The sequence below is a fragment of the Paenibacillus sp. SAF-068 genome (assembly GCF_051967555.1).
In the GTDB taxonomy this organism is placed as follows: Bacteria; Bacillota; Bacilli; order Paenibacillales; family Paenibacillaceae; genus Paenibacillus.
Genome location: NZ_JBQCJX010000005.1, coordinates 57,672 through 280,675 on the forward strand (window position 1 = coordinate 57,672; position 223,004 = coordinate 280,675).

A 223,004-nucleotide genomic window follows, 5' to 3' on the forward strand; every position below is an offset into this window, starting at 1 on the left:
TGGGTCCCTTTTCCTTCTTCCAAAATCGTTAGCGCTTTCTCGTGACTCATCCCATTCCGATATGGTCGATCCGACGTCATGGCATCAAAGGCATCCGCTACCGCAATGATGCGGCCAAATAGGGGGATTTCCTCACCAACCATCCCATCCGGATATCCTTTGCCATCGTATCTTTCATGATGGGATCGTACACCAGGCAGAAAGTCAGCCATGGCATCAATGGGTTCTATTTGAAGCAGAATGCTCTCTCCCTGTACGGGATGTGTGCGAATAATTGCGAATTCTTCATCGCTTAGTTTCCCATCCTTTAGCAACACCTCATCAGGTATGCCGATCTTCCCGATATCATGGAGCAGGGCTGATTTGTACAGCAAATCCGCCTGTTCCTCGTTCATACCGCTCAGTTTGCCGATCATCAGCGAATACTCTGCCACACGCATGGAATGCCCTGCCGTATATTTATCCCGGGCGTCCAATGCAGCTGCCAACGTAGAAAAATAACTTTGCAACAGCTGTCGATTGCGTTCCTGCCTCATCTCCAGCCGATTGATCATCATGTTGAACCCCGAGATCAATGCCGAGAATTCATCCGCATACAGATCCGGAGCTCTTCTGCCAAGATCTCCACCCTGAATCCGGTTCATCTCATGTGTCAGCTCAGCAACCGGATCACGAACATCACGAATCAACAGCCAGCTCCCCACCAGCGCAAAACCCGCGCCCAGAACTACGATAAGAATTCCCCACAGGATATACTCTTTTGCAAACTCTTTGTCCATATATTGAAGCCGGATATAGGTAGCCAAGAAAAATAAAAACAGAGGAAACAGACCAATCAGTGCCGTACTCAGCTGAAATTTTCGCTGAATCGATACCAGGATGCGTCCGCCCAGTGAAGGTTCCATCCCGTATTGAACTTTACCTCGATGACGAATCTCAAGTAACAGGGGTCTAATCGCCCGAACTGTTAGGTAATACTCAATCAGCGCATGCATAACGGCAATCAAAAAGGCGCACGCGGCGGCCACCACAATATACCCGTAAGGGAACTCAAGCCACCCCGTGGATATCATCCACATTGTTAATCCGGCTGCCGGAAGTGAAAAACCAAGCATGTGCGGACCCATAATCCGATATATCGTCTGTCCGGGGAAACGATGAATATTCTCATACATGCGATTCAAGTCATCTTTTTCATGATGCTCCGATGCAAAAAATTGTCTTATGGGACCTAGTTGTACCCAGAGCGTGATTAATTCTGCGACCAGCATGAACAGGAGCGATATCAATACAATAAAGATTAGTCGGACAAACTGAATATTGGGTATTTGCAAGGTAGATACCATAGCCACTGTACCGACAACAAAAACAGCCGCCATTGAACCGATCAGATAATTGCGTATCAGGCGAAAGATAAATGAACGGTATACTTCCAACTGAACCCCTCACTCTCTATGTGCAACCACTTCTCCCATGAGATACGGGGAGATTAGGGGTATTGCCTTCTATTTGTTTATCGGTTGCTCCAACTAAAAAAATTAATAAAATCCCATGAGTAGACACCGGAACTCCATCTATCGAATCGTTTCAAAAAATCCGCCCCCTTTCTGATCCCCCGTGATGGTCTGGAAACCCCGAAAAGGCCACTCCATGAAGGAGCAGCCTTTTGTGATACATCCTATTTTTATATTTATCCTTTGATCTTGGCAGCCAGAATCATCGTACCGCGCGGTTCGTCCCCCATGGCATCCGGTTCAAGCGTAATTGCAACGGTATCATAGTCGTTGGCCGAATCCAAAGTGTAGTATACCGCTCCCGTGCCGTCACGGCTAAGGAACGTCCCGGCATTCTGAGGCGTATCTCCCTTGATTAACCAAACCTGAAATGCTTCGTTGCCTTCCAGGTTCGGCAGGTTCTCCGCCTGCACAACCAGGTGAGTGCCCTTGCTGTCAATAACGATGGTTGCGAGTCCCTGAGCTACGATATCCTGCGTTGCAGGATTCAGCTTCACCGCCTCGCCAGTCTGCATGCCCTGTGCAGGTTCCAGCGCTGATGCCAGCTGCTCTTGCAGCTGCGCATTCTGCGCCTGTGCCTGCACCAATTGCTCTTGCGTAGCCGACGAACTCGCCGCTTGCTGCGTCAGCGAGTCGATCTGGCTCTGCAGCTGCGCCGCGTACACGCCAAACACCAGCGCTGCTGCCGCAAGGCCAGCACTGGCTATGCGCCAGGCGCGGCTGCTGCGCGCACGCGCGCGCCCTTGTGGCTGCCATGGCTGTGCCTGGGCAGCCTCTTCCACCCGGGCCGCAGGCACCGCCGTAACCGGCGGCAAGCCTGGCCCGGGCTGCGCCGCACGTGCGTGCTGCGGCGCAAGATCCTCCTGAAGCACCGCGGGTGCTTCAGGCTGTGCAGGAGCAGCCGCTGGCTTCGCCTCGGCGCTCTCCTGCATATGTCCGAGCACGTTGCCCAGCACACGTGCTCGCATGCCTGATGGCGGTGCTACAGGTTCCGCCGCAAGTGGCAGGAAGCCAGTCACTTCCTGCAATTCCCTCACTTCCTGGCGACATGCTTCGCAATTCGCCATATGCGCTTCAAACGTTGCCACTTCCTCTGCTTCCAGTCCGCCCAGCACATACATCGGTGCCAGATCAGACCACTCCTCATGTCGTTCTATCATGGATGTATGCCCTCCCTTCCCGCGTCCGGATGCAATTCAGCATCGGCCAGCAACTTCTGAAGCTGTCGCATGGCAAGCCTGACACGGCTCTTTACTGTACCCAACGGAATCCCGAATCGGCTGGATACTTCCTGCTGGGTTAATCCCGCATAATATATCGATTCTATAACTTGTTGCTGATCACCATTCAGTTGGGACAACGCCTCTTTAATTCGGCTACCTTCCCATTTACGCTGCACTTCTTCTTCCGTATTCGTATGCTCATCGGCATAGGCCGCCAGTGTCTCGTGTTCAACTGAAGTAGACGCTGCCCCTTTCGATTTCCGCCTCAGCATGTCCACTGCAATGTTACGCGTAATCGCAAACATCCATGTGGTCAGCTTCCCCTGTGAGGCATCGTAACGTTCAGCATTATTCCAGACCCGCATAAAAAGCTCTTGAACGGTCTCTTCTGCCGTCATGGGATCGCCAACGATCCGATAGGCAAAAGAATACACCGCCCGTTCATAACGATCATATAAAAGCTCCAGTGCGGAGGCATCACGTTCCGCAATCTGCCGCATTAACCTGCTGTCCTCCATCGATTCAGTCATGCGAGGGCCCCTTTCTGTTTCTTCCCTCTTATTATAACCTACGCAGAATCTTTTGAAGAGGATTACCTCCGTGAAGAAATAGTTTGAAAATTTTCTTTATCTTTTCAAATTAAAATTTTCACCCTCTAACTTAAAAATCGTCCGAAAAACATGTTGCTCTGCTTACGCTTTCCTTTTTATTGCAAAATATTACAACCTGTGGTATACTATAAAAGTTGTATCAAACAACCTCATATGATTTCTGTCTTCTTTAAACCCCGGAATATTTTCTTCATGCTGCGACCGCAGCGAATTATGCACAATCAACCTATGAAGATTGAAGAACCTGAATCACAATAACCCGGTAGTACAGAGTTTCACAAGATGTTCCCATTCACACTGGCGCGGTCATCGGAGCCGCAAGGACAAAAGAGAGGTAGGGCTTTTGTTGTTTTGGATATCACTTATTCTTGAGAAGATTGAAAACATACACAAAGCACCCGGAATTGGGTTCCGGGTGTTTATCTATGTCTACATACACATTTCAGCACCTTCTACAGACTGTCAGACACCTTACATTTAGGGATAAACTCTCTCTCCTTCCGCTTATCGGACACACCAAACGCTAAAGAATCCTGTACACCTTATATTGAAGATTTCAGTGTTATGTAAAATCTAACGAATCTCAACCACGTTAATCCATGTCACTTCAAGAGTATAGGCTCCAAACATGCCCCGATTCAGATCATAAGATGTCTACGATTCGTTAAACTTTGGAAATGGGGGAATTCATGGAATAGAGCTTATGGAGTTCGTTAAAAACGATTCACGAAGTAACAAAAGGACAACGGGACACGCAGGATCGTTTCCTACGCTGTCCCGTTCTGAATCATGCTACGTTTATGCCCCATCACTCAGCTCGGTTTTTTTTATTTAGAGCTACTTGAGTCAGCCCCTATCGTAACGCGTCACGATCAGCAAAGCCTCCTTGCATTCACAAAACACTTAGATAAACATTGTTTTGGAGATAATAACCAACAAGATGAACAGTACAAGGATCGTACCCATGGAGCCCCAGCTTCCGCCACCATGACCATAGGATACTCCACAACCCTGCTGATAACCGTAACCGTGCATCATTGGAGCCTGATTAGGCTGGTGTCCGTAACCGTAGCCCATTGGCATTGTGCCGCAGTTATATCCGTGCATATCGTAACCTGTGTATTGATATCCATACATGTGTTCATTTCCTCCCATATGTCCGTATACATGCCCCTGTCCGTTCGGTGAGTTTGGTTTTACTTCGCTCATTGTTCATTCCTCCTTAACATTTGCCTACACCCCTAAGCTATGTATTCTGCCTACCTCTGGACCGGGCTCTTGCCCTCATTTTGACAAAATGGGCGTTTAGCCATGCAGTTTCCTTCTTCCCTTTTCACCTTAGCTATCTTATCCATGTCTATCGAACGTGCTTGTCCTCAACTAAAAAAACCCCACCGGTTGCCCGGCAGAGCTCGCCATATTATACCCAGAATGATTTAGTGATGATTACGAGAAGGATGAACAGAACCAGGATTGCTCCAGTCGATGTCCAGCCGCCGTATCCTGCGCCTTCAACTACGTTGCCCATGTAGAACCCTCCTTTACGAATATATTAGGGTCCAAGCGGTTTATTAGATCAAGAATGCTTTAGAGATGATGACCAACAAGATAAAGAGAACCAAGATCGCGCCAGTCGATGTCCATGCGCCGCCGTATCCACCTACTACTCCACTCATGTAAACCCCTCCTTTGATTTGAGGTACAGTTCACTATATGCACCAATCACACATGGGACCGGGCTCAGGTCAAAAATGGGCAGGTGTCAAACTTAACAACGGTAATCTTACGAACCAAAGTAGACATCCAGCTTGCCTGTAGGTTGGGTTGTGGCCATCCACACCGCAGCCAGATTGTCGGGTGCCTGGGTATAAGCCGTGATATAGTCACCGATGAGGACTGTCGGGGTTGGCGAGTTTCCGTTTGGATTAAATGAGGTCGTGGTGAGTCTTCGGTTGGCAAAGGTCGCTCCCCCGTCAAATGACTCCGCTGCATAGACATCCAGTAAAAAACCATTGATCTGATTGGAATAATAAATGACCCGTATTGTGCCCGTAAATGGAGATACGGTAATGGAAGGAAAGAAATTCTGTGTTCCTGCTGGTGCTGCTGTAATACTGACTGGCTCACTCCAGAGTAACCCGTCTGGTGAACTGCACATGAATACATCCGTATAGCCATTCCGAGCATCGTTCCAAACGGCGTAGACCCTACCACTATAGACACTGTTCGATATATCTGCAGTAAGATTCAAGTTGGTTTGAACACGAAATGCATAATTGGGCACAGGCAGAACCTGCGGTGAAGGCACAACAGAGGCTATGAGCGTGGACTGATTACCTATAGGCGGCTGGAATGTAACGCCTCCGTCGTAAGATGTCCGAAGTAACGCATACGCGCTGCCCGGACCCGTGAGGATGTAGCCGGCATAGACTTCCCCTGTGAACCCAATCCCGATGGTCGCCCGATCATGAAAGCCTCTGGGGTTGGAGATCCTGCTGGGAATCTGCCAGGTTGATGCCACATCGACAGATCGTTGTAAAAAGATTGAAGATGCCGCTGTTGCCAGCGGAGTATAACCTACATAAACATTCCCTCGGTACGGGCTGCCTGGTGTACGATCACAGGCAACAAGCGGTTCGTCATTGTGAACGATAAGTCCGTAACCTCTGTTAACAAATACAGGCGGAGTCCAGGTCACTCCGTCATCCAGAGACGTATAGCTGATAATGGTTCCGTCGTTATCCCCATTGAATACATGCACCGTCACAATGAATGTGCTTGGAAAGGTATAATCTATCGTTGGCGCTTCCGCGCCCTCGTATCCGGGCGGCTGCTGCAGGGTCGTGGTCGACCAGGTCTGCCCTCCGTCAATCGAACGGTAGAATCCCGTTCTGGTTGGTCCGGTACTTGTATCGACGGCAACAACACACATGATATTGGGCAGTAATTCGTTCACCGCAATGGACGGTTCAAACTGGCTGCCTCCCAATGCCCCAGTAATATTTACAACTGGCATCTGCATTCACCTCCGTCTGTTGAAATTATGGAATATTGGTAAATCGGTCGATCCATACCATCTCCGATTGCAGCACACGCTGTGTAACATTGCCCACGGAGTCCAAGCTATACGCCTGAATAAGCGTGCTGGTTGCGCTAAAAAAATCACTCTGTACCTCAAAATAATCCGCTGTGTTCAGCGTATACAACAAGGTTCTGGACACTTGGGGACCCAACTGGAACAGATCATGACCGATTGGAATACGGGCCGTCTGGGAGGTATCCCAACGAAAGACCTGAAGCTCAATATTGGATGAGATATTGAGAGAATCGTTCAAACAGGTCACAATTAATTGCGTGGCACGGTCTCCTCCCGTTGGAGAGTTATAGAGAAGACCTGTACTATAAGGCATCATAATTCCTCCCTTCCTCTATACCGCCGCCGACACAGCCTGACAGTATACTGTAAAATATGTAATTGCCTCATAAAAGACACGGCAGAATATACCATGTTTTGAGAGAATCCTTTAAAGAATCGACTACGTTTGAAAAGTAGCTTACAAAGAAAAAATGCAAGCCCCTTGAGGGACTTGCATCTGTGATATCAGACTATTTCCTTTATAGACGTCATGCTCTGTTAACCTGGTTTTAATTTGGTTTTACATGAAGCGATGTCAGTTTATCCTGAACCGATTGTAACTTCTGTATACTTGAGGCATCCGGTTTATCACGACGGTCGTCGATCTTGACAGATGTGGACACACGCTGAGCACCCGACAGAAACGGTGCCTCATGCAGAGCAGCAATTGCTGTAAAGATATCGTTAAGCGGTCCCTCAATAATGGTGCTCATGGAAGTTAACTGATATGTAATGCCCCGTTGATGTTCCAATACTTTTTGCATGTCCGCCACATAACTGCTTAGACTCGTTGTACCCGTTCCGATTGGAATGACCGTCACTTCTGCTATTGCCATTTTGCTCCGCCTCCTCTGGGCCCCGTGAACAACCGCTGCCGCTAATTTTAGTCGATTTTTGACTGTTTTTATTCTACCAGTTGAATGCGTTACAATTCAAACTGACGTGAACACGTCATTCAAATTCCTCAAAAAAAATTTTTGATAAATCTTCAAATCTTCCAGTCCTTTTCCTTTGCGGATTCCTGGCTTAAATGGTATACTCGGAATTACGTTTTACTGGTTCTGCCCACTTTACAAACACAATATGTTGGGTTACAGTATGTTGACAGCTACAAAATGTAGTAACGCTAGATTTCTCCGCTTCTAATAGTCACCTTCTGCTTTCGCATGAAAAACAGGATGAAATCACCTCCAAAGGCACGTCCCTGTAGGTGTAAATCGCTTTCTCGAAACAGAGTTGACATGGAGGTTAACGGGGCTGTTTGGACTGCATCCGGTATCCTCAAACTACAGGCACATCTGCATATAGACAAAAGCTTACATAAGCACCCTTGTCTGTCGATATTTCGAACCTCGAAGACAGCAAGGAAGCCAGAGCATCCATGGGCATTTTCAGCCGAGAGGCGGGAGAATGCTTTTTATATGAGCATGTTCTGCATTTGTGCTGCTTTGTGCTCCTCAAGTTGAGCGATTATAGACACGAACTTGTCACCGCAGTTTCAGTCCGCAAAACGTAACCTATTTCTTTTTCTCACCGCAAGAAAGACACTCAATTCTTTATATAAAGAATTTCTCCAATTTATCTCTTAAACATGCGAAAGCGAGGAATATTCATGCCACAAGTTGTGACCAAGCCGAACAACCGCCAGCTTGCCTTTGATGATATGCGTATCTCGGTGTATGCCGACCGTATCCTGGAAGGACTGGACATGCTCGACAAGGAACGTCTGGTACGCGGGGTAAACAGCAAGCTCCGCCGTGATGAAGTTACCGGGGACGAAATCAGCAACGCTTTTATGATGAGCGCACTGGAACTGGTAACCAAAGAGGAGCCTAACTGGAAATTTGCAGCTGCACGTTCCCTGCTCACTTCCCTGTACAAAAAAGCGGCTACCAACCGCAGATACAAGTCTTACCCGGACGAGCCTTATGGCGCATTCCATCCTCTTCTTGTAGACCTCGTGAAAAAAGGCATCTACCGCGAAGAATTGCTGGAATGTTACACTAAAGAACAGATCGACGAACTTGCGGAGTGCATTGACTACCGCAACGATCTGCTCTTCGATTACATCGGCTTGCTTACCTTGGCTGAACGTTACCTCGCTCACGATTTTGACGGAAAAGTTATGGAATTGCCGCAAGAGCGTTACATGGTTATTGCCATGTACCTGATGCATCAGGAGCCTGCCGAGAAACGTATGGAACTCGTCAAGGAAGCTTACTGGGCGATGAGCAACATGTATATGACAGCAGCTACACCTACGATGTCCAATGCGGGCAAAAAGGTGGCTGGACAACTCTCCAGTTGTTTCATTGATACTGTCGACGACTCCCTCGAAGGCATTTTCGATTCCAATACGGATGTAGCGCGTCTGAGCAAAATGGGCGGCGGCATTGGCGTGTACCTCGGCAAAGTCAGAGCACGTGGATCGGACATCCGTGGACACAAAAATACAAGTTCCGGTGTAATCCCTTGGATTCGCCAACTCAACAATACAGCGGTCAGCGTAGACCAACTCGGTACACGTAAAGGTGCCATTGCCGTATACCTGGATGTTTTCCATAAAGACATTCTCGCCTTCCTCGATCTGAAGCTAAACAACGGTGACGAGCGGATGCGTGCACATGACGTATTCCACGGGATCTGTCTGCCAGACTTGTTCATGGAACGGGTATCCAGCCGCGGCGAATGGAGCTTGTTCTGTCCGCATGAAACGAAGAAAGTGATGGGCTGGAAAGACGAAAACGGTCGTCCGCTCGGACTGGAGGATTTCTACGATGAGTCCTTTGGCCAAGGTACGTTCCGTGAGAAATACGAAGAAGCGGTTAACCACCCGCTATTGTCCCGTATTACCGTTCAGGCGATTGATATCATGAAACGTGTGATGAAATCCCAACTCGAAACGGGTACACCGTACATGTTCTACCGGGATACCGTTAACCGCGCGAACCCGAACAGTGCACACGGTATGGTTTACTCTTCCAACCTTTGTACCGAGATCATGCAGAACCAATCTGCCACTGTGGTAGAAAAGGAAGAACTCGTAACCAAAGATGGACAGACTCGCATCGTGATTTCCAAAGTACCTGGGGACTTCGTTGTCTGCAACCTGAACTCCATTCACTTGGCACGCGCCGTGCCTCACAATGTACTGGAGCGTCTGGTACCGATCCAGGTGCGCATGCTGGACAACGTTATCGACATTAACAACATCGAAGTGCTGCAAGCCCAATACACCAACAGCCAATATCGTGCAGTCGGTCTGGGAACATTCGGACTTCACCATTTGCTTGCTCTCGAAGGCATTCGCTGGGAGTCGGATGAAGCGGTAACGTATAATGATAATCTGTACGAGAAAATTAACTACCTGCTTGTGAAAGCCAGCATGGAGCTGTCCAAGGAAAAAGGTCATTATCCGAAATTCAAAGGTTCCGATTGGGAGAGTGGTCACTACTTCGACCAACGCGATTACACGTCAGGTGAGCGCGTAGGCGAGTTCGTGACAACAGAACAGTGGAAAGAACTGCAAACCCAAGTACAGCAAAACGGTGTCCGTAATGCTTGGATGTTCGCCATTGCACCAAACGGTTCTACGTCCATCATTGCCGGCTCTACGGCCAGCATTGACCCGCTCTATGAACTGTTGTCTTATGAAGAGAAAACAACATACAAGATTGCCAACCCGGCACCGGACCTGTCCGAAAAAACAATCTGGTATTACAAAACAGCATTCATGGTCGATCAACATGCTTCCATCAATATGGCTGCTGCACGTCAGCGCCACGTCGATCAGGGACAGAGTTTCAACCTGTATGTTCGTCCGGATATCAAAGCAACGGAATTCCTGGAACTGCACTTGCACGCCTGGAGAGCCGGCATGAAATCGACGTATTACGTACGTAGCCGGGCATTAACCATTGAAGAATGCGATTCTTGCGCAAGCTAAGTTTAATCCGTGATAGAGAACGTTGATTAGATTCACGATGACCACCAGGGCATCCTGTTTTGATTGCAAAATGGCGTTGCCCTGGTTCTTTTTTGCCTAAAACACGATCACAGCATCGCAAGATGTTGATATAGATGATGTCCCTAGGTTCTGTCGGCAGAACATTATGAAATTTCAAGGAGTGAACGGACGATGCAAGTACAGAAAATTTTCAACACCGAAGCCCCTAACCAATCCACCCGTATTATTGAAGGTGAATGCTCCGGTATCCTGAACTGGAATGACATTCGCATGCCTCATATGTACAAATTGTACAAAGTACTGCTGCTCAACCACTGGATCGCAGACGAGATTCCCATGTCCAAAGATGCTTCCCAGTTTGCTCAACTGGACGAGGAAGAGCAACGTACATTCAAAATAAACATCTCCCTGCTCGCGGTACTTGATTCCATGCAGACGATGTTTGTGGGTGACGTAAAACGTTACTTTACCGATTCTTCACTCGAGGCGATCTCGGCCATTATCGGACAACAGGAAGTTGTTCATAACCAATCGTACTCTTACGTCCTGTCTTCCATCGTATCGGATCGGGAGCAAAAGGAAATTTTCGAATACTGGAAACATGATCCAGTCCTGCTTGACCGCAACCGTTTCATCGCTGATATCTATCAGAACTTCCGGGACGAGCCGTCTCCACAGACGTTCTTCCAGGCTATGGTAGCCGATCTGGTGCTCGAAGGTATCTTCTTCTATAGTACATTTGCCTTCTTCTATAATCTGGCCCGTGACCAGAAAATGATGGCAACCAGCCAGATGATCTCGTATATCCAGCGCGATGAAAACCAACACTGTTATTTCTTCGCTGAAGTATACAAACAGTTGCTGGTAGACTTCCCTGAACTGAACACACCTGAGAACATGGAGTATGTATACACAACAATTAATCGTGCGGTTGAGCTCGAAACCAACTGGGCACATTACACGCTCAGCAACGTACGCGGCATTGACCTGAACGAGTTGGAAGACTACATCAAGTACATCGCCAACAAACGTCTGCGTCTGATGGGTATGGAAAAAGCATATGAAGGTGTGGATGTAAACTGCATGCCTTGGATCAAACCATTCTCCGATGAAGCACTGAATGCAACCAAAACCGACTTCTTCGAAGCCAAATCCCGTAACTACGGTAAAGTTGGCGACGATAACGGATTTGACGATTTGTAAATTCTTCTGATCAAGCATTTCCGATATAAATAAGCACACATTACAGCACTCCCTTTGATAGAAATGCCTTCATGGCTATCTGCATGCGGGAGTGTTTTTTTGTCTCTTAACCCTGTAAGATAGTTTGTAAGAGATTCACATTCCTCCTAACGAAATGAGGTCTATTCATGGAAAGAGAACTGCTGGACCAAATTAACTTGTGGCATGAGCAGGACCAATTCAGTCTCATTATTGAACGTATTGATCGTATCCCTGTCTCAGAACGGGATTATGATCTGATTGGTCAACTCGCCAGAGCCTATAACAATGATTCACGTTACCGCGAAGCCATTCACCAACTGATGTCTGTCGAGGAGCAAGGGGTAAACGACCCGCTTTGGCAATATCGCTTAGGGTACGCGTACTGTTATATCGCCGACTATGAACAAGCACTATTGGCGTTTGAGAGAGCTGATGAACTTCAGCCACATGATGAATCCACCCTTGAATTTCTTAGTCAGATCCGACCTTTAGCCGAGAAGATGCGCCGGGATCGACAACGCCATGAAGAACAAGTAACAGCATGGGAGCAGCGCGGCACGTTGAACCATCTTCGTGCTGCTTCAGGAACGTACAACCCAGCGACATTCTGGAAGCAGAGTGATTATGCACGGGATAACCATGTGTCGGCCCCCTTTGACGAAGCCATGATTGTATCGCTTGAACACGAATTGGGTTACAAGTTCCCTGCCTCCTATATTCAGCTTATGCATACCCAAAACGGCGGAATACCTACACGAACGGTGTTCCCAACCGAAGAAGCAACCTCCTGGGCTGTGGACCATATTGCGATTTCAAGTATTTTGGGGATCGGCCGGGACAAGATGTATTCCCTTGGAGGAGAGTTTGGGAGTCGGTTCATGATCGAAGATTGGGGATACCCTGACCTGGGGATTGTGATCTGCGATTGTCCATCCGCTGGCCATGATGTCGTTATGTTGGATTATCGCTTCTGTGGTCCTGAAGGCGAACCCTGTGTCGTTCATGTGGATCAGGAAAATGATTATGAGATTACATATCTTGCACCGAATTTTGAAGCTTTCATCCGTGGATTGGTCGATGAGGATTGGTATGAACTGTCTGACGAAGAAAATGAGGACTAAACTTCAGGAGGGTCCGGCCATATGACAACCCGTATCTATTTTGGTTCCAATCAACTTGGCGAAGTGGCCGCAGTTTCATTACAGGATGCGCTGAACGAGCTTGACCTGGGAACCCTTGAAGACTATCGACGAACGGATAAAGGGGTCATGGGTCAGACGCTGCTCATTCGCTCTTCCCATGGAGAGTATATTCTGAAAGGAAATCCTTTATATGCAGGACAGTTACAGGAAGAAAAGTTCTTTGTAGAACAACTGGCGAAACATACGTCCATTCCTGTCCCTGACCCCTATTTATTACAGGAAGATACCGAACTTTTGGGCTGGAGTTATGCCATCATGCCGCGCCTGCCCGGAAATCACCTGTATGATCCAGCATTCCAGGCTTCACTGTCACAGCAAGATCAGGAAGAGATCGCCTGCATGTTAGCCCATACTCTGGCTGAACTGCACCGCTGGAAGGTCCCTGATGCCGGGGAATATGATCCTGTAGCACAGCAGATTGTTTCCTTTGCAGGCGACTATCTGGACTGGTTGTACGGAACCATTCGCCATTGGTTACATGATGCTGAGCAGTACTCGGTGATTACGGACGAAGATGTCCAGTGGGTGGACGAGCAATTTAAGAATGCTGAACCAGCATTTCGTTCCAGAGCTGTTCCAAGTTTTGTCATGGGGGACTTCAAGGTCGAGAATATTCTGATTCAACATGTGGGCGACCGTTCTTCAGGGTGGCAGATTAGTGGACTGTTCGATTTTACAACCGCCTATTTCGGAGACGGTACAGCCGACCTAACCAAAATATCCACCAGGTATGTTCGTGAGGGTCAACCGGAGCTCGCTGCACAGTTCCTTCGCTGCTACCGGGATCTGATCTGTGCAGCAGATGAGGAGAAATGCCAGCACTTCCGCACACGTCTCAGCATGCACCTGCTCTATCAGCGTATCTTGTGGTGGGGCGAAGCCAAAGCGACAGGACAAGTGACGTGGGCGGCCGACCTGCCTTTTGCACAGTGGGCTCAGCAGTCCATTGATTCAATTCTCGCATTGCTGGATGAGTAGATTTGGACAGGTTGCTCAAGGATAGCAACCTCCAAACTAACGTATGTATCGTTCCATATATGTCGCCCAACATCTTGACGCACAGATATAACCGCCAAAGATCCACATGATCTCTGGCGGTTTTTGTCATCTCACTATACCTCAGTCAATGATGGAATTCTCAACTCAAGCTTGTGAGACGGGTGACTCCTGATGTTTCTGCAAAAACTCCAGCATCCTGCGGTATACGAGAATCTCGTTAGATTTTCTGGAGAAGCCATGTCCCTCATCATCCAGAACGATGTATTCCACATCAAGCCCTTTCGACTGGAGCGCAGCCACGATCTGATCGGATTCAGCCTTCACGACCCTTGGGTCATTGGCGCCCTGAATGACCAGCATCGGGTTAACCATCTGATCGAGATACGTAATCGGTGAATCCTTCGTTAAGCGTTCACGGTCACGGATCGGATCCCCCAACCAGTTATCCATCATTGGCTTCCAGTCTTCCGGTACGGATTCCAGGAATGTGAACAGATTGCTCGGTCCAAAAATATCGACCGCAGCCCGGAACAGCTCTGGATGGCGACCTGCCAATAACAGGGTCATATATCCCCCATAACTTCCACCTACCACAAACAGCCGCTCTGGCGAGGTAATTCCCTGCTCAAACAGCCAGTTAATCCCGGAAACACAGTCCAGCCTTGGACCTTCGCCCCAATCTCGCTCTACCAATTTGACGAATTCCGCACCATATCCGGTACTGCCACGGAAATTCGGTGCAAAGATATGATAGCCCTGAGCGAGCATCATCTGAAACATCGGCCGGAAGAACTTCGCTTCCGAGGCTTGCGGCCCGCCATGTGGCCAAAAAACCGTGTAACCATTGGCCTGCTCCGGTTTTGCTTTGAACAAGAGCGCTTCGATCTCCAATCCATCGTAGGAGTTATACCGAATCACATCAGGGTACACGAGATCACTTGGGTCAAGTCCCGTTACCCGATTGGCAGTCAGCGGCTCCCAGGACTCAGCGCCCGCCATTTGGCGATAAATGTTATGCGGTTGGATCGCTCCACGTCCGAGGATATACACATTACCAGCCTTCGTAACGTTGACTTGCTCTATCGTGTCCAGCGGCATCTCTACGCGCCGAGGTTCATCGGCATTTTTACCCAATACGTACATACGATTCTCTGGCCCTGTAAGGGTCCAAAAATATAAAGTCTCGGAGGCCTTATGCCAGCGGATAAATTCCACATCTTCCCCTTTGATTTGGCACAATATACTGAATTCACGGTTATCGATGCGATACTCAGCCACATAGGAATATGCTGAGTCATCATTGGTAATGAACAGAAGGCGATGATCATCTGCAAAAATCAGATCGGAAACCTGACTATGGCGTTCGGAGGCTGGCAAGATCACCTGTTCCTTACCATCACGATACAGATGCGCCGTCTGATACGTATTTGAGTACATTTTGAGAATGACAAAACTCTTCTCGTCAGGACTTACAGCAAACAGGCTGCTCGTAACCTCTTCTCCACTGTATAACAGTTCATCCTCCCCTGTCTCCAGATCAATGCGGCGTGAATTCAGATAGTTCGGATTACCCGCACTGGTGACATAATAGAGGCGCTGTCCATCTTCGGACAACTCTGAGAAATAACAACGATCATTCGGCTCGGCCGATACAATAGGCAGTGGAACGCCGCCTTCCGGTTTGAGGGCATATAAATGGTAGTTCTCATCCCCATCCCGATCAAACGCGGTAAGAAGATGACGTCCTTGCGGGTCTGCTTTGATAAATTGACTGCTCTGATTCAAGTACGTTAAAGGATACGGGTATCCTCCAGGCAAATCCATCGCCCAAATATTCGGCTGGCCGTTCAGGTTGCTGTCCATGAACAAACGTTTCTCATCTGCCGATACGGCAAAATGCGAAATGCGGTACGTCTGAAAATATTGCTCGACATCCGGTTTAGGGAACTGAATCATGACAAACCTCCTTGGAATTGAACCAACGAATTTAACATTGGTAAATTAAGGTACCATTTGTCCATATTATAGGTAATGCCAATGTTTAGACAATAGATATGTGAGTTATAATTTTTTATTTAACCTTGGCTCCGTTTATCACCAGCGACATTCATCCACCGTATTCGTGGTTTGGTCTTTCCTGGAGTGCATAAGGCGGCGGAATAATTCGGACCCACGTTCAAAGACTGCAAACTATAATGTTGCCCTTCCCGTTCCACAACGTAATGCCCGTCTCCCCCTTTTCCCATCGTATTCAGATTTCGCCATTGTCCGCACAGAGATAGACCACATGCCTTAATCCAGGCCTCTTTTTGTGTGAGAACTTGCCAAACACGCCTGATCGTTACCTGTTCTTCCTCCTTGTGGTCCAGTACATAACACTGCTCCTCTTCTGTCATAAATCGCCTGATCACAGCACTCATCCGCAACAACGGACGTACATGCTCAAGATCAATTCCCAGCGCTGTATGAGCCGCTAAAGCCAGTACACAACATCCTTCCGTATGAGAAAGGTTAAATTGTGGTCCGCTCTGAACATGGGGTTTGCCTGAAGCCCCATATTCAATATGAAGATCTGACGCTGATTGACCCGTGTACATGGACAGTACTTCTCTCAGAAATGTGCGCGACATAACCAGCTTCTGTGCATCATGCATGCATTGTTTCTGTTTTCTCTGTACACGATCACGTTCATCCTGGCTCAGTATGCAGGTATCTGTATCCAACCCTGACAAAAAATCCTCTCCCTTGTTCGGAAGAGGCAACGTCCAGATATGTACTTCATGTCCTACAAAATAAAATGCAGTGGATTCCTTCCATCCTGTAATTGCAGGTTTCACCAGGTTACCCCTCTCCCTACTCTGCTTGCTCAACGAACAACGGACATTCTTAGATGATCCGGTTTCGCTATACGTTTAAGGTTCATTTCGATCTCCTCAACTGTCAGTTTCATAGCACATTCACTTATTTGCATATAATTCAGCCCGATAACGCCATATTCAGAGATATGCATGCAACGTTTTTTCAATGAATCCATATCTGCATAATGATTGCCGATCCACTTCATCCGAGCATAGTGTATATCTTCGGAAGAGAGCATACGATCCTGAATGCGACTACATTCTTCCTTAACTCGTTGATGTAATTGAATGGGATCAACGGAATATCCACAGACATTGGAGAAAGCAAATTCCTGTCTGTAATAGTGATCCCAATGACTCCCCTTCCCGAGCAAACCTGACTTCACACTCTCTGTGTAGAATGTTGAAGTCTCTCCCAGAAGAGCCTCGATACCAATCATGGTTGCAACCTGAGTCTCCAATTGCATAACCGGCCTTTCTTCCTTAAAGCCAAAACGGACAAGAGGCATTGACGATCCACCACTCATTTCCTTATACGTCTCGTCCTGTTCCTGCAACGGCTGAAGGAATGGAGCAGGGGACATGATCTTGGATTGAGCCATTGGATAATTTTCCAACCATTCGAATATTTCTGTTGGTACAACAGGACCCACTACAGCCACAGACATCCGAGAAGCCGCATAATGACTAGTATAGGCATCATTCAGCCATTCTACGGTAATGTCAGCAATACTCTCTGATGTGCCTGCCACATCCAGAATGATTGGATGGTCGTTACCATACATCATCTGTAACAATTGCTGAAGAGCCAGCCAGGAGGGTTGATCCTTGTACATCTCCAGTTCCTGATGAATCGCCGCCCGCTCATGCTCAATGTGTTTATTCGTGAAGTACGGCGTTGCAATCATATTCATAAAAAGTTGAAGGCTGCTCCTTAGATTGCCTGTACAAGCAAGTTGGTACGTCGTTACATCATAACGCGTCAGCGCCGACGTTGAAGCCCCTTCGGCATGAAGAAGTGATTTGACTGACTGACCATCGGGATTGTAAAACATCATGTGTTCGAGAAAATGTGCCGTACCCGCAAGCGTAATATCGTGAATGGACCCATAAGGCACAGAACAGGATACAAACGTATGATTGTACTTGGGTTGTGGCAGTACACTCACGTTCAGTCCGTTGGATAAACGCTTGCAGACATATGAATTGAATGTGGTACTATTCATGATTCCCCTCCTGTACTATGCGGAATATTCACTCTCAGGGTACAGAATCCACGTGACTTCTTTTCTCAACTTGGTAGCAACAGAAGCCACCCTTTCCGGAGTCACTTCTGCTATTTCCTTAAGGAACTGTGCAGTAGACATCTGACTATCGCTCAACATCTGATCCATATGATTTGTAATGACCTGATGTGGCAGATCGAATCCGACCTGAACATAATGCATCACATTCTGCACAGCGATATATAACTCCATCTCGGATACATCTCCGTCACAGATTCTCTTCCACTCCGTATCAATGCCTTCGAGAACATCCGTCACGTTAGCACTGCTGGTGCCCGTTGTGATGTGGAGTGTTTCCCTAAAATCATCCAGTGTGCTGATAACCTGATATACTAACGGGGAACGTTCACGTAATCCAACCTGCAACCGGGACGCGGGTGTCGCTCCAAATAAGGTATGGAATACAAACAAAGCCGGATATAGAGCAGAACCATATCGAATACCTGTACGATAAGTAACATTGATTTTGCACTGGTGAATGTCCAACAATTCCATCATCATTGCTTCAGCCTCACGCGGCTCGCCAGGATTACCTTGTCGTTCCTCCACTTCTTCCTCTCTCGAATCCGGTGTGAACCCACATCCAAATTGTTCCCAGATCAGATCCATAATCCGTCCGGGATGAATATCGCCAAGAACATGAATATGGATCGGATTACGGAGTAATGTCTGATAGTACTGATGTAACTTATGAGATACGACAGAATGCCGGAGTTCGTCCAGAGCCGATTGGCGGTTCTGCCCTTCATATCCCATCCATTCCAGACAACGACTTTGCACTACCTTGTCCCAATCCGTTCCATCATGCGCGATATGATGTTCGGTCCAAGCCATTTCCTCCTGTACTTGCATCTCTTCGAACATGCCTTGATCATCAATCGCTGGGTCATACAACATGTCTGCGAGTAACTGCACAGCGCTATGTATGGTTTCAATCTGTGTTCCGGTTATTAACTTATCATCTGTTACACGAGGTATGCGCATCGTGATCGCTGCAATCTGAGTATCGCCTTTGTAATCAAAATGACAGGTCAGTTCTGCACCATACAGGGACCATACATGTTGTTGGAGCAACCTGTTCGATGGAAAGCGACGACAGCTGTTCATTAACAAACGGACTATCATGACAAATATTGCTGAGGGTATGATTTTCCGTGTATTGATCAGATTGATCTGCACGTAATGATTGGCATATTGTTGTGTTGGCAGCACATGTACCGACAGATTGTTCCGCCGCTCGGTTGTAAAAGACTGCATCCCCACTCCTCCTCTCACCTCCATCTACGAACCGATATTATAGATTGCTCCGCTGTCCGTGTTCAGACCGAGCTGTCCAAATCCATCGAGCGGCTTGGATATCCAGTCCACCCGACTGTCCACTTCAGCACCCACAGTTACTTCATCATCTCGCCAATGGATGACCTGCTGGTGATGCCTGTCCCAGAAACGCCACAAGGCTGGCTGGCTTAACAGTTGCTCGCGAAATGGCTCGTATATCCTGTTAGCAGAAGCCTGAATGTCCTGATCCAATACAACCGGTGGCAGGAAAACGATCTTGGAACGGAAATCCTCCGTAAGGGTCATAAAGTACACACATACCGGCTTCTGCGTCTTGGCTAAAATACGAAAAATACCACTTCGCGTGCGAATTTTCGAACTTAGAAAAGACAGTTCAACAGCATGGTTATCTGTATTGAATCCGGTCTGTCCATCTACAAAAAGACTGAATGATCCACCTTTTCGCAAATGGGAATACAACCTGATGCCAATCATCTCATCCTCTGCATTGAGCAGTTCCGCACCTGCATACTTGCGAATGGCCTCCCAACCGGACAGCTTCTTCTCTTGTTCCACTGTTTCCTGCTCGGCAATCAAATAGAATGGAAGCTTGGCAGACATATGACCTGCACGTATTTCCTGTCCAATCGTAATCATATTGTGCCTCACGAAACCATAATGCCAAGTTAATAATGCACCACCTTCACGTAACGTTGCCTGTAGGTGTTCCCGCCCTTCTACCTCATCCCACTCCATAAACGAATAGGGACTTTTCTTGTGCTCATTAATGGTACGAAGAAATGCGAGATAGTCCATCCAGATGGACTCAGCAGACTGCTTCGGCTTAAGTGGAGCCATCTCCTTGATAATGTTCATCAGTGCATAAAAGGACCCCAAATGAATGCCGTCCTTCCGCTCCTTATGAAGCTCATCTCTGACCTGTTCACGGTACATATCATATAAAGATCTAAAGTTCATCATCTACGTGTCCCCTCCAAGGCTTGAGATACTCTAAGAGCACCCTTTCCGTGTCGCAGGTAATTTCGGTGCATGCCATCCATCATATAGGTAAGCATTCGGAGGGGCATCTCATATTGCCCCGGAATGGGTTCTTCCAATTCTGCTTCCTGTCCTTCAACCATATCAAAGCCCACGTAGGGCAAGGGGGATTCCAGCGCTGCAATCACACAGTTTCGAGTGTTAAACCATGAAGGGCCTCCACTGATAGGAAAATCAACATAAGGAAAGCTTCCAGGATCAAGGCAGTCCAGGTCAAACGATAAATAGGCCGCTTCCGCCTGAAACATGTGCTGTAATTCAAGCAGGGTTGTCTTCACCCGTTCCGGGGTCATCTGTTCCGCAGGAATCTGAACCAATTTGGGATGTTTGTACATCTGATCTACAGAACGCAGGCCGCGCAGACCAATCTGCACAACTGCGGCGATACCGTCCTCTGCCAGTAGATGCCTCACAAAATTGGCATGATGCATCTCATCCTGATGAATGGCATCCACCCCGCAATCATGATGGGCATCGAACTGGACGAGCATGATTCTTGTGCTGGATCGACGCAATATGGATTTCAGGATGGAATACGTAATGGAATGATCGCCACCAATACAGCACAGTAGTGCTTCTTCCCTCTCGGTATAACTCAGAGCTGAGTCAAGACCCACGGAATAGGAAGAATCCGTATCGTCTATTTGGCAAGTACCCAAATCCTGCATTATTACCGATTCAAGTAATCTCTGGCCACTGCCAATGTCATATAGTCCTGATATACGGGATTGCGTCAGAACAGGATACATTACCTTTTTCCATGATTCGGCCCGAAGCGATTGCTCAAATCCAGCGACTTTGGATCCCTCCATACCTGAACCGCCCGAATAGGGAATGCCCAGCATATAGAGTTGCGGTGAATCTTGACCTACAAGAGGTTCAAGTGAAAAATAAGGCACATCTGGTGGTTTAACGCCATCTAGCTGGGGGATCGGACGTGTCTCCAATTCTGGAGCGGGTTCAATCTGATAGAACTGGCTGAACGTCTCATCGGCTGCAATCAACGTATCACCGATGCGGCGTACCAGGTATGCAGGTTCCGGAGCTTGCATATAGAGACCTCCTCTATTTGATATGGGTTGTACTAGGTCGAATAACTCTGAGCAGCCAGACCCTCCTGATCCTCCACGTCAGTTGGTTTGTGCCCGGATGAATCTGTATAGTCCTTTTTGAACATCCTGATCACGGGTAAAATGCATAATAAACTCGCTGCATTAACAAAAGCAATGACACCGTAGAAGTATCCCACATGATCAAAGATTCGTGTCAGCCCCCAGCCTGCAACAATAATAAGCAGGAAATACGCAGCATTCATAAGCAGGGCCTGATAGCCGCGTCCGCTCTGTTCCATGGTAAGCAGCGTCGTCATCATCGGACCCATGGTCAGATAGGAAAGAGCAACCACTGCCAGATATCGGGCCGCTTCTGCACGGGATACAGGGTCCGCAATCAGGAAAGCTGTCAGCGGTTCCCGCCATACCCAGATGGAAACGGCAATTAAAACATAAAGCAGGAATGACTGTACGAGACCTCTGCGATAGCTTTCGTATGCGCGTGGTCGATGAGCCTCTTTGAGATTATGATTAATCATGATCCCGATAGCCGATCCAATAACAATTCCGGGCAGTATAGCCATCGTCTGAATTCGGTATCCAACACCGAATCCAGCAACAACCCCCTCCCCAAAACGACTGACGATTTTGTTGAAAAAGAAGGTACTCAAAAAGATAAGACAATACGAAATAAATACGGGAATACCTACCTGCCGAAGTGCGATGAGATGTTTCCACACCAATGTTATCCGTTCATACACGAATTCCTTCCGCAATATCAGAATCAGGAGGCTTATAAGCAAAGAGAGTGTAGAAGAAATGAGATTGGCGTACACAATCCCCTTCAATTCCATTCCAGCCACCGAAACGAACCAGTACACCAGCATAATGTTAAACAATGCCGTACCTACGGAATTCCACGCTGCCGCTTGAGCCCGGCCCAACCCACGTAATGCAGCACCACCCACCGCTGCGAGCACAGCGGGTACACCTGCTGCCATCATGCCCGCAACATAAATGGTAAACAAGGGCCTTACATCAATAGGGACGGCATAAAACCAGGAGAGTAGTGGTGACACGAGCATAACCACACCGCCAGCAACAATCGAAAAAACTGCTGCGCTGCCAAGCATATGTCCAAGTAGCGATGTAAAAGCCCGCGAGCCATCCGCTCTGCTTCGGGAGACAGCGACCTGGACCGACAATTGCATGGCTTCCACAAGTGCAATCATGATAAAGGAAATGGGGATATACAGTGATAACACATATAACACGGTCTGACTGGTATGACCCATAAAAAAAACATTGACCAGCTGCGTCGTTACGTTAACCAAAGAAGCAAGCAGCATCGGAATTGCAGTGCGGATTAACAACCGGTTAACCGATCCCGAAGTGTAATCCAGACCTTTCAAATTCAATCCCCTCCTCCATTCATGATGTCTTCACTTCCTGATGCAGTGTGAGACGACTCAGGACAGGCATATGCACTACGTGTACACAGCATGCTGATAACAGCCGTTCGCCATCCCAGGATATCAATAGAACACGATCATCTACCTTGATGTTTCCGTTCTGTAATTGTTCAGCGAGCTGTATCCACACATCGCCACTCTGGTAATCGATGGTTTCAGGTATGTGGTAGACTGGCTTATTGAAGGACATGCCTGGCTCCAAATATGAGATTATATGTCTACGTAGTCGGGATTGGAGAAGAATATTCTCCGTCCGACCCGCACCCATGAACTCATCAATAATGGATATCATCTCTGAAGCCACAGTTCTCCCTTCGATATCGTCAACCGTTCTCTTTCCTATATAATTCACGGCAAGAGCACCAGACTGACTATTTAACTCCAAGGCAACAGCCATATCGGACAGATCGTTGGAAGATTCGTGCTCTTCAATCACACGTTGTTCCGCCAGAACAAACATCCCGCGTTCCTCCCTCCCTAGTGTCCATGCGGCAACCTGCATGCCTTCCGTAGCAGCGAGTGGTCCCATATGGGAAAGTGCCAGTGGATATTCCACCTTCCAGGAAGGAGACTCCAGAATTCGGGCCAAAGGCGGATTCATGGCGTAACGTTCTGGATAGGTCTGTGCCAGAATCAGCAGATCCCAGTGCTCATTTGTAATCGAAACCACAGGTTCCATGACAATCATGGCAAGATCACCGGCAGTCACCTGTTGATCACCGGATCGCAAAGAGCGGGTTCGCACAGCGGATCTGTCATAATAGTTTTCTTCCATATATATGTGTGGAGATAAGTAATAGTAATCTTCCACATCGATCATGTCCGTAGTGTACAAGTGATCTTCAGCCGTAACCCAACAGATATGATTAACATAGACGGACATCGCGCGAGGGTTATTCAGCGTATCAGGCATGCTTCATTTTTCCATTGGCATAGGCTTGAAAAACGTTGATCTTCTGAATGGAGGTCGTTCCCTCCATGAATTCGAAGGCACGCGCATCCCGATACCATTTATTCAACAAGGGATGGTCAATCATGGAACCAGGTCCCATCAGGTCAAGCGCCAGTTCCGTAGCCTCCTCGGCCAATGCTCCGGCGCGAATTTTGCTCAAGGAAGCGAGATAGCCTTTCTGCACATCCGCATCAATCTCCGCCGCTGCGCTGCGAATCATGCTACGGAGTGAATGCAGGCGCATCTCCAGTAGCTCCAGCTCCACCTTCTCCCTCTCCGAGAAAACAGACCTCTGCTCCTTCACATAATCATATGCTGCCCGTGCAACTCCCAGCGCAAGTGCAGCGACACCAGGCCGCATGCGATGAAAGGTCTGAAGCGCGCCCCATAATCCACGCTTGGTTGGACTGAGATGACGCCCGATGATATCTTCCTCAGCCAGCGGATAACCATCCAATGTGAGGTGGCTCAATTGCACACCTCTAACTCCCATCGTATCCAGAGGTGTGGCGCTGAATCCCTCGACAGACGTGTCTACCAGCGCGATCTGGATGCCGAGAGGTGTACGATTGGTCTGAGCAAATACCAGCCCGATGCTGGCACGACTGCCATTACCGATATAGAACTTCTGTCCGTCAAGGATCAGTCGGCCTTCCCCGTTCCGTGCTATTCGTGTACCAATTCCGGTAGCATCCGAGCCTTTTTCAGGTTCAGTAAGAGCGAAGAATGACCACGCAGGTCCCTTGAGAAAATGGGAGTAATATCGCTCCTTCTGCTTTGAATCAGCCAGGGCTGATATGATTACACTGGACATCGATGGACCCGGGCTCCCGAGAAATACACCGGCATCTCCTGCCGACAGCTCTTCAATTGCGATAACTCTTTCCAAACAGGAAAGACCATAATATCGTTCCTGACCTACCGTAACGATCGGTTCACCGCCATATTCCGGCGGGATCATCATGCGATTGATGATTTGCAGAGATGCCAGATGTGCAAACTCAGCTATACGCTCAGGTTCACGGTCAATGACCAGACCAATATCACGTAATTCCGTGGCATATTGTTTCATTTCCTGCTCAAAAACAGCAATGGTAGATCGTGTAATCATCAGAAGGCCTCCTTCGGAATGAGCAGCATATTTTTGACCATTTGACCTACATACACGTAGGCCGAGATCGCATGGCGCAAATACCCATAGCCTCCTCCAAGACGCTGCAATTGACGGAAGGCCTCATCCAGTTCTTGATGAACCCAGGTACTTGTACGAGCCTCCGAAATTCCTGATTGCTCTATTACGAATTCATCTGACTGTATGGTCTCAGCCATATAGAGTACAGTCAAAACATCAGCAATCATACCCTTGACCAGTTGATGCTGAAGTGTGGATTGCCCGCCTGAGTTACGGCTGGATAGATGATGACGTACTTGCTCCAACCCCGCGCTGCACAGTTCAGTACGGAAATAAAGCATACGGTTTCGGAGATCAGCTATATCAGCGCTTACCTCATCTTGTCTTCCGAAACATGCCACATCTTCATTCCGAAGTTCCGATATTCGGTAGAGTAACAGACCTGAAGGCTCCAACATCCGATCTTCCACCCGATTCGCATGAACCTGTTTCCATTCGTAGATACGGCCTGTCTCTGCATGACATATCCATGGTCCGCTTTTCACGAGTTCAGGTGTCGCCAGTATTATCCCCCCTTGGCAAAGCAATACGGGACGTGTATTCAAACGCAACACTGCAGCTTCCAGCAGATCTGTTACAGCTGGAACCGGACGACCTGCGGTCTCTGCACCAACCGGCACAGTGCCTGCCGCATCAGAATTCAAGACTGACATATACACTCCTCCTATTGATTCAAGATCAACAATCTCCATGCTCAATCAACGCAAAACCAAAAAAACTGCCCAGCCCAATGCTGACCAGTACGGACCTCTCGCCCTTATGCACCCATTCATTCTCTAGCCCGGAGCTTAGATTGATGAACGCATCCGTGGAGAAGGTATGTCCAATCCGCGGGATATTATCCAGGTAAATCTGTTTTTGATCCATGCCTGTCCGCTTTGAAAATTCCTTCCATGTCGTCCAATTTACGTTGTGGGGAAAGATATGATCTACATCATGAAGTGTCAGGCCCTCTGCTGACAGCAGCTCTTCCATGCCTCGAATGATATGATCCACATACAGCTTGTTAAATGCCGTCATCTCTTCCGCTTCCGCATAGTATCCGGTATGGAACCTCGTATCCCGAAGAACATGAGCTGCCTGTAAGACGTGCTGACCATGGTTTCTGGATAGAAGCATGGCAACAGCCGAGTCACCCAGAATCGTAGACTTTCGGATATATCTCCAGTCAGGTGGCATGAAGTTAAACTGATCGGCACATACCAATAAAACATTACGAATATCAGGCTGTGTACGGGAGATTCGTTCAAGCCATTGAAGAGCGGCTATCGAGGACGCACAATTCATCTGTGAAATACTATAAAAGGGGATATGCTCAAGCCCATATTCACTCAGAGCCCGCTGCAAGGGCCTATAATCCCCTGGTGCTTGTACATGTGCAGAATGGGCATAGAGCACAAGGTCAATGGCGGGCAAGGGTTGTCTGTCAACAAGCTGTCCGATCGCTCGAACGATAGAATGATCCAGGTGCTGACCCGGAGAGGTAACGGGAACACCGTTCAGACGATGATATTTGCGCAGCAATTGAAGCTCCCCTTTACCCAGTCCCAAGGATTCGAGGATAACCTCAGGCTCTTCGATCTGATCAGGTAAATACACTCCAATCTCCACTATACCCAGACCCATCACGTTTCCCTCCTCTCGATTAAAGCTCTTCGTATCCACCTGTATGAATGAGAAGTGCATAAATAAACTTGTCATCTGGCTCCAGGTGCATCAGACATATGTATTCATCTGTGCACCGTTCTTCAAGAAGTTGCTTCAGACCAAAGAATGGTGCAGCGCTCCAGTGGGCTGGATCGTAACTCCCTTGCCAGCCTGTAGCATGAAACCACTCCGTACCGGATACTTCCTGCTCCAATAACGGATGGACTAGAAGCCTGATCTGAGCCGGATTAACGGATACCTGCGCGCAAAACCTGTCCAGCAGCAATTCTGCTGTCTCGGCAATCGAACTCTCGGCATATTGTATTTCCACACCGACAAGGGATGACCCGCATTCTGCCGATCGATCCAGAACCAGTACAGCTCCCGTGTCGGGTTCTACAGTCTCGCCCACACCTTCTGTCTCGTAGGGAAGAGACGTCTGATCAAGCACAAGCAGCATACCGCGATCGTAGTTACCACTGTTCAGATAATGCTGGAGCATATGGAGTGCCGCAAACGGTGCCCCGAACCCCATATCATTCACAGCGAAGCTCAGAAAACGTGCCTGATAACGGTCCATCAGATAGTTAACGATGGATATATCCGGACGAATATTTGGAAAATGATAGGCCAGCAGGAGAACGTCCACGTCGCCCATGATCTGATCCAGCCCCGACTCTTCGAGCAGCAGTACACTCATATCATGATAGGCATTGTTATAACCACCCTCCAGCAGGTGAAACTGGGGTACCACGCGGGAGCCGGCCAACAAATCATTGTGAAACCTTAACAACTCCGGATGTTCGAATGGAGGCTGCTTGTCCGTAAACAGCCTGACCCTCATGTCCCGGATGGTAACAGGCGCCGCCATCAGGCAGCAACGAGTTGCTTTTCGATATATACAGCTAATGAACCCACGGTATTAAATACATCCGGCTCCAGTTCATCTGGGTCGATCTCCAGGCCATCAATACGATCTTCCAACGTCATCAATAGTTCTAGAACAGACGTTGAATCCAGATGAAGTTCATCAAATAAGGAGGTGTCCCATGTAACAGCTTGGTTCTCTTCCATATTCAGCACTTCGGCAAGGGCCCCCTTGATTTCTTCAAGCAACACTGCATCTGTCATGATTATCATCTCTCCTTATCTGTTGGTTACTGCGGAATGTGAAACAGGGATCAAACGCTGTTTGCCCAGTAGATCTTCAGGAGTATCCCTTTCCCGAATCAGATGGGCTTCTCCACCACTAATCATCACTTCAGCAGGACTTCCATGACTGAGGAAATGGGTTGGTGAAGCAGTAGGACCGTAGGCACCGGAATGAAATACACCAATTAAATCCCCTTGCTCAACGGGAGGCAGGTTTACTCTTTTGCCAATAACATCATTGGGGGTACATAAGGGGCCCGTAATGTTAAACTCTGCAACCGGGGATTCTCCGTAACGTGACAACGATGCGATTGGGAAATTGCGCTTCACATACGATCCGATTCCGACCGCAGCCATATGACAATTGGTACCCCCATCGGTTACGACGAACGTCTCTCCATACGACTCCTTGACATATAAGGCTCGGCTGACCAGCATCCCACTGGTTCCCACCAGATACCTTCCCAGTTCCATAAACAGTCTGATGTCAGGGTGCTTCTTCTTGAATTGTTCGAACAACGGATTCAATTGTGCAGTCAGGGCAGTCACAGACAATGGCTGCTCCCCCTCGTAATAAGGAACACCGAGACCACCGCCCACATCGACCATCTGCAGCTGAATGCCCAGCTGCTCCTCCAGCCGTTCGGCGAGCTCCAGAATGTGACGTGTGTTCTCCACAATAGGTTCCACGTCAAGCATACGGGTTCCCATGTATACATGCAGACCGATAATATTCACATGTGAGCATCGTTCCAATTGCTGGCGACCCTGCATCACTGTATCCTCATCCATGCCAAACTGGCGTGGTTTCCCTCCCATCGTAAGCCTTGATCCCTTCACGGCAAAAGAAGGATTGATTCTCAGTGCCACGGGGACAATCCGTCCCTCTTCCGCTGCAATGGCTTCAATACGGTCAAGCTCCTGAAACGATTCACAGACGATCGCGTGGATGCCATGACGAATGCATGCGGTTATCTCCGCGTCGGTCTTGCCTGGTCCGAGAAAGATTATACGCTCCGGCTTCGTGCCCGCCTGTAGTGCGGTATGTAATTCGGCCATTGAACAGACCTCTGCCTGTGCGCCAAGTCCCTGAAGCAGGTGAACAATTGAAATATTGGGATTGGCCTTTAATGAGTAGAACAGCTCCACCTTTGGAGTCAGCAGGCTACGAAGTTCTTCATATACTCGCTCTAATACCTCAGCGTCATAGACGTATAACGGTGTACCGAATCGTGCAGCGATGGCCGAAATTGCAAGCCCTTGAATGTGATAATCTCCAGACATCTACTTCACCTCGTTTATGAATGATAGCTTCGCTTCGACCGCAGCATCCGTCGACTGCAGCTGCTCAGCCGAATGAGCAATAATGACACCATAGAGACGGCCGGAGAACACAAGACCATCACCTTTGAAAGCCGCATTGACCGTTGCAAAATTGTTGATAAGTATTCCCTCGCCCTTCAGCGGATCAAATAACAGAGGACCAAGTGTTGACCTTAGCTTTCCATAATCCAGGCGTCGATTCAAACGAAGTGTATATTTTTTGGCCAGAGCTAACATCCCCTCAGGAATCCACTGGTTCTGGATCTCGGTCTGATACGTCGACATGTTAAACCTCGCATTAATCTCCAGATTAGGCCACACACTTCCGTCCTCATCCAGAATGGCATCGATCCCGGCTACCCCGTAGTATCCGTCCCGATGGAGCGCAGCGCCTATTTGTAACGCAGCATCCCGGATTACAGCGATCTGTGAGTCACCAAGCCGTGGCGGCATGAGATGCCCCTGATGAACGCCCTGTTCGACCAATGATTCCTTCACACCAAGAAATTCAACTTCGCCGCTTCGATGAATCAGAATCTGATAATTCAGGTCACAAGTCTTGTTCATCCACTGCTCCAACACATAATTCACGGCTCTTGTCCCATTCTTGTTTGCCTGTTTCTCCAGTAATTTCAGGCATTTGTGGAAACGGGCTTCATCTGCAATAACAGTGATGCCCTTGCCTGAGACACCCATTGAATCCTTCATGACAATACGCCCGCCCTGTTCCAACACGGATTTCATATGTTCAAATCCGGACGAAAGCTCCTCCAGAGAGTAACACTCGCAGCCAGGAATCTGACGGATACCTAGTTCGGCATTAAGCCTTCGGGAGTAACCCTTATCATTGACTTTGCGGAAAATGTCAGCCGATGGTACAGCAAGGGGGATACCTGTGCGTTGGGATAGTTCTTCTTCCTGATCGGAGGCTCCGAAGGGAACCAGATAAGCCTGTATATCCTGTCTATCTGCCAATTCGCGCAGCCTGTCCAGCGTAAGCTGACAATGCAGGATGTTAGCTGTAACGTTCATTCCCGGTTCATTATACTCAGTAGCAATTAAACGTGATCGACCAAAACCAATGGCCTGTGCATCTGCTATAAACTCGGAATCCGGCAGTTCCTTGAGCAATACGACATCCTGTTCACCTGCCAGGAAAATCCCCAGCTCTTCCATCCGGTTTACAACGTCAGCAGCGGAACCAACACTCAGGGAAGGCAATTTCAGTACCCCATGCTCATTCCAGTATTCTTCGACTTCAAAATTGTTTATATAGATAAAAACAGCTTCATCATGACCTGTAAGCGCCCGCTTCAACTTTCTCGAAAATCCGGTCAACAGTGTTGTCAATCTCATCACCTCGTTCTTCTGCGAACTGCATCACTGCCACGCTGAATGTTGCTCCCAGCCCAACCGTGACAAGCAAATAGTAGTCGTTCTTCTGCAAAAGCCCCCGATCTGAAATCTCTTTCAGATTAATGTAGGGATCGGAACAGAAGCAGTGCCCAATCTCCCCCACATTGGATGTATACACCCGATCCAACGGGTAGGACAATCGTGCAGCAACCTTTTTCCATGAAGACAGATTCACATTGTGCGGGACAATATAACGGATATCCTCCAACGTCAGGCCTGCGGCATCAACGGCCTCCTGAATGACATCACAGAGCTGGGGGGTATAGATCTCCTGAAATTCCCGGAGCGTCTCGGGGTCCCCTGTCAGCACGTTGCAGAATTGTCCAAGGGTTACATTCGTAAGCCCAATCATCCTGCTTCCCGGGCCGGATTTACCAACCAGTATGGCGGCCGCGGCTTCGCCCATAACGGTTGTATTGGGGATGAGCTGTACAATGGGACTGAATGTTTTTTCACCTGTTACGATTAAAATATGATCATCCTCTTCCAAAGAGGGCAGCAATGTTGCAGCAACATCCAGCGCAATCAGACCTGAAGCACAGTTCTGCTGTGTCAGTGAAAACGCAATGGCATGTGGCATGTCGTAAGCTTGCTTCAGCCCTTGCAATACCTTCATTGGAAAGGGGAAATTTTCCTGAATTGTGTGGCAATAAATGATATACTTGATAGAAGTTGGAACAACTGTTGGACTGTTTACCACCTGGGCAAGCACACGTCCTAACAGCGTCGTCAGATCACCATCTTTGTCTTGCGGAACCTGTTTCAGACCATGAATTTTCTCCAACACTTTGGTCTGGGCTTGTTTGAGTCCCAGATGTTCGTTTAACTCCCGGACAGGAACGACGAACTTGGGAATGTATGACCATATTTGCTTGATATGCATCGGTTTAGGACACCTCGTTATACCCATCATACGGAGCACTCTCAATATAGGGAGAGAGCTTCATCCGAAGCTCTCATCTATTGGACTAACCATAATGCCATAGTAGATACAAGGGATTATGCACGAGCCGCTGCTGCACGGGCAGATACCGCACGAGCTGCTGCTGCGCGAGCTGATACAGCGCGAGCTGCCGCCGAACGGGCTGCTACTGCACGAGCCGCTACTGCACGAGCACTAACTTCACGTGTTTCGCCCAGTACGTTCACTTCGGATTGTACTGCTTCCAACTCTTTGTTCTTCAATTGTTCCAATGTAATGGGAGTCGCTTTAATGACCATTGATTTATTCCTCCTTTCGTCTTGGATACTATCATTCTATAATCTCCCAATTTGGAATGAAACTGTAAAAGGAGGTAAATGGATTTCTCGCACACCTTACCCCTTGCTAATGTCAACTCCAAGCACTCAATATACAACTCACATTTCAATACGCAATCACAAACTAAATCAAGGGACGGTGAATGATCATGATCGGACCCAAAATTCGGGAAATCCGGGAGCAACTTGGACTGTCTCAGAAACAACTGGCAGGTGAGGATATGACACGCTCTTACATCAGCCTCATCGAAAAAGGCAGAGCCGTTCCCTCTCAGCGTATGTTGAAAATCATCGCTCGAAGACTCAATACACCAATGGAATACTTCTTGGGAGGAAGTGCGACAACGGACACTGATATCGGTGAAGCTGTCCTGGACAAAGCCAAAGCTCACTATGCCGAGCAGAATGATTCTGCCTGTATCCGTATGGCTCACAAAGTGCTGACTCTGACGGAAGATGCACTGGATCAAACGGAAGCCTATCTGCTCATCATGCGAAGCCACAATAGGCTTGGCGATTACCGCCAAGCTCTGGATGATGGGGAAACTGCTGCTTTTACAGTCACCCGAACAGGGGACCGGGAGCACATTGTTGACTATTACCTCGAAATGGGAAGAGCTGCATTTCATGCAGAACTGTTTCACGCTGCCCGAAAATACTACGAACAGTCCTACACGTACAGTAGCAAGCTCAAACATCTGCAAGATAAACATATCCGCTCGTTAACCTTTCTCGGAACAACCCATTTACGGCTCGGTAACGTGGATCAGGGACTGGAGTATTATCTCAAAGCCGAAAAAGAAGCCCAAATGACCGGGCAACCGGAGTTATATGGCGAAATTACACTGGGTTTGGGCAAGGCCTATTATATGTCCGAACAGGATGGACACATGCTCTTAAGTTACGACTGGACCAAGAAATCGGTAGATTCATATAAACAGGCAAATAGTAAATCCTATGTACTTGCTCTTCACAATCTGGCTGTCATTCAACTTCATATGGGACAAAAAAAAGAAGCCCTTCCCTTGCTGTCAGAATGCGCCGATATCTACGACAAACGCAATCTGCCTCACAAGAAGGCTTCTATATTAGAGGAAATCAGCAAAATATATCTTGAAGAACAGCAACCTTTACTGGCTGAAACAGCCATTAAGGAAGCTCTTCAACTACTCGATCAACGAGATGAAGGCATGCTCCGTGCCAAACTATATCGTCTTCTCGGCATTGTATTTCATGAGAAAGACAACACCAATGAAGGCTATTATTTCCTTCGAATGAGTTACGACTTGCTTAAACGCATCCATGCAGATCGCGAGGCTGATATTAGTCACAGACTTCTAGTGCTTAGCGGTCAAGAACAGAAGATGAATTATGACGAATATAAATCCTATATCAAATAAACCGGCCCCCATCTTCTCCTAACAACTATTCAGGAATAGGATCATTCAGATCAAGCGGGTGCACCGTTAATTGCTTAGATGATGAGTGGTCCAGGGATGCATGGGACTGAAGAGCTCCCCCTGAATTTTGAAGATGTCCATTATACAATGAAAATAACATGACAATGGCCACAGACAACCCGCTCGCAACAAACCGAAGCTTGAATCTTTTATTATCCACGTCCATCTCTCCTTGTGCATATGGTTTGGCAGCCGAACATACCGAGTACATTTCAGCGAACCTAAGATGTATTGTACGGATAATTGCAATGACTTTAAATACGTTAATTACCATTTACCTCCATTTGCGTATGGAACTCACGGATAGAAGGTCATATGCGTTTTGTCTTCGCGATAATAATCCAGTCGTTGTTTCATCGTACCTGTATGCAGTTCAAAGAGATGACCATCCGGATCGGTAAAATATACAGACAATGCATCTCGCGGATCTCTTGGTCTTCCGGGAAGTATGTCTGCTCCAGCTGCTCGCAGCTGCTGCACAGACGCGTCAAACTCCTCTTCTGTAACGGTAAATGCAATATGGGTATAGGTTTGTTCCGTATAGTTGCGAATAACATCCTCCTGATTCAGAGCGATCCACAGACCGGCAAGTTCAAAATAAGCCAGTTTGCGTCCTTTCACCTGAATCCGGGCACCGAGAGCCTGCTCATAAAAGGTAATGGCACGCTCCAGATTGGATACGGAAAAGCACAAATGATTAATTCCTTGAATATTCATGTGGCTCCTGACACCTCCATCGATTTAAGGACCTATCCTTATTATGGTATATTCTGTGCAAAAAACAACAGCCTGACTAGCTCCTCTCGAACCTTTTTCTGGGCGAATGCATAGGTTATCCGTATCAATGAACGTTCGAGGAGGATGTAAAGCGAATGAATCCTGTCTACCCTTTTTATGGTGAGAAAACGGTGTGCAAGGAGCAAAAGTTGGCCTTTCCACCACAGCATCAGGACCAGCAACCCGGTCTGGAAACCCTGATGGTGCCCGAACCGATTAGTGAAGATCCTGCTTATATCGGCAGCTGCAAACTCGAAGGCAAAGTAGCCATTATTACGGGTGGTGATAGCGGAATCGGCCGGGCAGCAGCCATCGCTTTTGCCAAGGAAGGTGCGGATATCGTCATCGCTTATCTATATGAACGGACAGATGCGGAAAGGACTCGTGAACGGATCGAAGAACTGGGACAACGCTGTCTCTTAATCGAGATTGACCTGCGCTTAAAGAAAAACTGTGAAGCCGTCATCCGCTCGACGATGGAAACCTATGGGAAGATTGACATTCTGGTCAACAACCATGGCGTACAGTATGTGCAACCAAGCATTGTTGATATTACGGAAGAACAGCTATACCATACCTTTCAGACGAACGTGTTCGCTTATTTCTTTCTGATCCAGGCCGCTCTCCCGCACCTGTGCAAAGGTGCTTCCATCATCAATACGGCTTCCATTACGGCATACAAAGGTAACATCCAGTTAATCGATTATTCCTCCACCAAAGGAGCTGTCGTGTCGCTTACTAGGGTACTCTCCCAATCGCTCGCCGCACAGGGGATTCGCGTGAATTCTGTTGCCCCTGGCCCCATCTGGACACCTCTCATCCCGGCCAGTTTTTCCGCTGAGGATGTACAGGTATTTGGAACGGATACGCCTATGGGTCGGGCTGGTCAGCCTTACGAACTGGCGGCAGCTTACGTCTATCTCGCCTCCCGCGATTCATCCTACGTCACAGGTGAATGCATCCATGTCAATGGCGGCGATATGGTAACGACTTAGCGTAATGTGAATGATATCGTTGCTGATGTCACTCCACTTGGTAGAAACATATTAGATGATGATGGCTATTCCGGTGGGGTGGAACGTATTTCCGACGATGTACTGCTCATGTCAGGTTGGATTTGACAGGTGTGGCAGGATATCGGTTGTCCGGTTGCGAAGAGGGTTAAGAGTAACTGATCCGGTCAAGCCGGAGCCTGACATCTTGCGACAAGGAGCTGAACAACCTGATGAACTTCGATCCACTCTACCAACCGTACCCCTCTTACCGCGTGCCTGTGTATGCGAAACAAGGCATGGTCGCCACGTCACAGCCACTGGCTGCACAAGCTGGTCTGGATGTCTTGAAAAAAGGCGGCAACGCCATTGATGCCGCCATTGCAACTGCGGCAGCACTCACCGTGCTGGAGCCTACGTCCAATGGCATTGGCGGCGATGCTTTTGCCCTCGTCTGGACCGAGGGCAAACTGCATGGCCTGAATGCCAGCGGCCCTGCGCCTCAGGGCATATCCATTGAGGCGCTTCAAGCGGCAGGCTATACGGAGATGCCGAAGCTTGGGGTTGTGCCGGTGACGGTGCCTGGCGCACCGGCGGGTTGGGCTGAGCTGAGTCGCCGGTTCGGACGACTCACGCTGGCGGAAGCGCTGGAACCGGCCATCCGCTATGCGGAGGACGGTTATCCGCTTGCGCCTGGGCTGGCCCGCCACTGGGCAAGGGCAGCCGAGATCTATGCACGCCAGGGCGATGCGGAAGCAGGGCGTGCGTGGTTTGAGACATTTGCTCCAGGCGGACGTGTTCCCGCCGCAGGAGAGATGTGGCGCTCGCCGGATCATGCGGCGACTCTGCGCCAGATTGGCGAGAGCGAAGCGCGAGACTTTTACGAAGGAGAACTGGCGGAACGCATTCATTCCTTTATGGCAGAGCACGGCGGTTATCTGACTCGCGAAGATCTGGCGGCATTCCAGCCCGAGTGGGTTGATCCCATCTCCGTCTCCTACCGTGGATACGATGTATGGGAGATTCCGCCGAATGGACAAGGTCTGATTGCTCTGGCGGCACTTAATCTGCTGAAAGGTTACGAATTCAACGAGAAAGAATCCGTTCTGGCGTATCACCAACAACTCGAAGCCATGAAGCTGGCATTTGCCGATGGGGAGAAATATATTACGGAAGAACGCAAAATGGGCGTATCGGTAGAGGAACTGCTGTCTGAAACCTATGCAGAAGAACGACGCAAACTCATGGGTGATACCGCACGTGCACCCGAGGCAGGTGATCCAAGAGCAAGTGGAACGGTCTATCTGGCTGCCGCGGATGACGAAGGCAACATGGTTTCTTTTATCCAGAGTAACTACATGGGCTTCGGATCTGGACTCGTCGTTCCAGGGACAGGCATTGCGTTACAGAATCGCGGACATAATTTCTCACTGGACCCGAGTCATGCAAACGCTCTGGAGCCAGGTAAACGAACCTATCACACGATCATTCCAGGGTTCCTGACCCGTGGCAGTGAAGCAGTCGGGCCATTCGGTGTCATGGGTGGTTTCATGCAGCCGCAGGGTCATGTACAGGTGGTCATGAATACGATTGATTATCACCTGAACCCGCAGGCTGCACTGGATTCTCCGCGCTGGCAGTGGACGAAGGGCAAAACGATTCTCGTGGAACCAGGTTTCCCGCAGCACATTGCACAGGCACTCGCCCGCAAGGGACATGATATTCAAGTGGCGCTTGATCCATCCCAGTTTGGACGCGGTCAGATCATCTGGCGCAATCCGGACAATGGCGTATTATGCGGGGGTACAGAAACGCGGACCGATGGCTCAATTGCAGCTTGGTAAATTCATGAGATTTCAATGATATGGACTAGCACGGAAATCACGATCCGCTTCACATATTCGCTAGTTCATTTCGAAGACACAATAGAGATGATTCATTTGATCTCTGTTGTGTCTTTTTGTCTTTTTGTTTTTTTTGTTTTTAGACTTTTAACATCAGCAAACAACATATTTTAGTTATCCAAGCACCCTTTTAACCAGAGAAATGTAAAACTAATGTATAATTCATGAAATATTTTTAGATTTACGTAAATTTTCACTTCATACCATAAATCACAATGCCGCTCTGTCCGATATAGATAAAGGGAAATGAGCAAAAAGCGACTATAGAAATGAGGGTACCACACATGAAAACAAACAAGAGCAGACGCGCAGGTCTAGGTCTCACCATAATGATAATCCTGGCGGTACTGATTCTGGGGGCATGTTCTGCCAATAATACAACAACGTCAACAGACACAAGAACGAAGGTCGGGATCGTGCTTACGGAAGTAGGTCTGGGTGACCGTTCTTTCAATGATGCTGCTTTTGATGGGCTGGTTCAGGCCAGAGACGAGAAAAGCATTATCTTTGACTATCGTGAACCGGGCGAGAATGGATCCTTTGAAGCTGCATTTGAGGAATTGGCGGTTGCCAAATTCGACCTGATTATTGGTCTGAGTGATACGGTACAGCCCGACATGGAGAAAATCGCTGCCAAGTATCCGGATCAGCAATTCCTGTTGATTGACAGTCAGTCCGACCTGCCTAACATTGCCTCCATCTCGTTCCGGGCAGAAGAAGGAAGTTATCTGGCAGGTGTGATTGCCGCTATGGCCACAACCGAAAATCATGTTGGCTTCCTTGGTGGAATGGAGATACCGGTCCTACGCAATTTCGAGCAGGGGTTTAAGCAAGGTGTTCTGGCTGTCAAGCCGGATGCAACCGTTGATGCTGTCTACGCTGGGGATTTCGGTAATGCCGATCTGGGCGAACAATTGGCTGCAGAGATGATTCAGGACAAGGGCGCTGACGTGATCTACGTAGCCGCAGGTCTCACAGGCGTGGGCGCACTGACGGAGATTCAAACATTAGGGAAATACGCCATTGGCGTAGATACCGATCAGTTCTTTTTGGCCGAAAAAGCCATTCTGACGTCCATGCTGAAAAATGTGGATGTCTCCATCTATAATGCCGTGAACTCGTTTATTCAAAACAATCATACCTTCCCTCAAAAAGAAATCGTGGAAGGGCTGGCGGAGAACGCGGTGGGTCTGACTGCTCTACATAATATCACGCTCAGTGATGAACAACAGAAAACCTTCGATGAACTGAAAACACAGATCTCTTCCGGTCAAATCAAAATTAAGCTTGATCAATAACCAAACCTATCGGATTCGAGGAGGTACGCATATGAAACTACAAGGAAAACTGATACTGAATGCTCTGATCTCGCTACTTCTATGCCTAGCGCTGGTAGCCTTTATCATCATGGAATTGCTCGGGATGAATGCCAAAAATCAGAATCTGGTCCCGGCCATGCTCAAGGTTAGTGAACTGAATGCCAATCAGATTCAGACCCAGCAGGCGCTGGATGTCTACTCATTCTCCATGACAGCAGGTAACCAAGACGCCGTGCTCCGCTTGCTGGATGAAGGTCAAACGATGATTCAGGAGCTTACAGACGGATTACTGGAAACGGATCAGCAATTGCAACTTATTCAGTCCATCCAGACCAAATTAGAAGCTCTGAATCAGGGAGCTACCGAAGCAATGACCGAGATGAATAGTGCAGAAGCCAAGCGTTACAGCACCCGGGTTCGGGGCATACAGAACGATATTTATTCGTTGGATGAAATAACGCGAGATCGTTATGATCAATATACCGTCGATTTGGAGCGTGACATTCAGCAAACGTGGCAAATCGCTCTCGGTGGAGCCATCGTATTGCTCGTCGCCATCATGTTGTTCAATATGTATACTTCACGTCAGATCGCCCGGCGTATTCGTACGCTCAAAGACGCCGCTGGACAGATTGCGGACGGTGATCTTACCCTGCAATTACCGGAAGCTCGGGGCAAAGACGAACTTGATGACCTGAGTCGCTCTTTCCGCATTATGACCCTTAATATTCGCGGCATTGTTCAATCCATTGGTGCAGCTGGTCATCGTGTTGATCTGATGGCGCAGGACATCGACCGCGGGAATGATACGTCTCAAGCGATTGTACAGCAAGTATCCCGTACAACCGAGGAACTGGCGGTTGGCAGTCAGAAGATTGCCGAGGACTTGAGTGAAACGGTCATCGTTGTGGATAAGATGCAGTCTACCTTCAATAGTAATCTGAAGGCTACATCCCAATCCGTGATCGATGGTCGAGAAGTATTAACTACGGTTGAAGAAGGTAATAAAGCTGTCGCGGAACAACTCCGTCTGGCTGAAGTAAATCGTCTGGCGATGTCCGAGGTAGAGCAGACGGTCCGGGAACTGGAAGACAGCGCGGTTCGAATCACCACGATGACGGCATATGTATCGGAGATTGCGAAACAGACGACCATGCTCTCGTTAAATGCATCCATTGAAGCTGCTCGTGCCGGAGAAGCCGGGCGTGGCTTCGCTGTGGTAGCGGGCGAGGTGAATAAACTCGCCGAACAATCCGCACAATCAGTCAAGCATATCTATGCGGCCGTGGGTGAGATCACGACCTCCATGGACAAGGTGAAGAACTCGGTAGCGCAGAGCATGCAGCTATTCGGCGAACAGGAACAAGCTACGGACCAGACCCGGGAATCCTTCTCCGCCATTCGTGAAAGTGTGGAGCGCATCAGTACGGGTATTCAGCAGCTTGCGGAGGACATGCAGCATTCCAATGAACTCAGTACACAGGTGCAACAGGCCATCGAAAATATCAGTGCCATCACTGAGCAATCGGCTGCCAGCAGTGAAGAGATTACAGCCTCCACGTCGGAACAACAACGTTCCTTCGCAGATGCAAGTATCAAGGTGAAGTCATTGCGTGATATCAGCGCGGAGATGCATCAGGAACTGCTGCGATTCCGGCTGTAAGCAGGATGTCGGGATAACTTGGGCCAGGCTTAGGTCGGATGTAGTTTAGATGCAGGTTAATGCATGCTAGATGAGATTATAGACAGGTTATAGCTAGGTTAGATGCGAACCAGAATCACGCAGTGTGAACACACAAACAAATAAAGGGGAGCCTCCGTCATGACTATGACAGGGCTCCCCTTTTCATTGGCTAATCGTTGTTTCATCTATGAATTTATTTCGTATCAGCGATATGATTGTATATAAATTGAACTAAACATGTACACGAAACCGAGAGGACAGAAAGAATCCAAAGAAGCGGAGTTACAAGTTTCTGTAAGAAAACTAGATCGGAAACTCCACTCACAGTGCGTCGATGATGTCTCCGGCCAGCAGGGACGACGGGTCACCGCGGAGCAGTGCTGCTCGTTCGGCGGCCTGTCCGTGGAGATATACGCCGAACGCGGCGGCCTGCTCCGCGCTGAGCCCTTGGGCAAGCAGACCGGCGATGATGCCGGTCAATACGTCTCCGGCACCGCCAGTCGCCATGCCGGCGTGCCCGGTGGTGTTGATGTACGCCTCGCCGGAAGGCGTTGCGATGACCGTTCGTGCTCCCTTGAGCACAAGGGTCACGCCCTGCTCGCGGGCGTATTGTGCAGCGTGTCCAATGCGGTCACGCTGCACTTCCTGGGTCGACATGCCCAGCAGTCGACCCATCTCGCCAGGGTGCGGCGTCAGGATTGTCGCCGCACTTCGCTGGCCCCAGTCGCGAGGCCCATGTGGGCCAGCGTCTGCCAGCATGTTGAGGGCGTCCGCGTCGATGACGAGCGGACGATCCGTATGTTGCCACAGACGGCGCAGCCAGTCTGTGTCGCCCTTGAAGCGGCCGAGGCCCGGGCCGGTCGCGAGCACGTCGCGGCTCTCCGCGAGACGCAGCAAGGCGTCGGCGGAAGCCGCGTTCCATTCGCCGCTGTCGCCATCGGCGGCGGCAGCGAGCATGAGCTCGGGCACGTTGCCGATGACATGCGGCAGCAGTGCCGCGGGCAGCGCCCATGTGGCGAGCCCACAGCCAGCGCGCAGCGCGGCCTTGGCCGAGAGCAGGCCGGCGCCGCTCATCGGCAGACTTCCCGCGGCCAGCAACACGTGGCCGTAGGTGCCCTTGTGGCCGTCCGGTGCCCGGAGGCGGCCTGTGTCCACGCGCAGCGCACCGCGCAGCACCTTGTCCGTCAGCAGACGGACCGAGGGGCCATGCTCCGGCGCAAGCTTCGCGGGAATGCCGATGGCGCGCACCACGATGCGCCCCGCAGCAGAAGCGCCCGGATACTGCACCAGCCCGCGCTTGAGCAGCGCGAGGCATACGGTCACCCGGGCCTGAATGCAGGACTCGTACACCTCTCCGGTGTCGGCGTCCAGCCCGCTTGGCACATCGGCGGACACGACTGGCTTGCCGCTGTCGTTCGCCGCCTTAATCAGCGCCGCGTAAGCTCCTCGCGGCGCTCCCCGCGAGCCGGTGCCCAGCAGCGTATCCACGATGCCTGTGCACCGGCTGAAGTCCACGGCTTCGCGCCCGTGGACAAGGGCAGGGATGCCGAGCTGCGCGGCGGCATCCCGTTGCACTGCGGCTTCGCCCCGCAGCGCATCAGGGGCATCGGCGTAGACCAATGTCACGCCAAGCCCTGCTTCAACCAAATGCCGCGCGGCCACCAGGCCATCGCCGCCATTGTTGCCCTTGCCGATCAGCATGTACCACTGCTGATCTCCCGGGCGCTCCATCACCAGCGCCGGATCGGCGATGATGTCGCCACCATAACCTTGCCGATCGCCGGGCCCGGTGTGTGCCCGCCGCGCATCGCCTTTGCTGCTATAGCCAGGCTGTCCCGAATCTGCAAGCCACCCTTCTGCCTGTTCTTCCCGACACAGCTTGATGACTTCCTCGGCTATGGCCCGACCTGCATTCTCCATCAGACTGGCAGCGGGAATACCCAACTTATGAATGGTGTACTCGTCCACAGCTCTCATCTGTTCAGCGGTTACGATAAACAACGTTCATCCCTCCCCGTGACAAGCTCATTTTATACCTAAAAGCAACAACTCCGCACCTGAACGGCAATCCTATATCGTTATGGCTGCTTTGCCCTTACTTCTTCCAGTTACCACGTCCAAAGCAATGCATTATTGAAAATTCTATCGATCCCGAATCCCGTGTACAGGAACTACAGATACAAAACCTTCAGATTCATCCATCCCAAACCTGTCTACGCTTAATAACCTACCGTAAACCGTGATTGAATAAACTGCGGATCGTCCAGTTCGTCCACCAAAGCCGCTGCAAAATCGCCAACCGAAATCGTGCTTTCGCCAATATCATCCGTAATCACACGATTCATGCCAACCCGGAACTGGCCTGTACGCCGTCCTGTTGTGATCGTTGCTGCAGGACTCATATACGTCCAGTGAATACCTGATGCCTCAATCAGATCATATGCATCTGCATGGGCTTTAGCCAGCGGCTTAACTTCCTCCGGGAATCCCGGCGTATCCATCAGCATATCACCGGAATCCGTCAGCAGGCTTCCCGCTCCACCAACCACTACCAGGCGCCCTGCTTTTGCACGGCGAACACCCTCGATCAATGAACGGGTGACTTCCAGCATTTCTTCTTCTTCACCGAACTTCGGACCATACGCACTCACAACCACTTCTTGACCTGCTGCAAAATCAGCCACCTGATCCGGGTTAAGCAGATCCCCTTGTTCTACACGCAAACGCTCATGCACCATCTCAACCTTCGACGGGTCACGCACCACCGCAGTCACTTCATGTCCACGATCCATCAGCTCCCACAGTATCGTTTTGCCAATCGCTCCGGTTGCTCCAAAAATGGCTACTTTCATATGAATTCCCTCTTTTCTGTTAGATATCGCTTCATTACCTTACCGTTATTTTAATACTTAATCCTATTGTTATATACCTTAAACGGCTCACGCCATCTTAAACCGGATGTGAACACTTGTAAACCTATCTCTTACAGCTTATATGTAGAAAAACAATCTTCACCGCATGATCGAAGGAAACGCCGCCACTCAGAAGTATCCCCTCTCCTCCCCATCAAGCAATACGGTTCATGAAAAAAAGCCGCTAATGCGGCTATACGGAGAAGATTTCATCATCATATGAAATTCAGTCTCACATCAAAATTCAGTTTTTTCCTAAGTAGCCGGCCCTTCCTCTCCCTGCCTCCACCACATGCCCTCCGATTTTGGACTGGTGTACTCAAATCCAAATTGAGCATACAGACGATCAGCCGGAACATCCGCCAGCAGACTGACCAAACCGCGAGCAGGCACAACGTCACGCAAATAATTCATAATCTCGCTCATAATCAGTTTGCCATAACCCATTCCCTGAACATCCGGGTGTACAGCGATGTCGACGACCTGAAAGAAGCAACCTCCATCTCCAATCACTCGTCCCATGCCTACCAGCATATCCTCTTCACGCAGACATACGGCAAACAGACTATTCGGTAGTCCAATCTCCGCCCCTTCCCTGCTCATTGGACTAAGGCCCGCGATCTGCCGCAGGGCAAGATACTCCACTGCTGCGGGTGGTGTGTGTTCAATATTCACTTGATCCATGAATTGTGCCCCTTTCTGCTTGAATTCATCTACTTCCTGTGTAATAGTGAGAGAAAGCTTACGTGAAGCGTGTTTCATGATACGTGAAGTTAGAGCAAAGGAGGAACAAGTGTGTTTCAACGTTGGATTGAAGATCTAACATCGCGCCCAGGTGCTATGGCTGTGGTGCTTGGCATCATGGCTCTGCTTTTGGGGATATACATATGGTCTGCCACTGAAGTTCGCCGGAGCCACGAAAGGCGAATGCGAAGGATACGAGATACATTATACATAAGTACAGCCCTCTTGGGACAACTTACCATCCAGGAAAAACGGAATGATGAACGGTCGGAACATGAACATAACGATCTAATCACGGCAATGTTAGCCTGTAAAGCCGCATCTTACCTCTCCCCTCAGCTACAGGACCAGATCCGTGACTGTATTAAGGAACATGATCCCGCCAGAATCGGTCTGATGCATAGAGCACTGGAACGGGAATGCACCGCATTATCAGATGAACTCAACCGGGATACACAGGCAGATCATTGGGGCACAGCGGTCTGGACCATCTTCCGACCCTTAGCCGAACCAGCTGCATTGACAGCTACAGGATTTCTGATTACAGATCTGGTATTTCGTCAGCGGATGCTGGACGTGCCTGTAGACACATGGGGCAATATCCTGCCTTGGATTCGTGCGGTTTCCCTTATGATCACCATTATGTACGGATATCTGCTCTGGGCCAGCCCGCGCCGGGATAGGCCGCGTACAGTAACCAAACTGCTCTCCTTACTGATCGCGGTATGCTCCTTGCTCCACCTGATTGGACTTGTTGCCGCCCCCTATGCCCTGGGATTACAGTTGATTATATTCGTATCGGGTTTCGCGTTGAATGGGACACGCTCTCGCAGTGAACGCCCCTACGCAGGACAGACGGAGTTGGAACCAACGAAGCAGGTTTCTACGGAGCTAGAAGGGAATACACGTCGTACATCTGGCACCCATACCGACGAATAATTAACGCATCCAGCCGATTTCCTAAGGAACTCAGGACGGCTTATCTGGCTTCTACGTCCTCTTTCAACATTGTAAAGAACATCAGACACGTTATTTCCCAAAATTGCTCAACAAAAACGCTGTAAAACGCCGTACACGCCAATATAACGTGTCTCAGATTCCTTAGGTTTCTACGGACCATTTAAATCCTTGATTAAGATGCCTCGGATCCGTTAGCACGCACTCCATTGCTCATGCTCTGTTCCAAGCGCATGTGAGCAAACAACATCGGGTCCCTCCCGTACGAAGCGAGAATTTTTATTAGTAGAAGAGGAAAAAAGGCTGAAACTATATTGTAGTTTCAGCCCTTTTCTATATTACTAATCTTGTCCTTGCTAAAAATTAAACGATAGCATAATTACTTCACTTATTTGGCTACAACATGTGCAATGATACGACCCTTTTCGTACGTGACCGTAACGTCATAACCATCTGCGGTTACACTGTCGAATTCACCTGTAATTCCATTAGCGGTGATTAACGTAATATCTTTGGAACCTTCAATCTTATGGTTGGACAAGTCTAGTTTGAGACTTCCTCCATCAATGTAGAGCTTTCTGCCGACATTCAGTTGACTGTTGTCACCATCTACAACCAATTCCAGCGTACCGTTATCCATGGTGAAGTTTCTATTCAAGGTTAATGCACCGTCGACATTCACAACAACGGTTCCATTTTCCACATACAGATCACCTGTACCCAAAGCCGTTGCGGATTCGGCTACCAACGTTCCTGCTTGCAGCAAGGTTCCGCCTGTGTAGCTGTTGTTGCCTGTCAGGGTAAGTGATCCTGTTCCCTTTTTCGTGAGCATTCCACTACCGGTGATATCATTTCTCCACCAGTCTTCAGCATTGAACCGTCCTTTGGAAGCATCCATATCCACAGTTACATTGTTCAAGAATGCACCGTATCCATCCGCAGCCGTGACCAGATCAATTCTACCCCAGCCCTTGGATTCATCCAGTACAGGATATCCAGAGTCAATGGATGTTGTATACAATACTTGTCTGCGTTGCTCATCTGTTAGATACGGTTGACGCGTTTCCAACAGAGCTTCTGCTCCTTGCGGTACAACGGGAGCCAAACCTTTGGTTCCTGTTTGTGGCAGACCGTAAGTCATCTTCTCTCTATAGAAGGCTTTATTGGCATCATGATCTTCCCATTTGTGTTCATCATAAGCACTCTTGAACGTGTAATCTTCGGTTACGGTGTGTGCATACTCATACAGACTCATATTTTTTTCCTTGGCTGCGGCTCCAAATACTTCTCCTGCATTCTCATAGCCTTTCTCTAACACATCTTTGTTCTCAGCCTGATTAAGTGCATATGCAGCCATGGCTGTGGACTGTATTCTTCCTCCTATAACATCAAGCGGCGAGTGCATCCCCGTTACGACTCGATTCTCGCCCAGCTGAGCTGCTCTCGTTAACAATTCAGAGAATCGTTCTGGTGTAGCGTATGCCAAAGGAAATACGGATAAGTAAGCTGCACTGGTATGTCCGCTCGGAAATCCGCCATCTTTTCCTCTTCCATCCTCAGCGATTCGTTTGACATAAGTTAACGCAGGAATAAGCTTAACGTTGGTTTCGTATTGCTGGTAATGTTTTTCTCCTGTTGATTTGGTGCCGCCTGAAGCCAGAGGTACTTCTTTTTTCTCACCTTCGCCCAAGGTTTCCCATACAGGCAGTCCTTTGCTGTCAACAACTTCTTTCACTTCTCCATTGGAATTCATTCTCCACGGTCTAGGGGAAGAGTAGAAATATTTAGAGGGATTAGATGAAGCAGGAATTTTGAATCGAACCAGATCAACTAAATGGACCAAGTCTGATAGTTCTGTTTTTTCCTCCCAATCTCCAATACCTTGGCTTTCATCTTCCACGGTTTCTTCGGTCAATACCACATTCATCTCGTCCACCGTTCGTTCAACGTTTGTCTTTGGCTTGATGATATCTACATACGTGTTAGCCAAGGGGCCAAAGCCCTCCATCACGCTATAGATCTTATCCCTTTGGTCATCGTAATAGGCTGCCAATGCCTCTTCAGCCGTGCGATTCTGTGTAACCTTTTCTACATACCTGATATTGGCTTCCCAAGTCGCTTTGTTTCGGATCTCTTCATTAGCATATGTTTTCTGATCAGCGACAGCTACGGTCGGATCATTCTTAAAGCCATCATAATATGGGGAAGGTCCATCTCCATACTTTGCATTCTTTCCGTCAGCTCCGATTTTGGTTGCCGCTGTGCCATCTCTCCAATCCGTTTGGTTCATGGACCATACTTGATCAAAACCGTCCAGGATATCAATAAATGGATTAGTTTCCGCAATATTTTTCAAAGTGTCGTCTCCAGCATTGGCTCCGTCCTTCACGGCGGACAACCGAGCTTCATCTGCTGGAGGATTCACATTCAGTACAGCTGCCGTTCCTTTTGGCTTAGCTGGTTTGGCAGCTGTAGTAGCATCTGTTTCTACAGCCTTAACGAGTGCAGACACGGCTTCGGCACGCGTAATGGAACGAAGCGGTTTGAAGCTTCCATCCGCATATCCGGAGATAATTTTTGCCGCTGCCGCTCCACCTACCGCTCCTTTGCTCCACGCCGCAATTGATGATGAATCGCTAAATACATTCGCAGCTGTTTCGCTTGACTCCAAATTCAAAATGCCAGCGATCACTTTGGCTGCTTCCTGACGGGTGATCGGATCTTGCGGCTTCATGGTGCCATCGGTGTACCCATCTATATATCCATTCGCATTTGCAATAGAAATGGCTTCGTAATACCATGCACTCTCAGACACATCGCTGAAGGTAATCTGAGCTTGTCCGGAATATCCAAAAGCACCGTTTACCAAATTCATAAATTCTGCTCTGGTAATATACGTGTTCGGTTTAAATGAATGATCCAGATAGCCTCGAATTAATCCTTCATCACCCCATGCTTGAATATTTGCTTCCGCCCAGTGTCCCTTAATATCAGAGAACTGAATCTTCTGATCGGCTGCAAAACTCTTCTCTGCAAATGTCGGACCTACCATAGACAACATTAGAAGTAATGCCAGTGACTTTTTAAGTGGTTTTCTCATGGCTTGCAAATACACGCTCCCATTATGGTAAATTATTTTTTTGCTCCTGCATCTGCAAATGAGTAAGAAAGTCTCTATACAGATGTCTGATCTGCCGTTACTGTAGCATTAGAGAGCGTTTCGCATCTATAGAACATATTCCGTTTTATATCAAAATCGTACGTTCCGATGATTTCTGCCCTAAAAAAATAGAGGAGATACTACTTTCGTTAATTATGATATCCTTTTATGTAAACGCTTTATTAAATGAATGTAAAATGTGACGGGGGAGTTTGTTAAATTTCGGTCAACATGATTTCTCGTCCTTGGCCTGCTATATAATGATGAAGTTGTTTAGAAATAAGGAATGAAGGGAGATAAAGAATGCGTAAGCCATTTCAGTCTGTGAGATCCAAAATGGTTCTTTCCTACCTCGCTGTTGTTCTTGTCATTGCGCTTCTTTTCGGCTCCATTTTCTATCTCTTCTTCTCCCATCAATACAGCAAAGAGATCCGAATCAATAATCAATTGTCGCTGAAAAGCACGGTCAATACTATTGAGAGCTCCGTTATCCAGAAGGTGAATCAGGTCTACCTGTCCCTGGCACTCGGTAACGCTGCAAATATCAATTTAGATAGCTTACAAGGAAACCATAGCAAAATTCTGGACATCGAACAGTCCCTCAAAAATATGGTGCAGAATTATTCCGATCTCATTGAAGCGATTCATGTGTACGATACGAAGAATAACTTCATCGTCTCATCTGTATATGGACTATTGCTCTATGAGGACACGCCTTCGAGTGTGGATCACACGACGGATTGGATTGCTGCGATGAAAGAGACTCCAGAAAGTTCCTTATGGATGAAAACTCGCATGGTGCCTCAGGATGCGTATATCGAATCACGGGAACAGAGCAACAGGAGTCCTCTAATTTCCTATGTCCACAGTTATCCTTTTCAATCGTCTGGACAAGACAGTAAAGCCCTGATTGCGATTGATATCAAAGAGTCAGCGATTAGTCAGATTATTAAAAACATGCTCCCTGCCGACTATGCGAATACATTAATTATCGATCAGGATGGAACCGTCATCTCTGCCGCGGACAAAACGTTGATAGGCACTTTCACGGAGGAAAATCTGACGCAGTCACTCCTCTCCTATCCTTCTTCAGAGGAGGGCTTCACGCCTGTATTTAACTATGACTCTCATGTCGTAACCCAAGATCAATTTAAAGGAAATGCATGGAGAATCTACACAACCACGCCCAATGAAAGCTTCTATTATAAGTTGGATAGCTTGAAGGAGATTTCGGTTCTTCTCGGCTTATTGGCTGTTGCGGTTGGTATAGCGATGTCGTCCCTCTTCACCAGGGCCAATTATAGTCCTCTCAAACGAATCCTGAATAACATCAAGAGCCGGATGGATAGCCCTACCAGCTTAAAACAGGACGAATATCGGTTTATCGATACAACCATTAACAGTCTGTCCAATAAAGTCGATAGCCTTGAAGAGACACTCCAGGCCAATCATAAGATGATTAAGCATAGTATCATGCTGAACATGTTAAATAACCGGTTTACCCCAGAGGAGCTTACCGAACAACTGCAATCTGTTCATATTTCAATAGCGTATACTCGCTTCCGCTGCATCGTCATTGACCCAGTCAATGAGAAGTGGAAGGATCTGCAGCCAAGACAGTTGCAGCATACGTTGTACACGATGATCCAACAACTGGAGATGGCAGAGATGGAAGGAACTCAGCTGCTGGCAGAGGAATTGCAGGATCACAAAATAGCAGTAATCATCTGTACCAATCAATCCGAAGAACCTCTCTCTGATCTCATTGTAGATTTCATTCATACGGAAGCAAAAACCAGATTCGATCTGGATTTCGTGCTATCACTGGGCGGATGGGTAGAGCACTTCACGGAGGTATACACAAGCTATCATCAGGCGAATACCTTGATTCGATACAGCTATTTCTTTCCCGATCAGTCTGCCATTCAGGATCTGGATCTGCTGAACAGGGAAACCAGCAGCTTGGAAATTCCGGACTCATACCTCGTAAATTTTGAGAAGAAACTGCAGACTCGGGATGTGCACGGCACAGTCCAGGCTATTCAAGAGCTGGTCTCTCAGATTAAAGAAGGCATGTATTCATCCGAATACAGTCGGATCATATTACTTAAAACGGTCTCCATATACTCTGAATGTATTCATCAGGTACGTTGGCAGCCCACCGAGGCCCACACATTGAGTCTGTACAAGCAATTCTCATTGTTCTACAATATCAACCGCTATTCGGAATGGATGATTCACCTCGTGACCGAATTTGTGATGCATATGGAAAAGCGAAGCGAGGTACGGAGCGTGGATACCATCTCGGCTGTCAAAATCTATATTCAAGAGAACTTATCGGGCGATCTCACGCTGGATCACGTCTCAGAGCAAGTGTTCATCAGCCCTAAATATCTCAGTAAACTCTTCAAGGAAGAAACCGGGATTGTCTATTCGGAGTATGTTACGAACCAGAGGATGGAACGCGCAAGGGAACTGATGACGCAACGCGAAATTACGGTTGAGCAGGTCGCAAATACAGTCGGTTACCGTACCCCTGCCTATTTCATCAAGAAGTTCAAGGAAATTCACGGCTGTACACCAAAAAACTTCATGCGCAGTCTAATGGAACAGGGATCTATATAGAATTCAAAATTAAAAAAGGAGCTGCTATGAAATTTAACCTTTCAAGAAAGCTAAGCCTATACTCCGCAATGCTTCTCCTTCTCGTGTGTACAAGTGGGTGTGCTGTTCTAAACGGGGACAGGGCAAAAGGGCAGCAGAAGGACCATCTGGCAAACCCTGAGAAGGATACGGCTCCAGCGTATACGATATCCTGGACCATGCATCAAAATATCCCTGTTCCTGAGGACGCAGAGATGATTGCCTATATTGAGGATCGGTTTGATGTTGATCTGGAGGTATGGAACCTTGAGAACAAGCGGTACGAGGAACTGCTGGATCTGGAGCTTGCCCAAGGGAAAATACCCGATCTTTTCCGAATCAGACAACCGCATGATCTGCTTAAGTACCAGATGCAAGGAGTCTTGGCGGAGATCTCTCCTGAAATACTTGAACAATATGCGCCAAATATCGTACAGCGAATTCGCGATTATGATTCACGTTACTTAGCGTATGGAAAAATAAACGGTTCCTTATATGGAATACCGGCCATCAATCAGACCAACATCTATCGAACTCCTGTCGTATACCGAGAGGACTGGCTTAAGAAGCTTGGTCTGGACGTTCCGAAGACATTGGATGAATTAGAAACGGTCATGTATGCTTTTGCCCAAGATGACCCGGACGGAAATGGTAAATCGGATACGTATGGCCTATCCAGAGAGGGTTTAAATGTGGTTTTTGGCGCTTTTGGACAGACCGTTTTCACCGAGCAGCTGTATTTTAATGAAAAAAACAACCAACTCGTGATCGGCGCTTTGGAGCCTGAGATGAAAAAAGCCCTGACTTATATGCAAAAATGGTATAGGGACGGGATTATCGACCCTGAGTTTATAACCGGTGAGAACAAAGGCGGGTATAAACATCTATCCCATGCTTTTATTAATGGAAAAATTGGGATGACCTCGATGGGCAACTATTATCATTGGAATCAAGCGGGAGATTACAGCGTCCTCAATGAAAATGGACAAGAATCTCCGGTGGAACCCTCGTTCAATGTCAATGAGCTACTACATAAGAATGCAACCGCAGCGGTTGTATTTGGTTCTCCTGTTATTGGTCCTGATGGACGTAGCGGTTCAAAAGGGAACAATCTGCTGATGAATTTTATTGCTATAGGTGCTGAAGCTGCGAAGGAGCCGGGAAAACTGGAGAAAATTTTGCAGATACTCGATTATGTAAGTGCCAACCCCGATCCTGCTGAGCAGATCAAAATGGAGTATGGCTTCCCAGGAAAGCACTGGGATTGGAACACCGATGCTTCAGAGTCATTTCACTTGCTTCCTCCATATAACCGAATGGAGAATTATACGAATATGATCGGCTCAAGTATTGGCATGACGGTTCCAGGTGCACCGTCGGACAAACGTGAACAGTGGGCTGCATCTTCTGGGTTGACAGAGAATGGCATCTATAATCGCCTGGAGGTTGCAACCCCTGCCCTGATTCAATATTCATCTGAATTGATTCGCATGAGAGACAGAGCGTACATCTCCATCATCACCGGGGATCAACCTGTGGGATATTTCGATACTTTTGTGGAAGAATTTAAGGATGCAGGTGGGCAACAGGTGTTGCTTGAAGCAAATCATTGGTATAAGGAGTATAAGGAAACAAGTCGCGCGCACTAGGTAGGACCGTTAGAAACATACATTTGCTATCCGTTTCCGGATTATACATGTCTATTCCTCTGGTTCCTTCCTTACTTCCCTGAAGTCACGTCACTCTCTATCCCTTTGCACTCGCATTCGATCCGCGCAGTGAACGGGCTGAACTGCTTCGTGCCGTGCTTCCGGATTTGGAGGCGCTGCCTGAGGGTGTGTTCTCAAAACGCTTTCGTTCGGTCCGCTCCATCTGCACAATCTGGCCTTCATGCACCACGATGTGCAAAGAACCAAACTCCATGTCATTCAGCTGTCCGGCAATTCGGTCCAACCATACCTCATCCACTTTTAACGGCTTAGCCATAGAGCCGCCTCCTCTTCCCGGGCTACTGCCCGCCATATTCCTGAGCTGTCATCCAACGGATTTATAAATCATTCTTATCCAACCTATATACTTGGTTTATACATTAGCAGGGCTTCCAGTAGCTGTCAATCTGTATTTTCTACTTCTCATATTATGATATTAATCCGCTTGTATCACTTTTCCGAAATGGCTTTGTGTCCAAGCCAGCTCTTGAGCAACAACGTGGCGAGAGCCAGAATCAGGAGCAGGGAAGCTACGGCAAATGAAGCCGAGAATTGATATTCGTTGTACAAAATCTCCACATGCAGCGGTAGCGTATTCGTCTCCCCGCGGATATGTCCGGACACCACAGAGACCGCTCCGAATTCACCCATGGCACGGGCATTACACAGAATGATACCGTACAGCAGCCCCCATTTGATGTTGGGCAAGGTTACACTCCAGAAGATTCGCCACCCCGAAGCACCCAGCGTAACCGCCGCTTCCTCTTCCCGGGTTCCCTGGTCCTCCATGAGTGGAATCAACTCCCTGGCTACAAAGGGGAACGTAATAAACAGCGTCGCAATGACGATGCCTGGCAGCGCAAAGATGATTTTGATATCATGCTCGGACAGCCACGGACCAAACCACCCATTCGAACCAAAGACCAATACAAAGATCAACCCGCCCACTACAGGCGAGATCGAAAAGGGAAGGTCAATCAGGGTGATCATGAGTCCCTTGCCCTTGAACTGGAATTTGGTAATAACCCAGGCAGCGGCCACACCAAATATCGTATTCAGCGGCACGGTAATCGCTGCAACCAATAATGTGAGCTTCAGTGCAGACATGGCATCCGGTTCGGTAAGAGCCGCGATGTATACACCCCAACCCTGCTTCAACGCCTCCATGAGCACAATGGCCAATGGCAATATAAGCAGCCATAGAAGTACCAGGCTTGCCAGTCCAATCAACAACCATTTGACCCATGGAGCTTCCGTTGTGGCACGGTTTGTTCCGCGGCCAGCTCGTACGGGTGGAACAGGGCTCAGTGGGACAGAACCCGCCATATGCTGCACCTCCTTTGGTTTGGGTGAGTGACGTTTTTTAATATCCTTATTCCACCATGCTTCATCGTCATGCCCTGCCCGCCTTCCGACTCCAACGTTGCAAGGAATTGATAATCAGCAGCAGGATGAAAGAAACCAGCAGCAGCAGCAACGCTACAGCTGTAGCGCCTGCATAATCGAACTGCTCCAGCTTGGCCATGATCAGTAAGGGGGCAATCTCTGTTTTCATCGGCATATTTCCTGAGATAAATACAACGGAGCCATATTCACCGATGCCCCGGGCAAAAGCCAGGGCGAATCCGGTCAGCAGTGGCGGAATCAGATCCGGCAGCAGAATCGTACGGAATATCCGCCATCTTCCTGCTCCCAGGGTGGCAGCCGCTTCTTCCACCTCAGCCTCCAGCTCTTCCAACACTGGTTGCACCGTACGAACCACGAACGGAATGCCGATAAACATCAGCGCCAGCGTAATCCCGGCCTGTGAATAGGCGAGCTTAATGCCCAAAGGCTCTACAAACTGCCCGATCCAGCCATTGCCGGCATAGATCGCCGTGAGGGCAACCCCCGCTACCGCTGTCGGCAAGGCAAAAGGCAAATCAATGACCGCATCAAACAGCCTTTTGCCAGGAAACTCATACCGAACAAGCACCCATGCCAGGAGTAACCCCAGCACGAGATCAATCAGGGCCGCTGCACCTGCGGTCAGAAAGCTGACCTGGAAGGAAGCCAGCACCCTGGGATTGGTCGCAACCTCAATCATGGTTGCCCACGTCAGCCCTGTTGAGTTAAACAACAGCGCAGCCAGTGGAATAAGTACAACCAGGCTCAGGTAGAGCACACTGTAACCCATCGTTAATCCGAATCCCGGCAATGTGCGTCTTTGCGTCACCATCACCTTGCTCATGCACGTTCATCCTCTCTGCCTTCAGCCGGTGAGGCTGGTTGGCCGCTCACAGCGCAATTGATCGGGTATTCATTGAATAGAGCAACCTTAGCTGCCCGGAACATAGATCTGGTCGAAGATACCACCGTCATTGAAATGTTTGGCCTGAGTATCCCGCCATGTACCGAATATATCTTTTAACGTGAACAGTTCAAGCGCAGGGAACTGATCTTTGAATTTTTCCTCCACGCTGTCCAGCGTTGGGCGGTAATAATTTTCAGCGGCAATCGTCTGCCCCTCTTCACTGTACAGGTATTTCAGGTAGGCATCCGCCACGTCGCGGCTTCCTTTTTTGTCTGCATTTTTGTCCACAATCGCAACAGGTGGTTCAGCCAAGATACTAACCGAAGGCACCACTATATCGAATTTGTCCGGACCCAGCTCTTTGACTGATAGGAAAGCTTCATTCTCCCAGGCAAGCAGCACATCACCAATGCCACGTTCAACAAATGTCGTCGTGGACCCGCGGGCACCCGAATCCAGCACAGGCGCATGTTTGAACAATTCGCCAACGAATTCCTTCGCCTTTTCTTCGTCATTGTTATTGTGCTTGAGAGCATATCCCCATGCTGCCAAGTAGTTCCAACGTGCTCCGCCGGACGTTTTGGGATTCGGGGTGATGACTTGGATATCCCCTTTAATCAGATCATCCCAGTCTTTGATGCCTTTGGGATTGCCTTTACGTACAAGGAATACAATCGTAGAGGTATACGGAGAGCTGTTATGCTCGTATTTATCCTGCCAGCCTTCGTTAATCAGACCTTTATCTTCAATCGCATCAATATCGTATCCCAATGCCAGTGTCACCACGTCCGCATCCAGTCCGTCAATAACAGAACGGCTCTGTTTGCCCGAGCCCCCATGGGATTGCTTGATCGTCACTTCCTGACCCTTCTCTTTCAACCAATGCGCCGCAAACGCTTTGTTATATTGCTCGTAGAGTTCCCGCGTTGGATCGTAGGAAACATTCAGCAGTTCAATGGCCTTAGCCCCTTCTTTGCCGCCTTCCGTTCCCCCTGATGTTGCTGCTGCATTGGAGCCGCCGCTATCCGATCCGCATGCTGCCAGTACCCCTGTTAACACCAGTGCCAGACCAACCAGAATCCCCTTGTGAATTCTCTTTTTCATTAAATAACACTCCCCCGATATCAATCTGCATGACTACCTCAGGCCGGCTGAACAGGATTGAACGTCCCGTAAAAAAACAAGAAGACGGAGGAACACCCGCACTTCTCCCCATAAAGTCATGCCGGCCCTAAGCCGTGTATGCTTCATCCGGAAAGGATGTGCTGCGGTGTTCCTCCGTCTATACGGTGAGAACGTTATTCTGTTCAGATTGCATGTTTTATTATTCCTACCTGTTTAGTAAGTTATATACGTATAATAAAGGCAGTCTATATACCTGTCAAACGTTTTTTCCGATTTTTACCGGATTTCTGCACCATTGGCAAAAAAAGAGGAACAACGAACCACCGTCCGTTGTTCCCTTCAGCGAATCCCATGCTTCGCTGTCTATTGTAAACAGGAATGGAATTGCATTGCTATGCCTGTTCCATTCCTCATCTGCCCGCATACCGGATATTCGGTACCGGTGGTGTGTTCATGCCTTCACCCAGATAAAATCCGGTGTGCGGCGGTTGATTGTAGGCTACATTTTGCCAAGCGACGCCAAGACGATATACCGGATCATGCATCAGCGTGTAGATTCGTTTGTCGGTAACTGCTGTTGTAGTATAGATCCGCAGTGCTGAACTGTCATTGGTCCGCCACACGACTTCCTCTCTCCAGTCTCCGAACAGATCGGCCTGCAGATTCGGCGTAGACTTGGTTCCGTTATTGGAAGAGACGCCGGACGCGGTGAGTAGATTCACCGTTGTGCTGTTGGCATAATTCCACTTGTCGATTCGGTTGCTGTCCAGCAGTTCACGGAGCAGATCACCATCCCACCAGATTCCAAAATTCGTGGAGGAAGGCAGGGTTGTCCCGAGTTTTTGCCCTTTGGCTGTATACAGGCTGCCATCTGCCCATACTTCGGCGCCTTTATATCTAGGATCGATATCTGCCGCCATGCCACGTCCAATATCCTTCGTTGTTTTGACTCCCCAGATTAATTGGCCTGTACCTGCATCCCGGAATTCCACTCCGGCATTGGACGGTGTCTCATGGACCTGAAACACCTCAAGTCCAGGGCGGTCCGGGTCGAGGTCACTCAGATGCATGGCATCGCCATGATGAAGCCCTGTTGTATATAAGCCTTTGCCGTTATCATCCACCGCCATGGCACCATAGATGATCTCATCCTTCCCATCCCCATCCACATCCGCCACGCTCAGATTGTGATTGCCCTGCCCGGCATAACCTGAGTTACCCGATGTGTTGGAATCAAATGTCCACTGTTTGGTCAGCTGTCCATTCCGCCAGTTATACGCCACGAGCACACTGCGCGTATAATACCCGCGGGCCATAACCAGACTTGGCCGCTCCCCATCCAGGTAAGCAATGGCAGCAAGGAATCGATCTACTCGATTGCCGTAGTTATCCCCCCAACTCGATACATTGCCACGCGCCGGTTCGTAGTTCACCGTGGAGAGTGCTTTGCCAGTCTGCCCGTTGAATATCGTCAGGAATTCAGGGCCAGATAATACATAACCGCTGGAATTCCGGTAATCCTTGCTCGCATCCCCGATGACCACGCCAGTGCCATCCTTGGAGCCATCGGCTGTTTTCATCGCGACCTCGGCTTTTCCGTCACCGTCAAGATCATAGACCATGAACTGGGTGTAGTGAGCGCCGGCACGAATATTTTTGCCCAGACCAATTCGCCACAGGCGTGTTCCGTTTAATTTGTAGGCGTCGATGAACACTTCCCCGGTATAGCCACTCTGGGAGTTATCCTTGGAGTTGGAGGGGTCCCACTTCACGATCAATTCATACTCCCCGTCACCATCCAGGTCACCTGCACTGGCATCGTTGGCACTGTAAGTGTAGGCTACTCCATCGGGCGTTGTCCCACCAGCGGGTACACTGAGCGGTACAGATAGATAGTTGTTGCCCCATACGTTCGCTGCTGTTGAAGCAGCCTGCTCCGTTCCACTGACTACAGCGCGAACCGTATATTTGGAACTGCTTGTCCCGCTTGCATCCTGAAGGTTCGTGCTGTTTGTTATGGGTGTAGCGTTCACCTTGGTTCCATCCCGATAGACGTTAAACGATACATTCGATCCTTCTGTTCCCAGAAGCCGCCAACTGACAAACACTCCTGTCCCGGTCTTCACAGCCACCACACCGCGATCCAGATATTCCATCTGCCTTGCTCCCGCTGCATGTGTTACTTGTGTGTTGCTCAAGCCAAGCGAAGTGACCAATAATGCGGAACTCAGTAGTGATACTCCCGCTGTACGTAATATGCGCTTCCACAATGATGATCGATTCCCCATAAACAATTGCCTCCCCAATTGTAGTGGTAAGCCCGCTGCCCTTGTAGCGCCATCTTTTGTGTAAGCGCTTTAATATATTTATTTTAAATTAAACATATACTTCCATCTATAGGTCTAATTTAGTAATTAAATGATATGTACATAAAAAAGCCGAAGGATTTCTCCTTCGACTTTGTGAAATATATTACAGTGTACTTATATCCCTGCAATCAGATAATATATATATTGTATCTTTTCTATCTATAAGCAAGGAACATATCTTAATTCAGTAGCACCTCTTTTAGTTGAACACTTCTGCCACTCTCGTTTAATTTTTCAAGTAACTCTCTTGCGTCCCAAGAAAAAATTGGATTTTCTTTTAATTGATAATCACTTATAAATTGTTCGAAGCAAAGGAAATTCATTTCGATCTCTTTGATATCGAATAAAGTCATTACGTTATGTTTAACTTTCTGAACATCAGGATGCTCTTGGTCCGGGTGAAGTTGGATACTGAATAGGAGACACAGATTGGTTATAAAATGTTGATCTTCTCTACTTAATTCTTTTTCGATGCACCATTTCTCATATGGCGAAAGAGAATCTCCTACCAATTCTGTTAATCGGTCTTTCCAGTCTAACAATATTTCAATTCTCTTCTCAAGTTGTTCAACTTTTTGTTTAGTCATCCTGATACCTCACATCCATAGAATCAACTTAAATGAAACTATAATAATAACTGACTACCATAGTATATTAACCACTCAACAACTTGTCCAACGATTTGACCGGGAGCACCCTTAATTTGTTGTTGTATTGCACTTCTCGCACCTGCTGCAATCTCCCGAGTAGTCAAGTCTACTGCATATAAATATTCATCAAGTACTGAGAAAATTTTGTTTTTATTTTTTATTACAGTTTTTACAGTATCCTCATCAAAAATAGCTTCTAAAGCCCATCTTGTTACTGGATTATCAATTACACTCTCAAGTGCCTTTATCGCTAACTGAACCGCTTTAACTTTTACCCCTTGGATTTCAGTCACCGGTTCTACAACTGTTATTACGTTTGAATTAGGGGCAGTGGCCTGCGCTTTTTTCTCTATAATTTCTGATGATGATGCGTAAGCTGCAAATGGTGCGCTAATTGAGAAAAGAGTTGATACGGTTAGTAGACTTACAATCACTTTTTTTGTTTTTTTCCACATCAGGGTTCTATACCTCCATTTATGATTTTTCTGAGTTACTAAAAATGAATTCAAGTGGAGCGATATCTTCCTAGCCAAACTGATAAGTAAAATTAACATATTACATCTTTAGACTTATGGGTATGAACCCATGCATTTCCAAACCGTCTGAATTCATTGTACAACCACCTCCTTTAATACTATTTTAGTATCCTATGACAAATTTTTCATTTTGTTTAATGAGGCACAAAATGAAAATTTAATACGAGGTAACAATAAAAAAACCTCCTAGTTATTTAACTAGAAGGCTTCTTCACGATATAAGAGAATCGATATTAGATAAATTCAGAACTAGAATATTGATATCAAGTATTAATTCGCTGTAGCTCATTAATTAGCAATTGAAGCTTTTCTTTGTCTACAGATTTTTCACTACTAAAGCATTTTTCAAGAAAAACTATGACATATTTAATGAAATTGAGATCATTATTCTTTTGGATAGAGAAGTTTAATCCTTCTAAAATTCGATTTATTGCAATATCGCGATTGTGATTTAAATAGTATAGCGCCAATTCCCCTAAAAGTTTTGCATAATTTTGATCCATCATTGAAGAGTTGTATTGTCCAAATTCTGTCATGTATGTACGTAAGACAATGTAATCCGAGAAACGCTCTATAATATCATCAATATTCCAGTTAAACTTATTCGCTGCCTGAATGATGTAACGCAATGCCATAAATATCTCATCCGGGTATTGTGTGATGTAATTTGCATATTCTTTAACAACATTTATATCTCCAGATAACATCTGATAGAGATACTTATTAGCCGTTGCCCATTCTTCGAATTGCTTCAGCACACGTCTAGACTCATCATCGTCCTCCCGTACCCAAATATTTCCACTAGCATAAAGCCCCACAAGTTCTAATGCTCTGGTATAATCTCCATACTCCTCATACACGGTGGATCGAATCAACCAAGCATATAAAATATAAGTGTAGAGTGGACGTTCGGTGTGATCTTCATGGTGCTCCCTTCGTTTAGAAAGGTGTTTGGACTCATAAATAATCTTCGCCAATTTGTACATCTCTTGTGCTAAACCGTCCACTTTATCCCATTTATGAACAGCCATAAACACATGAATCAAATGTTTCAGCGCATCCAGTTGATATCCCTCATCCAACCGGTCAACATAGGGCTCGAACAAGATAGCCGCCTTTAGATTTTCTTCCAGGTTCTCTCCTTGTCCAATTAAAAACAACCGATATTGACACATCGCGAGCCGTTCGGAATGCTGATATTTCTCAACTTCACTCACACTCTTATATAACAATGCCGCCGCAGACCGTTGTTCTCGTTCAAACAATTGTTCCGCCATCTCATATAATTCTGTCACATAATCCAGGTCGTCCAGTAGCCGATAAAGAATCTGTTCAATGCAGTCCAGCCGATTCAGCTCCGCACTTCGGAGAATAAACGGTCTGATCCGCCGCATCGAGACGGAATAAGCGAAACATTCTTCCACATAGTCGGCAAAAAAATGATCCGCTGCCACGCCCATTCCTGATGAGATCGCAATCAACTGACTCACCGATATGGGACGATTCCCATGTAAGATACGACTGATTGTGCCTGTATTGATGCCAGATACTTCCGAGAATCGGGAGAGCGTCATGCTGTTCTTTTCGATAAATTGGGTTAATTGCTCCCGAATTGAATTTGCAGGTTCCAAGGAAAGCACCACCCTTCGTGCAACATCCAGATTTTAGGTTTATTCACTATATATTCTGATCATAATGAACGTTCGAACAATGGTCAATAAAAAAATGTGATAATTGCCACTATTTTCAAGTTAATTGCATAAAGAAATTAAAATAAGCTGTAAAACCATGTGTTTCCCCATGATTTCACAGCTTGTAGACCAATTATTAAGATGTACTATTGCATCTGCACTTCTCACTTCACCGGATTACAACTTATACTACAGGCGCAATACATACCGGACGAGGCAGTTCCAGCTTGAACCCGTTATGCGTCAGACGTCCGTCTTCTTCGCTGATCTGGAAACCTACGAGATTATTGCTGTCCTGATTCGCCACGACTAGAATTCCACCTGGCAAAATATTAAAGTTACGTGGTGTCTGCCCAATCGTGGACGTCCACTCTACGGCTTCCAACTCACCACTCTCCTGATCAATATGGTAGAGTACGATGCTGTCATCTCCCCGATTGGATGCATACAGGAAACGTCCACATGGTGATACACGAATGTCCGCAGCAGTACCCTCGCCTTTATGTCCTTCTGGCAGAGTGGAGATGTGCTGCACCGTAGTGAACTCCCCTCTACGCTCATCGTATAGGAATGCCGTAACCGTGTTGTCCAATTCGTTAATTACATATGCCCACTTCGAGTTGGGATGGAACACAAGATGCCTTGGCCCTGCACCTGGTGGCTGATCCATCTCACGATGGGTAACCAGACGTCCCTCTTCCAACCGGTACACGATGATCTGATCCAGACCGAGGTCACACACGACAGCATATTGTCCAGACGGATCTGGCTGAATGGAATGAGCATGCGGCCCTTCTTGGCGTTCTTCGTTGATTCCACTGCCCGTGTGCTCTACCCACGCACTCATCTCACCAAGCGTCCCCTGATCACCTACCGGAAATACATTGACACTGCCACTGCTATAGTTGGATGAGAACACCCACTGACCATCCTTGGAGACAGACACATAACATGGAGAAGCACCTCTGGTCTGCTTTCGATCCATCAGATGCAGTTCACTCGTTGCCGCATCTCTCCGATACACTAACACCTCTCCCTCATCCGTCTCACTCGCCACATATAGACAGTTGCCATCCGGGCATAACGCCAGATAAGACGGATTATTCACGCCCTCCATGTGATTCACGATCCGCATCTCTCCTGTATCCGCATTCAACGCACACAAGAATATTCCTGGTTCCTCCGCTGACGCATACGTACCTGTATAGAAAAGCGTTTCCTGCGTTGTGACTGTTTCCATAACTAAATCTCTCCCTTATCCGATATATTCACTATTCTGATTCTACCCACTGATATGTACTTACCCAATTCACGGGCAACTGCTTCACTTCCTGTAACTTGGCTCTCTAAATCGATTACATCCCTGGTGAGCGCTCTCATATCCGTTATTGACTCCCTTAACCCCTCTCACCATAATACAAAGTATGAGACCTAACAACAGACCACCCCTACAGCGTAAATCTGACGGATTTCGTATGCAAAAACTCATAGTGCTTCCGGACCCGCTGCTGCAAGAAGCTGCAGCTTATCCAGTCACGTCCGGGTTATATGTTACCGATATTGGTTACTTTCACGAAGCAGAGCATCATTACCGTGACCGTCCCGAGGGTTGTGAATCACACATTCTGATGTACTGTGCCCAGGGCACAGGCTGGTATACGATGGATAGCGGCAAGACATATGAAGTCCGACCGGGGAACCTCATCATATTGCCTGCACATGTTCCTCATGTATATGGTGCTAACGCAGCCGAACCATGGAGTATTTTTTGGATTCATCTACGGGGGGAACACACTTTATCCTACATAGAACCATTGTTAACCCATCATATTACGACCATGCCACCGGCCAAGGCTCAAAAATGGCTTGAACTGTTCCATGAATGTTACGGCGCGCTAGAGACGGGTTACTCCATGCAGACGATGACATATGCCTCCCAAATCATCGGTTATATGCTTGGTATGCTCGCTTATGGACCGGAGACAACAGGAACGGATGGTGGGATTGTGAGCAGCAAACGTGCGGCTGAACTATCTGTTCAGTATATGTTAAAGCATCTGGAGAGCGGAATTACCCTCAAGGAACTGGCGGCGGACGCGCGGCTGTCTGTCCCTCATTACTCACAGTTGTTCAAGCAAGCTACCGGGCATTCACCCATCGATTATTTCCTGCGACTCAAGATCCAGCATTCCTGCCGCTATCTGGATTTTACCGATTGGACCGTGAAGCAGATCAGTTCTGAGCTTGGATTCAAGGACCCATACTACTTTTCACGTCTGTTCAGCAAAATGATGGGACGTTCACCCACGGATTATCGAAATCAATCCAAAGGTTAGAAGCCGTGCACTCACAGTGCCTCACTGATATGTTTTAGAATTATTGTCTTCAATCAATTTAATTGGAAAATTGCAGCAACCTTTTGATCAGAAGGGTCGTCTATAGGGGCAAATAACTTTTATATAAAGGGATCATCCCTGGAAAAGTGAGGCGAACCATCATGAAAAAAAATATACTTGCGACATTAACTGCGGGAGCCCTGCTCACGCTGTCTCTAAGTGCAGGCCCGATCAACGCAGCGCAGGCCCAATTCACAGATATTCAAGGTATTGCAGGAGCAGACAAAATTGAATCTCTCCATCAGGATGGATTCATCAAAGGTGTGAGCGACAGCTTGTTCAAACCTGAACTGGAGTTAAATACCGCTCAGGGTATTCAACTGATTGCGGACGGACTGAATCTGAATCTGGACACCATTCGTTTTATCAAAATGCCAGTGCCAAGTGACCACTTTGCTAATGTAAAAGATGGCGTATGGTACAGTGATGCATTTATCCGCGCTCAATATAATGGCATTCAGATGTCACAAGATATCGATCCGTCCAAACCGCTCACTCGTGAACAATTCACACTGTTCCTGATGCAAGGCATTGAAGCCAAAGGCGGTCTGCCGATGATTAATATCAAACCCGTCGACATTACCGACGAACAGGAACTTACGCCAGAGTATCAAGGTGCCATCCAACGTTCACTCGTTCTCAAGATCAATGAACTGGATGCTGAAGGAAACTTCAATCCCAAACAAACGATTACCCGTGCTGAAGCAGCAGTGATGATGTATAACGCAATCGAGTACATGGAATCGTTCCATGCACCACAAATCCCGGAAACCCCTGAGAAGTAATCATCTCATGTTGGAAGCTGCGTACTCACTTGAGTGGTAAATCCGCTCGATTGGAGCGCGTGAGTGGACTTTGCAACACAACCTCAGTATGCCAAACAGCCGCACCTTCCCTCAGCAGGAAAGTACGGCTGTTTGTAGTATACCTATATCACTGATGCAATCATCAGATGTAGCTCTTAACTTAGAAAGAACCTTTAACAACAACCTCTGACAACGGTAAACGTCCTGACGGGCGAGCTGGCTGAGCCGCTTTACCTACAGTGATCAACAACGTTGGCACAAATCGTGCAGGAATGTTGAAGGTCTCGATCAGTTTTTGTGGATTATATCCACCGATTGGACAGGTATCATAACCCAGGGAGCGTGCAGCAAGCATAATATTTTGGGAAGCAAAGGATGCATTGCGGATCGCTTCATCGCGAGCGATTTGCGGGCTTTGGTAAGCACCGTTGATCTGTCCAACCAATGCGTCACGAACCTCAGCAGTCAGTGCGCCTGCTTCAACAGCTTGATCGTAGATTACGGTGTTACGGTTCGCTTCCAAATCTCCGAGAACAGCAATCGTAACTGAACTTTCCACGATCTGACTTTGACCGTAAGCAACTGGCAGCAATTTCGCTTTGTCTGCTTCGGATTCAATCACGAGGAATCTCCAGTGTTGCAGGTTCCATGAAGATGGTGCTTCCGCAGCTGCTGTCAAAATTGCATTGAGATCAGCTTCAGGCAATTCAAACCCTTTTTCGTACTTTTTGACAGCATGGCGTTCGCTAATGACGCGAAGTGTTTCATTTTTTTCAATGCCTGACATGTGTTCCACTCCCCAAAATCTATTTTTGTTTGTGTTCTTCTTCTACTTTCGCAAAGGATCTTGAAGTCTACTCTACCGAGTATTTGCCTTCCGAAAATAACATCAGCGCAGACGATCTCTCCTCATCTGTGTTCACGTTATGCCCGGAATCGCTTTACAACCATCGATGGATCTTTCACCGGAGCATAAGCCCACACCATAACCAGTCGACCACATGAAGCTTACCACCCTGCCTGACTAAACCAAGGCCATATCTCGAAAGACCTTTGATTTAATGAATCTGTCAGGACTTCTCTCTTGCAGACAATCCATCTAGCGATAACTCACATGTATCTCCACGACCTATACGCTCTTTCACATCCTGGATGGAAATACGGTCAAAATAAGCGCTGAGCGCTTCTTCGCCTCCGTTATAAATGTTCCCCATGACATCCTGCATATTGGAAGATACTACGCACGATGAACCGGACTCTCCTGAACACCAGCTTGGACCGAGTGAACCGCCAGCTACCAGTCTGTACAATTCGCCAAGCTTAATCTCTTCACTTGGACGGCTAAGCAAGTATCCACCGTGAGCACCTTCCTTAGTCGTCAGGTAACCATGCTTGCGCAGAACACTAAGTACCTTACGGACTCTGGCCGGGTGTGTACCCACACTTTGGGACAAATCTTCACTATTGGCCATACACTCATCTCTCATCGACAGAAAAACAAGACAATGTACCGCTATGGTAAATTCGCTGTTCATTACTTACTCCCTTCCCGGTTTACAACACCGATGAACTTCACCCAAGGTAAGTATAACTGTCATTATATGAATAACAGTTATGTTTGTCAACTTTCACCCAGGATGGGGATCATATGTGATTTTTCCTGTTATACCAATACTTACAGCTCATCAACAAGATCAAGTTAAGATTAACATCCAGTGTGCATTTTAATCCAAAAAGAACAAAAAAGTGAGCCTTTCGCTACGCGAAGGGCTCCAAAAAGATAGACATATGAAAGGGCTTACGTGATTATTATAATCGGTAATCTTCAATTTGAAAACGCTTTTTTTGTAAAGTGCATCATTATTTAAATTTTTTTTATTGAAACGAATTGAAAACCGGCTATTGCCAAAACTAATACTATTAGTTATTATACTAATATCATTAGTTTTAAGGAGGGTTTATCGATGCGCATTACCCGAGAATTTGATGTCGTTCAAATTACATTTTTTCCAAGACTCTTCCCTGTGAACGTTTACCTGGTTGAAGAGGAAGATGGATTAACCCTGATTGATGCCGGAATACCCTTCAGTCTTAAAGGGATTTTGGCAACTGCCCAGTCCCTTGGGAAGCCGATTACCAAGATCATTCTGACTCACGCGCATAGCGATCATATTGGTGCATTGGATCATCTTACAGAAGCACTGCCCCAAGCTGAGGTCTTCATCTCCAGACGAGATGCTCGGCTATTGGCGGGAGATACCTCACTGCTCCCAGGTGAGCCACAGACCCCGGTACGCGGCGGCGTACCCAAACCCAAAGCGGTGCACAGCCAGCCAGACCACTTGCTGGATGACGGTGACCCGATTGGTTCGCTCGTAGCCATTGCCACACCGGGCCATACGCCGGGGCATATGTCCTTCATGGATACACGCAGCCGCGTGCTCATCGCTGGCGATGCGTACCAGCTGCAAGGCGGCCTTGCCGTATCGGGCCGCATTCGCCCGCTCTTCCCGTTCCCCGCGCTGGCGACGTGGAACCGCGAAGCGGCTCTGGCCAGCGCGAAGCGCCTGGCGGAGCTGGAACCGTCCGTGCTGGCTGTAGGCCACGGACGGATGCTGCGCCAGCCCGCGGCCGCCATGCGCGCGGCAACCGCTGATGCACAGCAGCGGTTCGGTCTTGCCGGGGGGCAACGATGAGCCCCCGGCAAGGGCTGGATCGCGGCGCTCTGCTCAGCGCCGCCGCCCAGCTTGCTGACAGCGACGGCTTTCAGGCGCTGACACTGGCCGCACTCGCCCAGCGGCTGGATGTGCGCTCGCCGTCGCTCTACAACCACATCAGCGGACTTCCCGGGCTTCGCCAGGAAATGGCGCTGATGTCCGTACAACAGCTCAGCCGCGCATTAACCGCGGCCATCGCTGACCGCACTGGCGATGATGCCATTCAGGCCATCGCCGCGGCATACATTGGCTTCGTCCGCGAGCACCCCGGGCTCTACGAAGCCTCATTTCATGCGCCGGACCGCGAGGAGCCACAGCTCGCGGCGGCCAACACAGCCACGCTGGAGTTGCTGCTGCACAGCTTGCAGCCCTATCCGCTAACCGAAGCGGAAGCATTGCACGCCGTTCGTGGTTTGCGCAGCCTCTGCCATGGATTTGCCTCCATTGAGGCACAAGGCGGCTTCGGCATGAACTTCGACCCGGACGAAAGTCTGCGTCTGACCGTGTCCGCCTTCCTCCACGGACTCCGGCATCTTCACGAAGACTAGTAAAGACCATATGGCATGACGAAAAAGGACTGCAGAGAATCTGCAGTCCTTTTTACATTGCCATGTACGGGTACATTCCATAGATTTGACAGAAATAATGGTATAGTTCTCCAATTACTGGTAACACATGAACTCCCACTTTGAATTCATCTTTATAACGGCGATTAGAGCGAATAACAAAATCTAACGAACTCCACACGTCCTATTGCGCAGGAAACTGGCAGTTGAACGGGTAAAATGAGCATACTCAGTCATTTAACATGTCTGTGATTCGTTACATATACCAACGTACCAAATTGCGCCGATTAAGATGTGCTGGGTTTTTTAGGAAAGTGCTACGTACGGTACTTCTGATCATGATGCAACATCGGTACACGTCCAGACACACATCATGTTATGGACTCCAAATACGCGGCGAGCGTGATGTGATGCAATGCAAATTACATTGATTATACTGGTACAAATCCAGATACGGAGCTTACTCTGCCCTGTCTCTCAGCCACACTTTGCCCCTTACATTTACGCACTTCTCCAATATGTACATCTCCCGTTCCTCAGTAGAGTAGAACGGCATTCACTGTCTGTTCCTCATCCGAACGTTTTTCTTTACAACCACCCTACGGCCATTGCTGCCGACTATCCTGCACTTCTTCCAAAATATGCTTCATCACTGGCACGTACACCTTCCAGTAGAACATGTCAGGAATGTCTTTCTGATCTGGCGTAAGCTTGGACCGGACGACATCCCATCCACGGATTCGGCGCCAGAAGGAGTAATGCTTCATCTCTCCGAATGACCCTGCCATGTAATAGGATCGATTATAATCGTCGTAGCGGACAAGCGCAGCAAATTCAGCTGGTATTCCAGCATTCTCCAGCTTCTGCTCACCTGTCTTCGTCATATCCGTCCTATACCAAGCCAAGATGGAATCCCGCTGTTCCGGCAGAATGATATCGAACCAGCCACTGTAATGAATATCCGTGGTTATGCCGCTCCAATCCCGGCCTTCCTGTGTGAACGCAACCTGCACATTCCCTGTCTTCACATCCGGGCCTTTTTCCAGCACGATGACCTGCCCATCTTCATGAACTAGCAGGACACCAGCTCCGGCATAAGGCCATTTCTTCTTCTCCCGCTGTTCATAATTTGCCCGAACCCACCGGGGGACTTCTTCCATGCTTTGCAAGTTAGATACCGATTTCCCCTGCCATCCACTGCTGTTCACTCCCAAGATGGGATACAGCTGCTCCCTGGTCATCTTTGAAGCCGTATTGGCCAATGCACTGTACTCAGCGACAATCGTTACCCCTTTATATGCAGCCTCGCGAATCTTCTGCACATCATATATCGTGAGTCCTTCATAGATTCCGTCTTGTTTCCGTTCATTCTTCTGTACAGACAGACCACTCCGCTTCGCCGTCAGATAGATCAGATCCGTGTCTGTCACCTCACCCGGCAGCAGTTGCTTCAACCGTGGAAGCCCATCCTGAATATCATAACCGTAATAATCCTCTTCATATGAGTAATACTCCCCTGTGTGCTTTACAATCTTCTGCTGATTCAGAAGCCAGACCAGTCCCTTGTGCCCCTGATAGGACGTGTCCGGTCTGCTCTTGTCTATAATCATGATGTTCAGTGGAACAGGGGCCTGGGATTGCCACATAATCCACGGGACAACCAACACCACCGATACCACTGTAAAACAAGCCAGCGTCCACATCGTTACTGGCCTGTAACTTTTTCTCATGAAGCGTCTTCCTCCTTGCTCTGTTCCAAGGTATAAGCAGGCTTGCCAGTAGATTACCCCAAACCATTCCTCATGTTCTTCTCTTCTTCCTTCTTCAATCCCATAGCCTGCAAAAGGCCAAACATACGGGATATATGATTCAGTGGTCTGAACCAGAACGTCTCTGTACATGCATACAATAGCAGATGCGTCACCTCTCTGGAAGTGTATGCTTTGCGTGAACACCATATTTCGAACATCACCGCACCCGCGGACATCAGGGAACCATAGAGCGTCAGCAGCAACGCGAGAATGATGCATAGATTCATATCCACCAGCTGGAGCCCTATACCTGCAATGAACAGCACGATCGCTCCCAATTCCAACACAGGCCCTATCAATTCGATCAAAATAAAATACGGGATGGATACCAACCCCATCCAGCCATAGGATGGATTGAATATCATGCTCCGCTGGGCCCATAGACTGCTCGCAAGCTGCCTGTGCCAACCGGTACGCTGTCTAAACAACTCATGCCATGTACCGGGTACTTCCACCCTGCAGATCGAATCGGGAATATATATAATACGACCACGTTCCCCGATCAGCTTCATACGTTTCTGTAATCTCATCACCAGTTCCATGTGAGCCACCTGGTTATCGCGCTTGTAACCACCAATTTCCATCACTCGGTTCTTTTTGAATACACCAAATACTTCAGCCGTAAATAAAAGCACGTTAATATTGTAACGGACGAGTCCCACGCCGCTAATCAGAAAAGCGCGCACGTATTCAATGGTCTGCATTCCATACAAAGCACTGCCCGTGCGTCCTGTGCCATTATCCATAAATTCCGTATGAGCTTTATTTCCGGGGAACATAAGATCTACTCGTCCACTACAGGCAATGACCTCTTCTCCTGGGAGAGCATCCATAACGGGTTTCATAATCTTCAGCAATGCATCCCGTTCCAGAAGTGTCCGGGGTCCAATAGAAGCAATATAAGGATATTGAGAGATTTTCAGACCTGCATTCAGTGAGTCCATTCGTCCCCCATACGCCTTGTCGATCACAATCAGACGATGATGCAGTCTGGATTGGTAGATACCATTAATCTGAGCCGTCTCTTGACCGATTCCCGAATAATGAATTTTACTCCGGATGGGCATCAAATCATAGGTGTCCATTAGACGCGGCATGGTTCCATCCTCTGATCCATCATTAATGATAATGACTTCATATCGTGCATACTGAATATCCAGCAGACAGCTAATTCGCTGTACGATGGTATGCTCGTCATTCCGTACCGGAACAAGCAAGGATACCGCCGGAGCCAATTCTTCATCCAACATCTCATGATATTGCAGCGGGTCCAGACCCCTCCGGCGGATCAATATTCTAGCGGCAGCAACGAACAGAACACTGCACATTACAATCGCTAACACCAGATAGATAAATATCCCCTCGTAACATGCCCAAACAAAACTCCGCAGCATCTCAATCCATCTTTCGTCCATACTGCATCCTTTCCAGCGTTTCGTCCGCTATCTGCCTTGCATATTTATCCGGATGGTTTATAGCCGTATCCCGGAGTTCTTCCAGCCCCCGCTCGTACCGGGCAAGGGAGCTCGCCGCTTCCTGCCTGATCTGAAATGAAGGATCACCCATCATTGCTTTCAGGCGAGGAATAAATGCATCCGCATGAACGTTACCCATGAGCTGGGCCACTGTCAATCGTTCGTAGCGCTGCCTTTCTTCACCGTGTTCATTCCACACCAGCAATAGTTCTCTCAGCAGATCTTCATTCCCTGTACCCACATGTGCCATTGCCTGATAAGCCTGGGTTCGCAACAGCGCATCCTCTCCCAGGATGAGCTTCTTCAGCAGAACAATAGCGCTATCCGTCTGGTCATCCCGAATACGAATGGCATGGACAACATTAGACTGGACCTGATAAGGTACATCCTTGAAATGATCCTTCAGACGAGTCCAGGATGAATCGGTAAGCAACAGCAGAATCTGCAGATACTGCGAATCGGACCATACATAATGCTTACGCCTTAATTCCTTCACGATTCTGAAATAACCGGTTCTGGCATATATGCGCAAAATAATGAAGCGTTCAAGCGCGGTACAGGTGGTAACCCGCAGCATATCCTCTAACTTGGGCAACAGCTCCACCATATGAAACTGTTCAATATATAACAATGTGTTGACTCGTTCACTCCACTTTCCTGTCTTCAGAACCGACCGGTATGAGCCTCCAAAGACTTGCCAGGATAACAGACGAATTCGCAGAATCTCCTGCTCTGACGGAACTTGAGCGAGCCGCTGCAATAACAATTCCTGCAAAACGATCTGTTGTTCTCCACTCATACTTAATAAGTCTACGCCAATGTCCCCATGGTTCAGATAACGTTGTAGAAATGAACCTTCTGCATGTAATTCCTGCATCCGTATTGTTTTCACTTTTTCCCTGCGTCTGCTGTCATATTTCAACCATAAGATATAACCGTAGATCATTAGCAAAAGAATCAGTACACTTGCACATATGAGACTAACCACATATACAAGCCAATCTGTATTACCTGCAAGCCATCCTGTATGATTTGCACCGATGAGCTCGGTGTACATCCATTGTTGTCCAATCATTGATGATTTCCCCTTAATCGAATAAACAGCCTTACAGCGGGCACAATAATACAAAATTTTCAATTACACCCTGTGAATACATATTGGGTATATGATACACTAAGCTTTCTATCGGCTTTCTGCGTTTGTGATATAATAGGAACTGAAAATTCCGGCAATTCGTACTGATTTCCGGATCTCCGGATAACATATTATTCCAGAAAGAGGGAGTTTTACGTGGCTCAGATCAGTCCGTACTACCTGCAAATCGGAGCAACCGTGGGCATGCTCATCATGGCACTGCTTGCCATCTTCATCCGCATGAAAGCCAGTCACAGACCGGTGACCATTTCCAAAATCCTTATTCCTCCGCTCGGCATGAGCACAGGATTTCTCATGTTTGTTGTACCGGAGACACATATTCCTTTACTCTGGGCATTCATTGCGTTTCTGGTGGGCTGGTTCCTTTTCTCCTATCCCCTCATTCGCAGTACACGGTTCGAACGAGTAGGTGAAGAGATTTTCGCCACGCGCTCCCGCAGCTTTGCTTTTATTCTGCTTGGATTGCTGGCCGTACGCCTAATTCTGCATGAAGTCATTCAGCGATATGTAAGCATTCCGCAAACGGGCGGACTATTCTTCCTATTGGCCTTCGGCATGATTGTACGCTGGCGTGTATATATGTACAAACACTACAAAGAGGTGCTGGTTGCCGAACACTAGTCACCATAACCAGACCACGGACAGATCTACAGAAAAAAGACACGTTCTGATACACCATCGGTGTGCAGAACGTGTCTTTTCGTTTTGATCTATTTATAGTTGTAAAACCAGTCGATATCTATTCAGGATCTGCAACCTTAACCAGCTGCTTGCCCAGATTATCTCCCGAGAAAAGACCCATGAAAGCTTCCGGTGTCTGTTCGAACCCGTCCACAATGTTCTCTTCGTACTGGATGTGACCTTCCTTGATCCATTTCGCCAATTTGGCGCGGCCTTCCTTGAAGGATTTGGTGTAGTCACCCAACAGGAAACCTTTCATTAATGCTGTATTCGTTAACAGCAACGTCTGTGGACGCATTCCGATATCCGGTTTCTCCAGATTGTAAGACGAGATCTGACCACATAACGGAATACGAGCATTCCGATTGATGTGGCGCAAAACTGCATCGGAGATGTCGCCGCCCACGTTGTCAAAATAGACGTCCACGCCATCCGGGCAAGCCCGTTCAATGGCCGCTGACATATCCTGCTCTTTCTTGTAGTTCAACACCACGTCAAAGCCCAGCTTTTCTTTCAGATAAGCGCATTTCTCATCAGAGCCTGCAATACCAACCACGCGCGCTCCCACAATTTTGCCAATCTGACCTGCAATCATGCCTACCGCTCCGGCGGCTCCCGATACAACGACTGTCTCACCGTCCTTCGGTTTGCCGATGTCCTCCATACCAAAATAAGCCGTCAAACCCGTCAGGCCCAGCGCACCCAGGTATGCCGTGATTGGTGCCTCTTCGGTATCAATCAGGGAAAGATCCGCTGTATTCACTGCAGCATATTGCTGCCAGCCCCACATGCCGGATACGAGATCCCCTTTGCGCAGATTGGGTTCCGAAGATTCCACAACCTGCCCAATGGTTCCACCCTTAATTACTTCATTCAACGCGTACGGTGCAGCATAGGATTTTGTATCTTTCATGCGGCCGCGCATGTACGGATCGACCGACAAATATAATGTACGTACCAGGACTTGCCCAGCTTCCGGTTCAGGAAGAGGTGCATCAATGAAGTTAAAATTCTCTCTGGATGGGGCACCTTCGGGACGAGACGCAAGTACGATCTGTTTATTTACAGACACCAAAATTACCTCCTTGTTGCCAAGTGGACGCAAGGTTAACCCTTGTCAGCTGAGATCACTTACCACCGGCTCTGTGTTTATCACTTCTTATTAGTTTAAACCGAAACAGGCGGATCACAAACGTGGGCCGCCTTGAAATATGCAAATATCGTCACATTGTAGCTGCCTTTAGCTATTATTGTGCTGTCAAAATCACAGGGCCGTCCGCTGTAATCGCAATCGTATGTTCATACTGGGCAGACAGACTTCCATCCATGGTACGTGCAGTCCATCCATCCGAATCCAGCTTGCTGCGGTACGTACCGATGTTCAGCATCGGTTCAATCGTAATAACCATGCCTTCCTTCAGACGTGGACCCCGATGTGGCGGACCATAGTGAGGGACTTGTGGTTCCTCATGCATCTTCTCACCAATGCCGTGTCCAATAAACTCACGTACAACGGACAGACCTTCACCCTCTGCATAGACTTGAATGGCATGGGAGATATCTCCGATTCGGTTGCCCACTACGGCAAGTTCAATGCCTTTGTACAGAGATTCTTTGGTTACATCCAGCAGATGTTGTGCTTCTGGAGTCACTTCACCTACGGCATAAGACCAGGCCGAATCGGCCAACCAGCCATTCAGATTAACCACCATGTCGATGGTTACGATATCGCCGTCTTTCAGTGCATATTTTCCCGGAAAACCGTGACAAATCACATCATTAACCGACGCACATGTCGCATATTGGTATCCGTTGTACCCCTTTTGTTCCGGCGTAGCGCCATTTTTCTTCATAAAAGCCTCTGCAAACTGATCAATCTCCTGTGTCGTAATCCCTGGACGAATCATCTTTGCAATCTCTCTATGGCATGCGGCGAGAATTTCTCCGGCTTTTTTCATATATTCAATCTGTTCTTTGGTCTTCAATGTAATCATAATAACTACTCCTGTCCGTTAAAATCTTATCCTGTCCTCTATTGTAACGCTAAACGTTCAAAATAAAAAATTCCGCACAATCGGCAACACCCTATTATACGCCAAGCTCTTGTCCAATGAATACAATTATCCATGAAAAACTCGAAACCCCTTCTGATCTGGCCACGTATATTGGTTAAAACAGTTGAAGTCGAAAGGGTGAAAGCTCATGTTCAAAAAAATTATCGGCAAACTACTCGATTCCAAATCTTCGTCTCACCGCAAACGTTACAGCTCCTCGGACAGGCGCTCGTATAAACGTCACAGCAGTTCCTCCGGCAAGCGTTCCTACAAGCGCTATTCTTCTTCGGATGTGAAATACCGGGATAGCCGCAGTGGTTCCGGGTATTACAAAAGCAGAAAATACAGCTCCAGCTAAGCGGCTTTCACTCCTGATACTAAAGAGTAATCATCGGTCAACTCAGTGTACGCGACCATATATCAATGATGTAAAAAAAATAAAGGGGTGTTCGCCAGCCGTACTTACGGCCAGCAGAACACCCCTTTATTTTTTCTTTATATGTATGTATCAATTTTGCTGATTTTGATGTCTTAATGCCTCAATGAAGCAAATTCGATTATCCACCGAGAACGAGTAATACACTTTAAATTTATCAACTAATATCCGGTACGTCCCTTGCCAGGATGGTTCCTGAGCTGGCATGGATTCCGCCATGACAGCCACCTTCATCTCAATTCTCCGAACCAGTTCCATCTTATAGAGCTTTGTTTCTTCCTGTGTGAAACGAACACTCCGATTTGAGCGAGAGCCTGTCTTGCTGAAGGTGTCCACTGGATCAACATCTATAAATTCCCTTTTTCAATTGCATCAATTATATCATCTGTAGAGTAGACCCTACCCGAAGAAATATCCTTTTTGGCTTGCATAATTAAAGTTTTGAGTTCCAGATCACTTTCTATTTCTTCCTGAACGACGTTTTCCAGCGGCTTGATTAAATAATGCTTTCCTTCGATATCCACTATGGTATCTTTTTTGCTATGAAACCACGTTTTGAATAACTCGGCATGATCGCCTTCCAGTTTTTTTAGCATATGATGAATCGCCTCCTTCAACGTATAATTGTTATTCATTATATCATTCAACCCACTGTTTTGATACGTTATGCATGTTTCAGTAAAAAGGAAAAAGACCCCTATATCATACGAAGAGGTCACGAATAACAAATATAGGTCCGTCTATAAAGCTTATTTCATCTTACCTTCAACAACACACGCTCCATCTCTGCCAGTAACTCCATCGCTCCACCTTCATAACCCGGACGAAGTCCAAGGAGTCGCTCCAGCATCTGGTGCAATTCCGGCGTAAGCTTCAGTTCCTCCTGCCAGCTGGCGGGTTCCCGGCCCTTCTCTGGCTCATAGGCGGAATACAGCATAAATAGAAGAAAGTGACCGATATCCTGCAGATCATGATCCGGTGTAGCCGGTTCATCTTCAGGCTCAGGTACTTCACGCATACGTCGCTTCAGCTCCGGCAACAACGGCTCCCCCAAGCGTCTCGCCAGGCCAAAGTCAATCAGATGCACCGCCCCTTCACGTAAAATAACATTGGGAATCCGTACATCTCCATGAATATATCCCTGCTCATGCACATAAGCCACCGGAGCCAGCAGTTGACCTGCCAATTCCAGACATTCCCGCTCCGTATATCGAAGACCTTGCTCAAATATGCAATCTTCCAGGGTCTGTCCACGAACATACTCGGTAACGATATAACTTCTTCTCCCGGATGTGAACATATCCAAAAGATCAGGGATCGCTGGATGATGCAGACGTCTCATCACGTCCGCCTCCCGTTCCAACAGGTTCACCGCCAGTCTTCCCTTGCTGGGCTTGGACTCCTTTAAAGCCACTTCCCTTCCAGTCTGCTCATCTGTACACAGGTATGTCAGCCCATAGCTCCCCATGCCCAGCAATTCCTGTATTGTATAACGCTCAGCAATGGTCGTCCCCTCACGCCGAGAACGGTCCGTCCACAGTCCGAGCAATCTTTGCCAACTTCGTCGCAGCTCCACAGATCCTCCCACGCCAGCTTTCCGATCTCATCCCGGTCTGGTTCTATACCGAGTGATTCATTGCCAGTCTTCATGTTGTATGGAGCTTATTATATCAGGCCGATAATGCAAAATCACGATGGGCACTGGTCGGTCGCTCAAGCTTCCTTATGCTTCTTGGGCAACAGGCCAAACAACATGCGCAGCGATACTCCTTTGGGTTTGCGTTTTCTCCCCTGAAAGCTTCGCAGATTGGTCACAAGTTCGCGATCTCGCTCTTCCTCCAGCTTCTCATTCATCCACTGGCGTTGTTTCTCCATCTGTTCCTGGAGAGCCATATGTGTCTCTGCCAGGTGCTGAAGTGTTAACTCCAGTTCATCAACCCGCTGTTGCAGCAACTGTACCCGATCATCCTGTTGTTGTTCTACAGCACCGTATGTTACCTCACTCACCAGTTGGCCCAGTCCCTCATAGGATCTCAGGTTACCGATTGATTCCGCGCCCTCAGGATATGTGGATGGCATGACTGCCGCTGCACATTCCGTCTCTGACAGACCATCCATTCCCAGCACTGATACATTCACTTCGGTTACAGCTACAGGTACTTCTGGAGCCAATACAGTCACCACAGCATCAGCCAGGGGCAGATTATGCTCTCTGAGTTCGGTCATCAGGCGTTCAATGCACTCGATGTCATCTGACTTGAATAGTCTGGATTTGTTGGCGGAACGTTCGAACCTGTATCCCTGTTCTTCCAGTGCTGCCGCATATTTACGAAGAGTACTGGCACCTATGCCCAGGCTCTTGGCCGTTTCCGTCGTTGCTCCTGCTTCTTCAATCATCATTAATTCCCTCCCGGAATGAAGTCTTTTGGGAATCCATTTCATACTCCCTTTAGTCAGGTATGAAATGGATTCTTGCATAAAAACATTATGGCTTCAGCGTTCCTTTTTGGAACCGTCATCGGATCGGGGCAACCTGTCTCATGGATCAAGTATGCTTTTTCTTTTGCTTGTCCGTATGTATTCGTCGGCTTCTCGGCAGATCCCTTTGACGGTTTTGTTCTGTTTCTGCGGATTCCTAAGAAGTTTTGTCAGGTATATGATCCGCACAAATAACCCCCAATCCGACAACGGGCATGAATGCTGTCATGTCGAATGACACAGGTGCAAACGCCGTCAAAATAGTTGATCACGAATTATTCATGTCAATTTTGTTAACTCCTTTACTCCAATACGCTCCCGCGATAGCGGATATCATTGCTGTACAGCTTTTTCATGTGTTATCTTATGTAACGTAGAAGTACAATCCAGCATAAAATAAAGGACTATACTTAACATAGAACACGTTAGTAACGGAAAATATCAATCTAATTGGGGGCTGAACGGCAGTGTTAGGCAAATCAGGTAAAGTAGCAGTGATCGGGGCGGGTCTTGTCGGTTCAAGTTGTGCGTATTCCATGATTAATCAATCGATATGCAGGGAAATTATGATGGTCGACCGGACGTATGACCGTGCCGTAGCCCAGGCACTGGATTTCTCCCATTGTATGGACTTCACACATAACCGCACCAAAGTATATGCAGGCACATACGCGGATTGTGGCAATATGGATGTGATTATCTTAACCGCCGGGGCCAATCCCAAGCCAGGACAGACACGGCTGGATATTCTGGAGGAAGCGGAGTCCATCGCCAAAGATATTGTGGTTCCGATCATGAACAGTGGATTTAACGGGATTTTTGTCGTCGCTGCGAATCCGGTTGACATAGTAACTTATATGGTATGGAAATTATCCGGTCTTCCGCGTGAGCATGTTATCGGCACAGGGACGTCCATTGACTCTTCACGGCTCAAAACGCTGCTGTCTGAAGTCTTCTCCATTGATCCACGCAGTGTGCATGGTTATGCTCTCGGGGAGCATGGAGAATCCCAGTTCGTGGCCTGGTCACATGTGACGATCGGCGGCAAACCGATTATGCACATTTTGGATCAGCACAAGGAGCGCTTCAAACATCTGGATCTGGACGATATTGCACGCAAAACGAAAGATGCCGGTTGGGAAATCTTTACCCGTAAAGGCTCTACTCAATTCGGAATCGGCAACGCCCTCGCGCACATTACCCGCTCAATCCTCAATGATGAACATAAGATCATCGCCGTATCGGCTATTCTCGACGGAGAGTATGCGCAACACAACGTCTGCGTCGGTGTTCCTGCCATTATCGGTGGAGGTGGCATTCAAGAGATTATCGAATTGCATCTGGATGAGGCGGAACGCCAGAAGTTCAATAACTCCTGTGAAATTCTATCCGGTAATATCAATCGTCTGACACTGGCATAACTCATTCGTATAGAGCTCTATTTCGTATACTTCGGCTCAACTTCAAAAGCCTATCAACGCAAACACGCCAATAACACTCCATCTGAGGAGGATTATTGGCGTGTTTGCGTTTTATTTTTCACAGCTACATCGATATCATTAACAGGTCGTTATTCAATTGGGTGCAAGTTGAGGTTCGTCCCTTGGTCCCCATTGCTGTAACACCCGCTTCAACTCACTCAGCATAACCGGTTTGCTAATAAAGTCGCGCATACCAATCTCCAGACAAGCTTCCTTGTCTTCACGTTTCGCATTGCCTGTAACTGCAATGATTGGAGGTATGCGATCTCGTGGAATTAGGCGGTGTAACAAGTCGGTAGCCTTCAGTCCATCCATCACAGGCATATGAATATCCATCAGCACAATGTCATAAGCATTCTGAGAGATGGCATCAATCGCTTCTACGCCATTGGTACACACATCTGCCTGGTAACCCAGCTTCTCCAGGTATTCTCGCAGAATCTTCCGGTTTACCGGATGATCCTCAGCCACGAGAATGCGCATGGCGACCTTGTCACTTTGACGTGTACGATCATGATGGAACTGACTTGCTGTCTGTTCTGCTGAAGCATCTACACTCGCCGCAGGAACTGCAAAACGGAAGGTTGAACCTTCCCCTTCTATACTTTCGACACTGATACTGCCCCCCATAATCTCCACAAGTCGTTTGGAGATCACCAGTCCCAGTCCTGTTCCACCATATTTGCGGTTAATCACCGGATGCAGTTGAGAGAAGGACTGGAACAACTGATCCAGCTTGTCGGCAGGGATGCCGATTCCCGTATCTTGCACAGCGAAATCAAGAACGCTATCTTCCGGCTTTCTGCCCTTGATAATATCTACGTTAACATCAATGCTTCCCTGATCCGTGAACTTAAGCGCATTGCCAACCAAGTTCACCAGAATCTGCCGGATACGTATGGCGTCACCGACCATGAACTCAGGGATGTTTGGATTAAGACGATATCTGATCTCCAGATGCTTCTCATCGGCACGGGGTTTAAACAGTTCGGCAACCTGTTCCAGCATCTTACGTAATGCAAATGGCTCATAAGCCAGTGCCATTTTCCCGGATTCCAGCTTACTAAAGTCCAAGATATCATTAAGGATGTTCAGCAATGCATCGCCGCTGTCTTGAATAATCTCGGCATATTCACGCTGTTCTTCCGATAAATCGGTACCGATCAACAATTCTGTCATCCCCACGATCCCGTTCATCGGTGTCCGGATCTCATGGCTGACCATCGACAGAAATTCCGACTTGGCCTGAGCTGCCAGCTCAGCCGTCTCTTTGGCACGTACAATTTCACGCTCGCCAGTCACGTCATTAAACACGACCACCGCGCCCTGAATCTGTCCCTGTTCAATAATCGGCGTCACTTGATATTGCACCAGGAAACTGCTTCCATCTTTACGCCAGAACACATCTTCTTTAATTGAACGTCTCTGTCCATCCAACACAGTCATTTGAATCGGGCACTCTTCTTTTGGAAAATGACTTCCGTCTGCACGGGTGTGATGGATAATGGGATGTGAATTCTTGCCAATGAACTCTTTCGCCTCATAACCGAACATCGAAGCTGCTGCAGGGTTCATAAACATGGTGATTCCATCCGCGTCCAATCCATATATTCCTTCCGTAACCGTGTTAAGGATCAGCTCATGCTGCTTGCTCAGCTCCTGAATTCGTTCCGTATATTCCTTACGTTCGGTAATATCGGATACGATCCCATAGACGCCTACCATTTCCTTATCCACAATGATGGGCACATTCGTAACGGACACTTCAATCTTCCGACCTTTGGAATTGACGATCCGGGTCTCATAATACTGTGGTTCGCCTTGCTTCACCATTTCAAAAAATTGTTTGCCGTATTGCACTTCGCATGGGTACAGGTTAGATAGAAATGATTTGCCAATGAGCTTGTTACGCGGAATATCCAGCATTTGCACAAGTTTGCTGTTCACCGCACTATATTTGCCTTCCAGATTCAATGAATACACAGCTGCCGGGTTATGTTCGAACAGCGATCTGTAACGCTGACGACTTTCTCGAAGACGTCTGTCCGCATCCTTATGCTGGGTAATATCCCTGCTGATGCTTACAATCTGGACACCCTTGCCCCGTTCTCCGGCCACAGGCTTCGCCAATGTCTCCATCCAGATATAATGTCCCTTCTTGTGCAACACACGCATCTTGCAGCCATTGCCGATCTTGGAAAGATCCATCGGGTCCGGGTAATCTCCCGGATAACAATAATCCTTGAAGGACCTGCCCGTGACTTCCTCCGGCTTATAACCCAGCAAGGTGTACACGGAAGGTGAGACATATAACAACTCTCCATCCGCAGAACAAGTCGTAATCAGATCTTGTGCATGTTCAGCGAGCACCTGATACTTCTCCTGCGTCTCCTGAAGCTCACGTTCCACTTTTACAATATCGGTAACATCCTTGGCTATGCCGTAGATTCCAACGACTTCACTGTCGGCTGTAATTGGTATATAGGTAACTTGGGCTTGCTTTAGTGAGCCATCCTTATGATAGAATGCCATGGATTCACTGACTGAACGTCCAGCCAGTACCTCTGTAATGAATTGTTTTCGTAAATTTTCACTTTCAGGCGGGCTGATCCGATCCCGGCTCATACCCATAAGTTCTTCAATTTTATATCCAGATAACCGCTCAAAAGACGGGTTGGCGTCCATATGATTTCCAGCAATGTCCATCACATAAATGGCATCTGGATGATTAAAAAACAATGAACGGTAAGAGCTTCCCTCAGAAATAATGCGCTTCAGGGTTTCCGTTTTATCAATATCCAAGGCTTACCCCTCTTTTCTCAGCCAATATCTTCGTCTAACAACAGGAATTAGTTATTCCCTACAGAAATGGGCCTACCCTCGAATAACCATGTAAGCCAGCCTAGAAACAGCTTTTTTTATTTTACCAGATTCTTGTCTCATTTTGCTTATAATCTATGATTCAATTCACATGATGTGTGATGTAATAGTTGGAAATTACTCCTCACAGATTCGTCAGGGCTCTTGCGAGCCTTGGCGTAAAATTAACGATACATTTTGTATCAAAAAGGCTATAATCTTTAAAAAACGATTTTTCAATGACGGAGAGGATGAATGAATCATGCTGCCCAACAGAGTTAAAATTGCCTATGGCAAACTACGAGGCTTGACCATTTTTGGTAAAATACAACCCTCAATGGGCCTGCTGCCACGAATCAGGGGCAAAGTATATCTAAATAAACATGGGGATTTGCAGGTGGGAAAGCGGCTTAACATCATAGGTAAACCTTGGGGAACCCAGCTAACCGTGGTTAAAGGTGCACGATTAACGATTGGCGATGACGTCATGATTAATGCCGGTGTGGGGATTGCCGCTAACGTTGAGGTAACCATCGGCAATAACGTCATGATCGGTCCTCGAACAAGCATATTCGACAGTGCTTATCACCGCATTGATTCACTGGATGATGGGAGCCAGACTGCCAAGCGGATTGTCATCCAGGACAATGCCTGGATTGGTACAGGCGCGCTCATTCTGCCCGGAGTGACGATTGGCAGGAATGCAGTCGTGGCAGCAGGAAGTACAGTGACCAAAGACGTACCCGAGAATACACTTGTAGCCGGCGCGCCAGCCAAAATCATTCGCGAGCTGACCATTCATGACGGTTGGGTCAGACATTAGAAAAAAATCCCCTCAAGCTCACATACAATAGAACTTTGCATGTTTTGCTTAAAGAGGATCTTGATCTTACCATATCCAGGCTTATATTTAATTATTCAGATTTCTTTTTTGGCAAAATACATCATGCCGATTCCAATGAAAATAACAGCACTGCCTCCGATGACCGCCAGCATCGTCATCAGTGGAACATTGTAGGCTCCGAAACCTCCGCCGTCCACTGGTGTCATCAGAATCATCGGTTGTGCCCATGGATAATACGGCCCGTATGTCGCCGAATTCACGATGAGAATATTCGGTACGGTCAGTGCAAAATTCAGTGCGAGCGGCGCAGCAAAACTGCTCCATACCAAGGAAACAAACATTTGCAGAGCGGCAAGAGGTACACAGGCCAACAACCCAAGCAGCAGTTTGCCCACCAGGAATCCCCAGGGTATCTGCATCGTAATGCCATGGATCATGCCTGCCAGCAGAATGGATATAAGCAACAACACTTGTGTACCCGCCAGAAGCATGAGTACAATCGTCAGTTTGCCAGCATATACACCTGAACGTGTGAGCGGCAAAACCAGCATCTGCTTCCACCCTCCTCCTGCATGTTCGAAACGGCAGACAAAGGACGTAAACACGCCAGTCAGCATCGGCAACAGGAGTAATCCATGCAAGAAGACCATGGTGCCCATCAAAACCTGCCAATTCCCCGATGGAGTGGACAACAGTCCAATGAGCAGTGCAATAAGTGGACTTAACAGAATCAGGAGCCATATGGGTGACTTGCCCATCTTCAACCGTTCAGCAGACAAAATTCGAAAATACGTTGTCGCAAAGCTCATATCAGGCCACATCCTTCCGGCTAAAATGCACCATGCCCAGCAACAGGATCAAGAGCCCCAGACCTGCACCCATGCCAGCATAGAGGTAGGGATTGGGTCCATTCCAGGCCATCTGTGCCCATGCGAGTGGAAAGTTTGGTGATATACTGAGCGAGAACATGCCCGTTATCGCGAGAACGATACCCAAGGTGACGGGAAGCGCCTGATTCTTGTTTACCATTGTGAGCCATAATTCCAACGACAACACGGGAAGCGCCCCAGCCAAAGGCAACAGTCCCAGCTTGATGGCATGCGTCCAAGGGATCTCACTGGCATGGAATCCGAGGACCAGACCCAGACCTACCATTCCTGCAGTTAGCAGCAGGCAGGAGATCACCAGCAGCAGACAAGCCAGCAAGAACTTGGCCAGATACACGGCCGGTCTTGGGATCGGCATCGCTAACAACTGTTTCCACGATCCCTGCTCATGTTCGACATTAGCGATCATGGAGCTGAGAATGGTTGCTCCCAGCATCAGGGACAACGGTACAAAAACAACCACATTGCCCAGCAACCCGCCCCACAGGTTATCAGCATACTGCTCTTTCAGATAGTCCAACCGCAAGCCAAAATTAAGGGCCTGCATCGCTGTCAATCCAAGCGGGGCCAGAAACACGAGAAACCAGATTCCCTTCCCCCGAATCTTCAGCCAGTCCGACGATAATGCACGTCCGGTCATATGGAAGCCCCCTCGCCAATGACCCGCATGAACAGATCTTCCAGCGACTGACGCTGTTCCTCAACACGATACACATCATGATCCTGTTCAATCAATCGGCGTACAAGCAGCGCAACCGAAGGGTTATCCATATAAGGGAACGTTAGCGCAGAACCTTGTCGCTGACCAAATTGCCCCTGCTCTCTCGCCAGTTTCATGGCCTCTTCCGGCTCGGAAACCGTTAACCGGATAGAGCTGCCCGTCTGACTATGCAGACTCGCGATGGTATCCTGAAGCACCATCTTGCCTTCACGGATAATCCCGACACGACTAGCCATCTGTTCGACTTCACTCAGCAAGTGGCTGGAAACCAGAACGGTGATGCCATGTTCCAAGGGCATGCGTTTGATCAGTTCCCGAATCTCCTGAATACCGGCAGGATCAAGCCCATTCGTTGGTTCGTCCAGAATCAGCAGCTCCGGTTCACCCAGTAGAGCGCTGGCGATACCCAGACGTTGCTTCATGCCAAGAGAATACCCCTTCACTGAACGTTTGGCATCCTTGGTCAGATCCACAATGGACAGTACTTCAGCAATTCTTGATTTTGGGACATTGATGATGCGGCGCAAGGTTTCCAGATTCTCTACCGCATTCAGATGTCCGTAGTAAGACGGGTATTCAACCAGGGAGCCCACACGGCGCAGAATATCCATGCGTTCCTTGCGAATATCCTTGTCGAAGACCCGGATCACGCCTTTGGTTGGTTTGATTAAGCCGAGAAGCATGCGGATCGTTGTGGTTTTGCCGGCACCGTTGGGACCGAGGAAGCCATAGATATCTCCCTTTTTAATATGCAGATCAAGTTCACGGACCGCAGCACGGTCCCGGTATGTTTTCCATAAATTCGCCGTTTGAATAATGTTTTCACTCACTGTATGATCACCTCGGAACTATCGTAACCTTTCAAGGTTAAAGCCAAGGTAGTCTTCAGTTTAAGTTTAGTTTAAAAAAGCAATCTCAGCGGTTGGTTGTCTCCTTACTTCCCTTACCACTGTAGATGTAAGTCCGGACACCCGTATCGGAACTGTCCATCCGCTTGCGCAGCCCCATTTCACGAATCAACAGATCGACAATGGATAAACCCAGACCTGTGCCTTTGGTGTTGGAATCCTGTTGCATTCCCGGACCGCGATCCTGAATAACGATAGCCGTCTCACCCTGAATCTCCCGGGTGGAGATCCCAATATATTTCCCGCTGGCGGCATGACGGATCACGTTTTGGAACAGATTATCCAGAACACGGCGCATGCCCTGTTCATCCATATGCCAGATCAGCGGTTCCTCTGGCAGATCAATATCAATTTCGAATTGCTCTTTCTCCCAGACCGGATACCATGCTGCCGCTGTTTCCCTGACAATCCGCAGCATATCTTTCTCTTCCAGCTTCAGCGTATATTTACCACTCGTGAGCAAATTATAGGATAACATGTTGTCAATGAGCCCGCCGAGGTCCTCCATCTTCGCTTCCATGCGATGTAATGAACGGTCACCTTGCTCGCTCAGCGCTTCCTTGTGCAACGCATGCATATGTCCACGAATCACCGTTAGCGGGGTGCGCAGATCGTGGGAAAGCCCCGCAATCAGACGTTTGCGCAATTGTTCTTCCTCACGCTCACGCTGGCGACTGTCGGACAGTTGATGAATCATCAGATTAAAGGATTCCTCCAGCTGACCGATTTCATCGGACCGGCGGATATCAACCGGAAGCGGAATGCCTTCCTTGCCCGGGGTCATCATCGCTGTCTGTAGACGAATAAGCCGTTTGCGAATACGTGCGAAGAAGAGAATCGACATGATGATGAAAATCATGAAGATGATGGTCATGACAATGCCGAGATACAGGAGCTCCATCGGCCAGTTACTCTGTGTCATTTGCAGAAGTGACCGCGGCACTTCAATGATTATGAATCCCTGTCCCTTGTCCTTTTCACCTCCGCCGATGTATGAAACTACGGTTAACGGATCTCGAAAGGAAGCTTCTTTCATGAATTGCACCGTGTTGCTCGCATTCCATATGGCCGGAATTCGAGTCTCTGCCGTTTGCCCGGAATCCAGTGACCATCTCAGTGTCTTGTCTGTCCCGCCATCCAGCGATGTGGAATCCAAAAACGTTACGTCTTCACCACCGAGAATAAAAAGGGTCTCACCGCTCGCATTCACACGATACATGGAAGATTTGGGATACGAGACATGTAATTGCTCCAACCGGGCTTTAATCTCCTCTTCTGAAGCACCATTCAGATTCTCCGCTTCACGCGACCAGAGGTTACTGATTCGGGTAACATCACCGTACGGCGCCACTTGGTTCGTATTCGTGTTATTCACTACGACTATGTATATAACGGATATGATCGGAAGAACGACGGGTACGAATAATACGGCCGCCAGAATCAGGATGATATATCTGGACATTAAGGAACGCCCGAAGCGTAGCTTGCCTTGCCCGGTTTGCGTATGCTTAGGATCCATGCGCGGTTCTCCTTTCCGCTCTTCCTTCATCGTCTTCCATGCTCTGAACCGTCGGATCATGGCTTCTTCACACGATATCCCACACCGCGGACCGTCTGAATAACGACCGGATTGGCCGGATCAAGCTCCAGCTTTTCGCGCAGATGTCGGATATGTACCATCAAGGTCTTGTCCCCGTCCAAGTAGGGCTCATTCCAGACAGCTTCATAGATCTGTTCTTTGGTTCGAATCATGCCCATATGTCGTAGCAGGTAGGCAAAGATATGGAACTGTTTTCCCGATAAAATAATCTCATCCCCCGTCTTCTCATTGACGATCCGGTTGTCCTTCTCATAGATGGAGAGATGATCCAGCTTCAGGGCAGTGTCGGAGGATACCGCTGTTCCCGCCTTCCGTAGTTGGACCTCAATCCGGGCAGCCAGTTCATCGGGGTGAAAAGGTTTCGTCACATAGTCATCGGCAAAATCGAGACCGTGCAACTTGTCGTCAATGGACGTTCTGGCCGAGAGCATGACAATAGGCACGGCTGGATGTTCTTTTTTCAATCGCTGACCCACCGTAAATCCATCCAGTCCGGGCAGCATGACATCCAGAATAATGAGTGAACAACCAACAGCAGCCTCAGCTGCACCTTCACCACTGCCGAGCCATACCACCTCATAACCGCGCTCCTCCAGATCAGCTCTGACCCAAGTTGCAATTTCCGTATCATCTTCAATGTATAACAGTTTGGTTTTCATCCAAATATTCGTTTCCTTTCCGCCCCCATTGGGTTAATGATATATCTGAGCACCATCATAAAAACAGTCTATAGCCTATAACCTATGGATTCCAAGTCTTGTTAAAACCATGTTAGAGTCCTTTACGGTTACCACACATTCCAATTATAGCTTATCCATTAACGTGGGGAATGTTATATCAAATCAAATCTACCAAGTACATATCAGTTCTACACCTGACGGGAGGAATTTCATTATGCTATTGGAAGCCATCTATCATCAACCCAAACGGAACTGGGCCTATGCCTATGACCAAGATACCATCCGTCTGCGCCTGCGCGCCAAAAAGAATGATCTGACCGAGGTACATGCCCTGACCGGAGACAAATATGCATGGGATGCTACCAAAGCGCTGGTCCCTTTAACGAAATTCACCTCTGACTCCATGTTCGATTACTACGAAGGTGAAGTGAAACCTCCCTACCATCGGTTGAAGTACTCTTTTCTGCTCAAAAGTGGAGATGAACAGATCTGGATGACCGAGACGGACTTCCAGGAAGAAGAACCGGACGATCCGGGTCGTATGTTCCAGTTCCCTTATATCCATGCGGGAGCTGTATTCACACCCCCTGCATGGGTTAAGGATGCCGTCTTCTATCAGATTTTCCCTGAACGATTCGCGAACGGCAACCCTGATATTAGTCCGGAACAGGTGGAACCGTGGGGCGGCGAGCCAACACCTTTCAATTTCTTCGGCGGTGACCTTCAAGGCGTGATCGACCATCTGGATTATATCAGTGATCTTGGCATTAATGCGATCTACTTCACACCCATCTTCGAAGCCACCACCAACCACAAATACGATACTGAAGACTACCTGCGGGTAGATCGGCATTTTGGTGACGCAGATACCGTGAAACGACTGGTCGAGCTGTGCCATGCACGTGGAATTCGCGTACTGCTGGATGCTGTGTTCAACCATTCCGGGAAGACTTTTGCGCCGTTTGTAGATGTGCAGAAGAATGGAGAACAATCCAAATACAAAGACTGGTTCCATGTACATGAATTCCCGCTCGACGTGAAGGAGGGCATTCCTACGTATGAGACCTTTGGATTCGAAGCGCACATGCCAAAGCTGAATACGGAGAATGCCGAGGTTAAGGACTATCTGCTGAAGGTTGCCGAGTACTGGATCAAGGAAGTGGGTGCGGACGGATGGCGGCTGGATGTCGCAGACGAAGTGGATGATGCCTTTTGGCGGGATTTCCGCCGCGTAGTCAAGGCTGCCAATCCGGAAGCCTACATTCTGGGCGAAGTATGGAACGAGTCTTCCGCCTGGCTGCAAGGCGACCAGTTCGATGCGTCCATGAACTATCCGTTTACCGATGCCGTGAATGCTTTCTTTGTGAAAAATACAATGCACTCCGAACAGTTCGCGAACTCCATCGGACGACAGTTGTCCCGTTATCCGCTTCAAGCCAGCGAAGTAGCATTCAATCTGCTGGACAGCCACGATACCCCGCGGCTGCTCACGCTGTGTGAAGGCGACCAGCGCAAGATGAAGCTGGCTGCGTTATTCCAGTTCAGTTACATGGGTACGCCGTGCATCTATTACGGAGACGAGATTGGCATGGACGGCGAGCATGATCCGGGCTGCCGTAAATGCATGGAATGGGATGAAGCGAAGCAGGACCGTGAGCTGTTCGACTTTTATCAGAAACTGATCTCCCTGCGTCATGCTCATCCTGCCCTGCGTGCAGAAGGCACCGTTCGTTTCCTTCAGGCTCGTCCTGATGGCAGCCAACTGGTATTAGAGCGGCAGAATGAAGAGGAACGCATTCTGGTTCTGTTCAATCGCTCGGAGGAGACGGCTATTGTCGAGCTGGAAGCTGGTGACGAGGAATGGACCGAGCTGTTTGGCGGAAACCATCGTACCGCCAAGGAAGATGGCGTGCTTGCCATTGAATTGCCCGCGTATGGATATGCCGTACTGAGTACGCCTGTGAGCCAGGACTAGATTCATTAAACACATATACCTGAGGTCATATATAAGCGAGTCCATCTTCGCATCATTTGGCGATATTAAACAAGCGTCCTGCAGAACCCGGATTCGGGTTCGCGGACGCTTGTTTTTATATCGCGGTTATACATCAAAATGTCACGTTATATTTCGGTGGCCCCGGTTCAGATCAAACCCGAGGGTCGGTGTCCACTTGAGCATGGTCCGCCCCAATTCCAGTTGTCTCAGAATCCGTTGGCTTCGACTCCGTATCAGGCTCTGCACGCTTGGCCTTCGGTTTAGCCAGCTTTTGCATCATTTTACGACCGGTTGGTGTTTGGGCCAGTCCGCCCTGGGCCGTCTCCCGGTGGCGGCTCGGCATCGCACTGCCTACTTCCAGCATGACGTCGATAACTTCATCTGACGGAATGGCACTACGCACTCCGGCCAGGGCCATGTCGGCTGCAGCCAGCGCCGTAACTGCACCCAGTCCGTTACGGACGATGCACGGAATTTCGACGAGACCTGCGACCGGATCGCAGATGAGACCGAGTGTATTTTTTAACGCCAAGCCTACGGCATGAACGACCTGTTCCGGTGTGCCTCCACGCAGTTCAACCATGGCACCCGCAGCCATGCCAATCGCTGAACCCACTTCCGCCTGACAACCCCCTTCGGCCCCGGAGATAAATGAATTGTTCGCAATAACATAACCAACTGCGCCTGCACAGAACAACCCGTTCACCAAATGTTCGTCCGTCCAGCCAAATCGCTCCTGTGAGCTAATAAACACACCAGGGATAATGCCGCAGGAACCGGCTGTTGGTGTTGCTACAATGCGGCCCATGGAGGCATTCACTTCAGATACACACAGGGCGTATGCCATGGCAAGTGCGGAAGCATCCCCTGAGCAAGTCTCACCCTTGCGAATGTAATCGGCCATTTTTTTACCGTCTCCACCCGTTAATCCACTGCGTGATGTGGTATCTTCCGTTAACCCTTTACGTACCGCTTCCTTCATTACCTGATAATATTCAGACATCTGCTTCACAACATCCGCTTCCGGTGTATTGGTCTCCTGAACCTGCTCCTCAATCATCAGCTGAGCAATCGTTTTGGATTCCGCTGTGCAGATCGTATTCAGCTCGTGCAAATGTTTAAATCGCATTCGAATCAACCCCTCTCTTCAAATCGATAACACGAATGTCCAGCACATGGTCCAGCTCCTTTAGACGTTGGAGCATCTCAGGATTAGGCGCCCCATCCATTTCCATCGCGGTCAGCGCTTCGCCATCACGGGCTTTCCGATCCACCTGCATATACCCGATGTTAACCCCCGATGAACTAATTGTGGATGTTACTGACGCAAGTACCCCTGCCTTGTCTGCATGTCGCAGAACGAGTGTCGGAAACTCACCACTAATCTGAACACGAAAATCATTCATCGCATGCACCGATACACTTCCACCACCAATAGAAGCACCAATCAAGGAGCAGGCACGTTCTCCGTGCCACAATTCGATTTTGACGGTATTCGGATGAGGAGCAGGCAGACCACTTGTATAAAATTCAACATCCATGTCCGCTTCTTCTGCGTATTGCTCTGCATCCGGGATACGCGGATCGTCTGTAACATAATCCAGCAGACCACCGATCAGTGCCAGATCTGTTCCGTGCCCCTGATACGTATCAGCAAATGAACCGTAAAGCGTCAGCCGGGCACGTTCAGGCGTACAACCTAACCACTGACGAGCAATTCTTCCCAGCCTTGCTGCTCCAGCTGTATGTGAACTTGAAGGCCCCGTCATCGACGGGCCAATAATTGAAAAAACATCTTTAAATCGCACCTTGTAACCCTCCAATTGTATTCGTCATTTCCATCCAGGATCACATTCCATAATGTTCCTTAATTACTGAATGATGACATCAAAAAAGGACAGAAGAAGGCCTCAGGCCCTCTCTCTGTCCTCGATACCTGAGAGTTTCATGATCAGCAGCGTCCAAGGACGAGGTGAACGGCCTGCAATTACAGGCAAGATCACCAACCTGACTGATCATATACCCCTTGGGTGGCGCAGTTCGCGCACTCTCCAGAGTTGCGTCCAACGATGGTACATTTACCTGAGAGATTAACCACTGCGCCGGGTGCGCAGCAGCTTGCTCCTTCGGTGCCTGAACATTAGCCATTGTGCTCGGCTATCCCAGGTCTCTCCCGCTCGTTATCATCCGCTGTATGGAACCATTCTGAGCTTATGTCAGAACAGTAGTGGAAGTCGTTCATTTCTTCTCATTAAGATTAATCGACCGGAAGATCAGTGTCAACAAACTTAACGATTTCTTTGGGTGTATTTCCTTCATTTCGCATAGAATCGATGAAAACCAGAATATTTTGTCAACTTTCATCACATTATTACGTTAAAAATATCGTATATATACAGCTCACACTTCATTATCCTTCCATCGATGAGTGCTTACTGCTATTTTATGATATTGTCCATGAACTGTTCGGGTGTTCAGGCAACCCATGCACATCCGGATTACAATTTACAGTTCGTAGAAGATGCTCTTGTTCTGTACATAAGGTCTGCAATACTTGCTGCATAGCTTCGGCATACGATCTTTCATCCATTCGTGCCTCGACTCGTTCGCCATCTGAAAGGCATAATACCCCAGTGTAAAGATCAACATGAACCCTTCCATCAGCCGGATATCTCGCTCTGTTAGCGGTGCGGTTTGTTTCGTGTATCCAGATAAGAATATGTCACGTTCCTCCCGATTGAACATAAGCGCTGCCCCACCGGCATCGAACAGATAATAACCGTAACCGTGTAGACAAAAATCAATCATGGAAATCCCCTGACCCGTGATCAGCAGATTGTTGCGCGTAATATCCCCATGAATGATCCCCCATGTCTCCGCGTGCTGTGGGTACGTTGCTAGCTGCTTATTAATGTTCTCAAACGTCTCACGAAGCAGATCGAAGTCTTCCGTTGTAAAAATCCCCAATCGGACACCTTCCTCCAGCTGTCCTAGCATGATCAAGTTCTCATGGATATTGCCATAAGCCGGCCGTGCCTTTGTTCGATCTTTCTGTTGCTGTATACGCCCATGTTGATGCAGTGTCTGCAGTTGAACACCCAAGTCCATAATCTGCTCTGTTGTCAGCCGTTCTCCCTGCTGAATGTCCCTACCTTCAATCCACTCCAATACTGTACAGCAAATCTCTTTCCCTTCCTCACTTCTCCATACCGTGACCCAATCTCCCGATAGATTGCGTACCGGATGTTGTACGCGCAATGCTGTCGTTGCATTTAACTCATGAAGCAGGTTCATCTCTGCCTCCAGTGCAGGAGGGGTATGCTGAATGCCCGTCATACTTGCATATGCGGCTTGATGAATACGTAGCAGATACTTCTGCCCATTTGCTTCATCAACGACATGATACGTCAGATTCTCATTGTGGCGAATATAGGAAACGACAGGTTTCTCCATGTTATAGTTCTTAATGATCTGAGCTGCCATATGGTCGTAAGACCTCTGATCCGTAGTGATTATCAACATCTCCTTCGGAGTTATGTAAACGCTATCTTTGCACTGAATATCGTAGCATACTAGCTTTACACGCAGCAAACTCTTTCAGAATTAAATTAAAAAAGCACAACCCCCGAACAACCGTCCAGGCATTGCGCTTTCTTTTTTTCTCTATTTATCTCTTAATCTCTCTGTCTGTTGCTCTATGTGACACTCCATGATCCAATTAACCAAAACGGCCCATAATGTATTCTTGGGTCAGACGATTGTCCGGGTTCGTGAAAATATGTTCTGTATCCCCGTGCTCAATCATGCTTCCCAGATAGAAGTAAGCTGTATAATCCGAGATACGTGCTGCCTGCTGCATGTTATGGGTAACAATAACAATCCGCAGTTCCTTCTTGAGCTCGGTAATCAACTCTTCAACTTTACCGGTAGATACCGGGTCAAGTGCAGATGCAGGCTCATCGAGCAGCAGAATCTGCGGATCAACAGACAGGGCGCGGGCGATACATAAACGCTGCTGTTGTCCACCCGAGAGAGACAGAGCTGACTCGTTCAGTCTGTCTTTCACTTCGTCCCAGAGTGCTGCACGACGCAAGCTTTTTTCCACAATTTCATCCAGTGCCTTCTTACTCTTCGTACCACGGTAGCGGGGGCCAAACGCGATATTGTTGTAGATGGACTTATGAAAAGGATTCGGCTTCTGCCACACCATGCCAATCTTCTGGCGAAGCTTGATTACATCGGTTCCAGGCTCATTCAGATCGTTACCGTCCATCCAGATATGTCCCTCTGTACGGGAACCGGCAATCTCGTCGTTCATCCGGTTAAGTGACCGAAGGAACGTGGATTTACCGCAACCAGACGGTCCAATAAGAGCCGTTACGCTTGCTTCAGGAAACGTCAGGCTGATCTGTTTAACCGCCTGAAAATGTCCATAATATATGCTTAACTGTTCCGTACCAAAAGGTATGGCCATGTTGGTTCCTCCTTATTTCGAAGCTGTCATGCGGCGGAATACAACCCGACCGATCCAGCGTGCACTTAGATTGAACGCCAGCACGAGAATGACAAGCACGGCGGATGCCCCTGCTGCCACTTCTTTGGAATCTGGCCCAATGCCTTCACTATTCACTTTCCAGATATGAACAGCAAGTGTCTCTGCCGGACGGAAAGGATTAAGCGGTGATCTTGGACTCGTCGGATTCCAGTCTGTAAAGTCTAATGGCGGACTACTCATACCTGCGGTGAACATCAGCGCGGCTGCTTCACCAAAGATCCGGCCCGATGCCAGGATCGTACCCGTAATCAAGCTCGGCAATGCCACGGGCAGCAGAATGGAAGTGATAATTTTCCACTTGGACAGTCCAAGCGCCAGACCGGCTTCCTTCTGTTCCTTCGGAACAGCTCGGAACGCCTGCTCCGTTGTCCGCACCATCAGTGGCAAGTTAAAGATTGCCAGAGCCAAGGCACCCGAGATCAGGGAGAAGCCAAGACCAAATTGATTTACTAGCAATAAGAGACCAAACAAACCGATAACGATGGACGGGAATGATGACAACACTTCAACGACCAGACGAATGAAGCTGGTAATCTTGCCCGGTTTGGCGTATTCCGCCATGTAAATTCCGCCGCCCCATCCAAGTGGAATGGTAACGATCAATGTCAGGATAAGCAAGAATACCGAGTTAAAGAGCTGTGGACCAATCCCGCCGCCACCCTTGAGCAACTGTGGTGCGCTCGTCAGGAAGTTCCAGCTGATATGTCCAATACCTCTATACATGATGAATCCAAGCAGGCCGAGCAATAACATAACAATGAACAGGGCCAATACAACGATAACGGAGGTTGCAATTTTATCTACCGTCTTTGCCTTCATTTTCATACCCGGTTTCTCCTTTCAAGCAGGCGAACCAGAATGACGAAGACAAATGTCATCACCAACAGGACAAGCGCCATACTCCACAGTGCATTGTTATGAACGGAACCCATCGTGGTGTTACCCATGCTGAGTGTAATTACACTTGTTAATGTTGAAGCCGATTCGAGCAAGGATGTCGGAACATGCGGTGCATTACCGATAACCATCTGTACAGCAAGTGCTTCACCAAAAGCACGAGCCATACCGAGCACGACACCTGTCAACAACGCTGGTAAGGTCGTTGGAATAATGACACGGTAGATGGTTTGCCAGCGAGTGGCCCCCAGTGCGTAGGAGGATTCACGCAATCCTTTTGGCAACGCGGACAACGCATCTGCCATAATACTTGTCACCGTAGGAAGAATCATGACCGCGAGAACAAGACATCCGGCTGCAATCCCGACGCCTGTTCCACCAAAGATACTGCGCAGCAACGGTACGATGACACTCAGACCGATAAATCCGTACACAACGGACGGAATTCCCGACAAGAGCTCAATCGCAGGTTGCAATATCTTTTTCCCTTTACCCGGGACAATCTCTGTCATGAAGAGTGCTGCACACAAGCCAAGCGGGCTCGCGATCAATGCTGCAAGCAAGGTTGTAATGAAAGAACCTGTGATGAACGGCAATGCCCCGTAGAAAGCAGGTTCTCCAGTTGGATTCCACGTTTTCCCACCCAGAAATTCACTTATGCTTATTCCATTCTGGAAAAATGTCGATAGTCCCTTGGACGCTACAAAATAAACAATGGAAAACATGACAACGATCAGGAAAACGACACAAATCGACGTATAAATCCGTCCCGTCCACTCTTCCCAATAATGTTTCTCTTTTAAGGGCCGGCGCGGTTTCAACTTGTTATTCATTACCGTTCCCCCTTCGGTCTGTTCCATAACAACCATCCTTCTATAGTAGAATTAATGCAAAATATGGGATTATTTCAGAGCAAACCGCGTAAAGAGGCGGGACCTAAGTCCGCCTCTTTCGCTGTATGCGCAAGTTCAAAGATTACTCAACCACATTACCTGCTGCATCGCGTTTTACTTTCATACCTGACATTGGAATGTATCCAAGTTCTGTCACGTCATTTTGTTGAATTTCATCACTCAGGATGTAGTCCAGGAACGCTTTTGTTGCTGCATCCGGCTCACCTTTGGTATACATGTGCTCGTAAGCCCACACTGGATAAGTTCCTGCTTCTACGTTCTCCACTGTTGCTTCTACACCTTCGTATTTCAATACTTGCAAACTGTCATCCAAGTAAGACAGGGCAAGGTAACCAATAGCACCTGGCGTTTCAGAAACCAATTTTTTTACGTTACCAGAAGAATCTTCTTGAATCGAACCTTGGATATCATCCATTTTTGCACCCAATGCATACTTCTCGAACGTTGCACGAGTACCGGAGCTACTCGGACGGTTTACAATAACGATTGCTTGATCCGCGCCACCAACATCTTTCCAGTTCGTTACTTTACCGGAGAAAATGTCGATCAGTTGTTGCTTCGTCAAATCTTCTACACCTGCAGCTTTGTTGCTAACTGGAGCCATAGCTACTACTGCTACCTGATGGTCAACCAGTTCTTTTACTTTGGCTTCGTCCTCCAGTTTCTCTTCTGCAAATACATCAGAGTTACCGATTGTAGCTTGTCCGTCAGATACTTGTGTCAAACCAGTACCACTACCGCCACCTTGAACTTGAACCGTTACGTTCTTATATTCATCAACTGCCATAAATTTCTGTCCAGCTTGTTCTACCAGAGGTAGCAATGCTGTCGATCCGACTGCCAGAATGTTACCGCTAAGCTCAGTAGCAGCTTCTCCTGATCCATTGCTTGCGGCACCCTCTGTACCAGCGTCATTTTTCGATCCGCATGCTGCGAGTACCAGTACGAACGTTAAGGTCATCAAAATAAACGGCAACTTTTTAAACATGTTTTGTTTTCCTCCCCCAATGTAGTGATGGCGTTTTGTGAATTTGTTTGTTCACCATCAACTCTTTAATCATTGTAGTTTCGGTATGTCATCTTAAAAACAGTGTTTTGTAAACGCAATGTTAAAAATATCGGCTGTATATTGAAATATTTGGGATTTATTTGGCGCTGAAGTGGCCGCTTCGGGAACGGACGTTGTTTCAATCGCTGTTATCCCCGGATTTATATGATTTTTTTTTCAAAGGAATACATCCGGGGATAAAGGCGAACGCTTCGCTTTTCCACAATCGTTCCGTCCCCTGCGCTGTGTCAGCGCTCGTTGAATCTCAGTCATTTCAATGTTCAGCCTGGGAAGTAGGCAAAAAAGGCCAACCCTATCGGAGGCTGGCCTTCTGTAATTGGTTAGGTGCATAATAGAAATAGAGAATTTTCATTCCTTCTATAGAAGACACAGAAGATGAACAAAAAAACTGCCTCGCTGCCAGTGCGTAGCGCACCAGCTGTGAGAGCAGCTTTTTACATTACAACAGAATTATCTTATGGATACTTAATGTAAAACTACTTTTTCTAACCCAGAATCCATAACCACAATGCCAACCCGGCTAGGGTAATTAACAAGGTGGGAATGGTCAGGATGATGCCAGCCTTGAAATAATATCCCCATGTAATCTTCACACCTTTGCGGGATAACACATGCAACCACAGCAAGGTGGCAAGAGACCCTATCGGAGTCATTTTGGGACCCAGATCGGAACCAATGACATTGGCATAGATCAATACTTCTTGAATAATACCTTCGGTGTGCGCACCCTGGATGGCTAGCAGGTTAATCAAAACGGTCGGCAGGTTGTTCATCACCGATGACAATACTGCCGCGATGATACCCATCCCGAGCGAAGCAGCCAGCAGACCATGCTCTGCTATGGCATCCAGCCAGCGACTCAGATGATCTGTTAATCCTGCATTACGCAGTCCATATACGACGATATACATGCCCACCGAGAACACCACAATCGACCATGGTGCTTCCTTGATTACCCGTTTGAGGTCAACAGCCTCGCTCTTGCGTGCCAGTACAGCGAACAGCAAGGCAACGAAGCCAACGATAACCGATACCGGAATCGGGAGAAACTCACTGGATGCGTAAGCTACCAATAACAGTCCAAGCATGAACCAGGCGATTCGGAACATCCGTGGATCACGGATTGCTTCCTTCGGATCGCGTGCCGCGGAGATATCGTAGCGACGGGGTATGCTTTTGCGATAGAACAAAAACAGCATCCCCGTACTCGCTATAATTGAGAACAGATTCGGCACAACCATGCGTACTGCATATTCCACAAATGTAATACCAAAGAAATCAGCCGATACAATGTTGACCAGATTGCTGACGACCAGCGGCAACGATGTGGTATCCGCGATAAATCCACTCGCCATCACAAAAGCCAGCACCATGCGCTCATCGAACTTCAACGCACGCACCATTGCGAGCACAATTGGCGTCAGGATCAGCGCTGCACCATCATTTGCGAATAAGGCAGACACCGCGGCCCCAAGCAAAATGGAGTATAAAAACAGTCTGCGACCGTCCCCTCCGGCCAGCCTTGCCATGTGAAGGGCTGCCCATTCGAAGAAACCCGTCTCGTCCAGAATTAGAGAAATCATAATAATGCCCACAAAGGCCAGCGTTGCATTCCATACAATGGATGCCACATCCGAAGCATCGTTCAAGCTTACAACTCCACACAATAGGGCGAGCAATGCACCACCCGAGGCAGTCCAACCGATGCCCAACCCCCGAGGCTGCCAGATCACCAAGGTGATCGTTACTACAAAAATTAATATCGCTACGTATACCATAGTGCCTCCTGCTGTACCCTGTCTCGATATATTCTATCGTTCACTCTATCATTATATTGTTAGATTACACCGCATGATGCGCGGAAGAACCAGACGATATATTTATACAGGGCCGCAGGAGCAATGTCTATCTTTATTTTCTTCTATTCGAAAAAAGCGTGGTACATCATGGTAGTCTACATCCTAGGGTTTATCGTTTCCCTTCTCCTTCGGTGTATCTTCAACCATTTTGAACATGCCAAGCAATCCTTGCAATTGTTCTGCCATACTGTTCAGATGTGCAGACGATGATGCAATTTCCTCAACCGAGGCCAGTTGTTCCTGCGAAGATGCAGATACGGATTCTGTATTTGCAGCCGATTCCTGGGTCACATTCGAAATATCGTTCATGGCCTTCGCTACGTGGGATGCACCGTTCTCCAGTTGCTTCGTTGTTTCGGACAAGTCATCCAGTGTATGAACGGCATCTTCCACCGCCTCCCGAATCTGGGCAAACGATTGTCCCGAAATATTCACGGCCTGAATCCCTTCTCCCACCCGAGTCTGGGCGGCATTCATGGCGATTAGAGCGGCATTCATATCCTGACGGATATTGTGAACCACCTCACCGATCTGCGCTGCCGAGCTGCCGGATTCTTCTGCCAGTTTACGTACTTCTCCTGCTACGACAGCAAACCCGCGCCCTGCATCACCTGCCCTAGCCGCTTCAATGGAAGCATTCAATGCAAGCAAGTTGGTCTGTTTGGAGATGGAGGCAATGACATCAACCATGCTGCCGATCTCTACCGAACGGGCATTCAGAGACTGAACCACCGTTCCCAGCTGCTCCACCGTTTCCTGGATGCTGTTCATCTGCGCCACAGCCTGTCCTGCTGCTTCATTACCAGAAGAAGCTGCACCAGATGTATTCCGCATATTTGCCGTGATCGATTGCACGCGCTCCGACATCATTCGAACATCTTCTGCCATTCGGCTCATCTGTCTAGATCCGTCTTTCACGCTGTTCACCTGCTGCTCCGCACCTTCGGCCAGCTCCTGAATAGCCAGTGTTGAATGTTCAATCGCTTTGGTCGTTTGTTCTGCACTGGCAGACAATTCTTGAGAAGAAGCAGATACCTGCTCTGTCGTTTCCTGTACACCAAGAATCATCATCCGCAGGTTATCCACCATGCGCTCGAAATACTTCGCCAGATCACCGACTTCATCTTTACGGCCTGTTTCCATTTTCACGGTCAGGTCACCTTTGCTTACAGCTCTGGCCGATTCCTGCAATCGTTTAATTGGACGCAGCATGGATCGTGTGAACCAGATAATAAAGATGAGCGTAAGGAACGTGGCCGCGAGAATCACTATCAACGTAATCATGCGAATGTCCTTACTCGCATTAGTTATCTCACTTTTGAACATCGTTCCAGCTATTTTCCAACCTGTTGCTTCATTTGTAGCAAAAATCATCATTTTCGGTTGCTCGTTGAATACGTAATCGAACTGTCCTTCTTGACCCTCATACATTTCATCCAGCGATCCGCTGGTTTCCTGTGTACCTGGCTCTACTACAGGAGAAACGACATAATTTTTGTTCGCGTCCATAATAATAACGTAGCCTTCTTGACCCACCTTAATGGATGCCTGCTCTTGCAGATCTGTCAGATCCAGAGACAAACCAACAACACCGGATTGATCCGTTAGTGTTTTGGAGATAAATACAACGGCAACGCCATCCGTATTCACGGACACAGCTGATACGACAGCGGTACCTGGTTTCTCCATCGCAAGTGTATACCACTCCCGCTCCCTGGGATCATATGCATCTCCCCGTGTGCTGCTCGCTGTTGGTTTACCTCGAACCATGACTCCGTCAGTTGTTCCTACAAAAATGTTCATGGCATCCGGGTGTAAACCCAGATACTGCTCCAGTTTCATTTGAATCTCTGTACTATCGTTTTCCCCTTTAATCAAGGTCGGATCAAGTGCATCCGCAAAATAATTAATGTCATGAATCTTGTAATTCACTTGGCTTTCTACAATGGTATTGGCAGTGCTCACACTTTGCTTGGCACTATCCATTAATTGTCCTTGTACGCCATCTTCAGCCATCGTTAGTGTGATCAAGCCGATTGCCAAGCTTGGCAGGAGCAGAACTGCCAGGAAGGAGACCAATAGTTTGTTCCTTATATTCCAGACGAAACCTTTCTTTTTCTTCTTCTTTTTATTCGGATTATGTTTTGGTTTGGCAGGTTTCGCTGCTTTCATTGGTTTGTTATCCTGAATTTCACTCATGTCTTTATCCCCCTCTAAATGTAAAATGCCCTCTTTCTTTGTTATGTATGGAACACTCTATAAGGCTTATCTATATATATCGGCTATCTGATGGGATTTATTTGAGAGAAAAATGTACAGGCACGCCAAACAAGCCACCTCTGACCAGAAGTGACTTGTACAAGGTACTCGTTACCAACTATTCCTTCAATTAGAAGAAGTATTGAGGTACGGCTCGCTTGGAGGTTGTGCCGTGGGTTTACCAAAATAGTACCCCTGTGCAAGCTCAATACCTATGGAACGACAGTATTCAAACTCTTCCATCCGTTCGACCCCCTCGGCAAGAACTTGACCTCCAAATCGGCTCGACATCTCAACAATATGAAGAATCTTCTGTTGCTTGGTCGAATCCTGATCACAACGGTCAATAAGACTTCGATCTATTTTGACAAAATCCGGTTCTAACCGATTCATCAACTCTATGGTCGAATATCCGGCACCCACATCATCCAGTGCAACCGACATCCCACGGGAACGATATACCTGAAATATCTGCTGCAAGATGGGCATATGCTGAATCTGCTCTGTTTCCACGACTTCAAACACAAAATCTTTAGGGTCAAGCGCAAGACGTTCAATCGCTTCAAACGTATGTGTCAGACAATATTCGGGGTTATATATGGAGGAAGGCAGGAAATTTACGAAGCGTTTGACACCATGCGGCAGAAAAACGGCACTGGTCTCAATAGCAGTAATACGCGCCATTCGATCCAGAAAAGAATGTAGTCCGGTCTCGCGCGCAACTTCAAATAATTCATAGGAACTGAAGGATTTTCCATTCTCAGCAGGACGAAGCAAAAACTCATATCCGATAATCTGTTCCGATGCATCCACGATGGGCTGCATATGACTGCTGAATTGATGCTCCAGTATAATGGAAACCAGCTCTGCATGCTTGAAACGGGACTCCTGCATGGTTAGACTAATCCAGCTTTCTTCATCCGCCTGTTCGTATAAAGGCATGATCTGAACGGTTAGGGAGTCACGTAATGTTGGATTCATCTCAACGATCTCTTCTATTAAGCTCTGAACCGCCTCAGGATTCGAATAATGCATCCACATCATGTCATCCGACGTCTCGATAAGTCTTCCCGGCGTTTGCAGCGCTTCCAGCAAAGCGGGGGAAATGGGACGCAGGTATAAGGTACCTTGGCCCTCTATAGGATAGATTGGACTGCAGCCACTGCAATTCATGTAGGACCCCCTTGCCAATTTATGATTCCATGTCCATTAATGTTCACTTGTATATACCCAAAGTTTGTAAATATTATATCATGGGTCTTAAAATTAATCTCTACTGTTTTGATGACTTCATATATGACGGCTATTGTAACAAATATATTCAAAATTGCAGAAAAAAAGACCGACAGTCTGATGACTGTCGGCCTCCTTCTCACCGCTTATTAACCTTTAAGAAGCGGGAATCACGATTTTCTGTCCAACTTTCAGGTTATGCACATTTGAGATTTTGTTAGCTGTTGCCAGCTTGCGCCAGTCCACACCATATTTCAAACCGATGCGGTACAGGTTGTCCCCTTTTTTCACTACATATACAACCTTGTTATTGGTTGCCGGTTTCTCAGGTTGTGGCTTAGGCGTTGGTGTTGGTTTAGGCGTTGGTGCCGGCTCCGTACCTGTTTCAGGTGTTGTCGTTGCTTCACCTGTCAGTTTCAAACCGTACTCTGCAAAACCTTCTTTGTTCGTACCGATGAATGACATCGCCGGATTCGCTTCAACCAGACCTTTCGCATCCGGGGAAGAAGCAAACACAACTTCAAGATCATTCAACGCTGCTGCGGTTACACCCGCAGATGGTTTGATTGGTGCCAGGGACCAGTTGCCGTCCGCTGCCGGATTAATCGTTTTATTTTCACGGATGTAGTCGATGATCACTTGACGGTTCTCATCCGGTGCAGCCAGAACGATCCGTTTGCCGTCCGGGTTAGCCAATTTGGATGAAGAAGCACGGTAGTTATTTGTCGCTACAATGAATTTTTGCGCTGGGTCAACCGGTTTGCCGTTAAAACTCAGATCCTTGATTCGGCTTGCTGATGCATTAACGATCGTAGCTTTGCTATCGTATTTGGCTGGTTGAGTCACATCAATCTGATACGTTACACCATCAATAACATCGAAGTTGTACGTTGGGAAGTCATTGTTGATCAGTTGTTGTTGACCACCTTTGGCCGGGTCGATCTGGTTGAACTGGCCAGCAGACCATTCCAGCCATTCTTTCAATTCTGCACCGTTGACCATTACAGCATGTACCGTATTTGGATACACGTACAAGTCAGCAACGTTTTTGATCGCAATGGTGCCTTTGGGAATATTCGTGTAATACGAAGCGCCTGAACGACCACCGGCTTTGAATGGTGCACCTGCGGACAATACAGGGATTTTCTCATATTCCGTACCTTGCATATGTTTCTCGACATACCATTTCTGAGCATTCGTTACGATCTGAATGGATGGATCATCCTGAACCAGAGCGAAGAAACTGTTGATAGGTGCTGTAGTTTCACCCACCGGACCACGAACATACTCCAACGTACCTTCATGCTCTTCATGAACTGCATCAATGATATCCTGATCCGCATCTACCAGAGGCTTTTTATTGGCTGTGTCATAGATTGGGCGTGCTTCCGTTTTGGAATCCACCACTTTCCATTTGCCATCAACCAGCTCCAGATCCAGATCGATGATACCCAGATGATCGCCCCAGAAACCTGGCTCTACAGCAGGAACGCCATTGATTGTACCTTTCTCAAGATCTACCCCTTTTTTGCCGGCAAAATCGGCACTTGGGAATACTTTATGAGCATGTCCAAACAGAATGGCATTAATGCCTTCTACCTGACTCAGATACAATACGGAGTTCTCCATCAGATCCGTTTGCGGGATATCCTCAAATCCGGAGTGAGGAATGGCTACAATAATGTCGGCACCTTCGGCCTTCATTTGCGGAATGAATTTCTTGGCGGTAGCGATAATATCCTTGGCGATGACTTTTCCTTCAAGGTTAGCGCTGTCCCACTGCATGATTTGTGGCGGCACAAATCCGATCACACCCACTTTGATCGTGTGCTCTTTGCCAGTCTCATCCGTTACTTTTTTGTCCAAAATCTCATACGGTGTGAAGTAATTCTTGTCATTCGTCTCATCATCATCACCATCATCTACATAGACATTGGCATTAATGTAAGGGAAGTTCGCTCCCTCCAGCGTCATGTCCAGGAAGTCCAGGCCATAGTTGAACTCATGGTTGCCGATGTTACCTGCATCATAATCGAGCAGATTCATCGCTTTATATACAGGGTGAGTCTCACCCTTTTTCAGTGGATCAATCTTCGCAACATAGTCTCCCAGCGGGTTACCCTGAATCAGATCACCATTGTCGAACAGCAAGCTGTTCTTGGCTTCATCACGTGCTTTTTTGATCAATGTGGCTGTTTTGGCAAGTCCATACTGGTCTGTCTCTTTGTCGGAATAGTAGTCATAGTTAATCAGATTGTCATGAATGTCTGTTGTCTCCATGATCCGCAGTTTAACTTTGGCAGCATCCGCAGCCGATACAGGTACCGGAAACACCGCAAGCACGTTTAATGCAACCAAAGCGGCAGTCAGGCTTGATAATACTTTTTTACTCGTTTTCAAAATAACCCCTCCCGGTTATGTACATTGAATCATGCATTAATGGGCAAACGAAGAGCGCAGAAAAAGATAGATTTCATGGGCTGTGCGTACTGACGCTCTGATGACATGCATCGGAATTTCAGGTAAGTTTATCTCACATGAACATCTATTTATGTCTGTGCTTGTCGTTTACATTCCAAATCATAACGCAATGTTCACCCATTGAAAAGCATTATTTTTTACATTACCCGCACATACCTAGGCAAGTTTACATTATCATGCGTGATTTCGACATTTTTTTCAACATTTTAGTAGGTATATCGTACTTATTATCTTTAAAATACGTATATTACACGTGTCTTACATGTATAACCAATTCAGCGTTATTCATCCATACCAAAAACCGTGAAACCTTGATGGCTTTCACGGTTGGATTGAACTCTGCGCATATTTCGCATAAGGACGCTACTTTGCAGAGGTTATGTTCATATTCGGATTATTGTTCCCACACATGATGTTCATGATCTTTCCCTGTATATTCAATACGAGTCGGGGTAATGTCCAGAATGACATAGTTCGGATCATTAGGTCCATCGAACCACGCCTTCAGTTCCTCGTTCCACACTTGCTCACGCAAGCCTTCGTTCTTCGTCACTTCGCAGGTTCCTTCGATTTCAACGACTTCCTTGGAACCACCAGCCTCATAACCAAGTAGCAGGCTAACATTCGGATTATTCTCCAGTTCCTCTACTTTGTGTGTACGGCGGTTCGTTGCCAGATGAATGTTCAGTCCATCGTTGAAAAGCGCCATATAGCGTGATTTCGGTTTACCATTCTCCACAGTCGAGAAGCTGCAAAAAGGGTTGTTTTCCAATGCTTTTACAATGTTTTGTTCCAATTCAGTCTGGTTCATGGGAAGTGCTCCTTTCGGTTTGGGGGATATTGGGAGGACTCTTGTAGGCGGCCGTTCCGGGTTCGGATCGTTTTTTGGATCGCTGTTATCACGCAACAATCTTGATATTGTTCTCATACACATTGGATTAAAGACGATTCACACCGACTACGATGATAGAACAACCTTCCAATCGCTGTTATCCCCAGATTTTCTGATTCCCTTCTCTCAAAGGGAAAAATCCGGAGATAAAGGCGAGCGCTTCGCTTTTTCAGGTTTCTTCTGTCCTCTCCGTTATCGTGTGAATGCTTAATTCCAAAGGATATATGAATAAAAATTCAAGATACATGCGAACGCTTCGCTTCCTCAGAATCGATTCCGTCCCCTCCACTTCGTCTACCGTTCTCCCAAATTTGAGGATTGGGTAGGCTAAAGTTCGAAGAGACACCTGTACTTAACTTTGCAGGTTTCACTTCTTTAGGTTTTATCCGCTCCGTCGTTGTGTATAAGTACAGTCAACTTACGTTAGGTGTAATAAGCCTGTACTTATAGTGTACCCACCTCACCTATGGTGAATCCCATGAACCTGTTCGCAAACGTGACAAAATCAGAAAAGTTCTTTATAAAAATGTTTACATACATGGATTAGCGCGAAATCTCTCATGGCTAATTTAATTCAAGTCTCCAAGATAGATTGATGAAGAACCCGATTTAAGAAGCAATTCACCAATGGTTTTTGGATATAAACGAATCTGGGACAGCTCTTCAAGTGCAATCCATTCCACGGCGACTTGGTGGTCGTCTGGATTAGAGCCTTCAAAAATAGTTGCCTCCGGATCGATCAGGCTGCACGCAAAATAAAATTCAACCTGGTGGATATCTGCATCCCACTCGGCGAACTCATGATTTTTTCCGATATACTCCCGGATATGTAACAACTCTCCCACGTTCACAGCCTGACCAATCTCCTCCAGACATTCACGCGCGACCGCATCCTTGAGTTCTTCACCTTTCTCCTGTCCTCCACCCGGGAACACATAAGCGGTACCATATTGGTCTTCCAGCCGGATGACCAGCAATCGACCATCCTGCACTATGACGGCCTTCGCCGAGTTGCGTATGGGTTTCATTTTGTTCATTCACTCCTTGTCATATTCCTAATTTATGAGCGGATAACGTAATCCCCTCCGATTCCAGTACACGACGAATTTCTTGAGCAAATGCGAGAGCGTTCGCTCCGTCACCGTGAATACAGACAGTCTCTGCCTTAATGGAAACCAGCGTACCATCCGTGGATTTAACCACGCCGTCTTTCACCATCTGGAGCACTTGGGCAATCGCTTGTCCCGACTCTTCAATGACAGACCCCTCTTGGCTGCGAGGGGTTAGCTTACCATCCGCCTTATAGGTTCGATCCGCAAACACTTCGCTCACACTGCGCAGACCGATGCGATCCGCAGCGTGAATCAGCTCACTGCCCGCCAGAGCATACAAATACAGATCAGGCTGCACTTGATAGATCGCCTCGGCGACAGCTTCAGCAAGTTTTGTATCTTCTGCAGCCATATTGTATAAGGCACCGTGGGGTTTCACATGATGCAATCGCCCCCCACTTATACGGACAAAGGCATCCAGCGCACCGATCTGATAGACTACCATGTCATAAGCTTCCCGTGGCGTAATATCCATACGTCTCCTGCCAAACCCTTGCAAGTCCGGCAACCCGGGGTGGGCTCCAATTTCCACCTGATGCTCCAATGCCCTCTCCACCGTTATCCGCATCGTAGCCGGGTCCCCTGCATGAAACCCGCAGGCAATATTGGCTGATGTAATTAAGGGCAGAATGGCTTCGTCCGATAGCGTGCGATATATACCATAACTTTCGCCCAGATCACAATTGATATCCAGGATTTTTGAGGTATTCATAGAATGCCCTCCATTTCTACCATTCTTCTGCGTATCAGCTTATCCATGAGCTGCATATTGTTTTCCTGTTCCATGTACAACTGCCGGGCTTGATCATGCGTAATCTGCGCAAAAGAAATTCGGGTTCCCGGCCTAGCCTGAGCCAGGATTGGCATATCCACCTGAGCTACCTGTGCTATGACAGGATAGCCCCCAATCGTCTGATGGTCTGCCATCAAGATGATGGGCTGACCATCTGGTGGCACCTGCACCGTGCCATAAATAACCGCTTCAGACAACCGCTCCAGCGGCTGATCCAGCTCCAGTCTGGAGCCTTGCAAGCGATAGCCCATCCGATCGGATTGCGGAGAGATTACGTATTTCTCGGCATAGAATTGTCCCAGACTTGCCTCGCTGAACAGCGAACTATCCTTGCTCTCCATCACACGAATGACACATCTTCCATAATAGTCAGGTCGTTCACGTTCGGATAAGAACCAAGCAGGCGCCAATATTCGGTGATCCCGCTCACTCAGCTCTACCTGCTGCTCCAGACGCTTCATGCATCCTTGCGCTTCTTCAGAAGGTTCACCTGTAGATAACAGATCTGCCACATGCAGGGCTCTTCCTTCCAAACCGCCAAGACCTGTCTTGAGATCTGTACTTCGACTGCCCATCACGTCAGGCACAGCTATACCTCCTGCAAACGCCAGATAACCGCGCAAGCCTTGGCGACATGGGCCAAACTTCAGTACACTTCCAGCCCGCATCAACACAGGACGCCACAAAGGCACAGGCAGGTGATCCACGGTTGCCGTCAGATCGGCCCCACATAAGGAGACTAGCTGGCTCTCCTGAAATCGAAGCTCCGGCCCCATCATCGTCATCTCCAGCACCGCCGCATGGCGGGAATTGCCCACAAGCATATTGGCGGCTCTGGCTGCAAAGGTGTCCATGACCCCGCCAGGATGAATACCATACCGGCGATAACCGATTCTGCCTTCATCCTGAACGGAAGATAATAGACCAGGGCGAATCACTTCAATACTCATCGTTCGTCCTCCATCCGCTTCAACGCCAGATATTCTTGCATTGTAATCTGTTCAAATCGAACCCGATCACCTGCTGCCAGCAAACTCGGTACCTTCTCCCCCGGCCGAAACAACCGGAGTGGCGTTCGTCCAATACATTGCCATCCTCCAGGTGTGTCCACCGGATAGATTCCCGTCTGTTGACCACCAATTCCTACTGTACCGGCCTCCACCCGAATCCTTGGCGTGGCCCGTCTGGGCGTAGCAATCCGTTCGGATAACCCGCCCAGATACGGAAAACCTGGTGCAAATCCAATCATATGCACGAGATAATCCCCCGAGGTGTGAATCGCAATAACGTCCTCTGAGGTCAGTCCATGCTCACTGGCGACATAGTCCAGATCAGGCCCGCATTCGCCACCGTAACATACGGGAATCGTGACCGTTCTGGACTTGTCTTGAACGGATTCCTTCATTTGATTCAACAGCTGAAGTAAAGTGCCGCATAACTCGGGGTACGGGGAGATAAACGGATCATAAAATAGTGTAACGGACGTATATGAAGGCACCCATTCAATCATGGCAGGCAGAGTGCCTTTTTCCAGTAGAGCGCATACAGACATCACTCTGCGCTGCACTGCGTCAGACAAGCGATTCCCGCAATCAATGATCAAGGCTGTCTCACCCAGCGGAGATAAGATCTCCTCTGTCCATGCATACGTCAATTCGGTCATGCACCATCTCCCCCTTTGTCCACAAGGTTAGCGTATCGTTATTTCACTCTCTCCAATACCTGCAATACCATAGACCGAACTGCTGGAAACGGCTCAGCTACATCTGTCCGGATCGCAAAATAAAGTGTCTGCAAAAACAGACGCACATTCAGGCTTATCCGACTGTTTTCCAGAAGTGATCTATTCTCTGCCGAGTCTGCTGGATGAAGAGAATTGATCCACACCGCAATATCCTTTTGCTCCAGCAGATTGCGACGAAGAATGGTCTTTACGGCATGCGCTATTCGCTGATCCTCATCATGGATGTAAACCACACTGGATTCCGATATTTTCACAGTGAGTGCATGAAGTAGTTCCTGTAAGTCCGTCCGCATCAGATAGGGTGACTGGGCCAGATCTTCAACCGCATCCGCCGCGTGTGCGGGAGCATGCGCCCAACCCTTATCATCGACATAGCCGCGAACATCTTTTTCACAAGTCAGATATGTAGTTAACCGATGATGAACCCCTGTGATATCCTCTTTGTCCAGGAAAGGTCGCTGACGATCCACATTCAGAATGGGGGGTATTAACAACACGGAGAACGTCCGTGTAAACACACTGTCTGTTCCCTGCTCTCCGATCCCATAGAACAGGTGCTGATCGTCCAGCGCCAACTGTAACACATACCTTAGCTGATCTTCCGAAAATACACCCTGTCCAATCCAGGTTGCCAACGTAACATAGATCAATTCATCCCGCAGGACAGGGTCAGTACTACCAATATGCTTCATCATATGCAGTGCCAATTCGTAAGGCTGTTCCACGAGATCGATGGAATGGTTAGCCGACCGGATATCCTGCAATTTTTGCTTTAACATCAGAGCATCCATCTATTTTGACTCCCCAGACGAATTCAAATGCACACTGCAATTGTACAGTTCGCATTGCCATGTATCATCTTTCTTGGCAATCCGCGTAATGGATGTGTTGGACAGCTTCACACTAATATCAAGCTCAGGCACCAGACCCCGCAGTGTGTTCCGCAGGACGGCTCCGTGACTGACAACGATCACTCTTCCATCGGGGTGTTGCTGTACAATATCCTCAAGGACCGCACTGCCTCGAACAGTCCCTGCATCTGCAAGCTCCTGTCCCAGATCCAGGGTGCTCCAGTCCGCTCCCCACTTGGCTAACCGTTCCTCTTCCGTCGTTCCTTCGACCTGTCCCCCACCCATCTCGCGAAGTCTGGGGTCCAGATGAATCTCCTGAATGCCCAATCGATCACCAATGATGCGAGCCGTCTCACTTGCACGCTCCAAGTCACTTGCATAGATGGCATCCCATGATTCCTCGGCCAGTCTCGCGGCAAGTAAAACGGCCTGTTCCCTTCCATCCTGATCAAGCGGATTATCCGTCTGTCCCTGCGAACGTTTTTCCTTATTCCACGCGGTACTTCCATGGCGAATCAATGCAATTTGAGTCATTGTTGTTCCTCACCTTTTTCTATATGAAGTTCATCTTCTGTAAAATGTTTGCGTGCCTTCGGCTTGGCAAATTTGCCGCCATTATATTGATCTGAACCGTTTCTCGGAATGGAGAGACTATCCCATGTTGTTTCTTTAAGCATTTTCGCGGCAAAGACAATCTGCCCGACATGGTACGGATAATGCGCCAATTGCCGGATAATTGCCTCCATGACGGTGTGTCCTTCATTGCGAATGTATATGATGTGAGACAATTGCTCCGGTGTAAATGAACGAATGGCTTCAAGCAGACAATTCCAGCCTTCCTCCCATTTAGAGTGCAACTCTTCCCGGGAAGCAATATCATTCACGAACTCGGCATCTCGTTCACGCCACGGTTTCTCACCGTCTGTTGTCAATACATCCGTCCAACGGGACATCATATTGCCCCATAGATGTTTTACGATCACCGCAATGCTGTTCGCATCTTCATTCCAGGATTGAAACAATTGCTCGGACTCCAGTTGTGCCATCGCTTTTTCCCCAAGCTGCTTGTAATACAGGAATTGTTTCTCCGCTGTCTCCAGAAAAACCTGATTCATATCCATCCGTTAACCACCCTTCGGAAAAGCATGTTGTCCCCTGATCATGTTCAGACAGATCCGTCAAAATGTTACTTTATTCAGGAAATGAGAATGTGCCGTCTGCATTCGGTGCAAATGGAATGACTTTACGAACCGCATCCAGATTAAGCTCTCCATAGATATGTGGAAATAGTTCATTCAATTCGTACAGATCCTCATATACCAGTTCCGGCTTCAACGCCTTTTCATCAATGCTAAGTAATAACAGATCCGTGCGGCCTGCATAGTATTGCCCGGCTACCCATGGAATCTGCTCCTTGGTGGAACAATGAATGAATCCGTCCGTCTGCAGGCTATCGGGTGCATACTCACTTCCCTTCGACACTTGCTCCCACAACGAACGGGAAATAATACTGTAGATCATGATTCCGCCTCCTTCAATTTCTGCGATGTACCCTATGTGTCATTGGAAGTATTATAGGTCATCCCGGATACGGGAGTACACTTTTTGATCCGTGAATACCCCTTTGATCTTCAACTGTTTGCGTAGCAAACCTTCGTATGACATGCCCAGCTTCTCCATGACACGTGCAGAGCCTATGTTGCCTGCATTACATTTCCCTTCAAGCCGATTGCAGCCCAGTTCCCAAAAGCAATAATTCACGATGGGTTGCATCGCTTCTGCCGCGAGCCCCTTACCCCACTGACTGCTGGCTATCGCGTAACCCAGTTCAGCGCTTTGCATGGGTTCGTTGAGATGGAAAATGCCACCTCTCCCGATCAACGTTCCTGTCTCCTTCAGGATAAAAGCCCAGATATGGACCGTTCTCTGTTCATAATTATCCAGTACCCGCTGAATATACTGAATGGAGTCCTCCACCGTCTCATGGCAGTTCCACAAGCTTTGCTGACTCACACGCGGATCAGAGGCAAACGCATAATATTCATCGAGATCATCCATCGTAAGGCGTCTCAGCTTCAGGCGCTGTGTTTCGAATTCGGGCGATTCGGCAAAAAGTTTCTCTACATTCATTCAGCGTACCTCCATGATTCGAATTGAGTACATCATCGAGCCATCTTATTTCTCAGGAAATAACGATCTATTATCAACATGCATAGGATACCAACCGTATATCGAATCAGATCAATCACCAGAAAACCGTGTCCCAGAATAAGAGCACCCCATACGGTTGAGCGTATCTCATTCAGCCAAGGCGTCTGAATCAACTGCGAGAACTCAATCAACCAGCTGAATATGCAACTCATACACATCGCCCATACCATGCTGCGACGAGGCCACAACATGCGAACTCCGAAATAGATCATGCCCGCCCAACATGCATCTCCAGAATGTTCATGCACCCAATCCGGTAATCGTTCACCAAATTGTCTGGATGCGAGTCCTGCCGCCATGGTCATCATGACTGCTAAGAAATAGATCAGCCTGTCTTTGATAAATACGCTTTTCAATCAATCACACGCCTTCATCAAGCACTTGTAAAATAAACTGCGTTTTGGCCGCGGTATACGATTCCCTGTCTTTCTTATTCTCATCAGCAAGTTTCGCCTTCAAGACAGCATAGGCTTCCACCAGATCTGGGCGTTTCCTCAGTACATCCCGAAATCGGATTTGGCGATCCCACCGTTCCTCTCCCGGGAGCATCAGATGAAGGTGTACAGATCTCTTCCCATCCTTAACCCTGACCCAGAATCGTCTGTATTCCCGGCCATCCAGTTCAGGCGGAACGTAATTCCAGCCCACCGGATTCAACTGATCGGCAATCAGATCCATGTCATCCCATGACTGTACCTGTCCCATCAGATCAATAATGGGTTTGGCGGGTAATCCCGGAATGGATGTGCTTCCGATATGTTCGAATGGATGGATATTAAACTGCTGCAAAAGGTGTTTGAGTTGCCGAATTTCCTCCTGAGCCTGTGCATCCCAATTGGGGTTGGCCGGAGCAATCTCTACCGGCTCTGTCGCCCAGGCAGGCCAATTCTCCGGTTGCATTGGATCTGTCACTAACATGCTTCCTCCTTGATCTCGCGATATAAATTGAACTAAAGAATATTTACACTGCACACTCCGATGACAGAACAACCTTCCGATCGCTGTTATCCCCAGATTTTTTCGATTCCTTTTATAAAGGGGAAATCCGGGGATAGCGTATGCTTCCGATGTAGCTTTCTTGCAGAAAGCTTGTAGGCGAACGCTCCGCTTCTTCAGGTCCTTTCTGTCCTCTACGTTTTGTGTAAATGCTTAGTTTAATTTATATTGATTTCTATATATTCAAAAAGGAGCGTATGTCTACGCCCCTGGTTGTCTCATAACCTTAATCACATTGATGATATTTAACGTGATGATGTACTGAATTTATGTTTGGATTTATGCCAAGCGCTTCATTATTAGAAAATTTATTTTACCGTAACAGGTATGGTCACTTTTTTGTTGCCCCACTTGGCCGTAATGGACGTTTTGCCTTTGCCTACAGCCACGATCTTGCCATTTGTAACTGTCGCTACGCCCGGCTTCGTGCTACTCCACACTGCACTGTTAGTTACAACAGTGGTTTTACCCGTATCATACTGGGCCATCACACTCAACGTTGTACTTCCCTGCGGAGACAAGACCAGTTTTTTCTGGCCTGTAATCAGCTTTTTGAGTAAAGGTACAACGGTAACCTCTGCCTTTATTGTCTGATTTTGATAAGTTCCTGTCAAGGTGGCTTGTCCTTCAGTCAACGTCTTGACGGCTCCATTTTTCACAATAGCTACATTCGTATTGGAAGAGGTCCATATCACTTGTTTCGACAGGTTGATCGTTTTGCCGTTTGCGTAGGTGCCAATCACCTTCAACGCTTTGGACTTCTTAATGTTCAGCTGCATTGTGGCAGGTGTAACCTCAACTTTGGTAATTTCGTCCGTCACAGCAACGGGGACTTTCACAATCGTTGTTCCGTATTTGCCTTGAAGCAATACTCTGCCAGGCGTAACGCCTTTGATTTTACCGTTTTCCAGCACAGCCGAGCTACTTGACACCGACCATACAATCTCAGACGTCACATCCTCTACCTTACCGTTCGCACGGGTAATGCTTACTTTGGGGAGGGTGTTTTCACTGCCTTTAACAAAATTATAAGAGTTGGGTGAAGCTTTGATGCTTTTGATCTTTTCCTGAACCTGCACAACCAACTGGGCTTTAGCCCCGTCTACCTCTGCAAAAATGGTAGCTTCGCCAGCGGCCACAGCCTTGACTTTGCCTTTCACCATCGTCGCAACCGCTGCATTACTCGTGGACCAAGTCACGCCTGCGGTAACATCCTGCTTGTTATCAAAACCTTCTACCGTTGCCATCACCTGTAGCGCAGCTGTTTCGGAGACACTCATCTTCTGCGGACTGGTATTGGTTATTTCAATCGATGTCACATCACCTGTAGCCGCCAAGGCCAACGAAGGAACAAGTAATGTTAATACCATAATAAGAGCAAGTGTGCCTCGAAGCGCCAGTTTGATTCTACTCATTTCTATCTCCATCTCCCATAATCCAATATTTTACTTCTATTATATTATATCGGATACGAATGGTAAAAAGTTGAATAATGTAAGTGGGAGTCTTGGAACAGTTCATGATTTTCGTTGTATAATATGGGAAGGTCGCGTAATACATAAACGAAGAAATTTGTGAACAAGAAAGTAAGCTATACCTTAGGTCCGAGAACTAACCAGATTAGTAAATTTGGCACAAAGTATTAGGGGATTGGTTAATTAAATTGCGTTATCATCTAAGAGGGGATGTCCACCGTCATTTTACAAGACGTATGGAACATTCCCTCTTCTACTGCCTAAAGCGTTATATAACCTCTCTAATTCACTTCATCCTGCTCTGGCAAAATCAAGCTCTCCGCGCCGCCCATATAGGGCCGCAGGGCTACCGGAATGCGAATGCTTCCATCCTCCTGCTGATGATTCTCAAGCAAAGGAATCAGGATACGCGGCGATGCCACCGCCGTATTATTCAGCGTGTGACAGTAGGCCAACTTGCCTTCGGCATCCAGGCAACGAATATTCGAACGGCGAGCCTGAAAATCATGCAGATTCGACGACGAATGAGTTTCTCCATATGCACCTCGACTCGGCATCCAGGTCTCGATGTCGTACTGTTTGTACGTTTTCTGCGACATATCTCCGGTACACACGGCCACAACACGATACGGCAGTTCAAGTAATTGCAGCAATTCCTCGGCGTGTCCCGTAATCTCTTGCAGCATGCGCTCCGATTCTGCCGCATCAGGGGCACAGAGGATGACCTGCTCAACCTTGGCAAACTGATGCACACGGTACAATCCGCGTACATCACGTCCGCCGGAGCCAACTTCACTGCGGAAACACGTCGATACTGCAGCAAGCTTCACCGGCTCCTTAACATCGACAATCTCATCTGCATAATACGAGACTAGTGGCACTTCAGAAGTCCCCACCAGCCACTTGTTCTCCCCTGCGAGTTCGTAGACCTGATCTCGACCCGTGGGGAAGAATCCGGTGTTCACCAGCGCATCCTCCCTGACCATCAGCGGAACCTCCATTGGTGTAAACCCATGCTTCAGCAACAGATCCAGCGCCAGTTGTTGCACTGCCCGATGTAATAACAGACCAGCGCCTTTCAGTACATAGCTTCTTGTACCGCCAATCTTAACGCCACGGGGAATATCGAGCAGATCATGCAACTCCCCAAGTTCCACGTGATCTTTGGTGGTATACTCGAACGTTGGCACCTCTCCCACGCGTCGCAATTCCACATTATCCTCATCCGACGTGCCCTTCGGGGTATCCGGAGATACGATATTGGGTACCAGCCATTGCAGTCTGGTTACTTCCTCCTGCACTGGGGCGAGCTTCGCTTCCACCTGTTCCAACTGTTCATTAATCTGTTTCACTTGAGCCCGCAAACCCTCGGCCTGTTCCCGATTACCAGCTTGCATGAGTCTGCCGATGTCTGCGGATAACGTATTGCGTAATCTGCGCCCTTCTTCCGATTCCTGCAAAAGTGCTCTGCGTTCCTCGTCCCGGTCCAACAATGTGTGAATGCTGATCTTGATTTTTTTCCCGTCTGCTGCCGCTTGAACCTCTTCTGCATGTGCCCGAATCCACTTCATTTCCAACATGGTCACCGTCTCCTTTGACTGTAAAAATACAAAGAGCGCCCTCATCCCTTGGGACGAGGAGCGCTCTGCTCGCGGTGCCACCCAACTTGCTGAATCAGGATATCCTGCTTACAGCCTCTTGGTCCGCGATAACGGGCGGTTCCGGTTAACTTGGGGAAATATCGCTCCCCTGGCGAAAACGCCTCCGAGTTGGATGCTCATCAACGGCATGGTCCGATCTGTAATTGTTGTGTCTCAGTATATACGAACGCCGGACCAGATTGCAACCTTCTGTATCGATCAGGAATTCATGGCACAACTTAACATGTCCTGTTATGATAGACTTTGTCTTCAAGATTGCGCTTTATTTTGATCCTCAAATTATGTATATAAGTAGAAGGAGTTCATTATGAAAAAATTACTTTGGATCGGATGTCTGTCCTATTTCCTGATTGGACTTGCCCACGTTGTGCTCGGTTCCATTCTGCCGGTTGCACTTGAACATTATGGAAAAGATTATAGCCAAGGCGGAACGCTGATCTTTGCTCAATTTGCCGGATTCCTCGGTGGTGTATTGTTATCTCCATGGCTGAACCGACGCTTTGGTAAACGGGGAGGCCTGTTGATTGCCACAGCACTACTCTGTATCGCAGAATTATCCTATATGCTGTTGCCCCCATGGGGCTGGATGTTCGTCATTGCACCCGCTGCCGGCTTTGGATTCGGAATGGTTGAAGCTGTTATTGGAACCATTATCATTGCTGCAATCAAAGACAATACGGCCGTTGCCATGAGTCGACTGGAAGTGTTATTCGGGATCGGAGCAATGGTCATGCCGCTCATGGCCAGCGGTCTGATTGCTGCTGGATACTGGCGTCTGTCCTTTCTCGTTGTTGCGATTTGCGCAGCGCTGACCTTTGTTTTCTGGGCCAAAGGATCATTCGGTGAGCTGGATCAGATGCTGGATCGACGGGGGACAAATCATCGTTCGGTACATACGGATACTGGTGGTGCATCAGGTGAAATGCATTCCGCAGCCACAAGTAGATCCGGTCCAACCTATCGCGGTCGTAACCTGACTCTTCTGGTTCTGTTCGTCCTGTTCTTCTTCCTTTATGTTGGCACCGAGATGAGTCTTGCGAACTTCATGCCAGCGATCCTGATTGAGAAAATGAACATGAAGGAAGCCGGAGCAGCGCTTAGTGTCACCTGTTTCTGGATTGCCATGTCCGTAGGACGTCTTTTCGCCGGGTATATCGCAGAGAAATTCCAATACCGCATCTATGTCCTGTATAGTTGTCTCGCGTCTGTCTTTTTATTAATGGTGTTCCCATTCACCAACCAAATCTGGTCTGCATTTCTCATCATCTTACTGCTCGGACTTGCCATGTCAGGCATCTTCTCCATTGCCCTGGTCTTCGCCAGTAAACTGCTGCCCGGAACCGAAGAATCCACACCCAGCATTTTAATTGCCTCAGGTGGGGTCGGCGGAGCCATTCTGCCTTTGATTACAGGATGGAGTCTTGATCATCTGGAGGTTAATCAGTCTGCATGGATGCTTGCCATCTTCGCGGTTGGGTTGCTTGTCATTAGCGTAATCACGTATCAATGGCAACGCAGATACATTACAGCCTAATCAGAAGCAAATATAAAGCATTACCAATCATAAAATACGCCGTGCAATGCTACACCTAAGTGTGTCACTGCGCGGCGTATTTATGTGGTTACCGTAATGTCTTCACAAGCGCAGCGACTTCCTCGTTTCCATATCCATCTTGTATCGCTCTACTGAACATATGCTCGGCAAATGCGGGAAATTCCTCATTGATTCCAGCTTCCCGTGCCTGCTGCTGTAGTATTTCAATGGTGATCATACAGGTGTTAATTGAAGTTTGAGGGTTGCCGTATTGTTCGTTATGAATGAGTTCACTCTGGTACTTCATCACATCTCCGATCATGGGTGAAATACTCGCGATCAGTTGACCCAGACCGTTGGCTTCCAGACCATCCGACTCCATAATACGCGCTGCATGAAAGAAACCGATATAAGCTGCAAACAAATAAGCGAGAAATGCCAGATCTGTAGTGGAAGCTGCACTTACCTTTTCCCCCAGAAAAGGAGCGTAGCCTGCCAAACTTTGAATGATATCAATATTCCCGTCATAAGCATCCTTTGCACCGGAAAAGAATATGGCCGCTTCCGGTTGACCTATCTGCGAAGGTGCGGCTGCTATGGCTCCATCCAGATAACTCGCTCCCTGGGCAAGCGCCCATACCCCAAGGTCTCTTGCCTGCTTCGGACTTCCTGTGCTTAATTGCAGTACAGTCCGTCCCATAAGAGCCGAGCGAACGTCCGAGTGATCCAGAATTTCATAGGACGCTGCATAATCTGATACACAGACAATCGATGTCTCACTGGCACGGATAGCCTCGCTAACATCAGGAACGTACCACGCCCCTTTTTGAACAAGTCCCTCCGCTTTGTCTGAAGATCGATTCCACACACATACCCGATATCCTTTATCCAACAAAACACTCGCTATCGCGTTTCCCATGGACCCGAGTCCGATAATCGTAATATTTTTCACGCGTTTGTTCCCCATTTCTGTGCTGGCATCAAATGCTGCATCACCATATCTTTCGGGTCAATCATGGATACAAAGTTCTTGAATTCCACAGTAGTAGGTAAAAGCTTCAGTGCAGATAAGGCTGACTGCATATCCTTCCAGGAGATCATATCAGTCCAGCTTGTCCCATCCTTTGTGGACATTAAACTACGACGCAGAAAACCCGGGATTTGACTTGCGAGTAATTGCTCAAGAACTCCTGCAGCCGCTACAAATTGCACAGGGTCCGCTTCTGCCTTTAATCTGAACATGACCAATTCAAGTACCTCATTCGGGTTGTTTTTGACTTCTGTCATCTGTTTCAACTTCTGTTCCATCTCTTATCCATTCCTCTCATTGTTCAGTTCGATGCAAGCTGTATTTGCTTGACTACATAACTCACTATACGGAATAATAGTGACAACTAATGGCACTAATTATGAGGAGCGTCAAATAAATTCAGGAGATGTAATGTACGTATGAATAAAGCACAACGACTGATCCACCTCATCATGCTAGTGAACGAACGCAAAACATTCACTGTTCAGGAACTGGCCGAAGAATGCAGGGTATCACGCAGGACTATGATTAGGGATCTAATGGAGTTAAGCGAGCTTGGTGTTCCGTTGTATTCTCAACCCGGACCCGGTGGAGGTTACCGTGTTCTACGGGACAAGTTACTCCCGCCCATACAGTTCACTGAGCATGAAGCAACCGCATTATTTCTAGCGGGTCAATCATTAAAGAACTATAGCCATCTTCCGTTCGATAATGAGGTGAATAGCGCTCTGCACAAGTTTTATCATTATTTACCAAATGAACTTAAACGTAAGATCGATCATATGCAGCAAAAGCTTGTATTCTGGATTCCACCTCATCAATTAGAACTTCCACACCTGAAAGAATTACTTGAGGCTGCACTGGACCCTCATCCGGTTCGAATTACTTATGAAGCTGCTCAGCGCAAAGAGAGAACATTCATCCCATTGGACTCTATACCATGAACGGGCTTTGGTATTGTCAGGCATACTGTGAGCTGGCACAGGACCATCGGGTGTTTCGTGTGGATCGGGTTCAGGAACTGACTGTACTCCAACAACAAGATGTAGATGAGATAAAATTAACGGAGGAAGAGAATATCAGACCATGGATTATGAGGATGGATGATACGGATACACTTAAGCTAGAGGTACATCTGACTGCTGAAGGCGTCAGACGTTGCCAATCCGAATTGTGGTTGTCTTCTTCAATCGATACTCACGAAGATGGTTCAGGAGTTATTAGGCGTTCTATCAGCTCTTCTTACCAGACGTGGGCTGTGCACTTCTTCTTGGGGCTCGGTGCCGAAGCTAACGTTTGCCAACCTGCTGAGTTAAGGAGCCTTATTCAGCAGAAGCTCCAGCAATTGCTTAACCTGTATCAGAACTAGCGATTTTCTTCAGAGTAGGATAATAGCCCTTACCCTACTGAATATAAAAAAACGTTACTGTGAACATTGGACCATCAACTGCTAGATACTTACTAACTGTTAACGGTTGATTCACATCAGGACTGTTCGAACCATTAGTGCAAAAATTGATTACCCAGGAAATACTTTCTCAATTGAAGAGATTGCTGAACACCTTAGAAACCCAACATTCCCTATTCAACTTAAGACACGACAGGCCCGTTGCTCTTGATGAATTTACCGAATACATATCGTACGAGCGGCCCCAGAATGATTAACTGATACGGAAGAGCCAGGCTGAAGTTACGAGCGATTGTATGAAGGTACGTACGGAGTACGGATGCCCCATTTAATTGATCCGCAAGATATGCCGAGATCATTCCATACATGGACATGATCAGAACCATGCCAATCACCATAAAAAATGACATGGCAAGCACACCCAGCATCTTGTTGGACTTGTCAAAAGGTAAGGCGAATGCGATCTTTCTCGCCACAGGTCCTACAATGATAGACTCCACTAGAAAAGCGATGACAAAACACACTATAAATTGAAGGAGTATCTCAAGCAGAGACATCTCGCCGAGTAACCGACTGTGCCATAGATTGAAGAACATCATGACCACGACCATCCCTGTACACATCATTAATCCAAATATAATTTGTTCCTTCTTGTTTGTCGGCAATTCTATCATCCTCTCTGTTTATCTTCGTAATTATAGAGATGCCGAACCCCACCACATAAGTGAACATTCCGTGAACAAAATAGAATTTCTGAAAGTTGCTATTCCTATTAGCAGGTCATGTGCGGTATTAATTCCATAAGCAATATTGTTTTTATCTTTCCTACAACATAAATTTCCAGAGAAAAGACAGTTTGGATAAAGCTGTGATTGCCATTCGTTTGAAAACAGAGCCTTTCTGATTCGTGGATTCTGCTGGATAGTCGCCTTTATTCACACGCGTACTATGTGCACGTTTGATATCCATAGCCTCTGTTAGTTGGTTGGCGAATGCAGAACCAGAAATGACCACAGCGGATTCGGTATTTAGAAAGGCGGATCTGGGATCAAGATTATACGAACCAACCATGCTGAGGTAATCATCCATGACAAAGGATTTGCCATGGATGGAATAAGGGCCTTGGTATTCATAAATGGCCAAACTGGTATTAAGCAACCGTTTTTTAGAGCTTAAGTAGCCCGCGAAAGCCAAAGGGTTAGGGGTCTGCTGGATTGAATTGGTTAGCATGATCCATTCTGCTTCTGGATTCATCGACAGATGTACGGCTTTCTTCATTTTCTTGGTAGGAATGGCATATGGCGTCTGAAGGTACACTTTCGACTTAGCTTCATTGGCGAAATGAACAAACGCTCTCCACATGATCGGGTCTTTATATAGCCTTTTGATTGGATTGTGAATGAAAGCAACGTGGTCGGAATGAAGCGCTCCTCGAACCCATTCCTTTGGCAATACTTTCACAAAAGGATCGCTCTGAGCCTGTGCTTCTTTATATAACTCAGCCAGTTGAACCAGCTCTTTTAACCCTTTTGCATGATGCTGACGTTTTGCATGTTTTTCTGGTTTGGTGAATGGATGGTTCCATAACTGATCTAGATATTGTTTCATCTCAACAACCGTGCTGTTCGTATTATCGTTTGGATTGTAAACAAGGACATCGCGATCAAAAACATAGTCTTTTGGGGGTTGCAATGCCATATATTTATCACCAATATTTTGGCCGCCAATGATGCCATATGCGTTGTCGACAAGAAGGATCTTGTCATGCAGACGATTATGCCATGTCCATGGCATAAATAGGTGGAGTGGTTCATAATATCTTAATTCCACATTGGGATGAGCTGCAATGGCATCTGGAATATCACGCAATTCTCCGCGCATGCTGTGAAAAATCCCGTCTAAAATGATTCGAACTTGAACCCCCCGATCAGCCGCATCGAATAAAGCAGCAAAAAAAAGCTGAGATGTTTTTCCCTTTTGAATGGAGTAATAGGCCAGGTCGATGCTTGTTTTTGCCTCTCGAATGGTCTGGATTCTCACCTGACCCGATTGAAAGCCGTCCTCCAGGAGCATTACGCGATCTGTTGTACTTCCTTCTGTTAACGATTTTTGCATATCCGTATTTTCAATAGCAGATGGAGACGGAACCAAAAATAAAAGGTAGGCTGTGAAAAAAACGTAGGCACTATAACACAGAATCATTGCGATTATGGTTTTAAGGATCATTCAGTACTCCCCCATTTTTATGTAAAAGTATTTATTGGTATAGCAGTACTATCTCCTTTTGTACCTAAATTATGTTGTTTAAATGAATCAAGCTGCTCGGCTCAAGGCCAAACGATCAAAAACTAATCACCGAAGCGGCTTAGAAGCAAGTAGACGATAACCCGAAATCCGTTCCCATCCAGTTCCTGACTGGACACGACTGGGCCTCTGGCCTATAATTACACCTAGTAATGCCCGTAACTTCATAGTTTCCCAGGGGAGTCGGAATTGGCCGGCTGAGAGTGTATCCCACCAAGATACTAACCCTTAGACCTGATCTGGATCATGCCAGCGTAGGAATCGGAGTATATCGTAATGGCACAGCCCTATGGCTGAACGCCACCTCTCTAACGCCTGCACGCGTCCCGGATTACGGGGCGCTTTTTTAATGTTCTTTTATATAGCCAGAGAGCTAAAAAAGTGACGTTATCCGGATCATAGCTGGTATAAATCTGCGATTTATGCAAGAAGCTTGGATATGAAGCCAAGGAGTACCCCGTGCCACTCGGCCGGACATACCGAAGGAGAGAATCACAGATGAAATGGCGTAAAACAATGGGATTGTTGCTCTTATGCGTACTACTGGTGACGGTAGCCGCATGCGGCGGCAAAGAAGCAGCTCCTGCTGAACAGAACAGCAACACGAATACAGAAAGCAGCAACGAAGGCGACACTGCCGCCCTGAAGGATATTAAAGTGGTGCTCGACTGGACACCGAATACGAATCATACCGGCCTGTATGCGGCCGTAGATCAAGGTTTTTACAAGGCCGAAGGCTTGAACGTGGAGATTGTACAACCAGGTGCCGGTGGCGCAGATACGATGGTTGCATCGAATGAAGTGCCTTTTGGCGTAAGTTATCAGGAGAGTGTAACTCAAGCCCGCACACAGGGTGTTCCACTTGTCTCCATTGCAGCAGTTATTCAGCATAATACATCCGGGTTCGCTGCTCCGGCGGATCGGAATATCAAGTCACCGAAAGATTTTGAAGGCAAAACCTATGGCGGCTGGGGTTCCCCAGTGGAGGAAGCCGTGATGCAATCCATTATGGAGGGCGAAGGCGCCGATGTATCCAAAGTGAAAAACATTAACATGGGTGACGCCGACTTTTTCACCGCAGTGAAACGGGACATTGATTTTGCATGGATTTTCTACGCCTGGACGGGTATTGAAGCCGAACTGCGCGGGGAACCGATCGACATGTTGTATGTGAAGGATTATTCAGATGCATTGGATTACTACACGCCTGTCCTCGTGACGAACGAGCAGACGATTGAGAACGACCCTGAACTGGTGAAAGCATTCCTGAAAGCCACTTCCGAAGGGTATCAATACGCAATTGATCATCCAGAAGAAGCAGCGAACATTCTGATCAAGGCTGTACCGGATCTGGACAAGGAATTGGTACTGGCAAGCCAGAAATGGCTGAGTCCAAAATACACGGATGATGCCCCGCGCTGGGGAGAACAGAAACAGGAAGTATGGCAGAACTACACCGACTGGATGTTTAGCAAAAAACTGTTGGATGAACAGGTCGACGTGAGCAAGGCATACACAAACGAGTTTTTACCCCAATAAAATTTGCTTAAGTTTAACTTTTTTACACAAGAACGAAGAGTGCAGAACCCATCTGAAGAAGCGAAGCGCTCACCTTTATCCCCGGATTTCCTCCATTTTAAATTTCATTAAAGAAATCCGGGGATAACAGTGATCGGAAGAGGGTACTGCAATCGGAGTGATAAGTGTAAACCTTGTTCAATTCATGCAATTTATCATGAAAGGAGCCGTGATCTCTCATGGCAAGCACACTACTTAGCATTCAGGTTATTCCGAAAACGCCAAATGGCGAGAACTCTTATCCTTACGTAGATCGCGCCATTGAAGTTATTCAGCAATCCGGCCTAAAATATCAGGTGAACGCGCTCGACACCACGATGGAGGGGGAATTGGAGGAACTGCTGGAGGTTGTGCGCAAGATGCACGAGGTACTTGTGGAGGCTGGCAGCCCAAGCATCATCTCCCAGATCAAAATCGCCCATAGCCCTACTGGCTTCAGCATGGATACCCTGACGGAGAAGTATCGCTAATGCCTGCCTATTTCAAAAGTGTATGGCCGCCCTTTGTGGCGGTTATTCTCTTTATAGCCCTATGGCAAGGAGCTGTCTCCCTGTTCCATATCGAGAAATGGATGCTGCCTGCACCGTCCGACATCGCCCGCGAAGCGGCAACCCAGGCCGAACGGCTTGGCATGCACGCTTCCGCAACCATTCAGTTAACCCTGATCGGATTCGCAGCCGGCACAGCGGTTGGATTACTGATCGCAATGGTGCTGCATCTGGTCCCTTTTCTCAAGTCGGCCCTGTATCCATTACTTATTCTTAGTCAAAATATTCCGACCATCGCGCTCGCGCCGCTCCTGTTAATCTGGTTCGGATTCGGGCTGTTGCCCAAGCTGATTACCATCATACTGGTCTGCTTCTTCCCCGTTGCGGTAGCTGCGATGGACGGCTTGACCCGTACCGATGCGGCGATGATGAACTATATGCGCATGGCTGGTGCGAAACGTCATCATATCTTCTGGAAGCTGGAGCTTCCTCATGCTCTGCCATCCGTGTTCTCCGGTGTCAAAATCGCCGCTACCTATAGCGTGATGGGTGCCATCATTGCCGAATGGATTGGTGCAGACAAGGGTATTGGTTATTATATGATGCTGCAAAAGTCAGCTTATCGCACAGATCGGCTATTTGTCGCCATCATGATTATTGTCGCGCTCAGCTTGCTGCTCTTCCTGCTCATCGCGCTGCTGGAGAAGTTGCTCGTGCGCTGGCGTCCACAGAAGCGATAACAAAGCATGTAATCTGTATATTAGGAAGTGATGAACATATGAATCGGCAACCGGACGAACAAGTCCAGCCTGGACGAGGAGCACGTGCAATGGAGCCAAAGCACGGTGAAGAGCTTCACTCGGCTACCCCTGATCGACCTGCCACGACTCCTGCTCCGGTTCCACCCGCACTGGACGTCGTGGATGTGCATGCATCATTCCGTGAACGGCGGAGCAGGTTACCTGTTCTGAACGGCCTGTCCCTCACTGTAGAGCAAGGCGAATTTGTCGCTATCGTTGGGCCGTCCGGCTGTGGCAAAAGCACCCTGTTCCATATCATCGGCGGTCTGCTGAAGCCACAGAAAGGGCGAGTACTTATGGACGGTCATGATGTAACCGGCCAACGTGGCAAGATCAGTTATATGCCACAACAGCCTGCCCTTTTCCCTTGGCGTACCATTGAAGACAATGTACTGCTTGCTGGTGAAGTAGCTGCAAGTGCTCCCCCTCGGGCCGAAGCACTTGCAGAGGCTCGAAAGTGGTTAAGCAGCGTGGGCCTCGCCGGGTTCGAGCAGGCATATCCTCATATGCTGTCGGGTGGAATGCAGCAGCGTGCTGCCTTTTTGCGTGCCCTGCTCAGTCCGCAGGAACTCATGCTGCTGGACGAACCTTTCAGCGCGCTGGATGCACTGACACGCAGCGACATGCAGCGCTGGCTGCTCGATATCTGGGAACAGAATCGCCGCTCGGTGCTGTTCATCACCCATAATATCGAAGAAGCATTGCTGCTTGCGGATCGAGTCTATGTGTTATCCAACCGGCCTGCAACGGTGTTGCATGAGGTACATGTTCCTTTTGATCGCCCCAGACGAGAAGAAATTACGGAAGAATCCGCCTTTTTGGAGCGTAAACGGCAGATTTCACAGTGGATGAGAGAAGAACAGCAGAAAGCCCGCCTATCTTGATAGCGCGGGTTTTAAAGTTATTATTTTCCTTTAATGGGTGATCCGCCACAAGAAATTCTGCGTAACATAGTTAAAATATATAGGAACACAAGGAGGAATTCCCTCGTGCATGCTCAAGCTTTTGCACCATTGATTGATGCTCATATTCACTTGGATCAGTATACCCCTGACGAACAACGTGAGATGCTTCTGTCTTTCCCGTCTCAGCAAGTTGAAGCACTGATAGCCGTGTCCATGAATCTCGCTTCTGCCCAGGCCAATCTGGAGCTCGCAAAGCAACATCCACGCACCGTCTATCCGGCCTTCGGTTTCCATCCGGAACAGGAACTGCCTTCCCGTGCAGAGATGGACCTGTTCTTCCAATGGATCGAGAAGCATATGGGACAAGCTACAGCTATAGGAGAAGTCGGTCTTCCCTATTACAACCGTCTGGAAGCGGAGCAGGCAGGGCAGCACTTCGATCAGAGCGGATATATCGAGCTGCTTGAACGTTTCATCCAACTCGCGAAAAAGTACAACAAACCGCTTGTCCTTCATGCCGTATATGAGGATGCGGATATCGTCTGTGATCTGCTCGAGCAATACCATTTCCGACGTGCTCATTTCCACTGGTTCAAGGGTTCCCGCGAAACCGTAAGGCGCATGGCGGACAACGGTTATTTTATCTCCTTCACACCGGATATACAGTATGAAGAAGAGATTCGTGAACTCGCCCGGCAATATCCAGTTGAACAGGTTATGGCCGAGACCGACGGACCTTGGCCCTTCGAAGGACCGTTTAAGGGAAGAATGACACACCCTGCCATGACCAGACAAGTCATTCAGGCATGGAGTGAGATCACCGGCATGGGAACCGAGCGGGCCACCCGCCTCTTCTATCAGAACACGAAGCGTTTCTACGGCTTAACTTAATTACAATCAGGTAGTAGCAAGCACAGCACAAAGAAGCCAGTCGGCTTCGCCACCGACTGACTTCTATCTACATATATATACGTGGAACTAACCATTTACCTTCCGTTCAACTTAACGCTTCAAGAATCCTTTGCCTTCCAGGAATGGTCTCACCTGCAACCGTGTCGGCTCAGTCAGGCGCTTCGCCATCAGCTCGGACCATGGAGTCGTTCGCTCACCGTTAGTCCGTTCTTTCATATACGCTGTCGTTGTCTCATCATACTGCTCAACACCTTTGAGGCTCTGCTCGGCATTATAGCGATTATGATGCAGAACTGCATCCAGTGGCAGACGCGGCCGAATTCCCGTTTCCTGATCTGCAACACCAATACACATGCCGTACACTGGATATACGCCCTCCGGCAATCCCAACAGCTCAGCGACTTCTTCAATCCGGGTACGAAGCCCGCCGATATATACGATTCCGAAACCAAGCGACTCTGCTGCAAGAGCAGCATTTTGGGAAGCCAGTGCAGCATCAATGGTGGCTACCATGAAATTCTCGGTCGAATCCGCATACGATTCCTTCTCAGGAAGATGACGTTTCGCAGCATCACTCAGTCGATACAGATCAGCACACCATACGAGAAACACGGGACATTCATTAACGTAGGCCTGATTGCCTGCCAGTTCAGCAAGCTTGGCTTTCTGCTCTATGTCAGTCACAGCAATCACAGTATAAGCCTGCACACTACTTGAAGAGGAAGCCATCTGCCCTGCAGATACAATCGCTGCAAGCTGCTCATCACTCACCGGGTCTGGCTTGAATTTGCGTACAGAGCGGTGTTTCATCATCAAATCAATGGTTTCATTCATGGCTGTTCACTCCCAATCCTCGAAGTACGAACTCAATCGTCTGCTCAGCGAGTTCGTCTGTATTCATATCCTGATAATCAAAGCCAAATCGTGAATTCTTGGCCCGTTTGTGCGCCAAAGCCACACCCATCACCTGAAGCATCGCATAAGATACGGACTCGATCTGGAACAGCCCCTGGTCTTTTCCTTCTTGCAGCAGGTCCCTCACTCGGGTCCAGACAGGGTCCAGAAAACGAAATACGGTAGCTGTACGATGTGTACGCAGTGTAATCTCCAGCTGTACAATATCGCTCATCTCCCGGTCCGTCATAGTGAACTTCACAACTTCACCAATAATTCGTCGGATACCTTCCACAGGTGAGGACACGGATTCTTCCGCCAGCGAGTTCATCATATGTCCAGGGAAAAAATGCTCAAATAACGCTTCGAACACCTTTTCTTTTCCGCCAAAATGATAAGACACCAGCGACACATTCGCACCCGCCTCATCACAGATTTGACGAACACTCGTCCCGTCATACCCCTGCTGTGCAAAAAGCTTCTTGGCTGCAAGCAGTATCCTCGTTTTGATGTCCAACTCCGGTTCCGTCATTGCGTCCCGCTCCCTCTTGTCCGTTCATTTCGTTCGCTCCAGCCAAGGGCTGTAGGCATGTACTCATCTGTCTATTATATTACACCAAGCACCCCGATGAAACTCATCGGGGTGCTTGTCCTATCCTATGAAGCAATTACAATGCTTCTGCTATATTAGTTCGCACGAGCCGAGCTTGGTGCGCCAGCTGGCATGCGTTGTTTTTTCAACAACGTCACGACCAGTGACAAAGCAACAGCAACCAACAGCACAATCACGATGGAGCCCGCAGCAGATTGAACTCCTGGGCCTCCCAACTGCACGCTCAGAATACCCTGAACGGCGTATGTTGCAGGCAGGTACTGTCCAATGCCGCTATAGAAGCTGTTCAGCAATTCACGCGGTACCATTGCACCGGAGGATACCAGTTGCAAGGACAGTGAGATGATGTTAAACAGACTTCCTGCAGGTCCGAAGCAGATCAGGAAGAACTGGGAGAAGAACATGAACGTGCACAGGAAGAGTGCCTGGAATAACCAGAATGCGACGAATCCTTGTGCAATCTGTCCGCCCAGTGCCACGATCAACGATGATCCCAGCAGGGAAACGACTAATGCAGAACCCACATTAATGACTACTCTTGCGCCAAACAAAGTCAATCGGGAATAGGTAGATGAGAGCATACCCATCGCTGTCTGGAGATTCATCCCCATGATCATGGCACCCACATAGGAAGCCAGTACCATCATCATCGGTACCATCTGATTATTCATCCCGTTAACCGGGTTGATCGAGGTTGTCGTTCCTTCCACTCGGGTGGTCAGGTTAGCAGCAGCTTCAGCAGCCTGATCGGCAGGCGCACCTGAAGCCGTTAACACTGTCTGTACCCCTTGTGCTGTAGCTTGTTTGTTAATCGTGTTTGTCACACTTTGTGATACACCTTGCATCATGCTTTTAATCGTAACCGGGTTCGCTTCATTAATCGTGTATTTAATCTCAGCGGTTGAGCCAGCCGTTTGAAGCAATTCGTTAAATCCAGCCGGGATATCCAGCACCATGTGTACTTTGTGATGATTCAGCTGATCCAACGCTTCAGCCGCACTCAGATTGGATACGGTGTGGAAAGGCAGTGTTCCTGCAAGGGAATCTGCGATTCCTTTGGACATTTCACCGTCCTCATTCACAATCGCAACCGTCAATTCTTTCGTACGGTCATTTACTCCCGAATATGCGGTCATCCAGATCACGCTAAAGATCACTTGGAACATAAGTGCTGTTACGATCCCCACGATCACTGGCGGTTTTTTAAACAATGTACGTAATGCCTGCAACATAAAAGGTGTCCTCCATTACTAAAATAGTTCTAATTTGATTTAAACAGTTGTTTGAATCAAACGATCGTTTAAATTTTATGTGAATATGTCCATATTGTCAACTGATTTTTGAAATATTCAGAAAACATAAGCTTTATTCATGAATACAATCGATCCATTTTCACAAAAGAGCATTATGCTATCCTTTTCCCAAAGAAAAGAACACTTATACCAACGTTTCAGACCTACTTTTCTGGCGATTCAAACCGTATTTTCTCAACAAAAAAAACACGGTCCACCGCAGCGAACCGCGCATTGATTTATCCTCACTTCATTACAATGAGACGTTGAATATATCATTAAACATGGGTCGATCAGGCACTTCGTTTCAGCTTCATGCGTTGCAGACGCAGGGCATTCAAGACAACCGACACGGAACTGAACGCCATCGCTGCCCCTGCCAGCCATGGAGCCAAGAAGCCAACTGCCGCAATGGGAATACCAATAACGTTGTATCCGAGTGCCCAGAATAAGTTTTGTTTGATGTTACCCATCGTGCGACGGCTCATCTCAATCGCATCTGCAATGCTGTTCAGATCACCACGCATCAAGGTAATATCCGCCGCTTCCATCGCTACATCCGTTCCTGTTCCAATGGCCATCCCAATATCAGCTGTGGCAAGTGCTGGAGCATCATTAATGCCGTCACCCACCATGGCAACTTTCAGGCCACTGTCCTGAAGTTTCTTCACTTCCGCAGCTTTACCTTCGGGCAGAACCTCAGCCAGAACTTTACCGATCCCTGCCTGTTCCGCTACAGCGCGAGCAGTCCGCTCATTGTCTCCCGTGATCATGATCACATCAATCCCCATCGCCTGAAGACGACCGATCGCTTCACGAGAGGTATCCTTGATGGTGTCAGCCACTGCCACGATCCCTGCCCACTGACCATCCACCGCTACCAGCATCGCTGTACGCCCTTGTTCCTCCAAATGGTTCATCTGCTGAAGGGTTTCCTCAGAGACATTCACCTGTTCATCCGCAAGCAAACGACGCGTGCCGACCAGAATTTCCTGCCCTTGTACTGAAGCTCGCACGCCGTATCCCGGTATGTTCTCGAACTTTTCTGTTGGGTCCAGCTCCAGGCCCTTTGCACGGATACCCGCAACAATCGCCTCTGCCAGCGGATGCTCGGAACTCTGTTCAGCCGCTCCCACACGCTCCAGCAGATCGGATTCCGTCCAATTCGGAGCCGTGATGACATCCGTAAGCACCGGTTTACCTTGGGTTACTGTCCCTGTTTTGTCGAGCACCACAGTCTGAATCTGTTGTGCCGACTCCAGATGTTCCCCGCCTTTGAACAGAATGCCATATTCAGCTGCACGTCCTGATCCAGCCATAACAGAGGTAGGCGTTGCCAGCCCCAGTGCACATGGACAGGCAATAACGAGCACGGCAATCGCTTTCTCAAGGGAACCCGCGAAGTCACCCGGACTTGCAAACAGATACCAGATCAGGAATGTCAGCGCGGCTATGCCAACGACAATCGGAACAAATATGCCTGAAATGACATCTGCGATCCGTTGAATCGGTGCTTTGGAACCCTGCGCCTGCTCTACCACTTTGATGATCTGGGACAACGCCGTGTCCGATCCCACTCTGGTCGCACGCAGTCGTAATACTCCATTTTTGTTCAGTGTAGCACCTGTAACAGCATCTCCTGGTTTTTTATCCACGGGAAGGCTCTCTCCACTTAACATGGATTCATCCACAGAGGATTGCCCTTCTTCAACGATGCCGTCCACCGGGATGCTGTCCCCCGGCTTCACCAGAATCAGTTCGCCCACCGCAACATATGCAGCAGGAACCATAACTTCCTGTCCATCCCGAATGACACGAGCTTCGCGTGGAGCCAGTTCAATCAAGCTTTTGATCGCCTGTGAAGAGCGACCTTTCGCCACAGCCTCGAACCATTTTCCCAGTAGAATTAACGTAATCAGAATTGCACTTGTCTCATAATAGAGTTCTACCGAAGGCATGGCGGCTGTGCCTGTTCCCATTGCACCATGATCCACCGACGCAAAAGGCAAGTACCCACTGGATAACGTCAGATACAGACTGTAGAAAAACGCTGCGCTGGTACCCAGTGCGACAAGAACATCCATATTCGCGCTGCGGTTGCGAAGTGCTTTGTACGCTCCTATATAGAACTGCCACCCAATCACGAACTGTACCGGTGTTGCCAGCAGCAGTTGGAACCAAGGGTTCATGAACAGCTCGGGTACATAGATTCCGGATGTGAACGAGAAATGCCCAACCATTGCCCACAGCAAAGGAATCGATAATAAAGCCGATATCATCCATTTCCACTTTTTGCGTTGCAGCTCACGTTCACGAACCGATGTGGTCTCTTCTTGCGTCATTTGCAGTTCAGCACCATAGCCCATCTGCTTGATCTTGGCAGTAATATCCGAAGGTTTCAATGAGCCCGCGGCATATTCGATATGCCCTGTCTCCAGCGCCAGATTTACATTCGCCTGAGATACCCCGGGTAGTCGGGAAAGACCTTTTTCAATCCGCGCAGAACAGGCAGCACACGTCATACCGGTGATGTTCAGATCAACCGATTCTGATACTGTACCATAGCCAAGCGCCTCTACTTTATCCCGCAACGCATTCACGTTGGTTGTCTTCGGATCATAAGATACGGTTGCCTGTTCGATGGCAAGGTTCACATTGGCCTCATGCACACCTTCCATGCGGGACAATCCCTTCTCCACTCGCGTCGAACAAGCAGCACAGGTCATGCCAGTGATGTGCAGTGTTGCCTTCAGCCCAGGTGTTTCTGCCATAGGTGGTATTGGGGTGGGTTCGGATGATCCATCCATTGGTTTATTCGTTGAGTTATCCATCATGTCAGCTCCTTTCATGTCGATTCAATTTTTGTATGTTGCATTCAACATACCCCTTAGGGGTATAAATCAGACAGAAAATTAGGCTTAAACCTGACTCTTGGAAAAAGGTGCTTTGACCTCTTTTTCGCCCATGAGCATGTTCGGTTTAAGCCTGTGATCCCTTTAGACTACATCGTATCCCTGATCTTCAATGGCAGCTTTGATCTGATCCACGTTCACTGTCTGCTCATCATATTCCACCGCTACTGTTCCCGCTGCCAGATCAACCTTACCACTCGCACCGGTATTCTTCACAGCTTCTTCAACCGACTTCACACAGTGATTGCAGGACATTCCCGTAACGTTTAACGTAACATTAGACATTTGTAAATTCCTCCTTGGGGTATATTAAAATGATAAACTTAAATAGGTGAATTAATTCAGCTTACTTCATTAACTTCCGCATCGTAACCAGCAGTTCATCCACAACCTCATGTTCACCAGCCTGAATACGCTCAACGATACAGCTCTTCATATGGCCTTCAAGCAGAAGCTTGCCTACCGAATTAAGAGCAGACTGAGCCGCCGCAATCTGCGTCAGCACATCATCACAGTACGTATCCTTCTCGATCAACCCTTTGATCCCGCGAATCTGACCTTCCACACGGTTCAAACGAGAAACAAGGTTACTCTTCATCTCCTGCGAATGGTGACTCTTGCGCACATGCTTCCCATCACTGCCTTCGGCATGACAGGATACTGCTTCTTGAACTGTAGCCGAAGCTTCCGTTGAATCTGACATGGAGGATTGCAAAGGTTCCTCGGGATGGCTCTGATGATCCATCATGAACACCCCTTTTCTTTCGTTCTTTTCTAAGATTAACATACCCCATGGGGGTATTCAAGAGTATTCTGATATTTTGTTAAAAATGGATGATTGCTTGTTACGAATTGAATTGAATAGAGTGACGAACCTTACAAGGTATATTCCATCCTGCTGCTGCGAACGACCAGCCCCATCTGTTCATAGAAAGCCTGTGCACCAGAGTTAAACGTCGACACGGATAATTCCACGCTGTCTGCCTGAAGCTCTCTTCCTAGCTCGATGAATGCCTGGATTAACTGTTTGCCCGTTCCTTGGCCCCGATGCTTGGTATCCACTACAAGTTCATGAATGTATAACATCTTGCGATCCACCATCAGTGGGTTATCCTGAATTACACTTAACTGCGCACTCCCGTAACCCAGAATCAAGCCCGTTTCTAAAGATTCGGCAACATACAGGTAACGCTTGTCCGTTTCCAGTAGTTCGGTGAATTCCTTCTCCTCCATCCTGGTCTCTAACACTCTGTATAGATCCGGCCGCGCCTCAACATGCATCTGGTGCAGCTCATCCATCAACATTGACACGCCAGAGTAGTCCCTCATTTCTGCATTTCGAATGCTAACAGTACCCTTCGTGCTCATCCCCATCACTCTTTCACTCATTTGAATTTTACATTATTATACAACCAAAAAGCAGATACCATAAGGGTACCTGCTTCGCTAAATTTATCTTCACTCCATCAAGCCCATATGATGCTCATGTTGATTATTTTTTCGAAGATGTATTTCCTTCATTAAAAGCAACAGGTGATGGCTTCGCTGCCCATTCGTCCGCCTGCGGCTCAATGTCCACTCCGCTCAAAATCTTCTTTTTCTCCATCAAGGAATCCCCGTCTTCATCCAGCTTGTTGCGAATTTCCGCCTCGTCCTGAGGTTGATTGTTCTGTGTCATCGTAGAGTCCTCCCTTTTTTGTCATTCATGTTCATGGTGATGTACCTTTATATAACGTGCCCATTTGCTGCAATATCATTCTCCAAGAAGGAAGCTTCAGATCTAACGAATCGTACATACCTTATAAGGGCAATTATAAGAGGAATGACAATCTAAAGAATCTCACACACGTTATTTCACGGTAATTCATCGAAATGGAACGATCTCAGTCAAACGTTCCATTCACTTCTACGGTTATAAAAAGGACGTCCCCCAGGTCAAATGTATGACCTTTCGGAACGCCCTTTTTATATTGTCCACCTCAAATGGACATCATCTACTGTTTTGCTTGAAACAATAAGAAAAAATGTATACTTGCCTTAACTAACCTATGTCTGATCCTGACGAGCAAGCGCTACTAGCGCTTGCAGAGCGGCATTAATCTCCTGCTCTACCGCTTGTCCAACCGCATCCGTATGCGGATCATACTCGGCAGCCAGATCGCTGTCCGCGAATCCATCGATCGCGACAATGGCTCCGGCACGAGCGCCACGCAAGGTACTCACGATGTAGAGCGCCGCAATTTCCATCTCGGCTGCAAGTGCTCCAGCCTGCTTGTACTTGCGGTGTGGAATCTCTTCCACGCCTGCGAAGAATGCATCCAGCGTTACGGTGATCCCAACACCCACTTTGCCTGCAAACGTTGCAGTATCCGCGCTCCCCTGCTCACGAGCAGCTTCAATCAATGCTTGCGTCACCCCAATGTCCGCTACCGCAGGGAAACCATCCGGCACCAGTTGGCGAGTCAACCCATCCGTACGAACAGCGGCTGTACTCACAATCACACTGCCTGCCGGATAATCAGCTGTATATGATCCCGCTGTACCTACACGAATCAGGGTTGTTACACCCGCGCGAATCAATTCCTCGAAGCACACTGCTGCTCCAGGTGAACCTACACCATGGCTAACCACAGCGATCTGTACCCCTTCATACAAACCAACAAACGTGCGATACTCCCGGCTGAACGCCAGTTCTCTCACCTGCTCCAGCTTGCGGGAAATCTTCTCCGCACGTACCGGATCACCACAGACGATGGCATATGCCGGCATGTCTTCCGAATGAATCTGCAAAATAGGCATCAACATATCAATCAAACTCCTTCTTCGTCCACTCGTCTTCCGGAATCGGCAGATCTTCACCCGAGAAGCGTTGTTCCTTGAACGGATCGGCAAAATGGTGGAAGCCATTCACTTCCCAGAAGCCGTTCCGGTCTTCAGTCATAAACTCCAGCCCACGTATCCACTTCGCACTCTTCCAGAAGTAGAGTTGTGGCACGACCATACGCAGCGGAAAACCATGTTTAGGGGTTAGCGGCTCACCGTTATATTTGAATGCAAGCAATACATCATCATGCATCAATTCTTCGAGCGGTACATTTGTCTCGTAATCATGATCCGCATGGATCATAACGTATTTTGCTTCTGGCTTAACCCCCAGAAGCTTCACAAAATCGGAGAAACGAATGCCTTCCCATGGCGTATCGAATTTTGACCAACGGGTAACACAGTGAATATCACTCACCGTGTTCACCTGTGGCATCGCCTGCAACTCGGCCAGGGAGAACACTTTCTCCTCTTCCACTTCGCCGAATACTTTCAGGTCCCATGTGGACAGGTCATATTCCGGCACTTCCCCTTCATGCAGAATCGGGAATTTCTCCGTCAACATCTGTCCCGGCGGCAAACGATCTCCATGATCAATGCCTGCTTTGGGTGCCGGGGTTTTTCCTTTTTTCAAACGTTCAGCCTTGTTATGCAAGTGGAATTCCTCCTTCTTTTGCTGCCTCTACATCGGCATTCAGGAATTAACGCGAGCTTCCGCCCGCTTTCAGTGCATCCTGTGCATAGGTACGGTCTTTGAAAAAGAACATCGCGACCAGCGTCACAATATACGGCAACATCAATGTGAAATGGGTTGGCAACGAGAAGCCTTGCAGACGAATACTCAATGCTTCCATGAAGCCGAACAGCACACTGGAGCCCATGACGCCCAGCGGATTGGCTTGTCCCAGCATCGTTGCCACCAGCGCGATAAAACCACGACCAGCGGTCATACCTTCGGTGAACATTGTCACCTGACCGAGCGACAACTGTGCGCCAGCCAGAGCACACAACACACCGCACATCAGAACAGCGCCATACTGGATGCCCCGTACCTTGATCCCGATGCTCTGTGCTGCAATCGGGTTCTCCCCGACGGAGCGCAGGCGGAAGCCGGATACACTTTTGAACAGATAAAATTGCAGTCCAATCACGAGCACAATACCGAGGTAGACCAAGGGACTATGTCCCGATAATACATCGCCCAACCACGGAATGTCCTTAATCAGCGGAATATCCCACTTGGGAAGTCCAACCATGTCTTTGTCGTAATATGCACCTTTTACATCAAAAATCGCACGCAGTGCAAAGGTCGTCACCCCCGCAGCCAGGAAATTCAGCGAGATCCCGACCACGATGGCGTTGGCCTTCAAATTAATACTTATAAAGGCAAATAGCGCCGAGAATAACATCACAATAATAATGGAAAAGAGTACAGCCAACAGCACATTGCCAAACAGATAATTACCGACAATGGCGGAGAACGCACCAATCAAAACCAGTCCTTCCAGACCCACGTTGAACAGACCGACACGGGAACATAAAGCCCCACCGAGCGCTGCAAGCAGGATTGGAGTCATGATCCGCAAGGTTGAGCCAAACATGGCTGCATCAAACAGTTGTTGCATTGGACTTTTTCTCCTTTCTCCGCTTCAGGAATGAATAACCGATCTGAGCTGATACAAATAACGTCAATACGGCCTGGATGACACTGCCGACTTCCAGCGGCACATCCGTATTCCGTTCCATCCCCATGGCACCTGTCTGTAACGCAGCCAACAAAATAGCTGCTACAGCTGTACCGAGTGGATGCGAGCGGGCAAGCAGCGTGGCCATAATGCCGCTCCAGGCGTAACTTGCAGAAGATAGCGATCCATCAAGGAAACGGTACTGTGTACCGAGCACTTCCCCCGCACCTGCAAGTCCAGCAAGTCCACCACTGATGACCATGGACAGCATCATCATGCGAATGCGGCGAACACCGCCGTAGGTTGCAAAGGACGGGTTGCTGCCGAGCATGCGAATCTCGTAACCGGTCACCGTTTTATGTGTGAACCAGTAGATCAGAATAGCCGCGACAATGGCAATAATGAAGCCGGCATGCAGTCCCATGCCCTGGAACAACTTCGGCAACCAGATACTCTGATCAATCATGGGTGTCTGAGCCATCGCTGCAGATCCTGTCCGATCCTTGAACGGATAGGAGACCATGTAGCCGCCAAAATAAATAGCGATATAGTTAAGTAGTAAGGTTGTAATCAATAAGTTCATGCCGAAACGAGCATCCAGCCAGCCTGCAAACAGAGACCAGATTCCCCCGGCAACAATACCTGCTACAATCGCAGCAATACACACGAACCAGCCCGGGCCTGGCAGATAAAGCGCCGTGAGCGCGGCACTGAGCCCGCCAAGAATCATCTGGCCTTCGGCTCCCATATTGAAAAATCCGGCACGGAATGCCAAGGCTACGCCAAGTCCCGCCAAGATGATTGGTGTGGAACGTGCCAGCGTATTGGTGAAGAAGTAGAAGTTGCCGAAGGCCCCTTTCCACATCTCCGCATACGTATCCACCACATTACCGCCAACAATCAGAATCGCCACAGCTCCTGCAATCAGACCGATGAATACGGCAAGCAGCGGCTGTACGAGTCCGCGAAGAGTTTCTTTTACCCGATTCATATCCGCTCTTTCCCTCCTGCCATTAACAAACTGATCTGTTCCTCCGTCGCTTCCTCTGCTCTCAGTTCCCCGGCAATTTCGCCTTCATACATGACAATAATGCGATCCGATAATTGCAAAATCTCAGACAACTCCGATGAAATGAGCAGAATACCCGCACCTTCACTACGTTTGCGTAGCAACTCGGCATGAATCGTCTCCATTGCTCCGATATCCACACCACGAGTCGGTTCGGCTGCAATCAGAAACGGTGTATCCTGTGCGAATTCACGAGCGGCAATCAGCTTCTGCAAATTACCTCCGGACAGAAACTGTGCCTTGGTCTCCGCAGATCCCGTCTTGATGCTGAACTGTTTGATCCAGCTCTCTACCATCGTTCTTGCTGCTTTGGCCTTGATGATGCCGCGCGACTGCAAGCGATGATGATGTCCCATCAGTCCGTTCTCGCGAACACTCGCATCCTTGGCTGCTCCCCACATGTAACGATCTTCCGGGATATGAGCAAGTCCATGCTCCCTTATGCGCCGTACAGGCCAATTGGTTGTATCCTGCCCGGAGAGCACAACGCGACCACTGTCTGCCTTACGAAGTCCTGCAATCACTTGGATCAATTCCGACTGGCCGTTACCCGAGATACCGGCTATGCCAACGACTTCGCCTTTACGAACCTCCATATGAATCTCCTTTAGCGCCGAACGATCCTTCGCTCCGGACAGATTGACCCCTTCCACCTGAAGCACAGCTTCGGTTGGAACCGATGGCTGCTTGTCCATACGCACAAGTTCACGACCAACCATCAGACGGGATAATTCCTCCACATGTGTATCTTTGGCTTCCAATGTACCCGTTACCTGACCATCTCGAAGTACCGTAATCCGGTCAGCTACATCCATGACTTCTTGCAGCTTGTGGGTAATCAGTACAAAGGTTTTGCCAAGCTTCGCGAGTGATTTCATATTCGCGAGCAGTTCTTTTACTTCCAGCGGTGTCAGTACCGCCGAAGGTTCATCCAATATAATGATGTCTGCACCCTGATGCAGCACCTTTAGAATTTCAACACGCTGCTGCATGCCAAGCGGGCACTCGGACACTTTTTTCCACGGGTCAACCGGCATGCCATATTGTCTGCCAAGCTCGTTCACCTGGGCGGCTGCTTGCTTACGGTCAAATGTACCTGCCTTAGCCGGCTCCCGTCCGATCACGATGTTCTCCGCCACCGTAAAGGAAGGGAACAGCATGAAATGCTGGTGCACCATGCCGATACCACTTGCCATCGCCTGGGACGGCGTAGCAAAGCTTACCTCGCGTCCATGGACTTTGATTGTGCCTGACGTAGGCTGTTCCATACCGTACAGCATACGCATCAAGGTTGTTTTACCGGCCCCGTTCTCACCGACAAGGGCATGAATCTCTCCCTCACGCAAATTAAAACGGATGTCACGGTTAGCGGTGAAGTCGCCGTATTTCTTCGTAATCTGCTCCATCTCCAACAGCATATCTCGCGTTCGCTCCTCTCAGTTCAACTTAAAAGGTTACACTCGCCACTACGATGACAGTACAACCTTCCGATCGCTGTTATCCCCAGATTTTTCGATTCCCTTTATATAAAGGGGAAAATCCGGAGATAAAGGCGAACGCTTTGCTTCTTCAGGTTATTTCTGTCCTCTTCGTTATCGTGTAAACGATAAGTTGAACATATACTGGTCATTTAATAGCAGCAAAACCGGCTGCCTGATCGGGCAGCCGGCTGATCCATTCCATCACTCATTTAAAAAGAACATTCAAAACTATTGTTGCAATGGATCTTTGACTACGATTTTGCCGGATACGATATCATCCTTGATTGCTTTAACCTTGTCGATCACTTCTTGTCCAACAAAAGCACTCAATGGAGATTCGCTGTCACGTGTAACGTAAGTCAGGCCTACACCGTCTTCTTTCAAGCCATAGTTCACTGCACCTGCTTTGAAGTTGCCTTCTACAAAATCTTTCACAGTCTCATAAGCAACCGTATCAGTTGATTTCAATTGAGACAATACGATATGTTCCGGGTCTTCAACCGTACGGTCCGTATCCTGACCTGAAGTGTAGAAGCCTTTTTCTTTCGCTGCTTCGAACACACCGAGATCACCTACAGCGGATGCGCCAGCGATGAAGTCAGCGCCTTTGCCGAATTGCACCAATGCCAACTCTTTTGCTTTGGCCGGGTCATTGAATCCACCAACATAGTTCACCAGGAATTCTGCATCCGGATTCACGGATTCCAATCCCGCTTTGAAACCTTCTGTATATTTCTTGATCAATGGTACATCCATCGCCGCGATCATGCCGACTTTGTCTGTTTTGGTGGATAATCCAGCAGCTGCACCGAGCAGGTACGCCCCTTCATATTCGCGGAAACCAACGCTACGAACGTTAGGCAGATCCACAGTTGTATCTACAATTGCAAAGGACTTGTCCGGATTTTCTGCTGCGACTTTCTTCAATGCATCTTCTGCCTGGAAAGTTGCTGTAATAATCAGATCATAATTCTCGGCAACCGCAGCGCGCAGATTTTGTTCAAATGCCGCCGGATCTGTCGATTCAATCGTCTTGGTGTCTACTTTGAATTCTTCGCCTGCTTTTTTGAAGCCTTCATCCATCTGTACAAAGAAAGGGTTAACCCCTATTTTTTCGGGAAGTACAAGGGCCATCCGAAGAGATTTTTCCGAATCACTGCCTTGGGCGGATTGTTCGTCTTTGGAAGCCGAATTCCCACAAGCTGCCAACAAAATAGCCAACATGATGATCGATAAGACGAACGATAAACCTCTTTTCATTTTGAAAATACCCCTTTTCAACATTCTTTTTTCTTATCCTAGCGGATACTGTCGATCCTTGTCAATAAATCTTTGAGCGTTTACACTCAAATAGAATATATTTAACAAATTGCTTTCTGCCAAGCTTTGGAAACCGCTCTGTATCAAGCTTTTTTTTCGTTGACATCCAGCGCGTCTCCGTGCTAAAGTCAATCCAATTATTCTATTCTGATAGGATTTGTCAGAATTATAACCGAAAGCTGATTATTTTCCAACCCATTTTAAGGAGGCTATTCATTTGAAAAAAATCACCCAGATCACGTTGGCGGCCCTGCTCGCCGCTCCGGTAACACTCGGCAGCCTAAGCTTGCCCGCTTCTGCTTCTGCAGCATCTGCAACTCCAGCCAAACCAACCACTTCACAAAGTGTCAAAGGACCCGTGGCTCAGGCTCCAGTCGCTTATACGGAAAGCGCAGCGGATTTTGCCCAATTCTTGCAAGCGAAATACAACATCCAATTGCCGCAACAGATATCCAAAGGTGATTTTATTCAAGCCATAGCAGCCGTTACGGAAGCCACTCAAGCAAGTGACAGTGAAGCCAAAGCTCCTGTCTTTACCGATCTGGCCTCTGGTGATTCTTCTTATGATGCTGCCGTTTCCTTATTCAACAGCGGGGTTATTACAGGTACAGAAGTACGTGCCAAGGATCAACTGAGCACTTATGCTGCCGTCTTCATCGCGGTGAAAGCAGCCGGATTCAAGGAACTCGCTTATACATATCCTGCCGAGAAAACGGCCAAAGCACTTGCCAAAGTTGGCATTAGCCCAAACCGTGTTCAAGGACAAGCCGCACAAGAACTGGCTGCGGCGATCGATACAGGTCTGATTCCCGAAAGCCTCTACCCCGCTCTCCTTAAGGGTGGCGTAGCAAGTAAAGATTTCGCCAATACATTGCTTGGACGCGTGCTGGTCAGTCAAGGGAATTACAAACATGAGATTGGACGTTCCGGCGATGCGGACATCTATTCCAAACTGTATGCTGCATATCGCACAGCGGATCTGATTGAATCCACTGAACTGAGAAAGATTGTGGATCAGGCCCTGCGAGATGATCTCGTCACAGGTTACAATCTGAAGGATAGCCGCTTTGACTCCAACTTTATCGATGAACTGACACTTACCTACGGCCATGATAATATCCAACATGCTGTACAGTTGGTTGGTTTACTGCGTAGCGAAGGCATTGACGCTGATGTACAATTCCAGCCGAAGACATCTGCCTTCATCTATTTGAAGGAATGGGGCGAGCCGAAGGAAACGCCAGACTATAAAGTGACACAGATCGAGAACGGCAACTATATTGCTTCTGCGAAGGAATATGATATTCAGTTCGAGTTCAACAATGTGGCAGACAAAGTCCGCTTCAATGATATTGTTCTGAAATATGCCAAGAAAAACAGTGACAGTACATCGCCATTGATTCTCAGTTCCTGGTGGCAACCGCTTTATTACTCACCAACGGCATTGGCCAACTATCCGGTCATTTCCAATAATAAGATCGCGCTTGGCCATTACTATGCTCAGTCCTTCTCTCTGAAGGAAAATGCCAAAGCCATTCGTGAAGGTTTCCTGAAACTCGCTCCTGATGCGGACATTACGACATATGACTTCTGGGTGGACCAGCCTTTCTTCAACTATCTGAACGGTGGTTCCGAATAAAATAATTTTTATCTCCAACCGAATTAAAGCTCATTTTTTGCCATTATAAGTAACCGTCTTTACCGAATTTCACAGGGATTTTGCCCCCTTGGTTCGTAAAGACGGTTTTTTGTTCAGATTTTTGCAAATTTCTTCTAAAAAATCATTTTTTCCATGCAGGAATTACCAATATCAGGTCGAATCATAGTATGTACACAAACACGCAATCCTATTGCATATCTCCGCACGAACAGGAGTTAATCATGGTATATGACGGTATTCTTCTCGGCTTGATCGTTGGATTTTTTCGGGGCGGGTTGCGGCATGGGCTCAATCAGTTTGCAGCACTCAAGTTGCGAAGCGGCTGGATTTTCCCTGTATTGCTGCTAGTCCAGTTCTTTATTTTCTATCTGCAGGAACGATTCGAATGGGTGGCATCCATTAATGGTTATCTCTTTGCTGCCGTCTACATTACAGGACTCGCATTTTTGTGGCTCAACCGGAACCACACCGGTTTCATGCTCATCTGGATTGGTGTGTTTCTCAATTTTGCCGTGATGGCTGTAAATGGTGGGCGCATGCCCGTTTCGGTTGAAGCTTCTGCTGTATTGGGACCCTACTATGTAGATATGCTCCGGGAAGGCGGCGCCGTATCAAAGCATTTTATGATGGATGCATCTACACATTTGCCTTTTCTCGGTGATATCATCCCACTCTCCAGCCCTTATCCACGGACTCAAGTCATCAGCATCGGTGATGTGGTCATGAACGTCGGCATATTTCTTTTTATCCAGTACATGATGGTGAATCGGGACAAAAAGGCTGTGCAACCTGCTAAAACTCATCAGGCTTGATGAGAACCAGGTAGACTCCAAGGAAGGGAGGTCTTCTCCATGAAAAAATTCGAAGGTGTGAAATATTCCCGCATTGTCATCAACGCAATCATCGTGGCTTCTGTCGTTGTGGCATTAACTTCGGGATACAAGCTGGGCGGCTAGTATCCATACCGCCAAACAAGACAAACAGGCTGCCAGCGGCCTGTTTTTTCTTTCTGGATTTTTGCCAGGCAAATTGGTATGTTAAACATCTATATAATATATCCCTATACAAGAATAACAATTATGTACACATCAAGAGTAGACTAAACCAAGCAGGAGATTTTTTATGAACTTTATTCGTAACCTTATCCATAAGGCAGATCGAAGCAGTCTGTATGTTATTTTGCTTAGTTGTACCGGGATCGGTGTTTTTCTGTACATGAACAAGTGGTCTTACCTTCATCTAACCACGGCGGATTGGGTCATGGTCTACACCATGCTGGGAGCGGCATTAATTCTGGATTATTTCACGTTCCAGATCCCCCCCAAAGGCAATCAGCAATCCATGGATTCATCGGTATACCTTGCCTGCATATTCATGTTTGGCGGAGCTTTCAGTTTATCTGTACTGCTCCCTGTCTCCATCATCCTGTTAATCAAAGAGCGCAAGCTCACCTGGTGGAAACACATTGTCAACTTCAGCATCTACAGTCTCATGATTACGGGAGCAGCTGCCGTGTTTGAGTGGACTGGCGGACAATCGGGAACGCTCGACGGCTATAACCTGCTCCCTTATTTTGCAGCGCTCGCAGCCTACTTCATCATCAACACGATCACACTGGGTTTATTCTTTCATTTCTCAACGAAGGATGCATTACAGCAGATGAAGCGGGCATTCGTTACCGAATCCCTGCTGGTTTATTTGTGTACGCTGATTCTGGCGCTTGTCCTGACAATTCTGGTTGTGCACAATGGCGTACTCGGTCTGTTGTTGTACTTAAGTCTCAGTATTCTGCTCTCCCATGCATTCAAGCAGTTGTTTGTCATGTATCAGAGCATTGAGGAGAAAGCTAACACCGATCAACGCACAGGTCTGTTCAACCATAGTTATTTTGAAAGTATGCTGGAAAATGAACTGACTACCGCTCGTACGCAGGGAACACCACTCTGTCTGGGACTGATTGATATTGATGATTTCAAAAAGTATAACGATCGGTTTGGCCACCTCCAAGGTGACAGTCTGCTGGCCCTGCTGGGGGATTTTTTGATGCGAAAGACGGAAGGTACACCTGTTACCGCCTTTCGTTATGGAGGGGAAGAGTTCACTCTGCTCATGCCCGGAATGGACTTGGACGAATCCTACAAGTTTATGAATAAGCTGCGCAAACAACTAAACGACACGCCGTTTGAAGGCGTTGAAGTGTTTCCGCACGGTTGTCTCTCCTTCTCGGGTGGCGTCGCGCCCTATCAGGTGGATATGTATAACAAGTCCCAACTTGTGGATCAGGCAGATAAAGCACTGTATTATGCGAAGAAACAGGGCAAGAACAACGTGCACCGTCACGGAAGCAATGATGGCATGGAACACGAAATTGATCTGGTACAGGACGTTCGTGACATCGAGCAGCAGCTCAATCTGTTCCGATACAAGGATATGGATACGTTTAAACATTCCAAACGGGTCTATAAATACGCATTGGATATCAGTGAACTGCTCGCACTGGATAATGTGGAGAAACGTCGTTTCGTGCTGGGAGCACTGATTCATGACATCGGCAAACTGGAGATTCCCTGGTCCATTCTGAACAAGAAGGACAAGCTCACCGCAGAAGAATGGGAAACGATCAAAGGACATGTCACCTGGGGCAAAAAAATGGTGATTACGAACGATCGCTTCGCAGATCTGATTCCGTACATTGAACTTCACCACGAACGCTATGATGGCAAAGGCTATCCATACGGCCTGAAGGGTAACGAGATTCCCCGGCTCTGCCGGATGCTGACCGTCATTGATTCCTTTGATGCCATGACGACAGAGCGGCCGTATCAGGAGACCAAGAACGTGGATGAAGCCATCCGAGAGCTGCGCGCATGTTCGGGTTCACAGTTCGATCCGGAGCTTGCCGAGTTATTCATTCGATATATTGAGAAACGAACCGCTCAGCAACAGTTACTGTAAGATGAACGAAGCTTCTGCTATATGTTCTTAAAAAGTCAAAGCGCTATCCCCGGTCTGATCGGAGATAGCGCCATTTTCATTTTCATCATGGAATGAATCGTACACCAGACAACTTCATTCTCGTGCAGATTCTACATTAAGATTTGGTATTCAGTTCATGTGAGGTCTGATGCAGCTCTTTAATCATCTGCTGCAAAAACATGTTGTCTTGGCGACTGATACCGTGCTGATTGTCTTGAACAAGCATCTGGTGAATGTTCTTTTTGAGCAATTCACTGCGACGTTCCAATACTTCTTGACTCATGTTGTTGCTTCACTCCTTAACATGTTTTGTAATGAATTCACGTTCTATATAAGTATAGAGGACCTTCTCCGATAGGGAAAACGGACTCAGCCTTCCTCAGCTGGTCACACCAACCCTCACCTAGCGTGACAACATTTCACCCCTTGTTGTTCTTAGATATCCTTCTAAATACTCCATGATCCTCCCCAACTTTCTCCAAAGACACAGACTAGGGTCTTGGACAAGCTTGCGTTATAATGGTCCCATCCCTTTATAAATAAAGTACCTCATTAAGCTAATCCTAGATCAAAGGAGTTCTGCATTCATGTCCTATAAACAAATAAAATGGATGATTCTGTTGATCCCCACATTTACGGTTGGCATCTGGGAATATATTCGCCATCAGTTTCTGATGCCGTACCTTTCGATGGACGCCGGCAACTGGTTAACGCCAGTCATCGTTTACCTCGTCAGCGTGACACTGCTGAGCCGATTATTCCACATGCTCGAAGGTGCCAGGGCTGCTCTGGAGCAGGAACGTGCAGCAAAAGCAGCCTTGGAAGCTCGTGACCAATTGGCCCGGGAACTTCACGATGGCATATCCCAGTCTCTTTTCCTGCTATCGGTTAAGACGGATAAAGCGGGACGCAGTCTGGCAGGAAGCGGACATGAGCATGAGATCCAGGAGATTCAAAAAACCGTGCATGAAGTCAATACATACGTCAGGCAAGCCATTGCCCAGTTGCGTTATGTTCCTTCCTCCACCACAACACCTGAGATTATCTCACTGCATGCGCAGGTCGAAGTGCTCGTCAAGGAAACCGTACCTGGTGCACAGATTCATTGGGACCTGAGGGGTGTAAGCTTCTCTGCCAAGGAGCAAGTGGAACTGCTCGCCTGTATCCGGGAGGCGTTACTGAACGTACGCAAACATGCACAGGCTACCCGCGTTCAGGTTCACGCCGAGGGTAACCCGATGGCCTGGTTTATTTATATTCAGGATAATGGGAATGGACTAAGTGAAGATCCTCTCCATCTGAAGGATCGGTACGGACTGCGAATTACGAAGGAACGTGCTGCCGAGATGGGTTGGTCTTTTACCCTTGATTCCAGACCGGGGCATACACGAATGACGATTGGAAAGGAGCATGTCTAACTATGGAACATGTACGTGTATTGGTTGTTGATGATCATGCGCATGCGCGTGAAGCGATCTGTAGCATTTTATCCGAAGACAGCCTGTTTGAAGTGATTGGCACAGCTTCGAATGGACAGGAGGCGTTGGAGCTCACCGGACAATGGATGCCTGACCTGATCCTGATGGACGTGCAGATGCCCGACATGGATGGGCTGGAAGCCACTCGTCAGATCAAGTTGCGATTCCCCTATGTTATTGTTGTTATGGTCACTGTATCGGATGATGTAACCTTTCTGTTCGAAGCACTCAAACAAGGCGCTCAAGGATACTTGCTCAAAAATCTAACGCCTTCCACCTGGCTTGAATACCTTCGTGCCATCGTCAGCGACGATGCACCGCTTAGCAAGGAACTGGCTTACCGGATTTTGCAGGAATTCCCTGCACCACGCAGTGAAGATGTGCAAGATAACCCGCTAACCGCGCGGGAGCTTGAAATTCTGCAATGGGTATCCGCTGGATATACCAATCGGGAGATCGCCGATCAGCTCGGTATATCAGACCAGACGGTGAAGAATCATTTAAAGAACATTTTGCAGAAACTCCAGCTGGAAAACCGGGTACAACTCACCCGTTACGCACTGGAAAGCGGACTTGCGGGACGTAAGCTTCGCAAATAGCGTGGCTTCGTACCAATATGTGAATGGTAGCACGAACGTATCGCACACCAATATGAGATTTGTAACATGGGTTGAGATGGATGCTCTGCATATTACACATTCATGCTTTTGTCACAATTTTGAAGACCAAATCGTTTTTTTATAGCCCGATGTAGTCATACGCAGTCATTTTGGACAAAGTTATAATGGGATAGATTGTGTTTAAAGGGCCAGGAATAACTACAAATCTATAACCTGAGGGTGATGATTTTTTTGATTTTGACAAGCTTTACCCTGAAATGGGGCAAACGGCACTGGGCATTGGTCACCAGCCTGTTGCTTGTGTGCTGCCTTGTTATGCCACAGTGGGCATCTGCCCATGCTTATATTGTTAAGGCTTCGCCAGGAGAGAATGAGATACTCGTTACCGCTCCGGAGCGGCTGACGCTGGAGTTCAACGAATCCTTGCAGACGGCCTTTTATGATATTAAAATTACCGGGCCTGACGGTACTCAGGCAGATGACGGAACCGTACAGATCGATGCGGATCGCCCTCATATTCTGGAGACTGGCCTGCGGGCCGGACTCGGGAACGGGACTTATGCTGTTAACTGGAAAGCTGTGTCTGCCGATGGACACCCGATTCAAGGAGCCTATGTTTTCCATATCGGAGAACCGTCCGGTTCTCCTGCCGGACTAAGTGATCTTACATCCGGTTCCGGTTCAACAGGTGGGCCGCTGAAATGGATCGTATCCCTGACAGACTGGATTCAGTATCTCGGATTGTCTGTCATTCTGGGAACACTCGCATTCTTGTTGCTGCGAATCGCACCGACATCCATGACAAGAGAGCCTATGGACGTTCCAGGTAGCTATAAACTGTTATGGATCAGCTATGCTGCTGCTTCCTTTGCCGCGCTCGTCAGCCTGCCACTGAATACGTTATACGAATCTGGTGTGGCTCTGAGCGAACTAAGCTGGGCACTGATCGGGAGTGCGCTTAAACTGACTTCCTTTGGCCAAATCTGGATGCTACAGATCCTCATTGTAATGCTATTGGCCGTCACGATTCTCTCCGGATATGATCGTGATCGATCCATCCGTGCTCGCATCTGGTCTTCTTACGGGTCACTTGTGCTTGTGCTCGGGTGGCTGTTCACTCATGCGATGACGGGACATCCGGCCGCTGCGGATCAACGTGCTCTCGCGATTGCCATGGACTTCGTGCATCTGATCGGTGCCGCTTTCTGGATTGGTGCATTGACGGCGATGGCCATATGTCTGCCCCCACTCGCGGACAAGCTGCCTTCCAAGGTGCGAGGAGAAGTCTACTGGACTGCCATTCGCAGGTTCACCGCTTGGGGGATTGGTGCTGTAGCCGCTCTGGTTGCTACAGGAATATACAGCAGTCTGATTATTCTTCCAGCACCTGTACTGACCTCCTTGTTCACTACAGCTTATGGCCTTGTCCTGATCGGCAAGATCGTACTGCTGATTGTAATGGTGCTCTTTGCATGGCGTCACGCCAGATTAGCAAGAGCAGCAACGGGGAGCAGATTGTCCGGCAGCCTGAAAGCCGAGCTTGCTACTGGTGCTGTGATTCTCGCTCTGGCCGCCGTATTGACACATCTGTCACCGGGGCAACCAGCAGCAGTCGGGCCGTATCAGGAGACAAAGACTACAGAAGATGGCTCGTCGATCACACTTCAGGTGAGTCCCAATGTGACGGGAGAGAACCAATTCGAAGTGGATGTGAAACGTGCAGATGGCAGTATCATCAATGATCTGGAGCAGATCACACTGTCACTCACACATCTGGACATGGATATGGGGATCTATGAGATCACCATTCCGAAAAACGACACCGGTGTGTACAAGGCTGAAGATTACATCTCCATGCCTGGACGTTGGAATATCAAGGTACACCTCTTGACCAAAACGCTGGATGCACTGGATGCCGAGTTTGAAATCGACACCGCCAAACCATAGTTACACAACGTTGATATTGAAAAGTGACCCAATCTAACATTAGTGTTTCTACGAACTGCAAATGTAGTGAAGGGAACGAAATTGATTCTGGAGAGGCGAAGCACTCGCCTTTATTCCCGGATCTCAACTTATTACTATATAAATTGAACTATTATTTACACCGAAACGTAGAGGACAGAAAAAACCTGAAAAAGCGAAGCGTTCGCCTAAAAGCTTTCTGAAAGAAAGCTGCTTCGGAAGCATATGCTATCACCAGATTTTCCCCTTTGAGAAAAGGGAATCAAAAAATCTGGGGATAACAGCGATTGGAAGGTTATTCTGTCATCGGAGTGCATGTGTAAAACATCTTTAGTTCGATTTATATAGTTGAATCAATAAATTTCGGGAATAACGGTGATCGAAAGAACCATTCGTAACCGAAACGGCCTTTGCAGAACGTAGACACTCATTTAAGAAAATGGGCCGCATCATATATGATAAGAACTGAGAGGGGTTATTTATTTTGAAGAAAACATCATGGATTTCCAAACTAACATCCACTATTGCAACAGGTACGGCAGCATTTATGTTATTCGCTGGATTCGCCAGCGCCCACGTTACTGTCAGCCCATCCGTTGCACAGACAAGCGCATGGCAGACGTACACGATTAAGATTCCTTCCGAGAAAGAATTGCCGACAACCAAAATCACCATGAAAGTTCCAGAAGGGGTGGCATTCAAGCAATATCAACCACTGGCAGGCTGGAAAATCACCACTGAGAAAAACGATTCCAATGAAGTCACATCGATTACATGGGAAATTGACGGCGATAACGAAGGTATTCTGGCAGGACAATTCCAGCAATTCAACTTCGTTGCACAGAATCCTAAAGCAGAAGCTGAAGTCGCTTGGGATGCGTTCCAATATTACAGCGATGGCAGCATCGTAGAATGGACAGGCCAGCCAAGTGACAGCAATCCGCATAGTATTACAACCATCAGCGAAGATCCTGCTGCTGCTGGTAATGCTGCGGCAGGTGGAGATCATGATAGCGCTGGTACTGGACATGATAGTGCAGGTACAGAAGCAGGTACCGGTGATAACGCGGCTAACGACGATAGCAAAGCAAACGATGACACCACGCTGGGCGATGCACTTAACGACACCGTTACAGGTGAGCCGAATAACACGGATACAGACCCGGGCACATTGAAGCTTCAACAGGCCACATTGATTGTATCTATTCTGGCTCTGATCCTCTCCTTCCTGGGAATCGCTCTGGCGACACGTCGCAAAAAACGCTAAGAACGATTTGCAGCATACAATAACTTGAGACACATTGAAGTAAAAAGAAGCCTATGGCATCCGGGATCAACCCCGATGTACCATAGGCTTCTTTTTGTCTATCCATGCTGATTGCCATCCGCAATGTGGCATCAGCCATACCACTCTTTAGCGTTCCTGATCCGTCTGGATCATAATCTCGATATATTGCAGCAAGCTTTTCTTCTGCATTTCGATGGATTGAATACGTTTGGACAGGCCCGCAAAAAACTCTTCAATCTGCTGCCTTGTATAATCAGCAGACTGCCCTTTCCAATCATTCAGGCGACTGTATAGCGCCCTCGCCTCCTGTTCATCGGCTTGCAGACGGGCAAGCAGCTGTGTCAGTTCTTTTTCCGCAATTCGAAGATCATTCAATTCCACCAGCAATTGTCCACCCACTTGCGTTCCCCTCCCCCATGTACGTGATATCGACATTAACCAACCTGGTTCCTAATTAAAATGAACCGGACTCTCGTCCGCCTGCCGGAAGGCATCTGCTTTCTCATCGATAAAGTTCAGGAACTGGCTGGTATGTTTCATATGCCATGTGCTAAGTTCTTGAATCGACGCGTCCAGTTGGGTGACAATCGGCTCCAGCCTGCGACTACGGCTTGTATGCAGGTATTGAGCCATGCGGCTTCGTACCTGATTCAGCTCAGCGTTGCACTGCTGTGCATTTTGCTTCCACCGGGAGGCGACACTTTTCAGTTCTTCGGGCGTTACCTGAATCAAGCCAGAAGCACCTGCCCCCAGAGCCATACCGCCGCCAGACTTGGAACCTAACGGACCGAAGTTCTTGCCAAACGGTCCCATGTGATCCATAAGGCGTGGTGAATATTGAATTCTCTCTCCCGTAATCGGATCATACAGGTCATTGGATATGTATCCATTTTTGAAATTATATTGATCCAGGCTGTGATAGTTTTCCCCGCCAAATGAGTTCTTGGCCTTATCGATAATGCCCACTCCATCGTTTGCATCCTCATAATTGGAATTAATGTAGTACGTCGATCCTACATGTCGGTCATATCCGCCCAGCGTTCCGCTGGCTACCAGATCACTGGGATTGGCATAGTTCACAACCTGCCCGTCAAACTCACCCGCTTCAGCCCGGCGACGCATTTCTGGCGTCAAATTGCCCATTACCGATGGTGCACTAAATGTCACGGCTGGAATTCCTGTATACGCAGATGCATATTGTGCATTCCCCCCGCCCAACGAATGTCCGGTCATTGAGAAATTCAGATCCTTATGCTTGTTCTGCATGTGATTTGCATAGTCTTCGGATTGATACATCTGATTAGCCCAGCCTGTTGGGGAGACGGTTTTCTCAATATCTTTTACGCGATCACCCGTCCAATTCTCCACGTCTCTTACCCTGTCACCAGCCCAATCCTCCACTTTGGATATGCCCGTGAAGTCCTTGACGCCTTCGACCCAACCCGGCGTAAGATTATTAACAAAATTCCCGGCCTCCTGCTGGCCCTTACGAATCAATTCTCCGCCACCAATACGACCATCCATGACGAAGTCAGGTACGGAGCGATCCAGGGACGCACTTCCTTCTGTACCACGATAAGCAATGACGGCTTCCTTGGTCTCGGGATTATAAAATGTTACGGCATCAAAACCGGAAAATTTGTTGCTTTCCGTCCCCTCCAGGACCTGCCATCCGGGAAGTTCCGTTAATTTGTCTCCAGCCTTTTGATCCTGGTAGGCCAGATCAGACATCGTTTTGTACGTTTCATCATCAATATTGGACCCGTTACTCAATAACTGCACCTCCCTTTATTTGGCGTATGGATCGTGTCCCTTGGCCATCATCACTTCTTCAATCTCAGGGCTAATGACCAGGTTCTTGGTTACCTTCTTTTTGTAGTCATACGAAATGCCAAAGCTCTGATCTTCATGATCTTTCACATGCCCTTTCATCCCAATCTGGGACACTGCCATTTCCGGCAACAACTCTTTGCTTGTAATCACAACATCCAGCTCGAACTTCTGCTTGAAGTGCTGAATTACAGTTGCCTCAGCTTCCTGGTATAGAGCTTCTTTCTCACTTGCATTCATGTTCTGACAACCTCCCAGAAATATAGTAAACACCATCATTAGTGTGAATAAACCCTTCAACCACCCTGCACGTTTAATACGTATCCCTCCTCTTGGTAGAATCGGCGCATTCACCATAGGTGAAGCCCACCCTATTCATCTGTTACCTGCATCATAGTACAAAATCAACATGAGCCATATCGGCTAACAGGATCGTTTTCATGTAACTTTCTTCCTATATGATTCATTCAGGGTACTTTGGTGTACATTACCCCGTTTCCTAATTCTTGCAACAGAAACATGATAATTTTCCCACCCACGACAAAAAGAGCCTGCTCCTGGTTAGAGCGGCCCTCCTTTTTGCCATACTTAACTGTTCTATTCGAGCACCATCCGCAGAGCGGTGAGCGCAATACCGATAATAAATCCGGTAACCGCTCCGTTAATCCGAATCCACTGGAGATCCTGCCCCACCTTATCCTCAATCATTGAGATCAAGGAGGCATTGTCCATTTTATCTACATTTTCACGCACGAGGTTACCGATTTTGGAATGATTTTTCTCCAGCAGTGTTGTGACGCCATCTACGATCTTGGCATTCATGCTTGTCATCAACTCGTGATCTGCCCGCAGGTCAACCAATACCCGTTCAATGGCAGGCAGTGCATACGTATCTACATACTGTCCATCTTCCATCGCGGCGAGTGCCTTGTCTCTCAGTTCGGTGAGTTTGTTCAGCACCGTTTCCTCTGCGTTCCATCCCTCCAGCATATTGTTCTTCCAGCCGTTGATTCCATCTTGCATAGCCTCGCTCATTGCCAATCGCACCGTCTGGGTACGTACCATATCAAGCACTTTGTACCTCAGTGCACTGCCTTCACGTTTCATATCCTCTACCCGATCGAAGAGATATCCTTGCAAAATGCCACCCAGACGCTCCTCATTCATATAACCAAGGAATGCATTCATCGCAAACTGCATCAATCCGTTCATTTGAATGCCGCTGATCGCTCTCATTCCGCTTTCACCCAAAAACATCACAGTTTCGGGTTTAACCAACCACTCTTCGGCTTGCTTCAGTCCGTAGTCCAGTGCCTTGGCATCGTAACCTCGCTCTGTCATCTGATGGGCAGCCCGTTCCAGAATCGGACCCAGATCAAAGGCGCCCGCCTGTGACTTGATCTCACCCGCTACGAGTGGAGCAATCTGCTCTAACGGCAGACCAGCCAGAATTCGTTTGCAAAGCGTATCAATCATGGTCTTGATCCCGTCATTGTGAAGCTCACGCGTCAACGTATCGAGCACCGTCTCCGCTGCTTTGAAATCTGCAATTTTCTCGGTGATGCTGTCTTTGTTGAGAAGGTTATTCTCTACTGCGGAGACCAGACCTTCTGTCATTTTATCCCGATTCTTCGGTAACAATGCCGTATGCGGAATGGGAATGCCGAGCGGGTGACGGAACAGAGCAGTCACTGCGAACCAGTCTGCAAGTCCCCCTACAAGTCCTGCTTCAAATGATCCTACCAGCAACTTGCCCACGGGAACGCCCTGGAACGGCAAGGATGCTGCAAATCCCGCGCCCATCACCACGAGAGACCAGGCTGCTGCTTTTTTGGTTTGTTTGGGTTTAGCCATTGTAATCTTGCTCCTTTATCATTAATCGCACGGCCCGGCCTGTATCCGATTCCGCACTCCATCGTTTCTTATGTAAACTCTCCACTAGCGAAGTCATAACTTCCATATTTCGTATACTTCATCTTATCACCCACAAGCGTCAAATCCAAACCTCTGCTTGGCGAAAAAGGACATATAAGGCGTTGACTTCGTAAAATGGACTGTCCCTTTTCCAATACCAGGGGGATTTTAGTATAATCAATCATGACGGCCCTTCGATATCGATTGGCTGCTGAACAGCAGGGTAATTACATAATGAAACAATGAATCAATCAGAGGAGGAATTTCGGACCATGAAACACGTGCAGGACACAACCACGCTCTATAACGGAGTCAAAATGCCATGGCTGGGTTTTGGGGTATTCAAAGTTAAAGACGGAGACGAAGTCGTTCATGCTGTCAAAACGGCCATTCAAGCCGGGTATCGCAGCATTGATACAGCGAAAGCGTATAACAATGAAACAGGTGTCGCTCAAGGTATTCGTGAATCTGGAATAGCTCGTGAGGATCTGTTCATTACCACGAAAGTATGGAATAGCGATCAGGGATATGAATCCACACTGTCCGCCTTCGAAGCAAGCATGGAACGACTCGAACTGGATTATCTGGATCTTTATCTCATCCACTGGCCGGTCAAAGGCAAGTACAAAGATACATGGAGAGCACTGGAGAAACTCCACAAGGAAGGACGCATCCGCGCAATTGGCGTGAGCAATTTCCAGATTCATCACTTGGAAGATCTCATGATTGATGCCACGGTCAAACCTGCTGTCAATCAGGTGGAACTTCATCCACTTTTGATTCAAACGGAACTTCGGGAGTACTGCAACAAACACCAGATTCAGATCGAAGCATGGTCTCCGCTCGGACAAGGTCATCTGATGGATCATCCTTTGCTTCAGGACATCGCCGCCAAATACAGCAAGTCCCCCGCACAAGTCATTCTGCGCTGGGATCTGCAGAACGGCATTGTAACGATACCAAAATCCGTTACGCCTGAGCGCATTCGCGCGAACGCCGATCTGTACGATTTTGAGTTAACTTCGGAAGAAATCGAGCAGATTAACGGCCTGAACGAGAACAAACGCTTTGGTTCTGATCCAGACAACTTTAATTTTTAATATAATCGATTACACCCGCCTTCGATCTCAGAAGAGCGGGTGTTTTGTCATGTGATGTTATAGGCAATCTATTCGTAGTTAAGAATGGAGGCGAGACTCGCTATCCTATTCAGTGCCCAATTTAGTGCCCGAAAAAAGTTTTTCTGACAGTTTAGAACTATTTGATCTCCTCATCAGTCTAACGAGTGTCAAACGAACTCAAGCACGTATATAGAATCCAGGCCTGGAACGAGCAGTGACTTGAATATTTAGGTTTATCATGGGGGGATCAGGAGTGATTAGACTGAACCATAGAAAGACAAAAGAAGAACAGTTCAGCGAAAAAATAACAGAGATACAGAATAAATTATATCGACTGGCGTACTGCTATGTTAAAAATGAACAAGAAGCGCTGGATATCGTATCCGAAGCGGTCTATAAAGGGTTCATCGCTTATGGAAAGATGGAATCCATGACTTATTTCGATTCCTGGATGTCACGAATTGTGATTAACACAGCGATAGATCATATTCGGCGCAACCAGCGAGTGACCTATATGGAGGATCATGTACAAGAGTTTGTGGCTCCAGAGCGAGGGGCATCCGTGGAAGAGAAAATGGATCTGTATGATGCACTGGATCGACTCGTGCCCGAAGATAGAGCCTACATTATATTAAAGTTTTTTGGTAATATGCGTTTTCGAGAGATTGCTGAAGTGCTCTCCCTGTCGGAGAATACCGTGAAGTCAAAATTCTATCGGATTATCAACAAATTAAAAATGGATTTAATCGAAGGAGAGGTTGGAGATCTATGACTAGTAAAGAACGTTATGAAAACATTGAAATTCCAGCTCAACTTTCAGATGTTATTCGTCGTGCCCAGCAAAAGGCTGCCGCTCGCAAAAGCTCATCCCGTATCATTCGCTACGCTTCCAGTTTGGCAGCATGTGCTGCTTTGCTGCTCATTATCAACATTCCTACTGTTGCAAACGCCATGGTCAAAATACCTGTGGTCGGAACGATTGTTCAGGTACTTCAATTCGGCGATGGCGGCAAGATTACCGATGGAGTAACCGTGGGATCGGAAGCAACCGAAAATACGCTTAAAATCAATTTTAGCACCGACGAGCAAGATCAGACTAATGATGCACCTCATTATAATGTCGAACACAAAGAAGCACCGAATCGTGTCCTCTTCACGTTTAGCGGTGCACGTTACATGGATGTAGAGAGAGTCAAAGCCGACTTTATGACCCAGCCTTTAGTGAAAGATGTTTATGGTTCCATGATTTTAGATGACTCTTCCATCGGATTTGTAGTTGTTTTAAAAGAAGGGGTACAGTATGCCGTCACGGAATTTAAGAACCCTGGATACCTGGAAGTGAAACTGACTTCCGACGGCAAACCGGTCACCCCTCGGAAGGTATACTCTCTCCGTACAGAATCAATGCCTTTTGGAGAATCGATGGGTATAATTAAAGAATCCTATCCGGATGAGGACATCTCCTTCCTCAAAACGTCCACTGGTCAGTTTACAGCAGTTATTGGAGAATATTCTACCGCTGAAGAAGCTGAACAGAAGCTCAAAGAACTCGCACAGCAGCCAGATTATCACGAGGAGTTTTATGTGGACAGCTGGATGAGTAACGAGAATCCAAGGGAGTAGTTATTGCCAAAAGAGAAAAATCCCGATTCGGATGCCTATGCACCTGGATCGGGATTCTTATTTCTTATTCCTTATTTCTATATCAGGTTCTATTCGCTTTTGGATACAAGCTTGAAATCATCAAAGTGGAAACCTGGCGCTACTACGCAAGTTACCAGGACAGGCTCATCGCCAAGGGGACGCGCTGTCTGCCATACGCCGGCAGGAACGAGCACCTGTGGTGATTGACCCGCAGCAATATCCATTCCCAGAACAAGCACTTCCTCGTTCTCCGGGTTCTCCCCGTTGCCGCCCAGCTTCAGTTCAACCGGACTGCCACTATGCCACAGCCAGAGTTCATCGGACAGAACCGTATGCCACTCGGAGATTTCATGTGCATGCAACAGAAAATATGTGGAACTTGCCGAGAATCGTGGACCGGAATAGGTATCCGGCAGCACGGACTGTGGAATCTGATAAGATGCCTTCCATTCTTCCTTATACCAACCGCCTTCAACGTGAGGCTGCATATTGAGCGCAGCAACCAATGGCGATAATTCATGTGTCGTCATAACCTGATTCCTTCCTTCTACATCATATTGGAGACACTCCTTAACCAGAGTTTCGCCTCTCTCCCCCTACTCTAAAACATCATGCAAGTTTTGTCACCTTGACAGCACACATGGCCCATGTCAGATTCGTTCACCAGGTATTTTACATATGATTAAAGAAATATTTCATTTCCAATGATAGCGTTTACAAAAAGATGGATTTTCCGTTATGATATGGATATCGCTGTTACTCCGTGAAGCAGAGAGGAGCTGTACCATGAGTCTCATAGAGGATCGGATTGGACCCAAATATCGAATCGGTGAACATGCGTTCACCATTGAACATATGCGCAGACATGACGGGAATGGTATGCCTCAGCCTCACGCTCACCCTTTCTACGAATTGTATTATCTGCTCGAAGGAGAACGCGTCTATTCCATGAATGGTCAGATTCTGTCTGCTCGCAAGGGTGATTTCATTCTGATCAATCCACATGATGTACATACCACTTCCAAAGGAAGCATTCCGGGCTTTGAACGAATCTTAATCGGTTTTTCGCCTGCTTTTGCAACGGGGATGGAGCTCGGCATATGTGGTCTGCTGCCTTTTAATTGTTCCAGACTCCTTCGTCTGCCTGAGGCGGAACAGCCCGAGATGGAGCGTATACTGTGGCAGATGCTGCAAGAGTGCAAAGAACGCCGTCCTCACTATGAGATCGCCGTAAGAAGTCTGCTCGCCCAACTTTTGATTCGTATTCATCGGGTAGAGGAGGTCATTCGGCAGTCATGCCCAGGTCCTTTGCATCCGATGCAGGATAAAATCAGTGAGATTGTTACATATGTAAATAACAACTATACCGAACCACTTACGCTGGAGGGAGCAGCTAATCGCTTCTATATCAGCCCTTCCTATCTGAGCCGAATGTTCAGCCGATTTACCGGATTTCGGTTCAGCGAGTATTTGCGTGTTGTCCGAGTCCGCGAGGCACAGCGGAGACTGCTGTCCACACAAGAGCGTGTACAAATGATCGCAGAGAAAGTAGGATTTGAGCATACGGCTCATTTTAACAAAACATTCAAGCAGGTCACCGGTACAACACCACTTCGCTATCGCAAGGAACACCGGTAGATCCTGAGACACCTCATATAAAAGCCGAGTGGGTAGCCTTGTTCCAGAGATTGTGTATTCTTATGTCGAAAGGCATCACGATCACTGGATCGATGGCTACACCGCTGCGGCTGAATAGACCTGCTTCTACAAGCCTACTACATACCTTTACCTGCGAATGATCACACCACTTCGTACTTCAGGACCAACAGAGATCTGTCGACCGTCTGTATCGGCATCGCCTTCACGACATACAATACCCGCAGATTCGTGTCCGGTCACCATCAGAAGTCGGCCATCTGCACCTTCGCCCTGAATGCGCTCTAACTCCGCACCTTTGCACTGGTGCAAATGAACCAGCGGACCTTCAGTAATCTGAGCCTGCAAGTCTGCAATATGCAGATGCTTCGCATGAGCACATTGGATCCCACTGCGGGCTTGCACGTTGTAACGCTCGATTCTAACGCCATCCAAAGGCAGCTCTGGCAACCCACTCACGAGCAACGCAGTGTCCGCACCGGCACAGACCACATCCGAGATTCGAATATCCCGAAACACCGGGGTCTCTTCGCTAATCTCCTGAGACAAGTCACTGCCCCGGGCAGACCCTTCCTGATTGGCATAGAAAAAGGAAAATGAGATGGCTTCCATAATAATATCCTTCATATAAATGCGCTCAATCTGAATATCTTCAACCACCCCGCCGCGTCCACGTGCGCTTTTGAAGCGAAGTCCAATGTCTGTGCCAATAAACGTACAATCCGATACTCGCACATGCCGCACACCACCGGACATTTCACTGCCAATGACAAACCCGCCATGGCCGTGATACACCGTGCACTCCCGAATGGTGATATACTCCGATGGAAGACCCAGCTCACGACCTTCGGCATCCTTGCCTGACTTCAGACAGATCGCATCATCACCGACATCGAACACACTCTTCTCCACCACCACATGACGGCAGGATTCAATGTCCAGCCCATCTCCATTCTGTGAGAACCACGGATTCCGTACACTCACGTTACGAATGGTGATATGCTCGGATGCCCAGGGATGCAGATTCCATGCAGGTGAGTTCTGGAACGTTGGGCCATCCAGCAGTACCCGGTTGCATCTGCGCAAGCTGACCATGTTGGGACGTAGAAAGTCTCTAACTTCTTCATAGGCAGCGACATCACGCACTTGCTCCTGATGCAAACGATTTGCAATGATACCGCCTTCAAGTGCAGCTGTGGATGGCCACCAGATTTCTTCACCGCCACCACCTTGCTCTACAACACCCCCTGAAGCGACCAATCGGTTCCATTGTGAAGTGGTCATTTTGGAACGTTTCACCGGACGCCAGGCTTCGCCGCCACCATCCCATATCCCCTCACCGGTAATCGCAATATCCTCCAGTTGATCACCATCGATCGGAGATTGGCAACGCACAACCTGCCAGCCTTCGAAGCTCGATGCAATTAAGGGATATTGATCAAAATCCCGGCTAAACGTCACCAATGCCCCAGCTTCGACATGCAGCTCAATCCGGCTGCGCATTACAATCGGACCTGTAAGCCATACTCCGGCAGGGATCACAATTCTGCCACCTCCTGCTTCGGCACATGCCGTGATGGCAAGCCGAAACATCTCTGTGTTATCCGTTAAGCCGTCTCCAACAGCCCCATAGTCTGTAAGCTGAAAATCCTGAGCAGGAATGACTGGCAAATCGGCTTCATAAGCTCGAATATCGAACTGGGCACTTGCTCCTGTCGATAATGGGGAGTGATATGTATTCATCGTGCAGAATCATCCTCTCTACCTGTAATGGAATTGTTATGAGATCAATCATATCAATGGCAAGAAGTGCAAGGTTAAGCTTTTTTGCCATGTACACGTGGAACTTGATGCTATTTGTTTTTTATAATTCAAAGTCATAAATCCAACATCACTATCAGTATACTCTATACAACTATTCCAAAGGTTGGAAAACAACTAGGAGAATAGGTTCAATTTTCTGTCAGGATTCGTCACAAGGTATTTAATAAATTGACACATACATAACACATTTACTGGCTACAGTCCTAGGAAACCCATTACTTATGTCATGTTTTATCACAAACCAATTGCCATAAGCAGGATGACTATGTATGATTAAACAACTAGTTTCAACTTATTCCTTATTATTCCTTTTCCAAAACAAACGTTGCAGAAAGGATGGGGTGTACTCTTGATTGAATTTAGGGGTGTCCAGAAGCATTTCGGTCATTTTCATGTCCTCAAGGATATCCATCTTCACATCGAAGAAGGAGAAGTCGTCGTCATTATCGGGCCTTCCGGCTCCGGCAAAAGCACATTACTCCGCTGTATTAATCGCCTGGAGACCATTACCGAAGGTGAACTTGTCGTCAGTGGGATTCCTCTGCATCAGAAAAAGGTGGACATCAACCTCTTCCGCCGTGACATCGGCATGGTATTTCAACACTTCAATCTCTATCCTCACAAAAAAGTCATCGATAACATTACCCTTGCACCCATGAAGGTGCGCAAACAACCCAAAGAACAGGCAGCATCAACGGCAATGAAGTATCTGACCCGGGTGGGCATTGCCGACAAAGCAGACAGTTATCCCTCCCAGTTGTCCGGTGGACAACAACAACGGGTAGCCATCGCCAGAGGACTGGCCATGGAACCCAAAATCATGCTGTTTGATGAACCTACCTCTGCACTCGATCCTGAGATGATCGGGGAAGTTCTCGATGTTATGCGCTCTCTTGCCCATAATGGCATGACCATGGTCGTCGTTACTCATGAGATGGGATTCGCCCGCGAAGTTGCGGACCGGGTCATCTTCATGGACGAAGGCCGAATTGTAGAAGAGGCCACCGCTGCTGAATTTTTTGACAACCCCAGAGAAGAACGAGCACAACAATTCCTGAGCCGTCTGATTCATCATTGAGAATAATCCACTATTCCATTTTGAAAGGGGTCTTTTTTCATGAAAAAAATATTGGTATGGCCATCATTCATACTCGTCCTCATTCTCTCGCTGGTATTGTCAGGTTGTAGCACAGGCGAGGAGAGCAGTAGTGGCGGTTCTGGCGGGGATGCTGAAGCCAAAGGAACAATCGAGCAGATTAAAGAGCGCGGCAAACTCATTGCCGGGGTGAAATATGATACAAAGCTATTCGGATTGAAAGATCCCGCAAGCGGCAACGTTGAAGGATTCGATATTGATATCGCCAAGGCCCTCGCCAAACAGATCCTTGGAGATGAAACCAAGGTCGAACTGAAAGAGGTCACTTCCAAGACACGTATTCCCATGCTGCAAAATGGAGACATCGACATCATCATCGCCACAATGACGATTACGGATGAACGTAAGGAACAGGTGGATTTCAGTGATGTTTACTTCGAGGCAGGCCAATCCCTGCTGGTGAAAAATGATAGTCCAATTACCGGCCTGGAAAGCCTCAGCGGGGTGAAAGTACTCGCGGTGAAAGGCTCCACATCGGCTCAGAACATTCGCGAGAAAGCCCCTGATGCTGAAGTGCTCGAATTCGATAACTATCAGGATGCATTCACTGCTCTCAAAGCAGGCAAAGGCGAAGCGCTGACCACGGATAACATCATTCTCATCGGCATGCAACAGACGGATAACAGCTTCCAACTGGTTGGTGGCAATTTCACAAGTGAACCTTATGGTATGGCTATTCGCAAAGGCGACACTGCCTTCGTGGAAGAAGTCAACACGCTGCTCAAAAGCATGAAAGACAGCGGGGAATATGACACATTACATGAGAAATGGCTGGGCTCCAAGCCCGAGTAATCCTGATTAATGATGAGTAGCGGTGGTTTCGTCTGCTGGATGTGATGCATGAGCAGGCGTAATCGCCGTTTCACCATCTGGAGAACGGAGGCTTCGCCTATATGGGCACATTGGATTTCAACGTACTGATGCGACACTCGGATCGTTTTCTGGAAGGATTCCTGAACACCATTCAAGTGAGCATTACGGCTCTGATCGGCAGCTTTATCCTTGGCGCAATTCTGGCTATCTTTCGGATATCCCCTGTGAAACCGCTGAACTGGATTGGCACGGCTTTTGTGGAATTTATCCGAAACATTCCCCTGCTGTTGGTTGTGTTTTTCTTCTATCTTGGACTGCCTGCACTCGGCATTTCGCTCGACGGATTTGTCTCCGGTACGCTGGGTCTGACCATCTATACCGCCGCTTTCATTGCCGAAGCGATCCGAGCGGGCATTCAGACGGTGCCGCGGGGACAATTGGAAGCAGCAAGATCCTCCGGCTTGTCCTATGTACAGGCCATGAACCTGATCATTCTGCCCCAAGCGATCAAGATTGTGTTGCCGTCCATCGGTAACCAGTTCATCAACTTGGTTAAAAACTCATCCATTCTGGCCGTCGTAGCCGGTATGGATCTCATGTATTTTGCAGACATCGTTAACTCGGATACGTTCCAGCCGCTAAGTGTGTACACTATTGTTGCGCTGTTCTATCTGGTGCTGACGCTACCACTCAGCTTTCTGGTGCATTATATGGAGCGTAGGTTCGGACAGAGTGATGCAGAGGTGCGCAGCACCAAGGGCAAACCGAAGGAGAACAAACCGGCAGGTCAGGTCACCATGTAACAGATTAACCTATGTATGCGCAGATTTTTAGGAAGATATATTGGCTTATCCAGGTGGTTTAAATGAGTACTGGATCGTCTGTGTTTTACTGGCATTGGTGATCATGTCACAGTGCATATTGAATTCATTTCTACGGCGCTTGAGTTATACACAGTCCATGCCCCATCTCTTGAATCTTCGATATTCCATTCCCGCATACAGAAGGAGGCCGATGAAATATGGACTTTAGCGGGGCCTATGCCTGGCCCAACCTCCGTTACCTGCTTCAAGGATTCCTGATCACCCTACAGGTAGCAGGGCTATCTATTGTATTCAGCTTTGTGCTCGGCACCGTGCTGGGTACGTTGCGGTTTACCCGTATCCCTGTCCTGTCACAGATCGTCGCGGTGATCGTGGATACGATTCGCAATCTGCCGCTACTGCTTATCATTTTCTTCATCCACATCGTACTTCCGCAGCTCGGGATTAAAATGTCCGTCTTCTGGTCCACCGTCGTTGGACTGAGCCTGTTCGAAGGCGCGATGATCGCGGAGATCGTCCGTAGCGGTCTAAAGTCAGTTGAACGCGGTCAAGTAGAAGCCGCCCGCTCCTCGGGCTTGAGCTACATGCAGACCCTTGGTGGCATCATCATGCCACAGGCGCTACGCCGCATGTCCCCGCCAATGGTCAGCCAGTTCATCTCACTCCTGAAGGACACTTCACTGGCGATCATCATCTCCCTGCCGGAGCTGATGCACAACGTGCAGATCCTTGGCGGTCAAAGTTTCGATTATATTATCCCGGCTCTGCTGCTCGCAGCCGTATTGTATTTTGTCATCAACTACACACTGTCCATTGTCGCAAAGCGACTTGAGGCACGCATGAATTGAATGACTGAATGACTGAATGAATGAAGCGCGGAGAATAAAGCATGAACACAAACGAAACATGAAGGAGCATGACGGAACCGAGACTTCGTGATTGATTAGATGCGAAGGAAGATATGAAGGAAAGAACCCTTAAATGAAAAGAATGAGAGAGCCCCAAAGACTCCAAACCCACCCATGCAGTGGATTGGAGGCTTTGTGGCTCAGTTATGCTCATAAAATCAAAATCACACGAGCTTCCTACCGATTTTCTAACGAACTGGGGGAAGCTTATTAGTCATTTTGGGGATAGTTTCTAATCTAACGAATCGTAGATGCTCTACTCTTCCGATTCCCCCCAAGTTCACCCCTATTTCAGGGTTTTGAGTAAAATAGCTTCACTGAGATTCGTTACATTTTTCATTTCAACTTATCGCCCCAAATTAGACGTCTCAGGTTCGTTAAAACTAATGCCCTCCGCGTATGAAATAAACATTCACACCACGTCCACTATTAATGATTCATCCCGCTCCCACAACTAATACTTCGTCCAATCCGTAATCTGCCCAATTTCGTCCACAATCAACTCATCCGTTAGATCGCCGCTCCGTTGCGACGTAATTCCGCCTGTAGCAGCTCAATTGGCAGTCCCACCGGATCAAGCTTCATCTTCACGGTTAGTGCAGCCGCTGTCCCGGCGGCCTCCCCGGTAGCCATACAACTTGGCGTCAGCCTTGTCGTTGCATGCGCCTCATGTGTGGTGGAGATGCAGCGTCCTGCCGCCAGCAGATTACGGATATTGCAAGAGACCAGACAGCGATACGGAATATCATACGCCCCGTCTCCCTCTATAAAGGCAGCCATAACACCTTGACCCGATGGGTCATGGATATCAATCGGATAACCGCTTCTGGCGATCACATCGTCAAATTTACGTCCCGTAACCACGTCCGCCTGGGTCAAGGCATAATGCCCAATTATCCGTCTCGATTCACGAATACCAATCTGCGGTGCTACTGCGGAGATCGAAGCCCCTTCGAACCCTGGTACATCACGCTGCAAAAATTCAGCCATCATCAGCACCTGCTTCCGCCCTTCCTGTTCAGCAGAGGTCAGATCCTCGGCATCCGTCGCATCGAGTCCCTGCACCCGGGTACAATTAATCAGCACTTCATCGTCAGCCGGTCCGGTAAAAAACAGCACTTGGTCGCGATTAATCGGCACACCCGCTTTTTTCCATTGGGAATAGAAGCCGCTCACCCCGGTTAACGGAATGTTGTCCAGCTCTGCAAAAGGCGTTTTCACATAGAAATCCTCCGGATGCTCCTGCATGTATTGCTTCACTCGTCCAAGATCCACACCACGCATGCGGAATTTCATGGTCATCGGCTGTGACTGGTTATCGCCATCTCTCCCTTTTGCCACCGAAGCACCCGCAAGATAAGCCAGATCTGCATCACCGCTTGCATCCACGAATACGTTCGCCTGGAACTCCTTTCGTCCAGACTTGTTGGTTACTCGCACCGCTTCCACCCGATCATCCACAACGACCACTTCATCCACGAAACTGTGCAATAACAGCCGGACACCAGCCTCCTGCAACATCTCTGCCGCTACCACCTGAAAGATAGCTGGATGGTACGGCGTGACACTGTGCACAAATCCAACTGTATCACGCAAATGCCCCGGGGAGCCGCCACGCGTCTGCAAACGATCCACAATCTCCTGCGCAATACCTTTAATGACCTGCTCACCATGTTCCGTATGGAAAGTCATCCAGGGATAGACCATAGCGGCAGTGGACATCCCGCCCACGAATCCGTATCGCTCCACCAGCACTGTGCGGACACCCTGTCGTCCTGCCGCAATGGCTGCCGCTATACCCGCTGGACCTCCGCCCACAATAACCACATCTGCTTCTTCCTTTTCCATGCTCATCCGTTCACGCAAATGTTGTCCCTCCTTCCGTTCTATTGCACGTATTGCTCGCCTTTGCACGTATTTCATGGCTTACTCTTTCAGTCCCGTCATGGCAACCCCCTCAATGAAGCGCCGTTGTGCCAGGAAAAAGACAATTAACAGCGGCAAGGTCGCCATGACGGTGGCGCTCATCAGATATTGCCAGGCTGTACCCACTTCATCTGTAAACAGGGATAACCCAAGTGGCAGCGTCATTAGATCACGCGAGTTAATGAAAATCAACGGATCGAAGAACTCATTCCAGATCGTCACAAACGTGAAGATCGTCAGCGTAGCCATACCCGGCTTGGCAATAGGCAGCATAATTCGCGCATATATTCGGAATCGGTTGCAGCCGTCGATCATCGCCGCTTCCTCCAGTTCCGTTGGCACCGTAATGAAGAACTGCCTCATCACAAAGATGCCAAATACACCGCCGGCGCCAAAGATTGGCAGTAGTATCAGCGGAAGATGAGTATCAATCCACCCCAGCTGCCGCATGAACAGGAACATCGGAATTGCCGTCACCTCATGGGGAATCATCATGGCACTCAGCAGGATGAGAAATACCACATTACGTCCCTTAAACGGAATTTTGGCGAATGCATAACCGGCGAGTGAAGCAAAAAACACAGTCCCCAGCACAACCAACGCAGAAATGTAGATACTGTTCCAATAAAAACGGTGAAACGGAATCAGTCGAAAGACATCGATGTAGTTCTGAAATCGGAATGATTCCGGTATCCACTGTGGTGGATAAGTGAATATGCTCTGGGGCTCCTTGAATGACGTCGATATCATCCAGATAAACGGAACAATCATGATTAGCGAAATCAGTGTCAGCAATAAATACGTCCCAAGGGTACTTCCTATCTGCCTCCCCGAAGGGCTAGGCATCGCCTTCATTGAATACCCACCTCTTTCGGAGCTGCCATTGCAGCAGTGTCAGGATCAGTACGATGAAGAACAGCACATAGGCGAGAGCAGAAGCATAGCCGAATTGAAATAGTTTGAATGCTTTTTCCCAGATATAATAAACCAATACCTTGGTGCTGTTACTCGGTCCACCCTGTGTCATCACATAGATCTGCCCAAACACTTTAAGTGAACCAATCACGGTCATGACCACAGTCAGAAACACCGTTGGTGTGATCATCGGCAGGGTAACGTGAAAGAAGGTTCCTCTTCTGCCCGCACCGTCCAAGGTTGCTGCTTCGTACAGGGAACGCGGTACCTGCTGAATGGCTGCAATGAACAGCACCATATTCAGACCTACATTCTTCAGCACACTTGTTACAATCACCGCAGGCATTGCCAAATCTTTATTGTATAGCCAAGCCGGACCCTTGATGCCCGCCATCAACAGAAGCTGATTAATCAATCCTGACTCTGTTGCATACATCAGCTTCCACACGATGGCCCACACGATCAACGAAGTCATGACTGGAACAAAGATCGCTGTTCGGAAAATTCCGATCCCCCGCAAGTTTCTGGATAGCAGCAACGCGAGTAGCAGGGCGAGCAAAATATTAAGCGGGACCAGACCTGCTGTGAAATAAACCGTATTGGCGAGCACTTTCCAGAACATGGCGTCTGTCATAATATCGCGGTAGTTATCCAGTCCAATAAAATGATGATCCCCCAGCAGCGGCCAATCAGTCAGGCTCATGTATAACGCGAGACCCATGGGAAATAGCAGCAGCAGGGTAAACCCAAGCACCATCGGCGATACAAACAGCCACCCCGCGATCTGGGCCTCCCTCGCGAGCGGCCCCCTTCTTTTGCGCTTGTGTGGATGGGTCACAATCAGGCCCTCCTTTTGTTATCAAACTTATCCCCTGAAGCTGAACTCTGTGACGATTCTATATAAGGTGAACTATACATTTACACAAGAACGTAGAGGACAGAAAAAACCTGAAGAAGCGAAGTGGTCGCCTTTATCCCCGGATTTCTCCCTCTATATAAGGGATTCCAAAAAAATCTGGGGATAACAGCGATCGGAAGGTTGTTCTGGCATCGGAGTACAAGTGTAAATATCCTTTAGTTCAACTTATATAGTCCAGACAGTTCAGACTGTCCACTGCATTGCGGAACCCGTTTACAGCCCTTCGCAGCTGTTCCTCCGTGTCGCCTGTCACAACTGCTCCAAGCATAATCGCTTTGACCCCGGTATCGCGCAGCACCCGAACATCCCCCGGTACCAGCTTACGCTGGGAAGGAACTAAGACCGGAACCTGGGCTTGCAAGACCAGACGGCGATACTTGAGCACATCCGCGAAGCTGAGCGGTGTACCATATTCTTTTCCAGGGACAATGGATGCCTCCAGAGCAGCGAAGCCGAAGTGAGCTGCGGGTGTTACCAGGGAAGCATCATATTCCTCATTGATCGCAAACGTCGGGTCCAGACCCAAGTCACTCAGCATGAAGGAAGGCAAGTGATGTGCATAGATGGAATAGAAGTCAAAACCCAGCCCGGCAAGCCGCTCCACATCCTCCCTTCGTGCTCCATCTATACTGCCAGAAGGTACGACCCCAAGCGGACCGCCAAACTCATTGCGAATCGCCCGAAACACGTCGGTATACCTATCCAATGGGCCAAAATGATTCCCGCTGGCGCGATGACCGACATTATAGTGCACCTTCAGTGCATCAGCGCCCTCTTCCATGGCTGCCCGAGCCAAAGCAAGTTCATTTTCAGGCAGACTGACCACCAGCGACAGCGGTTTCCGCTCAAGTAATTCTTTGAATTTGCCCATTATTCTCACCTCCGGTTTTGATCGACTTACTTAGGGTTGCAGCACACGTTGAATCTCTTCCTGCATTTGTTTCAGGTTATCCTCAGCTGTCGCCGTCCGGGCAAACAGTCGGTCGAATCCCTGCAATACCGCATTATCGATATCCTGCCAACGGATATGACCGGGAATTAAGCGCGCTTTCGGCATTTCATCAATAACAGCTTGCACAATATGTTCTTTGCTCGGATTATTCGGCTGAAGAATGAATGCGTCCGAGTTCAGAACAGAAGTGCGAGGAGGCACAAAGTAGGTGGCTGTCGCCTGAATCCCCTGCTCACTGGCAAAATACTTCAACAGCTTCTTCGTTTCCTCTGGATGTTTGCTGTCGTTGAACATGGCATATCCGGCCTGCCCCAACATCGGTACACTGCCTTGTGAACCGGAAGGCATAGGCGCGATGCTCCATTCAAAATCCGTAATCTCCCTTGCTTTGGAAACATAGCTGTAATTATCGAAAAACATCCCCACATTGCCCGCATCGAAGCTGATCTGCTCCCCCGCCTTCGGATGTGATTCATCGGTGAACATCATGCGCTCCAGTAATTCAAAGGTCTGCACACCAGAGGCATCGTTCCAGGTGAACGTTGTCATGTCTTCATCGAAAGAACCGCTTCCATTGGACCACGAGTAAGAAGAGAGCACCGCCCAGGTCTTCCAGTCGCGAAAAAGGTTGGCACCATAGATTCGGTTGCTCGCATCCTTGCTGGTCATCGCTTTGGCGGACGCTTCGAACTGTTCCCACGTCCATTGTCCTTGGGTGGCAAGTGTGTTTGGATCCGTCAAGCCAGCCTTGTCGAACAGTGTTTTATTGTAAAACATGACCACCGGAGGTGTAGAGAAAGGTAGCCCCAGCAGCTGGTCGCCATCACGGAACAAATCCAATGTACTTGGAATATAATCATCCAGCTTAAACTGTGCCTCATCCTTGAACTCGGATACATCGGCCAGAATGTGATTGGACTTGAATTGTGGTACCATTCGCTCCGATACCCAGGCGAGATCGGGAAGAGAGCCTCCGGCAGCAAGCACCGAAATTTTTTGCTGGTATTCTGCGAAAGGTACGGATTCCATCGTGACTTTGATGCCTGGGTTTTCCTTGGTGAAGTCTGCAATCAGTTTGTTGTATACATCCATATGTGCCTGGTTGCCCCACATCATGAACTTCAGCTCGACCTCTCCATTCTCCCCGCCTGCACTGCTAGGTTCACTGCTGGAATTGGCGCTAGTGCACGCGATTGAAGCCACCATCATGAGTACTAACACCAGTATCAGTCCTGCTTTTTTCATGAAAATCCCCCTTATGGACGTCGTGGTATACATGTGCAACCAAAGTATAACGAAAGCATCGTTCCCCCATAAATCACGTCAACTTCAGAAATGGTATGGTTTTTCAAGAGATACTGAATCGGTCTCGGTATTCCCCCGCAGTCCATCCCACCTGCTGCTTGAACACCAGCATGAAGTGTTTGGGACTCTGATGCCCGGATAACCGTGCCACATCATAGATTTTGAGACCTGTGTTGATCAGCAACCACTTGGCCCGCTCCATGCGTGCCTCCGTGATGTATTCGGAATAATTGATGCCTATTTCGTTCTTGAACAACTGGCTCAAATAAGTAGGGTTCAAGTTAACGAGATCTGCGATCGTCTGAAGCCGCAAATCTCCATCGGGATGCTGCTTGATGTGCTCCTTCACATCTCGGATAATCTTCCGCGTATCTCCACCAGCATGTTCTGCTTTCCCAGATGGCTCCGGGATCGAAAGGGTTGAAATACCATATCTGCGATCCAGCAGTAATTGAATCTTTTGTATGCATAATGCCAGTTCATAGCGATCGATTGGCTTCAACAGGTAGTTCAGCACCCCAAACTCCATCGCTCTGCGTGCATATTCAAACTCGCCATAGCCGCTAATGATGAGCATGAGCAGTTCAGGGTACATGTCTCTGGCTTTGCTTACCAGAGTTAATCCGTCCATTCCACGCATGCGGATATCCGTGATTAACACATCCGGCACCTCACATCTCAGAAAATCCAGTGCCTCGGTACCGCTCGACGCTTCACCCGTTACCTGAAACTGGGAAGATACTTGTACGATCAGCTCTCTCAGTCCCTGACGGATGACCGTCTCATCTTCTACCAGCAATACTTTATACATGCGCTTCAATCCCCTTTCGGTAGAAGTTGAATGGATATTGTGACCACCAGGCCCTGCCCGGGACTTCCATCAATGCTTAGGCTGCCGCCTTCTCCATAGATGAGGCGAAGCCTCTGGGCGATATTGTTAAGCCCCAGACTGTCTCCGGCATGGCAACGTAATGCCTGACTGGAAGGCTGTTTTGTTATGGATTCGTTTAACTCGTCAATCTTCGCCTGAGTCATCCCCTTACCGTTGTCTCGCACGCTAATCAGCAGCTCATGGTCGAATTTCAAGGCAGATATCCAGATTACTCCTCCATTTTCCTGCCCTTCAATGCCATGGTAGACTGCATTTTCCACCAACGGCTGCAGTATCAGCTTCGGAATCGCACATTCCGTTATCTCTTCTTCGATGTCATAGTTAACCTCCAGCTTACCGTTGTAACGTACCTGCTGAATGCTTACATAGGACTGTACAAAAGCCAGTTCTTCCCCAAGCGGAACCATCCGGTCCACCTTATCAATCGTATAGCGCAGCAGCTTGCCGAGCGCCGTCACCATGCCCGACACCTCAGCATGCTTCTGGCGAATGGCCATCATGTTAATGGACTCCAGTGTGTTGTATATAAAGTGAGGATTCATCTGACTTTGCAACGCCGACAACTCTGCCTCCCGCTCTTGAATGCCCAACAGGAACACTTCATTAAACAGTCGATGAATCTCTTCCATCATGCGGTTAAAGCCCCGACTCATCTGTCCGAATTCATCACTGCTAAAGTGAGCTACCCGCTGGCTGAAATCACCCTGCTCTACCCGAATCATGTGGTGCTTCAGGCGAATCAATGGCCGGGTGATACGATAGGATAACAGAACCGCCAGAATCGATATAGCCGCCATACACAATACAGCGAACCACATTGTAAAGGTGAGCATCTCACCCGACTCCTTTTGAATCACAGCAATAGGTGTAAGACTGATCACCGAAAGTCCGGAATAGCTGGAATGGTGTTGTACGAAGAGATAGGACTGCCCATCCAGCACAACTTTTTGGTTTCCTGCATAGCTTGGAAGCTGTCCATTCATTAGCAACTGGTCGTACGCAGACATTCCTCCGGTTGAGACCCGCTCGTACAGCAGACGCTGTTTGCTGTCTACAATCATCAGGCTTGCCTCTTGCTCAACATTCAGATTGGATAACAGTTGGCTGAAGGCCACCAGACGGATGTCAATCAGAATGTACCCCAATCGCTGGAGCGTACCCGGATCCCGAAGCACTCTGCCCACCGATATATACGACTCTTGCTGACCGCCCGTGTAATAGCCGGGTTCATGTGGAGGAAGCAGGCGCCATGTCCCTTCCGAGTCTTCAAGCTCTTTAAACCACTCATCCTGCCTGCTGTCCCATACCGGCTTGACCGCCAGTGAATCGAGATTGGAGAACAGGATGCCGCTGTTGCTGATCAGATGAATTCCCCGAATCTCGGGTCGATCATAAGCTTGACCAGAGGTATAGAGCTTCATTTTCAGATAATCCTCAGACCTCGCCCATGTACCAGACCCCATTAAACCGTTGTATTTGCCCAGAATGCCAAGCACCATCTGATCGTATAGCGGCAAGAGCGACAACCGCTCATAGTCCTTCAGCAGCCGGTTCAGATTGGCGTTAATCTGGCGAACCAGTTCAATGGTGAACTGCTCGGTCTTGCGATCCATCGTCTGCGAGAAATGCTTGTAGCTCATCACTCCCTGTAAGCCTAGCGGCATCAACGTCAGCGCCAGGAACAACAGGAGCAACTTGGTGCGCAGATTTACGCTTTTTCCGAAAAAAGTGCGTACCTTGTCCATCATTTCCGTTCATCCCTCCCTCTCCCGATCATTGTATGAGCCCCCTTCACAGATCAATCTGGATATAACTGGGGTCATCATATCCAGTTTTAATGATCATTCGCTATCCTGCCAACTCTGGAATTGGTACGGAATTTCAAGTTATGCGCATTGGTTTCAGGGTGAACGCAAAAAAGCCGACTGTATCGCTACAGTCGACTACTCAAGCGAGTGTTTCCAAGAACTTTTTTTACTCATTCCATCCCATTCGTTAGAGTTGGATCGGCGTGCTTATTTCTTGTTAATGCATAGAACATAAAAACAACCGACTGCATTATGCAATCGGTTGTCTGTTCATGAATCCGTTCTTATATTTAAAACGATTATACTCATTAATCAGTTCATCCAGGAGCATCGATTGTTGAAGGACTTTGTTGTCTTGCATGCCATGATTCTCCGCCAAACGACTTAACTCATGCCTATTCCGTTCGATTTTATCTTTGATCTGCTTCGGTTCACTCATAGCATGCACCCCCTCTTTGTATAACATTTTAGGATACATTGCCAAAAAATTCATATTTTATTCCTTTGCAGAATATAATGATTGTTTGCAAAAGCAGTTTTCATAAATCTTATATTAATTCCAGCTTTTCAAGCCTTTTTAAGATATGGTTTTGAGTGGTCAAACTAGAGAAAAAAAGAAACAGATCCTTGGCCTTCATGGTCAAAGGATATAATAACTTCTGCAGTTGGTAAGAGACGTATGGTCTATCAGGCCCACTAATTCTGAAATTATACTTAAACTCATAGAGTAAATTAATTGTTTTAGATTGCAATCACTAGACAAATAAATCTGATGTGTTCTGATCGCTGCAAATGTATCCACCATAATAGCATGTATGGTATAATATTCCTATCAACAGAATGGCTAATATGGGCGGTCGGCTAGTCTCCTGCAAAGGAGGTGATGCCTGTGGCGATTGAAACGGTATTGACATTGATGATCAGTTTTGCGGGGTTCATTGTAACCTTAATTGGACTGATTGTAACTATTGTCATTGCCTTAAATAATCAAAACAAAAAGAAATAGACCGCCCCAGCTAAGGTAATGGTCTATTTCAGCTACCTATGCACAGCCACCGCCCTTAGAAGCGGCTGTTGTAAGAGCAGGATGTTCGTGCATCCTTGCTCTTTTTTATTATCTCCAGTTTAGCACAGTTTGTTGCAAAAGTTAACTCCATACTGGTAATTATTGTCGCTCAATTTTGTAGTGGATGGGACCAAATCTTTATTTAACATATCAATAAAAGGTTCAAACTTATGATCGATCGTCTATCGCATGAATAATGACTTGTTGAATACGATCAGCTAGTGAATTCGCACACAACCATATAGATATGGTCCTAATCGTCTCCAGTGAGTGCTGATTCAATGAAGGATTCTACTCCATAACTTTTTTAAAAATAATCCTTTTCTAATCCCATTGGAGAAGTGATCTGATTCAGTTGGTTCATAGACATCGGCCTGCTGCCTTTAAAATAGCACTTAATGTCCCAGCGTTGATACCCTTATTATCGGAAAAATGTTATCGTTTTAGTCCTCGGTTCCCCAATGTCCGCTGCTTATCATAGGTTTACGTTCCAATTCTCCCTCTCCATTAACTAAGCGGTCAATCAATAAATAAACAAAAGTGAGCGTCCCACCCCCAAATCGGAAATAGAACGCTCACACAATAACGTATTTAAGGTTTTCACACTTACATTTCAAAAATCTCCTAATATCCACCTGCACCATGATTAAAAACCAGATTTATTATATGGCTTATACCACCAGTAATACTAGAGAATATTATGAAAGAGCTAAACAGCGTTAATGCCAACTTTGCTTTTTTTCTCATACCGACCATAAACCTCCTTAATAATACTTTTATATTGAGACTCTATTAATTCAGAAGCCTGTGTTCTATATTCCTCGAATAAACTCACACAATAAATTATGGTGGAGTCATCCTTGATCTTGTGAGCAGAACTCAAACAAGTAAGCAGATCTCTGAATCCTTCCTGATGCCTGGCTTTAGACAACTGGTAGAATGCTAATTCAGCCCAGAATTTAGTATATCGATCATCTTTTACCTGAGCAGTATAACTAGTCTCATAGTTAGAGTCATTAACTAACAAACGTATAAACGAATCAAATCGCTTGAGAACGTGATCAACATTCAGTTGATATTGATTAGCCGCTTCCATAACTTTGACAAGTCCAAGAAGAGTTTCATTTTCATTTGCTTCTATAAAGTCGAGATAGGAGTTAAGCGCATTATAGTCACCCGTCATCAACTTATATAAATAGGTATTAACTTCAGCCCAATCTTTAAATCGTTTTATAAAGAGTTCATCTTCTGTAGTAGGGTCTTCAATAACAATATTTGAATAGAAAGAAGTATACTCTAGCGCCTTTTCATACTCTTTACGCTCTCCCCATACAGTTGCTATTAATAAGTAAGCATAAAATTTATAAGTAAATAACGGGTGTTTGGAGGCTCTAATAAACTCCAGTCCCTTTTTTTTATTTTTGTATTGTTCCAAAAATTTGACCCGTTGCAACAGTTCATCGGCTAATTGAAATACTTTACCCCACCGACATAACCCATTGTATGTATTCGCCAACTCCCTAATCGCATCCAGCTGCCTCTCCTCATCCAGCCGATTAATATACGGTTCAAAATGTACGGCTGCACGAAGATTCTCATGCTGGTCCTGACCGAGAGATAACGTGAAGATGCGATACTGACACAGAGCGAGACGTTCCGAATGTTGATATTTCTCACACTCTGCCACACATTCGTACAACATCCGTGCAGCCTTCGTCTGTCCACGTTCCAGCATGCCTTCCGCCATCTCGAACAACTCCGAGATATACGAGCGATCATCGGTCACTTCCTGGATAACCTTCTGAATACATTCCAGCTTGTCCAATTCGGCACAGCGCTGGAGGAATGGTTCCAGTCTTCTCCAATGGGGTGCCGATTCCACGAAACATTCAGCCCCATAGATCTCGTAGAAATACCCCTCTTCCAGCTTCATGCCTTGGGTAATCAGATCCAGTTGCGCCATAGCGATGGGCCGAGTCCCCTTAATAATTGCACTAAGCGTTCCGGCGTTAACTCCCGATATATCGGCAAAATACTGAAGGGTGTACCCTTGTTTCCTGATGTAGTCCTCAATATATGAGCGTATCGTAGTTGTAGGTTCCATGTATCCCACCTCCACAATGAAAATCCATAATTTTGAATTTATATGATAAGCACAATTTTAATCCTAAATTTTACAGCGGTCAATAAAAATCGTGGCAATTTCCTCCCCATGTGTGCAAGGAAGCCTGAACTGAATTTTTGCTTATAGAAAAAATCCATTAGAAGATTCCGTGAGAACGTGATACATTTAATACAACTTACATATCCTACTATTTCAATAGGATTATACGACACAGATACGATTAATTCAGTTCAAGGAGAAGGTCAGATGAAATTTGCCTTGTTTAGTCTCATGATGAATCTGCCTAATGCCGTAACCGGGGAAGCTCTGACGACTCAGCAGAAATTCCACAATATATTGGAGCAGGCGAAGCTGGCTGAACGACTGGGATTCGATGCCTATGGGATCGGTGAACGACACGGTGCACCTTTTCTATCTTCATCTCCACCTGTCGTATTAACCGCAATAGCCGCAGCAACCACACGCATTCGGTTACTAACCACCGTCACTGTTCTCAGTATACTTGATCCAGTCCGGGTTGCCGAGGATTATGCCACGCTCGATCAATTATCAGGCGGACGGCTCGAGATGATCATCGGGAAAGGCAATGACCCTCGACACTATCCGCTGTTTGGCATACGCGAAGAGGAACAATGGGACTCACTCGATGAACGGTATCATTTGCTAAGACGGTTGTGGTCTGAAGAGAATGTCACCTGGCAGGGAACGTATCGCCCTCCGCTTGAGGGCGTGACCACGTGGCCCAGGCCGCTTCAACAGTCCATCCCAATCTGGCATGGTAGCGCGTCCAGTACAGTCTCAACCGAACTCGCTGCCAAATATGGCGAGCCGCTCTTCACGTCGAACTCTTTTCACCCTCAGGCCAAATACAAAGCGTTAATCGATCATTATCGGGAGCGCCTCGGTTATTATGGTCATGATTCGCAGCAGGCAGTGATTGGCTCTGGTGCCGGCAGTCTCTATCTTGCCGATACGGGTGAAGAAGCCATTCGCCGCTATAAGCCATACTATGAAGCGCTCCATGCCACCGCCGCCGCACAGCATAACCAGTCGCCCTTCACCGATCTGGAGGATAACATTGCACGTGGCCCTGCGTTAATCGGCAGTCCGGAGCAGGTCATTGAGAAAATTCTGGACTATCATGCCGCTTACGGACATCAGGTGCTGAGTATTAGTGTGGATGGACTGACGTATAGCGAGCAGTTGGAGCAAGTGGAGCGTTTCGCCAAGGAAGTGGCCCCTGTATTACGCCGTGAACTGCCCAGTTCAGTATGGAATGAACCCTCGGTGTTAACCCAGCACGCATCCTTCCTATCCTCTAATGCTACAGACTCATGGCCCACAGCCATCTCACCTATATTCCAGGTATAACATTATCCCACGAACAATACACGCATGCCCTTCCAGGGTGATTCCTAAGAATCGCCCTCTTCCCTCATCCTCCGCATCCTTGCGGTTGTAGCACCGCTCTCCTTCTACTTATTGGACTGAATGCCTTCAAACAATGAGCAGAGCAGTACATCTACAAACGCATCATCCATCGCTTCCCCCGTCACTAACATGCGATAGAACACCGGTCCATAGATCAGATCAATGTACAGTCCAATGTCTATCCCACTCTTCAATTCGCCGCGCTCCACGCCCTTCTCCAGAATGCCCCATGCTTCACGCCGACGTGGCTGGATGTATCTTGTGCGGTATTCTTCGGCAAGCCCTTCATCCGATTGCCCTTCTCCGATAATCTGTGTAATCACTTTTCCTTCCCGACTGGTCAAAAAACGAACCAGATTACTCGCATGTATACGTATATCTTCCAAGACCGAGCCTGTATCCGGTACGGGTAATCTTGCCGTTGCGGCAGACATATATCCGTCCATGATGACAGCGCCTTTGTTGGGCCACCATTTGTAGATCGTGGCTTTGCTCACTTGTGCGCGCTCAGCAATCTTCTCAATCGTAACAGCCCCGAATCCGTACTCCAACAACAACTCATAGGATGCGTTAAGAATGGCATTCTGGGTTTCCATGTTACGTGGACGTCCTCTTTTGGCAGTCATCTGGATTCCTCCTTGTTGAAAATCGTATATATCGCAGTCATCCATGATCATCATAAAAACGATACGTTCATTATACTAAAATGCAATATGTACACACAATTTAATCTCCGCTCATTTTTATATCCCCATTTAAATCTTCATTAAAATATATTTAACCTATTTACAATACTAAACGTTTAGTTTATTATATGTTTTAATTAGTGAACACAACGTTTAGTAATTAACATTTTAAACAGCACCCGTTTATCTGGAATATCGAATTTTCAATACGAATATGAAATCTGTGGAGGATGATTAAGATGAATATGAGACAACAAGTGAAGAAGGCACCTGTACCTGCCTGGATTATTTTTTTGCTGGCATCCGCTTGTGGATTGATCGTGGCAAACCTGTATTATGCTCAGACCGTTATCGGACCGATTAGCATGACCACGGGCCTTTCTTCTGCTGCTGCCGGATTAATTGTAACGTTGACACAGATTGGCTACGTCATCGGTCTGCTGTTTATCGTACCACTCAGTGACATTACGGAAAATCGGCGCCTCGTCTTGCTTTTCCTGATCGTACTGGTCGGCGCCCTGATTGCCGCGGCTTTCTCGCCCACGGCTATTGTATTTCTGACTGCCTCTCTATTCATAGGTATAGGTTCTGTTGTCGCGCAAATTCTCGTGCCCTATGCAACATATCTTACTTCCGAAGAGCAGCGCGGCCAGGTTGTCGGCAATGTCATGAGTGGTCTGCTGTTGGGCATTATGCTCGCTCGCCCTGTCGCAAGCTTCATCACCAGTCTCTTCGGATGGCAGACGGTATTTGTATTCTCGGCTGTTGTCATTGTCCTTCTGATGCTGCTTCTATCCCGTGCTCTGCCTGCTCGCAAGCCTGAACCCACCTTGAAGTACGGACAATTAATCATGTCCTTGGGCACACTGTTTAGAACGATGCCGCTCCTGCGCCGCCGGGCGTTCTATCAGGCCAGTTTGTTTGGTGCATTCAGCTTGTTCTGGACTACGGTTCCGCTCAGGCTGGCTAACGATTTTGGCATGTCACAGCAAGGCATTGCCTGGTTCGCCCTGGCTGGTGTCGGAGGTGCCATCGCCGCTCCCATTGCCGGGAGATTGGCAGATCGCGGATTAACGCGTATTCTCACGGGTGCTGCCATGATCATCGCTGCGGCTTCATTCGGTCTGGCTTATGCATTCCAGAGCCACTCCACGTTTGCATTGATCCTGCTTGTGATCGTGGCAATCACACTGGATATGGCTGTCTCGGGTAATCTGGTGCTGGGTCAACGCATCATTTACTCCCTAGGAAGTGAAGCAAGAGGACGCGTCAATGGCATATTCATGTCGATCTTTTTTGTCGGCGGTGCGATTGGTTCCTCTCTTGGAAGCTGGTCTTATGCTAACGGGGGCTGGAGTCTCACTACGCTGATTGGCCTGTTCATGCCGCTGCTTGCTTTGTTGTATTACTTTACGGAAAAGAAAGCGCTAGTCGTCAGCAACGAATAGATTGATATGTCTTTGAATCCAAACGACGGAATAAGGGCAGAGCTAATCATCAAGATTAGCTCTGCCCTTATTGTTGTAATTCTCACTTGGCTTTCTGTAACAGAGAAAGTTATCCCTAGTATTAAGATGGATACATTTGCGTATCAGGCTTTACTGTGAAGGGTAACCTGGTACCCGTCCGGGTCAGCAAATGTAAAGGTTCGTCCGAATGGCCCATCTATAGGTGCAGATGTAATCTTTACGCCTGCCGCAGCAAGTTTGTCGTGAATGTCTTGCGTATCCGGGGCATGAAGCCACAGGGCGATACCAAGTCCTGGCAGAGTACCTGAACCAAGTTCAGTTCCTGGCAACAGATCACGTAGAGCAAATGTAATAGGCTTGGTATCAAAGACCACCGCATGAGGTGGCCCCGCCTGTGAGCGTACCAGTCCAAGATAGGTTTGATAAAATTCTGCAGAGCTTTCAAGATTGCTCACTTGAAGTGAAATGAAATCCGGTCCGATTACTGACATAATGTAATGTTCTCCTTTATATTTGGGATTGTTTATATCTGGATCATACAAGACCGCTCTTGCCAACAGTATGTCAGTAGTGTTCTTTTTTTTCAGTCCAAAATAAAAGAACACTCCAAAGGAGTGCTCTTTTGTCGTCTTTCTCTTGCTGTTGTATCAACTCCACCTTACGCTACACTTACTCCACCTTGAATCTTGCAGCCGATTCGGCCAGCTTTTGGGTCAATTGATCGATCGTATCGACCATATTTGCCAACTGCTGAACTGTGGAAGACTGCTCCATCATGGTTGCTGTCACCTCTTCAACGGAAGCCGATACCTGCTCTCCTGAAGCAGACAAGCTATGAGCTGACTCCAGTACGTCATCCTTGTTCTGCAACATCTCTTGCATCTGTCCTGCCATCGTAGCGATCTGGTGATTAATCACCATCACCTTCTCCAAAATGACATCAAACGCCTGACGAGTCTGCAAGACAAGCTCATCCTGTCTGGACGAGATGGTGTGAATTTCGGCAACACTATGGTTGTTCTCGGCGACATCGGCCAGATTCTGCTCGATAATGCTGGAGATTTCCTTGGACTGGCGGGAACTCTGCTCTGCCAGATTGCGGATCTCCTCGGCCACAACCGCAAATCCTCTGCCATGCTCTCCAGCCCGTGATGCTTCGATGGAAGCATTCAATGCAAGCAGATTGGTCTGCTTCGCAATCTGGCTGATGGCTTCCGTGATCTGACTAATACTGCCCGAACTCGTTTGAAGTTTGACGGTAATCTCCGAGATTTTCTCCACTTCGCGCTCGTTCACCTCATTGATACGCATCAGCTCATTCACGACTTCATTCCCGTTGTGGAATACAGATTCGATCTCATCCGCTCTTGCCTTCACATCCTGTGCACTGCTGTTCATGGCAGCCACTTTATCGCCAAAGCTGTTGAATTTGCCTGCAATCTGCTCGGTATCTTCCGATTGGGCCTCCATCGCCTTCGCAATCCCCATGGACGTCGCCGATGTCTCATCAATGGATCTTGCCGTCTGTTTGGATGTCTCCTCCAATTCCTGAGTGCTAGCCTGGAGCACATGAATCGAATTATTCATATCGGTAATCAGGCTCCTGTTCTGCTCCACCATGCCATTGAAGTTCTCCGCCAGATCCTTGAATTCGCTGTTATATCTGCCACTGGCCTTAACGGTGAGATTCCCTTGAGCAAGCTGTTTGAACAGCCCGATCAGACGAATGATGGGTCTCGTAATACTACGAGAAATTAGCAATCCCACGCCAATCGCCAGAGCAACGCCAATCAATGTCACGATAATCATCTGGCGCTGCATATCCTCTAATGGGCGTTTGATATCATCATAATCATCAATAATGACTACGGAGAGATCTGCACCAGGGATCTGATTGATACGATAATAGATATTATCTCGATCCATTGAAGTCATTTTCACTTTATCGGTGGCTCTGTCCTCCATAAGTTCCATGGCTTCCTTGTCTTCTGCAAGTGTTTGTCCGACAATCGAAGGGTCCAGTGAGTCGTACATAATGATGCCGCTCCGGCTCAATACTTCAACTCTGCCTTGACCATTGATCTGGATGTCCCCGAGTTGACCCAGGAAAAAGCTGCTGTCCACCGACATGGCAAACACACCCAGAATATTGCCCTCTTCATCCATAATGGGCTCCGAGAATACAATAATCAGCTTCTTGCTATTCTTCGAGACGATCGCATCACTGATGAAGGATTTCCCCTGTATGGATTCCTTGAAATATTCACGGTCTCCGCGTGGCTGCCCAATAACATCCGGCATGGTTCCTGCTACCATGGTTCCTTCTTTATCAAACACGAACAGGTCCGGCTTGGAGCTTACCGTGTCAGATATACTATCGGTGAGAATCGTATTCGCGCGATCAAAGTACGGATTCTCAGCTGTGAAAAAGGTCTCATCTGTCATTTCGTTTGTGTCACGCAACTTCAAGAGTTCTTTAAAAGTATTATGTACAGATATCGCATGACTCATCTGTTGCTGAAGCTGCATTGCTGTCCAGAGCCCTTCCCCAAGGCGGTCAGCCATTACATTAATCTCATCCTTGCTTTTCCTGACCACAACATCAGATGAAATCATATAACTTGTGGTCGTTGCACCAAGCAGAACCAGTACAACCAATACACTGATCATGATCGGCAGCTTGATTTTAAGGGACATATTTTTGATCCTATGCCCTACCCCTTGTCTTTTCCCCATTTTCAATTCTCCCCACTTCCTGGACCATCTCCATCTGTACGATGTATATTCATTATCGGAAAAATGCATAGTGGAATTGATCTATTAGGGAGATATTGCCACTGTTTTTCTTTCCAATGCTAATCACAACATCAAAAATGGCCTGTTAGGTAACGACACTATCCATCTTTGAAATGGATGCTGCTGTTACCTAACAGACCGTTTACCGATTTAAGATATGATATGATTCAGTAACGTTTACTTGCGTAATCTCCGGGAACTCAACGCGTGATGGCCATTCTGCAGAAATGTACTGCGTGTATTCTTCATCTGTTCGATCCGTCGCTCAGCCAGACGATCTGCGGCAACATAAGTAGCGATGCCCTCCGTACGTGAGCTTTCAAAAATGTTCTCCAGAGTGGAATAGATCTCTCCAATCTTGCTCCACGCCCGATCCGCATTATATCCGTTAAGCTCATCCGCAATGTTAATTACGCCACCTGCATTGATGACATAGTCAGGCGCGTATACGATGCCCATATCATACAGCTGATCCCCATGACGGGTCTCCAGCAGCTGATTATTGGCACAGCCCGCTACAACCTTCGCTTTGAGCGTCTTGAGCGTATCGTCATTAATCGTGCCGCCCAGTGCACATGGTGCATAGATATCGCAATCCACACTCGTAATGTCTGCGGGATCAACAGCTGTCGCGCCGAAGCGATCCACAGCTTGTTTCACCGAGTCCTTATGGATATCCGTAACGATCAGATGTGCACCTTCCTCATACAAATATTTGCACAGATGCATCGCCACATTGCCGACACCTTGGACCGCTATCGTTTTCCCCTCCAACAGATCGGTACCAAATGCTTCTTTGGCTGCTGCCTTGATCCCACGATACACACCCCAAGCGGTTGCGGGTGATGGGTTACCGGATGAACCATAACTTGCCGAGATGCCTGTCACATAATCCGTTTCCTGATAGATCAGGTTCATATCCTCTTCCGTTGTTCCCACATCTTCGGCTGTGATATAACGTCCGTTCAACCCTTGAATATAGCGTCCAAACGCCCGAAACATCGCTTCGTTTTTATCACGCCGCGGATCACCGATAATAACGGTTTTGCCGCCGCCCAGATTCAGTCCGGAGACCGCATTCTTATATGTCATCCCACGGGCAAGGCGCAAGGCATCTTCAATGGCTGCTTCTTCTGAAGCATAAGTCCACATCCGAGTGCCTCCCAGCGCAGGGCCGAGTGTTGTGTCGTGTATGGCGATAATTGCCTTTAACCCTGAATTTCGATCCTGGCACAGAACCAGTTCCTCATAATCATGATGCTCCATTGCTTCAAACCAACTCATGTGTTAACCGTCTCCTCCAACCATTTTTGCGATCCAATCGCATTGTTCACTATTCATTGACCATCCTCTATTGTACCCATGAATACCCAGTTTGTGCAAAATCACATCGCAATGTTAGAGAAGCATCTAATAATCTTCTCGTATGGCAGGGTCTATTAATAAAAACCTCTCTTCCATAACTGGAGAAAGGTCCACTGCCCTTAGCCACAATAACATCATGGTCACGAGAAAACCCATAAGCCTCACTCTCACTTAAGATAGCGTCTCAACCACATTTATCGGATGCAGATCTCCATCCACCGCGAATGAAGCTTGTCCCGTCTCTTCAGAGACAACCAGTACAACCGCATCCGTCAATTCACTGAGTCCCAATGCAGCCCGATGACGAGTGCCTATTTTTCGCTCATGCACTTCCGCTTGCGACAACGGCAGCACATTACCAGCGGATACAATCTGATTGCCACGAATCAACACAGCCCCGTCATGCAATGGTGCACCGGGGATGAACAGGGATTCCAAGAGCGCATGTGTCACTCTGGCATCCACCGCCACACCTGAATGAATGATCGACTCCAACGGAATCTCACGTTCAATCACAATCAACGCCCCATATCTCCGATCAGATAGATGTTGTACGCTCGAAGTTAATTCGGCAAACTTCTCGGTAAAGGGCGACAGATAACAATCCAGATAAAACGAAGAGGCAAGCACCTCGATCTGCTTGATCTCCGCTCGAATCTCTGCAAATTGCCCCAGCAGACAGGCACTGTCATTGTCAAACCGGGATAACGTCAGATTCATACGTTCTGCTACACGATGGAGGTCTGCCTTGAGCTTGTGCCTCATCGAGGAACTGTCACAGTCTGCTTGCCGGTTTATCATACGTCGCCTCCTCCTTTGGTTCGATTATTGCCTCGCCCATATCCTGAATACCCATACCTTCCCCTCAGGAGCATGTATATATACAAGCAAAAAAGGGCCTGTCCGCGAACGAACATCCACGGTCAGACCCTATCTCACATGATGATATGATATCTATTCTATTTCACTTATTGTGCTTTTCCGTATGAACCTGCCTTAAATGTAGTCGGATCATACCATTTGTATCCCGCCGCAGGTGCAGCCCATGGCTCAAGTTGCGGCTCGGTTGAAGCAGCCGGAGCTTCCATGGGAAGCAGACTTGTGGCCGTATCCAGTGTCAGTCCTGGCACTTGTGCCAGACTCGTATAACTCTCTTTGACCGCGAGCCATTTTACGGTATTTACAAGGAACGTTGCATCGTCCACTTCCTTGAATCCATCATAGGTCTTCTTGGTCGCTCCGGTCTCTTCACGCAAATATTTCGGAGTAGCATCTTCCACAGGTGAAGAGTCGCCGATAAATGCGGCTTTGCCCGCACCAACCTTGGCAATGGCGGCATAGGCCCCTTCAGCTCGTCCACCACCGTTATATACGCCCTGATCGACAGCATTGCCCCACTTGGACACACCACTTGGAACATACACCAAGCCTTTGGCCTTGTTAGGGTCTATAATCGCAACAGTCGATCCCGCATGCATGGCTACAGCATTAACACCAGCCGTAATGCCGAAGGATTGTGCAGGTGCAACGATATCCGATGCATTCACATCTCCAAGGGCATTATAACGGAAACGTACACCAAAGTTCGTCGCCAGCCAGTCTGAACTCGTCACACTCTGCATCGCTGGTGATTCGGCTTCAGCGGAAGACATGCCTTTGGCCGGATTCAGGAAGGCACCGCGGCGATACCCGTTGAATACTTCGGAAGAATCCCAGCGGTTTTTGTTGCGGTCTGCATTATAGTGGTCGGAGATAAAGAAGACACTGCCTCCGTTCTGCACGTACTGCACCAGCGCAGCCTGCTCTGTCGCTTTGAATGGCACGTTGGCTTCGCCAATAACAAAGACGTCGTAATCTTTCAATTTATTATAGGTGATGGCTTGCTCACCAAATGTATACGGAATGCTGCGTTCCAGCTGATTCACGACAAAGCCTGCGTTTCGCAAACCATTGGCAAAATCCGAAAATGCTCCGTCAATAATCCAGTCCGCCGCACCTGCTGTCTGGGCGTGGGTGTTATCAAACAATACTTTCTTGCCGGTACCATCCGGTAATGTTGTGCCTGGATTCGGTTCTGGATCAGGGTTCGTTGTTCCGGAGGAAAATGTAATGGACGTTGGATTTTTGACTCCTGCATAGCTGTTGTAGGCACCGAGGGTTCCGGTTACGATGATCTTTTTGCCTACCAGACCGGGATTGGTAGCCAGTCCATATTGCGAACGGAAAGAGGCGGGAATCTGCACATCCAACAATCTGGCGTTGGTTCGCTCTGACGCTGAATCGGCAATCAGAACATTAAAATCATTGGCATACGGAGATGTAAACTTTGCGGTAAGTGATCCGGTAGCATGTCCAACAATGATTCCTTCAACCGTCGCTGTTCCTCCACCGCTCTGGGCAGCGATGGCCTGAGATACCGTAAGGGGTGCTGCAGCTTGTGCCGGACTTTGCGAACCCGGCCCCAGCAGTGCAGTTGCCATCATGATAAAGACCAGGAATGCCCCGATCCAGTGCTGCCATAACGCCTTCTTCATATTCCCTTTCTCCTCCTCAAAATTACCTGATAATGGGTTATCCTCCTTTAATTTAATTGTTCATATGCTGAATTCCTCTTTCTTTTTGTAAAGTTTATGAAAAAGTTTAGAAGTTGAGTCTATTGGCCCATACTGACTATCATTAGAATTCCATTTACCGAAGGAGTACAACAATGATGAAGTTGGTATTTTTGTTGCTCTTGTTAATTGTTCCGCTAATTATGGTTTATGTTGCTCTTCGCTCCCGGATGGTCACCCGAGTATTCCATATTCTTGCGCTACTCTGTTTCTACAGTGCGGCAACCGTCATCGCTGGTGATGTGTATGCGACGAATGCTCATATGACCACATACACCATTGAGATTCACCATTTCCTGTTGAATGGCTGGTTCTTGTATCCGTCCGCATATCTCGGTGTATACATTCCCTATGTGCTGTGGATGAGCCTATTTTCAGAAAAAAGTTAAATTCGATGCGGACTTGGGATTGCATTTTGCCAGCGTTCATTGCATAATGAATATATAAACGTGATAATGATTATCATTATTGAACTTGTCTCTATGTACTTTCTACTGCATATGACTTTACGATTTTATAGATAAAGGGGAACGAACATCGAATGAATACAACTCTGCAAAAGGCTGATCTGCAGCTTGACGATTATTTGGATCTTCTGAACCTGGCAACCAACCTGGGTGATACGAGATGGCAAAAGGAAATTATCCGCAAGCTGGCTTATACTTATCCCGCAGTTCAATGTAAACAACCACAATAGCATTCCTTATACTTACATAGCCCAATAACCCATTCTTTACATGAATCGGTTATTGGGCTATTTTTATTTTACTAGGAGGGATAGCTATGCAATTGGAGACCGAACGACTCATCATCCGGGATATTCTGGAGACAGACTGGGAAAGTATACATAGCTACACATCCATGACAGAAGTTACTCAGCATACGGCGTGGGGGCCGAATACGGAAGAAGATACGCGAGAGTACGTACAGTTTGTGTTGGACATGCAGCAGACACAACCACGAGAAGGTTATGAGCTGGCGATCTGCTTAAAAAGTGACGGTACTCTTCTTGGTGGAGTGGGCATTCACGTGATGGAGAAAACCAATGCAGAGATTGGCTACGTCCTTAATCCGGCCTACCAAGGGAAGGGCTATGCCGCCGAAGCAGCCCATGCACTGTTAGATTTCGGTTTCAATGAACTCGGCATTCACCGGATTTACGCCAAGTGTCGCCCGCACAACACGGCTTCGGAGAATGTGATGAAGAAGATCGGTATGCAGTGTGAGGGGCTGTTGCGAGAGCACTGGTTCTACAAAGGTTCCTTTCATGACTCGTTACTCTATTCGGTTCTCGCCAGTGAATATGCGCGGCGCCCAATGGAGACCGAATGATACACATATCATTTTCGGTATACACCATATCCGTATACACCAAAAAAAGCTGACACCGATGATGCGGATGTCAGCTCTTTGTATTATTCTCCGTAACGACCCCAATCGCCAATGGAGGTAAAACCTCGGATTAATCTCATTTACAATCGACAAAGCTCTGCGGGACAGCTAGGGAATGTCGGACACCCACACATGCAGCGCAGGGCTGCCAAATCCCGGATCATCAGTTTGCCGTCCATCATATCCAACGTACCTTGTTCCTTCCATGCTCCCAGCATCCGCGTCACACTCTCCCGGGTAGCTCCAATCATCTCGGCAAGATCAGTATGGTTCAGCTTCATATCCAACACAATGCCATCCGGTGTAATTCTGCCATACGAATTGCTGGCACGAATCAGTGTCGAAGCGAGCGCACCCGCCTTGCCATAGAGCAGCAAATCACGGAATCTCGACTGGGTGATCCGCTGCGACAATGCCATCCATTGCAAGAATTTCAAGGCAAGGTCGCCATGTTTGCTGAGTATACTTTCCAGATCACTAAGCGAGATAATGGCCAGTTCCCCTTTTTCCGCCATCTCTGCACTATAGCTATGATTCAGTCCACCAATGCCGCCGAATTCACCGATGAGATCGTCGCTTTGCTGAATGGATAAAATAATTTCCTTGCCATCCTCCGTCGACTTGGTCATTTTCACTCGTCCCGAACGAATGTAGTACAGATACCCGGCTTCATCGCCTTCGAGAAAGAGACTATACCCCGACTTCACCCGTTTGGGTTGCATTCTTGTTTCAATCAGGTCCCATTGCTCAGGTGTAACGAACGAAAGGATTCCGCCTGTTTCTCGTGTCATTTTGCCCGCCTCCGTTTGTTTCTGCTCTGTTCTCTGGGTTGTTCTTTCTACAAATACTGTACCCATAACCTTCGTCCCCCTCGGTGATTCCTTATGTATACATCATATCGCGAAAGTGGCTTCAGGGTTATCGGGGGATTACCTGATCCTTGACGAGAAACTCCCTGAATTTGCTGTGAGAAAAGTCACATGTCACCGATATGCCTCATCCATTGCATCACTTCAATCCCTTGGTGTACTTGATTCAGGAGTCCTCCAGTGCCCAGGTTCAGTAAATTATAGAACGGAAATAGGGGTTTTCCCTGAATTACAATGTACGAGAAAGGGTCTACAATAGAACTAACATCATAATACCCTTACTTTAAGATGATCCGGTCCAAAGGTTAATGATAATAATCTCACCGTTATGTACGTTATATTCCGAAAAAAAAGGAAGTGTCCTCTCATGCATGATGAACTGCCATCTGGCATACAGGAGATGATCGACGGCCTGCGCCTGAGCACATCCAGTGACTTCTGTGGACTTGCCTGTCTGAACGGGACGATGCTACGCTGGAAGTATACCTCTGGGTCCAGTAATGAACGGGTGAAACGCATGGAGATGCGCCCCGGACAAGATCTGGTAGGCACAGCCCTGCGGACTGGACGCACAGCCCGATCTGATGCACAATCCACCGGAGATCATACACCCGGTCGTTGCCCGTTAATGCTTGCCGAGCGGCTGGTAAGTGCCATAGCGGTACCTGTGTTCCAGGAAGGCAGCATGCCTGGTGCCGTGCTGCTCATTGGCAGCAGACTGCCCTGCACCTTTTCACCGAACATGGTCCTACAGACGGAACAAGTCGCTCTGCATCTTCAGCCGAAGGTGTTTGGAACCAAGGTTTGAACACAAGAGTGAGAGAAGCGATTCAGAGAATTCACCTCTGCCCGCTTCTTTTTTTGTTATGATATAGATAGAACTGAGGAAGCGGACAGGGGGAAATCATGTGATTCAACTATTAGTTGTAGACGACCATGTTGTCGTGCGTTCCGGGCTGATCGCCTTACTTGAAGGAAAGAATGATATACATATCGTTGGAGATGCCGCAGATGGCGATGAAGCCATTGCCAAAGCTCAAGCGTTAAAACCGGATGTGGTCTTGATGGATTTCAGTATGCCACCCGGCAAAGACGGTCTGACCGCTACCGCTGAATTGAAGAAATTGATGCCAGATGTCTCCATTTTGATACTGACCATGCATGACGATGAAGAATATCTGTTCCGCGCCATTCACGCGGGAGCATCCGGATATATTCTCAAAAGTGCGCCGCATGAAGAATTGCTTGCCGCAATCCGTTCCGTAGCAGAGGGTAGCGCCTATCTGTACCCCAGTGCGACCAAGCGGCTGATGAGTGAGTACCTGGACAAAGCCAAACAGGAAAACGCCGGACCGTATGACACGTTATCCGAGCGGGAGAAAGAGATTCTGGCCTGGATTGCCAAGGGTTACGCCAACAAGGAAATTGCCGAACATCTAATTATCAGTGTCAAAACGGTCGAATCCCACAAAAGCAATCTGATGGAGAAACTAGGCCTGCGTACACGACCGGAACTGGTGAAGTTCGCCATGAAAAAGGGGTTGCTGAACTTTGAGTAGTGCACGGAAGAACAGACTAAGTGGACTCGCAGACCAGCCTGTACGCCTCCTGCTTAACGAAATCGATAATCATATTACAGATAATGAATTTCGCAGCAGGTTGAAGGGTTCCCTGCATCAACTGAGTGATCTGAAATTTGCTCTGGATGAGTCCTCCATTGTAGCCCTAACAGACCGCAAGGGGAAAATCCAGTATGTGAATGATAAATTCTGTGAAATCTCGCAGTATGAGCGCGAGGAACTGATCGGTAAGGATCATCGAATCATTAATTCCGGATACCATGGCAAAAGCTTTATGAAAAACCTGTGGGACACGATATCCTCAGGCAAGGTATGGAACGGGGAAATCCGCAATCGTGCCAGAGATGGCAGTTATTATTGGGTCAACACCACGATCGTGCCTTTCCTTGATAACGACGGTGAGCCATATCAATATCTGGCTGTACGTAGTGAGGTCACCAAGCTAAAATCCGTCGAAGGTGAATTGCAGAAGATGATGTCCCAGGTGATGAATATTCAGGAAGAGGAACGACGCCGGATCTCGCGTGAACTGCATGACGGGATTGGACAGAGTCTCTTCTCTCTGGTGATTCAGATGGACCGACTGCTGGCAGACCAGCCTCACCCCGGAGTTGAAGCCCTTCGCAAGCAGGTCACGGGTATTATGGAAGATGTACGCGGTATGGCATGGGAACTGAGACCATCCGTTCTGGACGACCTGGGTGTTGTTCCGGCGATTCGTACGTATATTGAGAATTACACCCGTCATTACGGAATTGAAGTTGATCTGGAATGTAATTTGCGCAAACGACTGGAGATGAACCGGGAGATCGCCATCTACCGGATTATTCAGGAAGCCTTAACCAATGTCGCGAAATATGCCGATGTTGCCGAGGCCCGTGTTACTATAGAAGATGCTGAGGGCATGACGATGGTTATCATTGAAGACCATGGTGCCGGATTCAGCAAAGCAACCGCTGGCAATGGTGTTGGATTGTTCAGCATGGAAGAGCGTGCCCGTGGTGCAGGAGGAATGTTAAGAGTGTCTTCCGAGCCCGGCGAAGGGACTACGGTTACCCTTTTACTGCCCAAGACAGTTCAAGCATAACCGGATCTCTTCGTATCGTGCTTTTCTCATTACTCCAGTTCTATTCTATTAACCGGCTGCTCGCGATTGGACTGTGCGAGCGGCCTTTTTCTTTCCGATTGGTCACAATAACAAAATGAAGGCTCAAATTCGGTTAAATTCAATAATTACGATAAATAGATTGACTCCAGTTACGATTCGTCATTAAACTATGAATGCCACATACACATTGTATGTTTAGTAAAATTTCATTGTTCATTTCATATAGCGAGAGAAAAGGATGGTCAACATGTCAGAGAAACGCTCCTCCAAGGGAGGAGAAATTCCACAGATGTACAATCTCGACGAGATGGATCGCAAAATCATTGCCGCCCTTCACAAGAACAGCCGGATATCCTATACAGATCTGGGTACACAGATTGGGTTGTCGCGTGTCGCTGTCCAGGCGCGCATTAATGCGTTATCCGAAAAAGGCATCATCGAACGCTTCACCGTGGTGATCAACCCTGGCAAGGTTGGACTTCAGGTCTCGGCCTTTTTCAATGTCGATGTCGAACCGCCCTTTCTGGATGAAGTTGCGGAGAAACTGGACGAAGAGCCAGCCGTCACCAGCCTTTATCATATGACAGGCCCGAGTACCCTGCACATGCATGGTATTTTTGCAGATATGGAAGAGATGGAGCAGTTCTTGCTGGAGAAGCTTTACAAGATGCCAGGCATCGTCAAAGTGGAATCACAGCTGTTGTTGAAACGCTATAAAAGCCGGATGGGCATGAGACTCTAGGAGGAAATCAGCATGGGTTGGAAAGATTACAGCGGTCTCGTCATCGGAATGGTACGAACCGGAATTCTCGGATATGGCGGTGGCCCTTCAGTGATTCCGTTGATCCGTTACGAAGCCGTTACGCGTTACAAATGGGTCAGTGATGAGGAGTTCGGCGAGATTTTGGCTATCGCCAACGCCCTGCCGGGTCCCATCGCAACCAAAATGGCCGCATATCTGGGTTATAAAACCAAAGGTGTATTGGGCGCGATTGTCTCCGTACTCGCTCACATTTTGCCCACAAGCATTGCCATTATTGCGTTGCTCGGTTCCATGTATGCGCTACGCGAATCGAAGGTCGTCGCAGGCATGGTAGCCGCCGTGCGGCCGGTCATTTTTGTCATGCTGGGCATGATGGCTTATGAGTTTGCCATGAAAGCCTGGAAGGGACTCGGCAAAGGGTTTGCCGCCCTATTCGGCGTGCTTGCCTTTGTACTGTTACAGCTGCTCAATATTCATCCAGGGATTGTGATCGCGGTTTTCCTGGGATATGGTGTCTTCCATCTGGAACTGGTCCAGCGCTTCAAGTCCAAAGGCAAGTCCGATAAGGGGGTGTCCTAAGGATGCTCCAGACCTGGTGGGAATTATTTTGGGGATTTTTCGTAGCAAACATCTTGGGATATGGGGGCGGCCCGGCATCCATTCCGCTAATGCAGGAAGAGATTGTGAACCATTATCAATGGATGACCACAGAGCAATTCGGGGATGTTCTGGCGATCGGTAACGCCCTTCCCGGCCCGATTGCAACCAAAATTGCTGCATTCGTCGGATATCATGTGGCAGGCTGGTTTGGAGCATTTATCGCAAGCTTTGCTACAATCGTGCCTTCCGCAACCGCATTAATTTTATTACTTCGTCTATTGAACAAACATCGTACGTCACCGAAAGTCAAAGGCATGACCTTACTTGTGCAGCCTGTTATCGCTGTACTCATGATCCTGCTCACGTGGGAATTCGGACAGCTATCCACCGATTCCATCGGCATCTGGCAGACATTAATCATTGCCGGCATCTCGCTTTGGGTCATGACCAAGACCAAGCTGCATCCAGCCATTCTGATCGTGATTGCTTTTGCCTATGGTGCACTGGTGCTGTCTCATACAATGTAGTTATAGAAATATACAGGGAACGTCATAGAAACTCTTGGGTATACATTGAAGTGGATGTATGCGGGGGTTCTGGATGGATGCCCGTGTTTAGAAAGGCATTCTCAAAACTCATAGTAGGTACCTTTGGCGAATGGTGGGCTTTCAGCAGCATTGAAGAACGCTCCAGTTTATATACAAAAAAAACGGTGATTCCAGCTATTAAACTGGGATCACCGTTTTATGATATTACGCGTTTCACGCTCACACATTTGTCAAAAGAAATTACTTCGCTTCAACCACTACGGTTACTTTGGTTTTCACACCTGCAAATGTCACCGTAATCGTTGCTTTACCTTTGCCGTTCGCCTGGATAATGCCATCTTTCACCGATGCTGTTGCAATACGGGAAGATTTCCAGAGAGCCGGTTTGGATACATTGGCTTCACTGCCATCGGCATACGTTGCAGTTGCCGCCACAGTTACCTTTTCACCAGGTTTCATGGTCAACGTTACTTTATCCGTCTGCAAATATTTCAGTGTATCCACATCGACCGCAATCGTGACAGACTTGCTGCCGTATTTTGCTGTGATTTTGGCTTTACCTGCACCTGTAGCTTTGACTTTGCCTTTGGTTACTTGAGCAACCGTGTACTTATTCGTTTTCCATTCCGCTTTATCCGTAACATCACGCTCGCTACCGTCACTTAAGAAAGCAGTTACCGTCAAATCAGCTGTATCGCCTGATTTCAGGGAAAGAGCCGGCTCGGAAGCTTCAATACGTGAGATGACATCCACTTCAACCTGGATCGTCACTTTTTTGGAGCCGTATTCTGCTGTGATGTTGGCTTTACCACTGCTGTTACCTGTGATCACGCCTTTTTTCACATCTGCTACACGTGCATTGCTGGATTTCCAGGTTGCTTCGGATGTAACATCCAGCGTGTTTCCGTCCTCATCCGTACCTGTTAGAAGGATGGTCTGTGTTTCTTTGGCAGACAGAACGACGAAGTTCACATCTGCTTCCAGACCACTAGCCATACCTACCTCAACAGGCAGAGTCAGCGTTTTGCCCTCAATTTTCGCAGTAATCGTTACTTTACCTGTCGCAACACCTGTGATAACCCCTTTGCTATCTACCTCAGCGATTTTGTCGCTGCTGCTGCTCCAGGTTGCATCTTCGGATACATCTTTGGATATTTCACCATACAACGCCAGTACTTTGGCATTGGTCGTTCCTCCAACGGCTACAGATGCTTTCTTCTTGTCCATCTCATACTTGTCCGGAACGTCTACATTTACTGTAAATTTAACCGTTTTACCGCCATAAGCTGCAGTGATCGTAGCTGTACCGGATTTGTATGCGATGAGATCGCCGTTTGATACATAGACAACATCTGCATTGCTTGAAGTCCACGTTGCTTTGGAAGTTACCACTTCTGTGCTTCCATCAATGTATTCTGCATTGGCTACCAATGTTTTAGACTTGTTATCACCCGTAACACTCATGGCGAGCTTGTCATTCACATCTTTGATATCCAGATATCTTGCCGTATCCACGTCCACGGCAACTTCTACAGTTTTACCACTGTAGGTTGCTTTGATCGTTGTTGAACCTGCACTAATGGCTGTAACTTGTCCCTTGAATACCGTAGCAACTTTCTCGTTGCTCGATGTCCAGGTCGCTTGATCGGTTACATTCACGTCGCTGCTATTTGGATACGAAGCCGTAAGAACGATATTAGCCGTTTTGGTTGTCTCGCTCAAACGGAAGAAAATACTTTGATTTACCACACTCAGTTTGCTGGTCAGATCTACATCCACGTCAACGGATACGGATTTCGTACCATATTTGGCTGTGATCTTGGCAGAACCTGCCGAGTATCCTGTAATTTCACCTTTGAGAACATCTGCGACTTTCTCATTGCTGGATGTCCACTCCGCCAGATCGGTTACATCTTTGGTTGTACCATCTGGATACGTAGCTGTTACTTTTACATTTTCACTTTTGTTCAACAGCAAGTTAACTTGTTGTTTATTTACATCTACACGCTTAACCACTTCAACGTTAACATCGACCGTCACGCTTTGGCTGCCGACTTTGGCTGTGATCACAGCTGTACCCGCGCTTTGTCCAGTTACTTTACCATTCACAACGGTAGCAACCTTCTCATCACTGCTAGACCATTCTGCGGTACTTGCTGCCGCGCTATTTGTTTCATTATCACTATACGTTGCTGTCAAAATAATTTCTTTCGTATCTCCCGTGCGCAAGTCCAGACTCTGTACGTTCTTCGAGAGGGCTTTGACCTTCTTCGTTACTTTCACTTGAACCGTTTGGCTCTGGCCCTGGTACGCTGCGGTAATCGTAGCTGTACCTTCTTTTTTGGCTGTAATTGCACCATTATATACAGTTGCTATCGAAGTATCACTGGTACTCCAGGATGAGCTGATTGTTACGTTTGTTGACGTATTATCAGAGTATACCCCCGTTACCGTAACAGAACTGGAATCACCAACTTCGAGCGACATTTCATTCTTGGAAACCACAATTTTGGACAGTTCTTTGTCTGCCGCAGCGGCCAAGCCTACGTTGGATATACTCAGTATCAACACCAGCATCATCACCATGTACTTGGTCAATCTTGGCTTTAACATCATTTCCCCCCGATTATCATCATTTTTTACCCTATGTTTAATGTCGGCAAGTCCTTTCCAGATGTTTAGACTTTCAGGAAATTTTCAGGGATTCTATGGAAATTAATTTATCTTCTATTCCGGTTTCAACCGTTCATACCTGCGATTAACGTGCATAACCTATGTATATCGACTGTCTTGAACTTCTTTTAACAGAATTGGAGGAAACATATGCGTCAGCCTTTTGATTACATCGGGTATTGGGAGAACACATATCGTTCAGGTGAAACTTCCGGGAAAGGTTCATACGGGGTATTGGCTGAATTCAAGGCCGAAGTCGTGAATGGACTGATTCAACGTGAAGGCATTCATCGTGTCATTGAGTTTGGATGTGGGGATGGCAACCAGTTGCAGCACATGAATTATGAGGACTACCTGGGCGTTGACGTCGCCGCTTCTTCGATAAAACGCTGTGCTTCCCAGTTCGCCAAAGATTCATCCAAGAGCTTCATGCTGTATACACCAGGCCTATGGATTAACCGAGGTTTCCTGCAAGCCGATCTGACGGTCTGTCTGGATGTGCTATATCACATTACGGATGAAATCGATTTTCGCAACACCCTCTATGATGTTCTGCACTCTTCAACAGCATGGGTGGTGCTTTACACGCGTTTGAAAGAAAACGGCAACCCGGGGATCGATACAATCCAGGACCGAAATCTGTTCGAATATCTTTTCGACTACCCTGATTTCAAAGTGCATGAGATTATTCCGCAGCGATATCCGGATCAGTCTTCCGCCGACTTTGTTATCCTGAGACGCATGCCTGTCAAGTAAGATGAATTCTTCTCCATGAAAACAACTTACACATCATCTGCCTGTCCACCGTTTCCAATAGAAGAGATATCATGCGTTCCTCGTATTGGATCAGCCACAGGCGGACAGGTGATGATGGTGTGTTATTGTTGCGCTACTTATTAAATGCTGAATCGTTCTTGACTCTTATTTTTAAAATAACCCCGCACGTCCACGCAGCTTCGCCAGCGCTTCCATATAGAAATAATCGCCGTATATAATCGGCACATTCAGCCCTCGGCCTTCCGGGTAATGCACCGTTCCCTGCATAATCAGCCCTTCTTCCGCTGCCGAGTCGCCGGAGCTATAGTTCTCATGCAAGCCGCGGACGATGCGCTCTCCCGCGGCGGCATAGGTTTCCCCGCGTGGCGACAGCTTCGCCAGCTCCAGCAACCCGCTCGCGGCAATCGCCGCAGCGGACGAGTCCCACGCCACCTGATGCTCCGCAGGTGCGCGGAAATCCCACACCGGCACGATCTCTTCGCCAAGCATGGCGAGGAAGAAATCGGCCGCACGCTCCGCTGTCTCCAGATATCGGGCTTCGCCCGTATACCGGAAAGACAGCGCAAACCCGTGCAACGCCCAGGCGGTGCCCCGCGCCCAGGCGGAACCTGGAGCATGGCCCTGTCCGCCATGCTCTCGCAGCTTCTGCCCCGTGTGTGGATCGAACTCCACCACGTGGCAGATGGACCCGTCAGCGCGGATGAATTCGCGCGCCACGGTGTCCGCATGCGCTTCCGCCAGCCAGCGGAAGCGAGGATCGCCGCTCTGCTCGGATGCCCAGTAGAGCAGCGGCAGGTTCATCATGCTGTCAATGATGGCTACGCCGCGCGTATCCATTGCTGACGAGCTGAAGTTCCAGGCGCGGATGAACTCACCGCGCACATGGAACCGGGCAGCGAGCAGGTTGGCGGCAAGCATGCCGCGCCGCCGTCCATCCGTGCTGCCCGTCTGGCGGTAGTTGGCTACGCCACTAAGCAGCCAGATGAACCCCAGATCGTGATCCACCGATTCAGGATCACGCAGACAACCCTCCAGTTGCCGCTCACAACTTTCGGCAATGCGATGCAGCTGAGCGACCGCTTCACTTTCCGGTGATTCCCCATAGACCAGCCATAACAACCCAGGCCAGAAACCTGCTGTCCACCATTCCGGATCATTCCGGTCATACGTCCCTTGCGGGGCAATGTGTGGAAATGTATCCTTGATCCGCTTGGCATTCCGAATCGTTTTGGCAGCTCCTTGTTGCCACGCTTCCTCGAGCCATTTTACCGACGTTGATGTATTCATGAACGTATCCCTCCTCGATTCAATACCAGAGATCTTTGATAGATGCTCCAGTTCATCCTAAACGCTGTCTTCAGTAACCTTGCCCAATCGAATCGTCAATGACAGACGACGTACTCCGTTTACTTCAATCCGTGCTTCTTTCAGCAAACCATTGCGGGAAGCCACGGCCTGTTCCTCCAATTGAATGGTGGCCCCCTGATCCAGCGCTGCAGTTTCTACATAGGCCCCCCGATACTCCGTTCGCACACGATGATCCATATGGGTAATCACCGCCTGTTCACGACCATCATGGAACATTAACGGAATGAGTGCACCTGCCGCCGCAATCTCTCCTTCGAATTCATACGTTATGGTCAGCAAGTCTGCTTGTTGCACATAATGGGTACGCAAAGCATTAATTCCAGGCAAGGGACCAATCCATGTCACGGCAAAAGAGTTCCCCACGGCATTATCGACATCTTCTGCGACTCTTTGTGCAACATGCTGGTCCATTTGATTCCGCGTATCATGGTGCACTTTCTCATACACTATAGACCCACCTCCCTGGGCAGGGTCTAATCCAGCATCCCGATCGTATGCACCACCCGATGGAATTCCCTCTGCAAGGCTATGCCATATTCCATCCGGGGTCTTCCAGGCAGGACAGTAACTGAGTGGACGAACCATCCCTTCGGCGAATTCCGTGAAACCGGCCTGCACATGACTGGCAGCGGAAGGACCAATCAGCCCAGGCAATTCCGTCTGCTGAATTCGTACCAAACCAGGGATTGTATATGGATCATTCATCGCGGTATGCAATACCAGCTGCTGACCTGGTACGGAAGCAACCACCGTTTCGAACCACCCATCAGTCTGCAAAACGCGACTACCTACCTCGGAAGGAAGGTACACTTGGCTCACTTGGTCCCCCGGATCACTGAGACAGGCGTGAGCCAGGGCGGCTGCCGTCCACAGGTTGTAGCAGGTATGGTTGGTATAGATCTCATAGCCGTGGCGATCTTCTGGCGCGTATTCATTGCGGACAATTTTCAGGCGCCCATCCTCCATTTGCCAGCGCTCCACAGCAGCAAAACATCGATTAGCCGCACGTGCAAAGGCACCCGCCATCACCGGATCTCCGGCCTCCAGAGCCTGCGTTGCATGTGTAGAACATACATAAGCGGCGGCCGCTTCATTCCACTGGTGCTGGGAGCTGCGACCCCGCGGTGGAATCTCACCTAGCGGTGATAGCGTCAGTAGCGAGCTGTAGGCACCATGGCGCAGCTGCTCACGTAACCTATCAGCAGTGGCTCCCTCGTAACCAGATTCAAGCATCACCCCAAGATGATAACGGGTGGCAATATCATAGGAAAATGGGCAATTCGGACGGTCCAGCGGTCCATCCTGATACAATCCGAGCGCCGTAAATCGGGGGAGATGATAGGCCTCCAGATAACGATCCATCCAAGCAGTATCCTCACTCGCCAGCTGTTCACGCCACCGCAGATATTCGCCAGAGATCATAATGGCGTTCCAGTTAATCATGCGATTGGGATTGTTCATGTTGCTCATTGTAAATACATAATCTTGTTCAGGATCGATCGTTTTGAGTGCTTCAGCCCATACCTTCGCTTGTTCAGGCAGATGTGACTTCAACAACATGTAGGCTCTTATCATGAGTACCGGGAAAAAATCAGGGTGATTGTCAGGTGCGCTACCTTTGACCACGGCATCAATGCTCTGTGACAAAGCCGCTGCGGCAGAATCAAGCAGATCCGTACGCCCTGCGTCAACCAGAACTGCCGCAGCCATCGCATAGGCTGGTGTAGAATAATATCTCTCCACACCCGAAAATGGATCAATAATTGCACCATCGCTGTCCTGATATGGTCTGTAAGCGCGCGCAATCCTCTCCACAAGTACCAGCTTGCGATCCTGATTCCAGCCGTCTGCCGGAGCGGTGCCCGCTTGTTCCGCCAACGTACGGTAACGTTCAAGTTCATTTTTCCATGGATATGTGGACGCAGATGTATATTTACTCACACTGGCTCACCTCGATTTCTCCCATTTTCGATTCAATGATGAAGCGTACCTCACATACCGTTTCAAGTGGATCAGGGCCTTCTATCCGAACGTCCATCTCATCGATCACACCTGTCCATGATAGTGACGTCCGATAGAATGTGACTGGAACATTGTCATGATCAACTGTGTCCAGGGCTTCTGTAAACACTCGCCAGTGGTTCGCATCGTACGCCATACGGACCGTTCCATGTACACCTTGCCAGCGAAGATTACCGCTCTTCACCACATCAGGCTGCACTCTGCTCATCCATCGCTCCACAATGCTTGAATATCCTGCATCTGATTCATCCTCCGAAGAGAATCGTTCTCCCGAAGACACCATCCTGCTCTTCCATTGAAAACGGTCAATCAGTCGTAATTCCGCTCTATCTCTGCTACCGTCAGAAGACATTTCCCAATGAAATTGGCGCGTATACCGAGCCAGTGAAGCAGCACCAGGATATGCGGATGTCAGATCCAATGTTGTATCCAGTTCACCGCCACCCTCTGCCAACTTTGCCTCTAACACATGGGCTTGTGCTTGTCGGCCCGAGCTTTGCTCCTGACCTTCAATGAGCGGAACGTTATGCCCAGATGACGAGATGTGGAACAACTGCTCTCTGCCTGGCGCAAAATATGCTTGGGTATACAACCCTGCTCCTGGATCACACAGGATATTCTCACCACCGCAATGGATAATGAACTGTCCCAGATCATTATGATTGTGAGGTTCATCGTTATGTCCACCTTTAACGGACATCGCCACATGAAGGGGTGCGTCGTTCGTACGTTTTGTATTGGGAGAATCGAGCGCTCCCTTTGCCATCATCCAGCCCAGATTTTGAAAAATAAATCCTCGTTCAGCTTGTGCAAAGGCACCTTTATCCCCATAGACTGCCGGATCGCTCCACATCACGTTCCGCACTAGATGTGCCCAGCGATGACAGGGATCATCGGTAAGCATTGGAATGTGAAGCGGCAGATCTACCTGCAATCCCACTCTGGACGCGAGCAAGGAGAGCAATCCGGAAGGAATCTCTTCCTGCTCGGCACTGTCCGAATAATTCACGAATGTGCCGCCCGACAGATGAACCCGCAGCGGGAAGGCTGCGATGGCTGCTATTTTGGAACCTGTCAGCAGATCCAGTTCACCCTCACTATACTCGCGAAGCATTTCGGCATAATAGGTGAAATAGCCAAATCCATATACCCAATATCCAATGCCTTCAGCACAGCCGCCATCCTCGCCATATCCGCTCAGGAATGCATTCATGCAGTTGACCGTATGGGAGATCGATTCCCGTAGTGTGGATTCATCCTGAAGCAGCAACAATGCGGCCATACCACAGCAGCCCCCGCAGACTGCTGACCAGTTATGATCCGCTGTCTGCCAGTGGAACTTCTGTTGATCCCGGTAAAGCGGAGTGAAGATTCGCTGCTCTGCTTCGAACCTGATTCGCTCTATGACAAGGGGGTCCAGTCGTTCGGCGTGAATCGTCACAATCTCAGCCAGCATATGTACCGTCTCTGCGGCGAACAGATCGATGTTGCCTTTCACCTGGATGACCTCACCAGTACCCAGATGTGCGGGCAAACACCACGTATACTCACCACACACGTCCCACAACATTTCTTCCAGCGCTTGCAGTGCATCCGGCCTCGCCGTGTCCAAAGCGAGCATCGCCACAGCAGCCAGCCTGCCCCTTCGATCGAAATAAGCCTGCTCATAAGCCTTCCGCTCACCCGTATCACTGAACTGGCTATATAGACGGAACGACAAGGAGGGCAAGGGTTCCAACAATGCGCGTTCACCATAAGCCTTCAAGTCCGTGTATAACGTAGCCAATTCAGGCCGGAGCAACTTCTCTAAGAGTTTATCAGCACTTAGGGAGCTCGCTGCTTTACTCTCATTTCCACATTGGTTTATATGTTCATGTTCGATTTCGTGAATGGAATCTTCCACTGGATTCACCACTCTTCGTTAATGGATTGTCATAACCATATTATAATGTAATCGATTTCATTCTACCGGATATGATAGCATTTTTGAAGAATTATCCATTAGAATCCTTTCCACTACGCCATGTCCTTCTCCTTCCTAACCCAAAAAAACGAAGGACCTTTATCAGGTCCTCCGTTGCATTCTGCCTGTTAACACAGGCTTTTTATGGCTATCTCATATTCTTAAATATTCGTTTTGGTTACACAATTGCAAGCGGAGAATTCTGTACAACAGACAACCATTGGCGTGCAATCAGCTCATGACCTGCCGCGGTTGGATGTACGCCATCCCATAACCAGTACGCTGCGTCTGCCTGCTCCAGAGCGTCATTAAACGTCTGCTGCAATGGCACCCACACCGCTCCGAATTCTTCAGCAAGACCTTGAGCCAGTTTCTGATATTGGCCGATGGACTCTTCCCAGGCTTCCCATTTCTCAGCAGTTGCCCCGGTATTCAGGATAAACGGTTCCATCATAACCAGCCCCGTATCCGGCATCACTTCCCTTGTTTCTTCAAGCAAATGGCGATACGCTCGTCCGAAACGATCCGTTACCCCGCTAGGTTCACCATTCATTGTGCGCCAGGCATCATTAACCCCGATAAGAATGCTGATCAGATCAGGTTTCAGACTAATGGTATCCTCATTCCAACGTGCATACAGATCGGATGCCCGATCCCCACTGATGCCTCTGTTATAGAACGTCTTATGCTTGCCCGCCAGTTCCATACCCAGTTTGCTGGAGATCAGATACGCGTATCCGTGTCCGAGAAAATGATTCGGATCGTCATTGCGTGATCTTCCCCCATCTGTAATCGAGTCTCCCTGAAACAATATAACGGATGGACTTGTACTCATGATTGAAATCGTTCCTTCCTCTTGTGCAAAATGGAAACACTGAACACCTCAGTCTCCATTTTATCCCTTTCGTCCGGAATAGAAAATAGCGTTTTCATCATTGGATATCGCCATCCTATGAATCTTCCGGTTCTTTCTCCACATGGCCTCCGCCCTGAAAGGCCGTCTCATCCTGTTTATCGGGTACGCCCCTAAGCTTCGCCTCTTCCCACAGCTTGGCCGCATCATCCTGTGGACGGTATCCAATCTTTTGCGCCAAGTATCGGATATCATAGTAATTGTCAGTATTCGCTGAAGTCCCGTACAGATTCAGATACTTCATACCCGAATCCGCTTCAATACAGCATTCAGCGAGCTGGACCATGTCCCTTGGTGATATCCAGATGTGAGCCGAGCGCTCCGAGTGCGGGTAGGTATCCCCTGAGAAGTTTCCGATTCGAATGTTGAATGAGGACAGACTATATTTGTCGACGTAATACCGTCCCAACAGTTCAATATAACATTTGCTAAGTCCATAGAAGCTGTCCGGTCGGTACGGGTCGTCCACTCCAATATCCTCACCGGTAGGATAGAAGCCAGTCGCATGGTTGGAACTTGCAAAGATCACCCGTTGAACACCGTTCAACCGTGCTGCTTCATACACATGGTAGGCTCCAGTTACGTTGATTGGCAGAACTTTGCCCAGAAAATCTTCCTCATCCTTGGCCCATGCAATGTGCAGAACGGTGTGAACCCCATGCATCAGTTCTTTCAGGCGTTCCCCGTCTGTCACATCCATGGCTACAATGCCAGCTTCCTCATCCTCACGCAGATCCACTGCAACGATATCATACGCGCCTCTGGCTCTCAGCCCCTCCAACAGACTGCGACCAATGACTCCGGCAGCTCCCGTAATTAACAGCTTGCGCTTCCGTTCACTCATGATTCCAGCTCCCTTCGCTCAGATAGGCTATCTGTCCTCTATAGAACAGTATTAACCGATCAGGCGAAGGAATTACCGGATGTTATAATTCAACTTATATAAGTTGAACTAGCCATTTACACGAGAACGTAGAGGACAGAAAGGAACCTGAAGAAGCGAAGCTAAAAGCTTTTTGCAAGAAGGCTACTTCGAAAGCATACACTTCGCCTGAAAGCTTTCTGAAAGAAAGCTGCATCGAAAGCATACGCTATCCCAAGATTTTCAACCTTTATAAAAGTGAATTAAAAAATCTGGGGATAACAGTGATCGGAAGGTTGTTCTGTCATCAAAGGGGTTAGTGTAATTATTTTAGTTCAACTACCCCATCCAATATCGCAAAATCATCATGGCCACAATACCGACCAATACGGTTCCGAGCAGACTGCGTGTCCAGATCGCTACTGCAATCGTAGGCAGGGAGGCCCACAGAGCTGCATTGTGCGTAAGCGGCACCAACTGGTTGTCTGAGATGAACAGCTCCTGACCAATCAATGCTGCCATGACAGCTACGGGTACATACTCCAGCCAGCGTAACAACCACATTGGAATCTGTATTTTGCTAAACAGCATCAGTGGCAGAACACGCGGGATAAATGTTAACAGTGCTGAGCCCATAATAATCCAGAATACATCCCATCTTACTTCCATCGTTCCATGAACACTCCCATCGTTGCCGCAATCACTGCAGCCACAATTACACTCATGCTGCCAAGTGAAGCCATACTGGCGAAGATTACACAGACCACGGCAATAATCGCCACATTAATGTGTATTTTTTTATTTTTGCGGTGTACCAACTGAAGTACAACCAGTCCGATAAACATCGCTGGCAGGGCATAATCCAGACCCAGTCGTTCCGGGTTGGTGATCCAGCGTCCAAAGTACGCTCCTGCCATGTTAGCCACGAACCAGTTCAGGTATGCGGTAATATTCAGACCGTGCATCCAGCGTTCGCTAAGCCTTTTCCTGCCAATCGCACGTGTCATCGCCACGCCAAAAGACTCATCCGTAAGCAATGAACCGATCCACATATTTTTAAGCGGGGTCAGATGACGAAAATATGGTGATACAGCTGCACTGAGCAGCAAATGACGAAGATTCACAAAAAATATGGTGAACATGATTGCTAGTGCTGATCCATTCGATGCGAGCATGCCTGCTGCAATGAACTGAGCTGATCCTGCATATAAAATCAGGCTGAGCAGAGCCGTTTCTGCCAGACTCAGACCTGCGGTCATTTCAATGACACCCGCTGCAAAGCCAATACTCAAATAACCCAGCAGGGTTGGGATACAATCTTTCACCCCCTGCATGAATGTAGCCTGATCCTGAACTTCTTCTACGTTCTCCTGTCCAGGTCCGGATAACTGTAATGTACTTTGGTCCAACTGTGGTACAACCCCTCTCCAATTTCTGTCTCCATTAACCGATATATATGGATGTAGATCCAACCAGGTCCATCTTTCATGAAAACAACTTCTTCGTGTAATTAACATGACTAGTTACATACCTTACTTTTTTCGCAATTTGCAACATTCACTTCATATTAATTCAGAAATATACCACAAGATGTACACTAAGAGAGAGACAGAATGCTTTTTATAGAACAGATATAATTCTAAATACCTACAATTCCGAAAAATATTTTCGTAAAACTCATAAATAATGTTGAATAAACTCGAATTTTGTCATACGATAGCACCAGAAACATCTGGAAATGTTGGAAACTTTACCAGATTGGATATATCCACCAGGGAAATGGTTGGATTACACAGAGGGGGAATGTGTATGAAGAAGATTAATAAACAAAGGACCAAAAGAACGCTGCAGATGAGAGAGAAACTGATTTTGTCATTTGCCATCGTGCTACTCATTCCCACAATCAGTCTGGGCATTATCTCGTTCCAAACAGCCGAGGCCAAGGTCGAAGAGAAAATGTATGAGAACGCAATCAGCAATGTTACTGTGCTCAACCAGACCATTGACCAGATCATTGGCGCAACACGCAAAAATGTGGATTTTCTGGCAAGTCAGCTGGATGCAGGCAATGTCGGACCTAATCAGGGGGACGAGACAGATACCATCCGTACCTTGCTTGACGCGTACAAGGAAACGCATGAGGACGTGGAACTTGCCTCCATCGGCACGGATCAGGGCGTGTATATTAACTCCCCTGTAACTGCTGTGAACAAAGAAGGATATGACCCGCGCGAACGCCCATGGTATCAGGCTGCTACACAGAACAAAGATGTTCCTACCGTAATCACCCCTTACATATCAAGCAATACCGGCAATGTTGTTGCTTCGGTAGCTCAGACCTCAGCAGATGGCCATGGAGTCGTCTCTGTCAGCCTGTCGCTTGAAGCCCTCTCGAAGACCGTTAATTCCACAAAGATTGGTGAGAAGGGTTATGTCTATATCATTGATAATGCCAACAAAATCATTGTCCATCCTACCGAAAAACCAGGGACCGAAGGAACCATGGAACCCTATAAAGATATTTTTGCACAGAAGAACGGAAGTCTGACTTATACACTAAATGGAAACCAGGAACACGCCTTTTTCTCCACCAATGAAACGACGGGCTGGACCGTGGTCGGTGTCATTGATAGTGGGGAAGTGACGGCATCTGTCCGTCCAATCCTGTACACTACACTTATCGTTATCGCGATTGCGATCGCTGTAAGCTCCATCATTATTTTCTGGATTGTTCAGTCGATCACCAAACCGCTGAATCGCCTGGTGAAGGCATCCAACGAAATCAGTGATGGTAATCTGACCATTGAGGTTGCTGTATTGGGGCAGGATGAATTCGGCAAGCTGAGCACCAGCTTCAATAAGATGAGTGAATCTTTACGAAATGTCATTCAGGACGTACGCCACACGGCTGACGAGTTAACTGCCTCTTCCACACAATTGGCAGTCAATTCATCCGAGACGACCAAAGCAACAGAGCAAGTTGCCCTGATCACGGAAGAATCTGCAGCTGGACTTGAGAAACAAGCCAGCAGCCTGAAGCATACGGCACAGCAGATGAATGAGCTTGCCGGAGGTGTGGGACAGGTTACGAACAGCACACAGCAAGTATCCGAAGCCGCCATGCAAGCCAGTGAGCTCGCGGATAAAGGAAATGCTACCATGCAAACGGCTGTATCCGAGATGGATTCTGTCAGTCGCTTCGTGCAAGGTATGGCAGATACTGCTGGACGACTTGAACAGCATTCCACATCCATTGGCGAGATGGTTTCGGTCATTACAGACATCGCTGCACAGACCAATTTGCTTGCGCTTAATGCTTCGATTGAAGCAGCACGTGCAGGTGAGCATGGACGTGGCTTCTCCGTTGTTGCCAGCGAAGTTCGCAAGCTCGCGGAGCAGTCCAGCCTGTCAGGCCAGAAGATTGTAGAGATGGTCGGGGCAATTCAACAGGAGATTGCAATGGCCAATCACAATGTTCAGATCGGGCAACAGGATGTTGGCAACGGTATTCGTGCCGTTCAGTTTGCAGATGAAGCTTTTGCCCAGATTAGTCAGGCCGTCGGGGTCGTCAACCATCAGCTTGAGAACATTGCAGCTGCCTCACAGCAGATGTCTGCAAGTACAGCAGAAGTGGTGCAATCCATTGATCAGATCCACACGATATCGGAAACCAATGCCGATGGAACAGAGAACATCTCCGCTGCAACGGAGGAGCAGGTCGCTTCCATGCAGGAGATATCTTCCTCTGCTGATTCCCTTGCCCATCTGGCCCATAAACTGCAGAAGCTGGTGGAACAATTCAAGCTGTAATCGTTGAACTAAAGATTGTTTACACTAACACTACGATGACAGAATAACCTTCCAATCGCTGTTATCCCCAGATTTTTTGATTCCCTTTTCCAAAGGAGGAGAAAATCCGGGGATAGCGTATGCTTTCGATGCAGCTTTCTTTCAGAAAGCTTTCAGGCGACCGCTTCGCTTTTTCAGGTTTTTTCTGTCCTCTCCGTTATCGTGTAAAAGATTAGTTCAACTTATATAATAGGTAGTCTGTAACACCCAAAGCCCCTATGCCATCATATTGGCAAAGGGGCTTTGGGTTATAATAGGTCAGGCATTTCAGAGAGGAACATGTCCCGCTTATTCAGCAGATGGCTTTTTATCTCCGTGGTACCCTTGATCTCCATAGGGCTCTAACTGTTCAAACCAGCGGTTCAGACATTTGGCGAGGGCATCTTTGGGGTCGTAATACGGGTTATCATCCGGCTTCAATGTCTCCAACACTTCAATTACGAAGGCATTCTCCCCATATTCATTCCATTCAGCCTGCAACCTCCGATTCAGATGGCTACCCATCTGTAGCATAAACCGTTGTCCGTTAATGGTTTTCAAGTTAAGCGTGCTGTCGATATAGACTTTGTTATTACGTTCATTCCGAATTTGGTAGACGCCTGCTTCCGTTTTGACTTCCTTCGCCTGTTCCTGCAATTCTTTGCGACGATTCATCTTCTCCTGCTCCCCCTTTTCTTTGCGTTCCTGTTTTCCATCTGTGGCGCTCTGTTGATCTGCGCGGCTTCCCAGCCAATACTGACTGCCGTCTGGCTCACGTTCGAGCAAACCATAGTCGATGAGATACCTCCGTATTTCCACGTAATCCTCATTAAATTCCTTCAGCAGCTCATTGACCTGTTTTTCGGAATATTGGCGCTCTGTATCGAATCGTTTGGCTATCTCGGTGAGCACGATATATTTATGCTTTTGCTGCATATGAAACGTCGTCAGTGGACCGCCAGTACCCTCCGGAAAATATTTATTCAGCACCTTCTGCCGATCCTGTTCTGTAATATCAAATGAGCCAGGATGAATCGTATGCTCATGTCTTGTCACCGGTGACACCCATTCGGCCGGAGCCTGGGTATCCTTGCTTTTGAGAAGTTCCATTAATGCCAGGAATATCTTGGCCTGCCGTTCCTTCTCCTTCAATACAAATCGATGATTCCGGATCGTGGAAGCACTCCCAATACCCAGGGCCTTCTGTACTTCAACATCCTTCTTTCCTTCATGAAATTGAGCCAATAGGCCACGCTGGACATCGGATAATCCGGTTACACTTTTATCCAGCTCCAGTAAATACTCGAATACCGACCCATGAATCTTCTCAATATGCACTCTCATATAGCGTGCTGCCTCATAGAGAACTCCTTCTTCAGGGTAGATAATCCCCGCTTCCGTTCTGTATCCGCAGCAGACGCATGTATAGGCAGCACCCTCCTCCATATAACCACGCTTGATCTCTTCCAATGAAGCGGTTTGCAACCAGGGTTCCGATGATTTCATGGCAAAGCTCCTTTTTATCATTGTTATGGTTATTTCAACCAAATAATATTTAACTTTATATATTAATGTTTGTTTATTTATAGACATTTTATAATTTCGTTTATTACATGTCAACATGACTGGAAAAAAACCTGTGTTTGAGGACATAACAGATGCCCCATATTCAATAAAAAAAAGACCGCAGGGTCACAACCCTGCAGTCTCATCGCAGAAAGGGCTTTTCAGCTCCTTCTTAGACAGTTATCTTCACTCATTGTTTCAATACAATTGCTGTTACAGCTTAAACCGTTCAATCATGCTTTGCAGATCTTCAGCCATACGTGACAATGCTGCCGAAGATGCTGCAACCTCTTCCATTGTGGCCAATTGCTCTTGAGCCGCCGCCGATCCATCTTCCGTTCCAGAGGCAATTTTATCTGACAGAGCCATTGTATCACTTACTGCCTTGTTGATATGACTCATGCCGCCATCAATCTGACGGGAAGCCGCGGATACTTCTCCAGCTTGTGCAGCCACCAACTGAACCGCAGTGCGAATGTTCTGGAATGCTTCGCCCGCTTCGATAACCATCTGCGAACTCTTCACCATACCTTCTCCCGTACGTGCAAAGGTGGATTGTACTGCATTGGTTTTCTGCTGCATCTCATGCATAAGCTCATTAATGCGCTCTGCTGAAGCGCCTGAACTGTGAGCCAGTGACTTCACTTCGTTGGCTACAACAGCGAATCCTCGTCCTTGCTCGCCAGCTCTTGAAGCTTCTATGGATGCATTCAATGCGAGGATGTTTGTCTGTTTGGCAATGGCCGTAATCTCGGCCACAATTACAAGAATCTCTTCATTTTTCGCGCGCAGATCCTCAATGACCACAGACATGGCCTTGCTCTCATCATTCACCTGCTGAATGTGGCTAACCGCTTCTTCCACGGTAACCATACCCGCTTCCGACTTGGTGGAAGCATCGAGAGCGATACGAGCGGTGTCTTCAGCACTGGATGAGATTTCTTTGACTCCGATGGACATTTCGCCCACAAGTTGGCCTGTAGCAGCGAGACTATTGTTTTGCAAAGTCGTTCCTGCAGCTGCATCCTGCATCAGTTCAGCCACCTGTTCTGTAGCTTTGGACGTCTGCTCGGAACTTGCCATCAGCTCTTCCGAAGATGCTGCCAGCTGGCTTGAAGTATCATGCACCTCTCCAAGCACACTACGCAGTGAAGTCGTCATCGTGTCGAAGCTTTCTCCAAGCAGTCCGAACTCATCCTTGCGCTGCAAGCCTACACGAACGGTCAGGTCACCTGCACTTACTTGGGATGCTGCCTGTGTCAATTGCAGTAATGGGCGATGAATGCTGCGGATAATGAAAACAAGCAAAATCAACCCGATAACCATTGCAGATGCCACAATTGTAATGGAACGAATCAAAATAGGCATTACGGCTTCCGTTGCTTCGGAAGGAACCATCTCGCCAACAATTTTCCAGCCTGTCACCGGATTGGTGAAATACACAGCTTCCACTTCGTGACCATCATATGTATACTTCACGGTTCCGTTTTCTTTCGTATACATCTCATTAATGTAAGGTTCATCCGACTGTGTACCGGATTCAATATTGTAATGGAACAGGAACTTACCCCCGTTATCTAGCATGTACAGTTTTCCTTCTTTACCAATACGTATCTGATCTACGGATTCTTTCAGATGATTGAGACTGACATTGGCCCCGAATACCCCTTTGCCATCAGCCAGCTTGGCCGCCGCGGTCACAACCCATTCACCCGTCGAAGCCGATTGGAACGTATCTGAGATTACAGGTTCATCCTGAGACATGCCCATCTTATACCATGAACGCTCTCGAGGATCATAATTTTGTTCCTCGGATTCTGGGGATTTCATCCAGCTGCCATCGTCCGCACCTGCGGTGAGTACACCCAGTTCCTTATGATTCTGAGACATCCGATCCATCTGCCTTTGAAGCGCAGGGGATTTGTTAATAACATCGTTTGAAGTCATACCCGCAGCCATCTGTGCCGCGTTGTCCTTCTCCATTTCAAGCATTTGATTTATCTGCAGACTAAGCATTTCTGTTTTGGCCTGTGCGGAACGAATAATTTCCTGCTTAACCTGGTCAGCAGCTTTTTGATAAGACAACCAACCCACGGTAATGCTCGGAACAATCAGGAACAGGAGCAATGCAGCGATCAGGCGTTTTTTTACGGTTAAAGTAAACCAGTTTCGAATCCTTTTCTTCATTTAACTATCCCCCATCATAATCTTCACCCATCCTTTTATCGGACAATCGCTCTAAAAATATTATGTATAGATACTAAATTAGTACAAATTTAATTTAGATGATCCAATTAGATGATATGGAATATAACCGCTAATCGTTTTGACCCTCCAAGCGAGATCGTTTACAATGCTCATAAGTTGTCTATTCATGAAACGATTGGAAGGGGAGGATTCACATCTTACGTAAGTCACACGTGCAACAACCTGTTTCCACGGTATATTCATCCATGTTCCGTATCCTGTTAGCGTTCATTCTGTGCACAGGCCCGATTCTGGGACAAGCCGGTATCACGGCATCCGCAGCCCAGGCAACGCAAGCAGTTCACATTGAAGTGAATGGTGAGCAGCAGTCCTGGAAGAACGCACCACTTATCATCAAAGGCTCAACGTTTGTTCCTCTGCGGGATGTGGTCACATCCGTTAAAGGTACGTTGAAATGGGATAATCGCACCAAGACAGCCACCATTACCGTTGGCAGAGACAAACTGATCCATCAGTCTGGCAGCGATTCCATTAGGGTAAACCAGGTCAATCTGTCTACAGGTGTGAATTCACGTACAATTAACGGTACGTTGATGGTACCTGTCCGGGCCATGGCTAATGCAATCAAGGCAGACATCAAGGTCCAACGCACAGCTACAGGACAGATGAGCGTAAATATGGTCACGGATCAGGTCAGTCTGCTGAACAGCGAAGTTACCAGCGTGGATACATATCTCCGCGAGATTAACTATCCAGGTATGGCGCTAATTGCCCGCGATGGCGAGGTTCTGCTAAAACAAGGCTACGGACTTGCGGATGAACAGACGCTAAATCGCCCAGATCAGAAGACCCGAATCGCATCGCTGAGCAAATCCTTCACGGCTGCGTCCATTCTGAGTCTCGTGGAGGATGGTAAGATTCAGGTGCAAGACCCAATCTCCAAGTATATCTCGGGTATACCGAAGGGAGATCAGATCACACTGCATATGCTCTTATCCCAGACTTCAGGTCTGCCATCCGCATTTGGTCGGAGTGAAGGAACTTCCATGGAAGAGACTGTGGAAGAGATTCGCCACAAAACGCTGAAGTTTGAACCAGGGAGTGCATATCTATACAGCAACAGCGGGTATGTTTTGCTTGCCTACGTGGTTGAACAGGTATCCGGCATGAGTTATGCCGATTATGTACAGCAGACGATACTGAAACCACTTGGCATGAAAAATTCAGGAGAAGCTTCCCGTAAAGTGCATACGATTAGTGGTTTTGTCCAAAAAGATAACGCCTGGGTAACTGCCCCTTATTATGTCTCTCAATCCGGATCAGGCACCATCTATTCCACGGTAGACGATATGCTGAAATGGGATCGTGCACTGTATACGGACAAGATTCTAAGCCAAGATACGATTGAACAGATGTATGAGCCTTACTCCGATAAAAACTATGGCTACGCCTGGATTCTCAAAGAGAAAGGCACCAACCGTACCCTCTTCCACAACGGTAGTGGCGGTGGGTTCGCTACAGCCTTTTCACGTAATCTGTCTGATGATATCACCATTATCCTGCTTGGCAACCACGCAGGTATGGACATGACTTCACTTTTGGATGAAGTGGAGGCCAAGACAGCCCAAGCATTGCAATTACAATAATGTTATTTTCATAAAAAGTAATAAGAGGCGATCCTTCAGCAGGATCGTCTCTTTGATTTGATTAAAAAAGAAACATTTTTCATTTTTACCATTTATATTATTTAGGTATATTCTGGGATTATTAACACCGTTGTTTCAATTTGCTGAAGTGAACAGCCTGGATATATTGGTGGCCGATACAGCCGTTGATAGCTTGATGGGTCATGCCGAACTTGAGCACCCCATTCATCGCAAACCCTGAATAATCACACGCCAATGGAAAAAGAACGCCCCCAGGGACGCTCTCAGATAACGTGACAATTCAATTCATGTACAATTCTCACACATATAGCTCGTCACCCGCAGACAGTGAATGTATAACTGTTTCCGGTGACGGGCTATTTCTAAGCAAACTGTCTTTTAATCTGTCCGTCTCTGCTCGATCAGCATGCACAAGGACCGTATGCCTTGCTGGAACCCGATGCAGCATCTGCTCGACATCCTTCCAGCCCTGATGCACTTTATAGCGAATTTTCTGTACTTCACATGCCCCATACTGGCCAGGTACCCGTAATAGCTTATCAGCAAATGTGCCGTGAGCAACATGCCCGGTGAGCAGAATCAGATTCTCCTCCCTGTCCGAAAATTGACTATAATACCAACGTGCAAGGGATGACTGCATCATTCCATCTGGAATGAACCATAGCGACGCAGCATGATGTTCCAACAGTCGTTCCCGCTCTTGGGTGGTCGTAGGCAGATCCCATCCTCGTCCGGTCAGAAAGCAATCAATTTCGTCTTGCAACGAACCTCCGGTGACATGCTCTCCCTGCTTCCTCAACCAGTATGGAACATGCATAAGCTGCTTCATGCCGTCCATTAACCCTTGTTCCATTACAATTGGAACAGCCGGGAATTGTTGCTGTGCCCACAGTATGATCTCCTGTCCACGCCCCACGACAGGCATGGGTAAGAGCACCTTTCCACCTTGAGCAATCGTGTGGCGAATGGCTCGTTCGAGCTGTTCCAGTTTGTCAGCCTGTGTATCCTGGTCCGTACCATAGGCAGCATCAATGATTGCCAGATCCACCAATCCGAAGGAAGATATTGCTGCTACGTTTGCTCTGCCTGCTCCATCTGCTTCGTTGGATGTGAAGTTTCCCTGCTTCATGGATATTCCCTTGGATACGAAGGTGTTTGACGATATCTCTGATGCAACAATTATCCGTTCCTGTGAAGCTATGAATTCTCCAGCCTTTTGCCCACCATTCCTAGCGATTATTTTCTCCGTACCCCACTGTTCGCTGTTTGGAACATTGAATACCGGATTTTCACGAAGCATGCTTTTCTGCCAGAATGCCTCCGCTGGACAATCCTCCTGTAAAAGCATCGATTCGGATGTGTAGTCTCCGGAATAGAAAATCCGCTTAGCTTCCATCTCAAGTCCAAACCACACCGATCCAGCAAGATGTCCACTCCGTCCCCACATCACTTTTACTTCAGGAATTGGTTCGAACCAGGTTTGGGATACCACCTCATCCTCCAGATACCGATAACGAATAGCTTGCTCATCTGCTTCATCATAAGGAAGTTCTTCGCCTACACGCTCTGCAAACCTACGCCAGTTGGCAAAATACGTACGCAGTTGTGCCCTCGTCTCCCTTGTCGTCCACACTTCACCCTGGTAGCCCATCTTATACAACAATGGGATGGCAACCGAATGATCCTCATGGGCGTGAGACAAGAGGACTGCGTCCAGCTGTGGAACAATCTCCGGGTTAATCAGCGGATACTGGCCCGTGCCTTCTTTTTTGACACCACAATCCAGCAAAAGGCGAAACTTGCTCCCGCTCAGGAGATAGGCAGAACGTCCATGTTCCCCTGCCCCGCCCCATACGTTTAGTTTGATCATGATGCATTCCACTTTCTCTTTGAATTCAGCATTTCGATTCCAAGCAGCATCAGCACTGTCATGCCTACGGTAACTACGGCCATCGCCATTCCAAGCGATACCTGACCTTGTTCAAACTGGGCAAAAATATACGTCGCCGACGTCTGCATGGACGGCGGGAGAATTAACAACGAACCTACCAGCTCTCGGGTAGCAATCGTAAAGGTCATCATCCAGCCGGCCAGCATGCCTGGCAGGATCAGCGGAATCAGGATACGCCGCAGAATATACAGCGGCTTCCCGCCAAAGACTTGCCCAGCCTGGAACAAGGTTCCGTCAATCTGGGTGAAGCTCGATTTTACATATTGCACGGTGTAAGGCAAGAAGAGAACGACGTACGTGAGCACAACCATGCCATAGGTGTTATACAACGTCACTGGCATCCAGGGTGAGTTCCAGAAGAGAATCAGACCCACAACCATCACGATACCTGGGACGGTATTAGGCAACAGACTGAACAAGTCAATCACACGCTGCATGAATGAAGATGATCTGCCGATCGCAAGCGCAAATCCCGTACCGATAATAACCGCAACAGTTGAAGCCGCGAGGGATAATCCCAGACTGTTCCCAATGGCCTTCATACTCACCGATCCCCAAGATAACAACTCTTTGTAATGATCCAAGGTCAGATTATCAAATGCGAGTCCCGATCCCCTTAGCTTCATGGTCGAAGCCGCAATGATGGAGAAATACGGGATACCCACCGACAGGATCAACAGAATCGCAAGATATACCCCGCACAACCATCCTGCTCCACCACGAAGGGAGTATCGCTTCGAACGTTGCCCTTTGCCACCAACCAGACGATATGTGAACTTCCGACTCATGGCAGACTGCATATACCACATCACCAGACAGACGGACAGCAGCACCGATGCCAGTGAAGTCGCCTTGCCGAAGTCAATCGGCCAACTGGAGATGTACTTATGAATTTCGGAGGTCATGACATAATAGCCAATTTTGCGCCCGAAGGTTGCCGGTGTTCCGAATTCCGCAATCGTTTTGACAAAGACCAGCATGATCCCCATGCCGTAGGACGATAACAGTAAGGGTAAAATAATGCGTCTGAAACGGTACCCTGCACGTGCACCGTGCACAGCCCCCGCTTCTTCCAGATTGCCCCCGATGCGGATCAGTGCATCACGAAGCAGCAGATACAGGAATGGGAACAGGTGCAGGCTCATGATGAGCACCATGCCCCAGAAGCTGAAGAACAGCTCACTCCAGCCTACAGATGAGGGTACCCACTGCTGGAGATACCCCCCTTTTTGCATAAACAGAATCCAGCCCATCGAGCCGATATACGGCGGGGTCATGAATGGAATCATCAGGATTACATCCACCCAGCGATGCTCACCCATCCGGGTCTTCGCCATCATCCAGGCCAGCGGCAGCGCCAGCAACGTGGTTACCGCTACAACGCAGATGCCAAGCCAGACGGAATTCAGCAACACACCAGATAGATGATGACCTGTAATCGTGCGAATCGGAGCCATCCATTCCCACTGTCCGTTCACATACACACTTTGCCAGAAAATCAGCAAGAGCGGTACCCCAATGCTTATGGTCAGCAGAAAGAGGGCCAGAATCACGCCCACTCTCCGAAAAATTCGGTTGTTGTCCATTACAACAGGTTTCACTACGTTCACCTCACATGACTTTCCACAGACAGCAGGTACGATTTAGACGAGTAGAAGTATTTTGATCGATACCTTGCTTATTGAAAGACGCTTTTTTGAATTTACGCAAAAGTACCTATTTAAACGTCTCGGAGAAACGCGCTGCTGTCTCTTCGCCATGTTCGCTCATCCAGTTCCAATCCACTTTAAGTTGTGGAATATCCTTCACATTGGCACGGTTAGTTGCTTCAATATCTTCGCGGCCCGGGATCAGATAAGCATCTGCAACAAGCTTCTGTGCTTCATCAGACAACAGGTAGTCAATGAACGCTTTGGCATTCTCTACATTCGGACTGGATTTCAGAATCGCTGCCGGTCTTGGGCTGATGACCGTGCCTTCCTCAGGGTACACGATATCCAGTGGTTCACCTTTTGCCTTGGAGGAATACGCCATGTAGTCCACACCTGCGGCTACGATGCTTTTCGCACCTGTAATGACCGGATCAAGGGCTTCCTGGTTGGCTCCTGCCATCGCTACTCCATTGGCTTTGTAAGCACTCAGCAGATCCCATCCTTTTTCACCATTCGCACTCAGGTATCCTGTGATGAAGTCGAGTGCCGAACCTGATAAGGTAGGGTCGGGAATGTTCACTGCATCTTTCCACGCTGGCGTAGCAAGTTCTGCCCAACTTGTTGGCGGTGTAGATACCAGTTTGGTGTTATACACAATACCCAGTGCGGAAGCACTGCTGCTGAAATAGTTGCCTTCTGCATCCGACCAGTCCTTGTTCAGCTTGTCTGCATTAGCTGCTTCCGGGTAAGGCATCGTCAGTCCATCGGCTTTCAAAGCCTGTGCTGAGGGTAACGAGGCCAGGATTACAACGTCTGCCACCGGATTGGACTTCTCGGCTTCCATACGAGCCAGAATTTTGCCTGTCGTTCCCTGAAACATCTCGACTTCGATCCCTGTTTTGTCTGTAAATCCGCTCACAATGTTATCGGCCAGCTTCTGTGGGCCAGCACTGTACAATACCAGTTTGCCGCCAGCCGGTTTTGTTGTTTCTGCCGCTGCTGCCGTGTTTCCTTCACTTGCAGGTTGTGCCGCATTGCCAGTGGTCGGGTTCCCTGTACTACATCCGAACAAACTGATACTCATAACCGCCGTTAATAACAGCATTGCGCTCTTTTTCCGTGTTTTCATCCCCAACATATTCATCCATCTCCCCTGGTTTCTGATTAAGTTGTTCAACCTGTACTGCTCTTGATTGAGTGCATACATCTATTCCGTGCTAATTAGCTACTGCGATAACTTCTCGGTGATTCACAGTTTCGCCATCCTGTCCATCCATGCGGCATATCCGCTCGGGAACAACATATAGCTGGACCTTCTCTCCTACGCGTACTCTTTGGTTCACATAGGCTGTCCATACGCCCAGCCCTTCCATCTGCACTCGCACTTCGTAGCGTTCACCTACATAGCTGACGCTGAGTACAGTTCCCGGATAACACAGATCGTCATGACCTGTTTTGTTCCAGGTCACATGCTCTGGACGCACCATCGATTGATTAGGCGTGAGCCAGTTGGACTTTCCGATAAACGAAGCGACATACGGATCACTTGGCGCGGAGTAGATCGTTTCCGGGCTACCCTTTTGCAATACCCGTCCCTTCTGCATCACCACAATCTTATCCGACATGGACATCGCTTCAATCTGATCATGTGTGACGTACAGCGCAGTTAGCCCCATGTCCCGAACCAGCGACATCATCTCGATCCGCATCTCTTCCCGAAGCACAGCATCCAGTGCGCTTAGTGGCTCATCGAACAGGATCACACCAGGTCTGACGGCTACGGCTCTGGCAAAAGCAACCCGTTGCTGCTGTCCACCAGACAGCTGATGCGGATAACGATCTTCCATACCTTGCAGGCGAACCATGCCAAGGGCTTCATTCACCTTCTGCCGCAGATCGGATTTTTGTTTTCCGGCCTTCAGGCCAAATGCTACATTTTCATATACGGTCATATGCGGCCATAATGCAAAATCCTGAAACACCATGCCCAGATTACGCTTGTGTGTCGGTATATCAATCCGCTTCGCCGCAGAATAGATACACTGACCATCTGCACGAATCTCCCCCGCATCCGGCTGTTCCAGCCCGGCCAACATGCGGAGCAGTGTTGTTTTGCCACAGCCCGATGGGCCGAGCAGTGTCGTGAACTTTCCATGTTCAAGTGTTAGATCTGTCGGCAGCAGTGCGGGTGTTTGATTAAATGATTTCTGAATTCCCGTGATCTCTAATTTCATAAGCATCCCTGCCTGTCTTCTGTTACTTGATCTCTTTTGTTACTTCATCCCTTGCACTGTTCTCAGTCTAACGTCCGCTTTCGCGAGTTGTATGTCTTGTATGTAAAATTGAAATTAACTTTTTAGATGAATTCTGTTGATGTTCATAGATTAAATCTATAGTAGGTGAACTAATAGAAGTGAGAGGAGTGTTGGGACATTGAATCTGATCAAACTGCAAATTGTTGAGCTGATCGACAAGCATCATCACATGACAAGCGTGGCCGAGTTACTTGGGATCAAACAACCCACTGTTACATTTCATATGAAGTCATTGGAGGAAGAGATGGGCGTGCGATTATTCGAATCACGCAGCGGCAAGACCTTTCTAACCGAGGCCGGACAAGCCCTGCTCCACTATTCCGTCAAAATCAATGCTTTGACCCAAGAGGCAAGACGCGTAGTGAAAGAATATGACAGTCTCTATCGGGGCACCCTGCACATTGGGGCAAGCTATGTACCGGCTACATATCTGTTGCCCAGCATACTCAACACCTTTTCTCAGGAATTTCCGGGCATTCGTATCGTCTTATCCGTCAAACCATCACCCGTTATTCGCGAGATGTTAATTCGGCAGCAGATTGATCTGGGGGTGATCTCTTCGGAGCCATTTGTCGGACCCGCTCTGCAAGCTGAGACGTTGTGTGAGGATGACTTGGTATTAATCTGCTCTCCGCAGCATGAGTTGGCCCAGAAGGATGTATTGACACCTGACCATATCGCGCAGATTCCTTTTGCCTTACATGGCAATGAATCCAGTACTCGGCGGCTGACCAACCAATGGCTCGTGCAGCATGACATTCGTTTGCGGAGTACGGTGGAGATGGATTCCCTGGAAGCAATCAAACAGCTCGTGTTAATCGGGGGGCATATCTCGTTCATGTCTCGGATGGCGGTACGGTGGGAGGAGATGCATCGGCTCATTCAGGTTCTTCCCATTCCCGGAGAACAGGCACCGCGGCATATATACACCGTACATAACAAGGACCGCCATCCCTCAGTTCAGGTAAATCGTTTCAAAGAAGTGCTGCGAGAGGTGAGCCAAGAGTCCCCCCTTTCTATGGTGGATTGCCCTGATCCTCTATAAACTATCGTTTGCCATTCATCAAATCTATGCAGGGTTAACGCAATGTGCCTTCCCCGTTAATCGCGTTCAGATACTCAGACGATAAAGTGGGAGCTGTACGTTAATCCAGATTAGGAGAGTGATTGGTTTTGAAAAAGTGGAAAAAGGTAACCGCCTCATTCATGCTGAGCATCGTAACATTGGGAAGTGGATTGACGTTTCTGGGAGCGCCCCAGGCCTCAGCTGCTGCCAATGCTGTTCCTGCTTATGAAGTAAAGTTTCTGGCCAAGCCGGAACTGGTGCTCAATACAGATGGGACACCACGCAGTGAAGTGATTCAGACCCTCGGCCTGAGTTCCACGCCAAGAAACATTAACGTAGAGTATTTTGACACCAATGCGCTCGGACTGGATGAGCAAGGATGGAATGTTCGTTTTCGCAAGAAGGATGATAAAAACAATTACGAGTTGACCTATAAAAAACGATACCCTGTCATCAATGGTGATATCAACGCAGCGCTGACACTGGCTAACCAAGAAGGGTTCGATAAATCGGATGATAATTACGAGGCGGAGATCGATTGGGGATATGGCAAACAAACGCTGAGTTTCTCCAACACGAAAAAGATTGATACCAAAGCAACAGGTGTTCAGCTTCCTTCAGATCAAGAAGCCTTGAACATGTTACTGGACAAGCTTCCTGGCAAATTGAAAAACTGGTCTGCCTCCAACTGGGGCAAGCAGCAATTGACTCAATCCCGCGCATATGGCCCGATTACATTCCAACGATATGAAGGTACATGGAATGGTCAAGAGCTTACACTCGAAGTATGGCCGATCCGTGATGCAGCAGGTACAGGTACTGAGAATATCGTAGAAGTCTCTTTCAAAACCGAGGATGCTGTAGCCGTATCCGGACTGCGTACCCAACTGCTGCAATTGCTGGAAAACAACAACTGGCTGATTCCTGCCGATGGCTTGAAGACACAGACCATTTTGGAAAGATACTAATCGTTAACTCTTGCCAAAGAACAAGCTCCTCTTCCTGCGTACATCGTAGGAGAGGAGCTTGTTTTATTCTTGAAATGGTTGTTTGATATCGGAATCCCTTTTAATAATTAATAGATCTTAAAGGTCTGGGCAGTTTCGATACCAAGTGCACTCTGGATAAACGTATTAGCCACTTTCTCTACAGGTACGGGATTAAATCCAATAAAGAAATCCTTATATTTCTCCGCCGACTCTACAAACAGATTAGGACTAACCGAATTCAAACGAATGCCTCTGGGCAACTCAAACGCTGCCGCTTTGGCAAACGCATCAATTGCTCCATTAACCATAGCGCTTGATGCCCCCCTCTCAATAGGGTGATCTTGTATAATGCCACTGACCAGTGTGAAACTCCCCTTGTCGTTAATATAGTGCTGACCAATCAATACGATATTGACTTGTCCAAGCAGTTTTCCCTGCACACTAATCATATTATTCTCAGGTGTCAGTTCTTCCAGTTTCGCATAATGGGTCTGGCCTGCTGCCACAATGACGTAATCAATGTTACTCACCGTTTCAAAGAGCGAAGTAATACTCTCTGTCGACGTCATATCCACCTGCACATCCCCGGATTGTCTCCCTGCTGTAATAACCTCAACGGAATGATCTCTCAGCTTCGCAACAACAGCTTTACCTAGTGTTCCATCTCCGCCAATGACCAGAGCTCTTTTCATTACGGTTCGCCCTCCTTTATAAAGACGGTACATCAGATACGATTTGTTCTATTTATTTAAACAAAGATTCCCTCTTTAATCAAATGAGAATTGACCCTCATTTATTAGGAATACAATTATTTTTTTAATGCAAAAAAAGCCCTTGCTATAAGCAAAGGCCTTTCTGTATGTTACTCGGAAGCGGGTGATGGGAATCGAACCCACGCTATTAGCTTGGAAGGCTAAAGTTCTACCATTGAACTACACCCGCAAAATAAAAAAAATCGGGATGACACGATTTGAACATGCGACCCCCTGGTCCCAAACCAGGTGCTCTACCAAGCTGAGCTACATCCCGA

199 protein-coding genes, 2 tRNA genes and 3 riboswitches (1 of these 204 only partly in view) are annotated in these 223,004 nt (G+C 48.0%); of the genes, 61 read left to right on the forward strand and 140 right to left on the reverse strand.

Annotation, left to right across the window (positions count from 1 at the left end):
• The 9 genes from ACTHPG_RS23010 to ACTHPG_RS23050 all read right to left on the reverse strand — a co-directional run.
• Positions 1-1,436, reverse strand: partial view of an HD domain-containing phosphohydrolase gene (locus ACTHPG_RS23010; RefSeq protein WP_440391698.1) — the 5' portion only. The gene continues 76 nt to the left of window position 1, outside the view; only the first 1,436 of its 1,512 coding nucleotides appear in the window; the start codon lies at positions 1,434-1,436; the stop codon falls past the left edge of the window.
• 254 nt (positions 1,437-1,690) lie between these two features.
• Complete coding sequence (locus tag ACTHPG_RS23015) at positions 1,691-2,674, reverse strand: anti-sigma factor domain-containing protein (RefSeq protein ID WP_440391699.1); 984 nt, start codon at positions 2,672-2,674, stop codon at positions 1,691-1,693.
• Positions 2,671-3,267: an RNA polymerase sigma factor gene (locus tag ACTHPG_RS23020; RefSeq protein ID WP_440391700.1), complete on the reverse strand. Its 597-nt coding sequence runs from the start codon at positions 3,265-3,267 to the stop codon at positions 2,671-2,673. Before ACTHPG_RS23020 ends, ACTHPG_RS23015 begins: the two co-directional genes overlap by 4 nt.
• A 984-nt stretch (positions 3,268-4,251) precedes the next feature.
• Positions 4,252-4,557, reverse strand: a complete 306-nt coding sequence (locus tag ACTHPG_RS23025) for a hypothetical protein (RefSeq protein ID WP_440391701.1) — start codon at positions 4,555-4,557, stop codon at positions 4,252-4,254.
• Between the two features lie 211 nt (positions 4,558-4,768).
• A complete protein-coding gene (locus tag ACTHPG_RS23030) occupies positions 4,769-4,876 on the reverse strand; it encodes a sporulation protein YjcZ (protein ID WP_190945226.1) in 108 nt (35 codons plus the stop codon).
• 43 nt (positions 4,877-4,919) lie between these two features.
• Positions 4,920-5,024 carry a hypothetical protein gene (locus ACTHPG_RS23035; RefSeq protein WP_017690880.1) on the reverse strand — a complete coding sequence of 35 codons (105 nt, stop codon included), beginning with the start codon at positions 5,022-5,024 and terminating at the stop codon, positions 4,920-4,922.
• Between the two features lie 107 nt (positions 5,025-5,131).
• Positions 5,132-6,364, reverse strand: a complete 1,233-nt coding sequence (locus tag ACTHPG_RS23040; protein ID WP_440391702.1) for an exo-alpha-sialidase — start codon at positions 6,362-6,364, stop codon at positions 5,132-5,134.
• 25 nt (positions 6,365-6,389) lie between these two features.
• Positions 6,390-6,761 (reverse strand): hypothetical protein, encoded by a 372-nt coding sequence (locus ACTHPG_RS23045; protein WP_440391703.1) that lies wholly within the window; start codon positions 6,759-6,761, stop codon positions 6,390-6,392.
• A 232-nt stretch (positions 6,762-6,993) separates the two neighbouring features.
• Positions 6,994-7,320: an MTH1187 family thiamine-binding protein gene (locus ACTHPG_RS23050; RefSeq protein WP_440391704.1), complete on the reverse strand. Its 327-nt coding sequence runs from the start codon at positions 7,318-7,320 to the stop codon at positions 6,994-6,996.
• Positions 7,321-8,096: 776 nt separating this feature from the next.
• Between ACTHPG_RS23050 and ACTHPG_RS23055 the strand changes: the two genes are divergently transcribed.
• The 4 genes from ACTHPG_RS23055 (at position 8,097) to ACTHPG_RS23070 (ending at position 13,855) form a co-directional block, all read left to right on the forward strand.
• Positions 8,097-10,430, forward strand: coding sequence for a ribonucleoside-diphosphate reductase subunit alpha (locus tag ACTHPG_RS23055; RefSeq protein ID WP_440391705.1), 2,334 nt, complete (start codon positions 8,097-8,099; stop codon positions 10,428-10,430).
• Between the two features lie 192 nt (positions 10,431-10,622).
• Complete coding sequence (locus tag ACTHPG_RS23060) at positions 10,623-11,654, forward strand: ribonucleotide-diphosphate reductase subunit beta (protein ID WP_105601435.1); 1,032 nt, start codon at positions 10,623-10,625, stop codon at positions 11,652-11,654.
• A gap of 167 nt (positions 11,655-11,821) precedes the next feature.
• Positions 11,822-12,796: an SMI1/KNR4 family protein gene (locus tag ACTHPG_RS23065; RefSeq protein ID WP_440391706.1), complete on the forward strand. Its 975-nt coding sequence runs from the start codon at positions 11,822-11,824 to the stop codon at positions 12,794-12,796.
• A 21-nt stretch (positions 12,797-12,817) separates the two neighbouring features.
• Positions 12,818-13,855: a phosphotransferase family protein gene (locus ACTHPG_RS23070; protein ID WP_440391707.1), complete on the forward strand. Its 1,038-nt coding sequence runs from the start codon at positions 12,818-12,820 to the stop codon at positions 13,853-13,855.
• A gap of 165 nt (positions 13,856-14,020) precedes the next feature.
• On the opposite strand, the gene ACTHPG_RS23075 is transcribed toward ACTHPG_RS23070, so the two are convergent.
• From ACTHPG_RS23075 to ACTHPG_RS23155, 17 genes are all read right to left on the reverse strand, one after another.
• Complete coding sequence (locus ACTHPG_RS23075) at positions 14,021-15,832, reverse strand: S9 family peptidase (protein ID WP_440391708.1); 1,812 nt, start codon at positions 15,830-15,832, stop codon at positions 14,021-14,023.
• Between the two features lie 119 nt (positions 15,833-15,951).
• Positions 15,952-16,713: a 4'-phosphopantetheinyl transferase family protein gene (locus ACTHPG_RS23080; protein WP_440391709.1), complete on the reverse strand. Its 762-nt coding sequence runs from the start codon at positions 16,711-16,713 to the stop codon at positions 15,952-15,954.
• A gap of 29 nt (positions 16,714-16,742) precedes the next feature.
• Entirely contained in the window at positions 16,743-17,960 is a 1,218-nt protein-coding gene (locus ACTHPG_RS23085; RefSeq protein WP_440391710.1) for a M16 family metallopeptidase, read from the reverse strand.
• Positions 17,961-17,975: 15 nt separating this feature from the next.
• The gene (locus tag ACTHPG_RS23090) at positions 17,976-19,277 is read right to left on the reverse strand and encodes an insulinase family protein (protein WP_440391711.1); all 1,302 of its coding nucleotides are present in this window, start codon (positions 19,275-19,277) and stop codon (positions 17,976-17,978) included.
• A gap of 24 nt (positions 19,278-19,301) precedes the next feature.
• Positions 19,302-20,279, reverse strand: coding sequence for a hypothetical protein (locus ACTHPG_RS23095; protein WP_440391712.1), 978 nt, complete (start codon positions 20,277-20,279; stop codon positions 19,302-19,304).
• Positions 20,276-21,409 (reverse strand): arginase family protein, encoded by a 1,134-nt coding sequence (locus ACTHPG_RS23100; RefSeq protein ID WP_440391713.1) that lies wholly within the window; start codon positions 21,407-21,409, stop codon positions 20,276-20,278. The genes ACTHPG_RS23095 and ACTHPG_RS23100 overlap by 4 nt, the downstream gene beginning before the upstream one ends.
• Positions 21,410-21,441: 32 nt before the next feature.
• On the reverse strand, positions 21,442-22,827 hold the full coding sequence (locus ACTHPG_RS23105) for an MATE family efflux transporter (RefSeq protein WP_440391714.1): 1,386 nt from the start codon (positions 22,825-22,827) through the stop codon (positions 21,442-21,444).
• 13 nt (positions 22,828-22,840) lie between these two features.
• A complete protein-coding gene (locus tag ACTHPG_RS23110) occupies positions 22,841-23,794 on the reverse strand; it encodes a hypothetical protein (RefSeq protein WP_440391715.1) in 954 nt (317 codons plus the stop codon).
• Positions 23,787-24,944, reverse strand: a complete 1,158-nt coding sequence (locus ACTHPG_RS23115) for an acyl-CoA dehydrogenase family protein (protein ID WP_440391716.1) — start codon at positions 24,942-24,944, stop codon at positions 23,787-23,789. Before ACTHPG_RS23115 ends, ACTHPG_RS23110 begins: the two co-directional genes overlap by 8 nt.
• On the reverse strand, positions 24,944-25,678 hold the full coding sequence (locus ACTHPG_RS23120) for a hypothetical protein (RefSeq protein WP_440391717.1): 735 nt from the start codon (positions 25,676-25,678) through the stop codon (positions 24,944-24,946). Before ACTHPG_RS23120 ends, ACTHPG_RS23115 begins: the two co-directional genes overlap by 1 nt.
• Before the next feature lie 25 nt (positions 25,679-25,703).
• Positions 25,704-26,651 carry a 3-oxoacyl-[acyl-carrier-protein] synthase III C-terminal domain-containing protein gene (locus tag ACTHPG_RS23125; RefSeq protein WP_440391718.1) on the reverse strand — a complete coding sequence of 316 codons (948 nt, stop codon included), beginning with the start codon at positions 26,649-26,651 and terminating at the stop codon, positions 25,704-25,706.
• Positions 26,652-26,670: 19 nt separating this feature from the next.
• Positions 26,671-27,543 (reverse strand): hypothetical protein, encoded by an 873-nt coding sequence (locus ACTHPG_RS23130; RefSeq protein WP_440391719.1) that lies wholly within the window; start codon positions 27,541-27,543, stop codon positions 26,671-26,673.
• A complete protein-coding gene (locus tag ACTHPG_RS23135) occupies positions 27,543-27,803 on the reverse strand; it encodes an acyl carrier protein (protein ID WP_421893186.1) in 261 nt (86 codons plus the stop codon). Before ACTHPG_RS23135 ends, ACTHPG_RS23130 begins: the two co-directional genes overlap by 1 nt.
• 15 nt (positions 27,804-27,818) lie before the next feature.
• Entirely contained in the window at positions 27,819-29,108 is a 1,290-nt protein-coding gene (gene lysA, locus ACTHPG_RS23140; protein WP_440391720.1) for a diaminopimelate decarboxylase, read from the reverse strand.
• Positions 29,109-30,503 carry an ATP-grasp domain-containing protein gene (locus ACTHPG_RS23145; RefSeq protein WP_440391721.1) on the reverse strand — a complete coding sequence of 465 codons (1,395 nt, stop codon included), beginning with the start codon at positions 30,501-30,503 and terminating at the stop codon, positions 29,109-29,111. It abuts the gene before it with no gap.
• Positions 30,439-31,446: a 3-oxoacyl-[acyl-carrier-protein] synthase III C-terminal domain-containing protein gene (locus tag ACTHPG_RS23150; RefSeq protein WP_440391722.1), complete on the reverse strand. Its 1,008-nt coding sequence runs from the start codon at positions 31,444-31,446 to the stop codon at positions 30,439-30,441. The genes ACTHPG_RS23145 and ACTHPG_RS23150 overlap by 65 nt, the downstream gene beginning before the upstream one ends.
• A 116-nt stretch (positions 31,447-31,562) precedes the next feature.
• Positions 31,563-31,784 (reverse strand): hypothetical protein, encoded by a 222-nt coding sequence (locus ACTHPG_RS23155; protein ID WP_433750109.1) that lies wholly within the window; start codon positions 31,782-31,784, stop codon positions 31,563-31,565.
• 188 nt (positions 31,785-31,972) lie between these two features.
• Between ACTHPG_RS23155 and ACTHPG_RS23160 the strand changes: the two genes are divergently transcribed.
• Positions 31,973-33,223, forward strand: coding sequence for a helix-turn-helix domain-containing protein (locus ACTHPG_RS23160; RefSeq protein WP_440391723.1), 1,251 nt, complete (start codon positions 31,973-31,975; stop codon positions 33,221-33,223).
• Between the two features lie 25 nt (positions 33,224-33,248).
• Here ACTHPG_RS23160 and ACTHPG_RS23165 read toward each other — a convergent pair whose 3' ends face one another.
• Positions 33,249-33,443: a hypothetical protein gene (locus ACTHPG_RS23165; protein ID WP_440391724.1), complete on the reverse strand. Its 195-nt coding sequence runs from the start codon at positions 33,441-33,443 to the stop codon at positions 33,249-33,251.
• 137 nt (positions 33,444-33,580) lie between these two features.
• Positions 33,581-34,000 carry a metallothiol transferase FosB gene (gene fosB / locus ACTHPG_RS23170; RefSeq protein ID WP_440391725.1) on the reverse strand — a complete coding sequence of 140 codons (420 nt, stop codon included), beginning with the start codon at positions 33,998-34,000 and terminating at the stop codon, positions 33,581-33,583.
• 155 nt (positions 34,001-34,155) lie between these two features.
• On the opposite strand from fosB, the gene ACTHPG_RS23175 reads away from it, so the two are divergent.
• From ACTHPG_RS23175 to ACTHPG_RS23190, 4 genes are all read left to right on the forward strand, one after another.
• On the forward strand, positions 34,156-35,055 hold the full coding sequence (locus ACTHPG_RS23175) for an SDR family oxidoreductase (RefSeq protein WP_440391726.1): 900 nt from the start codon (positions 34,156-34,158) through the stop codon (positions 35,053-35,055).
• 230 nt (positions 35,056-35,285) lie between these two features.
• The gene (locus ACTHPG_RS23180; RefSeq protein ID WP_440391727.1) at positions 35,286-36,896 is read left to right on the forward strand and encodes a gamma-glutamyltransferase family protein; all 1,611 of its coding nucleotides are present in this window, start codon (positions 35,286-35,288) and stop codon (positions 36,894-36,896) included.
• Between the two features lie 344 nt (positions 36,897-37,240).
• Positions 37,241-38,254, forward strand: a complete 1,014-nt coding sequence (locus tag ACTHPG_RS23185; protein WP_440391728.1) for a BMP family lipoprotein — start codon at positions 37,241-37,243, stop codon at positions 38,252-38,254.
• A 31-nt stretch (positions 38,255-38,285) separates the two neighbouring features.
• The gene (locus ACTHPG_RS23190) at positions 38,286-39,938 is read left to right on the forward strand and encodes a methyl-accepting chemotaxis protein (RefSeq protein WP_440391729.1); all 1,653 of its coding nucleotides are present in this window, start codon (positions 38,286-38,288) and stop codon (positions 39,936-39,938) included.
• A 342-nt stretch (positions 39,939-40,280) separates the two neighbouring features.
• Here ACTHPG_RS23190 and ACTHPG_RS23195 read toward each other — a convergent pair whose 3' ends face one another.
• From ACTHPG_RS23195 to ACTHPG_RS23205, 3 genes are all read right to left on the reverse strand, one after another.
• Positions 40,281-41,960, reverse strand: coding sequence for an NAD(P)H-hydrate dehydratase (locus ACTHPG_RS23195; protein ID WP_440391730.1), 1,680 nt, complete (start codon positions 41,958-41,960; stop codon positions 40,281-40,283).
• A 218-nt stretch (positions 41,961-42,178) separates the two neighbouring features.
• Complete coding sequence (locus tag ACTHPG_RS23200; RefSeq protein WP_440391731.1) at positions 42,179-42,811, reverse strand: NAD(P)-dependent oxidoreductase; 633 nt, start codon at positions 42,809-42,811, stop codon at positions 42,179-42,181.
• Between the two features lie 315 nt (positions 42,812-43,126).
• Complete coding sequence (locus ACTHPG_RS23205) at positions 43,127-43,555, reverse strand: GNAT family N-acetyltransferase (RefSeq protein ID WP_440391732.1); 429 nt, start codon at positions 43,553-43,555, stop codon at positions 43,127-43,129.
• Between the two features lie 111 nt (positions 43,556-43,666).
• On the opposite strand from ACTHPG_RS23205, the gene ACTHPG_RS23210 reads away from it, so the two are divergent.
• On the forward strand, positions 43,667-44,554 hold the full coding sequence (locus ACTHPG_RS23210) for a hypothetical protein (RefSeq protein ID WP_440391733.1): 888 nt from the start codon (positions 43,667-43,669) through the stop codon (positions 44,552-44,554).
• 406 nt (positions 44,555-44,960) lie between these two features.
• Here ACTHPG_RS23210 and ACTHPG_RS23215 read toward each other — a convergent pair whose 3' ends face one another.
• Positions 44,961-47,672, reverse strand: a complete 2,712-nt coding sequence (locus ACTHPG_RS23215; protein ID WP_440391867.1) for an S-layer homology domain-containing protein — start codon at positions 47,670-47,672, stop codon at positions 44,961-44,963.
• A gap of 363 nt (positions 47,673-48,035) precedes the next feature.
• On the opposite strand from ACTHPG_RS23215, the gene ACTHPG_RS23220 reads away from it, so the two are divergent.
• Positions 48,036-50,357: an AraC family transcriptional regulator gene (locus tag ACTHPG_RS23220; RefSeq protein ID WP_440391734.1), complete on the forward strand. Its 2,322-nt coding sequence runs from the start codon at positions 48,036-48,038 to the stop codon at positions 50,355-50,357.
• A 26-nt stretch (positions 50,358-50,383) separates the two neighbouring features.
• The gene (locus ACTHPG_RS23225) at positions 50,384-52,024 is read left to right on the forward strand and encodes an extracellular solute-binding protein (protein ID WP_440391735.1); all 1,641 of its coding nucleotides are present in this window, start codon (positions 50,384-50,386) and stop codon (positions 52,022-52,024) included.
• Positions 52,025-52,121: 97 nt separating this feature from the next.
• Here the strand turns inward: ACTHPG_RS23225 and ACTHPG_RS23230 are convergent, their stop codons facing one another.
• From ACTHPG_RS23230 to ACTHPG_RS23270, 9 genes are all read right to left on the reverse strand, one after another.
• Positions 52,122-52,361 (reverse strand): YezD family protein, encoded by a 240-nt coding sequence (locus ACTHPG_RS23230; RefSeq protein ID WP_036607453.1) that lies wholly within the window; start codon positions 52,359-52,361, stop codon positions 52,122-52,124.
• A 173-nt stretch (positions 52,362-52,534) separates the two neighbouring features.
• On the reverse strand, positions 52,535-53,410 hold the full coding sequence (gene cysW, locus ACTHPG_RS23235; protein WP_440391736.1) for a sulfate ABC transporter permease subunit CysW: 876 nt from the start codon (positions 53,408-53,410) through the stop codon (positions 52,535-52,537).
• A gap of 67 nt (positions 53,411-53,477) precedes the next feature.
• Positions 53,478-54,314: a sulfate ABC transporter permease subunit CysT gene (gene cysT / locus ACTHPG_RS23240; protein ID WP_091018517.1), complete on the reverse strand. Its 837-nt coding sequence runs from the start codon at positions 54,312-54,314 to the stop codon at positions 53,478-53,480.
• Positions 54,315-54,401: 87 nt separating this feature from the next.
• Positions 54,402-55,481, reverse strand: a complete 1,080-nt coding sequence (locus tag ACTHPG_RS23245) for a sulfate ABC transporter substrate-binding protein (RefSeq protein ID WP_440391738.1) — start codon at positions 55,479-55,481, stop codon at positions 54,402-54,404.
• Positions 55,482-55,912: 431 nt separating this feature from the next.
• Positions 55,913-57,790, reverse strand: coding sequence for a rhamnogalacturonan lyase (locus tag ACTHPG_RS23250; protein ID WP_440391739.1), 1,878 nt, complete (start codon positions 57,788-57,790; stop codon positions 55,913-55,915).
• A gap of 260 nt (positions 57,791-58,050) precedes the next feature.
• The gene (locus ACTHPG_RS23255) at positions 58,051-58,458 is read right to left on the reverse strand and encodes a hypothetical protein (RefSeq protein WP_440391740.1); all 408 of its coding nucleotides are present in this window, start codon (positions 58,456-58,458) and stop codon (positions 58,051-58,053) included.
• A gap of 38 nt (positions 58,459-58,496) precedes the next feature.
• Complete coding sequence (locus ACTHPG_RS23260) at positions 58,497-58,976, reverse strand: hypothetical protein (protein WP_440391741.1); 480 nt, start codon at positions 58,974-58,976, stop codon at positions 58,497-58,499.
• A 344-nt stretch (positions 58,977-59,320) separates the two neighbouring features.
• Entirely contained in the window at positions 59,321-60,688 is a 1,368-nt protein-coding gene (locus ACTHPG_RS23265) for a helix-turn-helix domain-containing protein (RefSeq protein WP_440391742.1), read from the reverse strand.
• A 244-nt stretch (positions 60,689-60,932) separates the two neighbouring features.
• The gene (locus ACTHPG_RS23270) at positions 60,933-61,988 is read right to left on the reverse strand and encodes a lactonase family protein (protein WP_440391743.1); all 1,056 of its coding nucleotides are present in this window, start codon (positions 61,986-61,988) and stop codon (positions 60,933-60,935) included.
• Between the two features lie 235 nt (positions 61,989-62,223).
• Between ACTHPG_RS23270 and ACTHPG_RS23275 the strand changes: the two genes are divergently transcribed.
• Together ACTHPG_RS23275 and ACTHPG_RS23280 are read left to right on the forward strand one after the other, a co-directional pair.
• Positions 62,224-63,084, forward strand: coding sequence for an AraC family transcriptional regulator (locus ACTHPG_RS23275; RefSeq protein ID WP_440391744.1), 861 nt, complete (start codon positions 62,224-62,226; stop codon positions 63,082-63,084).
• A gap of 161 nt (positions 63,085-63,245) precedes the next feature.
• Positions 63,246-63,929, forward strand: a complete 684-nt coding sequence (locus ACTHPG_RS23280; protein WP_440391745.1) for an S-layer homology domain-containing protein — start codon at positions 63,246-63,248, stop codon at positions 63,927-63,929.
• 181 nt (positions 63,930-64,110) lie between these two features.
• On the opposite strand, the gene ACTHPG_RS23285 is transcribed toward ACTHPG_RS23280, so the two are convergent.
• Together ACTHPG_RS23285 and ACTHPG_RS23290 are read right to left on the reverse strand one after the other, a co-directional pair.
• Positions 64,111-64,737, reverse strand: a complete 627-nt coding sequence (locus ACTHPG_RS23285) for a nitroreductase family protein (protein ID WP_076215923.1) — start codon at positions 64,735-64,737, stop codon at positions 64,111-64,113.
• A 283-nt stretch (positions 64,738-65,020) separates the two neighbouring features.
• Positions 65,021-65,485 (reverse strand): Rrf2 family transcriptional regulator, encoded by a 465-nt coding sequence (locus ACTHPG_RS23290; protein ID WP_440391746.1) that lies wholly within the window; start codon positions 65,483-65,485, stop codon positions 65,021-65,023.
• Positions 65,486-65,914: 429 nt separating this feature from the next.
• Here ACTHPG_RS23290 and ACTHPG_RS23295 point away from each other — a divergent pair, with 429 nt between their 5' ends.
• The gene (locus tag ACTHPG_RS23295; protein WP_440391747.1) at positions 65,915-66,646 is read left to right on the forward strand and encodes an MBL fold metallo-hydrolase; all 732 of its coding nucleotides are present in this window, start codon (positions 65,915-65,917) and stop codon (positions 66,644-66,646) included.
• On the forward strand, positions 66,643-67,215 hold the full coding sequence (locus ACTHPG_RS23300) for a TetR/AcrR family transcriptional regulator (protein WP_440391748.1): 573 nt from the start codon (positions 66,643-66,645) through the stop codon (positions 67,213-67,215). The genes ACTHPG_RS23295 and ACTHPG_RS23300 overlap by 4 nt, the downstream gene beginning before the upstream one ends.
• 617 nt (positions 67,216-67,832) lie before the next feature.
• Here ACTHPG_RS23300 and ACTHPG_RS23305 read toward each other — a convergent pair.
• The 3 genes from ACTHPG_RS23305 to ACTHPG_RS23315 are packed head-to-tail and all read right to left on the reverse strand — an operon-like array spanning position 67,833 to position 71,594.
• Complete coding sequence (locus ACTHPG_RS23305; protein ID WP_440391749.1) at positions 67,833-68,963, reverse strand: hypothetical protein; 1,131 nt, start codon at positions 68,961-68,963, stop codon at positions 67,833-67,835.
• A gap of 53 nt (positions 68,964-69,016) precedes the next feature.
• Positions 69,017-70,459, reverse strand: a complete 1,443-nt coding sequence (locus ACTHPG_RS23310) for a glycosyltransferase family 2 protein (protein WP_440391750.1) — start codon at positions 70,457-70,459, stop codon at positions 69,017-69,019.
• Positions 70,440-71,594, reverse strand: a complete 1,155-nt coding sequence (locus tag ACTHPG_RS23315) for a HEAT repeat domain-containing protein (protein WP_440391751.1) — start codon at positions 71,592-71,594, stop codon at positions 70,440-70,442. Before ACTHPG_RS23315 ends, ACTHPG_RS23310 begins: the two co-directional genes overlap by 20 nt.
• A 216-nt stretch (positions 71,595-71,810) precedes the next feature.
• Between ACTHPG_RS23315 and ACTHPG_RS23320 the strand changes: the two genes are divergently transcribed.
• Positions 71,811-72,296 (forward strand): CcdC family protein, encoded by a 486-nt coding sequence (locus ACTHPG_RS23320; RefSeq protein ID WP_440391752.1) that lies wholly within the window; start codon positions 71,811-71,813, stop codon positions 72,294-72,296.
• A gap of 118 nt (positions 72,297-72,414) precedes the next feature.
• Here ACTHPG_RS23320 and ACTHPG_RS23325 read toward each other — a convergent pair whose 3' ends face one another.
• Complete coding sequence (locus ACTHPG_RS23325) at positions 72,415-73,428, reverse strand: NADP-dependent oxidoreductase (RefSeq protein ID WP_440391753.1); 1,014 nt, start codon at positions 73,426-73,428, stop codon at positions 72,415-72,417.
• Positions 73,429-73,603: 175 nt separating this feature from the next.
• Positions 73,604-74,350, reverse strand: a complete 747-nt coding sequence (map, locus tag ACTHPG_RS23330; RefSeq protein ID WP_440391754.1) for a type I methionyl aminopeptidase — start codon at positions 74,348-74,350, stop codon at positions 73,604-73,606.
• Between the two features lie 208 nt (positions 74,351-74,558).
• Here map and ACTHPG_RS23335 point away from each other — a divergent pair, with 208 nt between their 5' ends.
• Complete coding sequence (locus tag ACTHPG_RS23335; RefSeq protein WP_076215943.1) at positions 74,559-74,768, forward strand: hypothetical protein; 210 nt, start codon at positions 74,559-74,561, stop codon at positions 74,766-74,768.
• A gap of 425 nt (positions 74,769-75,193) precedes the next feature.
• On the opposite strand, the gene ACTHPG_RS23340 is transcribed toward ACTHPG_RS23335, so the two are convergent.
• From ACTHPG_RS23340 to ACTHPG_RS23350, 3 genes are all read right to left on the reverse strand, one after another.
• Complete coding sequence (locus ACTHPG_RS23340) at positions 75,194-75,442, reverse strand: hypothetical protein (protein WP_017690948.1); 249 nt, start codon at positions 75,440-75,442, stop codon at positions 75,194-75,196.
• Between the two features lie 158 nt (positions 75,443-75,600).
• Positions 75,601-76,422 (reverse strand): serine/threonine protein kinase, encoded by an 822-nt coding sequence (locus ACTHPG_RS23345; RefSeq protein ID WP_440391755.1) that lies wholly within the window; start codon positions 76,420-76,422, stop codon positions 75,601-75,603.
• A 137-nt stretch (positions 76,423-76,559) separates the two neighbouring features.
• Complete coding sequence (locus ACTHPG_RS23350) at positions 76,560-77,246, reverse strand: hypothetical protein (protein ID WP_440391756.1); 687 nt, start codon at positions 77,244-77,246, stop codon at positions 76,560-76,562.
• A gap of 545 nt (positions 77,247-77,791) precedes the next feature.
• Here ACTHPG_RS23350 and ACTHPG_RS23355 point away from each other — a divergent pair.
• Complete coding sequence (locus ACTHPG_RS23355; RefSeq protein WP_440391758.1) at positions 77,792-78,745, forward strand: L-lactate dehydrogenase; 954 nt, start codon at positions 77,792-77,794, stop codon at positions 78,743-78,745.
• A 153-nt stretch (positions 78,746-78,898) separates the two neighbouring features.
• Here the strand turns inward: ACTHPG_RS23355 and ACTHPG_RS23360 are convergent, their stop codons facing one another.
• Entirely contained in the window at positions 78,899-81,607 is a 2,709-nt protein-coding gene (locus ACTHPG_RS23360) for a PAS domain S-box protein (protein WP_440391759.1), read from the reverse strand.
• Positions 81,608-81,926: 319 nt separating this feature from the next.
• Between ACTHPG_RS23360 and ACTHPG_RS23365 the strand changes: the two genes are divergently transcribed.
• Positions 81,927-82,487: an acyltransferase gene (locus tag ACTHPG_RS23365; RefSeq protein WP_342571697.1), complete on the forward strand. Its 561-nt coding sequence runs from the start codon at positions 81,927-81,929 to the stop codon at positions 82,485-82,487.
• A gap of 95 nt (positions 82,488-82,582) precedes the next feature.
• On the opposite strand, the gene ACTHPG_RS23370 is transcribed toward ACTHPG_RS23365, so the two are convergent.
• From ACTHPG_RS23370 to ACTHPG_RS23390, 5 genes are all read right to left on the reverse strand, one after another.
• On the reverse strand, positions 82,583-83,317 hold the full coding sequence (locus ACTHPG_RS23370; RefSeq protein ID WP_440391760.1) for an ABC transporter permease: 735 nt from the start codon (positions 83,315-83,317) through the stop codon (positions 82,583-82,585).
• Position 83,318: 1 nt separating this feature from the next.
• The gene (locus ACTHPG_RS23375; RefSeq protein ID WP_440391761.1) at positions 83,319-84,035 is read right to left on the reverse strand and encodes an ABC transporter permease; all 717 of its coding nucleotides are present in this window, start codon (positions 84,033-84,035) and stop codon (positions 83,319-83,321) included.
• Positions 84,032-84,946, reverse strand: coding sequence for an ABC transporter ATP-binding protein (locus tag ACTHPG_RS23380; RefSeq protein WP_440391762.1), 915 nt, complete (start codon positions 84,944-84,946; stop codon positions 84,032-84,034). The genes ACTHPG_RS23375 and ACTHPG_RS23380 overlap by 4 nt, the downstream gene beginning before the upstream one ends.
• 85 nt (positions 84,947-85,031) lie before the next feature.
• Positions 85,032-86,543, reverse strand: coding sequence for a HAMP domain-containing sensor histidine kinase (locus ACTHPG_RS23385; protein ID WP_440391763.1), 1,512 nt, complete (start codon positions 86,541-86,543; stop codon positions 85,032-85,034).
• 56 nt (positions 86,544-86,599) lie between these two features.
• The gene (locus ACTHPG_RS23390) at positions 86,600-87,283 is read right to left on the reverse strand and encodes a response regulator transcription factor (protein WP_440391764.1); all 684 of its coding nucleotides are present in this window, start codon (positions 87,281-87,283) and stop codon (positions 86,600-86,602) included.
• Between the two features lie 235 nt (positions 87,284-87,518).
• On the opposite strand from ACTHPG_RS23390, the gene ACTHPG_RS23395 reads away from it, so the two are divergent.
• A complete protein-coding gene (locus tag ACTHPG_RS23395) occupies positions 87,519-89,279 on the forward strand; it encodes an alpha-glycosidase (RefSeq protein WP_440391765.1) in 1,761 nt (586 codons plus the stop codon).
• A 172-nt stretch (positions 89,280-89,451) separates the two neighbouring features.
• Here ACTHPG_RS23395 and sdaAA read toward each other — a convergent pair whose 3' ends face one another.
• From sdaAA to serS, 25 genes are all read right to left on the reverse strand, one after another.
• Entirely contained in the window at positions 89,452-90,429 is a 978-nt protein-coding gene (gene sdaAA / locus ACTHPG_RS23400; protein ID WP_440391766.1) for an L-serine ammonia-lyase, iron-sulfur-dependent, subunit alpha, read from the reverse strand.
• Complete coding sequence (gene sdaAB / locus ACTHPG_RS23405) at positions 90,419-91,108, reverse strand: L-serine ammonia-lyase, iron-sulfur-dependent subunit beta (protein WP_440391768.1); 690 nt, start codon at positions 91,106-91,108, stop codon at positions 90,419-90,421. Before sdaAB ends, sdaAA begins: the two co-directional genes overlap by 11 nt.
• A gap of 113 nt (positions 91,109-91,221) precedes the next feature.
• Positions 91,222-91,357, reverse strand: a riboswitch (glycine riboswitch).
• Positions 91,358-91,361: 4 nt separating this feature from the next.
• Positions 91,362-91,486: riboswitch (glycine riboswitch) on the reverse strand.
• 319 nt (positions 91,487-91,805) lie between these two features.
• Entirely contained in the window at positions 91,806-92,783 is a 978-nt protein-coding gene (locus tag ACTHPG_RS23410; protein ID WP_440391769.1) for a phosphotransferase enzyme family protein, read from the reverse strand.
• 235 nt (positions 92,784-93,018) lie between these two features.
• Positions 93,019-93,774, reverse strand: coding sequence for a phosphate ABC transporter ATP-binding protein PstB (pstB, locus tag ACTHPG_RS23415; protein WP_253429470.1), 756 nt, complete (start codon positions 93,772-93,774; stop codon positions 93,019-93,021).
• Positions 93,775-93,786: 12 nt separating this feature from the next.
• Entirely contained in the window at positions 93,787-94,674 is an 888-nt protein-coding gene (gene pstA, locus ACTHPG_RS23420; RefSeq protein ID WP_278299082.1) for a phosphate ABC transporter permease PstA, read from the reverse strand.
• 2 nt (positions 94,675-94,676) lie between these two features.
• Complete coding sequence (gene pstC, locus ACTHPG_RS23425; protein WP_017690972.1) at positions 94,677-95,612, reverse strand: phosphate ABC transporter permease subunit PstC; 936 nt, start codon at positions 95,610-95,612, stop codon at positions 94,677-94,679.
• A 115-nt stretch (positions 95,613-95,727) separates the two neighbouring features.
• On the reverse strand, positions 95,728-96,654 hold the full coding sequence (locus tag ACTHPG_RS23430; RefSeq protein WP_440391770.1) for a phosphate ABC transporter substrate-binding protein: 927 nt from the start codon (positions 96,652-96,654) through the stop codon (positions 95,728-95,730).
• A 566-nt stretch (positions 96,655-97,220) separates the two neighbouring features.
• On the reverse strand, positions 97,221-98,513 hold the full coding sequence (locus tag ACTHPG_RS23435; protein WP_440391771.1) for an arsenic transporter: 1,293 nt from the start codon (positions 98,511-98,513) through the stop codon (positions 97,221-97,223).
• Between the two features lie 183 nt (positions 98,514-98,696).
• Positions 98,697-100,793, reverse strand: coding sequence for a methyl-accepting chemotaxis protein (locus ACTHPG_RS23440; RefSeq protein ID WP_440391772.1), 2,097 nt, complete (start codon positions 100,791-100,793; stop codon positions 98,697-98,699).
• Between the two features lie 186 nt (positions 100,794-100,979).
• On the reverse strand, positions 100,980-102,026 hold the full coding sequence (locus tag ACTHPG_RS23445) for an EAL domain-containing protein (protein ID WP_440391773.1): 1,047 nt from the start codon (positions 102,024-102,026) through the stop codon (positions 100,980-100,982).
• A 216-nt stretch (positions 102,027-102,242) separates the two neighbouring features.
• On the reverse strand, positions 102,243-104,486 hold the full coding sequence (locus tag ACTHPG_RS23450) for a bifunctional 2',3'-cyclic-nucleotide 2'-phosphodiesterase/3'-nucleotidase (RefSeq protein ID WP_440391774.1): 2,244 nt from the start codon (positions 104,484-104,486) through the stop codon (positions 102,243-102,245).
• Positions 104,487-104,961: 475 nt separating this feature from the next.
• Positions 104,962-105,378 (reverse strand): pyridoxamine 5'-phosphate oxidase family protein, encoded by a 417-nt coding sequence (locus ACTHPG_RS23455; protein ID WP_440391775.1) that lies wholly within the window; start codon positions 105,376-105,378, stop codon positions 104,962-104,964.
• A 650-nt stretch (positions 105,379-106,028) separates the two neighbouring features.
• On the reverse strand, positions 106,029-106,487 hold the full coding sequence (locus ACTHPG_RS23460) for an NUDIX domain-containing protein (RefSeq protein WP_440391776.1): 459 nt from the start codon (positions 106,485-106,487) through the stop codon (positions 106,029-106,031).
• 19 nt (positions 106,488-106,506) lie between these two features.
• A complete protein-coding gene (locus tag ACTHPG_RS23465) occupies positions 106,507-107,283 on the reverse strand; it encodes a LamB/YcsF family protein (RefSeq protein ID WP_440391777.1) in 777 nt (258 codons plus the stop codon).
• Positions 107,280-108,314 carry a biotin-dependent carboxyltransferase family protein gene (locus ACTHPG_RS23470; RefSeq protein WP_440391778.1) on the reverse strand — a complete coding sequence of 345 codons (1,035 nt, stop codon included), beginning with the start codon at positions 108,312-108,314 and terminating at the stop codon, positions 107,280-107,282. The genes ACTHPG_RS23465 and ACTHPG_RS23470 overlap by 4 nt, the downstream gene beginning before the upstream one ends.
• The gene (gene pxpB, locus ACTHPG_RS23475; protein WP_440391779.1) at positions 108,311-109,027 is read right to left on the reverse strand and encodes a 5-oxoprolinase subunit PxpB; all 717 of its coding nucleotides are present in this window, start codon (positions 109,025-109,027) and stop codon (positions 108,311-108,313) included. Before pxpB ends, ACTHPG_RS23470 begins: the two co-directional genes overlap by 4 nt.
• A gap of 38 nt (positions 109,028-109,065) precedes the next feature.
• Positions 109,066-109,899 carry a DUF2785 domain-containing protein gene (locus tag ACTHPG_RS23480; protein WP_440391780.1) on the reverse strand — a complete coding sequence of 278 codons (834 nt, stop codon included), beginning with the start codon at positions 109,897-109,899 and terminating at the stop codon, positions 109,066-109,068.
• On the reverse strand, positions 109,900-110,493 hold the full coding sequence (locus ACTHPG_RS23485; protein WP_440391781.1) for a histidine phosphatase family protein: 594 nt from the start codon (positions 110,491-110,493) through the stop codon (positions 109,900-109,902).
• A complete protein-coding gene (locus tag ACTHPG_RS23490) occupies positions 110,490-111,080 on the reverse strand; it encodes a DUF1572 family protein (protein WP_440391782.1) in 591 nt (196 codons plus the stop codon). Before ACTHPG_RS23490 ends, ACTHPG_RS23485 begins: the two co-directional genes overlap by 4 nt.
• A 70-nt stretch (positions 111,081-111,150) precedes the next feature.
• Complete coding sequence (locus ACTHPG_RS23495; RefSeq protein ID WP_440391783.1) at positions 111,151-111,480, reverse strand: DUF952 domain-containing protein; 330 nt, start codon at positions 111,478-111,480, stop codon at positions 111,151-111,153.
• Positions 111,481-111,531: 51 nt separating this feature from the next.
• A complete protein-coding gene (locus ACTHPG_RS23500) occupies positions 111,532-112,089 on the reverse strand; it encodes a GNAT family N-acetyltransferase (RefSeq protein WP_440391784.1) in 558 nt (185 codons plus the stop codon).
• A gap of 32 nt (positions 112,090-112,121) precedes the next feature.
• Positions 112,122-112,526 (reverse strand): DUF2809 domain-containing protein, encoded by a 405-nt coding sequence (locus ACTHPG_RS23505; protein ID WP_440391785.1) that lies wholly within the window; start codon positions 112,524-112,526, stop codon positions 112,122-112,124.
• A 4-nt stretch (positions 112,527-112,530) separates the two neighbouring features.
• The gene (locus ACTHPG_RS23510; RefSeq protein ID WP_440391868.1) at positions 112,531-113,070 is read right to left on the reverse strand and encodes a GrpB family protein; all 540 of its coding nucleotides are present in this window, start codon (positions 113,068-113,070) and stop codon (positions 112,531-112,533) included.
• Positions 113,071-113,474: 404 nt separating this feature from the next.
• Positions 113,475-114,581, reverse strand: a complete 1,107-nt coding sequence (locus tag ACTHPG_RS23515) for an Ig-like domain-containing protein (protein ID WP_440391786.1) — start codon at positions 114,579-114,581, stop codon at positions 113,475-113,477.
• A 341-nt stretch (positions 114,582-114,922) separates the two neighbouring features.
• Positions 114,923-116,221, reverse strand: a complete 1,299-nt coding sequence (serS, locus tag ACTHPG_RS23520) for a serine--tRNA ligase (protein WP_440391787.1) — start codon at positions 116,219-116,221, stop codon at positions 114,923-114,925.
• Positions 116,222-116,609: 388 nt separating this feature from the next.
• Between serS and ACTHPG_RS23525 the strand changes: the two genes are divergently transcribed.
• Positions 116,610-117,836 carry an MFS transporter gene (locus ACTHPG_RS23525; RefSeq protein WP_440391788.1) on the forward strand — a complete coding sequence of 409 codons (1,227 nt, stop codon included), beginning with the start codon at positions 116,610-116,612 and terminating at the stop codon, positions 117,834-117,836.
• A gap of 88 nt (positions 117,837-117,924) precedes the next feature.
• On the opposite strand, the gene ACTHPG_RS23530 is transcribed toward ACTHPG_RS23525, so the two are convergent.
• Both ACTHPG_RS23530 and ACTHPG_RS23535 read right to left on the reverse strand, forming a co-directional pair.
• A complete protein-coding gene (locus ACTHPG_RS23530; RefSeq protein ID WP_440391789.1) occupies positions 117,925-118,788 on the reverse strand; it encodes an NAD(P)-dependent oxidoreductase in 864 nt (287 codons plus the stop codon).
• On the reverse strand, positions 118,785-119,144 hold the full coding sequence (locus ACTHPG_RS23535) for a hypothetical protein (protein ID WP_440391790.1): 360 nt from the start codon (positions 119,142-119,144) through the stop codon (positions 118,785-118,787). Before ACTHPG_RS23535 ends, ACTHPG_RS23530 begins: the two co-directional genes overlap by 4 nt.
• A gap of 141 nt (positions 119,145-119,285) precedes the next feature.
• Here ACTHPG_RS23535 and ACTHPG_RS23540 point away from each other — a divergent pair, with 141 nt between their 5' ends.
• Both ACTHPG_RS23540 and ACTHPG_RS23545 read left to right on the forward strand, forming a co-directional pair.
• The gene (locus ACTHPG_RS23540) at positions 119,286-119,810 is read left to right on the forward strand and encodes a helix-turn-helix transcriptional regulator (protein WP_440391791.1); all 525 of its coding nucleotides are present in this window, start codon (positions 119,286-119,288) and stop codon (positions 119,808-119,810) included.
• Positions 119,807-120,235, forward strand: a complete 429-nt coding sequence (locus ACTHPG_RS23545) for a WYL domain-containing protein (protein WP_440391792.1) — start codon at positions 119,807-119,809, stop codon at positions 120,233-120,235. The genes ACTHPG_RS23540 and ACTHPG_RS23545 overlap by 4 nt, the downstream gene beginning before the upstream one ends.
• 221 nt (positions 120,236-120,456) lie before the next feature.
• Here the strand turns inward: ACTHPG_RS23545 and ACTHPG_RS23550 are convergent, their stop codons facing one another.
• Positions 120,457-120,948 (reverse strand): hypothetical protein, encoded by a 492-nt coding sequence (locus tag ACTHPG_RS23550; RefSeq protein WP_440391793.1) that lies wholly within the window; start codon positions 120,946-120,948, stop codon positions 120,457-120,459.
• Positions 120,949-121,099: 151 nt separating this feature from the next.
• Positions 121,100-122,500 (reverse strand): phospholipase D-like domain-containing protein, encoded by a 1,401-nt coding sequence (locus ACTHPG_RS23555; protein ID WP_440391794.1) that lies wholly within the window; start codon positions 122,498-122,500, stop codon positions 121,100-121,102.
• 244 nt (positions 122,501-122,744) lie between these two features.
• Positions 122,745-122,857: riboswitch (TPP riboswitch) on the forward strand.
• Between the two features lie 219 nt (positions 122,858-123,076).
• Between ACTHPG_RS23555 and ACTHPG_RS23560 the strand changes: the two genes are divergently transcribed.
• From ACTHPG_RS23560 to ACTHPG_RS23580, 5 genes are all read left to right on the forward strand, one after another.
• A complete protein-coding gene (locus tag ACTHPG_RS23560) occupies positions 123,077-124,117 on the forward strand; it encodes an ABC transporter substrate-binding protein (protein ID WP_440391795.1) in 1,041 nt (346 codons plus the stop codon).
• Positions 124,118-124,335: 218 nt separating this feature from the next.
• Positions 124,336-124,626 (forward strand): thiamine-binding protein, encoded by a 291-nt coding sequence (locus ACTHPG_RS23565; protein WP_017690996.1) that lies wholly within the window; start codon positions 124,336-124,338, stop codon positions 124,624-124,626.
• On the forward strand, positions 124,626-125,384 hold the full coding sequence (locus tag ACTHPG_RS23570) for an ABC transporter permease (RefSeq protein ID WP_440391796.1): 759 nt from the start codon (positions 124,626-124,628) through the stop codon (positions 125,382-125,384). Before ACTHPG_RS23565 ends, ACTHPG_RS23570 begins: the two co-directional genes overlap by 1 nt.
• Before the next feature lie 38 nt (positions 125,385-125,422).
• Entirely contained in the window at positions 125,423-126,328 is a 906-nt protein-coding gene (locus tag ACTHPG_RS23575; RefSeq protein WP_440391797.1) for an ABC transporter ATP-binding protein, read from the forward strand.
• Between the two features lie 105 nt (positions 126,329-126,433).
• Positions 126,434-127,240 (forward strand): TatD family hydrolase, encoded by an 807-nt coding sequence (locus tag ACTHPG_RS23580; RefSeq protein ID WP_440391798.1) that lies wholly within the window; start codon positions 126,434-126,436, stop codon positions 127,238-127,240.
• Between the two features lie 111 nt (positions 127,241-127,351).
• Here ACTHPG_RS23580 and nfsA read toward each other — a convergent pair whose 3' ends face one another.
• From nfsA to ACTHPG_RS23650, 14 genes are all read right to left on the reverse strand, one after another.
• A complete protein-coding gene (gene nfsA / locus ACTHPG_RS23585; protein ID WP_440391799.1) occupies positions 127,352-128,095 on the reverse strand; it encodes an oxygen-insensitive NADPH nitroreductase in 744 nt (247 codons plus the stop codon).
• Positions 128,088-128,687 carry a TetR family transcriptional regulator gene (locus tag ACTHPG_RS23590; protein WP_440391800.1) on the reverse strand — a complete coding sequence of 200 codons (600 nt, stop codon included), beginning with the start codon at positions 128,685-128,687 and terminating at the stop codon, positions 128,088-128,090. Before ACTHPG_RS23590 ends, nfsA begins: the two co-directional genes overlap by 8 nt.
• A 155-nt stretch (positions 128,688-128,842) precedes the next feature.
• Complete coding sequence (locus tag ACTHPG_RS23595) at positions 128,843-130,000, reverse strand: YhgE/Pip domain-containing protein (protein ID WP_440391801.1); 1,158 nt, start codon at positions 129,998-130,000, stop codon at positions 128,843-128,845.
• A 353-nt stretch (positions 130,001-130,353) separates the two neighbouring features.
• A complete protein-coding gene (locus ACTHPG_RS23600; protein ID WP_440391869.1) occupies positions 130,354-132,831 on the reverse strand; it encodes a heavy metal translocating P-type ATPase in 2,478 nt (825 codons plus the stop codon).
• A gap of 225 nt (positions 132,832-133,056) precedes the next feature.
• The gene (locus ACTHPG_RS23605) at positions 133,057-133,257 is read right to left on the reverse strand and encodes a copper ion binding protein (RefSeq protein ID WP_017691004.1); all 201 of its coding nucleotides are present in this window, start codon (positions 133,255-133,257) and stop codon (positions 133,057-133,059) included.
• A gap of 61 nt (positions 133,258-133,318) precedes the next feature.
• Complete coding sequence (locus ACTHPG_RS23610) at positions 133,319-133,675, reverse strand: metal-sensitive transcriptional regulator (RefSeq protein ID WP_074096703.1); 357 nt, start codon at positions 133,673-133,675, stop codon at positions 133,319-133,321.
• 173 nt (positions 133,676-133,848) lie between these two features.
• A complete protein-coding gene (locus tag ACTHPG_RS23615) occupies positions 133,849-134,340 on the reverse strand; it encodes a GNAT family N-acetyltransferase (protein ID WP_167483796.1) in 492 nt (163 codons plus the stop codon).
• A 124-nt stretch (positions 134,341-134,464) separates the two neighbouring features.
• Positions 134,465-134,650, reverse strand: coding sequence for a hypothetical protein (locus ACTHPG_RS23620; protein ID WP_036616704.1), 186 nt, complete (start codon positions 134,648-134,650; stop codon positions 134,465-134,467).
• A 368-nt stretch (positions 134,651-135,018) separates the two neighbouring features.
• Positions 135,019-135,777: a nucleoside phosphorylase gene (locus tag ACTHPG_RS23625; RefSeq protein WP_440391802.1), complete on the reverse strand. Its 759-nt coding sequence runs from the start codon at positions 135,775-135,777 to the stop codon at positions 135,019-135,021.
• Between the two features lies 1 nt (position 135,778).
• The gene (locus tag ACTHPG_RS23630) at positions 135,779-136,450 is read right to left on the reverse strand and encodes a sulfite oxidase-like oxidoreductase (protein ID WP_340910878.1); all 672 of its coding nucleotides are present in this window, start codon (positions 136,448-136,450) and stop codon (positions 135,779-135,781) included.
• 46 nt (positions 136,451-136,496) lie between these two features.
• A complete protein-coding gene (locus ACTHPG_RS23635; RefSeq protein WP_074093220.1) occupies positions 136,497-137,420 on the reverse strand; it encodes an ABC transporter permease in 924 nt (307 codons plus the stop codon).
• Positions 137,404-138,471, reverse strand: a complete 1,068-nt coding sequence (locus ACTHPG_RS23640) for an ABC transporter permease (protein ID WP_017691012.1) — start codon at positions 138,469-138,471, stop codon at positions 137,404-137,406. Before ACTHPG_RS23640 ends, ACTHPG_RS23635 begins: the two co-directional genes overlap by 17 nt.
• Positions 138,468-139,967, reverse strand: a complete 1,500-nt coding sequence (locus ACTHPG_RS23645; RefSeq protein ID WP_440391803.1) for an ABC transporter ATP-binding protein — start codon at positions 139,965-139,967, stop codon at positions 138,468-138,470. The genes ACTHPG_RS23640 and ACTHPG_RS23645 overlap by 4 nt, the downstream gene beginning before the upstream one ends.
• 291 nt (positions 139,968-140,258) lie before the next feature.
• Positions 140,259-141,290 (reverse strand): BMP family lipoprotein, encoded by a 1,032-nt coding sequence (locus ACTHPG_RS23650; protein ID WP_150365291.1) that lies wholly within the window; start codon positions 141,288-141,290, stop codon positions 140,259-140,261.
• Positions 141,291-141,567: 277 nt separating this feature from the next.
• Between ACTHPG_RS23650 and ACTHPG_RS23655 the strand changes: the two genes are divergently transcribed.
• The 3 genes from ACTHPG_RS23655 (at position 141,568) to ACTHPG_RS23665 (ending at position 145,965) form a co-directional block, all read left to right on the forward strand.
• Positions 141,568-142,989 (forward strand): hypothetical protein, encoded by a 1,422-nt coding sequence (locus tag ACTHPG_RS23655; RefSeq protein WP_440391804.1) that lies wholly within the window; start codon positions 141,568-141,570, stop codon positions 142,987-142,989.
• A 242-nt stretch (positions 142,990-143,231) separates the two neighbouring features.
• Positions 143,232-143,822 carry a DUF5317 domain-containing protein gene (locus tag ACTHPG_RS23660; protein WP_440391806.1) on the forward strand — a complete coding sequence of 197 codons (591 nt, stop codon included), beginning with the start codon at positions 143,232-143,234 and terminating at the stop codon, positions 143,820-143,822.
• A 310-nt stretch (positions 143,823-144,132) separates the two neighbouring features.
• Complete coding sequence (locus ACTHPG_RS23665) at positions 144,133-145,965, forward strand: bifunctional diguanylate cyclase/phosphohydrolase (protein WP_440391807.1); 1,833 nt, start codon at positions 144,133-144,135, stop codon at positions 145,963-145,965.
• A 136-nt stretch (positions 145,966-146,101) separates the two neighbouring features.
• Here the strand turns inward: ACTHPG_RS23665 and ACTHPG_RS23670 are convergent, their stop codons facing one another.
• On the reverse strand, positions 146,102-146,269 hold the full coding sequence (locus ACTHPG_RS23670) for a hypothetical protein (RefSeq protein ID WP_017691019.1): 168 nt from the start codon (positions 146,267-146,269) through the stop codon (positions 146,102-146,104).
• Between the two features lie 304 nt (positions 146,270-146,573).
• On the opposite strand from ACTHPG_RS23670, the gene ACTHPG_RS23675 reads away from it, so the two are divergent.
• From ACTHPG_RS23675 to ACTHPG_RS23690, 4 genes are all read left to right on the forward strand, one after another.
• A complete protein-coding gene (locus ACTHPG_RS23675; RefSeq protein WP_440391808.1) occupies positions 146,574-147,404 on the forward strand; it encodes a sensor histidine kinase in 831 nt (276 codons plus the stop codon).
• 2 nt (positions 147,405-147,406) lie between these two features.
• On the forward strand, positions 147,407-148,063 hold the full coding sequence (locus ACTHPG_RS23680; RefSeq protein ID WP_017691021.1) for a response regulator: 657 nt from the start codon (positions 147,407-147,409) through the stop codon (positions 148,061-148,063).
• A gap of 252 nt (positions 148,064-148,315) precedes the next feature.
• Positions 148,316-150,031, forward strand: a complete 1,716-nt coding sequence (locus ACTHPG_RS23685; RefSeq protein ID WP_440391809.1) for a copper resistance CopC/CopD family protein — start codon at positions 148,316-148,318, stop codon at positions 150,029-150,031.
• A 502-nt stretch (positions 150,032-150,533) separates the two neighbouring features.
• Positions 150,534-151,316, forward strand: coding sequence for a YcnI family copper-binding membrane protein (locus ACTHPG_RS23690; protein WP_440391810.1), 783 nt, complete (start codon positions 150,534-150,536; stop codon positions 151,314-151,316).
• A gap of 147 nt (positions 151,317-151,463) precedes the next feature.
• Here ACTHPG_RS23690 and ACTHPG_RS23695 read toward each other — a convergent pair whose 3' ends face one another.
• From ACTHPG_RS23695 to ACTHPG_RS23710, 4 genes are all read right to left on the reverse strand, one after another.
• Positions 151,464-151,736: a hypothetical protein gene (locus ACTHPG_RS23695; protein ID WP_091018402.1), complete on the reverse strand. Its 273-nt coding sequence runs from the start codon at positions 151,734-151,736 to the stop codon at positions 151,464-151,466.
• A gap of 51 nt (positions 151,737-151,787) precedes the next feature.
• On the reverse strand, positions 151,788-153,110 hold the full coding sequence (locus ACTHPG_RS23700) for a lipase family protein (RefSeq protein ID WP_440391811.1): 1,323 nt from the start codon (positions 153,108-153,110) through the stop codon (positions 151,788-151,790).
• Between the two features lie 15 nt (positions 153,111-153,125).
• Complete coding sequence (locus ACTHPG_RS23705; protein ID WP_440391812.1) at positions 153,126-153,407, reverse strand: hypothetical protein; 282 nt, start codon at positions 153,405-153,407, stop codon at positions 153,126-153,128.
• A gap of 357 nt (positions 153,408-153,764) precedes the next feature.
• Complete coding sequence (locus tag ACTHPG_RS23710; RefSeq protein ID WP_440391813.1) at positions 153,765-155,021, reverse strand: DUF445 domain-containing protein; 1,257 nt, start codon at positions 155,019-155,021, stop codon at positions 153,765-153,767.
• Between the two features lie 332 nt (positions 155,022-155,353).
• Between ACTHPG_RS23710 and ACTHPG_RS23715 the strand changes: the two genes are divergently transcribed.
• The 3 genes from ACTHPG_RS23715 (at position 155,354) to ACTHPG_RS23725 (ending at position 157,825) form a co-directional block, all read left to right on the forward strand.
• A complete protein-coding gene (locus ACTHPG_RS23715) occupies positions 155,354-156,181 on the forward strand; it encodes an aldo/keto reductase (RefSeq protein WP_440391814.1) in 828 nt (275 codons plus the stop codon).
• Between the two features lie 274 nt (positions 156,182-156,455).
• Entirely contained in the window at positions 156,456-156,974 is a 519-nt protein-coding gene (locus ACTHPG_RS23720; RefSeq protein WP_440391815.1) for a sigma-70 family RNA polymerase sigma factor, read from the forward strand.
• Complete coding sequence (locus tag ACTHPG_RS23725; RefSeq protein ID WP_440391816.1) at positions 156,971-157,825, forward strand: hypothetical protein; 855 nt, start codon at positions 156,971-156,973, stop codon at positions 157,823-157,825. Before ACTHPG_RS23720 ends, ACTHPG_RS23725 begins: the two co-directional genes overlap by 4 nt.
• Before the next feature lie 89 nt (positions 157,826-157,914).
• On the opposite strand, the gene ACTHPG_RS23730 is transcribed toward ACTHPG_RS23725, so the two are convergent.
• Entirely contained in the window at positions 157,915-158,376 is a 462-nt protein-coding gene (locus tag ACTHPG_RS23730; protein WP_017691032.1) for a cupin domain-containing protein, read from the reverse strand.
• A gap of 256 nt (positions 158,377-158,632) precedes the next feature.
• Between ACTHPG_RS23730 and ACTHPG_RS23735 the strand changes: the two genes are divergently transcribed.
• Positions 158,633-159,484 (forward strand): AraC family transcriptional regulator, encoded by an 852-nt coding sequence (locus ACTHPG_RS23735; RefSeq protein ID WP_440391817.1) that lies wholly within the window; start codon positions 158,633-158,635, stop codon positions 159,482-159,484.
• A 147-nt stretch (positions 159,485-159,631) separates the two neighbouring features.
• Here ACTHPG_RS23735 and ACTHPG_RS23740 read toward each other — a convergent pair whose 3' ends face one another.
• Entirely contained in the window at positions 159,632-161,245 is a 1,614-nt protein-coding gene (locus ACTHPG_RS23740) for a glycoside hydrolase family 28 protein (protein ID WP_440391818.1), read from the reverse strand.
• Between the two features lie 430 nt (positions 161,246-161,675).
• Here ACTHPG_RS23740 and ACTHPG_RS23745 point away from each other — a divergent pair, with 430 nt between their 5' ends.
• From ACTHPG_RS23745 to ACTHPG_RS23760, 4 genes are all read left to right on the forward strand, one after another.
• On the forward strand, positions 161,676-162,404 hold the full coding sequence (locus ACTHPG_RS23745) for an amino acid ABC transporter ATP-binding protein (protein WP_076332616.1): 729 nt from the start codon (positions 161,676-161,678) through the stop codon (positions 162,402-162,404).
• Between the two features lie 39 nt (positions 162,405-162,443).
• Complete coding sequence (locus tag ACTHPG_RS23750; RefSeq protein ID WP_440391819.1) at positions 162,444-163,274, forward strand: transporter substrate-binding domain-containing protein; 831 nt, start codon at positions 162,444-162,446, stop codon at positions 163,272-163,274.
• A 101-nt stretch (positions 163,275-163,375) separates the two neighbouring features.
• The gene (locus tag ACTHPG_RS23755; RefSeq protein WP_440391820.1) at positions 163,376-164,098 is read left to right on the forward strand and encodes an amino acid ABC transporter permease; all 723 of its coding nucleotides are present in this window, start codon (positions 163,376-163,378) and stop codon (positions 164,096-164,098) included.
• 218 nt (positions 164,099-164,316) lie between these two features.
• On the forward strand, positions 164,317-164,967 hold the full coding sequence (locus ACTHPG_RS23760; protein ID WP_440391821.1) for an amino acid ABC transporter permease: 651 nt from the start codon (positions 164,317-164,319) through the stop codon (positions 164,965-164,967).
• Between the two features lie 570 nt (positions 164,968-165,537).
• Here the strand turns inward: ACTHPG_RS23760 and ACTHPG_RS23765 are convergent.
• The 8 genes from ACTHPG_RS23765 to ACTHPG_RS23800 all read right to left on the reverse strand — a co-directional run bounded on the left by ACTHPG_RS23765 (position 165,538) and on the right by ACTHPG_RS23800 (position 174,183).
• Positions 165,538-166,875, reverse strand: a complete 1,338-nt coding sequence (locus ACTHPG_RS23765; protein WP_440391870.1) for an FAD-dependent oxidoreductase — start codon at positions 166,873-166,875, stop codon at positions 165,538-165,540.
• A 78-nt stretch (positions 166,876-166,953) separates the two neighbouring features.
• Positions 166,954-167,808, reverse strand: a complete 855-nt coding sequence (locus tag ACTHPG_RS23770) for a carbohydrate ABC transporter permease (RefSeq protein ID WP_440391822.1) — start codon at positions 167,806-167,808, stop codon at positions 166,954-166,956.
• Entirely contained in the window at positions 167,792-168,706 is a 915-nt protein-coding gene (locus ACTHPG_RS23775) for a carbohydrate ABC transporter permease (RefSeq protein WP_440391823.1), read from the reverse strand. Before ACTHPG_RS23775 ends, ACTHPG_RS23770 begins: the two co-directional genes overlap by 17 nt.
• 241 nt (positions 168,707-168,947) lie before the next feature.
• Positions 168,948-169,658 (reverse strand): hypothetical protein, encoded by a 711-nt coding sequence (locus ACTHPG_RS23780; RefSeq protein ID WP_440391824.1) that lies wholly within the window; start codon positions 169,656-169,658, stop codon positions 168,948-168,950.
• A 30-nt stretch (positions 169,659-169,688) separates the two neighbouring features.
• Entirely contained in the window at positions 169,689-170,984 is a 1,296-nt protein-coding gene (locus ACTHPG_RS23785; protein WP_440391825.1) for an ABC transporter substrate-binding protein, read from the reverse strand.
• 103 nt (positions 170,985-171,087) lie between these two features.
• Positions 171,088-171,855 (reverse strand): response regulator transcription factor, encoded by a 768-nt coding sequence (locus tag ACTHPG_RS23790; RefSeq protein WP_440391826.1) that lies wholly within the window; start codon positions 171,853-171,855, stop codon positions 171,088-171,090.
• 5 nt (positions 171,856-171,860) lie between these two features.
• Complete coding sequence (locus ACTHPG_RS23795; protein ID WP_440391827.1) at positions 171,861-173,684, reverse strand: sensor histidine kinase; 1,824 nt, start codon at positions 173,682-173,684, stop codon at positions 171,861-171,863.
• A 310-nt stretch (positions 173,685-173,994) separates the two neighbouring features.
• Entirely contained in the window at positions 173,995-174,183 is a 189-nt protein-coding gene (locus ACTHPG_RS23800) for a Spo0E family sporulation regulatory protein-aspartic acid phosphatase (protein WP_440391828.1), read from the reverse strand.
• A 450-nt stretch (positions 174,184-174,633) separates the two neighbouring features.
• Between ACTHPG_RS23800 and ACTHPG_RS23805 the strand changes: the two genes are divergently transcribed.
• Positions 174,634-174,750: a putative holin-like toxin gene (locus ACTHPG_RS23805; RefSeq protein WP_222592206.1), complete on the forward strand. Its 117-nt coding sequence runs from the start codon at positions 174,634-174,636 to the stop codon at positions 174,748-174,750.
• Between the two features lie 769 nt (positions 174,751-175,519).
• Here ACTHPG_RS23805 and ACTHPG_RS23810 read toward each other — a convergent pair.
• Positions 175,520-176,914 carry a transcriptional regulator gene (locus ACTHPG_RS23810; protein ID WP_440391829.1) on the reverse strand — a complete coding sequence of 465 codons (1,395 nt, stop codon included), beginning with the start codon at positions 176,912-176,914 and terminating at the stop codon, positions 175,520-175,522.
• A gap of 267 nt (positions 176,915-177,181) precedes the next feature.
• Between ACTHPG_RS23810 and ACTHPG_RS23815 the strand changes: the two genes are divergently transcribed.
• The gene (locus ACTHPG_RS23815) at positions 177,182-178,306 is read left to right on the forward strand and encodes an LLM class flavin-dependent oxidoreductase (RefSeq protein WP_440391830.1); all 1,125 of its coding nucleotides are present in this window, start codon (positions 177,182-177,184) and stop codon (positions 178,304-178,306) included.
• A 104-nt stretch (positions 178,307-178,410) separates the two neighbouring features.
• Here the strand turns inward: ACTHPG_RS23815 and ACTHPG_RS23820 are convergent, their stop codons facing one another.
• Positions 178,411-178,992 carry a TetR/AcrR family transcriptional regulator gene (locus ACTHPG_RS23820; RefSeq protein ID WP_440391831.1) on the reverse strand — a complete coding sequence of 194 codons (582 nt, stop codon included), beginning with the start codon at positions 178,990-178,992 and terminating at the stop codon, positions 178,411-178,413.
• A 299-nt stretch (positions 178,993-179,291) separates the two neighbouring features.
• Between ACTHPG_RS23820 and ACTHPG_RS23825 the strand changes: the two genes are divergently transcribed.
• Positions 179,292-180,500 carry an MFS transporter gene (locus tag ACTHPG_RS23825; protein WP_440391832.1) on the forward strand — a complete coding sequence of 403 codons (1,209 nt, stop codon included), beginning with the start codon at positions 179,292-179,294 and terminating at the stop codon, positions 180,498-180,500.
• A 143-nt stretch (positions 180,501-180,643) separates the two neighbouring features.
• Here ACTHPG_RS23825 and ACTHPG_RS23830 read toward each other — a convergent pair whose 3' ends face one another.
• The 5 genes from ACTHPG_RS23830 to ACTHPG_RS23850 all read right to left on the reverse strand — a co-directional run bounded on the left by ACTHPG_RS23830 (position 180,644) and on the right by ACTHPG_RS23850 (position 187,216).
• Complete coding sequence (locus ACTHPG_RS23830) at positions 180,644-181,012, reverse strand: VOC family protein (RefSeq protein WP_440391833.1); 369 nt, start codon at positions 181,010-181,012, stop codon at positions 180,644-180,646.
• Positions 181,013-181,190: 178 nt separating this feature from the next.
• Positions 181,191-183,257: a methyl-accepting chemotaxis protein gene (locus tag ACTHPG_RS23835; RefSeq protein WP_440391834.1), complete on the reverse strand. Its 2,067-nt coding sequence runs from the start codon at positions 183,255-183,257 to the stop codon at positions 181,191-181,193.
• A 237-nt stretch (positions 183,258-183,494) separates the two neighbouring features.
• Positions 183,495-184,601 (reverse strand): Glu/Leu/Phe/Val family dehydrogenase, encoded by a 1,107-nt coding sequence (locus tag ACTHPG_RS23840; protein ID WP_440391836.1) that lies wholly within the window; start codon positions 184,599-184,601, stop codon positions 183,495-183,497.
• A 252-nt stretch (positions 184,602-184,853) separates the two neighbouring features.
• Entirely contained in the window at positions 184,854-185,483 is a 630-nt protein-coding gene (gene cdaS, locus ACTHPG_RS23845) for a sporulation-specific diadenylate cyclase CdaS (protein ID WP_440391837.1), read from the reverse strand.
• Between the two features lie 167 nt (positions 185,484-185,650).
• Entirely contained in the window at positions 185,651-187,216 is a 1,566-nt protein-coding gene (locus tag ACTHPG_RS23850) for a DUF6359 domain-containing protein (protein WP_440391838.1), read from the reverse strand.
• Between the two features lie 173 nt (positions 187,217-187,389).
• On the opposite strand from ACTHPG_RS23850, the gene ACTHPG_RS23855 reads away from it, so the two are divergent.
• From ACTHPG_RS23855 to ACTHPG_RS23865, 3 genes are all read left to right on the forward strand, one after another.
• Positions 187,390-187,683, forward strand: coding sequence for a hypothetical protein (locus tag ACTHPG_RS23855; RefSeq protein ID WP_440391839.1), 294 nt, complete (start codon positions 187,390-187,392; stop codon positions 187,681-187,683).
• Between the two features lie 152 nt (positions 187,684-187,835).
• The gene (locus ACTHPG_RS23860) at positions 187,836-187,991 is read left to right on the forward strand and encodes a hypothetical protein (RefSeq protein WP_017691064.1); all 156 of its coding nucleotides are present in this window, start codon (positions 187,836-187,838) and stop codon (positions 187,989-187,991) included.
• Between the two features lie 86 nt (positions 187,992-188,077).
• Positions 188,078-188,626 carry a GNAT family N-acetyltransferase gene (locus ACTHPG_RS23865; protein WP_440391840.1) on the forward strand — a complete coding sequence of 183 codons (549 nt, stop codon included), beginning with the start codon at positions 188,078-188,080 and terminating at the stop codon, positions 188,624-188,626.
• Positions 188,627-188,766: 140 nt separating this feature from the next.
• Here ACTHPG_RS23865 and ACTHPG_RS23870 read toward each other — a convergent pair whose 3' ends face one another.
• Positions 188,767-189,543 carry a Crp/Fnr family transcriptional regulator gene (locus ACTHPG_RS23870; RefSeq protein ID WP_440391841.1) on the reverse strand — a complete coding sequence of 259 codons (777 nt, stop codon included), beginning with the start codon at positions 189,541-189,543 and terminating at the stop codon, positions 188,767-188,769.
• A 379-nt stretch (positions 189,544-189,922) separates the two neighbouring features.
• Between ACTHPG_RS23870 and ACTHPG_RS23875 the strand changes: the two genes are divergently transcribed.
• The 6 genes from ACTHPG_RS23875 to ACTHPG_RS23900 all read left to right on the forward strand — a co-directional run bounded on the left by ACTHPG_RS23875 (position 189,923) and on the right by ACTHPG_RS23900 (position 194,133).
• Positions 189,923-190,363, forward strand: a complete 441-nt coding sequence (locus ACTHPG_RS23875; RefSeq protein WP_440391842.1) for a GAF domain-containing protein — start codon at positions 189,923-189,925, stop codon at positions 190,361-190,363.
• A gap of 100 nt (positions 190,364-190,463) precedes the next feature.
• Positions 190,464-191,114: a response regulator gene (locus ACTHPG_RS23880; RefSeq protein ID WP_440391843.1), complete on the forward strand. Its 651-nt coding sequence runs from the start codon at positions 190,464-190,466 to the stop codon at positions 191,112-191,114.
• On the forward strand, positions 191,107-192,222 hold the full coding sequence (locus tag ACTHPG_RS23885; protein WP_440391844.1) for a PAS domain-containing sensor histidine kinase: 1,116 nt from the start codon (positions 191,107-191,109) through the stop codon (positions 192,220-192,222). The genes ACTHPG_RS23880 and ACTHPG_RS23885 overlap by 8 nt, the downstream gene beginning before the upstream one ends.
• Before the next feature lie 268 nt (positions 192,223-192,490).
• Positions 192,491-192,985 carry an Lrp/AsnC family transcriptional regulator gene (locus ACTHPG_RS23890; protein WP_062837151.1) on the forward strand — a complete coding sequence of 165 codons (495 nt, stop codon included), beginning with the start codon at positions 192,491-192,493 and terminating at the stop codon, positions 192,983-192,985.
• Between the two features lie 12 nt (positions 192,986-192,997).
• A complete protein-coding gene (locus ACTHPG_RS23895; RefSeq protein ID WP_440391845.1) occupies positions 192,998-193,585 on the forward strand; it encodes a chromate transporter in 588 nt (195 codons plus the stop codon).
• A 2-nt stretch (positions 193,586-193,587) separates the two neighbouring features.
• The gene (locus ACTHPG_RS23900; RefSeq protein WP_145152194.1) at positions 193,588-194,133 is read left to right on the forward strand and encodes a chromate transporter; all 546 of its coding nucleotides are present in this window, start codon (positions 193,588-193,590) and stop codon (positions 194,131-194,133) included.
• Positions 194,134-194,394: 261 nt separating this feature from the next.
• Here the strand turns inward: ACTHPG_RS23900 and ACTHPG_RS23905 are convergent, their stop codons facing one another.
• Positions 194,395-196,767 (reverse strand): Ig-like domain-containing protein, encoded by a 2,373-nt coding sequence (locus ACTHPG_RS23905; protein ID WP_440391846.1) that lies wholly within the window; start codon positions 196,765-196,767, stop codon positions 194,395-194,397.
• A 210-nt stretch (positions 196,768-196,977) separates the two neighbouring features.
• Here ACTHPG_RS23905 and ACTHPG_RS23910 point away from each other — a divergent pair, with 210 nt between their 5' ends.
• The gene (locus ACTHPG_RS23910) at positions 196,978-197,583 is read left to right on the forward strand and encodes a methyltransferase (protein WP_440391847.1); all 606 of its coding nucleotides are present in this window, start codon (positions 196,978-196,980) and stop codon (positions 197,581-197,583) included.
• Positions 197,584-197,754: 171 nt separating this feature from the next.
• Here the strand turns inward: ACTHPG_RS23910 and ACTHPG_RS23915 are convergent, their stop codons facing one another.
• The 7 genes from ACTHPG_RS23915 to ACTHPG_RS23945 all read right to left on the reverse strand — a co-directional run bounded on the left by ACTHPG_RS23915 (position 197,755) and on the right by ACTHPG_RS23945 (position 206,066).
• A complete protein-coding gene (locus ACTHPG_RS23915; protein WP_440391848.1) occupies positions 197,755-198,891 on the reverse strand; it encodes a glycoside hydrolase family 88 protein in 1,137 nt (378 codons plus the stop codon).
• 57 nt (positions 198,892-198,948) lie between these two features.
• On the reverse strand, positions 198,949-200,913 hold the full coding sequence (locus ACTHPG_RS23920) for a glycosyl hydrolase (protein WP_440391849.1): 1,965 nt from the start codon (positions 200,911-200,913) through the stop codon (positions 198,949-198,951).
• The gene (locus ACTHPG_RS23925) at positions 200,906-202,897 is read right to left on the reverse strand and encodes a heparinase II/III domain-containing protein (RefSeq protein WP_440391850.1); all 1,992 of its coding nucleotides are present in this window, start codon (positions 202,895-202,897) and stop codon (positions 200,906-200,908) included. Before ACTHPG_RS23925 ends, ACTHPG_RS23920 begins: the two co-directional genes overlap by 8 nt.
• 238 nt (positions 202,898-203,135) lie before the next feature.
• Complete coding sequence (locus ACTHPG_RS23930) at positions 203,136-203,792, reverse strand: SGNH/GDSL hydrolase family protein (RefSeq protein ID WP_440391851.1); 657 nt, start codon at positions 203,790-203,792, stop codon at positions 203,136-203,138.
• Positions 203,793-203,907: 115 nt separating this feature from the next.
• The gene (locus ACTHPG_RS23935; protein WP_440391852.1) at positions 203,908-204,714 is read right to left on the reverse strand and encodes an NAD-dependent epimerase/dehydratase family protein; all 807 of its coding nucleotides are present in this window, start codon (positions 204,712-204,714) and stop codon (positions 203,908-203,910) included.
• A gap of 357 nt (positions 204,715-205,071) precedes the next feature.
• Positions 205,072-205,401, reverse strand: coding sequence for an AzlD domain-containing protein (locus ACTHPG_RS23940; protein ID WP_440391853.1), 330 nt, complete (start codon positions 205,399-205,401; stop codon positions 205,072-205,074).
• The gene (locus ACTHPG_RS23945; RefSeq protein ID WP_440391871.1) at positions 205,392-206,066 is read right to left on the reverse strand and encodes an AzlC family ABC transporter permease; all 675 of its coding nucleotides are present in this window, start codon (positions 206,064-206,066) and stop codon (positions 205,392-205,394) included. The genes ACTHPG_RS23940 and ACTHPG_RS23945 overlap by 10 nt, the downstream gene beginning before the upstream one ends.
• Positions 206,067-206,541: 475 nt before the next feature.
• Between ACTHPG_RS23945 and ACTHPG_RS23950 the strand changes: the two genes are divergently transcribed.
• Positions 206,542-208,542, forward strand: a complete 2,001-nt coding sequence (locus tag ACTHPG_RS23950; protein WP_440391854.1) for a methyl-accepting chemotaxis protein — start codon at positions 206,542-206,544, stop codon at positions 208,540-208,542.
• Positions 208,543-208,869: 327 nt separating this feature from the next.
• Here the strand turns inward: ACTHPG_RS23950 and ACTHPG_RS23955 are convergent, their stop codons facing one another.
• Both ACTHPG_RS23955 and ACTHPG_RS23960 read right to left on the reverse strand, forming a co-directional pair.
• On the reverse strand, positions 208,870-210,066 hold the full coding sequence (locus tag ACTHPG_RS23955; RefSeq protein WP_440391855.1) for a DUF2087 domain-containing protein: 1,197 nt from the start codon (positions 210,064-210,066) through the stop codon (positions 208,870-208,872).
• Between the two features lie 273 nt (positions 210,067-210,339).
• Entirely contained in the window at positions 210,340-212,313 is a 1,974-nt protein-coding gene (locus tag ACTHPG_RS23960; RefSeq protein WP_440391856.1) for a methyl-accepting chemotaxis protein, read from the reverse strand.
• A 233-nt stretch (positions 212,314-212,546) separates the two neighbouring features.
• On the opposite strand from ACTHPG_RS23960, the gene ACTHPG_RS23965 reads away from it, so the two are divergent.
• Positions 212,547-213,980 (forward strand): serine hydrolase, encoded by a 1,434-nt coding sequence (locus tag ACTHPG_RS23965; protein WP_440391857.1) that lies wholly within the window; start codon positions 212,547-212,549, stop codon positions 213,978-213,980.
• Between the two features lie 319 nt (positions 213,981-214,299).
• Here the strand turns inward: ACTHPG_RS23965 and ACTHPG_RS23970 are convergent, their stop codons facing one another.
• From ACTHPG_RS23970 to ACTHPG_RS23985, 4 genes are all read right to left on the reverse strand, one after another.
• Positions 214,300-215,871, reverse strand: coding sequence for an MBL fold metallo-hydrolase (locus ACTHPG_RS23970; protein ID WP_440391858.1), 1,572 nt, complete (start codon positions 215,869-215,871; stop codon positions 214,300-214,302).
• A complete protein-coding gene (locus tag ACTHPG_RS23975) occupies positions 215,868-217,538 on the reverse strand; it encodes an ABC transporter permease (RefSeq protein WP_440391872.1) in 1,671 nt (556 codons plus the stop codon). The genes ACTHPG_RS23970 and ACTHPG_RS23975 overlap by 4 nt, the downstream gene beginning before the upstream one ends.
• A gap of 130 nt (positions 217,539-217,668) precedes the next feature.
• Positions 217,669-218,742: an ABC transporter substrate-binding protein gene (locus tag ACTHPG_RS23980; RefSeq protein ID WP_440391859.1), complete on the reverse strand. Its 1,074-nt coding sequence runs from the start codon at positions 218,740-218,742 to the stop codon at positions 217,669-217,671.
• A gap of 79 nt (positions 218,743-218,821) precedes the next feature.
• Positions 218,822-219,838 carry an ABC transporter ATP-binding protein gene (locus tag ACTHPG_RS23985; protein ID WP_440391860.1) on the reverse strand — a complete coding sequence of 339 codons (1,017 nt, stop codon included), beginning with the start codon at positions 219,836-219,838 and terminating at the stop codon, positions 218,822-218,824.
• A gap of 199 nt (positions 219,839-220,037) precedes the next feature.
• Here ACTHPG_RS23985 and ACTHPG_RS23990 point away from each other — a divergent pair, with 199 nt between their 5' ends.
• On the forward strand, positions 220,038-220,964 hold the full coding sequence (locus ACTHPG_RS23990; RefSeq protein ID WP_440391861.1) for a LysR family transcriptional regulator: 927 nt from the start codon (positions 220,038-220,040) through the stop codon (positions 220,962-220,964).
• 128 nt (positions 220,965-221,092) lie between these two features.
• Positions 221,093-221,953 carry a hypothetical protein gene (locus ACTHPG_RS23995; RefSeq protein WP_440391862.1) on the forward strand — a complete coding sequence of 287 codons (861 nt, stop codon included), beginning with the start codon at positions 221,093-221,095 and terminating at the stop codon, positions 221,951-221,953.
• Positions 221,954-222,060: 107 nt separating this feature from the next.
• Here ACTHPG_RS23995 and ACTHPG_RS24000 read toward each other — a convergent pair whose 3' ends face one another.
• From ACTHPG_RS24000 to ACTHPG_RS24010, 3 genes are all read right to left on the reverse strand, one after another.
• Positions 222,061-222,666 carry a short chain dehydrogenase gene (locus ACTHPG_RS24000; protein ID WP_440391863.1) on the reverse strand — a complete coding sequence of 202 codons (606 nt, stop codon included), beginning with the start codon at positions 222,664-222,666 and terminating at the stop codon, positions 222,061-222,063.
• 179 nt (positions 222,667-222,845) lie between these two features.
• Positions 222,846-222,916: transfer RNA gene (locus ACTHPG_RS24005), tRNA-Gly, on the reverse strand.
• 13 nt (positions 222,917-222,929) lie between these two features.
• Positions 222,930-223,003: transfer RNA gene (locus tag ACTHPG_RS24010), tRNA-Pro, on the reverse strand.
• Position 223,004: the final 1 nt, after the last annotated feature.

Bases quoted from the DNA above. Each gene is read 5' to 3' on its own strand.
- ACTHPG_RS23955 (WP_440391855.1), bottom strand. From the start codon at position 210,066: ATGAAATCATCGGAACCCTGGTTGCAAACCGCTTCATTGGAAGAGATC.
- ACTHPG_RS23935 (WP_440391852.1), bottom strand. From the start codon at position 204,714: ATGAGTGAACGGAAGCGCAAGCTGTTAATTACGGGAGCTGCCGGAGTC.
- ACTHPG_RS23710 (WP_440391813.1), bottom strand. From the start codon at position 155,021: ATGGCTAAACCCAAACAAACCAAAAAAGCAGCAGCCTGGTCTCTCGTG.
- ACTHPG_RS23335 (WP_076215943.1), top strand. From the start codon at position 74,559: ATGTTCAAAAAAATTATCGGCAAACTACTCGATTCCAAATCTTCGTCT.
- ACTHPG_RS23315 (WP_440391751.1), bottom strand. From the start codon at position 71,594: ATGATTGGACAACAATGGATGTACACCGAGCTCATCGGTGCAAATCAT.
- ACTHPG_RS23765 (WP_440391870.1), bottom strand. From the start codon at position 166,875: ATGGAAAAGGAAGAAGCAGATGTGGTTATTGTGGGCGGAGGTCCAGCG.
- ACTHPG_RS23035 (WP_017690880.1), bottom strand. From the start codon at position 5,024: ATGAGTGGAGTAGTAGGTGGATACGGCGGCGCATGGACATCGACTGGC.
- ACTHPG_RS23600 (WP_440391869.1), bottom strand. From the start codon at position 132,831: ATGGCAGAAACACCTGGGCTGAAGGCAACACTGCACATCACTGGCATG.
- ACTHPG_RS23575 (WP_440391797.1), top strand. From the start codon at position 125,423: ATGAATCGGCAACCGGACGAACAAGTCCAGCCTGGACGAGGAGCACGT.
- ACTHPG_RS23675 (WP_440391808.1), top strand. From the start codon at position 146,574: ATGTCCTATAAACAAATAAAATGGATGATTCTGTTGATCCCCACATTT.
- ACTHPG_RS23485 (WP_440391781.1), bottom strand. From the start codon at position 110,493: ATGACTCAAATTGCATTGATTCGCCATGGAAGTACCGCGTGGAATAAG.
- ACTHPG_RS23230 (WP_036607453.1), bottom strand. From the start codon at position 52,361: ATGGCTAAGCCGTTAAAAGTGGATGAGGTATGGTTGGACCGAATTGCC.
- ACTHPG_RS23615 (WP_167483796.1), bottom strand. From the start codon at position 134,340: ATGAGCACGAAGGGTACTGTTAGCATTCGAAATGCAGAAATGAGGGAC.
- ACTHPG_RS23565 (WP_017690996.1), top strand. From the start codon at position 124,336: ATGGCAAGCACACTACTTAGCATTCAGGTTATTCCGAAAACGCCAAAT.
- ACTHPG_RS23975 (WP_440391872.1), bottom strand. From the start codon at position 217,538: ATGGACAACAACCGAATTTTTCGGAGAGTGGGCGTGATTCTGGCCCTC.
- pstB (WP_253429470.1), bottom strand. From the start codon at position 93,774: ATGGCCATACCTTTTGGTACGGAACAGTTAAGCATATATTATGGACAT.
- ACTHPG_RS23290 (WP_440391746.1), bottom strand. From the start codon at position 65,485: ATGAACAGCGAATTTACCATAGCGGTACATTGTCTTGTTTTTCTGTCG.
- pstA (WP_278299082.1), bottom strand. From the start codon at position 94,674: ATGAAGGCAAAGACGGTAGATAAAATTGCAACCTCCGTTATCGTTGTA.
- ACTHPG_RS23370 (WP_440391760.1), bottom strand. From the start codon at position 83,317: ATGAGCTTTGCGACAACGTATTTTCGAATTTTGTCTGCTGAACGGTTG.
- ACTHPG_RS23155 (WP_433750109.1), bottom strand. From the start codon at position 31,784: ATGGTCATTAAAGCGACTCCCATTACATTGGAACAATTGAAGAACAAA.
- ACTHPG_RS23460 (WP_440391776.1), bottom strand. From the start codon at position 106,487: ATGAAACCCATACGCAACTCGGCGAAGGCCGTCATAGTGCAGGATGGT.
- ACTHPG_RS23295 (WP_440391747.1), top strand. From the start codon at position 65,915: ATGCGCATTACCCGAGAATTTGATGTCGTTCAAATTACATTTTTTCCA.
- ACTHPG_RS23060 (WP_105601435.1), top strand. From the start codon at position 10,623: ATGCAAGTACAGAAAATTTTCAACACCGAAGCCCCTAACCAATCCACC.
- ACTHPG_RS23095 (WP_440391712.1), bottom strand. From the start codon at position 20,279: ATGATGAACTTTAGATCTTTATATGATATGTACCGTGAACAGGTCAGA.
- lysA (WP_440391720.1), bottom strand. From the start codon at position 29,108: ATGTCTGGAGATTATCACATTCAAGGGCTTGCAATTTCGGCCATCGCT.
- ACTHPG_RS23705 (WP_440391812.1), bottom strand. From the start codon at position 153,407: ATGAATGCAAGTGAGAAAGAAGCTCTATACCAGGAAGCTGAGGCAACT.
- ACTHPG_RS23665 (WP_440391807.1), top strand. From the start codon at position 144,133: ATGAACTTTATTCGTAACCTTATCCATAAGGCAGATCGAAGCAGTCTG.
- ACTHPG_RS23430 (WP_440391770.1), bottom strand. From the start codon at position 96,654: ATGTTTAAAAAGTTGCCGTTTATTTTGATGACCTTAACGTTCGTACTG.
- ACTHPG_RS23870 (WP_440391841.1), bottom strand. From the start codon at position 189,543: ATGGGTACAGTATTTGTAGAAAGAACAACCCAGAGAACAGAGCAGAAA.
- ACTHPG_RS23365 (WP_342571697.1), top strand. From the start codon at position 81,927: ATGCTGCCCAACAGAGTTAAAATTGCCTATGGCAAACTACGAGGCTTG.
- ACTHPG_RS23760 (WP_440391821.1), top strand. From the start codon at position 164,317: ATGGACTTTAGCGGGGCCTATGCCTGGCCCAACCTCCGTTACCTGCTT.
- ACTHPG_RS23455 (WP_440391775.1), bottom strand. From the start codon at position 105,378: ATGAACCAGACTGAATTGGAACAAAACATTGTAAAAGCATTGGAAAAC.
- ACTHPG_RS23280 (WP_440391745.1), top strand. From the start codon at position 63,246: ATGAAAAAAAATATACTTGCGACATTAACTGCGGGAGCCCTGCTCACG.
- ACTHPG_RS23445 (WP_440391773.1), bottom strand. From the start codon at position 102,026: ATGAATTGCAGTGGCTGCAGTCCAATCTATCCTATAGAGGGCCAAGGT.
- cysW (WP_440391736.1), bottom strand. From the start codon at position 53,410: ATGGCGGGTTCTGTCCCACTGAGCCCTGTTCCACCCGTACGAGCTGGC.
- ACTHPG_RS23175 (WP_440391726.1), top strand. From the start codon at position 34,156: ATGAATCCTGTCTACCCTTTTTATGGTGAGAAAACGGTGTGCAAGGAG.
- ACTHPG_RS23795 (WP_440391827.1), bottom strand. From the start codon at position 173,684: ATGATGGACAAGGTACGCACTTTTTTCGGAAAAAGCGTAAATCTGCGC.
- ACTHPG_RS23145 (WP_440391721.1), bottom strand. From the start codon at position 30,503: ATGAGATTGACAACACTGTTGACCGGATTTTCGAGAAAGTTGAAGCGG.
- ACTHPG_RS23255 (WP_440391740.1), bottom strand. From the start codon at position 58,458: ATGACTAAACAAAAAGTTGAACAACTTGAGAAGAGAATTGAAATATTG.
- ACTHPG_RS23645 (WP_440391803.1), bottom strand. From the start codon at position 139,967: ATGCTGTTGGAGATGGAGCAGATTACGAAGAAATACGGCGACTTCACC.
- ACTHPG_RS23310 (WP_440391750.1), bottom strand. From the start codon at position 70,459: ATGGACGAAAGATGGATTGAGATGCTGCGGAGTTTTGTTTGGGCATGT.
- ACTHPG_RS23215 (WP_440391867.1), bottom strand. From the start codon at position 47,672: ATGAGAAAACCACTTAAAAAGTCACTGGCATTACTTCTAATGTTGTCT.
- ACTHPG_RS23570 (WP_440391796.1), top strand. From the start codon at position 124,626: ATGCCTGCCTATTTCAAAAGTGTATGGCCGCCCTTTGTGGCGGTTATT.
- ACTHPG_RS23535 (WP_440391790.1), bottom strand. From the start codon at position 119,144: ATGGAACAGAAGTTGAAACAGATGACAGAAGTCAAAAACAACCCGAAT.
- ACTHPG_RS23855 (WP_440391839.1), top strand. From the start codon at position 187,390: ATGATGAAGTTGGTATTTTTGTTGCTCTTGTTAATTGTTCCGCTAATT.
- ACTHPG_RS23030 (WP_190945226.1), bottom strand. From the start codon at position 4,876: ATGGGCAACGTAGTTGAAGGCGCAGGATACGGCGGCTGGACATCGACT.
- ACTHPG_RS23875 (WP_440391842.1), top strand. From the start codon at position 189,923: ATGCATGATGAACTGCCATCTGGCATACAGGAGATGATCGACGGCCTG.
- fosB (WP_440391725.1), bottom strand. From the start codon at position 34,000: ATGAATATTCAAGGAATTAATCATTTGTGCTTTTCCGTATCCAATCTG.
- ACTHPG_RS23680 (WP_017691021.1), top strand. From the start codon at position 147,407: ATGGAACATGTACGTGTATTGGTTGTTGATGATCATGCGCATGCGCGT.
- ACTHPG_RS23835 (WP_440391834.1), bottom strand. From the start codon at position 183,257: ATGGGGAAAAGACAAGGGGTAGGGCATAGGATCAAAAATATGTCCCTT.
- ACTHPG_RS23910 (WP_440391847.1), top strand. From the start codon at position 196,978: ATGCGTCAGCCTTTTGATTACATCGGGTATTGGGAGAACACATATCGT.
- ACTHPG_RS23830 (WP_440391833.1), bottom strand. From the start codon at position 181,012: ATGTCAGTAATCGGACCGGATTTCATTTCACTTCAAGTGAGCAATCTT.
- ACTHPG_RS24000 (WP_440391863.1), bottom strand. From the start codon at position 222,666: ATGAAAAGAGCTCTGGTCATTGGCGGAGATGGAACACTAGGTAAAGCT.
- ACTHPG_RS23890 (WP_062837151.1), top strand. From the start codon at position 192,491: ATGTCAGAGAAACGCTCCTCCAAGGGAGGAGAAATTCCACAGATGTAC.
- ACTHPG_RS23625 (WP_440391802.1), bottom strand. From the start codon at position 135,777: ATGTTGATGCCTATTTTGCAGATTCATTCGGAAGACATGCCGGCATAT.
- ACTHPG_RS23115 (WP_440391716.1), bottom strand. From the start codon at position 24,944: ATGATTACACGATCTACCATTGCTGTTTTTGAGCAGGAAATGAAACAA.
- ACTHPG_RS23960 (WP_440391856.1), bottom strand. From the start codon at position 212,313: ATGAAGAAAAGGATTCGAAACTGGTTTACTTTAACCGTAAAAAAACGC.
- ACTHPG_RS23740 (WP_440391818.1), bottom strand. From the start codon at position 161,245: ATGAATACATATCACTCCCCATTATCGACAGGAGCAAGTGCCCAGTTC.
- ACTHPG_RS23815 (WP_440391830.1), top strand. From the start codon at position 177,182: ATGAAATTTGCCTTGTTTAGTCTCATGATGAATCTGCCTAATGCCGTA.
- map (WP_440391754.1), bottom strand. From the start codon at position 74,350: ATGATTACATTGAAGACCAAAGAACAGATTGAATATATGAAAAAAGCC.
- ACTHPG_RS23525 (WP_440391788.1), top strand. From the start codon at position 116,610: ATGAAAAAATTACTTTGGATCGGATGTCTGTCCTATTTCCTGATTGGA.
- sdaAA (WP_440391766.1), bottom strand. From the start codon at position 90,429: ATGCGATTTAAACATTTGCACGAGCTGAATACGATCTGCACAGCGGAA.
- ACTHPG_RS23730 (WP_017691032.1), bottom strand. From the start codon at position 158,376: ATGACGACACATGAATTATCGCCATTGGTTGCTGCGCTCAATATGCAG.
- ACTHPG_RS23260 (WP_440391741.1), bottom strand. From the start codon at position 58,976: ATGTGGAAAAAAACAAAAAAAGTGATTGTAAGTCTACTAACCGTATCA.
- ACTHPG_RS23780 (WP_440391824.1), bottom strand. From the start codon at position 169,658: ATGGGCAAATTCAAAGAATTACTTGAGCGGAAACCGCTGTCGCTGGTG.
- ACTHPG_RS23895 (WP_440391845.1), top strand. From the start codon at position 192,998: ATGGGTTGGAAAGATTACAGCGGTCTCGTCATCGGAATGGTACGAACC.
- ACTHPG_RS23390 (WP_440391764.1), bottom strand. From the start codon at position 87,283: ATGAAAACCAAACTGTTATACATTGAAGATGATACGGAAATTGCAACT.
- ACTHPG_RS23595 (WP_440391801.1), bottom strand. From the start codon at position 130,000: ATGTTGCAGGCATTACGTACATTGTTTAAAAAACCGCCAGTGATCGTG.
- ACTHPG_RS23025 (WP_440391701.1), bottom strand. From the start codon at position 4,557: ATGAGCGAAGTAAAACCAAACTCACCGAACGGACAGGGGCATGTATAC.
- ACTHPG_RS23735 (WP_440391817.1), top strand. From the start codon at position 158,633: ATGAGTCTCATAGAGGATCGGATTGGACCCAAATATCGAATCGGTGAA.
- ACTHPG_RS23205 (WP_440391732.1), bottom strand. From the start codon at position 43,555: ATGGATCAAGTGAATATTGAACACACACCACCCGCAGCAGTGGAGTAT.
- ACTHPG_RS23440 (WP_440391772.1), bottom strand. From the start codon at position 100,793: ATGAGTGAAATTCAGGATAACAAACCAATGAAAGCAGCGAAACCTGCC.
- ACTHPG_RS23500 (WP_440391784.1), bottom strand. From the start codon at position 112,089: ATGAATGTAGAGAAACTTTTTGCCGAATCGCCCGAATTCGAAACACAG.
- ACTHPG_RS23075 (WP_440391708.1), bottom strand. From the start codon at position 15,832: ATGATTCAGTTCCCTAAACCGGATGTCGAGCAATATTTTCAGACGTAC.
- ACTHPG_RS23490 (WP_440391782.1), bottom strand. From the start codon at position 111,080: ATGGATATGAATCAGGTTTTTCTGGAGACAGCGGAGAAACAATTCCTG.
- ACTHPG_RS23200 (WP_440391731.1), bottom strand. From the start codon at position 42,811: ATGAAAGTAGCCATTTTTGGAGCAACCGGAGCGATTGGCAAAACGATA.
- ACTHPG_RS23610 (WP_074096703.1), bottom strand. From the start codon at position 133,675: ATGTCAGATTCAACGGAAGCTTCGGCTACAGTTCAAGAAGCAGTATCC.
- ACTHPG_RS23190 (WP_440391729.1), top strand. From the start codon at position 38,286: ATGAAACTACAAGGAAAACTGATACTGAATGCTCTGATCTCGCTACTT.
- ACTHPG_RS23100 (WP_440391713.1), bottom strand. From the start codon at position 21,409: ATGCAAGCTCCGGAACCTGCATACCTGGTACGCCGCATCGGTGATACG.
- ACTHPG_RS23130 (WP_440391719.1), bottom strand. From the start codon at position 27,543: ATGGCGGCGCCTGTTACCATCCGGGACATGAGGGTCAGGCTGTTTACG.
- ACTHPG_RS23070 (WP_440391707.1), top strand. From the start codon at position 12,818: ATGACAACCCGTATCTATTTTGGTTCCAATCAACTTGGCGAAGTGGCC.
- ACTHPG_RS23670 (WP_017691019.1), bottom strand. From the start codon at position 146,269: ATGAGTCAAGAAGTATTGGAACGTCGCAGTGAATTGCTCAAAAAGAAC.
- ACTHPG_RS23540 (WP_440391791.1), top strand. From the start codon at position 119,286: ATGAATAAAGCACAACGACTGATCCACCTCATCATGCTAGTGAACGAA.
- ACTHPG_RS23605 (WP_017691004.1), bottom strand. From the start codon at position 133,257: ATGTCTAATGTTACGTTAAACGTTACGGGAATGTCCTGCAATCACTGT.
- ACTHPG_RS23915 (WP_440391848.1), bottom strand. From the start codon at position 198,891: ATGAATACATCAACGTCGGTAAAATGGCTCGAGGAAGCGTGGCAACAA.
- ACTHPG_RS23545 (WP_440391792.1), top strand. From the start codon at position 119,807: ATGAACGGGCTTTGGTATTGTCAGGCATACTGTGAGCTGGCACAGGAC.
- cysT (WP_091018517.1), bottom strand. From the start codon at position 54,314: ATGAGCAAGGTGATGGTGACGCAAAGACGCACATTGCCGGGATTCGGA.
- ACTHPG_RS23090 (WP_440391711.1), bottom strand. From the start codon at position 19,277: ATGCAGTCTTTTACAACCGAGCGGCGGAACAATCTGTCGGTACATGTG.
- ACTHPG_RS23810 (WP_440391829.1), bottom strand. From the start codon at position 176,914: ATGGAACCTACAACTACGATACGCTCATATATTGAGGACTACATCAGG.
- ACTHPG_RS23135 (WP_421893186.1), bottom strand. From the start codon at position 27,803: ATGACAGATGCAGTGTTGCTTGAAGAAATCAAGGGGGCCCTTGCCGAA.
- ACTHPG_RS23750 (WP_440391819.1), top strand. From the start codon at position 162,444: ATGAAAAAAATATTGGTATGGCCATCATTCATACTCGTCCTCATTCTC.
- ACTHPG_RS23860 (WP_017691064.1), top strand. From the start codon at position 187,836: ATGAATACAACTCTGCAAAAGGCTGATCTGCAGCTTGACGATTATTTG.
- ACTHPG_RS23620 (WP_036616704.1), bottom strand. From the start codon at position 134,650: ATGACACAGAACAATCAACCTCAGGACGAGGCGGAAATTCGCAACAAG.
- ACTHPG_RS23270 (WP_440391743.1), bottom strand. From the start codon at position 61,988: ATGGAAACAGTCACAACGCAGGAAACGCTTTTCTATACAGGTACGTAT.
- ACTHPG_RS23480 (WP_440391780.1), bottom strand. From the start codon at position 109,899: ATGGATGCTCTGATGTTAAAGCAAAAATTGCAGGATATCCGGTCGGCT.
- ACTHPG_RS23715 (WP_440391814.1), top strand. From the start codon at position 155,354: ATGAAACACGTGCAGGACACAACCACGCTCTATAACGGAGTCAAAATG.
- ACTHPG_RS23220 (WP_440391734.1), top strand. From the start codon at position 48,036: ATGCGTAAGCCATTTCAGTCTGTGAGATCCAAAATGGTTCTTTCCTAC.
- ACTHPG_RS23555 (WP_440391794.1), bottom strand. From the start codon at position 122,500: ATGATCCTTAAAACCATAATCGCAATGATTCTGTGTTATAGTGCCTAC.
- nfsA (WP_440391799.1), bottom strand. From the start codon at position 128,095: ATGAATGAAACCATTGATTTGATGATGAAACACCGCTCTGTACGCAAA.
- ACTHPG_RS23045 (WP_440391703.1), bottom strand. From the start codon at position 6,761: ATGATGCCTTATAGTACAGGTCTTCTCTATAACTCTCCAACGGGAGGA.
- ACTHPG_RS23275 (WP_440391744.1), top strand. From the start codon at position 62,224: ATGCAAAAACTCATAGTGCTTCCGGACCCGCTGCTGCAAGAAGCTGCA.
- ACTHPG_RS23785 (WP_440391825.1), bottom strand. From the start codon at position 170,984: ATGAAAAAAGCAGGACTGATACTGGTGTTAGTACTCATGATGGTGGCT.
- ACTHPG_RS23790 (WP_440391826.1), bottom strand. From the start codon at position 171,855: ATGTATAAAGTATTGCTGGTAGAAGATGAGACGGTCATCCGTCAGGGA.
- ACTHPG_RS23040 (WP_440391702.1), bottom strand. From the start codon at position 6,364: ATGCCAGTTGTAAATATTACTGGGGCATTGGGAGGCAGCCAGTTTGAA.
- ACTHPG_RS23640 (WP_017691012.1), bottom strand. From the start codon at position 138,471: ATGAATCGGGTAAAAGAAACTCTTCGCGGACTCGTACAGCCGCTGCTT.
- ACTHPG_RS23245 (WP_440391738.1), bottom strand. From the start codon at position 55,481: ATGAAAAAGAGAATTCACAAGGGGATTCTGGTTGGTCTGGCACTGGTG.
- serS (WP_440391787.1), bottom strand. From the start codon at position 116,221: ATGTTGGAAATGAAGTGGATTCGGGCACATGCAGAAGAGGTTCAAGCG.
- ACTHPG_RS23560 (WP_440391795.1), top strand. From the start codon at position 123,077: ATGAAATGGCGTAAAACAATGGGATTGTTGCTCTTATGCGTACTACTG.
- ACTHPG_RS23840 (WP_440391836.1), bottom strand. From the start codon at position 184,601: ATGAGTTGGTTTGAAGCAATGGAGCATCATGATTATGAGGAACTGGTT.
- ACTHPG_RS23395 (WP_440391765.1), top strand. From the start codon at position 87,519: ATGCTATTGGAAGCCATCTATCATCAACCCAAACGGAACTGGGCCTAT.
- ACTHPG_RS23125 (WP_440391718.1), bottom strand. From the start codon at position 26,651: ATGGGTCTGGGTATAGTGGAGATTGGAGTGTATTTACCTGATCAGATC.
- ACTHPG_RS23800 (WP_440391828.1), bottom strand. From the start codon at position 174,183: ATGAGTGAACCGAAGCAGATCAAAGATAAAATCGAACGGAATAGGCAT.
- ACTHPG_RS23015 (WP_440391699.1), bottom strand. From the start codon at position 2,674: ATGATAGAACGACATGAGGAGTGGTCTGATCTGGCACCGATGTATGTG.
- ACTHPG_RS23770 (WP_440391822.1), bottom strand. From the start codon at position 167,808: ATGAAGGCGATGCCTAGCCCTTCGGGGAGGCAGATAGGAAGTACCCTT.
- ACTHPG_RS23865 (WP_440391840.1), top strand. From the start codon at position 188,078: ATGCAATTGGAGACCGAACGACTCATCATCCGGGATATTCTGGAGACA.
- ACTHPG_RS23185 (WP_440391728.1), top strand. From the start codon at position 37,241: ATGAAAACAAACAAGAGCAGACGCGCAGGTCTAGGTCTCACCATAATG.
- ACTHPG_RS23150 (WP_440391722.1), bottom strand. From the start codon at position 31,446: ATGCATATCAAGCAAATATGGTCATACATTCCCAAGTTCGTCGTTCCT.
- ACTHPG_RS23110 (WP_440391715.1), bottom strand. From the start codon at position 23,794: ATGCCTGATACGCTGAATAACCCTCGCGCGATGTCCGTCTATGTTAAT.
- ACTHPG_RS23980 (WP_440391859.1), bottom strand. From the start codon at position 218,742: ATGTTGGGGATGAAAACACGGAAAAAGAGCGCAATGCTGTTATTAACG.
- ACTHPG_RS23305 (WP_440391749.1), bottom strand. From the start codon at position 68,963: ATGAGAAAAAGTTACAGGCCAGTAACGATGTGGACGCTGGCTTGTTTT.
- ACTHPG_RS23160 (WP_440391723.1), top strand. From the start codon at position 31,973: ATGATCGGACCCAAAATTCGGGAAATCCGGGAGCAACTTGGACTGTCT.
- ACTHPG_RS23055 (WP_440391705.1), top strand. From the start codon at position 8,097: ATGCCACAAGTTGTGACCAAGCCGAACAACCGCCAGCTTGCCTTTGAT.
- ACTHPG_RS23465 (WP_440391777.1), bottom strand. From the start codon at position 107,283: ATGAATACCTCAAAAATCCTGGATATCAATTGTGATCTGGGCGAAAGT.
- ACTHPG_RS23635 (WP_074093220.1), bottom strand. From the start codon at position 137,420: ATGCAACAACTGTTTGATGCAGCCATGTTTGGCTCAACCTTGCGGATC.
- ACTHPG_RS23985 (WP_440391860.1), bottom strand. From the start codon at position 219,838: ATGAAATTAGAGATCACGGGAATTCAGAAATCATTTAATCAAACACCC.
- ACTHPG_RS23515 (WP_440391786.1), bottom strand. From the start codon at position 114,581: ATGAGTAGAATCAAACTGGCGCTTCGAGGCACACTTGCTCTTATTATG.
- ACTHPG_RS23660 (WP_440391806.1), top strand. From the start codon at position 143,232: ATGGTATATGACGGTATTCTTCTCGGCTTGATCGTTGGATTTTTTCGG.
- ACTHPG_RS23550 (WP_440391793.1), bottom strand. From the start codon at position 120,948: ATGATAGAATTGCCGACAAACAAGAAGGAACAAATTATATTTGGATTA.
- ACTHPG_RS23510 (WP_440391868.1), bottom strand. From the start codon at position 113,070: ATGCAACCGGAGAATTGGCCTGCCTGGGCGACAGAGCCGGTAGAGATT.
- ACTHPG_RS23180 (WP_440391727.1), top strand. From the start codon at position 35,286: ATGAACTTCGATCCACTCTACCAACCGTACCCCTCTTACCGCGTGCCT.
- ACTHPG_RS23020 (WP_440391700.1), bottom strand. From the start codon at position 3,267: ATGACTGAATCGATGGAGGACAGCAGGTTAATGCGGCAGATTGCGGAA.
- ACTHPG_RS23945 (WP_440391871.1), bottom strand. From the start codon at position 206,066: ATGCAGGGGGTGAAAGATTGTATCCCAACCCTGCTGGGTTATTTGAGT.
- ACTHPG_RS23905 (WP_440391846.1), bottom strand. From the start codon at position 196,767: ATGTTAAAGCCAAGATTGACCAAGTACATGGTGATGATGCTGGTGTTG.
- ACTHPG_RS23225 (WP_440391735.1), top strand. From the start codon at position 50,384: ATGAAATTTAACCTTTCAAGAAAGCTAAGCCTATACTCCGCAATGCTT.
- pxpB (WP_440391779.1), bottom strand. From the start codon at position 109,027: ATGACCGAATTGACGTATGCATGGACAGAGGAGATCTTATCTCCGCTG.
- ACTHPG_RS23590 (WP_440391800.1), bottom strand. From the start codon at position 128,687: ATGACGGAACCGGAGTTGGACATCAAAACGAGGATACTGCTTGCAGCC.
- ACTHPG_RS23285 (WP_076215923.1), bottom strand. From the start codon at position 64,737: ATGTCAGGCATTGAAAAAAATGAAACACTTCGCGTCATTAGCGAACGC.
- ACTHPG_RS23410 (WP_440391769.1), bottom strand. From the start codon at position 92,783: ATGGCAGCTCAGATCATTAAGAACTATAACATGGAGAAACCTGTCGTT.
- ACTHPG_RS23820 (WP_440391831.1), bottom strand. From the start codon at position 178,992: ATGACTGCCAAAAGAGGACGTCCACGTAACATGGAAACCCAGAATGCC.
- ACTHPG_RS23085 (WP_440391710.1), bottom strand. From the start codon at position 17,960: ATGAATAGTACCACATTCAATTCATATGTCTGCAAGCGTTTATCCAAC.
- ACTHPG_RS23300 (WP_440391748.1), top strand. From the start codon at position 66,643: ATGAGCCCCCGGCAAGGGCTGGATCGCGGCGCTCTGCTCAGCGCCGCC.
- ACTHPG_RS23950 (WP_440391854.1), top strand. From the start codon at position 206,542: ATGAAGAAGATTAATAAACAAAGGACCAAAAGAACGCTGCAGATGAGA.
- pstC (WP_017690972.1), bottom strand. From the start codon at position 95,612: ATGGAACAGACCGAAGGGGGAACGGTAATGAATAACAAGTTGAAACCG.
- ACTHPG_RS23470 (WP_440391778.1), bottom strand. From the start codon at position 108,314: ATGAGTATTGAAGTGATTCGCCCTGGTCTATTATCTTCCGTTCAGGAT.
- ACTHPG_RS23435 (WP_440391771.1), bottom strand. From the start codon at position 98,513: ATGGTATACGTAGCGATATTAATTTTTGTAGTAACGATCACCTTGGTG.
- ACTHPG_RS23725 (WP_440391816.1), top strand. From the start codon at position 156,971: ATGACTAGTAAAGAACGTTATGAAAACATTGAAATTCCAGCTCAACTT.
- ACTHPG_RS23120 (WP_440391717.1), bottom strand. From the start codon at position 25,678: ATGTCAGTCTTGAATTCTGATGCGGCAGGCACTGTGCCGGTTGGTGCA.
- ACTHPG_RS23940 (WP_440391853.1), bottom strand. From the start codon at position 205,401: ATGGAAGTAAGATGGGATGTATTCTGGATTATTATGGGCTCAGCACTG.
- ACTHPG_RS23755 (WP_440391820.1), top strand. From the start codon at position 163,376: ATGGGCACATTGGATTTCAACGTACTGATGCGACACTCGGATCGTTTT.
- ACTHPG_RS23970 (WP_440391858.1), bottom strand. From the start codon at position 215,871: ATGATCAAACTAAACGTATGGGGCGGGGCAGGGGAACATGGACGTTCT.
- ACTHPG_RS23650 (WP_150365291.1), bottom strand. From the start codon at position 141,290: ATGAAAAGAGGTTTATCGTTCGTCTTATCGATCATCATGTTGGCTATT.
- ACTHPG_RS23375 (WP_440391761.1), bottom strand. From the start codon at position 84,035: ATGACCGGACGTGCATTATCGTCGGACTGGCTGAAGATTCGGGGGAAG.
- ACTHPG_RS23385 (WP_440391763.1), bottom strand. From the start codon at position 86,543: ATGGATCCTAAGCATACGCAAACCGGGCAAGGCAAGCTACGCTTCGGG.
- ACTHPG_RS23350 (WP_440391756.1), bottom strand. From the start codon at position 77,246: ATGATGATTGAAGAAGCAGGAGCAACGACGGAAACGGCCAAGAGCCTG.
- ACTHPG_RS23065 (WP_440391706.1), top strand. From the start codon at position 11,822: ATGGAAAGAGAACTGCTGGACCAAATTAACTTGTGGCATGAGCAGGAC.
- ACTHPG_RS23825 (WP_440391832.1), top strand. From the start codon at position 179,292: ATGAATATGAGACAACAAGTGAAGAAGGCACCTGTACCTGCCTGGATT.
- ACTHPG_RS23050 (WP_440391704.1), bottom strand. From the start codon at position 7,320: ATGGCAATAGCAGAAGTGACGGTCATTCCAATCGGAACGGGTACAACG.
- ACTHPG_RS23495 (WP_440391783.1), bottom strand. From the start codon at position 111,480: ATGATCTACAGTATTATTTCCCGTTCGTTGTGGGAGCAAGTGTCGAAG.
- ACTHPG_RS23930 (WP_440391851.1), bottom strand. From the start codon at position 203,792: ATGAGTACAAGTCCATCCGTTATATTGTTTCAGGGAGACTCGATTACA.
- cdaS (WP_440391837.1), bottom strand. From the start codon at position 185,483: ATGATAAACCGGCAAGCAGACTGTGACAGTTCCTCGATGAGGCACAAG.
- ACTHPG_RS23850 (WP_440391838.1), bottom strand. From the start codon at position 187,216: ATGAAGAAGGCGTTATGGCAGCACTGGATCGGGGCATTCCTGGTCTTT.
- ACTHPG_RS23250 (WP_440391739.1), bottom strand. From the start codon at position 57,790: ATGGGGAATCGATCATCATTGTGGAAGCGCATATTACGTACAGCGGGA.
- ACTHPG_RS23900 (WP_145152194.1), top strand. From the start codon at position 193,588: ATGCTCCAGACCTGGTGGGAATTATTTTGGGGATTTTTCGTAGCAAAC.
- ACTHPG_RS23340 (WP_017690948.1), bottom strand. From the start codon at position 75,442: ATGCTAAAAAAACTGGAAGGCGATCATGCCGAGTTATTCAAAACGTGG.